Raw genomic sequence first — 230686 nt, forward strand, 5'->3', positions numbered from 1 at the left:
GCAAGACATCCGGATCGAGGGATTGCAACGCGTCGAACCCGGTACCGTGTTCGCGTACCTGCCTATCAAGCAAGGCGACACCTTTAGCGACGACAAGGCTTCCGAAGCCATTCGCGCGCTGTACGCCACGGGCTTCTTCAACGACGTCAAGATCGCGACGGAAGGCAATGTCGTCATCGTGCAGGTGCTGGAACGTCCGGCCATCGGCACGATCGACTTCGCCGGCATTCACGAGTTCGACAAGGAAAATCTGACCAAGGCGCTGCGCGCGGTCGGTTTGTCGCAAGGCCGTTATTACGACAAGGCACTCGTCGACAAGGCCGAGCAGGAACTGAAGCGCCAGTACCTGACGCGTGGCTACTACGCCGCCGAAGTCACCACCACGATCACGCCGATCGACCGCAATCGCGTGTCGGTGCTGTTCTCGGTGGCTGAAGGTCCGAGCGCGAAGATCCGCCAGATCAACTTCATCGGCAATAAGGCGTTCAGCACGGGTACGCTGCGCGACGAAATGCAGCTGTCCACGCCGAACTGGTTCTCGTGGTACACGAAGAACGACCTGTACGCGAAAGACAAGCTCACCGGCGACCTCGAAAACGTCCGCTCGTATTACCTGAATCGCGGCTACCTCGAGTTCAACATCGAGTCGACCCAGGTGTCGATCACGCCGGACAAGAAGGACATGTATCTGACGGTCACGCTGCACGAAGGCGAGCCGTACACGATCAACAGCATCAAGCTGGCCGGTAACCTGCTCGACCGCGAGCCGGAGTTGAACAAGCTCATCAAGATCAAACCGGGCGACCGCTTCTCGGCCGAAAAGCTGCAAGCCACCACCAAGTCGATCGTCGACAAGCTCGGCGAATACGGCTACGCGTTCGCTACAGTCAACGCGCAGCCGCAGATCGATCAGGAACACCATAAGGTCGACCTGACGCTGCAAGTGGACCCGAGCCGCCGTGTCTACGTGCGCCGCATCAACGTGGTCGGCAACACGCGCACCCGCGACGAAGTGGTGCGCCGCGAAATGCGCCAGCTCGAAAGCTCGTGGTTCGATTCGAACCGCCTCGCGCTGTCGAAAGACCGGATCAACCGTCTCGGCTACTTTACCGATGTGGACGTGACCACGGTGCCCGTGGAAGGCACGCCCGACCAGGTCGATGTGGACGTCAAGGTGGCCGAAAAGCCGACCGGCGCGATCACGCTGGGCGCCGGTTTCTCGTCGACCGACAAGGTGGTGCTCTCGGCCGGCGTATCGCAGGACAACGTGTTCGGTTCGGGTACGAGTCTCGCGGTGAACGTGAATACCGCCAAGACGTACCGTACCTTGACGGTTACGCAGGTCGACCCGTACTTCACGGTCGACGGCATCAAGCGCATTACCGACGTTTACTACCGTACGTACCAGCCGCTGTACTACTCGACGGATTCGAGCTTCAAGATCGTCACGATCGGTGGCGACCTGAAGTTTGGTATTCCGTTCTCCGAAGTCGACACGGTGTACTTCGGCGCGGGCCTCGAGCAGAACCAGCTGGACGTCGACGCGAACACGCCAGCGTCCTATAAGCAGTACGTCACCGATTTCGGACGCGTTTCGAACAACGTGCCAATTACGGTGGGCTGGTCGCGCGACGCACGAGACAGCGCGCTGGTGCCGAGCCGCGGCTACTTTACGCAGGCGAACGCCGAGTACGGCACGCCGATCGGTGGCACGCAGTACTACAAGGCCGACATCAACGCGCAGTACTATTACTCGTTTTCGCGTGGCTTTGTGCTGGGCTTCAACTTCCAGGGCGGCTACGGTAAGGGCATGGGCGGTAAACCGTATCCGATTTTCAAGAACTACTACGCAGGTGGTATCGGTTCGGTGCGGGGATATGAGCCTAGCTCGCTGGGTCCGCGTGACGCGACGACGAACGATCCGATCGGCGGCTCAAAGCTGCTGGTGGGTAACATCGAGTTGACGTTCCCGTTGCCGGGCACCGGGTATGATCGCACGCTGCGCGTGTTTACGTTCCTTGACGCAGGTAACGTCTGGGCGGACGCAAGCAGTGCCGCTACGTCGAACGGCGCGAACGGCCTGCGTTACGGCTACGGTGTCGGTCTTGCGTGGATCTCGCCGATCGGCCCGCTCAAGCTCAGCTTGGGCTTCCCGCTCACGAAGCACACGGGCGACCAGTATCAGAAGTTCCAGTTCCAGATCGGGACGGCATTCTGATCCGGCGGAGGGCGGCCCGGGCCTTTACGGGCGGCTTCCGGCGGTGGGCCCGGCCAAACTACAGTATCGAGAGGATGACTTTGCGAACCGGTATGTTTTCGAAACGTGTGGCTTGCGCGCTGGCGCTGGCAATGACGCTGGGTGTCGGCGTAGCGGGGGTCGCGCACGCCCAGGAAGCCAGGATCGCTGCGGTGAATTCGGACCGTATCCTGCGTGAATCGGCTGCCGCGAAGGCTGCACAGGTCAAGCTCGAGGCGGAGTTCGCCAAGCGCGACAAGGACCTGGCCGACATGGCGCAGAAGCTGAAATCGATGTCCGACTCGCTCGACAAGAACGGTGCGTCGATGTCGGCTGCCGATCGCGCGCAGAAGCAGCGCGATCTGTCGCAGCTGGATACGGACTTTCAGCGCAAGCAACGTGAGTTTCGGGAAGACCTGAACCAGCGCCGCAACGAAGAACTGGCGGCGGTGCTCGACCGGGCCAACAAGGTGATCAAGCAGATCGCCGAGCAGCAGCACTACGACCTGATCGTTCAGGAAGCGGTGTACGTGAGCCCGCGCATCGACATTACCGATCAGGTGCTCAAGGCACTGGCGGCCTCGGGTAACTGAACGCACACGCCGCGCGCCGGGCACCGGCCGGGGTGCAGCGCAGGGCCGTAGAACCGACAAGTTGGACTGATTGTGCAGCAACCATCTCGCATGGGATCGGAGACAGAGGATAGGCATGGCATTTACGCTTGAGGACATCGTCCAGCGGTTCGGCGGTGAAGTAGTCGGAGAGGGTTCGCAGCGCGTCGGCAGTCTGGCGCCGCTCGACCAGGCAGGCCCGGACCAGCTGGCGTTCCTCGCCAATCCGAAGTACCTGTCGCAGGTCGAGACGACCCGTGCAGGCGCGGTGTTGATCAATGCCGACGACCTCTCGAAGCTCAGCTCCCTTACTGGCCGTAACTTCATCGTCACGCCGAATCCGTACGCTTACTTCGCGCGCGTCGCGCAGACATTCATCGACATGGCGGCGCCCAAGGCGGTGCCCGGTGTGCATCCTAGCGCGACGATCGACCCGTCGGCCCAGATTGCCGCAAGCGCGGTGATCGGTCCGCACGTCACGGTGGAAGCGGGCGCGGTGATCGGCGAAAACGTGCGTCTGGACGCCAACGTGGTGATCGGCCGCGGCACGCGAATCGGTGCGGGCTCGCATCTGTATCCGAACGTCGCGGTGTACTACGGCTGCAAGCTCGGCGAGCGCGTCATCGTGCACGCCGGCGCGGTGATCGGTTCGGACGGTTTTGGCTTCGCGCCGGATTTCGTCGGAGAAGGTGACGCGCGCACCGGCAGCTGGGTAAAAATTCCGCAGGTCGGCGGCGTGTCGATCGCGGCGGACGTCGAAATCGGTGCGAACACCACCATCGACCGCGGCGCCATGGCCGACACGATCATCGAAGAGTGCGTGAAAATCGACAACCTCGTGCAGATCGGCCACAACTGCAAGGTCGGCGCTTACACCGTGATCGCCGGCTGTGCGGGCATTGCGGGCAGCACCACGATCGGCCGTCATTGCATGATCGGCGGCGCGGTGGGGATCGCGGGGCACGTTACGCTGGCCGACTATGTGATCGTCACGGCGAAGTCGGGCGTCTCGAAGTCCTTGCTGAAGCCTGGCATGTACACCAGCGCATTCCCGGCGGTGAACCATGCCGACTGGAACAAGAGCGCCGCTTTGCTGCGTAACATCGACAAGCTTCGCGATCGTATCAAGGCGCTCGAAAATACCGCTTCGGCAGGCAAGCCGGCCGGCGCGGCAAGCAATTCCGCAGGCGACGAAGCCTGAGACATAAGGCCGACCCGAAGGCAAGACCCGCACGCCGACCCGCGGGTCAACCCGCACAACAATCCGCGGGCCAACCGGCCGGTACCGCGTAAAATAGCGGGCAAGCATCAGGAAGCAAAGTCGGTTGCCGTGACCGGGTGGCATGGCCGCCGGGTTTCGGCGAGCGCCGGCAGCACGCGTTACCAACCCACCTGCACCAGCATCCGCAGTCATCATCGCGCAGTCAATGCGTGAGTAGAAACACCATGAGCACCGAAAAAATCAATCTCGACATTCATAAGATTCTCACGCTGCTGCCCCATCGTTACCCGATCCTGCTGGTCGACCGGGTGCTCGAACTCGAGCCGCATAAGAGCATCAAAGCGTTGAAGAACGTGTCGATCAATGAGCCGTATTTCCAGGGTCACTTTCCGACCCGTCCGGTGATGCCCGGCGTGCTGATCCTCGAAGCGCTCGCGCAAACGGCAGCGCTGCTGACGTTTTCGGAAGAGCCGAGTGATCCGTCGAACACGCTGTATCTGTTCGTGGGCATCGACAACGCGCGTTTCAAGCGAGTGGTGGAACCGGGCGATCAGCTGATCCTGAACTGCACGTTCGAGCGTCATATGCGCGGCATCTGGAAGTTCAAGGCGCGCGCCGAAGTGGATGGAGCCGTGGCGGCGGAAGCCGATCTGATGTGCGCGGTGCGGCACACGGACAAAGACGCTTGAAGCCGGTGTCCGGACGGTCAGTCGCTTATCCCAGGCGCTGCGCACTCCGGCTACGCCCATCCAGACAACGCAACAGAATCAGAAGCGAGGACGCATGAGCAGGATTCATCCCACTGCGATCGTCGAACCGGGCGCACAACTCGACGAATCCGTCGAAATCGGACCGTATGCCGTCGTCGGCGCACATGTGACGATCGGCGCACGGACCACGGTCGGTTCGCACAGCGTGATCGAAGGTCACACGACGATTGGCGAAGACAACCGCATCGGCCACTATGCATCGGTCGGCGGTCGTCCGCAGGACATGAAGTACAAGGACGAGCCGACCCGGCTTGTGATCGGCAATCGCAACACGATCCGTGAGTTCACCACGATCCACACCGGCACGGTGCAGGACTCGGGCGTCACTACGCTCGGCGACGACAACTGGATCATGGCCTACGTGCACATCGGCCACGACTGCCACGTCGGCAACAACGTGATTCTGTCGAGCAATGCGCAGATGGCCGGCCACGTGACGATTGGCGACCATGCGATTATCGGCGGCATGTCGGGCGTGCATCAGTTCGTGCGCATCGGCGCGCATTCGATGCTGGGCGGCGCGTCGGCGCTCGTGCAGGACATCCCGCCGTTCGTGATCGCTGCCGGCAACAAGGCCGAGCCGCACGGTATCAACGTCGAGGGTCTGCGCCGCCGCGGTTTCTCCGCAGACGCGATCTCGGCGCTGCGCTCGGCGTACCGCTTGCTGTACAAGAACGGCCTGTCGCTTGAAGAAGCGAAGGTGCAGTTGCGCGAACTCGCAACCGCGGGTGGCGATGGCGATGCGCCGGTACAAACGCTGCTCGCGTTTGTCGAAGCGTCGCAACGCGGCATCATCCGCTAACCGATGGCTTTGAACCCGAGTCCCCTGCGCGTCGCGATGGTGGCAGGCGAGCCGTCCGGCGACCTGCTGGCGGCGTCGCTGCTCGACGGCCTCGCGAGCCGTTTGCCCGCCGGCACCCAGTATTACGGGGTCGGCGGCCCGCGCATGATCGCCACGGGTTTCGACGCCCACTGGCCGATGGAGAAGCTGACGGTGCGCGGCTATGTCGAAGCACTGCGGCATATTCCAGAGATCCTCGGCATCCGCAAGGAACTGAAGCGCCAATTGCTGGCGGAACCGCCGTCGGTATTCGTCGGCGTGGACGCGCCCGATTTCAACTTCGGACTCGAGCATCCGTTGCGCGATGCGGGTATTCCGACGGTTCACTTCGTTTGCCCGTCGATCTGGGCGTGGCGAGGTGGGCGCATCAAGAAGATCGCCAAAGCGGTCGACCACATGCTGTGCGTGTTTCCGTTCGAAACAGCGCTGCTGGAAAAGGCCGGCATCGCGGCCTCGTACGTGGGCCATCCGCTTGCCGACGAAATTCCTCTGGTACCCGATACGCTTGGCGCGCGCCGTACGCTCGGTCTTGCCGAAAGCGGCCCGATCATCGCGGTGCTGCCCGGCAGCCGGCGCTCGGAGATCGATCTGATCGGTCCGACGTTCTTTGCCGCGATGGAAATGATGCAGCACCAGGAGCCCAGTTTGCGTTTCGTGATGCCGGCGGCCACGCCCGCACTGCGCGAAATGCTACGGCCGCTGGTCGATGCGCATCCCGGTCTCGCGCTGACCATTACCGACGGCCAGGCGCAAATCGCCATGACGGCGGCCGATGCGATCCTCGTCAAGAGCGGCACGGTGACGCTGGAAGCCGCGCTGCTGAAAAAGCCGATGGTGATCTCGTATAAGGTGCCCTGGCTGACCGGCCAGATCATGCGCCGCCAAGGCTATCTGCCGTATGTCGGCTTGCCGAACATTCTGGCGGGGCGCTTCGTCGTGCCGGAAATTCTGCAGCACTTCGCGACGCCTCAGGCGCTCGCCGAAGCGACGCTGAAACAGTTGCGCGACGAGGCCAACCGGCGCACGCTGACGGAAATCTTCACGGAGATGCATCACGTGCTGAAGCAGAACACCGCGCAACGTGCAGCGGAAGTCGTGGCGAGCATCGTCGAAAAGCGGAAGGCGCGGCCGTGACTACCGCGCGCGCGCCACGCCGCAAGGCTGCGACCGTTGCTGGCGCGGCGGCGCGGCAGGTCGGTCTTGACTTCGAGACGCCGGACGACATCGTCTGCGGCGTCGACGAAGCAGGGCGCGGGCCGCTGGCCGGCCCGGTGGTCGCTGCGGCGGTGATATTCGACCCGTCGAAACCGATGATCCGCGGCCTCGACGATTCGAAAGCGCTCACCGCCAAAAAACGCGACGAACTGTACGACAAGATCGTCGACCGGGCGCTCGCCTACTGCATCGCGTCCGCCAGCGTCGAAGAAATCGATACGCTGAACATCCTGCACGCCACCATGCTGGCAATGAAGCGGGCGGTCGAAGGCCTCTCGGTCGTGCCGACGCTCGTGAAAATCGACGGCAATCGCTGCCCGACGCTGAGCGTTCGCAGCGAGGCGGTGATCGGCGGCGACGCACTGATCAAAAGCATCTCGGCGGCGTCGATTCTCGCCAAGGTCACGCGTGACCGGATGCTGCTCGAATTGCATCAAACCTATCCGGTCTACGGGTTTAACGCACATGCCGGCTACGGCACGCCGCAGCATCTCGCGGCGCTACGCGAACATGGGCCGTGCGAGCATCATCGGCGCTCGTTCGCACCGGTGCGCGAAGCGCATCAGCGTTTCGGCACGGCGTTGAAACGACTGCCGGCGGGCGACATGATCGTCGTGTCCGGAACGCTCACCGACGCCATGCTCGACGACGACGCCTTCGGCGAACGCAGCGGCGCGTAAGCGCTGCGCGTTGTCCGGCGCGTCGCCCACTCTTTCCTCATTCTCACTGTCTGCGCTGCCTGTGAAAGCCATCACCTCGCGGGACAATCCGCTCTACAAGCGCCTCAAGGCACTGGCCGGCTCGACGCATCAGCAGCGTCGCAGCGGTCACGCGTTGCTCGAAGGGTTCCATCTCGCGAGCGCGTATCTCGACGTCGCCGGGCAGCCGGAAATGTGCATCGTCACCGAGGGCGCGTTGCGTCACGACGAAGCGCAAGCGATCGTGTCGCGCATCGACGAGCACCGTATCGTCACGTTGCCCGATGCATTGTTTGGCCAGGTGTCGAACGTCGTGCATGGTGTCGGGATTCTGCTGCTGGTCGAAAAGCTCGATACACCGTTGCCGGAGAAGGTCGGACAAACCTGCCTCGTGCTCGATGGCGTGCAGGATGCCGGCAACGTCGGTTCGATTCTGCGCAGCGCGGCGGCCGCCGGTATTCAGCAGGTGTTTTGCGCGCCGGGCACCGCGTACGCGTGGTCGTCGAAGGTGTTGCGCTCAGGCATGGGCGCGCATTTCCTGTTGCAAATCCATGAGGATGTCGAGGCGCAGGTATTGATCGAGCGCCTCGCGGTGCCCATCGTCATTACGGATTCGCACGGTGCCGAGGCGATCTACGATTGCGATCTGAGCGGGCCGCTCGCGTGGGTGTTCGGCAACGAAGGAGCGGGCGTCTCGCAGACCTGGCGCGATGCGGTTTCGTTGCGGGTGACGATTCCTCAGCCGGGCGGCATGGAATCGCTGAATGTGGCGGCCGCTGCGGCTGTCTGCGTGTTCGAACAGTGCCGCCAGCAGCGCCGCGCGTGACAGTGCAATGGCTTCAGGTCTGAGGCGATCTCCGCGACCACCTCAGCACCACGCACACACGCCGGCAAAGCTGGTCGTCGCTCAATAAGCCGGCCGGTCCAGCTTGATCTCCTGCAGGATCGTTGTCGCGATCTCTTCGATCGACTTATGCGTCGACGACAACCACTTGACCCCTTCGCGTCGCATCATCGCTTCCGCCTCGTTGATCTCGTAACGGCAATTTTCCGGCGCGGCGTACTTGCTGCCCGGGCGGCGCTCGTTACGGATCTCCGACAGCCGCTGCGGATCGATCGACAAACCAAACATCTTCTGCCGATGCGCCAATAGCGGCGTAGGCAGCTTGCCGCGCTCGAAGTCTTCCGGAATCAGCGGATAGTTGGCCGCTTTCACGCCGTACTGCATGGCCAGATACAGGCTCGTCGGCGTCTTGCCGCTGCGCGACACGCCCACCAGAATCACGTCGGCATCGGCCAGATTGCGGTTCGATTGACCGTCGTCGTGGGCGAGCGAGAAGTTGATCGCCTCGATCCGGTTCTTGTATTCCTCGGTATCGGCGTTCTGGTGGCCGCGGCCCATCGCGTGGCTCGACTTGAGCTCCAGCTCCTGCTCGAGCGGCTCGACGAAGGTCTGAAACATATCCAGCACGAGCGCGTTCGAGCCTTTGACGATCTGATTCGACGCGCTGTCCACCAGCGTCGTGAAGACGATCGGACGGCGGCCGTCCTGCTGGATCGCTTCGTTGATCTTTTCTAGCGTGGCGTAGGCTTTTTCCGTCGAGTCGACGAAGGGCACGCGAACCAGGCGGAATTTCTGGTCGAACTGGGAGAGGATCGAATGCGCGAAGGTTTCGGCAGTGATCCCGGTACCGTCGGAGACGATGAATACGGTGGGCGGCATCAGTGGGGCTGGGGAACGTGAGCGGAAAAAAGCGCTCGAATGAAACATCGCTGCATGGATGCCGCTGCACGGTGGCTAACCGGAGATTGCAGCGGCGTCATGTCAGCGCGCCGTGGGCACCGCAATTGCGTCCGGAAGGTGGTGGGTCCTCGCGAGAGCCTCGCAAGAGCCCGTCAACCGGTCCGGGGCGCGATTCGAGGCGCAATTCTCGTCCGACTGTCACATTTTGAGAGTCGGCACGGTAGAATAGCGGCAACCTGTTGGATAAGCAATTGCAGGCGATTGGCGTCTAACTTACCGCGAACGGTCGGTCAACGCCACGCTTTGCGCTGGTAACTTGCGGTAAATTGAGAGATCAGGCTGGATCGATCGGTAATTTCGTCCAACCGCTTTCTACGTCGCGCATCCGGCACTTTTTGGCGCGCGCGGCCATTTGCAGCGATTGCTTCTCCAACAGGTTGTGCAAGACGCGAGGTCACGCTTCCAATGGGCGTCTCGCGTTCAAGCCCACTTGCACAGCCGTGAATTTCTTTCACACTTAGGGGCTTGTATGACTAACGCAGTTACCGTCGCAAAGGAAGAGGCGTATGTAGTTCCGTTCGAGCAGTTGCGGATGACCGATGTGGAGATTGTCGGCGGCAAGAATGCGTCGCTTGGCGAGATGATCAGTCAGCTCGCCGAAGCAGGCGTGCGCGTGCCGACTGGCTTCGCCACTACGGCGCTGGCTTTCCGTGACTTCCTGCATCACAACAATCTGACCGAACGCATCGCCAAACGTCTCGAAACGCTCGACGTCGACGACGTGAAAGCGCTCGCCGAAGCGGGCAAGGAGATCCGTCAATGGATCGTCGACGCCCCGATGCAGCCGCGTCTCGAAGCGGATATCCGCGCAGGCTTCGACACCCTGCAAAACAGCTCGCCTGAAGAGTTGTCGTTTGCCGTGCGTTCGTCGGCAACGGCAGAAGACTTGCCGGACGCATCGTTCGCGGGTCAACAGGAAAGCTATCTCAACGTGGTCGGCATCGACGAGGTGCTCGATCGCATGAAGCACGTGTTCGCGTCGCTGTACAACGACCGTGCCATCTCCTATCGCGTCCACAAGGGCTTCACCCACGCTGAAGTCGCGTTGTCGGCTGGTGTGCAGCGCATGGTGCGTTCGGACGTCGGCGCGGCGGGCGTGATGTTCACGCTGGACACGGAATCGGGCTTCAAGGACGCAGTCTTCATCACGTCGAGCTACGGCCTGGGTGAAACGGTCGTGCAGGGCGCCGTGAATCCGGACGAGTTCTACGTCTTCAAGACCACGCTCGCACAAGGCAAGTACCCGATCATCCGCCGCTCGATCGGCTCGAAGCTGATCAAGATGGAATTCACCAAGGCGGGCGAAGAAGGCCGCGTGAAGACCGTCGACGTCGCGCACGAGCAGCGCAACCGTTTCTCGATCACCGACGAAGACGTGATCGAGCTCGCGAAATACGCCGTCATCATTGAAAAGCACTACGAGCGTCCGATGGACATCGAGTGGGGCAAGGACGGCCGCGACGGCAAGATCTTCATCCTGCAGGCGCGCCCGGAAACGGTGAAGAGCCAGGCAGCGGGCAAGGCCGAGCAACGCTTCAAGCTGAAGGGCCAATCGAACGTGCTGACTACCGGCCGCGCAATCGGCCAGAAGATCGGTGCGGGTCCGGTGCGTGTGATTCACGATCCGTCGGAAATGGACCGTGTGCAGCCGGGCGACGTGCTGGTGGCCGACATGACCGACCCCAACTGGGAACCGGTGATGAAGCGCGCCTCCGCAATCGTCACGAACCGTGGCGGCCGTACCTGCCACGCGGCAATTATCGCGCGTGAACTGGGCGTGCCCGCGGTGGTCGGCTGCGGCGACGCGACCGACGTGCTGAAGGACGGCGCGCTGGTGACCGTGTCCTGCGCGGAAGGCGACGAAGGCAAGATCTACGACGGTCTGCTCGAAACCGAAATCACCGAAGTGCAGCGCGGCGAATTGCCGTCGATTCCGGTGAAGATCATGATGAACGTCGGCAACCCGCAACTGGCTTTCGACTTCTCGCAACTGCCGAACGCAGGCGTGGGTCTCGCGCGGCTCGAGTTCATCATCAACAACAACATCGGCGTTCACCCGAAGGCGATTCTCGAGTACCCGAACATCGATCAGGACCTGAAGAAGGCCGTGGAAAGTGTGGCACGTGGCCATGCATCGCCGCGCGCGTTCTACGTCGACAAGCTGACCGAAGGCATCGCAACGATCGCAGCGGCGTTCTATCCGAAGCCCGTGATCGTGCGTCTGTCGGACTTCAAGTCGAACGAGTACAAGAAGCTGATCGGCGGTTCGCGTTACGAGCCGGACGAAGAAAACCCGATGCTGGGCTTCCGTGGCGCGTCGCGCTACATCGCTGACGACTTCGCCGAAGCGTTCCAGATGGAATGCATCGCGCTGAAGAAGGTGCGTGAAGAGATGGGCCTCGACAACGTCGAGATCATGGTGCCGTTCGTGCGTACGCTGAAGCAGGCGGAACGCGTGGTCGGGCTGCTGGAGAAGTTCGGCCTGAAGCGCGGTGAAAAGGGCTTGCGCCTGATCATGATGTGCGAAGTGCCGTCGAACGCGATTCTCGCCGAAGAATTCCTGCAATTCTTCGACGGCTTCTCGATCGGTTCGAACGACCTGACGCAGCTCACGCTCGGCCTCGACCGCGACTCCGGCATGGAACTGCTGGCAGTCGATTTCGACGAACGCGATCCGGCCGTCAAGTTCCTGTTGAAGCGCGCGATCGATACGTGTCTGCGACTGAACAAGTATGTCGGCATCTGCGGCCAGGGTCCTTCGGATCATCCGGACTTTGCGCAATGGCTGACCGACGAAGGCATCAAGTCGATCTCGCTGAACCCGGACTCGATCGTCGAGACGTGGCAGCAACTGGCGAAATCGATGGTGAAGTAATCGAGCCCAATAAGCAGTGTGCATAAAGGGTGGTGCGGTATGTCAAAAGCACGTAAAAGCGTGCTGCACCGCCCGGTAATATGCACCTGCTTCGTGCTATAAACACCCCGGTAGATCCGGGGTGTTTTGCTTTGTGGAGATCAACATGGCGCCAGGTGGATTGTTCTGGTGGATCGGGGCAGGTGTGCTGATCGTGCTGGAATTGATCAGCGGCACTTTCTATTTGCTGATGATCGCGTTGGGTTGTGTAGCGGCCGCCATTGCGCACTTGGCGGGCGCCGCTGCCGATGTGCAGTTCGCGGTTGCGGCTGTCGTGGCGCTGGCGGCAGTCCTGGTGCTGAGGCGTTCGCGCTTTGGCCGCAGGACGCGTAAGGAGGCGTCGAAGAACCCGGACGTCAATCTGGACATCGGCCAGACGTTGAACGTGCCGGCGTGGCACGAGCGCCGGGCGCGCGTCAATTACCGCGGGGCTGCATGGGACGTCGAACTGGCCGCGGGCGAGCCCGAAGATGCTCAGCTCTATGAAATCGCCGAGATGCGCGGCAGTTGCCTTGTCGTCGTGGCCAGCCGGCAGACGAAAGCAAGAGCAACCGCGGCCTGAGCGCGCGCCAATGCGCGCACAGCGCCATGCATAACTATTCGAACTACGGACCGGAGGTCAGTCATGGATTCAACCATTGTCGGGGCGGTGCTTCTGCTTATCGTGATCGTGCTGGCGGCGCAGACGCTCAAGATCGTGCCGCAGCAGCATGCGTGGGTGCTGGAGCGGCTCGGCCGCTATCACCGCACGCTGACGCCGGGCCTGAGCTTCGCGTTTCCGTTCGTCGACCGGATTGCGTACAAGCACATCCTCAAGGAAATCCCGCTCGAAGTGCCGAGCCAGGTGTGTATTACGCGCGACAACACGCAATTGCAGGTGGATGGCGTGCTGTATTTCCAGGTCACCGATCCCATGAAGGCGTCGTACGGTTCGAGCAACTTCGTGTTCGCGATTACACAGTTGTCGCAGACCACGCTGCGCTCCGTGATCGGCAAACTCGAACTCGACAAGACGTTTGAAGAGCGCGACTTCATCAACCACAGCATCGTGTCGTCGCTCGATGAAGCGGCGTCGAACTGGGGTGTCAAGGTGCTGCGCTACGAGATCAAGGACCTGACGCCGCCCAAGGAAATTCTTCACGCCATGCAGGCGCAGATCACCGCCGAGCGCGAAAAGCGCGCGCTGATCGCGGCATCCGAAGGGCGTAAGCAGGAACAGATCAATATTGCCTCGGGCGGGCGTGAGGCGTCGATCCAGAAGTCCGAAGGCGAGCGGCAGGCGGCGATCAACCAGGCGCAGGGTCAGGCTGCGGCGATTCTGGCGGTGGCCGAGGCTAACTCCCAGGCGATTCAGAAGATCGCTGCGGCCATCCAGTCGAACGGCGGGATGGAAGCGGTGAACCTCAAGGTGGCCGAGCAATATGTGAATGCATTCGGTAACCTGGCGAAGCAGGGCACCACCTTGATCGTGCCGGGCAACCTGGCGGATATGAGTTCGATGATCGCGTCGGCGCTGACCATTGTGAACAAAGGGAAGGGCGCGGCCTAAGCGCGCTGGTTGACGCTCTTCCTTGCCGAATGAAAATGGCCCGCAAATTTGCGGGCCATTTTTCGTTGAATCGCAGTTTTACGACGGCGAGCGCATCAGGCGCGCCTTCTCGCGTTCCCAGTCGCGCTTCTTCTCGGTTTCGCGCTTGTCGTGCTGCTTCTTACCCTTGGCGAGGCCGATCTCGCATTTGACGCGACCGCCCTTGTAATGAAAGTTCAACGGCACGAGCGTATAACCACGCTGCTCGACCTTGCCGATCAATTTGCTGATTTCCTCGGCGTGCAGCAGCAGCTTGCGCGTGCGCACCGGGTCCGGATTGATGTGGGTCGAGGCTTCGGGCAGCGGGCTGATGTGCGTGCCGATCAGGAACAGTTCGTTATTCTTGATGACCACGTAGCCTTCCTTGATCTGGCCACGGCCGGCGCGCAAGGCTTTGACCTCCCATCCTTCGAGCACGAGCCCCGCTTCGTAGCGTTCTTCGACCGAGTAGTCGTAGAAGGCTTTTCTGTTGTCAATGATGCTCATGAATGGAAAGTGCCCAACTCGTTTAAAATCACGATTTTAGCAAAGCGGGGCAAGGAAAGCCCGCGGCGCTTGTCCACCCTTGCCACGCGCTGTTCAATTTATGGCAGATGTCCAGAAAACCGTGTTGATCCGCCATTCGGCGGAACAGATGTTCGACCTCGTCACCGACGTCGCCGATTACCCCAACTTCCTGCCTTGGTGCGGGGGAGTCGAAATCCGCCGCCAGGACGAAACCGGCATGGAGGCGAAGATCGATATCAACTTCAAGGGCATCAAGCAGCATTTCGCCACGCGCAACAGCATGGAGCGGCCCACGCGCATCGATATGGAGTTCGCGGACGGTCCGTTTCGCAAATTCACCGGCTTCTGGCGTTTCACGCCGCTGCGGGCCGACGCCTGCAAGATCGAATTCGCGTTGCACTACGAATTCACCAACATCATTCTCGAGAAGATCATCGGGCCGGTGTTCAGCCACATTGCCAACACCTTCGTCGAATCGTTCGTGAAGCGCGCCGATCAGCGCTACGGTAAGGCATGAGCGCGCGCTTGTCGATTGAAGTCTGCTACGCGCTTGCTGGTGAGCAGGCGCTGATTACCGTGGACTTGCCGGAAGGCGCCACGCTGCAGCAGGCGATAGAGGCGAGCGGTATCTTGCAGCGTTATCCGCAGATCGATCTGGGCATGCAGAAGGTCGGCGTGTTCGGCAAGCTCAAGCCATTGGATACGGTGCTCGCCGACCACGATCGTGTCGAGATTTACCGGCCGCTGCAGGTGGATCCGAAGCTGTCGCGCCAACGGCGCGTCGAGAAGACCCGCAAGGCGGGCTCGATCGAAGGGCGCCGCTGGCTGAACAAGGACTCGCGCTAGGCTTGTTCTGTAACTGTGGCGGGGCAGCGCCTCGTTCTCAATCGTCTCAATGCACCGAAGGCTGCGCCTTCTCCTCAAGCGACGCCACCCCGGACGTATCGTCGTCCGCATGCTGGCGCACCGACCAGCACACCCCCGCCACCAGCAGCAGGATCGCCGCCGTTTCCAGCGGGCGCGGCGGGCGCCGGTCGTAGATAAACGCGTAGAGCAGCGCGAAAAGCGTCTCGAACACGATCATCTGGCCGGACAGCGTGAGCGGCAGCCGTTTCGACGCGGCATTCCACAGCCCGTTGCCGAGCCACGACGCGCCGACGGCGAGGCCCAGATTCAGCATCCAGAAGGTGTGCCAGCGCTCATCGCCGAGCGGCCCCTGCAGGCTGGCAGACGGCACGACGGCGACCACCAGCCACAATCCCGCGCCGAGCGCGCCGGTGACCACACCCCACAGCACCGACCACTCGTTGCCGCTGAAATGCTTCTGACGCCGCAGATACCGGGCGTTTTCGACCGCGAACCGGGTCCAGCAGGCAAGCGCGCCGACCGCGCAGGCGAGGCCGAGGAGCTTGGTCGCGATACTGACGGGCGTGCTGTCCGCTACCGTGAAGACGTCAATGTTGATGCAGGCGATGCCTGCCACCACCAGCGCAAGCGGCCATGCGAGGCGGGCGAGCGGCACGGCACCGTGATCGCGCCGACCGAGCAGCGTCACCGTGACCGGCAGCACGCCGACGATCAGCGAAGCCGGCGCGATGCCGATCATATGGACCGCGGCGGTCAGCAGCAGGTAGTAGAGCAGATTGCCGGCCAGCGCCAGTTTGACTAGTGCGCCGAGATCCTCGCGAGTCAGGCGTTTGACGAGCGAGCGCCCCATCGGCAGCGCGGCGGCCAGCGAGACGATGCCGTACATCGTGTAGCGGCCGGCGCTCAACAGCAGCGGCGAGAAATCGGGCAGCACGCGCGGCACCAGAAACACCATGCCCCATAAGGCCCCGGCCATTACTCCATATGCCACACCGCGCTGCATCGACTGCCCCTGCAAGAAAACTGGAATGGTCGGCAGAATAGCCGTTCGACGGGCAGGGCGTCTTGTTTGATTCTGCATTTCGGCGGTTTTATCCGGTGTGTTCAGGCGCCTTTTAACGTCCGAACGCTGGCGCGGCGGCACGCAAGTGCGCCGAAATACCCATTCCCGACCCGGGTGCGGCGTCCATGCGCCCGAACGCGCAAACGAAACCGGATCGAACTCGAGGCGAACGTAGAAGCGAAATCGAAGGGTACAAAGTCACGAAAAAAATCCCCTGAAATTCGCTAAGCTGCTGTTAGTGCAGTGAAAACCAGGGAGGTATCGCGTATAATTCGCTTTTGCGCCTATAGGATTTGCCATGCGTCTGATCCAAACAGCACTCACGTTCGATGACGTGCTCCTCGTCCCGGCTTTCTCCGATGTTCTGCCGCGCGACACCAGCCTCAAGACCCGGCTGACCCGCAACATCTCCCTGAATATGCCGCTCGTGTCCGCCGCCATGGACACCGTCACCGAAGCCCGTCTCGCGATCGCGATGGCGCAAATGGGTGGCGTGGGCATCATCCACAAGAATCTCACGCCGGCCGAACAGGCGCGTGAAGTTGCCAAGGTCAAGCGCTTCGAATCGGGCGTCGTGCGCGATCCGATCACCGTGCCGCCGCAAATGAAGGTGCGCGACGTCATTGCGCTGTCGCGCCAGCATGGCATTTCGGGCTTCCCGGTCGTCGAAGGCTCGCAACTGATCGGTATCGTCACGAACCGTGACTTGCGCTTCGAAGAGCGTCTGGACGAGCCGGTGCGCAACATCATGACGCCGCGCGAGCGCCTCGTCACCGTCAAGGAAGGCACGCCGCTCGCCGAAGCCAAGGCGCTGATGCATAGCCACCGCCTCGAGCGCGTGCTGGTCATCAACGACGCATTCGAACTGCGCGGCCTGATGACGGTAAAAGACATCACCAAGCAAACCGAACACCCGGACGCGTGTAAAGACGAACACGGCAAGCTGCGCGCAGGCGCGGCGGTCGGTGTGGGCGAAGACAACGAAGAGCGTGTCGAACTGCTGGTGCAGGCCGGCGTGGACGTGATCGTCGTCGACACGGCGCACGGCCACAGCAAGGGCGTGCTCGAGCGCGTCAAGTGGGTCAAACAGAAATTCCCGCATGTCGAGGTGATCGGCGGCAACATCGCTACCGCTGCTGCAGCCAAGGCGCTCGTCGAATACGGCGCGGATGGCGTGAAGGTCGGTATCGGCCCGGGCTCGATCTGCACGACGCGTATCGTTGCCGGCGTGGGCGTGCCGCAGGTCACCGCGATCTCGAACGTGTCGGAAGCGCTGAAGGGCACGGGCGTGCCGGTCATCGCCGACGGCGGCGTGCGTTTCTCGGGCGACGTCAGCAAGGCGCTGGCCGCCGGTGCGAATTCCGTGATGATGGGCAGCATGTTCGCAGGCACCGAAGAAGCGCCGGGCGACGTGTTCCTGTTCCAGGGCCGTCAGTACAAGTCGTACCGTGGCATGGGTTCGGTCGGCGCGATGAAAGACGGCGCGGCAGACCGCTACTTCCAGGACAACTCCGCGAACATCGACAAGCTGGTGCCGGAAGGTATCGAAGGCCGCGTCGCCTACAAGGGCTCGGTTAACGCGATCCTGTTCCAGCTGATCGGCGGCGTGCGCGCCAGCATGGGGTACTGCGGTTGCCGCACGATCGCGGAGATGAACGACAAGGCCGAGTTCGTGCAGATCACGGGCGCGGGCTTGCGCGAGTCGCACGTGCATGACGTGCAGATCACTAAGGAAGCGCCCAACTACCACGTGGACTAAACGCCAATGAAGCCATTGCTGCGCGCTGTACTCATCCTCGATGCACTGTTGCTGCTTGCGTTCGGCCTGCTGTTTCTGCTGACGCCCTGGACTTCGTTGTACAACGCGCTGCTTCTGGTGCAAACCCAGCCGGCTCTGGTCGGCCAGGGGTTTGGCGTGGCGCTGATCGGGCTCGCGTGGCTTGCTTTGCACGCGTCTATCGACGGTTCGCTCACGTCGACGGTCGCCAAGGTCGTCGGCCATGTGAACTGGCTGACCGGCGTGCTGATGCTGGTCTGGCTGCTCGGGCTGCATACGCCGGCGCTGACCGGCTTCGGGCAGATCATCGCGGTGCTGACCGGTGTGGTGCTGCTGGTGGTTGGCCTCGGTGGTGTGCGCCTGTCCGGCGCGGTGCGGCGGCGTGAGAGGGTGCGGCTGGTTGAAGCCGCTGCTGCTGAGCGCGCCGAAAAGCAGGCCGCGAAAGATGCCGCCAAAGACGCTGCCAACAGGCGCGACGCCGGTCGCGTGGCGGCGGAGCCAGTCTATCGCGCGGAGCCGGTCGTCGAGCCCGTTGTGCCGGTCGCACGGCCCGTCAGTCCAGTTTCGGCTGCGCCGGTCTACCCGGCGGTCGACGAACCGGGTCTGACGGCCTCTGAACGCGCCGCACGCGCCGAAGCTGCAGCCGCGCGCGACGATGCCCGCAACGCCGCTGCCGACGCACCTGGTGCGCCCCGGCCGCCGTTTCATGGCTGACGCGCCCAGCGCCAGAACGCCTGCCGAAGCAACCGGATTCCGTTCGCGCGCACCGCAGGCAAGTGCCTGCGGTGCTGAATGGTCCAGCGCGCTTCACCGCCACGCTTCATGCTCGATCGTCCCCACGTGGACAGCTTTGAATTCAACGCCGCGCTTCTTGCGCGGTATCCCGTATCCGTTCACTTTTGACTCCGTCCGCTGCCATGCATGACAAGATCCTGATCCTCGACTTCGGTTCGCAAGTCACCCAACTGATTGCACGTCGCGTTCGCGAAGCCAACGTGTATTCGGAAATTCATCCGTACGACGTCGATGCGTCGTTCATTCGCGATTTCGCGCCGAAGGGCGTGATCCTCTCCGGCGGCCCGAGCTCGGTCACCGAAACGGATACGCCGCGCGTGCCGCAAGCGGTGTTCGAACTCGGCGTGCCCGTGCTGGGCATCTGCTACGGCATGCAGGCGATGGCCGAGCAGCTCGGCGGCAAGGTCGATATCGGCCACCTGCGTGAGTTCGGCTACGCCGAAGTGCGCGCACGCAACCATACGAGCCTGCTCGAAGGCATCAGCGACTTCACCACGCCGGAAGGTCACGGCATGCTGAAGGTGTGGATGAGCCACGGCGACAAGGTCCTCGAAATGCCGCCGGGCTTCCAGCTGATGGCCTCGACGGACTCGTGCCCGATCGCGGCAATGGCCGACGAAGCACGCCATTTCTACGGCCTGCAATGGCACCCGGAAGTGACGCACACGGTGCAAGGCCGCGCGATGCTCGAACGTTTCGTGCTGCAGATTTGCGGCGCGAATCCCGACTGGGAAATGGGCCATTACATCGACGAAGCCGTCGCGAAGATTCGCGAGCAGGTTGGCAATGAGCATGTGATTCTGGGCTTGTCGGGCGGCGTGGATTCGTCGGTGGCGGCAGCGCTGCTGCATCGCGCGATCGGCGACCAACTTACTTGCGTGTTCGTCGACCACGGCCTCCTGCGTTTGAACGAAGCAGAGCAGGTGATGGCAACGTTCGCTGAGAACCTCGGCGTCAAGGTGATCCACGTCGACGCGAGCGAAGTGTTCCTGTCGAAGCTGGCCGGTGTCACCGATCCGGAAGCGAAGCGCAAGATCATCGGCGCGGAGTTCGTCGAAGTGTTCCAGACCGAAGCCAACAAGCTGACCGACGCGAAGTGGCTCGCCCAAGGCACGATCTATCCGGACGTGATCGAATCGGCCGGCAAGGGCAAGAAGGCGACGCAGACCATCAAGAGCCACCACAATGTGGGCGGCCTGCCGGAGACGCTGAATCTGAAGCTGCTCGAGCCGCTGCGTGAACTGTTCAAGGACGAAGTGCGCGAACTCGGCGTGAAGCTCGGCTTGCCGCCGGCAATGGTGTATCGCCACCCGTTCCCGGGCCCGGGTCTGGGCGTGAGGATTCTCGGCGAAGTGCGCCGCGATTTCGCCGATCTGCTGCGTCGCGCGGACGCGATTTTCATCGAGACGCTGCGTACCTTTATCGACAAGGAAACCGGCAAGTCATGGTACGACCTGACGAGCCAGGCTTTTGCGGTGTTCCTGCCGGTGAAGAGCGTCGGCGTGATGGGTGATGGCCGCACCTACGAATATGTGGTTGCGCTGCGTGCTGTGCAGACGCTGGACTTCATGACCGCGCATTGGGCGCATCTGCCGCACGAGTTGCTGGGGCATGTGTCGAACCGCATCATCAATGAAGTGCGCGGGATTAACCGGGTTGTCTATGACATCTCGGGGAAGCCGCCGGCAACGATCGAGTGGGAATAGAATTCCCGCCAGGAAGCATCATTCGCTAATTGACTGACTATTAAAGCCCTGTTTTTTACAGGGCTTTATATTTTGTTCTGAGTACCATTTTTGGAATTTCCCCATGGAAATTAAAGTCAACTTTCTCGACAAGCTACGTCTTGAAGCCAAGTTCGATGACTTCACGGTCGTGGCCGACCAGCCTATCCGTTATAAGGGCGATGGCTCGGCGCCTGGCCCCTTCGACTATTTTCTGGCCTCATCGGCTTTGTGTGCAGCTTACTTTGTGAAGTTGTACTGCGTAACTCGCAATATTCCTACTGAAAATATCCGTCTGTCGCAGAACAATATTGTTGATCCGGAAAACCGGTACCAGCAGATTTTCAAGATTCAGGTCGAGTTGCCGGCGGACATCTCCGACAAAGACCGCCAGGGTATTTTGCGTTCTATCGACCGTTGTACGGTCAAAAAAGTAGTGCAAGCCGGACCCGAGTTTGTCATTGAAGAGGTAGAGAACCTGGATGCCGATGCACAGGCCTTGCTGACCTTGACTCCGGCTTCTGACGCCAGCACCTATATTGCGGGCAAGGATCTGCCGTTGGAGCAAACCATCGCCAATATGTCGGGCATTCTGGCGGGCTTGGGCATGAAGATTGAAATCGCTTCGTGGCGCAACATCGTTCCCAATGTGTGGTCGCTGCATATCCGCGATGCACACTCGCCGATGTGTTTTACCAACGGCAAGGGAGCGACCAAAGAGAGCGCGTTGGCGTCCGCGTTGGGAGAGTTTATCGAGCGCCTGAATTGCAACCATTTCTATGGCGGGGCGTTTTGGGGCGAAGACATCGCCAACGCGGAGTTTGTGCATTACCCGAACGAGCGGTGGTTCAAGCCCGGCCGTAAGGATGCGCTGCCGGCTGAGATTCTGGATGCGTACTGCCTGGAGATTTACAACCCGGATGGGGAGTTGCGTGGCTCGCATCTGATCGACACCAACTCCGGCAATGTGGAGCGCGGCATCTGTTCGCTGCCGTTCGTGCGGCAGTCGGACGGCGAAGTGGTGTACTTTCCGTCCAACCTGATCGAAAACCTGTACGTCAGCAATGGCATGAGTGCCGGTAATACGCTGGCCGAAGCGCAGGTGCAATGTCTGTCCGAAATTTTCGAGCGGGCGGTGAAGCGCGAAATTCTGGAAGGTGAAATTGCCTTGCCTGATGTGCCGCACGAAGTGCTGGCGAAATACCCTGGCATTCTGGCCGGGATTCAGGGATTGGAAGAGCAGGGCTTTCCGGTGCTGGTAAAGGATGCGTCGCTGGGTGGGACCTACCCGGTGATGTGCGTCACCTTGATGAACCCGCGCACAGGCGGTGTCTTTGCCTCGTTCGGCGCGCACCCAAGCTTCGAGGTGGCGCTGGAACGGAGTCTGACGGAATTGCTGCAGGGGCGTAGCTTTGAAGGCCTGAACGATTTACCTCAGCCCACCTTCGTCAGTAACGCCGTGACTGAACCCAATAACTTCGTTGAGCACTTCATTGATTCCAGCGGCATAGTGTCGTGGCGCTTTTTCAGCGCCAAAGCGGATTTCGAGTTTGTCGAGTGGGATTTTTCTGGTCAGGGTGCAAACTCCAACGCCGACGAAGCAGCAACCTTGTTCGGCATTCTCGAAGACATGGGCAAAGAATCTTATATGGCGGTGTACGACCAGCTGGGTGCTGTTGCCTGCCGGATTCTGGTGCCCGATTATTCGGAAGTTTACCCGGTAGAGGATTTGATCTGGGATAACACAAACAAGGCCCTGTTGTTCCGCGCCGATATTTTGAACGTGCATCGCCTGGACGATGCCGGCCTGGCAGCACTGCTTGAACGGTTGGAGAACAGCGAGCTGGACGAGCACGCCGATATCGCCACTTTGATCGGCATCGAATTTGACGAGAATACGGACTGGGGGCAGCTAACAGTTCTCGAGTTGAAGCTGCTGATTCATCTCGCCTTGCAACAATTTGAGGAAGCGCAAGAACTGGTGGGCGCGTTCCTGCAGTACAACGACAACACGGTCGAGCGCGGATTGTTTTATCAGGCGTTGAATGTGGTGCTGGAGGTGCTGCTCGATGACGACCTGGAACTGGACGACTACGCGGTCAACTTCCGTCGGATGTTTGGCAACGCTCGGATGGACGCAGTAATGGGCTCAGTGGACGGCAGCGTGCGCTTCTATGGATTGACGCCGACGAGCATGAAACTGGAGGGTCTCGATAGGCACCACCGCCTGATCGACAGCTACAAAAAACTGCATAAGGCGCGGGCCAATGTGACGGCTACAGCCAGTTAGGGTTGCGAGTCATGGCTGGATGCGATGATGCCGTTCATCCCCCGGCACAAACGGGCTCCGGTGCAAATCGGAGGAGCCAGTAGGTTCCGCTCGGGTTTTGACGATCGCGAGCAGGCAATGTGAGGTAGCGGTGAATACGCTGCGTTTCGCTCGCGCCCGTAGTTTGCAACAGAGCCCTGCCACGACGGGCAAGAAAGGTAACGCCGGGATCCGCCGCACTGAAGCCTGGATTGTCTGTTGGCACTCGAACGTGTTGACGTCGTCAGGACCTGTCGTGCAGAAATGGTTGGTCTTGCCGAAAAAAAGCCGGCACGAAGCCGGCTTGAAAGGACCTAGCGTCCGAGTGAGCTAGAACCTGAGAGGCCTATACTCTATGCGGAATAGCATAAGAAACGCTTAAGCCCAGAACGACTTGCCCGAAGCCAGAGGCTCGACCAGCGCGCGCCGCGTAGTGCGATCAATGGCCGCAGCTTCGCGAACTCAACATCCGTCGAAATGCACCTGAGCGCAGCAACGACGGATGTTCAGACAACCTGTTAGAAGCGCGTTCTCAAGCCAATTGTTGCTGCTACCTGACTGTTGCTCGACGACGCTGACAAGCCGGTGATGTCTGCGGTGATGCCGGAATTGCCAGCACCGCTGACGTGCTGATAGACACCCTCTAGATAGACATCGGTGCGCCTGGACAATGAGTAATCCGCGCGCAAATTGATTTGATTATATTTTGGGCTGACGCCGCTTACACGTGCATCCGTAAATGTGTAAGACCCGATGAGTGCGAATGCCGGCGTCAAGTTATAGCGTCCATTCACTTCATAGTTCGTAAATCGGGCACTTCCGCCTGTCAGCGCCAGGCCCTTACTCGTACCGGAGGCATACGCGCCAATGCCTGTCGCTGCAGACAGTTTCGTCTGCGTGATCACGACCCCCGCCACTGCAGGACCGAAAGCATAGCTTAGACCGCCGCCGAAGACGCGCTGGTTGCCCGCGCTAAACGTCGCGTCGTCGGAAACCGCACCCGTCGAAAATGTCGAACCCGAGTTGTTCAGTTGAAGATAGCCGACTGCTGCATTCAACGGTCCCCAGTTATACGACGCGCCAATGCTGTACGCGCGATTAGACGCGAATCCGCCTGCCTGATTGGAGAAACCGTACAGACCGCCGAACTTGAAGCCACCGTAGTTGACGCTTTGATACTTGACGGAATTGCTGACCCGGAACGAGTTGTCCAAGTTGTCGTTGTCGTACGGGTGGGCGAAATGCGTGCCGCCATACTGTGTGCCGGTCAACGAAAGTGGGCCAAGATAATCGACCACGGAATCGTACTGACGACCGGCGGTCAGCGCACCATACGATTCGCTAGACAGACCGACGAACGCCTGGCGTCCAAACATGCGACCGCCTTGACCGAGCGAGCCGCTTTGAATGCTAAACCCGTTTTCCAATGTGAAGATGGCTTTCAGTCCACCGCCAAGATCCTCTGCGCCACGCAGTCCCCAACGGCTACCGTTCGTGTCGCCGCTGGTCGCCTGGAAGTTTTTCTGGCCGTGCTGATTGTTGGTATAGGTCAGACCTGCATCGATCAAACCGTATAGTGTGACGCTGCTTTGCGCATGGGCAGCGCTTGCCGCAAGGCACAACGTACTAACTGCAAACAACGACTTCTTTTTCATTCAGGTTCTCCGAAGCGAAATAGATGTTCGAAAGGCTCAACTTCCTTGAGATGAAGCCCACGGCATATTAATCGTCGGAATGGATGCGGTTCTCGTCCGCTACACCAATTCAGAATTGCTGGTTCTCTTGTGCATGTGGCTATACCCGAGAGCCCGTAAGGAATAAGGGCACAAAATTCGTGACCCGAGGATAAGGTATCTGAAAAGCTATGGGACGCTCTTCGTTGTGTGCTCGCAACGTGTTCTCTTCGATCGCGCGCTATGCGCGCTGCAATCTCCTCCATTGAGTTAGCAGGACTACGCTTCGCTCGAGACACATGACGAAAATGTAATCGTCCGGTCAGTGCCCGGATATGGTGTGGTTGTGCACTATCGGTACGCGACAGTCATATTGTCGGACCTACTCCAGGACCCGGAAGATCCATTCCGCTCGTCTCTAAAGAACTTTGGCCGCGCTTCTTAGATTCACTCGGACGATCGTGAGGCGAAACTCGCACTCGTCACCGCGCGTTATGCACTGGTCGTCGTGAACATGGTGTTGCCTCATGGGTCTTGTCTCGATCTTCTTGTCTGGCTCCGTCGCATCAACCGTGTGGTGCCGGTCTTTACCTTCAGAGAAAGTTCGGGATTTTTGCGAGCAAACTGATGAAGATTCACCTTCGCCTGCTGGCTGCCGTTGGCCTCTGCCTGGCCGGCTGCGAAAGCGCCGCACAAGATTCTGCTGGCAAATCGAGGCAAGGAACTGCTGATAGCCGACGCAGGCGACGCGGACGTCAAGGTAGTCGACACGACGCGCTTCAAGGTCGGTAAAACCATCGCACTCACGCCGCAACCCGACTCCGGCATTGAGGACAGTAAAAGCGGCGCCTTTTATATCTTTAAATCTTAAGGGCACGTTAAATAAATCCAGACCATGAAAATAACTGTCCTGTAATCTGCCGGACGGCTTAGGGTAACGAAGTGGCCGCTATGCTGAGAACTAACCTCCCACGGTCAGGCAAGCATCGTAGCGATGCGGTTCCTGCCCCCGCGTGGAGCTCGACATCCAGCAGATGGAGTGCCCTCTATGGTTTCTCACCCCCCCACACAGCCGTATTGCGCCCAAAGCCTGTCATCCGGTGTGCGCCGGAGAACACAATGAACCAGTTGGCTTCAATACGCATCTTCGCCAAAGTCGCGGAGTGTCTGAATTTTGCGGAAGCCGCCAAGCAATTGGGCATTTCCGGTTCGGTGGTCACGCGCGCTGTCGCGACGCTGGAAGAACACTTGGGCGTTCGGCTGGTCAGCCGCACTACGCGGCGCGTGTCGCTGACGGGGACGGGCGAACTGTATTGGAAGCGCTGCATCGACTTGCTCAGGCAGCTCGATGACATGGACGAATGTATTGCCTCCGCAGTGGGCCAGCCGGCCGGTTCGTTGCGGATCGCAGCGTCGTCGCTGTACGCGACCACAGATCTGCCGGACGTGCTAGCCGCTTATCGGGCCCAGCAACCCCGCATGAGTTTTGAACTGACCGTGTTCGACAATATGAGCGACGTCACGACCAGCGAGTTCGACATCTGTTTCAGTGCGGAACGTCGCTTGCGTGATTCATCACTGGTGTGCCGGCCGCTCGCGCAAACACGCGACGTGATTGTTGCCAGTCCGGACTATCTGGCGCGTCGCCCGGCGCCGAGCACACCGGGCGAACTGGTCTCGCACGACGTGCTCGTTGCGTCGGATGCGCCAAGCCGTTACTGGGAGTTTCGCGATGTCCACGGCACACAACGCGTCGTCGTGCAGCCGATCATGAACATGCAAAGTCCTCAGGTCGTCAAGCGCGCAGTGCAAGCGGGACTCGGCATCGCACGCTTATCACGTTCGTTCGTGCAGAACGAACTGGCCGACGGCAGCTTGCGTGCGTTGCTGGACGACGCGACGCTTTGCGGAGACGAACGTACTGTGTGGCTGCTGTATTCAGGGCAACCGTACATGGCGGCTGCTTTGCGCGGTTTCGTCGATTTCGTCGTGGAACGTTATCGTCAGAAACCGCCGGAAAACAAGGGACAAAACGAAGCGTGCGTCGGCCCGGTACAACAGAGATCGAGCAATACTGAATTGCTGCGCAGCAGGATTTTGTAGGTCCTAAAGTGCGAGCACCTGACGTCGGCTTGTGCCTCGCGCGATTGGCGCGATTGGCGCGATTGGCGCGATTAGCGCGAGCGATGCGCCGACGCGATGTTCTCACCCCCAAAGGATCCACATTCATGAAGAAACTCCTGATTGCCGCAGTTGCGAATACGGCACTTGGCTGCTCGTTTGCCCCAATCAGTGCAATGGCGCAAAGCAGCGTGACGTTGTACGGTCTGATCGACGAAGGCGTGAATTACACCAGCAATACCAGCGGCCATTCGAACGTACAGATGGAAAGTGGGTTTGCGCAAGGCAGCCGCTGGGGCGTGAAGGGTTCGGAGGACCTGGGCGACGGCACCAAGGCAATCTTCCAGTTGGAAAACGGGTTCGATGTCAACTCGGGCAGGCTCGGGCAAGGTGGGCGGATGTTCGGACGTCAGGCCTACGTCGGCTTAAGCTCGGCGCAATTCGGCACGCTGACGATGGGGCGCCAGTATGACTCTGTCGTCGACTTTCTCGCACCGCTCACGGCAAACGGCAACTGGGCCGGTTACCTCATGTCGCATCCCTACGATAACGACAACACCGACAATTCGTTCCGCTTGAACAACAGCGTGAAGTACACGAGCAAGACGTACGGCGGCTTTACGTTCGGCGGTCTGTATGGCTTCAGCAACCAGGCAGGTGGTTTCGCGAACAATCGGTCTTACAGCCTCGGCGCGCAATACGTGGGCAGTGCGGTGACGGTGGCTGCGGCCTATATGCAGATCAACAATCCGGGCGGCACGACAGGCGGCTCGCTCACGGGCGACGACACCGACTTTTTCGCCGGCCGCGAACAAGTCTGGGGCGCGGGCATCAACTACACGATCGGATCAACGGTGCTTGGCCTTGTGTATAGCCATACGAATCTGAATGACGCGACTGGTTCGGTATACGTTGGCAACTTCACGAACACTGCGAGCAGCCTTAAGTTCGACAATTTCGAACTCAACGCCAAGTATCAATTCACGAAGGCTGCCTATGTAGGTGCGATGTACAACTACACGATTGCCCATTTCAACAGCAACGCGGGCAGCTCAACGCCGAAATACCAGCAGCTCGGCTTGATGGCGGACTACAACCTATCAGGACGTACTGACGTCTACGTTCAAGGCTTGTACCAGCATGCATCGGGTGGCGACGCGGTGTCGGCGCCGTTGAATACCGCGTTTATAACGGGCGCAGATGCTCCGTCGTCGAGTGCCAATCAGCTCCTCGCGCGCGTTGGCATCCGCCACACGTTTTAGGCAATTGCGCTTTGCGGTTATCGGGAAGGATGTGCCCGATAACCTGGCGCAACGCATTGCGCGGCAGGATCAGTTCGACACCGAATCCGAACGAAGGGCTGCCGAACCGGTGGTCTTCGTCAGGGTTGTGCTGTCGGTGCCGTGCCGCCTTGGAAAGGAACGTGACCTCACGGTATCGCTGACGGTAGCGGTGCCCACAAAAGTCGCCGAGGGCCCGGCAGTACATGGGTTCAGCAGGCCATTTACAATCGAGTGGGAGCGATTTAAGGTGCTCCCGGGTCTCTCCGGGAGCGCCGGTTTTCCCTGTTTTTCCTTTAACAAAACATGGGGTTTGTTGTCCGGTGCGATCCGGGCAATGCCAAATGGAAATGTCGATATCAGTGACGGTACTGACATTTCTTTCTCGGACGGCCTTGTCCGATACCGTCCTGGAAGAGCTGATGGCTGAACGAGGCATCACGGTCGATCATTCAACCGAGCATCGCCGGGCGCTCAAGCTGTTGCCAATACCTTCACCGCAACCAGCATCGATGCACCGCTCGACTCACCCAGCGTGAATTTCCCGAGCCTCGCCGTTTCGAGCGCGTTGGTGCCGACAAACCGAAGGGTCAGGCAGAGCCTTGTGTCGGCATGGGTTTAACGCAATGCACGCGAAGGGCATGCGACTACAGCAAAGTAAGGATATCCCTACCGTTCTCTTACCCCGCATACCAAAGCAGATTACGCAATACGCATGTGGTTACTATGGGTGGGCAAGCACGTTCTTTAATCTCGCAAAGTCTGAACCCGAACACCACTTCCTAGATGGACGCAACATGGGCAACCTTATAAAAACGGTCAGGTTCAAGATCATTCTCGCTTTTGGCGTATGCGTGCTTCTCATGGTCGCGCTCGGATCGTTTGACGCGTGGGAGCTTTCCAGGCTCAATTCGAGCATCGCCGACGGGTACGCTGAAAACACGGTTCCCATTGCAGACCTATCCGAAGTTCGCGCAGCCCAGCTTAATGTGCGTCTTCTGCTAAGGCGCATGCAGGTGGCCCACGATCCAGCGAAAACGACGGAATACGCTGCAGGCATTGCCCTGCAATTTGAACGACTCAACAAGTCGTGGAACCACTACTACCCAGCCAGTGTTTCCAGCGACAAAGAGCGTGAAATCGCAAAGCGCATCCAAAGCTCCTTGCCCGAGTTCACGGCGTTAAGCAAGGAAGCTGTGGCTGCCGGTAGCGCAGGCAATTTCGACCGAGCCGCTGTCGTAATCGACGAAATCCTCTCGGTAAGTAAGTCAATGAACGACGCGATAGACGAGGACGCCGCTCTCAATCTGGATCAGGCCAGACAGTCTGTCGAGGACAGTGATGCGACGTTCAGGGCAACCCTTCGGAATGCATTTGTCCTTCTCTGCGGCGGCATGCTGGTTGCTGTTGGCATGTCTGTATACCTGCTACGTTCGATCTCGAAGCCGCTCAACAAGGCCGTTGATCTGGCCAACCATATCACGAGCGGAAAGTTGGAAAATCACGTGGTGGTCGACTCAGGCGGCGAGTTTGGTCAGCTTCTCGAGGCACTGAAGAAAATGGACCAGCAACTGAGTCAGACGGTTCGCGGGATCAAGGTTTCCACCGAGTCGGTCGCAGTGGCATCGCGCGAAATTGCAAGCGGTAATACGGACCTCTCGGCCCGCACAGAGGAGCAGGCCGCGTCGCTTGAAGAGACCGCGGCAAGCATGACGCAGCTGACCGAAACGGTAAAGCAGAACGCCGACAACGCCCGGCAGGCGAACGCACTGGCCACGAGTGCCACAGACATCGCCGATACGGGTAATGACTCGGTTCAGGCCATGGTCGGCACCATCGGCCAGATCAGCAGCAGCTCCAGCAAGATTTCCGAAATCACCGGTGTCATTGAAGGCATTGCGTTCCAGACGAACATTCTCGCGCTGAACGCGGCCGTCGAAGCCGCACGTGCTGGCGAACAGGGTCGGGGCTTTGCTGTGGTTGCCAGTGAGGTTCGCAGTCTGGCTCAACGGTCCGCCACTGCAGCAAAGGAAATCAAGGAACTGATCAGCTCGTCCGTGACAACGATTCAGGACGGCGCAAAGCAGGCAGCGGAAGTCAGTGCCACGATGGGGCAGGTCAAGCAGGCAATCAAGCAGGTCTCCGATATTGTCGGCGAAATCGCAGCAGCGTCCGAAGAGCAAAGCCGCGGCATCGAACAGGTGAATCAGGCCGTCGTCCAGATGGACGAGGTCACGCAACAGAACGCTGCGCTTGTTGAGCAGGCGGCCGCTGCAGCGCAGTCCCTCGAAGAGCAGGCAAAGACTCTTCAGGGCGCGGTGTTGGTGTTCAGATTTAGCGATCCGGCTTCCTCCCAATCGCAATTGATCGTCCCGGAAAGCAGGCCGCGCATTCCCGAGTTGCGGGTATCGCGGCCCCGTGGGGCGCCGAAAGCAGCTGGGAAGTTGCCCGGTACAGTGACAGTTTCCGCCACGACCATGGCCACGTTAGCATCCAGGGAAAATGAGACTTGGGAAGCGTTCTGATGAAAACAAAGAGTACGAGTGTCGCCCGCGAACTCCCGAACAAATTCCGGATGCCTACCTTGCTCAACAGCAACAAGGTTTCACTTCTCAACACGCTTCCGACCAGACTGAAGGAGCAAAGTGGCAGCCAACGATAGATTGCTCTGGCGAAGCGTGCCGCCTTCCCGCAAGTCCCGATTTAACGTGCCCGCCGGGTCGTTGGTGAAACTTCCCGAATTGTTGATCTTCAAAGGATCTATCTCACCTGGGACACGTACAGCGTACGTCTTCGTTGGTCTCATTGGTCTGATAGTCGCTTCGTCATGCAAAGCGGAGCTCGGTAGCGCACCCACATGGCAACCTGGCAATTCAAATTACACTAAAACGTTTTGCAAACACGCAAATACACCTGGCATGTCGTTCTTAGTCAATGAGACGGCTTTCACTACGGGAGCTGTCGCGAGAGAATATGTCGCACAAGCGGGAACCGTATTTGCTGTGGCGTGGAACGGCCCCCAGATGGCGCCACTCGACGTGCTTCTTGGACCTTACTTTCCGAATTATCGGTTAGCACTTGCCACCGCACTGACAGGGGCAAACGCCGGTGTCGACTCCATGAGAGTTGAGCAGAGCGGTCTGATCATCGAGATCGACAACCATGGCGGTGCATTTGCCGGCCGCGTGTATTTGCCGCAGGCGCTGCCAGCAGGGGTTCGGGACGACTCCATCAGATAGCAGATGGCGCGTCTGGCGTGAACCCGAGTTGACACGCCTCTGCACGTGCTTCGCCTGAGCGTTCCGTGCTTCGCCGGCCGAAAGTACTGGCCGGTTATCTTCAGATTCACCGACGATCGGATCGCTGGGTGGGCTGTGAAGCCGAATCCCAATAGACGTTGAAGCCCATCAATGAAGTGAGCGTTTCCGCTGCCCGTTCCATCATGTCGCCGACTTCGGTCATCGACGGCACGGGGGCGTCGTCGATTCGCTCGATATAAGGGGTAGTCAGTGCCGCAATGGCATGACCGTCCCGGCCGAACACAGGGTAGGCCAGATTCTTCACCCCCTTGACCTGCCGGCTGGACATACGTGCGTTGCCGTGTTTGCGGATCTGCGCGAGGTCCCTCGCAAGCTGTTGCGGGTCCATGGCCCGTTCGCCTTCCACCGGAACGTGCAGTTCGAACATCTCGACGCGTTGCGGTTCTTCCTGAAAGGCGAGCAGTACCTGTCCCGACGCGGTATCGGTGAGTCCTATCAACGTGCCGACCTTCAACGCAAAGCCCCAACGCTCCGGACTTTCGACGCCGGCGACGATCAGCACGCGTCCCTTCTGATACACGCACAGATGAAACGACTGGCAGGCATCTTTGGCGAGTTGTGTCATCAGCGGTAGCGCGCTCGATACTAGCGAGCGCACGGGCTGATGCCGGTGCGCCAGCTGGAAGAGCAGCAGCGATAGAACATACCGGTCGCTGATGGTGCACAGGTAGCCGCGCGTCTCCAGCGTTACGACCATCCGGAATATTTCGGCGGTGCTGCGGCCGAGGTCTTTTGCGAGTTCCGCAAGAGACAAACCCTCCGCGTGGTCCGCCAGCAGTTCGATGATGTCCAGACCCTTTTCCAGTGCAGGTGCCGAATAGCGCGGTGCGTTGGCGTTCAAGTTCCCTCCTGAAATCGCAGATGAAATGGCGCACATGATAACCAGACGGATTGTAGGGCGACTGAAGGTTGGACGAGCGTAAAACGACCCGTTCGACGGGCGGGGAAAACACCTACTAAGTTTTCATCAATAAAACGTAGTTTCATATATACAATTTCCTCAGGGGTACGGCGAGAGTGGTCAGCTGCGCTCAACTGTCGGTTACTGAATAACCCGGGAAGGAGGGCAGATGGCAGCCGTAGCATTCGAGCAGGTCAGGAAATCGTTTGGTGAACAGGAGGTGTTGAAGCAGATCGACCTGCAGGTTCCGGACGGGGAGTTTCTCGTACTGGTCGGGCCGAGCGGATGTGGCAAATCCACACTGCTGCGTGCGCTGGCGGGCCTCGAAAGCGTCAGCCACGGGCGCATCGTGATAGACGGCGAGGTCGTCAATACGCGGCCGCCGCGCGATCGCGATATCGCGATGGTTTTCCAGAACTACGCGCTCTATCCGCACATGACGGTGCTCGAAAATCTGACGTTCGCGCTCAAGCTGCGCAATCGCGATCCGCAGGAGATTGCCTTGCGGGCGCAAAAGGCCGCGACGATGCTGGGTCTGCAGGATCTGCTGGATCGTCATCCCCGCCATCTGTCGGGCGGTCAGCGGCAGCGTGTGGCGATGGGCCGTGCGATCGTGCGTGACCCGAAGGTGTTCCTGTTCGACGAGCCGCTCTCGAATCTCGATGCGAGGCTCCGCGTGCAGATGCGCGCGGAGATTAAGGCGCTGCACCAGCGCTTGCGTGCCACGACAGTCTATGTGACTCACGACCAGATCGAGGCGATGACGATGGCAGACCGCATCGTCGTGCTCAACGGTGGCGTGATCGAACAGATCGGTACACCGCTTGCGTTATATGACGATCCCGACAATCTTTTCGTAGCGGGATTCATCGGCTCGCCTGCAATGAACTTCTTCGCGGGTACCTACGAACGGCAGGGGGATGGTGCATGCGTGCGCATCGGCGAGCTTGCATTGCCGGCGCCGCTCGTCAATGCCACGCATGGACAGAAGGTGACGTACGGCGTTCGTCCCGAGCATCTGAGCCTTGCCGGCGCAGACGGCATGCCGTTCGCGCTCGAAGTGGTCGAGCCCACCGGGGCAGCGACTGAATTGTTCGGCACGGTCACTGGCCAGGCCTGTTGCGTGATGCTGACCGGCCGTACCGATGTGCGTGCCGGCACCACCATCACGCTGCTAGCGAACCCCGCCAAGGTACTGGTGTTCGACAGCAGCAGCGGGCGACGGCTGCGCTAAACAGGATGGCGAGCCAAACCACCGCGTGGCTCGCATTGCACAGTTGCCGCCGGCAAATCGTGCGGCCCACGGCGGAATCCATAAAGGAGGAGACAATGATGCGTTATAAAACCATGGTCAGGCTCGCAGCTTCGGTATTTGCGCTCGCGAGTGTTGTCGCTTCGGGCCTCGCACATGCCGACGGTGAATACAAAGGCTACACGCTGCGGGTCAAGCTGATCGGCGGCGTCCAGTACGAGGCGCTCTACACGCGCATTCCGCTGTGGGAAAAACAGACAGGTGCGAAAGTCGAGATCGTCTCGCGCAAGAGCCATTTCGAGCTCGATCGCGAGCTGAAGCAGGACATCGCATCGGGTCATGTCGACTATTGCGTCTCGTCCAATCACACGAATTTCTCGGCACAGTACCCGATTTTCCGTGATCTGAAGGGCCTGTTTCCGGCCAGTTACCTGGCGGCTTTTTCGCCGAGTCTGCTCAAGCAGTCCGAAATCAAGGGACATCTGGTGCAGATTCCGCGCTCGGTCGACATCGAGGCGCTTTACTACAACAAGGCGGCCTACGCCGATCCGGCTAACCAAAGCGCCTATCAAAAGCAGTTTGGCGAGCCGCTCGCGCCGCCGAAGAACTATGTTGAATTCACTCAGCAAGCGAAGTTCTTCACCAAAGCGCCGAACTTTTACGGCACGCAATTCCCCGGCAAGGATGAAGCAATCACAGGCACGTTCTATTCGCTGTTGATCGCCAATGGCGGGCAGTTGCTGGATGGGAAAAACCGTCCTGCGTTCAACTCGCCGATCGGCGTCAAGACGCTGAACTGGTTCGTGGATCTATACAAGGTGGGAGCCGTACCCAAGGGGGTGCCGAGCTATGTGTGGGACGATCTCGGCAACAACTTTGCTGCAGGCAAAGTGGCACTGGATCTTGACTGGCCAGGCTTCGCTTCGTTCTACAACGATCCGAAGACGTCCAAACTGGCTGGCAACGTCGGCGTGGTGCCGGCGCCGCTGGGCGTTGCGAACAAGCGGCCGGGCTGGTCAGGTTCGCATAGCTTCTCGATCACGAAAACCTGTGACCGCCCGGAAGTCGCAGCGAGCTTCATCCAGTTCCTGACCAGCCTCGATTCGCAGATGGTGGAGGCGCGGCTCGGCACGATTCCGTCGCGGGTCGATGCGCAGCAAGCGATCGTCAAGGAGTTCGAGGCGAAACAGGACGCGTATATGGCGCATGCAATCTCGGTGTTCAGCACGGCGGCTCGGCAGGATGCCTTTACGCCTCCGCGAATTCAGCAATGGGACGAGATCTCCAATGCGCTGTGGCCGGAACTGCAGAAGGCGCTGATCGGCGACAAATCGTCCCAGCACGCGCTTGACGACGCGGCGAAAAAAGTTTCCGACATCATGCAGGACGCGTCCAACTAGCGACATGCATGGCGCGGCCTGCGCGCCGCGCCATGCAGCCGATCCGTTTTCTCCTGCCTCAATATGCGCTCCAATATGCGATTCAATATCCGCTATTCGTCTGCCGCACAATCCCCCGGGCTGGCCCTGAATGAGAGCCTGGCAGTTCCGTTAAGGCTGCTACTGCCGGCTTTTTTTTCGGTAGCGATCGTCGTTGTCCTGCCACTGCTTTTTTCGCTCTACACGAGTTTCACCGCGTACAGGCTCATCGACCCGGACACGATCTGGAACGTTGTCGGCTTGCGAAACTATATGCGCGCGTTTGCGAACGGGGATTTCTGGGCCGCGTTCGGTCGCACCGTGCTGTTCCTGACGATTGCATTGAATCTGGAACTGTTGCTGGGTCTCGGCATCGCGTTGCTGCTCAACCAGATTGTGAAAGGCCAGCGTGCGCTGCGCACCATCATGATGTTCCCGATGATGTTTTCGCCTGTGCTCGTCGGCTTTCAGTTCAAGTTCATGCTTAACGACAGCACGGGCGTCGTCAATCACGTACTGCAAACGGTATTCGGACTGAAGACCACGATTCCGTTTCTGGTCGACGGGCAATCGGCGCTTGCTTCGCTGATCGCGGCGGAGGTGTGGAATTCGACGCCGGTGTTCGCAGTCATTCTGCTCGCTGGCCTGATGGCACTGCCGAAGGATCCAATCGAAGCATCCAAAGTCGACGGCTGCACGCCGTGGCAAACCTTCCGTTACGTGACACTGCCTTACCTGATGCCGTTCATCTATATCGCGATGACGATCCGTTCGCTGGACGTCGGCCGGGCCTATGACATCGTGCGCATCATGACCAACGGCGGTCCGGGCGGCCGTACCGAACTGCTCTGGACGATGGTGGGCCGCATCGCTTACGACGATTCGCGCATGGGTTACGCGAATGCCATCGGCTACGTGTCCGTGCTCGTCTCGGTGCTGTTCACGCTGTATTTTTTCCGCAAGCTCAACGCGGCACGCAAACACATGGGGCCGGCCTGACATCATGGGTACAACATTCAATCGCGCTTCCAATCGTGCGTCCACATTCGATTCGCTGCGAGCACCGATGAAGCGGGGCGCTTTGTGGCTCGCGGTCTTCCTTGTCATGGCGGTCATCTGCCTGCCTGGCTTTTGGGTCATGCTCAACGCTTTCCGCTCGAATGTCGCGATCCTGTCCAACCAGTCGTTGCTCGATTCCGGCAGCTATACGCTCGATAACTTCCGCAATGTGTTCGGCTTTGGTGGAATGGCGTCGCTGCCGATTCGTCAGTATTTCGTGAACTCGGTGGTGATTTCTCTCGCGAGCACGATTGCTGCGATCGTAGTCGGGGTGGCCGGCGGTTATGCGTTTGCGCGTTTCGAGTTCCGCCACAAGAAGCTGTTGTTCGTGGTGCTGATGCTTACGCGTGCGATTCCGGGCATCGCGCTCTCGCTGCCGATCTTCATGTTGTGGGCGTGGACAGGTCTGCTCGACACGCATATCGGCGTGATCATCGTCTATCTCGCGATGAACGTGCCGTTCACGGTCTGGCTGATCGACGGGTTCTTTCGCGAAGTGCCGGCAGAACTGGCCGAGGCCGCTCAGATCGACGGTTGCAGTCGCTGGCAGGCGTTCTGGCATATCGAACTGCCGCTCGCCCGCTCGGGGGTGGCGTCGGCGGCGATCTTTGCGTTTCTGACCAGTTGGAACGAGTTCGCGCTGGCGTCGCAACTGTGCCGCAGCCCCGATACCAAAACGCTGCCCGTCGGCTTGATGGACTTTACAGCGCAATTCACGGTGGACTGGGCCGGCATGTGCACGATGGCCGTCATCATCATTATTCCGGCCATCATCCTTACGTTTATCGTTCAGAAACACCTGATCGCAGGTCTCACGCTTGGCGGCGTCAAAGGATAGAACAACCATGACCCACATCGAAACCGTAGAAATCCGGCAGGTCGACCTTCAGCCGAAAGTGCGGCGCACGGACGCCATTCAGTCCTTCGTCGTTCAGGAAACAGTGCTGGTCACGATCCGTTGTAGCGACGGCAGCGAAGGCACAGGCTACACATACACGATCGGCACAGGCGGCTCGTCGATCGTCGCGTTGCTGCACGACCATCTGGCGCCGCAGTTGATCGGACGCAATCCTGCGGAATTTGAAGCGATCTGGCGGCATCTGTTCTATCACACGCACGCCACGGCGGTCGGTGCGATTACGAGTCTCGCGCTGGCCGCGATCGATACCGCGCTGTGGGATCGCAATACGCGTGCGGCCGGACTGCCGTTATGGATTGCCGCGGGTGGTGCGAAGCCACGCGTGCGGACTTATACGACGGAAGGCGGCTGGCTGCACCTGTCGGAGAGCGAACTTGTCGAGCAGACCTTGCAGGCGCAGGAGGCGGGATTCTGCGGCGCGAAGGTGAAGGTCGGGCGTCCACATCTTTCCGAAGACGTGCGGCGACTTGTGGCCGTGCGGGAAGCGGTAGGCGACGGTTTTGAACTGATGGTCGACGCGAATCAAGGCTTCACGCTTTCGGAGGCGCTGCGGCGAGCACACGCGTTCGAGCCACTGCACCTCGCATGGCTGGAGGAACCACTGCCGGCTGAAAACATTGCCGGCCATCGGCAACTGAGCGCAGCCACGGCGGTGCCGGTCGCGGTCGGCGAATCGATATATCATCCCGCGCAGTTCGCCGAATATATGAAGGCAGACGCCTGTTCGATTGTGCAGGCGGACGTTGCGCGCGTCGGTGGGATCACGCCGTGGTTGAAGATCGCTCATTTTGCCGAGGCAATGAACATCGCGATCTGCCCGCATTTCCTGATGGAACTGCACGTGAGCCTGTGCGCGGCGGTGCCGAATTCCGGGTGGGTCGAATACATCCCGCAGATCGACACCCTCACGCGTTCGCGTGTGAAGATCGAGCAGGGGTATGCGGTCGCGCCGGACGAGCCAGGTCTTGGCATCGATTGGGACTGGGACGCGATTCGTGCGAGCCAGCACGTACATAAGTCGATTGGTGCGCCCGCCGGGCGTGTCGCGGCCGCAGGCAGATGATGGACTGCGCGCAGCCTGAGAGAGGCGCGGTGACGGGCGCGCACGAGCGGTCTGCTCCGTTGCGCGACCTTTGGAGAACCTGATGAAACGTTGCCTGATGTTGGACCTCAAGGATTCCGCCGATCTGATTGCCGAGTACGAAACCATGCATCGCGTGATCTGGCCGGAGGTGGCGAATTATCTGCGCACTCAGGGTGTCACGAGTATGGAAATTTACCGTTTGGGCACCCGGCTGTGCATGCTGATGGAGACAGATGACGCAATCTTCAGCGCTCAACGGTTTGCGGATGCTGAAGCAAATGATCCCGTGCTGACGGAATGGCAAAGTTTGATGTCGAAATTTCAGGTCCCAACGCCGTGGACCCCGCCCGGTGAGAAATGGGTCGACGCGGCGCTTATTTTCGATTTGTCGCGACAACCATGATGGGTCGCTCGAAGGCGGGTCGTATTAGCGCCGAACCCAGGCGGGCGGTGGAATCACCCAAGAATTGGATGAGCGCCACCGGTGCGTGTGGGAGCTTGAATCGAGAGCGTCTGCTCTGAGGGCAGGATTTCAACTGCCAGTGTCGAACCAAAGCTACCGACCAAACGGACATGCAGTCCGACGGAAAGACCTATCCCGCTCTTTCCCTACACCTTTGTAGGACATCTACCCATCGGAGCCGTAAAGGGCGCGCGCGATAATCGCCTGTAACACACTAGCTGGTCGGCAAATCCGTAAAGATCATGCCTGGTCTTTTCTATTCGAAAATTGGCGGGATTCTTAGATTGCTTGCAATCCCGATGGCAATATTCGCACCGCCGGTTTCGCAAAGCCTTTCGGCCGATCAACGTGTCGATCTGACCGCGGGCGCTTTCTGTTCGGCGCGAAACGGTCCTGGGTTTCAGCTACCCAACGAAGTATCTGTCCAGCCGATCCGGCCCCTTCCGACTGATGGCATTCGTAAGGAAAGTGCTATACGGGCCCGCTATCCACTGGATAGTATCCTCGAAAAATTTTGACTAGCCATGAAGCTCCGCGCCCACAAACACTCTGTCGCATGGCTTGGCCTCATCGCCATGTGGCTCGTCGTTGTCGCGCCGCTCGTGAGCCAGTTGCTGGTTGCGTCCCGCGCCCATGAGCCGGGCAGCGCCATTTGTTCGGCAGTCGGCAGTGACGCTCCCGCTGCACACCACGCGTCTGCGGACAAGCTTGCAGCGTGTGGGTACTGCGATCTCGTCTCTCATCATGTAGCGGCGCTGAGCGTCCCTCCGGCCGGCCTCATTGCAATGCTATTGTTAGCGGTTGCGCAAGTATCGGCGCCGCCCCTGTTTGTCCCTCACGCCGCCGCGTTTCCATCCGGCCGGCCTCGCGATCCTCCCGTCCTTTCCTAGTCGTCGCACTTGCCGACCGAAGCGTCAGCCTGCTTCGTAATCAGGCCGTCGCGGCCGCCTGTCGTCTCAGGAAAACACGCACGTCTTTCCACCTGAGGAGGGGAGGCGCGCGTCCGTATCGAGCGGAGAGGAAACCATGTCTACCAGCCAGAACATGCTATTGCGCTACACGCTGCCTTTCGTTATGGCCGCGATCTTTCCCATTGCGGCTCGCGCATGCGCCACTTGCGGCTGCTCCTTGAGCACCGACGCAGCGATGGGCTATTCTGCCGCTCCAGGCTGGCGAATCAACATCGAATACGACTTCATCAACCAGAACCAGTTGCGCAGCGGTTCCGGTTCGGTGTCGAACACACAGCCCGCCAGTATCAATGACGCCGGCGGCAGCCAGGAGGTGGAGCGTCAGACGATCAACCGATACATCAATCTCGGCATCAGCTATAGCCCCGGCGCGAGCTGGAACTTCAGTGCTCTCATCCCTTACATTTACCGTAGCCACACGACGTACGGCAACGCGACGACGGATCAGCTCACTCCTGACAATGTGAGCGGCGCAACCAGCAAAGGCTTGGGAGACATCAAGCTGATCGCCAGCTATCAGGGGTTTCTGCCACTGCGCAATCTTGGAATACAGCTCGGTGTCAAGTTACCCACGGGGCGGTACGGTGGTCAGAACGTCAATACGGGTGCAACCGTTGGGCACAATCCAGTGTTCTTCTCGAACGGCCCCAATGCAGCCGCAGGCCAGGCGCTAGACACCAGCTTGCAGCCCGGCACTGGCAGTACTGACATTATTGTCGGTGCCTACTATTACCGGGCGATCAGCCAGAACTTCGACGCGTTCATTAACGGGCAATTCCAGTCCGCAATCGTGGAAAATCTCGATCACGCTGGCGCGACATACCGCCCCGGGAATCTGGCCAGCTTGAGCGTGGGACTGCGCTATGAGGCGAACCCGAAGTGGGTTCCGCAGTTGCAGATCAACGTCACCCGCAAGAGCCACGACCAGGGCACGCTCGCGGATACTGCGAATACGGCGGGAACGGTCGTTTATGTCAGTCCCGGCATCACCGTCAACCTATGGAAAAACCTCGAGGTGTATGGCTTCGTGCAGCTCGCGATACACAGCAAGCTCGACGGTTATCAGTTGTTTCCACGCTGGACCGGTAATCTGGGGATGAGCTATGCGTTCTGACGTAATGCGAGCGCCGCTGGCGCATACAGACTCCGTCTCCTCGACATCGACCGCGCGTCGGGCGTGGTTGCGTGCGGTGCTTGCATTGTCTCTAGGGGCGAGCGCGTTGGGCCGACCCTCCGCGACCCGCGCTGACATGCTTGCCGTCGGTCAACCCGCACCGTCGCTCGTCCTTCATACGCTCGATGGCCGGAACATCAGCACCGCCGATCTGCTCGGCAAAGTGATCATTCTGACGTTCTGGGCTACCTGGTGTGAGCCGTGCCGTGACGAACTGCCTCTTTTGTCCGCCTACGCCGCACGCAATGCGGATCGAGGGCTGCAAGTGCTCGGGTTCAGTCTGGATGGGGCCGACAATCTGTCTGCGGTTCGCGAGGTTGCAGCGAGCTTGAGCTTTCCAGTGGGGCTGCTGGGCAGCGCCTGGGCAGGCGATTATGGGCGCATGTGGCGCATTCCTGTGAGCTTCACGATTGGACGTACGGGTCTCCTGGTGGACAACGGATGGGACGACAAATATCCCGTTTGGACATCCGAGCGCCTGCAACGCGTTATCACGCCACTTTTGAGGCAATAGATGCGTAAGTGACGGATGCGAAGAGCAAACGCCGCCCGGACGTCCCCGGTGGCGAGCGTTATTGTCATGACTCGGCACACTGCGGTGTGTGGTTCGACGTTTTCGTGCGTGCCTGATCAGAGCCTCTCGAGAACCTCAAGAAAGAGCAATATGCCGATCAAGAAGCCAATCCATCTTACCGTGGTCATGAGACTAGTGAGCCGAACAGTCAGTGAGTTCACGGCGTCCGCGACAGGGTTTGCCGTTAATTCATCACCGCGGCCGCCGCTCGCCGTCGCGGTACGCAATTGAGCCGCTGCCAGGTCAATACGAAGGTGGGTGACGTAGCCAATTGCGATTTCCGGACATTCAATTGCGCCGTCGCTTTTGTTGGGCCTGAGAAAAAGGTTCGGCTCGCGCTGAGGGTCAGCTAAAGCACTTTCGGCTGTGTAGAGGTGCCGCAGCGCCAGTCCCAACTCGACTGCGCCAAACTGTCCATCGGACATCGCCTTCGAAAGCGCATGTATACAGGCTTCGGGAATGTGGCAGGCGAGCCACCACTGATCGGGTTCACCAGTCTCGGCGTCGGCCCGATTGGCGCCGAGACGAGCAGTACCGAGCGGCACGTCGGAAAACGAAATGCCGAGTTCGTCCTCCAACTCGCGCAGACCTAACCGGTCAGCCTTGCTGACGTCGCGTGCCTCGAAGGACACCTCGACGGTGCGCATCGCGTGTCCAGCGTCGCCAATGATCGACAGTTCCTGGCCATCGAGGCGCGCCACTCCGTGCAGCGAGGTGGAAAGTGTTGGTTGTTTGTCTGCGTCCAGAGGCTCTGCGAGCTGTTGCGTCACATGAAGCTGTTCCAGCCTCAACCACATTGACCTGGCCGGAAAATATGTCTGCCTCTCGCCATCCAATCCAACATGTTCGAGGGTGTGATCCTTCCGCTCAACTAATTCCGTCGCGACGTTTTTTTCCAAAAACTCCATGGCGCTCCCCACTCGTGATTGCGTCAAACCCTTGGGCGATAAAGGACAAGGGTGTGGGTGTCCGCCTGAGCGCATGGTCAAAGCGCCGACGGTTGCGTATTGCAATGCAGCATGCGGATGGTAGGAATTCTACCCATCCGAACGTTTGGTCGATATTAGGAAGAGCACACATAAATTGCAATTTCTTTCTGAGCCCGCTCCAGCCAGCCAGATCTGAAGAACGTCACTGGGTTTGCCCTACCGCAAGTGTAGGGGGGTGACCCATCCCAGGCTCCGTCGCTCTTGTTCAGAATCCAGATACGGGCTGATGTAACAACGTAACCAGCCCGCATTCGCAGTAGAGCATGACGTCCGGCGCGTATCGCACCGGCTGACCCCTGGGACGGAGGTCATATGTTCAGTACCCGCGTTTATCGCAGCAGTGTTGCAGCGCTGCTGTTCCTGCTATTTGCAGCTCCTTCGTTCGGCCAGTCGTTCCGGGTGCAATGCCCGCCGACCACGCCGGCGCATCCGACGGCGCTGCCGCCCGGTACGGGGGAGCCCGCCTATACCGGGCCGTCCTACACCGGACAGACCTCCACGTCGACAGGCGTCGTCAACGGCGCGATCAAGTGCCAGCAGATCTCGGGCGGCGATGGTTACGCCACGATGGCGAACGGCGTGCAGACCTATCTGTTCGCTTTTGGCCCGTTGTCCGGGCTTGCCGACATCAAGGCCGGTCTTCCCGGGACCGAGTTCGCCTCGGTGTTCAACACTGTCGGCGACCCAAGGTCGGACCCGACCTACAACGGTGCGGTCGGCCTCGTGCCTGATCCGGAGTCTGTGCCTCCGGGCCAGTTGACCGGCCATGTCGATCCACGCCCCATCATGGATATCGGCGTGATGAACGGCAACGAGCCGGCGCCGACGATGGCGATCGACGAGGACGACGAGTTCTTCCTCACGCTGACGAACGTCGGGATGATCATGCGCCCCGATCTGTTCGAGCAGCACACGGTGCACTTCCATGGCTATCCGAACGCCTCGTCGTTCTATGACGGCGTGCCGGATGCGTCGGTGGCGATCAATATCGGCGCGAGCTTCACGTACTACTATCTCGCGCCGGATGCGGGCACCTACTTCTGGCATTGCCACATCACGCCGCCAGAGCACCTGCAGATGGGCATGGTCGGCCAGATCTTCGTGCGGCCGCGCCAGAACCGCGTTCCCGGCGGTGCGTCGCTGTACAGCTCGCTGCAGCAGCAGCAATTGGATCTGCGCACGAAATGCGGCACTGACATTCTGTGCACGACACCGCTGCCACCTGCGAACAGCGTTCTCCACGTCAACAACAAGAGCGGCAAGCCGACGCTCTACGCGTACAACGACGGCGATGGCTCGACGGCCTACGACGTCGAATACCCGGTGCAGATACACGGTTTTGATCCGAACTTCCACTTCATCGGCATGACGTTCAATCCGGAGCCGTTCACCGATATGAAGGACAAGTTCTTCATGTTGAACGGGCGCAGCTATCCGGACACCGTGAATTCGAACCCGCTGTCGACGACGGTGGCGGATGGCACGCAGCATTTTTCGCAGCCGCTGCCGACGCTGATCAACATTCCGGCTGGTGGCAAGGCACTGCTGCGGATCTCAGACCTCGACGTGACGGAGTTTCAGACGCTGGCGTCGCTCGGCATCCCGATGCACGTGGTCGGTGTCAACGCTCGCTTGCTGCGCGACATGTCCGGCAACGACCTGACCTACAACACGAACTCGATCACGCTGGGCGGCGGCGAATCGATTGACGTGATCCTCGACGCCAGCGACACGACGAAATATAAGCCGGGTGCGATCTTTTACCTGTACACCCCGAATCTCGATCACCTGGCCAACGACCAGGAAAACTTCGGCGGCTTGATGACCGAGGTCCACATCTGCAACGCAGTGGACCCGACCAAGAAGTCCTGCACCTAGGAGAAGAGCCGTGGGACACATCAATCACAACACATGGATCGCCACGCTCGCGCGCCTTGGGCGGCTTGCACGGTTCGGCGCGGCGATGCTCGCCACGCTCGTCTGCATGCACGCGCAAGCCGCCGCGCCCGGCATCACGGGGACGCACTTCGACCTGAGTGCCGAGGCAAATCGCATCACCCAACCCGACGGCGCGAGTGTCTATTCGTGGGGCTATGGATGCCGCACGGCGCCGGCCGGCTTTTCGCCGTCCACGATCGCGGGCGCGAACTGTCCGAGCATGCAGATTCCCGGTCCGACGCTAATCGTGAAGCAGGGCGATGTCGTCACGGTGACGCTCACCAATAACCTGCCGGCGGCGGCGGGCAACACGTCGATCCTCTTTCCGGGATTCCAGGTCTGCGCCGCGGCACTGAACCCCGACGGGACCTGTCCCGCCGCGCTCACCGGCTCGCCGGGATTGCTGACCCGCGAGGCCGCCCACGGCAGCACGGTGACGTATAGCTTCGTTGCGGCGACGCCTGGCACGCACGCTTACTACAGCGGCACGCAGGGCGATCTGCAGATCGAAATGGGCCTGTACGGCGCGATCATCGTTTTGCCGACCTCCTCACCGGGCACGGTTGCGGTGCCTGCTGGTTGCCGCGCGGTCGCGGCGACGCTGCCCGATGGGCAACCCGATTTCCGCAATGCCGGCGCGGCTTATAACCACAGCGCAGCCTGCTATGACCGTGAGTATCTTTTTCAGTTCTCCGAAATTGATCCGCGCATTCATGCGCAGGCGGAACAGCAGGCGGCGAACGCGTGCACGGCGCCGAACGGCTGCATGACCGTCGAGACGGAACCCTACCACCCGGCCTATTTCATGGTTAACGGCCGATCGATGCCGGACGACATGGACCCGAACTACGCGGTGCAGTATCCGCATCAACCCTACAACGGTAATCCGCACATGCATCCGGGTGAACTGGTGCTGTTGCGGATCATCGGCACTGGCCGCTGGCAGCATCCGTTCCACGAGCACGGCAATCACGTGCGGGTGTTGGCGCGCGATGGAAACATGATCCTGAGCAAGACGGACCCGACCAAGGTGGCCGGACCGCTGCTGTTCACGACGACCACGACGCCGGGCCTCGCGATGGACGGAATTTTCTACTGGACGGGCAGGGGCCTGAACTGGGATGTCTATGGACACAAGCCCGGCGACCTGTACACCGATACCGATCCGAAATACGCGGCTTATCTCGGCAAGCCAGTTGTCTGCATCCCGGACGTGAACGGCTACTACACGGCCGACCCGCTGGCGCCGAACTACTACGAGTGGTGCGCCGATCACGGCAAGGCACTCGAAGCGCATCCGTTCGGCAACGTGGGTAGCGGCGGGCCGGTCACCCTGCCGGACTCGCACGTGCTGACCAACGGCTTCTGGTATGGCGGCAGTCCTTATCTTGGGCCCGACGCGACCGTACGCGCCACTGCGCCCACCGGGACCACACCGCCGAGCGGGACGGTCGTGAATCCACCCACGACAGAAGCAGGCTTCGCATTCATGTGGCACTCGCATAACGAGCGCGAGATCACCACGAACAACATCTTCCCGGGCGGAATGATGATGATGATGCTCGTCGATCCACAGGTTTTCCTGATTGACGAATCCAATTAGAGGCGGGGAGAAGCGCGATGAGATCCACTCAGTTTAAGGCGACCCTCTTCGACGTGTTCAAGGCAGGGGTCACGGCGTCGATTCTGCTGACTGCCAGCAGCATATCTTGTGCTCAAGTCGTCAATCTGACAGCGAAGGCGACGACTGCCACGCTGCCCGATGGGCAGGCGGTGCCGATGTGGGGCTACACCTGTACGCCGGCTGCGGTTGCGCCGGCGACCTGCGCGGCCGCCAATCCGGGCGCCGGAGCGAACTGGTCGCCTGTGGTGATTACCGTGCCGCCAGGACCGCTGACGGTCAATCTCACCAATAGCTTGCCCGGTGCCGTGCCGACCTCGCTCGTCGTTGTTGGACAGTTGGGTGGCGGCCTGGGGACGACGGCGACGAACATGCCGAGTCCGCCGCATCCAACGCAAACCGCGACGACCTGGCCGATTGCCAGCAGTGCGAGCGGCGCGACATTTACGCCACCAGCGCAGGGCCCTCGGGTCCAGTCGTTCGCGACCGAGGTGGCGACCGGCAAGACTACGGCGCTCACCTGGAGCAACCTCAACCCGGGCACCTATCTGATCGAGTCGGGAACGCATCCGTCAATCCAGGGGCCGATGGGGCTATACGGCGTGCTGGTGGTGAAAGCGCCGGTCGGCGGCACCGTAAGCTGTCCGGTAGCGTCGCAGCGGTATCAGGCTTATACGAATCCGGCTATCTGCTATGACGCCGACGTACCGCTCGTGCTGAGCGAAATCGATCCCGTGCAAAACACAGCCGTCGCAGCGGCGGTGACGACGGCGGGCTTCAGCGAAACCCTGGCGTGGTCGGGTCAGCCCGGCGGCTGCGGCGATTCGAAGTCGACGGCGTTCGGCACCTGCTATCCGCCGACCGTGAACTACGATCCGCGCTACTACCTGATCAACGGCGTCGCCTTCGACCGGACCAATCCCGGCGGCTCTTCGTTTGCCGCTACCGCGCCCGTTGCTACGGGCCAGGTGCTCATGCGTTTCGTGAATGCAGGTTTGCGGATGCACGTTCCGTCGGTAGTCGGTGCACAAACCGGCAATCCTGTCGCTTCCGGTTTCTCGCTGATCGCCGAGGACGGCAATGTGTTGCCCGGCAATCCGCGAGTCCAGTCTGAAGTGTTTCTGGCGGCCGGCAAGACCTACGACGTGATGATGAACGCACCGGCCACAGGCGCAACGGCGCTTCCGGTGTTTGACCGCGAACTGAGCCTGTCCACCAACAATCAGCGTGACGGCGGGATGCAGGCCTACATCGCCGTCAATGGCGGCGCGCTGCCGACGTCGGGTGCGGCGAATCAGAATGCGATTGCCAATTCCTCCACCTACTTCTTTGTCCCTGGCACCACGCTGACCGTGTCGGACCCGGCCAAGGGCGTGAAAGCCAAGGACGTGAATGTTTACGGCGTGGAGGTCAAGACAACGACCACCGGCGGCGCGCTGACGCTGAACCCGGACGGCACATTCGTCTATGTGCCGAATGCCGGTACGACAGCTGACAGCTTTGTGTATCAGGCCAACGGCAATCCCGCGGTATCGGCGACGGTCACGCTATCAGCCTGCAGCGCCGGCAATGGCTGTCTGTCCGGCCCGCCGGTGGCCAGCAATGGCGCTTACGTCAGCAACATCGCGTCGCGGCTGCAGATCGGCGCGCCCGGCGTGCTGGCCAATGCCTCGGATCCGAAGGGGCTGCCGCTCACCGCAGCGATTTCGGGGGCAGTGACAGGCGGGACCGTCACGCTGAATCCGGACGGATCGTTCACCGCGATTCCGACGACGCCGCCGGTCGGCAGCAGTGCGACTGCCACCATGACGTTCAAATACACGGCAAAGAATTCGCAGAACACGTCGAGCACCGCCGCGACCGTGACGGTGACGTTCAAGGGCGGCAGCGGACTTATCGTCAAGCCGCTTGACGCGCCGAGCATGGCGCCGGGCAAGACCGCGGTTCAGCTTGCCGACTACCGCTGGATCATCGAGGAAGACCGTACGTTCCAGATCGATCCCGCATGCCAGACGACCGCGACAACGCGCCCGGCTAGCTGCCCGCCGCTGCCGGTTCCCAGCCTGGGCGCCAATTTCCACACCAGCTACATGCCGGTGGTGGCAGCAGGCTGTGTCGGCAAGGTCGCCTGCGAGTCGGGGCAAACCGTGTACGACCCGGCGAGCAACTCGCACTTGCCGGCCGTGTGCGATATCGGCAACGGCGTGTGCCGTACGACGGCTGCGCAACAGGTGCCGGTCAATCCGGCGCAGGTGTCGCTCGATCCGACCAAGCACTATTACATCTCGATCTTGCCAGGGGACGCCGGTAACAGCTTTGGGAATGGTGCAGGCACGCCGCAACCGGTCAATCCGGCGAACCCGAGCGGGCCGCAAAGACAGTTCGATATTTCCAAGGACTGCCCGTCGGGTCCCGGCGGCGCGGATTTTGCGCCGGGCACGGGTAAGTGCGGCCACACCATGGGCGGCGCTCCGATCGCACCCGGACAGACCACCGTCAACGTGCTGCTGCAGGAGACGCCGCTGGCGACCGCGAAGGTCTCGGTGTTCGTTTTCGAAGACGACGCCCCGCTGAATGGCGAAGTGGACGTCAGCGGCGGCACCGACACGTTCGGCACGGCGCGCGAACCAGGACTCGGCGGATTCGAAATCAAGCTCTTCGACGACGCGGGCGGCACTGGTGACGCGACCGGACAGATGACCTACGACATGTTCAACATGCCGCTGTCCAATTCCTTGCAGGGGACCATCGATCCGATCTCGGGGCTCAATGCCTGCCCGATTTCGACGTCGACCGACGGTCTCGTCGGCATGGTCCCGACGTGTCCGAAATTCGAATCGGATGGCAAGACGATTTCGCCGCTCGTCGGCCAGGCCATCATTGCCAACCTGATGCCCGGCCGGTACGGCGTCGTCGCGACGCCGGCAGCCGACCGGATCGGCAGGGGCGAGGAATGGCTGCAGACGAACACGCTGGACGGACAGAAGGCACACGACGCGTTCATCAAGGTGGGTGGGCCGGCTTACTTCCAGGAGTTTGGGCCCGCAGGCTTTCACGTGGCGGTTGGTTTTGCCAACCCGAAAATTATCAATGCCCGTCTGCCGATTCTGTGCGCGGGCGCGACATGCAACAACGGGCTCAAAGGCAGGGTAACGAACCTGCACTACAGCCGTCCGCCAAACGAGAATCTGTATGGCGCCGGCTCGCGCACCTCGCTGAGTTTCACGCAATGCTATATCAGCGTCGGCGATCCGGACGGCGAGGATGTTGCGTTCACCAAGTGCAACGCCGACGGGACGTTCAGTTTTAGCGGCTTGCCCGCAGGCACGTTCAGAATCACGATCTTCGATCAATGGAACGATCAGATCGTCGACGGGCTCGCAACGGCGGTGCAACTGGCGGGCGGCCAGACCACGGATGTCGGGGATATTTCGGTGCTCCAATGGCACACGAATCTCTATACCCGGACCTTCATGGACCTGAACGGCTCGGGTGTCTCGCAGGCGAGCGATCCGGGGCTCGCGCTGGTACCGACCAATATCCGCTTCCGCGACGGCAGCTATTCGAACTTCAACAACACGGACATGAACGGCTATGCGTCGTTTAACGAAGTGTTTCCGTTGTTCAACTGGTACGTCGTCGACACCGACGAAACGCGCTTCAAGCAGACTGGCGTGCATGTGGTGTACGACGCGGGCGGCCCGCCCGACGGCACACCCGGCGGCGGCACCTCGGCCATCGCTGCCAATTACGCCAACACGCTGGAATCAGCGACCTCGCACCTGCCGACGAATCTGCGGGTGCCGGGAGCGGTGTATTGCAACGATGCGGACTGCAAGGACCGCTCGGGTACGACTCCTTCGACCGGCAGAGTCGATCCGCCATGGGTAACCACGATGGGTTGGCAGGGCTTCTCCGGGCAGAGTTCCTTCATCGAGTTTGGCAAGGCGCAGTTTGGCGCGACTGAAAACGGCGGCATCCGGGGCGAAGTCATCTATGCATCGACGCGGCCGTTCGACGATCCATCGCTCCTGATCCACACGAGCTGGACGCCAGACGTGCCGAACGTCACGGTGAACCTGTATCAGGAGGGCATTGCGGCGGACGGCACCACCAGCCTGACGCTGGTCGACACGACGAAGACCGCCAGCTGGGATGACTGGGCGCAGGGCTTCCGCACCGACGGCGTGCCGAACATGAACTGTCCGGGACAGGAGACCACCGACCCGTTCTTCTTCACGTTGAAGGACACCACCCAGTGGCTCGACGCGCAGCATCGTGCGTTGCCGGCGCATTCGCAGTTCAAGTGCTACGACGGCATGCACGCGTTCAACCAGCTGCAGCCCGCGCCGTACGACGGCATGTACAAATTCCCCAGCGTGACTGGCCGGAATACGACGACCGGCAAGCCGACCGCGACGAACTGCACGGTCTGTGTGGCCAATCCTTCGGGCGACGGTACGCAGATGCTGCCGGCCGGCAAGTATGTGGTCGAAGTGATCGTGCCGCCGGGCTACGAACTGGTGAAGGAGGAAGACAAGAATATTCTCATCGGCGACAACTACATTGCACCGGTGACACAGCAGTTTGCTGGTCTGGGCAACATCTTCATCCTGCCCGACCAGGCCGCGGTGAACTCCACCTATAACCGCAACAACGGGCAGAATCCGACCGGGAATCTCGGCTCCAACACCTTTCCCCGGAATGAGGGCGACACGGGCAGCATTGAATCGTTCTGGCCTTGTGTCGGTGAATTGCGCATCGTGCCCGACTTCATCAGCCTGTTCCCGGGCTCACAGGAAGTCGCGCCTTTCGCGGGCGCCTCGCGGAACCTGTGCGACCGGAAGGAAGTGACGGTGTCCAACCAGATGACGGCGCTGGCGAAGTTCTGGATCTTCAGTTCGACGCACGTCGCCGCGCACTACACCGGCTTCATGCTGGATGACTTCTCTTCGGAGTTCGATCCGTATTCGCCGCAATTCGGCGAAAAGTTCGCGGTGCCGAACGTGCCGATCTCGATGAAGGATTTTGGCGGCAACGAAGTCGCTCGCACCTATACGGATCAATGGGGCATCTTCAACGGCTTGAACTATTCGACCTGGCAGGTCAATCCGCCGAACCCGACCGGCTATGCACCGACGATGATGGTCGCCTGCATGAACGATCCTGATATGCCCGATCCGGCGCATCCCGGCCAGACGATTCGCGACCCTCTGTTCAACCCGGCATACAGCCAGTTCTGTTACGAGATTCCGTTCATGCCTGGACAGACCCAGTACATGGATACGCCAGTGGTGCCGGTCTCGGCCTTCGCGGATGGCTACAACCAGCCGGACTGCGCGTACCCGGATGCCACGCCGGCGATCTCCAGCGTAACGGGCGACCCGATCAGCGGCGGCTCCGGACCGTGGGTCAGCGCTCCACTGCACACGCTGACCATCAACGCGCAGGGCAACGCGCAGGTGCCGAACCATGCCTACACGGGCCCGGCCGCGACCACCGCACCGTTCAACCAGAAGTTCCTCACGCGGCACTATGGCTTCGGGGCACAAAAGGGAACGGGATCAGTGACGATCGGCGGCGTGAATGCAATCGTGCAGTCATGGAGCGACACGCAGATCAAGGTGCTGGTGCCGATCCTGCTGCCGACGCAGTCGAGCTGCACGATCCAGCAGCGCGGCGTGCTGAACCCCACGTTCTGTGGTGAACTCGTCATCACGGCAGGCAACGGCAAGCGCTCGATCGACACGGTCACGGTCACGATCGGCGGCAAGACGCCAACCTATGTGAGTGGCGAGAACGCGACGAGCAACGCGATTCAGACCGCGATCGACAAGGCGGCCCCGGGCGACATGATCGTCGTCGGTCCGGGCGTCTATAACGAAATGCTGCTGATGTGGAAGCCAGTCCGCTTGCAAGGTGTCGGCGCGACCGCGGTGACCGTCAACGCGAACACCCACCCGTCGGGCAAGATGGACCCGTGGCGCAGACAGGTTGGCTGTCTCTTCGGCGATGCATTGAACGGCGGCCTGATTTCGTCGAGCAATCCGTACGATCCGACCGGCACGTATTCCTGTTCGACCGCGATGCAGCGCAAGGTGGATGCCATACCGCTCGAACCCGCCTCGGGATGGGATTTCAACCTCAACGGAAACCTGGCTGAACTGCTGATCGAGCCGACGCTGATGGGCGCGTATGAAGGTGCGGCCATTACCGTGCTCGCCAAGGGCGTAAAGGACGTGACGGTGGGCGGCGTGGCGCAACCCGACCCGAACTGCACGGCGAACGGCATTTGCACGCCGCTCACGGGACCGACCCTGCTTCAGCCGAACCCGCCGGATTGCACGAACTACCCGAGCAACTTCCTGTGCAATCCGTCGCGTATCGACGGTATGACCTTCACCAACAGTTCGCAAGGCGGCGGCGGGATCTTCCTGCACGGCTGGAACCATTACACGGAGGTCTCGAACAACCGTGTCTTCGCCAACGCAGGGACGCTCACAGGCGGTATCACGGTAGGCCAGGTGGAAACCGCCGATGCGGCCATCGCTGCGAACGGCGTCACGCAGTTGCCGTTCCTGCTCAACCAGCATGTGAACATTCACCACAACTCGGTGACGTCGAATGCTTCGTACGGCGACGAAATAAACTCGACCACGCCTTCATCAGCGGGCGGCGTGACCTTCTGCACCGGTGCCGACTACTATCACTTCAACTACAACTGGGTCTGCGGCAACATGAGTGCCGGCGACGGTGGCGGTGTCGCGCACTTCGGGTTCAGCTACAACGGCGACATCTCGCACAACTGGGTGTTGTTCAACCAGAGCAACAACCCGACGCTGCCCACCTACGGTGGCGGCATCATCGCCCAGGGCGTACCGCCTGACGGCACGTTCTGCGAGAACGCTACGGTGGACACCGATTGCGCGCCTGAGCTTTCAGACGGCATTGGCCCGAAGCTTGTGATCGACGGCAATCTGATTGTCGGCAACACGGCGGAAAGCGGCAAGGGCGGTGGCCTGCGACTTCAGAACGTCAACGGTACCGATGTGCAGCGCAGCCCGAGCAACCCGAGCGCGTGGTATTCGGTTCAGGTGACCAACAACATCATCGCGAACAACGTAGCCGGTTGGGCGGGAGGCGGTGTCTCGCTACAGGATGCGGTGGCCGTGAACTTCGTCAACAACACGGTCGTCGCCAACGACTCGACAGCGTCCGCAGGCGTGCTGTTCAACACGCCCGCGGCCACCCAGGCCAACGTCGGGCCGCCGAACTGCACGACGGTGGGATCGGAAACGACGTGCTCGCCGATCACGACGTCGACTTTCGAGCCGGCTGGGCTGGAGACCGCGCGCCACACGCAGAATTTCATTGTCGCGTTCACCAATCCGGGCGTGGCGTGTCCGGCGGGGTTGCCCAACTGCACGACGTTCTCGAACCCGGTGCTGACCAACAATGTGTTCTGGCAGAACCGTACGTTCTATATCACCGTGGGAGGAAAGAATCCGAATATCGCGGGCCTGCAGAACGCGGTCACGTTGAACCCGTCGTTGAATCAGGCAGGCAAGGCGACTGGCTTCTGCGATCCGAACGCAGTCTATTGGGACATTGGCGCGTTCGGCGACACCTCGGCCAGCAGTCGTCAAGCGGCTTTGACGATGCACCCGCAGTACTCGATTCTGACTGACGCCGCTGACTACCCGGGGGCGCACAACAGCAATCTGAATCCGGCGGTGGTGCACCAGTACTGCAACGGTTCGCGTGTGCCGCCGGAAGCCGGCGGAATCGGTATCACGGTGCCTCCAGGCATTGCCGATACGGTTCTTCCGAATCCGCTGTTCACTCTGATGCCGTCGGCGACGCCGGATGAAGGCAATCAGTGGATCAACATGTCGTACGGTCCGTTGTCGCTGTTCAACGAAGCGCTCACGTCGGGCATGACCGGCTACAACGTAGTACTGGGCAACTACTCGATCAATACCGGTTCGCCGGCAATCAATGCCGGCACGGCGACCGGTGCGCCGAATCATGACATCTTCGGCACGTCGCGGCCGCAGGGGTTCGGATACGACATCGGCGCAGTCGAGTTTGTGCAGCCAGGCCTGTTCGGCGGCGGCACCCCGATCGATCCGCTTGCGTTGGGCGGCTCGTCGGACGGCCTGCTCAGTCTGCTCGGCCTCGTCCAGGTGTTGACGCCGAAGCCGGCCGTGACACCGCCAGCGGCGGCACCGCTGATCCCGGCGCAGACGCAGCCGCCGGTCGTCAAGTGAGAGGGGCGCAGCAATGAAACTTTGCTTCTCCGTGATGAGGCCGGCGCTGCGGTTTGCGAGCAGCGTCTGTCTGGCCGCGGCCCTGGTTCAAGGGGCTTCGGCTCAGCAGAGCCCACCGGCAGCGCCCACGCTCAGGCACTCGCCGTATTTGCCGGTGAACATGTCGCAGCATGCGAAGAACTACTACGGGATGATGAAGGGCATCGACAACCTGAGCGTGCGCAGCACGGCATCGGGCAATCTGATTCGCTTCAGCTATCGCGTGACGGATCCGGTGGCGGCACATCTGCTCGGCGAGAAGAGCGCCACCGCCTATCTATACGGCGAAGCCAGTCACGCGCTGCTCGAGATTCCGGTCATGGACAAGATCGGCCAGCTTCGCCAGACCGGTCCGCTCGAAGCCGGGCAGGAGTACTGGATGGTGTTTTCCAACAAGGGCTGCCCGATCAAGCCCGGCGAGCGCGTCGACGTATTCATCGGTTCGCTTCATGTCGACGGACTGATTGTCGAATGATCGCGGCACGGCGATTTGCAACACAAATGGGGGAGGTGACTCATGTCTCGATTTCTTTTGAAGGCGATTTCGGCGGCCTCAGTGGCCGGTGTTCTGGCATCCGGCCCGGCTGCATTCGCGGCCTCGACCGCAGGAACGGCACAAGCCGCGGCGGCGAGTCACTTGAGTGCGGCGCAGATCGTCGAGCGGAACGTCGCGGCACGCGGTGGGCCTCAGGCGTGGCACGCGGTCAATACGATCACGATGTCGGGGCAGATCGAAGCAGGTGGCACGAAGAACACCAGGCTGCCGTTCACGATGACGATGAAGCGGCCGAACAAGAGCCGCTTCGAGATTCGCTTCAAGGAGCAGACGGCGTTTCAGGTATACGACGGCGCGCAGGGCTGGAAGGTCAGGCCCTTCCTCGGACGCAACGAAGTCGAACCGTATACCCCTGCAGAGGCTAAATCGGCAGCGGCATCGGCTGACCTGGAAGGGCCGCTGATCGACTATGCGAGTAAGGGCTCGCGGGTCGAAGCGCTCGGCATGGAATCTGTCGAGGGACATCGCGCGTACGTCCTGAAGTTGACGCAGAAAGACAATACGTCGCGCCGCATCTGGATCGACGCAAGCAGTTTTCTCGAACTGAAGATCGATGGCGAACCACGCAAGCTCGATGGGCGGATGCACAACGTCGCCATTTTCTACCGCGATTACAAGAAAGAAAATGGACTCGTCATTCCGCACACGCTGGAAACCGCAGTCAGCGGTGTCAAGCCGACGCACAAGCTGATGATCGAGCACGTCACGGTGAATCCGCCGGCGGACGACACCCTGTTCGCGAAACCGCAACTGGCCATGGCCAAAGTGCCGGGCCAACAGCCACAAGCGACTAGCCACTAGCCAACATCCGTGCGAGGTCCACTGCCATGACACGAATCGCACTGTGGGTGCTCATCGGCTGCCTGACGGCGGCGGTGTACGCGAGCGAGCAGATACCGGAGCACGATCTGAGCCCGGATCAGATCGTCGAGAAGAACGTCGCCGCGAGGGGCGGGCTCGACGCATGGAGGAAGATCCAGACGATGGTCTGGGTCGGGCACGTGGATAGCGCGAATACACCCGCGGAGGAATTGCCGTTTGTTCTCGCGCTAAAACGACCAAACATGACACGCTTCGAGATAACCGTGCTCAACCGGCGGGCTGTCAGAATGTTCAACGGCAAACAGGGCTGGAAAGTGAGTCCGAGCGCCACGGGCAGTGGGGAAGCGCGGCCGTACACCATGGACGAGCTGAGGTCGGCGCACGACGAGCAGGTCATCGATGGCTTGCTGATCGACCATCAGGCGAAGGGTGTCGATGTTGCGCTTGAAGGTGTCGAAAAGGTCGACGGACACGAGGCTTACCGCCTCGGCGTAAAGTTGCCTTCTGGTGTGACCCGTCATGTGTGGGTCGACGCACAGAGCTTTCTTGACGTGAAGTACGACCGCGCGGTGCGGGGCCCTCACGGGCCGATCACCGTTGAAGTGAAGTACAGCGACTACAAGAACGTCGAGGGTTTGCAGATACCGTTCACGATCGAAAGCGGTGTGGTGGCGGCCGGCAAGAGCGACAAGCTGACGATCGACAAGGTGTCGCTCAATCCGCCGCTTGACGATGGGATGTTCGCGAGACCGGCCTCGCAAGGCTGGCACAGTTCGGTCTCGATCAACGCCGAGCCGTCGACGCCGACGCCGCCCGCCCTGAGCCGGCCGAGCCCCTAGCCATGGACCGCGCCCGGGTCAGCCGACGTGCCATCGCGCGGGTACGATCGCTCGCGGCGCTCGTGCTCATTCAATGTGCCTTGTTCGCCGCGTTGACGGTGCCGGTGGGCAAGGCGAACGCTGCCCCGTCAACGCCGCAGGTTACGTCAGGGAACACGGGGGAAGCGATCTTCCAGAAAGGCGTGCTGGGTTCGGGTGACCAGCTCGAGGCGATGCACGACGGTGGCGTGAACCTGCGAGGCACCGCCGCGGCCTGCATGAATTGCCATCGGCGCAGTGGCCTCGGATCCAGGGAGGGGAATAACAACATCCCGCCGATCACTGACCGGTATCTGGTTCATCCTCGCGCCGATAGCCCCGATGATCTCGACATTCCCTACATTCCCGGCATGCGAACCAATCGCGAGCCTTACACCGACGCGACGATTGCAAGAGCAATACGCGAAGGGCTTGACTCGGAAGGCAAGCCGCTTGGCAATCTGATGCCGCAGTACGCGCTGAACGACACCGACATGGCAGCGCTGATCGGCTATCTGAAGCACCTCGATCGACGTGCGTCAACGGGTGTCACTGACACGGTGCTGCACTTCGCGACGATCATCACGCCGGACGCAGACCCCGTGAAGCGACGCGGCATGCTCGATGTGCTCAAACAGTACTTCGATGACAAGAACGTATTTCCGCTCGGTGCGACGCCGCCGCTGCGCTCTTCGCGCAAGATGATGTTCATGGTCAATCGCCGCTGGGAGTTGCATGTTTGGGAGCTGAGCGGACCGCCGTCGACGTGGCATGAACAGTTGAAGCGCTATCTGGCGGAGCAGCCGGTGTTTGCGGTGCTGTCGGGACTCGGCGGCAAGAACTGGGCGCCGGTTCACGAGTTCTGCGAGCAGGAGGCCGTGCCGTGCCTTTTTCCCAACGTGGAAGTGCCGGTCGAAACCGACCAGGATTTCTATTCCGTGTATTTTTCGAAAGGCGTGCTACTCGAGGCGGCGTTGCTCGCCAGGCGGATTCTCGACGAAGACAGTGGCAAGCCCATGCAAGCGAAGCCAAAGGTCTGGCAGGTCTATCGCACGGGCGACAGCGGCGAACGGGGTGCAGAGGCGCTTGCTGTGGCATTGAAGGGCCATGGCGTCGCGGTGTCGAGCCGCGCTCTTGCGCCAGGCGACAGCGTTGCGCGTTCCCTGCGCGGAATTTCGCGGCCCGACGTGCTGGTGCTATGGCTGCGTCCGCCCGATGTCGAGGCGCTTGGGCATTTGCCACCGCCTTCGGACACCGTGTTCATGTCGGGGCTGCTGGGCGGGCTCGATAGCACACCGTTGTCGGCGAGCTGGCGCGGCGTCACGCGCCTCGCGTATCCATTCGACTTGCCAGACGGACGGCGTGTCCGTGTCGACTATGCATTCGGTTGGTTCTCGATTCGCAAAATCCCGATGGTCGCCCCGCAGGTCCAGGCGGACACCTATCTCGCATGCGGTTTACTGGCGGAGACGCTTGGTCATATGGTCGATGCGTTCGAGAGGGATTACCTGATCGAGCGCATTCAGGACATGCTTGAACGCCGCATCCTGACTGGCTACTACCCGCGCCTGACCCTGGCGCCAGGGCAGCGCTTCGCGTCGAAGGGCGGCTATATCGTCCGCTTTGCCGGGCCGGACCGAGTCAGGCTCGTTGCCGATGGGGCCTGGATTGTGCCGTGACGATGTCGTGAGACGAGGCGTGGACCGGCGCGCAAGAACTCACGAGACGCTATCGCCTGCGCGGCCGGGCGTCTCCCCTACCGCAAGAATAGGACGTTGACCCATGTCGTTTCTCGTCGCCCATTTGCACAATGAAAACGTGGCGAAGAGCACAAATGCCTCATCGGAATGGATCACTGTAGTCGCAACACCTCTTTCTCACTTCGCTAGTTGCAGTCAGGCGCAACGTAGTAACGAAGTCAGTGACTTTTGCCGCCGTTGGTAAATGTGTGAAGCACGGCGCAGGGAGAGATAGCCATGGCAAAGACTATTATCAGTATTCCTGCATTTTATAGGATGCTTCACTGTGGTTGGGCGGCGATCTTGATGGCCCTTTGTCTGTTCCATGCTTCTACCGCACATGCTCTGCCTATATTCGCACGCCAAACGGGACAAAGCTGCGTGGCGTGTCACGCCGGTGGTCAGTTTCCCGAGCTCACGCCGTATGGGCGCATGTTCAAGTTGAACGGATATACGCTCGGCGAACGCACCATCCCGCTTGCTGTGATGGGAACAGTCGATGTGACCAAAACCCGGCACAACAACGACGCTAACGGCAATCCCATCTCGCCCAAAGACGGCAATCTGACATGGGATGCGGCCAGCATTTTCCTCGCGGGCAAGATCACCGACAAGATCGGCGCGTTCGCTCAATATACCTACACGAACTACGATCACCAGAATGGCGATGGCAGGTGGATCGGTAAATGGGCATCCGACAACACCGATGTCCGTTACGTGGAACGGATCATCGGCGAAGCGAGCGACTTCATACTGGGCGTAACGTTGCACAACAATCCGACTGTGCAGGACGCCTTCAATACTGCGCCTGCATGGAGCTACCCCTACCTTTCTTCGTCGACAAGCGCGGTTGGGTCGCCGCAGTTTACGCCGCTCATCGAGGGCGCATTGGCGCAGCAGGTCGTCGGCATTGGCGGCTACCTGTACTGGAACAAGTTGATCTACGCGGAACTGACTGCGTACAGCACAGCCGACGGAATCTGGTCGTTTATGAGCCATGGCAGCAAGGCCGGAGACCTGGCCCACCCGCAGACCTATCTGAAAGGCTACAACCCGTATTGGCGCCTTGCGCTGACTCGCGAATGGGGCGCGCATAACATCATGGTGGGGACGTTCGGGTTGCTTGCCGATGTCTATCCCAACGATCCAAACGCTTTCCCGATATTCACGCAGGGTGTAACCCGCTATCGTGATATTGGCGTGGATGCGCAGTATCAGTACCTGCTCGATCCGCATACGATTACCGCGCAGGCCCGCTACGTTCACGAGAACATTAGCGATCCGAATAATTTCGTTTTAGGCGACAGTCAATCAGCAAATCTCAAATCGATGCTGTTGAAAATGTCGTACATCTATCAGGCCAAGTATGGCGTGAGCCTCGCCTTCTTCAATGTGACGGGCAGCACCGATAGCGTGGCTTACGCCAGCAGCGCGAACTTTTCTCCTGCCACGCAGGGATGGATACCCGAGATCTTCTGGATTCCGGTGCAGAACATTCGGGTCGGCCTGCAATACACGCATTTCACCAAATACCTCGGGTCCCGATCCAATTACGACGGCACCGGGCGAAACGCATCGGACAACGACACGCTGTTTGTCTATTTATGGGCCGCGTACTGGTGAAATTTGGTGGTAAGGAGGTTCGTGACATGAAAACGTTGGCGCAAATCATCTCCCTTGGGATGCTGCTTGCAGGATCGGGCTGTCACGAATTGGATCGGTCAAGGGCGGTCGATAACCCGGCAGTCGCCGGAAAAACCATTGCTCTGCAGGTCTGTTCGAACTGTCATGGTGTGAACGGCGTCTCGGTGTCGCCGGCTTTTCCCAAGCTGGCGGGGCAACGAAAGGAATACATTGTCGATCAATTGACGGACTTCAAGACGCATGCCCGATCGGACCCGAACGCCAGGAGGTTTATGTGGGGTTTTACGCACTTGAGCGAGGCGCAAATCGACGAACTTGCCGCGTATTTTTCCAGTCAGAAGGCGGCTCTGGGTGAATCCGGAGACCAATCGCTGATTGGCGAAGGGAAAGCGATTTTTGTGTCCGGGTTGCCGGACAAGGGCGTCGCGGCATGCGTTTCGTGTCACGGCCAGCATGGCGAGGGAATGAATCAGTTTCCGCGGCTCGCCGGTCAACACGCGGACTACATCGTCAAGCAGCTATTGGTTTTCCAGAGCCACGTCGATCAAAGACCTCGCGGTGAGGTCATGAAGGCGGTCTGCGGCAATATGTCGGAGCAGGATATGCGCGCAGTAGCTGCCTTCGTGGAAGCGTTTCCGCCAGAAACCGAGGCAGCGGCCAGCCCGCCGGCCGATCAATGAACAAGTTGACTTACGTGTCGCTGCGCCCGTGGACGTGGCGATTCAGAGTCCAGGCCGTCCGTCTGGTCTGTGCAACGCGGATGCACCGTTGCACGGCAGCGGCACCGGCAAGAACGCCTGCGTCGTTGTTGAGATCGCCCCGGGTGGGGGCATCGGCGGCGATGTGGCGAATAGTTTGCGCTCCGTCTCCCCCCGGCGGGCGCTTTTTTTTCAATCTGCAGTGGAAACTTACGGAGCGAATCGGAAAGCGGGCGCTCAAGGTCGCAAGGGGTCTTCCGGTCACGTCTGGCGGCGCGTTTGCGCGACGGGGACCACCACCGGTTGAGCATGCCTTGCGGCCCGGCCGTCGAACGAAGCGCGTCTGGAAAGCAGTCAATTGTGTGCCGACGGCATCATGTCGACGCGATCGGCACAACGGAGAGCACCATGAACCTGACCCAATCGTCTCTTGACGCCGCTGCGCCGGACCCGGTGCCCGTGCTTAAGTGGGATGTCTCAAAGACCGCGGCTCAAACGGTGGCTCCGCTCGACGAGCGGCCGTTTCTGAAACGTCTCGGCGTCGTCGACTGGCTGTTCGCCGTCGTGATGGTCGCGGGCGCGGGGTTTGCGCTGTCGCGCTATCACCCGTTCATGAACTACTACGACAAACTGGTGCTGTGCCTGGCGGTGCCGGTGTTCGTCGTACTCGGCTGGCGCTGGAAGCCGGTGCGTCCGCTGATGGTGGGCATCGCCGCGCTGTCGCTGCTGGCGATCCAGATCTACCACGGCGATCTGACGCGCGCGGATAACGCGTTCTTCCTCAAATATTTCCTGTCGAGCCAGTCCGCGATTCTGTGGATGAGCGCGCTCTTCGTCTTCGCCACCGTCTTCTACTGGATCGGCCTGCTGTCGCGTTCACCGACCGGCGCCGCGATCGGTTCAAAAATGACGTGGGCTGCGGTGGTGATGGGCTTCGTCGGTCTGATGGTGCGCTGGTACGAGTCGTACCTGATTGGCGCGGACGTCGGCCATATTCCAATCTCGAACCTGTACGAAGTGTTCGTGCTGTTCAGCCTGATCACGGCGCTGTTCTATCTGTACTACGAGCAGCACTACAACACGCGTGCGCTCGGCGCATTCGTGCTGCTGGTGATCAGTGCGGCGGTCGGCTTCCTGATGTGGTACTCGGTCGCTCGTGATGCACAGCAGATTCAGCCGCTCGTGCCGGCGCTGCAGAGCTGGTGGATGAAGATCCACGTGCCGGCTAACTTCATCGGCTATGGCAGCTTCGCGCTGTCGGCAATGGTCGGCGTCGCATATCTGGCGAAAGAACGCGGCGTGCTGGCCGACCGCCTGCCGCCGCTCGATGTGCTCGACGACCTGATGTACAAGTCGATCGCCGTCGGCTTCGCGTTCTTCACGATCGCGACGATTCTAGGCGCGCTGTGGGCTGCTGAAGCATGGGGCGGTTACTGGAGCTGGGACCCGAAGGAAACGTGGGCGCTGATCGTGTGGCTGAACTACGCGGCCTGGCTGCATATGCGCCTGATGAAGGGCCTGCGCGGCGCGGTGGCGGCATGGTGGGCGCTAACCGGCCTGCTGGTGACGACCTTCGCGTTCCTCGGCGTCAACATGTTCCTGTCGGGGCTGCATAGCTACGGCAAGCTGTAAATGAATGCCGGAGCGCTCACACCCTTCGCCCGAAGCTCCGGCTTGGCGGAGCATGGTTCGAGCGGCGATACGCACTGCGGGTCCCTACCCATTCCGTTCGGCGAGCATTCCTACTTTTTCTCGTTGCCACTCCGCGCAAGAATGTAGTCACGGGTCCGGACGGACCCCGATCCACGGTCAGCGAGGTCGCCATGAGACGCATATACTTTTTGCTGCCGAGCACGCAATGTGCGCGGATGATTGTTGACGAGCTTCTAGTGAGGCGAGTCGATTGGCGGCATATCCACGTGATTGCCAACCATAGCGTACGGCTCGACGATTTGCCGGAGGCCACGCTTGCGCAGAGCAGCGACTTGCTTCACGCACTGACACGAGGTACAGCGGCGGGTTGCGCGACCGGCATGTTGACGGGCCTGGTTGCATTGGCTTATCCGCCGGCGGGCCTGACCATTGCGGGTGGCGTTGTCGTTGCGCTCACGCTCGCGGGCGCCGGGTTCGGCGCATGGACGGCGACGATGATCGGTGTCGATGTACCAAATACGCGGCTGAAACGGTTCGAAGAGGCGATCGAGCGGGGCGAATTGCTGATGATGATCGACGTCCCAAAGGACCGCGTCGAGGAAATTGAGGAGATGATCAAGCTCCACCACGCGGAGGCCGAGATCCGGGGAACGGAGCCGACCATTCCCGCATTTCCGTAATCTGTTCCCGGACTCGGCAACAGTACGACGAGGCCGGCGGCTGGTCGCGCCCGGATGTCATCGATATGGGTGCCGGCTTGCCGCCGGAGCGCGCAACGGTTAACCGGCTGCGAGCATGCGTCGATAGCGCTCCAGAACCCGTGGCACGTAAAGGCGCGTTTCCCGCACTGAGGGCACGCGATAGCCGGCCCGAATCACAGCATTTTCCCCGGCGTTGTACGCGGCCACGGTGAGTTCGACATCGTCCTTGAAGAGATCGAGAAGGAAGCGTAGATAGCGGGCTCCGGTCAGCACGTTGTCTCGCGGATTGAGCATGTCTCCACCGGCAAAGCGCCGTGCCGTCTCCGGCATGACCTGCATCAGGCCTAGCGCACCTTTGTCTGAAACCGCTTTCGGGTTGTATCGCGATTCGACGTCAATCACTGCGCGCAAGAGTTCGGGCTGAACGCGAAAGGTGCGGCTTGCTTCGTCGATCACATCCGCGAACCGCGACGCGTCGCCGCTCCCGGACGATGAGGCTTGCGCACGCTTCGCATCGCGTTCGGCAGGTGGATCGCCGGCAACGATGACGGCCAACCCTGCTTTGCCAGGTACGTTGGTCAGGATGATCGCACCGTTACTCGCCACCGCTCCAAAAATCTCTGCGCGTGCCACCCCCGGTGATGCCATGCCAAGCACCGCGCATGCGATGAGGATCGCGTTTTCCGGTCTGGATGAAGGGCAATGGCGCATGGTCGTGTTCTCCCGCACCTCAATTGTGGTGTGGAGAAATGCGCATCGGCAATGGGGCACCTCCCTACACTTTGAGACGCAAGACGGATGCATCGGAGGGCTGTACAAAACCGTTACATTCGTAATGCGTGGTAACCGTGGGTAATCGGACGCGTCATGACCTGGCGTATCCGTCGAGGGAAAATATTTCCGATTCTGATTGTTAATTGGCAAGTCCTGTCACGCTGACCGATTCGTCGCGCAATGTCTACTCTATCGGTATTGCTACTAATCTCCAGTCCTGGGAAAAACAGTTCAGATTTGAAACATACACGTAGCTATCGTCGGCCATTTCAAACGTCGTATGAATTTAGCAGGCTGATCAATGCTGGCTTGCAGAGACATGGCGCGAACCTTGCAACGGAGACACGCGTGCGGCGTTGCCGCCCGGCAAGTGAAAAATAAAGTTAGTAATTCGAAAGGATTGGCCGCAAGGAAAAGACGAGGCATGCGGTGGGTGCCGTTTGACGGCTGTACTGCATTGTCGCGACCGGTTCATGGTTGCCAGGGGTAAACACATGAATACCAACTGCCGTGTCGTGATCGCCGAAGACCACGATCTGCTACGGAACGGGCTGCGCTCGATGCTCTCGGCGCAGGGGGGCTATGACGTCATCGGCGAAGCGAGGGACGGCAAGGAAGCCTGTCAAATGGCGATGACGCTGAATCCCGATCTGATGCTGATGGACCTGTCGATGCGAGGTATGAACGGAATCGATGCTAGCGCGGCGATCAAACGCCGATCGCCGAACGTACGAATCGTCGTGCTCACGGTTCACCAGAGCGAAGAGTATGTGCGTGAGGCGCTGCGCGCCGGTGTCGAAGGCTACGTGCTGAAAGATGTCTCGTTCGATGAACTCCTGGTCGCGATGCGTATGGTTATGCAGGGGAAGAAGCATCTGAGCGCCGACGTGTATGGCTACATGGTCGACTCGTTCGTCACAGGCCGCGAGGCACCCGCGCCAAAGAAGGCGTGGGACATTCTGACGGCGCGGGAGCGCAGCGTTCTGAAACTGATCGCAGAAGGGCGCACCAACCGGCAGGTAGGGCAGTACTTGAATCTCAGTCCAAAGACGATTGAGAAGTATCGGGCCAGCATGATGCACAAGCTCAATATCGCCAATCTGACGGAATTGGTCCTGGTCGCTATCAGCATGGGTCTGCTGACTTCCCTGGCCGAGAAGTGTTCCGAGCCGAAAATTGACGACACACCTGTCCGATTGTCGGCCGATCTGGATCGACAGTCGGAATCGCCTGAAGACACGGGGTTGCCCAGGTACGGGCTGGGAGCGGGGCGTTGAGCGCGAACGGAAATTGCGCTAGGCGTTCCATGCCGCCGAGACCAGCGTTCCGCTCGTACCGAACGACTGGATTGAAAACGTGCCGCCGTGCGACTCGACCCGGTGCTGCATGCCGATGAGACCAAGCCCGGTTGTACAGGCGTCTTCCGTCGACAGAGAACGGTTTTCGTAGCCGATGCCATTGTCCTGAATCGTCATCAGGAGGCCGCCCGCAATACGCCGGAAACCGAGCGTGACTTCCGTGGCCGCTGCATGCTTGACGGTGTTGTTCAACGCTTCTTGGGCGAGTCTGAACATGTCGGCCTTCAGATGCTCCGGCACGTCCTCGTCGTCGACATCGCAGTTGAACACAACTGAGACGTTTTCGGCGCCGCGCTCGATGCGCCGGCATAGTGAACCCAAGGCGGCGGGCAGGCCGAGCTGATCGAGCATCAGCGGACGCAGCTCGCCGCATATCTGCCTCACGTCGCCGATCGTCTCGCGGATTCTGAGCACCGTTGCATCCAGCAGCTGGGCTGCGTCGTCGACCTGCCCGCGGCGTATCCGCATCAACGCATCCTCAGCCATCAGCTTGACGAGCGTCAATGCTTGCCCGAGGCCGTCGTGCAGTTCCGCTGCAAGGCGTTGACGTTCTTTCTGTTGACCCATAGTTAAATACGTCAGGTGGTCCCGCGCGCTCGCATCGGGCAAACGCGTGGCATTCGCAAGCTCGGGTCCGGAAACCAGTGGCTCCTCAAAAAGCGTCAGCAACGCACTGCGCCCGGTCTGGCCGGTGGGGACCGACTGCTGGTGCAGCATGAGCTGGATCGGCTGGCCGGTGCGGCCGCCGAGTACCGTAGGAAAGGAGTGAAATTCTCGATGAGCGCTCACGGACAATTCGCTCGCGAGCGGCGCGCAAGAGCTGGCCGGCGCCATGTCGGCGAGTTGCTTGCCGACCAGGTCGGCATTCGAGTAGCCGAGGAGGGCAGCCGCAGTGCGGTTTGCCGACAGGAATGTTCCATCCGGCGTGAGAAGGGCAAGTGCCGCGCCGCGCGCATCGGTGACGCTGGCGGTACCTGGCTCGTGGGTCCGGGCCGCGATGCAAAGCTTGCGCATGGCCTCGATCAGGTCGGCCAGCTTTATCTGCAATCCCGTGGGCTCGTTTGCATCCATTGGAGCTCCCGATGCGTTTTCTTAAGGAAACCTTAAGGCTATAAGTGATTGTAGGCCTCGATTGACGCTCGCTGCAACCGGGCAAGTACTGAGTCGCGATGTGGGGACACCCCGGCTGAACGAGGCGGGTTTTCCCGCAGGCGGACATGCCCTACCGTGCTTTGGGGGCTCTCATCCAATGACGCTTGCGCGCAAATTCATGAGACTGAACATGCACGGTGGCGCGCCTTTCATGCGCTCACGCGGGTATCGACGCCGTGCTCATGATACTTCTGGAGCCAGCGATGAGAACGACCAACGTAGTCCTGATCGGCGCGGTCCTGCTAGCCGGCGCCGGACTGGCAGGTCCCGCGGCATGGTGCGCGTCTGCCGCAGACGCTGCCGATGGCGCCGACGCGCATATGCATCATCACATGATGTCGGGGACGATGCGCTCCACAGTCGACTACACGCTGCCGCCGGTGAAACTGGTCAGGGACGACGGCAAGACGGTCTCGTTGATCGATGAATTGAATGACGGCCGGCCGGTGATCCTGACTTTCATCTACACCACGTGCACCACTATTTGCCCGATGGTCAGCCAGACGCTCGAGAAGTTGCAAAGCGAGTTGGGCAGCGACCGGGACAAGGTGCACATCGTGTCGATCTCGATTGATCCTGAGCAGGACACGCCGGCACGACTTAGAACGTATGGAGCCCGATTCGACGCTGGCCCCGAGTGGCAGCACTACACCGGCACGGTCGAGGCCAGCATTGCGACGCAGCGCGCCTTCAACGTCTATCGGGGTGACAAGATGAATCACACGCCGGTTGCATTTGTGCGGGCGGCGCCTGGAAAGCCGTGGCTGCGTATTGACGGCTTCGCGACGCCGGCGGAACTGCTGAGCGCCTACCATGACGCTGTCGCGTCCAACTAGCGGCGCACGGTGCAGACAGGAGCGACGAAATTGGCAAAACAGCACCGTGTGCTGATTGCGGAGGATCAGCATCTCTTGCGCAGCGGCCTTTGTCGCATGGTGTCCGAACTATGCGACTACAGCATCGTCGGCGAGGCGAGCGACGGACTCGAGGCATACCGTCTTGCGATTGCTACGATGCCCGATCTGATCCTGATGGACCTGTCGATGCCGGGCGGCAGCGGTTTCGAGGCGATCGCCGCAATCAAGGGCCGCGCGCCGCAGATCCGCATTATCGTCCTCACCGTTCACCGCAGCGAAGAACATGTGCGAGAGTCGTTCGCCGCGGGTGCCGACGGATATGTGATCAAGGATGCGTCATTCGAAGACCTCGTCGGCGAGATGCGGCTTGTCATGCAGGGCAAGCGCAACACGAGTCTCGACGTTTGCGGTCGCTGTGCCGGTGCACCGGACTTCGCTTCGGCTACCCGGCAAAAAGCACACCTCTGGGATGCGTTGACCGGCCGTGAGCGGTCGGTGCTGCGACTCGTTGTCGAGGGACACACCAATCGGCAGGTCGGCGAGCACCTGAAGCTCAGCCCGAAAACGATCGAAAAGCATCGCGCGAATCTGATGCGCAAGCTGGGCATCACGAACGTGACAGGTCTGGTGCGCATCGCGATCGACATGGGCGTGCTGACGCTGCCGGACGATGAGCACGTGCATCACCCCTCCGTATAAGCGCGGCGCAACTGGAGGGTCTTTACCCATGTCTTTGGACGGCTCTCCCTACTTCTTGCCCGTATCGACCTGAACAAGAATGCATTCAACGGCTTCGGCAACGCCGAAGCGGTGGGTCGTTACAGGGGGAGCCGTGTACAACGAATTGTCCTCTATCAAGCCCGGCATGCCCGGGCGTCCGTGGCAGTGCGTCCGCCTTGAAAGGGGCGCGCGACGCAGCCACGGCTTCACGCTGCTCGAGCTGCTTGTGGTGATGGTCATCATCGGCTTGCTGGCAGGTCTCGTTGCTCCTCGATATTTCGAACAGGTCGGCAAGTCGAATACGAAGATCGCGCGCGCGCAGATTGTCTCGCTCGGGCAGGCGCTCGATCAATACCGGCTGGATGTCGGTTCCTATCCGTCGACCGAAGAAGGGCTGCAGGCACTGATCGCCAAACCGCAGGACGCGGCGCATTGGAGCGGGCCGTATCTGGCGAAGGCGGTGCCGGTCGATCCGTGGGATCGACCGTACCAGTATCGTTCGCCGGGCGAGCACGGCGACTACGATCTGTTTTCGCTTGGCAAGGATGGACGAGGCGGTGGCGTCGGCGAGAACACGACCGTCTCTTCGTGGTAACGGTGCACCGCGCGGTTGCCGCGACGCCGGGCCAGTAGTGGATTGTTTGCAAGGAGAGTCGACGTGAAGTTCGTGCTGCGTGTTTTCGATACCAGTGGTGCGGTTCAGACGCTTCGCATCGATAGCGATTCTTCGTCGACTGCGGCGTCGCTTGCACGCGCCCGCGGCCTTCGTGTCGTATCGGTTCGCGCAGACGCGAGCCGGCGGCGCCAGGGGAAAAACTGGGCGGCGCTGCCCGGCGGCAGATTCAACGTCGAACTGTTCGCGCGCGAACTGGCGGCATTACTAGATGCAGGCGTCGGCGTCGTCGATGCATTGCGCACGCTCGGGGGCAACGAGCGCCGCGAGGCATCGGCACAGGTCTATCGCGAACTGTTGCGGCTACTGGAAGAGGGGCAGTCACTCTCCGCGGCGCTCGAACACGCGAGCCACATCTTTCCGCCGGTGCTTGTCGCCTGCGTGAAAGCCAGCGAGCAAACCGGCGGCCTCGCGGATAGTTTGACCCGCTATTCGCGCAACAGCGCGATGCTTCACGAACTGCGCGGCCGGGTGGTGTCGGCAGCGATCTATCCATCCGTTCTGCTGCTGGTGGGCGCGGCGGTCGTGCTGTTCCTGCTGGGTTTCGTCGTGCCGAGGTTCGCGACCTTGCTCGAGCACAGCGGGCGTGAGCTCCCGTTGCTCTCGCGCTTGCTAATCGCCTGGGGCAGCATGGTGCACGCCCACGGGGCGGAGTTGAGCGCGAGCCTCGCTGTGCTGGCGGTGGCGGCCGGTTTCGCGCTGCGCAGACCGGCGGTCCGGAGCTGGATCGCCGATCGCATGTTTGCCCTGCCGGGCATTGGGCAACACTTCCGCATCTTTCGCCAGTCGCAGTTTTATCGCACGACCGCCATGCTGGTCGACGGCGGTATTCCCGCTGTGCGCGCGTTCGATCTTGCGCGTGGGCTAGTCGGCCGCGCGGACCAGGCCGCACTCGCGGACGCCCTGCAGCAGGTGCGCAACGGCACAAAGATATCCGACGCGTTTCAGCAGGGCGGACTCGCCAACCCGATTTCCTATCGACTCCTGACGGTGGCGGAGAAGACCGGCGGCCTTGGACCCGTTCTCGACAGAATTGCCGCGTTTCAGGAGGCGCAGGTGTCTCGCACGATCGATCTGATCTCGCGTTTGATCGAACCCGCGATGATGATTTTCATCGGTGTGGTCATCGGTGGAATTGTCGTGCTGATGTACATGCCGATTTTCGAAATCGCATCGAGCATTCAATAGACCCTCCTGGAGAAGACACGTGGATACCTTCAGCACGATTCCGGCAAGCCTAAATGTCGAAACGCGTGTCGAACCGCGTGTCGAGTTGCGCGAGGCACTGCGAACGCTCGGCGAGCGGCACGGTTCCGGTATTCGCGCGGTGGAAGAGTTGATGACACAGACGGCACTGAGCGCGGACGAGATGCGCGCCCAGTTGGCTGTGCAATTTCGCATGAAGCCGATCAGCATGCGCGAGTTGAATCAGTACGAGCCTGATTTCGACGTGATGTCGTTTGTCGAAGCGACGACCCGCCTGTGCGTGTGTTTTCGCGAGGCAGATGGAACAAGCGGCACAAACGGTTCAGGCGGCACAAACAGTGGCAAGGGTCTGCTGTTCGTCATCGCCGATCCGCTCGACGCGCGCACGCGAGGCTGCGTCGAACACCGCATGCGCTCGCGGCCGACCGTGCCGTACAGCTGGGCGCTCGCGAGCGCGGGGGACATCAGCGCGTATCTGGCCGTGCGCGAAAAAGACGTGCGGGCGATGGACTCGCTCGCGTTCGACGACCCGATCCAGAGTGCAGTCGATCCGTCTTCGCTCGCGTTGACGCTGCAGGGCATCAGTAGTGACGATAGCCCGGTAGTGAGGCTGCTCAACTCGACGATCTATGACGCGCTGAAGATGATGGCGAGCGACATCCACCTCGAATGCCGCGCCAATGGGTTGATGATCAAGTGCCGCGTGGACGGTGTGCTGACTGTGGTCGGCCGGGTCGAGGGCCGCGATGTCGCGGACCAGGTCCTGTCGCGCGTGAAAGTGATTTCGGAACTCGATATTTCCGAACGCCGCGTTCCGCAGGACGGGCGTTTCAAAGCGCAGTACGCGGGACGTGACATCGATTTCCGCGTGTCGATCATGCCGAACCAGTTTGGCGAGGACGCGGTGCTGCGGATTCTTGACCGCTATCAGCTTTCTCAGGCATCCGGCGGTCTGACGCTCGAGGCGCTGGGCTTTCAGCAGGCTGATACACGCTTCATGCGCTCGGTCGCGTCAATGCCCTACGGGATGCTGCTCGTGACTGGGCCGACTGGCAGCGGCAAGACGACGACGCTCTACGCGATTCTGACTGAGATCAACAACGGTCTTGAGAAGATCGTGACGATCGAAGACCCGGTCGAATATCAGCTGGGCGACATCCTGCAGATTCCGGTCAACGAAGCGAAGGGCCTGACGTTCGCGCGCGGACTGCGATCGATTTTGCGACATGACCCGGACAAGATCATGGTCGGCGAAATCCGCGATCCGGAAACAGCGCAAATCGCCGTGCAGGCAGCGCTGACCGGTCACCAGGTGTTCACCACCGTGCATGCGAACAACGTCTTCGACGTGATCGGCCGCTTCACGAACATGGAGGTCGATCCGTACAGCTTCGTGTCCGCGCTCAACGGCGTCGTTGCCCAGCGTCTCTTGCGGCAGTGCTGTCCGGATTGCACGACCGATGAAGCGGTCGACGCGGACACGCTGGTCCGTTCGGGCATCGATCCGGATACCGCCGGCAGCTACCTGTTTCATCGCGGCACGGGCTGCGCGGCGTGCCGCGGCAGCGGGTACCGCGGACGCCGCGCAATTGCAGAAGCATTGCGCATGAACGACGAGTTGCGGCAACTGCTGTCGGAACGCGCACCGCTTGGGGCTATCAAGGCGGCAGCGATGCGCTACGGCATGCAGTCGCTGCGTACCGCTGCAGTCGAGCTCGTGAAGCGCGGCGAAACGACTCTCGAGGAGATTAACCGTGTCACCATGGTTGAATAGTCCGGTTGCAATCGGAGTCGGCACACGTGAGATTGTCGTCGGTGCGCGCGTGCCTTGGCCGTTACGCCTGCGCAAATCGGCATCGGCCACCGAGCCTGCCAGCGTTGCGATTCCCGAGGAGCAGTGCTGCACTGAACCGGGTGCACTCGACACGCTGCGCAGAGCGCTTGCTGACAAGCTCATCGCAACGCCCGCCGCCGATGCGGCGCCAGTGCCGCAGGAGTTTGTGCAGAAGCGCAACGCACACGTGGTGCTGGATGACTTCTGGGGCAATCACGCGATCTTGCGTGGCGATTTCCGCGCGTTGCGCGCGCGCGAACTCGAAGAGATCGCGTTAGCGCATTTCACCGATACCTACGGGATTGATGGCGCGTCGCTGGTGGTGCGTTTCGGCGTGCAGCGCGGCGGCCGGGCTCTCTTTGCCAGCGCGATGTCGCGCGAGCTGCTTGACGGTATCTACGACGTGAGCGCGGCCGAACATGTCGGGATTAGCCGCTTGACGTTATGCCTTCCAGAGATGCTCAATCGCATCGGCGATGCGGCCGAGGGCGGTGAGGCGCTGCTGCTGTTCGTCGCGGACGAGCAGATGCAGGCGGTCATGATCGAACAGAATCGCTGGGTCGCCTACGATGCACAACGCCTGTTTCCCGGTGATGCGAGCGACGCATCCCGGCTGGCCGAACTGGCCGAGCAGTTGTTCGAACGCTCGGCAACCCGGGCGAACCTGAAGCACGAAGACTGCAAAATCTTTCTGTTCGGGATCGAGACCGAGTTGGCGCCGTTCGAAGCGCGTTTCGCCGCGGCAATCCGGCAGGCGCCGCCGGCGGACCACTCGCCCGCGCATCGGCTGATGGAGTGTGCGCAATGATCCCGCGCCTTGACCTCGACTTCAGCCGGCGCCGCGCCACCCCTGCGGCGGGCGGGTTGATCCTGCTGTGCGCCGCTGCCGTGCTGTTGCTCGCAAGCGGCGCGCGGCTCTGGCATGCGCACTCGGAAAACGATCGTGCGCAGGCACAACTGGAGGCCGTCCAGCGGCAGACAATGGCGAGCCGGCATGTGGCGAAGGCGCCGCTGACGCCGGCTGCCCGGCTCGCGGAAAAGCAGAGCCAGTCGGTTCTGCGTGAACTGACCGTGCCGTGGCAGGACCTCTTCTCGATCGTCGAAGACTATCCGGATCACGATGTCGCGCTGATCGGCATCGATCAGAACCCCGCGCAAAGCCAGATCCGTATCACGGCCGAGGCGAAGAACTTCGACGCGATGATTGCCTACCTGAAGTATCTGCAGAGCAGCGTTCTGCTGCGGGAAGCCGTGCTGAACGATCACCTGATCGAGACGAACGTACCGGGCAAACCCGTGCGTTTCCAGATCACTGCCGTCTGGAGGAAATGATGAAAGCAGACCAGTTGCAGGACATGCTGTTGACGCTGCGCTTCGAGATGCAGCGCTCGTTCGGCCTGCCGGGACTGCTCGGCGTGCTGGTGATTGGCGTTGCCGCCATCGTGGCCGTCTCGACGCCCAGTGTGGAGTCCGGGACGCACGGAATGGGTGAGATGCAGGATGCCGCGCGAGTCGCGCGGACTGCGAACGCGCATCACCTTGCCGGCGAGCGTAGCGCGGCGGTGGATCCAGTCGCACTCGATACCTTGCCGGGACTGTTCCCGGGTTTCACGCAAAGCGCGAACGATATCGCGGTGATATTCGCGCAGGCCCGCGATAGCAATCTGACGCTCGGCTCAGCCGAATACCAGGTGACGACCGAAGCCGGTGCGCCCTTTACGCGGTATCAGGTGCTATTGCCTGTCAAGGACCAGTACAGTGCGATCCGGCGTTTTCTCGCGGCAGTCCTGAACAACGTGCCCAATGCGGCGCTCCAGGCGATCCACGTCGAACGTCCCGCAGTCGACGGCAATATTCTTGATGCGCGGGTCCGCTTCGAGCTCATCTACCGGACTGCACAGCCATGAACCTCGCTCTGGTCAAACGCGTTCGAGCGCATCTGCCGGACAGCGCAGCCATGAAACCCGCTCTGGTCACACGCGTGTTGCTGACGTTCTGCGGGATCGCCGTCGTGGGACTCGGGTATCGCGCGCAGGTGGCGGCGACCCAGACGCCGGTGGTGCTTGCCGCGCTCCACGGCAAGGGGCATGACGACGTGCGGGCGCGGCCTGCTTCCGCTCATCTCCAGTCCGCCGCATCTGCCGTGCCAGCAACCTCGCGGGGAGCGGCGCCAGCCCCGGTTCCTGCGTCGCGCGTCGGCGCTGCCAATGCGAAGCCGACGATAGCGGTGACGCCACGCGCAAAGCTGATCGCCCTGCGCGCGCCGCTGTCCGTCGAATCGGCCAACAATCCGTTCGCCGCCTCTTCGTGGCTTCCGCCGCCTCCAGTCGAGGTGCCGATCGTACCCGAGGTGCGGGCACCGGCGCCGACTGCGCCGCCCGTGCCATTCACGTACGTGGGCGAGCTGGATGCGAAAGCGGCCAAGCCGCAGGTATTTCTCAGCAACGGCGAGCGGTTGCTGATCGTTTCGCCGGGCGAAGTCGTCGATGACCAGTACCGCGTCGAATCGGTTTCGGAATCCGACGTGGTGCTGACCTATCTACCGCTTAACCAGACGCAGTCCGTATCCATTCCAAGAGAGGCAAAGTAGATGAAAACCTCACGCACACGGGGTGCGAGCCGCAATGGGGACAGCGGCCCGGCGAACCATCTCTTGCCATCTGTCCCGTTCCGTGCTCAGTGCACCCCAATCGGAGGGATCGCGAGAAAGCGTGCGCTCGCGGTCGCTATCGCCATGCTTGCCGTCAGCGGTTGCATGCAAATGCCGGCCCGGCAGGACAATCCGACCGGCGCCGAGGCGAAAGTCGACTATCTGAACGACCGCAATAGTCAGGTCAACGCGCTGCTCGATCAGGCCGACCAGTTCCGTCTGAGCTACCAGTTCGATGCCGCGATCCAGAAGCTCTACGCGGCAAGCCAGATCGATCCGACCAGCGAACGCGGCCGCAAGATCGGCGCGCTGATCGACCAGGACCGCCGGGATCTTACGACCCTGCAGGAAGCGGACCGCATGATGCAGCGCGGCTCGCTTGCACCGGCGTCCGATCGCGTGCACCGCGTGTTGTTGAGGAATCCGACCAATGCGCTGGCGTTGCAGATGAAAAAGGAAATCGACGATAAGATCCGGCAGCAACGCGCGGACAGGGAAGAGGGGCTCGCCGCTTCGTCGATCATGCGTACGCCGATCACACTGCAGTTTCGCGATGCCAACGTGCGCATGGTCTTCGAAGCGTTGTCGCGCACTTCGGGATTGAACGTCATCTTCGATCGCGACGTCCGTGCGGATTTGAAGACGACCATCTTCGTGACGAACGCGTCACTGCAGGATACGGTCGATATGATCCTGATGCAGAATCAGCTCGACAAGAAGCAACTCAACGCGAATACGCTTTTCATCTACCCGGCGACTCCCGCCAAGCAGCTTGAATATCAGGAATTGAAAGTACGCACGTTCCAGTTGTCGAACGTCGAAGCCAAACAGATTCAGTCGTTGCTGAAGAGCCTGCTTAAGATCAAGGAAGTCGTGATCGACGAGCGCGCGAATACCGTAACGATCCGCGGCACCCCGGACACCATCAAGGTTGCCGAAGAGATGATCGCCGCGCAGGATCTGCCTGAACCGGAGGTGATGCTGGAAGTCGAGGTGCTGGAGGTCTCGCACGAACGCCTGTCCAATCTCGGGATCGAATGGCCAAATTCGTTCTCGGTGTCGACACCGTCCACGGTGGACACATGGGGCGCGTTGCACCATCTTCCCATCAATGCGCTGAATGTCAGCGGTCTGTCTGCGACGGCAAACTTCAAGCTTACGGATACCGACGCGAATTTGCTGGCGAGTCCACGTATCCGGACGCGCAACAAGGAGAAGGCCCGGATCCTGATCGGCGACAAGTTGCCGGTGATTTCGAGTTCCAGCACGCCCAGCACGAGCGGACCGTCATACACGCAAATGATTCAGTACATCGATGTCGGCATCAAGCTCGAAGTGGAGCCACAGGTCTATCGGGATGGCGATGTCGGCATCAAACTGAATCTCGAAGTCAGCAATATCACCAATACGATCCAGAGCGGTAATTCGCAAACAGGTCTGAGTTCGCTCGCCTATCAGATAGGAACACGTAGCGCATCGACAAGCCTGCGCCTGAGGGATGGCGAAAGCCAGATTCTCGGCGGGCTGATCTCGGATCAGGACCGCAGGTCGGCCGACAAGGTGCCTGGCCTCGGGCAGTTGCCCATCCTCGGGCGCCTGTTCTCGGACCACAACGGCGACCATGTGAAGACGGAGATCGTATTGCAGATCACACCGCACATTGTGCGGCCGCAGCTCGCGGCGGATGTGGACACGCAGGAGGTCTGGTCCGGCACCGACGTCAATGTGCACGCCGACCAGCTTCGGCTCGATCCCGTCATGGCCGCCGCGGCGGTGCCCGGAGCGCCGGCTGTAAGGGCGCTGCCCGGCAGCGTAGGCGGTGGCACGGTGGGCGGCAAGTCCGCTCAGGCTGGTGCGGCGGCGAACGGTTCGACGACGGCGCCCGCGACCGGTTCGTTTGGGCAACTACCGCCGCCGCAGCGCACGACGCCGCCACCCGCACCCTACGGCGGACGCTTTGCGCCGCAATCGACCGCGCCGGCGCCGGTGCCGGTTCCCAATGCGCCGCCGGCAGCGGAGCAGGCGGGAGGAGAGGCCGAACCGGGCGCTGGGGCGAACGCGGCGCCGGCGGCCACCCAGCCGCCCGCGCCTCCCCCGGCTGCACCCGCACCGGCGCCCGCGCCCGCTCCGTCGATCTTGCAGATGCCGCCGGGTGACATGGGCAACGATAACCCGCTTCGCTCGATTCAGAACGGGTATTGAGCCGTGGCCATGCCGACGAACACAGTCCGCTCGCGTGGCGCAAGCCGGCCCGATCAGCGTGGATTCACGTTGATCGAGCTGGTGATTACGCTCGCGCTTGTGGCTATCCTGTCGCTCGCGATCATGCCGTTCTCCGAACTGATCGTGCAGCGTCAGAAGGAACAGCAGTTGAGCGCCGCGTTGCGCGAGATTCGCACGGCACTCGACGCATATAAGGATTCGAGCGACGTGGGTTTGATCGACAAGGAGGCGGAGGCGTCCGGCTATCCGCCGTCGCTGACCGTGCTCGTGACGGGCGTGCCCAATGCGAAGGATCCGAAAGGCAGTCTGTTGATGTTCCTTCGCCACGTGCCGCGCGATCCGTTTTTTTCTGGCGATCCGGACACGGCCGCGGAAGACACCTGGAACGTGCGGTCCTATGGCGTGCCGCCGGATCAGACCGGCGCCGATGGGCCGTCCGGGAATGATCAGGCCGGCAAGGACGTGTTCGATGTGTCGTCGAAATCCGATCGCGCCGGCATCAACGGCGTTCCGTACAAACAATGGTGACGGTGCATCATGAAACCCGCTCATACGCGCAGATTCCGCGCATTTACGCTGATCGAACTGGTTGTCGTGATGGCGATCATTGGCCTGCTTTTGACGATCGCTCTGCCGCGTTATATGCACAGCATCGAACGCGGCAAGGAGCAGGTCCGGCAGCAGAACGTCGCCGTGATGCGCGATGCGATCGATAAATACTACGGTGACAACGGCCAGTACCCGGATACGCTCGATGAACTGGTGACGAAACACTATCTGCGGGCGGTTCCGGTCGATCCGGTCAACGGCGACGACAAGTGGGCGGTAATCGCCTCGCCCGATGAAAGCAAGACGGGCGTGTACGACGTCGTGCCGGCGAGTGGTGCGCAGGGCACGCCTGCCGATCCGGCAGGAGCAGGCAAGTGAGTCGCGGCGCATTCTCAGCGCGAGGCGGCGCGCGCATTTCGTCGGTATCGAAGCGGGCTGCGCGACGCCGTGCCTCGCTTTGCGCCGCGCGCCAGCGTGGGCTTGTGATGCTGGCGCTATTGATCGCGCTGATGTTGATGTCTATTGCGTTGGCGGGCGCGCTGGATGTCTGGTCGCTGGAACGTCGGCGCGAGCAGGAGAAGCAACTGTTGTTCGTGGGTGACCAGTACCGGCAGGCAATCGTGCGGTATTACCGCGTTGGTCGCGTCTACCCCGCGTCGGTCGACGATCTGCTGGACGACGCGCGCTTCCCGGTTCCGATGCATCACCTGCGTCAGGCATACCCGGATCCGGTCACCGGCAAGACCGATTGGCTCTTCTTGCGGCAGGGCGATCGCTTTTATGGTGTGTATAGTAGCTCGGAGGCGCCGACGATCAAGCGCGCGGAGTTCCCGCGGCGATACGTAGACTTCGAGACCGAGCAGACTTACGGCGGGTGGAAATTCATCTACCTTGCGCCGGGGCTGCGCAGCACGCCCACCACTGCCGTTCCGGCGGCGCCCGGTCGTCCAGTGAGGACCATTGATCCACAGAATGGTGCGGTCCGCTTTCCGTCGGCAGGCTTCGGTGCAAACAGGATCGGTGGTCGTTAGCATCACAGGAGCAAGCCTCAGCTCTTCCATTACGGTCTCTCCCACGGGATGAGCCGTATCGACTACCAACCGAAGCGCTGGTGCCGCCCGGCGGTATCCTACTGGTATCGATCCCGATCATCTGAACGTTTTCCGAAGCCGAGGAGTTGCGAAACATGACCGAGCTATCACCAGCCATCGAAATCGAAACCGCGCCAGATCCCAGATTCGCCGTCATCCTGATGCACGGTCTCGGCGCCGACGCCAATGACTTCGTGCCGCTTGTCCCCGAATTGCGCCTCACCGGCGGACCCGCTGTGCGCTTCGTGTTTCCCAATGCACCTGAGATTGCCGTTACTGCAAACGATGGCTACGTGATGCGCGCGTGGTACGACATACGGTCGTTTCAGGACGTTAATCGACAAGTTGACGAAGCCGGTATCGAATCGTCTTGCGCGACCGTGCGGCGATTGATCGAAGTGCAGAACCAGCGCGGCATTCCGACTTCGAACATCTTTCTCGCGGGTTTTTCGCAGGGCGCGGCGATGACCTATTCAGCAGGACTGACGCACCCTGAGGCGCTTGCCGGCCTGATCGTGATGTCGGGCTATATACCGTCGCAAGGCTTTGTGGACAGCCGGTTGAGCGCCGCAAACAGCAGCACGCCGATTTTTGCCGCGCATGGCATACACGACGACGTGTTGCCAATCCGGCTAGGGGAGGCCGCGCGTGACTTTGCGATCGCGCGAGGTTGCAACGTCGCCTGGAGTGCGTATCCGATGCCGCATTCGGTGTGTGAGGAGGAGATCGCGGCGTTGCGCGTGTGGCTCGGCGGGCGCCTCACGGGCTCTCGTTGAATGCGCCGCAGCGTCTATTCGTGGAGCACCGAATTAGTGTTTCGTACATCAAGCACGACCAGCGCCTCAATGGGCGGCCAGAGACGCTGGCGATCGCGCGATGACGCCAGGCTGGACTGGTTCCGGTCCAGCTGGTCCTACTTCTCCACCCTGTCGTGCATCACCATGATCGTTTGTTGCATCAGCGCACAAAGCGTTTCATGGCCATCTTTGACAGCGAATACCTCTGCCTGAGTGACGATTAGCGTTCGGCCGGGACGGACAACCTGCCCACGGGCGATCAGGATTTCGCCGTCGGCCGGAGCGACCAGATTCATCTTGTATTCGACAGTCAATACAGACGCACTGGCCGGCACCAAGGTCATCGCAGCGTAGCCGCCTGCGGAGTCGGCAATCATACCGACCACGCCACCATGTACGAAGCCGTGCTGTTGCCCGACACCACTCCAGACTGGCAGGTGAATTTCGGTGCGGCCGTGCTCAATCACGGCCAGAGTCGCCTGAATCAATGTCATCGCATTCTGGCGCGTGAAGCTGGCGCGAATGCGTTCAGCGACGAGGGAGTCGGGTATGTGTGCCATAAAGGGTATTGTATTGGTAAATTCCATGATCATATCCGTAGCACTGTCGGCGATAAATACGCGTAGTTTGCCGACTAGTCGTTTACTCGGTCATGTCTCTGGTCGAACCGCTGAATTGTGCCTTTTGCCGCGTACACCACACGGTATTCAGCATCTTTAGGCTGCACCTAATCCCCGCTTTCGAACAATCAAATTCCAAGCTGTTTTTGGCGTCGGCAACCTGCGTTCTACCTCGTGAACGAACGCGAGGCGACACTCAGGAACGATAGCCGAGACCTGTTCGTTCCTGCATCGAAGCCTGCTCTTGGAGATGGTTATGAACGGCCGGAAACGATTGGTTAAATTAGGTGCGGCACTCAGCGTGGGTGGAATGGCTCTGGCCTGCTCGGCCACTGCGGCCGCAAGCGTTGTGGTGGGCGTGGCAGGTCCGATGACGGGGGAGTACGCGTCGGGGGGCGACCAGTTTCGCAAAGGCGCGGAACAGGCCGTGAAGGACATCAACACGTCAGGCGGTTTGCTTGGACAGCAACTCGACCTGGTCGTCGGTGACGACGTCTGCGATCCCAAGCAGGCAGTCTCTGTTGCAAACAGCTTCGTCAACAAGAAGGTGGCGTTCGTCGACGGCCACTGGTGCTCGAGTTCCACGCTGCCGGCATCCGACGTTTACAACGACGCGCAGATCCCCCAGGTCACTGTGTCGACAAACCCCAAAATCACGGAACGCGGTATCAAGGGAATCTTCCGTATCACCGGCCGGGACGATCAGCAGGGAGAGGTCGCGGCCGACTATATCGCCGCAAACTTCAAGGGCAAGAAAATCGCCGTCATTGACGACAAGACGGCGTATGGCGGCGGTCTGGCGGACGAGATTGCAAAAGATCTGGCCGCGAAGCAGACACCCGTGGCGCTGCGCCAGTCGATCACGGCCGGTGAAAAGGATTACTCCGGTCTGATCAGTAAACTGAAGGCGAACGGCATCCAGATTCTTGCTTACGGCGGCTACTACCAGGAAGTCGCACTGATTTTGCGGCAGGCCGCGCAAGCAGGGCTCAACCTGACGGTCCTCGGCGGCGACACGCTGACGAATAATGAACTGGTGACTGCCGCAGGGCCGGAAATCAACAAGGTCCTGTTCACCTTCCCGCCCGATCCGCGCAAGAGTGCTGCAGCCGCAAAGGTGGTGGCGGCCTTTCGCGCGCAGAAGATCGAGCCGGAGGGTTACATGCTGTACTCGTACGCCGCCATGCAGGTTTTCGCAGAGGCAGCGAAGAAAGCCAACTCCACGGACTATGCGGCGATCGTGAAGCAGCTTCACAACGCATCGTTCAGCACGGTGGTCGGCCAGGTGGACTTCGACGCGAAAGGCGATCTGAAGAGCCCCGGCTATGTGGTCTACCGGTGGAAAGGCAACAACTACGACTATGTGAAGTGACGCGTCCTGTCCAGTTTTTGTAGCAAGGAAAGAGGCGGTGCGTCGCTCTATTGCGCCGCCTCTGCAGCAGATTCACCGGAGAGGACATGAGCCAGGCACTGCAACAACTAATTAATGGGCTGACCTTGGGCGCCGTCTACGGCCTGATCGCGATCGGCTACACAATGGTCTACGGCATTATCGGCATGATCAATTTCGCTCATGGCGATATTTACATGGTGAGCGCGTTCATCGCCGTGACCTGCTTCACGCTGCTTGCAGGCAGCGGGGTCTCGTCGGTCGTGGCGAGCATTGCAATTACGCTGATCGTATCGATCGCACTGACATCCGTATTCGGCTGGACCGTCGAACGTGTGGGTTATCGGCCGCTTCGCGGATCCAATCGTCTCGCGCCACTGATCTCGTCAATCGGGATTTCCATCTTCCTGCAAAACATGGTTCAGCTGACTCAGGGCGCCCGAGTCAAGTCTATCCAGCCGCTCGTGACGGGAGGCGTGAACCTTTTCTCCGGCGAACAATTTCACGGGCCATACGTTTCGTACGTGCAAATTCTCATCGTCGTTGTAACGATTCTGCTGATGTGCGCCTTCACGCTATTCATCAATAAAACACCTTTCGGCAGACAGCAGCGAGCTTGTGAACAGGATCAACGGATGATGCAGTTCCTCGGCTACAACGTCGATCGGATCATCGCCCTGACGTTCATGATTGGCGCCGCACTGGCGGCCGTCGCAGGTGTCATGGTGACGCTGTACTACGGTGTGATCGATTTCTCGATCGGATTCGAGGCGGGTATCAAGGCGTTTACCGCAGCCGTGCTCGGTGGCATCGGCTCGATTCCCGGGGCAATGCTGGGCGGTGTGATCATCGGTTTGATCGAAGCATTCTGGGCTGCCTACCTCTCGCCCGAATACAAGGACGTGGCTACGTTCGTCATCCTGATTGTGGTCTTGATGTTTCGTCCATCCGGGCTTCTTGGCCGTCCCGAAGTGGAGAAAGTGTGATGAGTTCGACAGTCATGCAGGAAACGAATCTACATTTTCGCGTCAAGGATGCGCTTGGCGCGGCGCTGGTCGCGGGCCTCGTCGGCTTGCCCATGCTGGGTTTGACGACGCGAGATGGCAGCAATGGTCTCGAGGTTCATACACGATGGGCGCTGCTGGCGGTTTTCATCGCGATCGCATTTGCCGGGCGCATCGTCATGCAGCTTTTGCTGCAGCGTTTTAGTCTTTTTTCAAAGCGCCGGTCGCGTGCCAGGCCCGCTGCTCAAGTCGCGGGTAATGGCTCGCTTGTCTGGGCCGGCGCCGGATGCGTGGCGTTCGCGGTGCTGTTGCCCGCGTTATTCGCTGGAAACCGCTACGTCGTCGATACAGCGACGACCGTACTGATTTACGTCATGCTTGGCTGGGGCCTGAATGTCGTTGTCGGTCTGGCGGGGCTGCTGGACCTGGGTTATGTCGCGTTCTATGCGGTAGGTGCGTACACGTACGGCCTGTTGTCGACGCATTTTGGCTTTGGTTTCTGGCAGTGCTTGCCGATCGCCGGGGGCGTTGCTGCGGCGTTCGGCATGTTGCTTGGTTACCCAACCCTCCGGCTCAGAGGTGATTATCTGGCCATCGTCACGCTCGGCTTCGGGGAAATCATCCGGTTGATACTCGTGAATTGGGGCGACGTGACAGGCGGACCCAACGGCGTCTCATCCATTCCGAAGCCGACCTTCTTCGGGCTCCCCATGCAGGCATCTGGCGATGGTCCGACCTTCGCGACCGTGTTCGGCCTTGATTACTCGCCTGGCCAGCGAGTCGTCTTTCTGTACTACCTGATCCTCGCACTCGCGCTGCTGACGAACCTACTCGTCTCGCGCCTCAGACGGCTGCCCGTTGGGCGCGCGTGGGAAGCGGTGCGCGAAGACGAGATCGCCTGCAAAGCAATGGGAATCAACGTAACGAATGTGAAACTGTCCGCCTTTGCAACCGGCGCAATGCTGGCCGGATTCGCCGGCGTGTTCTTCGCCGCGCGGCAGGGGTTCATTTCGCCAGAAAGCTTCACCTTTTCGGAGTCGGCCACGATTCTCGCGATCGTGGTGCTCGGTGGTATGGGGAGCCAGCTCGGCGTCGTCCTTGCGGCGGCCTTGTTGGTAATTTTGCCCGAGTTAGGGCGTGATTTCTCCGAGTACAGAATGCTGCTTTTCGGGGTTGCAATGGTGTTTATCATGGTTGTGCGGCCCGGCGGCCTGATCAGTCATCGCCGTGCGACTGTCAGCGCGCCTCACGTGGGGGCAAAACAATGAACGACTCCACTTCGCTGCTCAGCGTTGCGAATCTGACGATGCAGTTTGGCGGGCTTCGCGCGATCGAAGACCTGTCCATGACGGCGCGCGCCGGAGAGGTGACGTCGGTGATCGGGCCGAACGGAGCCGGAAAGACGACGTTTTTTAACTGCCTGACGGGCTTCTATAAGCCGACCAAGGGCGCCATCACGTTGGGGCATCCCCGTCATGGGAAGCTTCGGCTGGATGCGATGAAGAATGTCGACGTGGCGCGGATTGGCCAGGTCGTCAGAACCTTCCAGAACATACGGCTGTTCCCGCGTATGACCGTGCTCGAAAACCTGATGATTGCCCAGCACAATGTGTTGCAGGACGCGTCCAGGTTCTCGCTTGCGGGCGCACTCAACGCGCGGTCGTTTCGACGCGCGAACGACAAGGCGATAGACAACGCTTTGACGTGGCTCGAGCGCTTGAGCGTTCGGGATATAGCCAACAAACCCGCTGGCGACATGCCCTATGGTGTGCAGCGTCGCGTCGAGATCGCGCGCGCGATGTGCGCGGACCCCATTCTGCTGTGTCTGGATGAGCCGGCTGCCGGTCTCAATCCGCGCGAGTCGGCGGAACTCACCGCGTTGTTGACCTCGCTCGCGAGAGAGCAGGGCATCGGGATATTGTTGATCGAGCACGACATGAGCGTCGTCATGAAGGTTTCAGATCACATTGTCGTGCTCAATCACGGTAAGAAAATTGCGGAAGGCTTGCCTGCTGACATCAAGGTGAATCCTGAGGTGATCAGCGCATACCTCGGTGAGGACGATGAGACGTCGTCACACGGTGAAGCATCGCAGGAGAAATCAGCTCATGCTTAAGATTACCGAACTCAGTGCCCATTATGGCAGCGTCCAGGCACTACGCGGGGTCAGTCTGAGTGTGAAGACCGGTGAGATCGTCACGTTGATCGGCGCGAACGGCGCGGGCAAGTCGACGCTGATGAATACCATCTTCGGCTATCCACGGGCTAGCGGCGGCAAGGTCGAATTCGACGGACAGAATATTTCGAATCTGCCATCGCATGCGATCGGCAGGCTCGACATTGCGGTTGTGCCTGAAGGGCGCCGTATCTTTCAGCGGATGACCGTGCTCGAGAATCTGCTGATGGGCGATACGTCGGGCAATCGCCGGACCGCGGATGATCTCGAGCGCATGTACGAGATGTTCCCCATCCTGAGAAGCCGAGCTTCGCAGCGTGCCGGCACGCTGTCGGGAGGGGAGCAGCAGATGCTCGCGATAGGGCGCGCGTTGATGTCGAAGCCGAGATTGCTCCTGCTCGATGAGCCGTCGCTTGGTCTCGCGCCGATCTTCATCAAGAAGATTTTTTCGGTCATCAAGGAATTGAACGAGCAGCTCGGGATGACGATTCTGCTTGTCGAACAGAATGCGCATCACGCGCTGCGTGTGGCGCATCGAGGCTACGTGCTTCAGCACGGACAGATTGCCCTCGAGGGGAGCGGTGCTGAGTTGCTGGCCAACCCTGCAGTGCGGGCAGCGTATCTGGAGGGCGATACCGCTCAACTGGATGCGGCCTGAGCGGTGATCCGGCGCATGCGGGCTGCTCGTTCCCTACTTTGCGAGATTCGGAGCGGGGAATCACGGCAATTCTCCGCAACGCCATGATGCCCGGTAAGGGAGTTGAGAACCTTTGTTGATAGGGGTTCAGCGGCCAGTGTAAGAGCACTGACCATCAAGAAATATGCAGAATTCCGCGCAAATTAGCCGAGCCCTCTCAAGACCGGAATTTCGCAAAGATCCAGAATGCTGTAAACCGAATCGATCGCCGCTGCGGGATTGCGTTCCAGAATGAGGGCTGATCCATAAGCCTGCCTACTGGAACTACACGGGACCACACGGGGCGAATGGCGGCATATACGGAACGAATTCAAGTGCAGGCCACCGGCCGGCACGCTCAATGAACTGATTTTTTGTGGAGTTTTCGCATGAAAGTGCTCATCGTTTTTGCTCACCCCGAACCCAAGTCGTTCAATGGTGCGCTGAAAGATACGGCTGTCTCGACTCTGAAAGCGCAGGGGCACGAGGTTCAGGTAACCGACCTGTATCAACTGAAGTGGCGGCCCGAGCTCGGCGTCGAGGACTTCGTAGGTGAGCGTCTCAACCCTGACTTCCTCGATCTTTCGGCGGAACAGGAACATATGTTCGGGACATCCACGAAGCCGACGCCGGATGTCTACGCTGAGCAGCAGAAGGTGCTCTGGTCCGATCTGATCATCTTCCAGTATCCGATGTGGTGGTTCGGGATGCCGGCGATCCTGAAGGGCTGGGTGGATCGCGTGATGACCCGCGGATTCGCCTATGCGACCGGGCGCAAATACGAGACCGGTATGTTCAAGGGCCGCAAGGCAATGGTCTCGACCACGACGGGAACGGCCGCGAGCCTTTACGAGCCGGACGGTGTCGACGGCGATATCAATCACATCCTCTGGCCGATCCACAACGGGATTTTCAATTACCTCGGCTTCGATGTGCTGCCGCCGCATGTATCGTGGATGCCTGGCCGCGTGAGCGCCGAGCAGCGGCAAGCGTACCTCGACGCCTACGCAGCGCGGTTGCGCACGCTCGAGAGCACGGAGCCCTTGTTCTTTCATCCCTTTGCGGACTTTGGTCCGGACCAACGTCTGAAGCCAGGTGTCGTGGCCCGTTCCGGTTTCCAATGGAACCCGGCCGTCGGCCAGTCGCACGACGAGGCGGCGGAAGCCTACACGCCGAAGAAGATTGCCAAGGCGGGATGATCCGGTGTGACGTCGGGCCGCAACTGCTGTAGAGAGCTTCTGCGGCCCAGCATCGAAACTGACCAGGAGAAACACACGATGGAAAAGCTACTCATGTTTCAGAAGCTGCACCACGTCTGCATCGTGGTTCGTGACATTGACAAGGCCGTGAAGTACTACGAGTCGATCGGAGTCGGTCCGTGGACAGATTTTCCGCCGTTGGATGCATACGAACTGGACGGCTACGATCGTGACGCTTTTCTTAAGATGCGCTACAAGTTCGCGAACATTGACAACGCCCAACTGCAGCTTTGCCAGCCAGGAGACGGAGACACGCCGCAACGACGCTTTCTGGAAACGCGCGGCGAGGGTGTTTTTCATCTCGGCTTTTCCGTCGAGAGTTGCGATAAAGCAGAGGAACAGGCTGCGAACGCCGGACTGAATGTTCTGGCACGCGGGCGTCTCGACGATCGAAGTGGCTTCACGTACTTCAAGACGGTCAACGAAGGGGCAGGGGTCACGTTGGAGGTTCGGGCGCCGAGTACCAAGGCAACTCAAGGCATCAAGTCCTGATACACGCTTTCCGTGTGATCCTTTCGTTATTCCGGTTACCCCAATTTAATTCAGAACTGCCCCGCGGCATGCCGCGGGGCATCTTCATTTTTATCTCATGACGAACGGGTTTGCAGTCTTGACCCCCGTATTGATCCAGACACTCTTCGTTTGCAGATACTCGCGGATCGCGTCGATACCGTTCTCGCGGCCAAGTCCCGAATCCTTGTAGCCGCCGAACGGCGACATGTAGCTGACCGCGCGATAGCTGTTCACCCAGACCATGCCGGCCTGCAGCTTTTCAGCGACGCGAATGGACCGGCCGATATCCTTCGTCCAAACCCCTGAGCCCAGACCGAAGCGCACATCGTTGGCGAGTGCAACCGCCTCGTCTTCGTCCTTGAACTTGATGATCGACAGGATGGGACCGAAGACTTCCTCCTGCGCGATTCGCATCCTGTTGTTCACGTCACCGAAGATGGTCGGCTCGACGAACCAGCCATTACCGCATTCGGGCGCACTCCCGGGCTTTCCACCGAGCAGCAACGTCGCGCCTTCCTGTTTCGCGGTTTCAATGTACGACAGAACCTTCTGGTATTGAGGACGCGTCGTTACCGGCCCGACCTGGGTATCCATACTCGAGGGATCCCCCATTTTCGCGGTGCGTGCCAGCGTCAGGAGTTTGTCGACGAACGTGTCGTAGATGCTTTCCTGCAACAGGAGACGCGAACCGGCAATACAGGTCTGTCCGGTCGCCGCGAAGATGCCGGAAACCGCGCCATTCACCGCATCTTCCAGATCGGCATCGTCGAACACGATGTTGGGTGACTTGCCGCCAAGTTCGAGACTAACGTGTTTGAATTGACGTGCTGCCGCCTCGTTGATCGCTCGCCCGGTGGAATCTGCGCCGGTGAACGTGATCTTCTTGATGAGGGGATGTTCCACCAAAGGCGAGCCGACGTCCGCACCGAATCCGGTCACGACGTTCACTACACCCGGCGGAAAGCCAGCCTCGGTGAAGAGTTTTGCAAACTCGATCGTGGACGCCGAAGTGAACTCGGACGGTTTGATCACAACCGTACAACCTGCGGCCAACGCGGGTGCAATCTTCCATGTTGCCAGTAGCAGCGGCGAATTCCACGGCGTGATCGCGGCGACGACGCCCAACGGTTCGTTGCGGGTGAAGTTGAAGTAGCCCTTCTTGTCGAGCGGAATGACGGCGCCCTGAATCTTGTCCGCCAGACCGCCAAAATAGTAATACCACTGCGGCAGATACTGGCACTGGCCGAGCATCTCCGCCATGAGTTTGCCGTTGTCCCGAACTTCGAGCTCGGCAAGCCGCCTGGCGTCTCGCGCGATCAGGTCACCGACCCGATGAAGCAACAGGCCTCGCTGGCTCGGGGACATCTGTGACCACGGCCCTGTACTGAATGCGGCATGCGCCGCAAGCACCGCCCGATCGACGTCGGTGCCGTTGCCTTTTGCAATCTGCGCCCAGGTTTCTCCGGTGAATGGATTTTCCGTATCGAACCATTCGCCCGAAGCGGGCTGGCAAGATTCGCCATTGATGTACATCTCAAATCGTTGCATGACTCTCGTCTCCAATTGGTATTGAATCAGGCGTCAAGGGGCAGACGTCGCTGGGACTCGGCCAGGATTTCTTGCGCCTTTAAAATGACCGGCCGGTCTACCATGCGGCCATCCACAGCAACGGCCGCGCCGTGGGATGCTGCTGCGCCTTCGACAACCCGATGCGCCCATGCGACATCTTTCTCGCTGGGGATGAACGCAGCATTGACCGCAGCCACTTGCCTCGGGTGAATACAAAGCTTGGCGCCGAAGCCGAGTCGCCTGGCACGAATCGTGTCGCGCGTGATTTGCTCGGTGTCGTCGAGCGTGGTACTGACCCCGTCCACCGGCGGTAGCAGGTTGCCGATGCGAGAGGCGAAGACGATCTGTGAGCGGAAGTACAGAAGCTGCTCATCGTCGCCGTCAATGCCGAGGTCGAGCTGGAAATCCACATTGCCGAATACGAGTCGGGTGGTCAGCCGGTGTTGGGCGATCGCGACCACATTCCGGAAACCTTGAGCCGTTTCGATCATCGGCAGGATGTCGGTGGGCTTGCCCGCGAACTCGCACAGGAAGATATCGTCGATGCGTTCCGTCTTGGGCAGCATGACGGCGGCGACGGATGGCGCACGGCATACGGCGATGTCGTCGCGAAACCATTCGCTGTTCACATCATTCACACGGACCGCCACCGGCGTACTGTTCGTCGACAGCCATTCGGCGAGGGCCGCTCGCGCGATTTTCTTCTCGGTGGGGGGGACTGCATCTTCCAGGTCGATAACGACCACATCGACGCCCGACGCAGCTGCTTTGGCAAACCTGTCCGGCCGGTTGCCGGGAACGAAGAGATAGGAGCGGGGTGCAAGGTCAGCCATGTTGGACCTCCAGTTTCGATTCAGGGAGCAGTCTGGATACGACGGTTGCGTCGGTAATCCCCCATACCGATGCAATGGAGCGCTTGAGCTCGTCTTCGGTGGCGGCATTGCCATACAAACCCAGCGTGAGCGTTTTGTGCTCCAGTTCGGCGCGCGTGAGCGTGTTGCCCGGATCGCCCTTGGGATCATCCACGCGGCCCTCGAAGGTGCGGCCATCCTTCGTCTGGACGACGACCTTCCCGATCCAGCGTGACGGATAAGCCGTATCGACTTCATGGTCGAGCACCATCGAGACCTTCTTGCAGAAGTGCTCGATCCTGCTTTCCTTGTAGTGGCCGTCGAACTCACGCACACCTGCGTGGCCGAATTCCGCCACCAGAGCGAGCACGGTGCCCATGGAGAACTTCGCTTGATGAACAGTCTTTGGGTCGATTACCGGGCCGAGTACATCGATCGCAGCCTGGTGAACATGGGTCACCACCGTCTCAACGTCGTCAGGCGAGAGCTTCTCGCGTTGAATAACCTGAAGCAGAGCATCGGCCGCCGGATGGGTGTGCCGGCACGAAGCGTGATACTTGAACGACGTTTCAATCAGCGCCCAGCGCTCACCGAGCGCTTCGGCGAGTTTGTCCGGATGCGTTTGCGTGGACAGGCCGGCTCCCATGCCTTTCGCGCCTTCGAAGATGTCCTTCGCGCCGGTGAAGCCGTCGGCCGCCAGGTAGGCTGCGAGAAGACCGTTCGCCGCGGCCTTGGCCGTATGCAGTTGCTTGGAGTCAGCGGCGTCTTTCAGGAATTCCCAGAGTCCGGCTGCCTGGGTGCCGGCTGAGCCAAACGCATTCACCATCTGCTCGTCGCTCAATCGCAAAAGATTACCGACTGCTGCCGCAGCCGCGATCGTCCCGACCGTACCGGTAGTATGAAAAATCTTGTAGTGCGACCGGCCGAGGAATTCACCGACGCGGATGCCCGCTTCATAGCCTGCAACAGATGCAGCGATGAACTCTTTGCCACTTCTGCCAAGCGCTTGCGCGGCGGCCCACGCTGCGGGGAAGACGACGGTTGCCGGGTGCAGGACCGAACTGTTGTGAAGGTCGTCCTGTTCGGCGAAATGCGATGCGGCGGCGTTGATCATTGCCGCGAAGAGCGGGCTGGTCGTTCGGCGGGAGATCAGTACTTCGCAAGGACCGGACTGTGGTCCGAACTCGAATGCATACTTCTGGATCGTTTCGACGGGGCGCGCTTCGCGGCCAGCCAGTGCTGATCCGAACCAGTCAAGGAAGAGGTCTTCCGCGCGTGCCACCACGTCTTTCGGGATCTGCTCAAACTTGAGATTGGCCGCAAACGAAGCAAGAATCTGTGTGTTGCTCATAACAGGCTTACCTTAACTTGGAAGTTAAATTACGGCCGCTTCACGAAGCTCGCGGATGGCGTCGGTCGAAAAACCCAATTCGTTTAAAAGGGCTTCGGTGTGCTGGCCTAACGCGGGCACGGCGTCCAGTCGAACATCGGATGCTGTACTGACGCCTGGCGGCAGCAAGGCGGGAATGGAACCGGCAGGCGAGTCGACGTTCACCCAGCGATTGCGTTCCTTAAGCTGCGGATGCGACCACACGTCGGGCATATCATTCATTCGTGCGTTGGCGATCTGCGCGCTATCCAGCCGACTGATGACCTCTTCCGAAGTTAGTTTGCTGAACGCGGTGACAATGATTTCGCGCAGTTCCTCGCGTGCTGCTACACGCCTCGAGTTGGAACTGAAGCGAGGATCGACGGCGATCTCGGGTTCCAGCAGAACCAGCGAGCAGAACACACCCCATTCACGCTCGTTCTGCAATCCCAGCATGACTGTCTTTGCATCGCCGGCGGGGAAGGGGCCATACGGGTAGATCGTCGCGTGAGCGGCGCCGGCACGCGGTGGCGGGGATGCGCCATCGAACGCGTAGTAGAGGGGATACGTCATCCACTCCACCATGCTCTCGAGCATCGACACGTCGATTTCCCGTCCCAAGCCGGTCTTCGATCGCTGTAGAAGCGCGGAGAGGATGTTCGTGTAGGCGTACATCCCCGCAGCGATGTCAGCAATGGAGCAGCCGGCTTTTGCCGGTGTGTCCGGACCGCCGGTAATCGACAGGAACCCGGACTCACTCTGGATCAGCAGGTCGTATGCTTTCTTGTCGCGATAGGGGCCGTCAGACCCGTAACCGGAGATGTTGCAGACAATCAGGCGGGGATACTTCTCATGCAACGCTTCATATGACAGACCCAGTCGCGCTGCGGCGCCTGGTGCCAGGTTCTGCACGAGCACGTCGGTGTCCTCTAGCAGGCGCTCGAAAATATGCTGCGCTTGCGGGGCCTTGACGTCGAGCGTGAGGCTCTCCTTCGAGCGGTTGCACCATACAAAGTGCGAGGCCATGCCGTGCACGCGCTCATCGTAGGCACGCGCGAAGTCGCCAACGCCCGGGCGTTCGATCTTGATCACGCGTGCGCCAAGATCCGCAAGCTGACGGGTGCAAAACGGTGCTGCAATCGCGTGTTCGAGGGTGATGACCTTCACGCCGTCCAGCGGTTTCATGTCCTTCCCCTTAGAAAGAACGTGGCAGCCCGAGCAGATGCTCGGCTACGTACGAGAGAATGAGGTTGGTCGAGATCGGTGCGACCTGATAGAGCCGTGTCTCGCGGAATTTGCGTTCGACGTCGTATTCGTTCGCAAAACCGAAGCCGCCATGGAACTGCAGACACGCATTCGCGGCCTCCCAGGAAGCGTCTGCGGCGAGCAGCTTGGCCATGTTGGCTTGTGCGCCGGCGGGCTGCCTGGCGTCGAAAAGCTCGCAGGCCTTGTAGCGCATCAAGCTTGCCGCTTCGACGTTGACGTGCGCGCGGGCGATCGGAAACTGCACGCCCTGGTTCTGTCCGATCGGGCGGCCGAAGACGACGCGTTCCTTGACGTACTTACAGACCTTGTCGAGGAACCAGTAGCCGTCGCCGATACATTCAGCGGCGATCAGAGTGCGCTCAGCATTCAGGCCATCAAGGATGTATTTGAAGCCTTTGCCTTCCTCGCCGATCAGGTTCTCGGCTGGAATCTCGAGGTTGTCGAAAAATAGCTCGTTAGTCTCGTGATTCACCATGTTCGGAATGGGGCGAACCGTCATGCCCTTGCCGATTGCCTGATGCAGGTCGACCAGAAAGATCGACATGCCCTCGGATTTCTTTGCGACCTGATCGATCGGCGTGGTCCGCGCGAGCAGAATCATGAGATCGGAATGCTGGATCCGGGAGATCCACACCTTCTGACCGTTGACGACGTATCTGTCGCCTTGGCGAGTCGCGGTTGTCTTGAGCTTGGTGGTGTCGCTGCCGGTCGTCGGCTCGGTCACGCCCATCGACTGAAGCCGCAACTTTCCGCTGGCGATTTCCGGAAGGTATTTAGCCTTCTGCTCTGCCGAGCCGTGCCTGAGCAGTGTCCCCATGTTGTACATCTGCCCGTGACACGCACCGGAATTGCCGCCGCTGCGGTTGATCTCTTCCATGATCACCGAAGCTTCGGTCAGTCCGAGCCCGGAGCCGCCATATTCCTGCGGAATAAGGGCCGCAAGCCAACCGGCGTCGGTTAGAGCTTGCACAAAGGTTTCAGGGTAGGCGCGTTCCTCGTCGATCTTGCGGAAATACTCGGCGGGGAAGTTGGAACACAAATCGCGAACCGCTTCGCGAATGTCCTGGTAGGGGTCAACGTTAGCCAGCACTTGTCTCTACTCCTCAGAGTTCATTTTTGAAAAATATACGCGGGTGCCGTTAGCGTCGCCTCGGCATCGACGCACAACACGCCGTCGGAATCGGCCGCCCAGAGCTTCACTTCGGTAGATCCGGGGACACGGGCCGCGTAGATAAAAAAGGGGGCGCAGTCAAAGAGCGGGTTGACCGCTTTGAATGAGAAAGATGCAATCGATTCGTCAGGAAGGCTGCGCCGGACTAGATCGATCAGCATCGTCGCAGTCAGTGGCCCGTGAACGACCAGCGCCGGATAGCCTTCCTGTTCCTGGGCGTAGGTGCGGTCATAGTGAATGCGGTGGCCGTTGAAGGTATCGGCGGAGTAGCGAAAGAGCACTATTGGGTCGGGCACGACCTCCCGCTTCCAGCTGAACTCCGCAGGCGCGCTCGGGCCGGTTGCCGTGGTGTACGCCGTCGTTGCGGACTCGCGGTACACAATGTCTTGCTCCTCGGAAACCAGCGGACCTTCGAGGTCTTCCAGTTCGTGACGCAGACGCACAAACACGAGCTTTCCTGTGCGCCCTTCTTTGGCGGCGACGTCAAGAATCTGCGACGTCCTGGTGACTTCGCTGCCGACCACGAGCGGACGTTCGAACCGGACCCGGCTGCCCGCCCACATGCGTCTGGGTAGTGGCACTGGCGGCAGGAATCCACCGCGTTTCGGATGTCCGTCCGCGCCGACCTGCGATTGCGAAACGATGTGGGGAAACAACGCCCAGTGCCACAGCGGAGGCAACGGAGAACCGGCATGAGGGACGTCCTCGTAATCCAGCGTCGCGGCGAGTTGTTGCGCAAGACGTGGCGAGACGAATTCGCGCTCAGCCTGTGTGCGGCCGATCCAGGTGCGCAGGTAGTCGAGTTCAGCAGTCATGGGGGCGTCGGGTAGCGTCGTTCACGCTAGATTGACGCACCGGCCTGCTGACTACAATTTGTGTGTGGAGAAGAGGGCTTTAAACGCAGACTAACTGCTGACGTTCAGGCCGGCTGGGGCTCATGATCGGTTTTGCACTTCTGCGTGAGGAGGTCGACCAGTTCCCGCGCGAAAGACGGCAACAGGTCAAGGTTGCGCACGCAGATCAGCAGATTGCGCGTCGCCCAGTCGTTCTCGATTTCAACGAGCCGGATGTTCATGGTTTTCACGTAGCGCACCGCTGACGAGCAAGGCAGCACGCCGATCCCAACGTTGGCCTCGATCATTCGGCACAGTGCCTCGAAGTTACCTACTTCAATGCGCACCTGTAGTTTCTTGTGCATGTCGCTTGCTACGCGGTTCAGAAAGGTATGAATCGCGCTAGCTTCGGGCATTCCGACGAAGTCAAACCCGCTTGCATCTTCAAATGGAATGGACGTCTTCCCGGCGAGGGGGTGCGCATTCGAGACCGCCAATATGAGCCGGTCTGAGCGGTACGGCAGGACTTGCAGAGATTCAGGCCTGACGTTGCCGGCGACTATCCCGACGTCCGCAGTGCCTTCACTGACCGCACGCACCACGTCATGGCTCAACCGTTCGCGAAGTTCGACGTTCACGTCAGGATGTTCCGCGAGAAAGTCACGCAAGTCGTTAGGCAGGAATTCAGTGGTAGCGGTAGTGTTCGCAAAGATCCGCACATGACCTTTGATACCGCGCGCGTATTCCTGCATGTCGCCGCGTAACTGCTCGAGCTGCGACAGGACTAGCCGGGCGTGGTGAAGGAAGGCCTGGCCCGGCGGCGTGAGCGTAACGCCCTGGCTGGTCCGATACAGCAGCTTGGTCCCCATGCTTTCTTCCAGATTCTTGATCCGGGTGCTTGCCGCAGGGACGGACATATGAAATCGCTCGGCACCACGCGTCAGGCTATCCGTCTCTGCGATACATGTGATGAGACGAAGATCAACGAGATCGAAATGCATGGCCATGATACGTGCTCCGAATGAAGAGATGCCCCGTTGATCCAGTGTAGCAAATAGCAGAAAGCCGCAAATCGGTATTTACGATGTTTTCCACCAGATTCTCAAGAGTCTCTATAGCAGAGCGCTATTGGAGGGTGTTTGCATCCTCCATGTTTCTATGATTGTGCAGAACTCCGCAAAATTAAAGGTGACTAGATCAAGACCGGAACAATTTTGCGCTGGACAATCGGTTCAAGGTAGCGTGCCGCGTTAGTCAGAGCGGCAAAGCAGCCCAAACCATTCAATCTGGAGAAAGCGATGTTGATTGCGCCGTTCGAAAACGAGCCGTTCGATTTGTTCGACACCGAGAGTGCCAAAGCAGACATGCAGCAGGCTCTGAAAGAGGTGCGTGCCGAGTTTGGCAAGACCTATCCGCTGGTGATCAATGGCGAGCGCGTGCAGACCGAAGCGACACTCGTCTCGACGAATCCGTCGAACCCGGACGAGATCGTGGGCTATACCGCCAAGGCGACGACGCGGCACGCGGACGCCGCGCTGGAAGCTGCCTGGGCGGCCTTCGAATCATGGAAGCGTTGGAGCCAGGAAGATCGGTCGCGCGTCATGTTGAAGGCCGCAGCAATCATGCGTCGGCGCAAGCGCGAACTCGAGGCATGGCTGGTCTATGAAATCGGCAAGAACTATGTCGAAGCGAGCGCCGAAGTCGCGGAAATGATCGACTTCACCGAGTACTACGCACGTCAGGCGATCAAGCACGTCGGCGGCCTCGGTTCGCTGATTGATTATTCGGGTGAGGAGAACGAGAGCTTCTACATTCCGTTGGGCGTGGGTGTGACGATTTCGCCGTGGAATTTCCCGATGGCGTTAATGACCGGCATGACGGTCGGCGCGATCGTGGTGGGTAACACGGTTGTTTGCAAGCCTGCTGAAGATACGGTGGTGTCACTGGCGAAGATCTTCGACATCTTCGCCGAAGCAGGGCTGCCGCCTGGCGTGGTGAATTATCTGCCGGGCACCGGACGCGAAATCGGGTCGTATCTGGTCGCCCATCCGAAGACGCGCTTCATCAACTTCACGGGCTCGCTCGCAACCGGTGCCCAGATCAACGAGTCCGCCGCGAAGCTTGCCGAAGGCCAGAAATGGTTCAAGCGAGTGTTTCTTGAACTCGGTGGCAAGGACGCGATCCTTGTTGATGAAACGGCCAATCTCGATGACGCAGCGACTGCAGTGATCCAGGCAGCGTTCGGCTATTCCGGTCAGAAGTGTTCGGCCTGCTCGCGTCTGATCGTGGTGGATTCGGTCTATGACGCCTTGCTCGAGAAGGTCGTTGCGAAGACGAAGGAACTCGTTGTCAGCGAGGCGAAGGACAATCCGAGTTTTGGTCCGGTGTGCAATGAGTTGCAGTACAAGAAGGTACTGTCGTACATCGATATCGGTCACACCGAGGGCAAGCTGTTGACTGGCGGCAAGGCTGTGGAAAACGCAGCGGGCTATCTGATCGAGCCGACCATCTTCGGCGACGTGTCGCCTCGCGCGCGCATTGCACAAGAGGAAGTGTTCGGACCGTTCGTCGCCGCGATTCGCGTTAAGGATTTCGACGAAGGTCTGGCCGTGGTCAATGACACGGTCTACGGGCTGACCGGCGCGCTCTTCTCGAACGACCGCAGCCGCATCGAACGAGCACGCCGTGATTTCCACGTCGGCAATCTGTACTTCAACCGCAAGTGTACGGGCGCGCTAGTTGGTGTTCAGCCGTTCGGCGGCTTCAACCTCACGGGTACCGATACCAAGACGGGCGGTCCCGACTACCTTCTGCAGTTCCTGCAAATGAAGGCAGTGGCTGAACGTCTGTAAGCACCTGTGTTCCGGGGCGCCACCGACAGGCGACCCCGGTTCACGCACTGGGATCTTCATATAAACGGAATGAACACAATGGGCTTCATTGCAGACCGCATTGGCCAGATCGCCCCTGCGCAGACTATGGCAATGGCAGCAAAAGCGGCAGAACTGCGTCGTGCCGGGAAGAACGTTATTTCCCTGTCGCAAGGCGAACCAGACTTTCACACGCCCGAGAATATCCAGGCTGCGGCGATTCGTGCGATGCGCGAAGGCAAGACACGCTACACGGAGGCTGCGGGCATTCGGGAGTTGCGCGAGGCGATCGTCGCGAAACTGAAGCGCGACAATGGCGTCGACTACCCAGTGGATGGCGTCAGCGTGTCCGTCGGTGCGAAACAGGCGATTTTCGCGGCCTTTTTCGCGACCCTCAATCCGGGTGATGAAGTGATCGTGCCCGCGCCGTGCTGGGTCTCCTATCCAGAGATCGTCAAAATGGCGAACGGCACGCCCATCGTCGTGGCGTGCGACGAAGCGGCAGGGTTCAAACTGACCGCCGCGCAATTGGAAGCGTCGATCACGCCGCGTACCAAGTGGTTGATGCTGAATTCACCATCGAATCCGACCGGGGCGGTTTACTCGGTCGAGGAACTCCGCACCATCGCCGAAGTACTGCGTCGACATCCCCATGTCTGGGTGCTGTCGGACGACATCTACGAGAAGCTCATCTATACCGGAAGCCCGTTCGTCAATATTTTGAACGTGGCGCCAGAGTTGCAGGAGCGCACGCTCGTCATCAACGGCGTCTCCAAGGTGTACTCGATGACAGGCTGGCGGATTGGCTATTCCGCCGGACCGGCTGCGCTCATCCGCGCCATGAATCTCGTGCAAGGGCAGATTGTGACCAGTGCGTCGTCGGTGTCGCAATACGCCGCGATTGAAGCACTCAATGGTGATCAGTCATTCGTCGAGAGATCGCGATCGGCTTTCGACGAACGCCGGAAACTTGTAGTCAAAACGCTGAGCGACATTCCGGGACTCCACAGTAACGAACCCGAAGGCACGTTTTATGCGTTTATCGGCTGCCATGGCGTCATTGGAAGCCGTACGCCGAGCGGCAGGCTTCTGGAGAACGACCAGGACTTCGTCATGTACCTGTTGGAAGAGGCGAACGTGGCAGTGGTTTCAGGTTCCGGTTTTCTGCTCTCGCCGTACTTCAGACTCTCTTATGCCGCATCACTCGACGACTTGAACGAAGCGCTCGCCCGGATTCGCGCCGCGTGTCAAAGCCTCGAAACTGTAGCGGTCTGATAGTCCGTTATTCACACACTGCTCGGCTCTCAGGAGCCAACGAGCCTTCGAAGGTAAATCATGAGCGAAAGGATTGTCATCACGGGTGGTGGTGCAATGGGTTGTTCAATCGCGTATTTCCTGAGCCTCCAGAAGATGCCCGGACGTGAGATCTGGGTGATCGAAAAAGATCCGACCTACAGAATCGCATCATCGTCGCTCTCGGCCAGTTCGATCCGGCAGCAGTTTTCAACGCCCATCTGCATTCAGCTATCGCAGTTCGGTTATGACTTCTTCTCCTCCTGCGAGCGGGAGAAGGCACGGTATGGCGCCGGTGTCGATCTGGTGGATTGCGGCTATCTGTTCGTGGGTAATTCGCAGCAGGAGAGCGTGCTACGTCGGCGGAGCGCACTGGCCAGATCGTTAGGCGTCGAACTGCGGGAGCATTCCGCTGCAGCGTTGCAGCAGCGCTACCCGTGGATGAACGTCAGCGATCTGACTTATGGCGTTGAAGGCCTTGCAGGCGAAGGCTGGTTCGATGGCTACAGCGTGATGCAATGGTTCAGAAACCGTGCGAGAGAGGCGGGCGTTCATTTCGCCACAGGTGAAGCGGCGGCCTACCGTACACGCGGAGACCGGATTACCCATGTCGAACTGACGGACGGGCGGGAAATCTCCGGAGACACGTTCGTGAATGCAAGCGGGGCGTGGTGCGCGCCTCTTGCAAAAAGCGTGGGTGTCGATCTGCCGGTTCGGCCGAGACGGCGTTCGGCGTTCGTCGTGTCATGCCCGACATCGATTCCGGATATGCCGATTCTGATCGATACATCTGGCGTATACCTGCGCAGGGAGCAGAACCATTTCCTGTGTATCGTCTCGCCTTCGGTGGAGATGGATCTGGACAACCTGCCGCTCGACGTGCAGTTTTCCGAGTTTGACGAGATCATCTGGCCGACGCTGGCAGAGCGGATCCCTGCGTTTGAGGCGCTACGCGTGGAGCACGCATGGGCTGGCTACTACGAATACAACATCCTTGATCAGAACGGTATCGTCGGTCAGTCGGGGCCGGAGAACTCGTTCGTGGCGGCCGGTTTCAGCGGTCACGGCATGATGCACAGTCCCGGTGTCGGCCGTGCAATGGCTGAGCTGCTGACCTTCGGCGAGTTCAGAACTTTGGACCTCTCGCCGCTCTCGCCGGCGCGACTCACTTCGGGCCAACTTGTGATCGAAGAGGGCGTTTACTAGCGCCCGGCAGGCGGTTGATCAGTGTGGATGCAGGCCACGCCCTCGCGCGTTTCGATACTGTCGGGGCGTGAGGTGCGTGGCGGACTTGAATTGCCGCGCAAAGGCACTATGGTCCGCGTAGCCGCAGTCCGTCGCGATATCGGTAATGCTGTTGTCAGTCGTTTCGAGCAGCTTGCACGCGTGGTCGATCCGCAATTTCATCAGCAGTTGCTTGGGCGTCAGATGAAACACTTCACGGGTCAGACGTTCCAATGTGTCGACCGAGATGGAGGCGCGTTCCGCCGCCTCAGTGACCAGGATGTTCTGTCCGAGGTTCTGTTCCAGATAATCCAGATATTCCAGTAAGCGGCGGTAGCCGTGGTGCCGTTCGTCGGGACGGGGCAGATCGCGCGAGATGCCGATCAGTCCGATCGCTTGCCCCTCTTCGTTGAGTACCGGGAACTTGGAGCTCAGGCACCAGTATCGATGCCCCGATCCGGACGAGTAGAGGCGCAGGCGATCGACAATCGGAGACTGGCTTTCGATAACGTTCAGATCTTGCGCGTTGGTGCTTGCACCGGTCACCGGGAATAGTTGGTCGGCCGTCTGGCCGATCACGTCGTCGCGCGCCAACCCACTTCGGTTGATGAGCGTTTGATTGACGGAAAGATAGCGCGCCTGGGCGTCCTTGATGTAATAGAGCACGTCCGGAAAGCAATCGAAGACGCGCTCGAGCATCTCGGGCTGCCGGTCCAACTGTCGAAAGACCTCCACCAACATATCGGAATAGGCCTTGGCGGGCATAAGGGGATCAGCGCGAAGTCACAGTGATCCCGATTGTACAGGGGGTGCAAAGTGGGGCGAGAGCGAAGAAAGCGGTAGGGCGGCAGTTAGCCGCTCCACCGCTTTCCTGCAGGAATCTGCGCCCCGGCGCTTATTGACTCGCGTGGGCCGCGGCGCCAAGCAGTGCTTCACGGAAGCGGCTGCGCAGGTACGGACCGTCGCGGGGAGGAAGGGCGGTGGGCTCGGGATCGGTTCCGACCTTTAGCGTGGCGAGCACAGGGCCCCTGGCCTTGAGAACGACGTCGACATACTCCTCAAGCTCGCCCTCGGTGTAGATCGTCGTCGCCTTTTCGAAGCCGGCCGCACGCGCGATTGCCGTGATGTCGACACCTCGCCCCGCGTGGGCCAGTTGCATGCCCGTTTCCGCGTAGTGTTCGTTGTCGATAACGACGATCGAGAGATTGGACGGCCGATCGACGCCCACGGTCGCGAGCGACCCGAGGCCCATCATCATTTCACCGTCGCCAACGAACACGATCACGCGCTTCTCAGGTTGTGCAAGCGCAATGCCAAGACCGAAGCTGACGGCGCCTCCCATCGCACCCCAAAGGTAGAAGTTCTGTGGCGTGTCGCCGGCGGCGGCCACATCGAAGGTCGGATTGCCAAGGCTGGTCACTGCCAGAACGTCCTGCTGCCGATCGCGAAGAATCCGCTTCACCGCCAGTCGACGGTTCAGCGGTGTCGTCTGCTGAGTCATGTTCGTGCTCACTTGTTAAAGTTCTTGGTGCCGATAACGCGCTGCCCGATCAGGACAGCGACCATCCGGGAGGTGTTGTAGCCAAAATTCAGTGCGGCGCGTACGGTCTCGGGGACGTCGGCGGGATCATCCGCGCGGTAGACATAAACGCCGGCCGATTCGAGGGCTTCCTGGGTGGATTTGCCCATGGCGACTTGCCAGGGATTGAATTCGCCCCACTCTCCGCGCATGGTGACCAGCATCACGATGGGCATGCGGCATTCGTGTTGCAGCGAGAGCATGTTGATGCAGTTACCCACGCCGCTCGACTGCAGAAGCAGTACGCCGCGCTGGCCGCCGACCCATGCGCCGCCCATCATGGCCACCCCTTCTTCTTCGGTGGTCAGCGAAACCGCATGGATCTCCGTGTCTGCTTCACAGAGTTCGATAAGACGTTTGTGCCCCGCATCGGGCACGTATGCCACTTGCCGCACGTCAGCGGCTTTGAAATGCTCGAAGATTGTTTCCGGCCAATTGACTGACATGGTGACGAGTTTTGGTAGGTTGATGAAAACGGATAGCCGCGGCGCTAAGCAGGGCCGATCGATTACCTTGCTTTGATGAGTGATAGCGTGCATCAGCAAAAGTCGTCGCTCAATTACTGATTGCGGAAGGCGCGATTAGGCTGGGGTTAACGGGGTTTGTCGGTGTGGATGCACGCGCGGATCCTTCCCGTTCTAGCTTGCGCGCGTATTCGAGCGTCTGGAATGCGGCGTTCCAGAATGCCGAATTCCAACCCTTGGTTTGAGTACGCACACTAGCGTTCAAACGATTGGGGAGGGAACCATGAAGATTGTTGTGCCGGTTAAGAGAGTGGTCGATTACAACGTGAAGGTCCGTGTGAAGTCCGACGGCAGTGGCGTTGATCTCACGAACGTGAAAATGTCGATGAATCCGTTCGACGAAATCGCGGTTGAAGAAGCCGTGCGTCTGCGCGAAGCGGGCGTGGCGACCGAAGTGATCGCCGTGTCGGCGGGTGTCACGCAAGCGCAGGAAACGCTGCGCACGGCGCTGGCAATCGGCGCGGACCGCGCGATCCTGATCGAGTCGGGCGAAGAACTGCAGCCGCTGGCGGTCGCCAAGCTGCTCAAGGCGCTGGTCGACAAGGAACAGCCGCAGCTGGTGATCCTCGGCAAGCAGGCCATCGACGACGATTCGAACCAGACCGGCCAGATGCTGGCTGCACTGGCGAACCTGCCGCAAGCTACGTTTGCCTCGAAGGTTGTCGTCGCTGACGGCAAGGCTACTGTGTCGCGCGAAGTCGACGGTGGTGCTGAAACGCTGTCGCTGAGCCTGCCGGCCGTGATCACCACCGACCTGCGCCTGAACGAGCCGCGCTACGTCACATTGCCGAACATCATGAAGGCGAAGAAGAAGCCGCTGGAAGTCATCAAGCCGGAAGACCTCGGCGTTGATGTGACGCCGCGCCTGAAGACGCTGAAAGTCGTCGAGCCGCCGAAGCGCTCCGCCGGTGTGAAGGTGCCGGATGTGAAGACGCTGGTCGAGAAGCTGAAGACCGAAGCCAAGGTGCTGTGAGGAGACGGACGAAATGACGAATCTGGTAATTGCTGAACACGATAATGCGTCGATCAAGGCCGCGACGCTGAACACGATTGCAGCCGCGCAGAAGATTGGTGGCGATATCCACGTGCTGGTGGCAGGTCACAACGCACAGGCTGCGGCGGATGCTGCAGCGAAGATTGCAGGTGTTTCGAAGGTGCTGCTGGCTGACGCCGCGCAACTCGAAGCGGGTCTCGCGGAAAACGTCCAGGCAACCGTGATGAACATCGCGAAGGACTATACGCATATCCTCACGCCGGCGACCGCCTACGGCAAGAACATCGCACCGCGCATCGCCGCGAAGCTCGACGTCGCGCAGATCAGCGATATCACCGCAGTGGACAGCGCCGATACGTTCGAGCGCCCGATCTATGCGGGTAACGCTATCGCCACCGTGCAATCGGCTGACCCGATCAAGGTCATCACGGTTCGCACGACCGGTTTCGACCCGGTAGCAGCAGAAGGCGGCAGCGCAACGGTCGAGAAGATCGAAGCGGCAGCCGACACGGGCCTCTCGCAGTTCGTGAGCCGTGAAGTTACGAAGCTGGACCGTCCGGAGCTGACGTCGGCGAAGATCATCGTCTCGGGTGGCCGGGGTCTGGGCAATGGCGAGAACTACACCAAAATTCTGGAGCCGCTGGCAGATAAGCTGAATGCAGCGCTGGGCGCATCGCGCGCGGCAGTGGATGCGGGCTTCGTACCGAACGACTATCAGGTCGGCCAGACCGGCAAGATCGTCGCGCCGCAACTGTATGTGGCGGTCGGCATCTCGGGTGCGATCCAGCATCTGGCCGGCATGAAGGACTCGAAGGTCATCGTGGCGATCAACAAGGACCCGGAAGCGCCGATTTTCAGCGTCGCCGATTATGGTCTGGTGGGCGACCTGTTCACGGTCGTGCCGGAGTTCGAGGCCATGCTGTCTTAAGCGTACGTCGAGGGAAAGTCCAGGTCGGATGAGGTGACACGTGAGCAATTTGAACGATATGAGGCATGTCAGAGCGGCGGCGGCCTTAGCCGCCAATGCCGAAGATGCCTCCATCTGGCGGTGGTTCGCATTGCTGCTTGAAGAGCGAAGGATTCGCTGGTGCTGCAGCAGTGACCGTTGGCTCGTCAGTGTCGACAACAGGCATGTGGCGACGGATAGCAGCTTCGACAAAGCCATCCGGATTGCGCGGGGAAACGTGGAGGGAGCCGCGCAGGCGCTGTCGCATCGGCCCGATGATGATAGGTTCACGATGCACCCACAAGCGGCTCGCGCTGGCCATCAAATCTGTCCAGGGGGCCTGAAATAGCCACGGCCTGCCGGAGACTCGTCGACACTCCCAGTTAAGTTCGCGGCTTTTTAATCCGCTGGCGCATATTTTATTGTTCGTCGTACAATGAGTGTTACGCCAACGTAAAGAGTTGCTTCATGACAGCCGAGTCCCACGAATCACGCAAAGGAAAAGTCCAGACCGTCCTGGGATTGATCGATCCGTCCGAGCTCGGCGCTACCTTGATGCACGAACATCTGCTGATTGACCTCGTACCACCGCGATTGGCTGAAGATGCCGATCACGACGAGGTCGAAGTCGATCTATGCAACTGCTGGAAGATCACTTATGGTCAACAGCCTTCGCTTAAGAATTATCGGCTTGACCAGATTGACGTGGCAATTGAGGAGGTCGAGGAGATGATAGGCGTCGGCGGTCGCAGTATTGTGGACCTGACGACCGGTGGTCTTAAGCCAAATCCCGAAGGCCTCGCGACCATCGCCCGCTCAACGGGCGCTCATATCGTAATGGGTTGCGGACACTATGTGCACGAATTTCACCTCCCGTCTAATTCGGTAAAGACCGTCGAGGATTTTGCATCTGAAATGGTCGGGCAGCTCACCGAAGGTGCGTGGGGTACCTCGATTCGGGCAGGGATCATTGGCGAGATCGGTTGCCAGGCACCGTGGACTGATCAGGAAAAGCGTGTAGTCCGGGGCGCGCTCATCGCGCAGCAGGAAACTGGCGCATCGGTCAACATCCACCCAGGGCGGGATCCAGACCAGCCTCAGGAACTCGTTGATGCTATCAGGCAACTCGGATATTCGACCGAACGCGTGATCATCAGCCATATAGATCGCACGATCTTTGATGATGATCGTCTGTTCAAACTTGCGGATAGTGGGTGTGTGATCGAATTCGATCTGTTCGGCTGGGAACAGTCGGCCTATCCGATGTCTGACATTGATATGCCGAATGACGCCGGGCGACTCCGTATGGTCAGGGCGTTGCTCGACCGAGGGCATGGCGAGCAGGTATTGATCAGCCACGACATCTGCACGCGAACGCGCTTGGGTCGCTACGGCGGCCACGGATATCAGCATATTTTTGCCAATATAGTGCCCCGAATGCTGCGACGCGCTTTTACACACGCAGAAGTGAACCAGATTCTTGTGGAAAATCCGGCCCGACTTCTTACTTTCATCTGACGGCCGAACGTCCCTTGCTCCCGCGTACGCGACGCCAAATGAGGGCCGCTTGCTTCATTTACTTAAGCATGGCCGAATGGCGGCCGTGCACACAAAATGACGGTAATGGCTGGACGCCTGGCTTCCTCATTGCCGGGCCAGCACTTGCTCCATGCCGGCGATCGCTACTTCCACATACGCTGTAAAACTGGAATCCATCGGCGCTTCCGTGCCGTTCTGCCAGCGAACTATAAACGCCCGGTTCGCCATCGCCGGTAAATGTCGGGCGAGTGTGGGATATTCCAGCGCACGGATGGCATGCGCTTTTTCCTGGAGTTGTGCCGCCCATGTTCCCGGATCGTCCGTGGGACTTGAAGCAAACTCGAGGGTCGAGAATCCCACCATCGTTGCAATTACGACGTTATACATCTCAACGATTCTAGCTTCCTGGCAACCTGCAGCGATAAGCACCGTAAGGATTCTGTCGATCATTCCGGGGCTGAGGCTGGCATTCGCAACCAATTGCCCGCCGACCAGTTGTGCGACGTTTGGATGGCGGCGCATCACCTCCCGGCAGCGCGAGAACAGTTCGCGAAACCAGTCCTGCCACGGCAACTTGCCCGTTTCCGGGGCAACGTCGGCCATGGTTGCCTCTACGACGGATGCGAGCAGATCGTCCCGAGTCGCGACGTGCCAGTAGACTGCCGCCGGGTATACACCCAGGGATCGGGCAACATCCCGCAGGCTAAACCCCATCAGGCCATTTCGGTCAATCTGCTCGATCGCGGCAGTGACAATTCTTTCTTTGGTCAGCGCCGCACCTGGTGCCGCGCCCTTCGCGGCTCGAGCCCGGGGCACCGGCACAGCCGAGTTGCCTACGAGTGATCGACGGGTGCTCGTCTTCGCCGCCGCCGTGTCCTTCACATTGACCGCTTTCTTTGCGGTGCGCACTGTTTTTTCGCGTGAAGTTGTCATCGCCTTTCCCGTCATGTCTGAACGTAATGCCTGCCTGTGAACAAGAAGATCATTGTAAACCGAACAACATGCCGATAGGCAGTGCTCGGGTTCTTGCGCACTTGCAATCATTTTTTGATCGCCGTATAACGTGTCATTGTTCAGTGAACAATGACAGGGCGACATTGGGATGTCCGCTGAACACAAGCGACATCAATTTCCGCAACGGTTTGGAGATCAAAGGTGAAACTGAAGACTATTTGTGCGGTAACGGCTCTCGGAGCGGCAAGCGCAGTGCAGGCCCAGTCCAGCGTAACGTTGTACGGTGTGATCGACGACGGCCTGACCTATGTCTCGAACGTAGGTGGCAAGCATGTCTACAAGTTGGATGACAGCGTGAGCCAGGGCGACCGCTTCGGTTTCAAGGGCGCAGAGGACCTGGGCGGTGGGCTGAAGGCCGTTTTCAATCTGGAAGGCGGCTTCAATCCGAACACCGGTGCATCACGGCAGGGAGGGCTTGAGTTTGGTCGTCTTGCGTTTGTGGGACTGTCGAGCTCGCAATACGGTACGCTCACACTTGGTCGTCAGTATGACCAGATGACCACCATGCTGCTTCGGTTCCATTCCGGATACACGACGGTCGGCATTTATAACCTGAATCCAGGCGATCAGGATCGGATATCGGGTGAGTGGCTTGACAATATGGTGACATATGCAAGTCCCGACATGGCGGGCTTCAAGGTCAACGCGCAGTACAGCTTCAATTCGCAGTCCGCACCCACTACCAACTACGGGCATGCCTACAGTTTCGGCGCAAGCTACGTACACGGTCCCTTCAGCGCGGGCGCGGCTGTCACCGATATCCACGACTACTTTTTCTCGCCAGGCTCCAGCCTTGGGGTCTCGACATTTTTCGGTGCACCGTTGGCGACTGCGGCGACCAGCGTCGCAGTCAGGGAGTTTCGCACGGCAGGCGCTGGTGCCGGGTGGGATTTCGGCAAATTTGGCCTTTCTGGTGTCTACAGCAATACCCACTTCGACAACGGAAACAGCTCGGAAACTCTGCAAAGTCTGAATGCCGCGGCTCGTTACTGGATCCTTCCCGACCTGGAAGTCGCGGGTGGATACACGTATTCGAAGATCGCCGAAAGCAAATGGAATGAGTTCGCCCTCACTCTTGACTACCTGCTGTCCAAGCGCACCGATATATACACGTCGGCCAACTATGAGAAAGCAATCGGGGCGGGCACCGTGGCCAACCTGGTAACCATCGGCCCGTCTGATAACGATCGGCAGTTGGCGCTGCGGGTCGGTATGCGGCATCGGTTCTGACAGAGCACGAGCACCATTGGGCGTCAGCCAGGCACGTCGTGCGCACGGTCGCACATATCGAAAGGATTGGAATCGTGAATCTCGACACCACCGCGCCGGACAATCCGGCACATATCACTCCAGCGCCACGCGCACAACAACGCAAGGCGATCCTTGCAGGGATCTCAGGTTACGTTCTTGAGTGGTTCGACTTCGGCGTGTATGGCTTTCTCGCGCCAATCATCGCAAGAAATTTCTTCCCATCGACCAATGAGTACACTTCCCTCCTTGCGTCATTTGCGGTGTTCGGAGTCGGTTTTGTCGCCCGTCCAATCGGAAGCCTCGCACTCGGCCGCATGGCCGATAAAGAGGGGCGTCAAAAGGCACTCTCGATCACGATGCTTCTGATGGCGGGAAGTACCGTCATGATCGGCTGTTTGCCCTCGTACGCACAGGCAGGGCTGCTAGCGCCGTGTCTTCTCGTACTCGCGCGACTCATTCAGGGTTTTTCCGCGGGCGGAGAGTGGGGGACAGCAGCGGCCTTCCTCGTTGAGTGGGGCGGCAAGTCGCGCCGAGGATTCTTTGGATCTTTTCAGCAATCAAGCATTGCTGCAGGACTACTCCTCGGCTCGGCGGTTGCCGCGACCATGGCAACGCTCCTTCCGGCAGAATCTTTGCAGCAATGGGGATGGCGCATTCCATTTTTCCTGGGCGCGCTGCTCGGTCCGCTCGGCATGTACATGCGCCGGAGCGTGCCCGAGTCTCCTGCTTACGAAAAGGGTTCGGCTCACAAAATCGTGGCCCGTGGTGAAGTTCGGGCCTTTTCCCGAGCCGTGTGCCACGCGTTTTCATTCGTGATTTTTTGGGCCGTATGTTCCTACATGGTCTCTGTCTACATGCCTACGTTCGCGGCGAAGTACGGACACGTGACAAGGCAACAGGCTCTCTGGACAAGTACTGCCTCACTCGCGAGCGTCATTATCCTGGCGCCGCTGATGGGATTTCTGTCTGACAGGTTTGGCCGGAAGCCGCTTCTTCTCTCAAGCTGTCTCTTCTTTCTGCTGTTCTCTTATCCGCTCTATAAAAAGATCGTTGTAACCGAATCATTTACCACTTTCTTTTTGCTTCAATTGCTCATGAACGTGATGTTCGCGATGTACTCCGGGCCTGGGCCGTCGGCGATTGCTGAAATGTTCCCGACACGCGTCAGGTCGACCGGGGTTTCTTTCGGCGGTGCAATGGCAATCATTCTCGGGGGATTTTCACCCTTTCTCACCACATGGATCATCGAAGGGACCGGCTACGCGCCTGATGCTGGATGGCTGCTGGCAATCTCGGCCCTCGCCACGCTGCCGGCCCTTGTTTTCATGAAGGACCGGGCAAAGCTGGATCTTGGGTAAACTAGATTTATTGTTCATTGTACAATAAAATGTAGTACATCATTCATGGCGGTACGGTGGCGCTGCTTTCGCGACCGCCGCGCGCCGTCATCGTCGTCCCACACTTAGTACCGTCATGACCCAAGACCCGATCAAGCTGGACCCCGCGCCGATTGCCGAGGCCGTCGCGAAAGCTGCTGAAATTTATGCTCAACGCAACCCCAGAAGCGCGTCGCAGTATGAGCAAGCCGCTCGCGTCATGCCGGGTGGCAACACGCGATCGGTCCTGTACTACTCACCGTTTCCCCTGGCCATCGCTCGAGGGGACGGTTGCCGCCTTTGGGATGTAGATAGTCACGAATACATCGACTTCATCGCCGAATTCACGGCGGGTATCTACGGACACTCTAACCCGGTTATCCGGCAAGCGATCGATGGTGCCCTCGACGGAGGTATCAACCTGAGCGGGCACAACCTGCTCGAGTCGAAGCTTGCTCGACTGATTTGCGACCGCTTCCCATCGGTCGATATTGTTCGTTTCACCAACTCCGGCACCGAAGCAAACCTGATGGCTATCGCTGCTGCCAAGGTTCACACGGGTCGCTCGAAGATTATTCTGTTCAGCGGTGGCTACCATGGTGGCGTGCTCACGTTCGCGAAAGGAAATAGTCCAGTCAACGTCCCGCATGATTTCCTGATCGCCCGGTACAACGATCTCGAAAGTGTGAGAGTGTTGTTCGAATCTCACGGGGGCGAAGTTGCCGCAGTGATCGCCGAACCGATGCAGGGAGCCTCCGGGTGCATTACCGCCGACCAGCAATTTCTGGCTGGTCTGCGCAAGCTGACGTCCGGGAACGGCGCGCTGCTTATCTTTGACGAGGTGATGACCTCCCGTCTCTCCCCTGGTGGGCTTCAGGAAAAGCTTGGCATCCATGCGGACCTCACAACACTTGGAAAGTACATCGGTGGTGGCATGTCGTTCGGTGCATTCGGAGGACGTGCTGCAATAATGGATCAGTTCGATCCTCGCAATCCAGATGCGACGCCGCACGCGGGCACATTCAACAACAACGTATTAACGATGGCAGCCGGAGCAGCTGGACTGTCGGAGCTGTACACGCCTGCCGTTGCGACGGAATTGAACGCGCGCGGAGAGTGGTTGCGAGCCCGGCTTAATTCAATGTGCGAGGTAAAGGATGTGGCGCTGCAGTTCATCGGCACGGGTTCGCTGATGAATTTACAGGCTGGCACGCATGAGATCCGTTCGGTGGAAGACCTGCTGCCGGTGGGAAACATTCTCAAGGACCTGTTCTTCTTTCATATGGCTGAACACGGCATCTATCTCGCTCGGCGCGGCTTCATCGTGCTAAGCATGCCGATCGGCACTGAGGAAATCGAACAGTTCATTGCGGTGTTCGACCGTTTCCTGGAGAGATATGCTGACATTCTCCGTGCGGGCCAGGTGCTCGCACATTGAGCTTTGTAGAAACAGGCAATGACTCTCAATTTTCATCGGGGGACACCACCGTGAAAGCTCCTCACGAGTTCGAATCGAAGAAGCTCATCCGGTTTCAGCATTGCGATCCAGCCGGAATCGTCTTCTACCCACAGTACTTTGTACTGTTTCACGAACTGATCGAGGACTGGTTCAACGACGGACTGGAGGTGAACTATGCTGACTTGATCGCTGTGCAGCGACTGGGTGTGCCAACTGTGAGGATTGAATGTGATTTCGTTGCGGCAAGCGCTATCGGTGACACGCTCCAATTGCGGCTGGCAGTGAGAAAAATCGGCACCAGTTCGATCGCCCTGACGCTCACGGCATTTTCGAACAACGAACTGCGCGTGCGAATCGAACAGGTCATCGTGCTTTTCTCGCTCGAACGCCGCGTGCCTGTGACGATCATCGATGATCTGCGGCGGCGCATTGAGCGCTTTCGTATTCGCGAACAGGCAAACGCGTCCCTATAACGATCTGAAATCCTGTAGGTCGAACCTCGACGATCGCTGGAACACAACTCGAAACACTTCACGGAGACGCAACATGGCTACCAACAAGGTTATCGTTCTCGTCGCCCCGACGGGCGGTATGGCGTTCAAATCGCAGAATCCTCATCTTCCTACGCAGCCCGCCGAAATAGCACGGGATGTCTACGATTGCTATAACGCCGGAGCCAGCGTGGTCGCGGTCCATGCACGGCTGCCCAACGATGAGGCTACCTGCAACGCCGATATCTACCGCAGCATCAACGAGCAGATCCGCGCGAAGTGCGACATCGTCATCAACAACTCGACAGGTGGTGGCGTTCACGGCGACATGATTCAGCCGATCGAAGGTGGCATGTGGGACACCGTCTGGGAGGAGCGCCTCAAAGGCATGGAGGCGGGCGCCGAGATGTGCACGCTGGACGCCTGCACGTTCGTGGCCAGTTTCGGCGGCAAGGAAGTGCTGCTCAATACGTCGCCTTCACGTTGCCGTTACCTCGCTGAAGAAATGAAAAAACGTGGCATCAAGCCGGAGTGGGAGGTGTTCAGCCCTACGCATATCGTGCAGGACGTCAACACGCTGATCCAGCTTGGTCTCGACGAACCGCCTTATGTGATCAACATGGTCATGAATGCGCATCGCGGTTTCCAGAACGCCATGCCGTACAACCCAAAGTCGCTCCAGTACATGGTCGATCTACTGCCGAAAGACAGCATCTTCTGCGTGAGCGGAATCGGTCCGGCACAACTGCCGGCGAGCGTGAACTCCCTGCTGCTGGGCGGGCGGATTATTCGCGTCGGGCTTGAGGACAATCTTTATTATCGCCAGGGGCAGTTGGCGCGCAACGTCGAGCTCGTTGAACGGACTGTTCGTATCTTGCGCGAAATGGATTATGAGATCGCTACGCCGGCCGAGGCGCGCCAAATGTTGGGCCTGCCTCGTACCGACACGCCGGTGCGTCCGCAGTTCTCAGTGGCGTAACTCGCCTGCTGTTAGCGGCGTTCTTCGGGCCCCCACACGTCAGAGAATGTTCAACGCGTTCAAAGGTGGTCGGGGTCGCATCGTCGCGGTCTTTGAACCATGGATTCGATGCAGGGAGGAAAAGGGCGCAGCTTGAATCGCCTCAACCGGTGTCACCACCCGCCACCGGCAACACGGTGCCGGTGATATAGCTCGCCTCGTCTGAAGCGAGGAACAGTATCGGCGCGACCTGTTCGTCGATACTGCCGTAGCGTTTAAAGAAGGTGGATTCAGTAACCTGCTTCACCGCGTCGCTCATCCAGACCTTTTCCCGCTCGCTATCGCCGGCTGTGTTGCGAGGAACGCGTCGCGGCGGTGCGTCGGTCCCGCCCGGCGCAGTGGCAACCACACGGATATTGTGCTCCGCGTACTCCATCGCCAGAGACTGCGTGATCGCGTTGACACCGCCCTTGGCCGCCGAATAGGGTACACGGCGGATACCGCGCGTGGCATTCGAGGAAACGTTGACGATGGTGCCACCGTTCCGTTTGAGCAGATGCGGCAACACAGCATGGCACGCGTACAGCGTAGGCATGAGTGAACGGCGAATTTCCGCGTCAATCTGCTCAGGTTCGAACTCAGCGAATGGACGCATACGAATCGCGCCACCGACGCCATTGATCAGTATGTCGATGCCGCCAAAATTGCTCACTGCAAAAGCCATCGCCGATGCCGCGCCTTCATACGTCTCGAGGTCGGCAACAAAGCCTGCCGTTTCTGCGCCACTTGCTTCAGCAGCGACTTCAGAGACGAACTCCGCGCGGTCGACGAACAGCACCTTGCCACCTTCAGCGGCCGCACGCAGCGCTACGGCGCGTCCAATGCCCTGTGCCGCGCCTGTGACGACCATGACCTTGCCGGCAAATCGTTGCGTGCTCATGCGGTCCTCGGTGCTGCGTTAGGAGTGAACTTCTCGTAGTGGAAGCTGTTGGGCTTCACGCCGTTATCGTCGAAATGCTTACGCACTGCATCGACCATCGGTGGCGGCCCGCACAAATAAACGTCGACGTCACCATCATTCAAGGCCTCGGCCGGCATGTGCTGCGTCACCCAACCTTTGCGGGGATGAGTCGAATCCGTGTCGGCCACGACGGTGGCGTAGGTGAAATTTGGCAACTTCGCCACGTAGGCTTCAATGGCATCGACCTGCACCAGATCGAGGTCTCGGGTCACGCCATAAATCAGGTGGACCTTCTGCTGCGAGTCGGTACGCGCCAGCACTTCCAGCATCGACAGGAACGGAGCCAGACCCGTGCCGCCAGCGAGGAACAGCAACGGCCGCTCCACGGCGCGCAGATAGAAACTACCGAGCGGCCCGGTCAACTCCAGCCTATTGCCAGGCTGCGCAGAATCGAGCCAGGTGCTCATCACGCCACCGGGAATTCGCTTGATCAGAAAACTGACTTTCGATTGCCCCGGCGCGGATGAGAAAGAATACGAACGATGCTGGCCGCTGCCGGGAACATCGATGTTGACGTACTGGCCCGCCAGGAATACCGGCGCGCTTGCATCCACGTCCAGTTCGAGCACGACTGCCGCATCGTTGTGCGGCTCCACCTTCGATACCGTCGCGGCGAACCGGCTCTGTTCAGTCTTGCATGCAGTGGAAGAGGCGGGCACGGCAATCACACAATCGCTTTGCGGCACCATCTGGCAGGTGAGTACAAGGCCACTGTCTTTCTCGTCGTCGCTCAGTGCGTCTTCAATGTAATCGTCGCCAAGGTCATAGCTGCCACTTTCGGCGCGGCACTTGCAGGTGCCGCACACGCCATCGGAGCAATCCATTGGCAGGTTGATTTTCGCGCGAAAGGCGGCATCGAGCACCTTTTCGCCCGGCTTGCATGCGACGAAGCGGGTCACGCCGTCTTCGAAGTTCAGTGCAATGTTGTAAGTGGACATGTTGTCTCCTCTACTTCCAGTTCCCTCCCGGCGCTCGACATCAAACGTGGTAAATGTCGAGCACCTGGCGGATGTAATCGTTCTTCAGCACAATTTTCTTGCTGGCAATCAGCAGGGCATCGTCGACCTTTCGCAACGTAACGAACATCGTGCCGAAAAAATGATCGTTGATTCTGTAGCGGTGGCTGAGCGTGTCGAAGTTGTAGCGCACGTCCACTTCGTTGCCGCGTTCGGCCAGCACTTCCACATTGGTGACGTTGTGACTGGTCCGCGGTTCAGGCATCGACGCGCTACTGCGTTCGGTCTTGATGCGGAACACTCGGTCTTCCAGGCCGCCACGGTCCGGGTAATACATCAGCGAGATCTGACTCTCGTGGTCATCGGTGAGCCGGTCGTCGTCGTCCCACGCGGGCATCCAGTAGGTGACGTCCTCGGCGTAGCAGGCCAGCCAATCGTCCCACTGGCGGTCGTCGAGCAGACGCGCTTCGCGGTAAAGCGTGGCGCAGATTTTGGGGTAGTCGAAGCTCATGCCACGGTCTCCTCTTGTTCTTTCTTCAGTGCATCGCGCATCACCTGCACCCAGTATTCGTGCTGGCACACAAACAGGCCTTCGTCTTCGCTGCGCTCGCCTGAGATGAGCGGCTTCATGCCCATGCTTTTCGCGTTCCCGTCCGGACCTTCGACCCACAAGGGCGCGCCACGCGAAAGGTCGTTCCACATCGCGGTGGCGCCGGCATAGCCGGCCTGGCAGGCACGGAACTCTTCGAGGTCATCCGCGGTACCCATGCCCGTGACGTTGAAGAAATCCTCGTATTGGCGAATGCGGGTAGCGCGGTCGGCTGCGCTCTCACCCTTGGGGGCAAAGCAGAAGATGGTGACTTCGGTCTTGTCGACGCTCAGCGGCCGAATCACGCGAATCTGGGTGCTGAACTGGTCCATCAGGAACACGTTTGGATACAGGCACAGGTTGCGAGTCTGATTGACGATGAAATCCGCCTTTGCTTCGCCGACACGTGCCTTGATTTCCTCGCGGTATTGATAAACCGGTCGGACTTCCGGGTTCATCGTCTTGGTCCACAACAGAATGTGGCCGTGGTCAAAGCCGTACACGCCGGCTACCGACTTGCTCCAGCTATTCGCATCCACAGCCTTCGTGCCATCGACCTTGCGGCGGTCCATCGTCGCAGCGTAGTTCCAGTGCACGGTGCTGACGTGATAGCCGTCGCAGCCGTTCTCCATCTGCATCTTCCAGTTGCCGTCGTAGATGTAGGAGGAGTTGCCCCGCAATACTTCAAGTCCGTTCGCAGCCTGGTCGACGATCTGGTCGATGATGACCTTGGTCTCGCCGAGGTAGTCCTCGAGCGGTTTCGCGTCCGCGTTGAGGCTGCCGAACAGGAAGCCGCGATAGCTCTGGAAGCGCGCGACTTTCTTCAGATCGTGCGAGCCGTTGGTGTTGAACTGCACCGGATATTCGGTGGTCTTCACGTCCTTCACTTTCAGGAGCTTGCCCGTATTGGCGAAACTCCAGCCGTGGAACGGACAGGTGAAGGTGCCTTTGTTGCCGTGCTTTTTCCGGCAAAGCATGGCGCCTTTGTGCGCGCAGGCGTTAATGACCGCGTGCAGTTCGCCGCTTTTGTCGCGAGTGATCACGATGGGCTGGCGGCCGATCCAGGTGGTGTAGTAGTCGTTGTTGTCGGCAACCTGGCTTTCGTGAGCCAGGTACACCCAGTTGCTCTCGAAGATATGTTTCATCTCGAGCTCAAACAGATCGGCGTTGGTGAAAATATCGCGGCGGCAACGGAATACGCCGTTTTGCTTGTCGTCCTGAACGGCGGTATGCAGCAGTTCATCCAGTTGCGAGGCTTTGTCGATAATTGCAGACATGCGTGCTCTCCCTACGCGTGCGCCAGGTCATGGAGCACGCGCATCGGTGTCGAAAGATTCTTGCGAAAGATTGAGCGGCAGCGGGGGTACGACGTAGCTGCCGCGTTTAGCGGTCAGGCGATAGCAGACGCACGCAGACGATGGACGGCCTGGTTATCCTTGCCCTGAACCAGCGGAGTCAACGCGATGTTGAACTCGATTTCCTTGTACGCGTCGGCCTTCATACCCAACGCAGTGCCGCCGGTCTTTTCGACGACATGCGGAATCAGATCCTCGCGGGTCGCGTAGGCGAAGTCATCCCAGATCAGCGGATCGCCTTCAATATTGATTTGCGTCGTCAGCTTGCGGTGCTTGTCGCTGGTGACGAAGAAGTGCACGTGCGCCGGGCGGTTGCCATGGCGGGCGAGCACGTTCAACAGTTGTTGGGTCGCGCCCTGCGGCGGGCAACCGTAGCCCACGGGCATGAGCGTACGGAATTCGTACTTGCCGTCGGAACCGGTGCTGACCGCTCCGCGCAGGTTGAACTCGCTCTGCGCGCCGGTCGGGTCGAAGTGCGAATAGAAGCCTTTTGAATTTGCGTGCCAGCATTCGACCACCGCACCTGCGACGGGTCTGCCGTCCGGGCCGGTTACGGTGCCGCGGATCACCAACGGGCCGGCATCCTCGTCCGGATCGATATCAATCTTCGACACGCCATCGTGCACCGGCGCACCGGCGACATACAGCGGGCCTTCGATAGTACGCGGCGTGCCACCGGTGATTTCAGCAGCCTTGTCCTCTGCATCCATGCGAATGTCGAGATACTTCTCGAGACCGAGACCTGCGGCAAGCAGGGCCGCTTCGCCGTCCTGGCCGAGCTTGTTGAAATAGTGAACGCCGGCCCAGATTTCATCGGGCGTCATGTCAAGGTCGTCGATGGCCTTGAACAGATCGACCAACAGGCGATGGACAATTTGCTGGGCGCGAGCACTGCCGTCCCGGCTACCGACGTTAGCAGCAGCCTTTAACAGGTCCTGCGCTTCCTTCGTATCGAACACTTTGACGCTCATGTCTGCTCCTGAATCTCTATTTTATTTGGGGGTAAACCCTTGGTTTAGCGCCCTCTTGGATATGCTTGAAAGGTATAATGGGTGCTGAAACAGAGTGTGAATGCAGAATAGTGGACGCCGGAAGGCCTCGTCCAACACTGATTTAGTATCGGTCTATATCTACAAGGTATTGAAATGGAGCTGCGCCATCTTCGCTATTTCGTTGCCGTAGCCGAGGAACGTAATTTCACGCGCGCTGCGCAGCGGCTGAACATGGCCCAACCGCCTCTGAGCCGTCAGATACAGCAACTTGAAGAGATTCTCGAGGTGCAGTTATTCCAGCGCGACTCGCGCCCGTTGAAGCTCACGGAGACGGGCAAGTTTTTCTATGCTCATGCCGTCCAGTTGCTGGCTCAGACGTCTGAACTCGAATCAATGACGCGGCGCGTGGGCAACATCGAGCGCAGCCTCTCCGTCGGTTTCGTGGGTTCGACGTTGTACGGCATGTTGCCAAAAATCATCCGGCGCTTTCGCGACGAGAACACGACCGTCGAACTCAGCCTCCATGAGATGTCGACGATGGACCAGATTCGCGCGCTGAAAGACGGTCAGATCGATGTCGGGTTCGGCCGTATCCGGCATGAGGACGCCAACATCCGCCGGGTGATTCTTCGCGAGGAGAAGATGATTGTCGCCTTCCCGGAGGGCCATGCACTCTCATTGGGCAAACCCGTCCTCGGGCTCAGCGACCTGGTCAACGAGACCCTGATTATTTTCCCCAAGGCGCCGCGGCCCAGTTATGCAGACCAGGTACTATCGGCATTCGCAGACCGTGGTCTCAAGCCTCGCCGCATATATGAAGTACGGGAGTTGCAGATTGCGCTGGGCCTCGTCGCAGCGGGGGAAGGCATTTCCGTCGTTCCGAGTAGTGTGTATGGCCTGAAGCGAGACGACGTGAGTTACAAGGAACTGGACGACCCCACGCTGGTGTCCCCAATCATCATGAGCACGCGAATGCTCGACGAGTCGCGCGATCTTCGGGAACTGCTTGAACTCATCTACCGGTTGTACGAGGAGGAAAGGGTACCTTACGCGCCCCGTAACGATGCCGGGCGGTGATACTCGCTGACTGCCCGACGCCATCAGTAGGAAACTCCCAGGTAGCCTGAAACGATTGACCGGCGTGTACTAGAGTGTACTTACGACGCCTTCAACGGAGGTTCTGCCGTGGATACTCATTCGATTCTGGGCATGATTCACGCCGAAGAGGCTTTACTGGTCTCCATCGTACGGTCGTTACCTCCGGACATCAGACGCGCGGTCGCCAACGATTTTCATGAGCAGGTTGAACTCGCCGGGACTTCGCACCTGAATCCGACAACCGATCGGGAAGCGAGCGACGCGTTTAAGGCACACATGAAGAGGTTGTCGATCATGCTTGCCTCGCTGTCGTGAAGAGACGTCGATCAGTCCGAGGCGCCATGTGTGGCGTGCACGGCTCATGCTGATCCTTTTCATTGCGCCCGCAGGTCTGTTTCGCGATGGCGTCGCGCGTCTGCTTGGTGAGGTGGCGGACGGCGCCGAAGTGAAATGCGCCGACTACACATTGAACCCTTTCGACCACGGGCAAACGGTCGACGTACTCGTGCTCGACGGTGACTATCTGCCGGAAGCGCTTACTACCGCAAGCGCTTCTCGCCACGGTGCACCTAATCTGCCCGTGCTTGCACTGCTGACCTCGGTCGATCCTCAGACCGTCGAGCAATTCATCTCGGCAGGCGTGGCAGGTCACCTGGGTAAATCGGAGTCCACCAATGCACTGATCAGTGCGCTGCGCCTCCTCGCTGCCGGTGGGCGGCATCTGCCATCGGACATACGCTTATCGGCGTCCACCGCGGCTACCGCCGGTACCGCTTCCACCGACGCGCTGCCAAAGTCCGCCGGCGCGGCCGAACCCAATTCCGACTTCCTGACCCCTCGCCAACTGCAAGTGCTGGCGCTCGCGGCGCGCGGCGATTCGAACAAGTCGATCGCGCGGCAGTTGAACATTACGGAAGGGACCGTAAAAGTGCACTTATATACGGTGTACAAAGCACTCAAGGTTGGCAGTCGCGGGCAGGCGAGCGTTGCCGCGGCGCGCTTGCAGAAGGTCGGCGATGTGCAGCTTCACCACGCGCTGGACGGCCAGCTTTCAATCAGTCGACTGCTGGCTTATACGGCGCCCACCCGTTTTCAATCTGGCCACGTTCTCTTTCACAAAGATGACCGAAGCGATGCGCTTTACTACATGGTGCGCGGAACAGTCATGCTCGAGGAGATCGGCATCGAGGTGGGGCAGGGCACGATACTGGGCGAAATCGGGCTCTTCTCTCCGGACCATCGGCGCACGTGCACGGCCCGTTGCAAAAGCGAATGCGAATTGTTGGTGGTCTCGGCGACCGACGCGATGCGACTTTATTACCAGGATCCGGATTTCGCCACCTTTCTGATTCACTTGATTACCCGCCGATTGGAGGCCGATAAGCTGCGCACGAAGCGTTAATTGCGACGCTCGAACGCTTATTGCAGACACGGCAATTCAACGTGCTTCAACTTTGTCCGATATCGACTGACATAAAGCGGACCGCGGGCAAAAAAAGCCATTTTCCCGATGTTTTTTTGACCTATAACACATACAAATCGCCAGTCTGCTGAAGACATCGGCCGCGCGTTCGCGTCGCCCCGTCAGGCGGCGAGATTCACCATTTCGAGCATTTTCGGCTCAACGCTGAAAGGTTGCGCTTGCGTGGGCGCGGCTCTTCCGACGTGACATTTGAAAGAATGCGCTGGGACAGTGAAGTCCTTTGCGTATAGGACCGTGCACGCCCACAAAATGGCTTGAATAAACGTCATGGCAGATTTCCCCCATTTACCGGATGGCCTGGTTTGTGTCGTTCGCTCCGTGCTGTTTATGGATCTCGTTGAATCCTGCAGGCTGATGCAGGATAACGAGGTCGAAGCAGCGCGGCGCTGGCGCGCGTTCAAGGCGCGGATCGAGAACGAGTTGGTGCCTGCGCATGGCGGCCGCCTGATCAGAACGGAGGGCGACGGACTCATGGTCACGTTCATGCGCCTGCAGGATGGACTCGCCGCGACCTTTGCGATCCAGCGCGCGTCGCGCGAGGCCAACGCAGGCGAGCCGGCGAGCACGCACATGCTCTTGCGGATGGGCTTGCACGTCACGGAGTTGTACGAAGACGAGCGTGATGTGTACGGCCGCGGCGTCAATCTGGCTGCGCGCCTCTACACGCTGGCGGGACCGGGAGAGATCGTGGTGTCCGCGCAGGTACGGGACCAGCTGACGTCCGAACTGGATGCGGAAATCGACGACCTCGGCGAATGCCATCTGAAGCATTTCGAGCATCCGGTGCGTGCCTATCGGATCGGCCCGCCTGGGCCACGTCCGCTGATCGAGCGTGGCGCTGGTTTTTTGCCGGAGTTGCGGCCCACCATTGCGGTGATTCCTTTCATCTTGCGTGGCGGCGGCGTCGAACAGCAGATGCTCGGCGAAGTGCTCGCCGACGAGATCATTTCCTCCTTGTCTCGCACGGCCGAGCTTCAGGTGATCTCGCGTTTGTCCACGACCGCGTTTCGCGAGCGCGGCGCGTCGCTCGACGAAATCAGTGGGTTTCTCGGCGCGCGTTACGTGCTGTCGGGCGCATATCGCATGTCGGGCGATCAGTTCGTGCTCGTCGCCGAGCTTGCCGAGGCCAAATCGCGGCACATTTTGTGGACCGAGAGCATCAGAGGCCGCACGTCCGAGATCATGCTCGGCGAAGACGAACTGATCGGCCGGGTGGTCGGCGCGGTCAGCAACGCGATCATCAATCGCGAACTGCATCGGGCGCGATCGCAGGCGTTGCCCACGCTCGAAATATCGACACTGCTGATGAGCGCTATCGTGCTGATGCATCGCGGAGTAGCGGACGACTTCAACCGCGCGCGAGACATGCTGGACGCGGTGATCGAACGCGCGCGCAGACAGGCGTTGCCGCATGCATGGCTCGCCAAGTGGCATGTCCTGCGCTTTAATCGCGGCTGGACTGACGACCGCCGCGGTGAAGCGCATATAGCGCTCGAATGCACGCGACAGGCGCTGGACGCCGATCCTGAGTGTTCGCTCGCGTTGACTATCGACGGATTCGTGCACACGAATCTGCTCAAGCAACTCGACGTCGCGCAGCAGCGCTACGCGCTCGCGCTCTCGGTCAATCCCAACGATTCGCTTGCATGGCTGCTCAAAGGCACGCTGCACGCATTCGAAGGCGAGGGCGAGGAGGCGGTCGACGCAACCGAGCGCGCCCTCAGGCTTTCGCCGCTCGATCCCTTGCGCTATTTCTACGAATCGCTCGGAGCCACGGCAGCGCTATCCGCAGGCCGCTACGAACGCGCGGTGGAACTGGCGCAACGGTCCCTGCGGGTGAACCGTACCAACACGTCCACGTTACGCGCGCTGGCGATCGCGCAATCGCTGCTCGGCGACGTCGAGGCGGCGCGTCTGACGGTCGGCGAAGTTCTGGCCATCGAGCCGACGCTGACGGTGCAACGTTATCTCGAACGCTCGCCTAGCGGCGCATACAAGACCGGCAAGATCTGGTCGGAGGCACTTCGTCAGGCGGGATTGCCTGGTTAGATAAAAGAAGCAATGAATGCGGTGCTGGATCCCTGAGAGTGGAGACATATCGTGAGCGGACTTGGCGGTGCTGGTGGGGCGGGCGGCGCTGGCATTCCGCCCGGCGGTGGCGGCGCGGGCGGTGTCTATGATGCGGGCGGCGGTAGTTCGGGCGACCCGCGGCTTCTCGCGGAAGCGCTGATCGGACACCGCGACGGGATCGTGGGCAGTTGGCGGACTCCGGAACTGGTGACGCTCAACTTCGACAATCAGAAACTGCAGGATCTCCCTACCGCGCCTGCGCTCGACGATCCCGCTCAACTGTGGCGCTGGGAGCCCTGGGTCCGCGCGACGGTGCTCGATTTCGAACTGCTGAGCAGTTTGCGCTTTTCGTTTCCAAACCCTGCTACCGCCACGCTGTCTCACCGGGCAATCGCACAAGGCGGCGCGGACGTGGACATCGTCTCCTTGAGCCGCCCGGACGTGGCCGTTTTCACGAAACAACTCGACTGGCTGGACTTCTATTCGGACCTGCGCGAGGACCGCGCCGCGGAGATACTGTGTCAGATGGGTCCGCAAGTGGCGTTCTGGAGCACCCTCATCTTCCTGCACCCGAGCCGCACGCCGAAGACGCTCGAACTACTCGATACCGCTGTGCGATTCGCGATCTTCGCGGAAATTCGTTTCAAGCATGCGATCGCGGCACAAAGGCCGATCGAGTATTCAACCCAGGTCCAGCCGATGATCCAGACGCCAGGGCATGGCTCGCTACCAAGCGGCCATTCGACCCAGGCGTTCATTATCGCGGTAGTGCTGTGCGCATTGTTCAATGAGGGGCCTGGCTCCGTATTCCAACAGCAGGTGATGAGGCAGGCGTACCGCGTCGCGGTGAATCGCACGGTAGCGGGTGTGCATTTTCCGATCGACAGCATTGCGGGGCACGTGCTCGGTACTTCACTCGGGGAATACTTTGTCGCGCGGTGTAAGCGAAAGCTTGGCGGCAACGGCATGATTACTCCGCGCTATTTCAAGGGCAACAGCATCAACGCCAATGGTCCGCGCGGCAACCCGGACTTCGACTATCACGAGCCGCTGAGCAACACCGATGTCGCCACCTACATCCTGAACAATTCGGGCATGACCGCGCCACAGGTGCGAGCCTATTTCTCGTTCATCGACTGGGACTCTACGCAAACGGCCGTGGATGGATCCGCCATTCTGTCGTGGCTATGGAACCAGGCGGCGAGCGAGTGGACGGGCAAGAGTCTCCAGAACACGCGTTAGCCGTAAGCTGTCGATGCGTGCGGAAAAGGTGGCATACGAGGTGGCATATGAGCTGGCAATCTTTGGCGGGTGGCGGCGCGTGGAGCGGTCTCAACTGGATCGGACGGGCTGCCAATAGCACTCGCGCCGACCCCTATCTGGCGTGGGCGGACACAACGGCGTTTGCTCACCTCGGAGGGCAACCCACGTGGGTGCGCGTCATCCTCGAACTGGAAGCGCACTGGCCAGGAGCGGCCGCTACGCCCCTTACCGCGCAGACGTTCGCGGAGAGTCTGGAAAACGGCAACGCCACGTGGAAGGCGTGGATTAAGGTATCGACCGTCTATCGCTTTCCGCCGCGTGATCTGAAAGCGTCGCGCTTCCTGAGCGCGATCGTGACAAAGCAGTTCTTCACCGAAATCGATGGCGCCATGAAGGGCGTCGTGAAGCGCTTCGAGCTCGGGATGCCGATCGCTCCTGGCGACGCGGTGCAGTCCGTGGCTCCCGGTTCCGAAGCGTCCATGCTGGGAACGCCGCCCGTCTTCGTTCCCGTCGCTCAGCCAGGCGCCGCGTCCACTGACGCGGCGGACCAGCCGCACGCCGTATTCATGGGTGTCATGGACGACGGCCTGGCGTTCGCTCACGAACGCTTTCGTTCCGTCGCCGATATTCCGTTGACCCGTATCGAATACTTCTGGAATCAGGATGACGCAGCGGCGCCGCCGCTCGGCGTGCACTACGGGCGTGAGCTAGCCGGCGCCGACATAAACGGCTTGCTTAAGCAGTGCGTGACCAAAGGACTCGTCGATGAAGACGCCGTGTATCGACTCAACGGTTACGTCGGCGCACGCAAACGCTGGGCGCACGGCACGGAGGTCATGGATCTCGCGTGCGGCGTGAGGCACAACAGGATCGAGGCCGCCGCGTTGACCCTGGAAGGGGAGCGGACGGGAACGGTTCAACCGCCGCGCATCCTGTGCGTCCAGTTCAAAACGGCAGGGCGAACGATTCGCGACACGTCCGGGCTCTGGTTCGCCGTGCACGCACTCGACGCGATCCGCTACCTCCTGCGTCGCGCCGACGATCTTGCCGACGGCGCAGAGTACTCGGTTGTACTCAACCTGAGCTATGGCTATATGGCGGGTCCGCACGACGGCAGTTCGATCATTGAATGCGCGATGGACGAACTGATCGGTCTGCATCGCGATCTATCCATCGTCGTACCCGCGGGAAACAGCAACATGCTGCGCTGTCACGCGGTACTCGAGCTTGAGAAAGGAACGTCGAGCCCGATCACGTGGAGGGTCCTGCCCGATTGCGCCACGCCTGGTTTTCTCGAGATATGGTTGCCGAAGAATGTCGATGCATCCAGCCTGACCGTTCAGATCACGCCGCCGGGGGGAGACAAGAGCCCCGCGTTTCCCGTCGAGAATCTCTACACGTGGCAACCGGGGCGCAATGTGCTGTGCACGGTGGTCTATCTGGACTGCGTCGCGACGGGGGACTGCAAGATGATCCTGATTGCACTCGCCCCTACGACGATGAATCAGTCTCAGCGCGATCCGGCGCCGGCGGGCAACTGGACCGTGACGTTGACGAACGGGTCGAGTGACGATCTGGAGATTCATGCGTGGGTGCAGCGTAATGAAACGGCCTACGGCTATCCATTGCGAGGGCGCCAGTCGCGCTTCGAGGATCAGGCGTACAAGCGGTTTGTTTTTGGAGCCCACGTGCGGGACTTCGACGCAGGCAATCCGTTGACGTGGATCAAACGTGGCGGCACGTTGAGTTCTATTGCGACCGGCGAGCACACCGTCGTGGTCGGTGCCTATCGCAGGACTGACGGACGCGCTGCGACTTACTCATCGACCGGACCTTCTCTTCTGGCGACGCAGCGATTGGGTCCGGATGCGGCGGCGGTCAGCGAAGACTCCGTCGCATGCGCAGGTGTGCTGGCTGCGAGTACGCGCAGCGGCTGCCTCGTTGCGTTGAGTGGAACCAGCGCCGCGGCGCCGCAGGTGGCACGCTTGCTGGCGAGGCAAAAAATCATCGAGCACGCGAATGGATTGCAGCCCAATACGTTCACGCCTCAGCCTTCCGCTCGCGTGTGGATTGAAACCGAGGCGAATTCCCTCGATCCGGATCAGGTCGCGTCGGTTCCTCACCTGCTAGGCTCATGTGTCGGCACGTTGAACCCACCGCCGGTAGCGATCGGTCAACACGCCTATGTGCCGCGTCTGCCTGCGATTCGGGCGGGCTCCGGCAGGTTGCCTTCGCCGCGCTGGAAGAAAAGAGGTATCAAGCTGTAGCGAAGCCATAGCGCGCCGAGGACCGGGTCTTGTTCACCCGGTCCTCGTCGTGCGTTACCTGCGTCATGTGCATCACGTGCGTCCGCTGCAGGCATTCGGAGCGGACAGGAAGATCATTGACCTCCCTTGAAAAGCTCCTGGAGCCTTGCGGCTTCTCCGTTCCGCTGCGAGCGCACGAGGTCCTGATAGACATCGGCGCGGGTTTTGCCCTGCTGAGTCGCGGCGCCGCCCGACATCGAGTTGGTCGACATGTCTGGCCCTTGCGAACTGTTCATGATTTCGGTCGCCGTCGGCGGCTGTTGCGCGGTGGTGTCCTGCGCGTTTGCCTGCCATGAGCACGCGCAGAGCACGCCGCTGACCAGTAAAAGTGCTGTCTTCATTTTGACTCTCCTTTAGAAGTGGCGGCGCCTGCACCCACTGCGCCGAACCGAAGCGCCGATGTGCGCCGTGTCCAGGGAGAAAGCGGGTCGCTCCGTGGAACGGAGTGAGTGCGATCGGGCGAGGTTGCAGAGACGCTTAGGCTGATTGCAGTATGCGTGTCGGGTATGGGCCCGGCTATATGGCATTGGTGATAGACGACGAAGGACGCGCGGCGCGCCGGCTACTACCTGTCCAGGCACTCGATATGAGGGTGGCGCTGCGCACCTGCGCTACGAACTGGAAACATAAGCTGTACTGCCTATATCGCTGATCCGTTATCCACCAACCTTGCGACACAACCGGCGTTTGATCTGACGGTTCCCGTCTCATCCTCTTCTGGACAATTTTTGCAAAAAGCACAATGATGTTTTGAGCAATGAGCTCACTTCATGGGATCGGTTCCAGTCTAATATCCGCTGGGCCTTTCATGCTGTGCTGTGCGTAGCGCTGGGCCAGGCCGGACTTCGGACTCGTCTATAGTCCGCTGAAAACCGTCGACTGAGAGCGAGCCAAAATTGATCAATAAGAACCTGGTGCCAATGAAGCCAGTGAACGGCGAAGAGCTTGAGTATTCGTCTGCCGACAGCATGTCGCGCCGGACGATGCTCAAGACGCTTGCGATCGCCGCGCAACTTGCGTTTCTGTCGCCCGTTGCCGCATTCGCGCAGCCATCGGTTCGGGAGACGGACTTCCTCGCGCTATCCAAAGCGCTCACCGGCCACGGGTCGATGAATCCAATCGTTGGCAAGCGTTTATATGCCGCGCTTATCGCGAGTGATAGTACTTTCGCCGACCGTGCAGCCAGGCTGACGGGACTGATGCAAGCAGGGCAGACGCCGCAGCAGTTGCTCGCGCGGGCGAGTGGGGCAGGTCTGCGGGAAACGGTGCAGGCGATCGTCGCCGGCTGGTACACGGGGACCGTCACGCACGGCAACCAGTCGCAGTTGATTGCTTACGACGACGCGCTGATGTACAGCACGGTTAGCGATGGCCTCACCGTGCCGACGTACTGCTCGAACGGTCCGCTATGGTGGTCGAAAGCGCCGCCCGCTGCCGGCGTAGTCACGCCCGCCGAGGCCGCTAAAGCGCGTCTCGCACCGGCGCCTGCGCCCGTCACGAACAAGCAGGCCTGAAGATGAGAACGCCCACCATTTCTGCTAATGGCGATGTCGCCGCGGATGTCGTCATCGTCGGTTCCGGCGTGGTCGGCGCGCTCATGGCCGACCAGCTGGTTCGCCAGGGGTATTCGGTTGTGATTCTCGAGGCGGGCTTGCGCATCGAGCGTGCAACCGCGGTCGAGAATTGGCGCAACATGCCGTTCCCGAATCGGGTCGGCTCGGATTTTCAAGGTCTTTATCCGCAGGCGAAGGCCGCGCCCGCGCCGCTGTATTTCCCTCCCAACGACTACGTAGCCTTGAGCGGCCCGAGCGGAGGAAGTTTCAAGCAAGGCTACCTGCGCACGGTGGGCGGCACCACGTGGCACTGGGCCGCGTCATGCTGGCGCCATCTGCCGGTGGATTTCCGCATGAAGTCGACCTATGGTGTCGGCCGCGATTGGCCGATTTCCTACGACGACCTCGAACCCTACTACTGCCGCGCTGAAGAAGAACTCGGCGTTGCGGGTCCGAACGACCCGTCGCGTCAGTCGCCGACTGAACGCAGCCGTCCCTACCCAATGGACATGGTGCCGTGGGCATACGGCGATACGCGCTTTGCTGAAGTCGTCAATGCATACGGCTATCACTCGATTCCGATTCCGCAGGCGCGCAGCACGCGGCCATGGAACGGCCGGCCAACCTGTTGCGGCAACAACAATTGTCAACCGATCTGTCCGATTGGTGCGATGTATAACGGCATCCATCACGTGCAAAGCGCGGAGCATCGCGGCGCCAGGGTGCTCGCGGAGTCGGTCGTCTACAAGATCGATACCGACGAACGCAATAACGTCACCGCTGTGCATTTCTACGACGCGAAGCGTCAATCTCATGAAGCCAAAGGGCGTGCGTTTGTGCTCGCATGCAACGGTATCGAGACACCGCGCCTGTTGCTGCTCGCCGCGAATGCGCGCAATCCGAACGGGATTGCGAACGCGTCCGACCAGGTGGGGCGGAACATGATGGATCACTCGGGCTTTCACTGCACGTTCCTCGCCAACGAGCCGCTATGGTTCGGCCGAGGGCCCGCGCAGAGCAGTTGCATCGTCGGTCCACGCGACGGTGCGTTCCGCTCGAAGTATTCGTCGAACAAGATGATCCTGAATAACATCTCGCGCGTGGGGCCGGCCACCGATCAGGCGCTCAAGCTTGGCCTCGTAGGCAAGGAGCTCGATGACGAAATTCGCCGTCGCGCGATTTTCGGTGTCGATCTGTCGATCAGTCTCGAACCGCTGCCCGATCCGAACAACCGTCTTACGTTGAGCAAGACGCGGCGCGATCCACTCGGACTTGCCTGTCCCGACATCCACTACGACGTTGGCGACTACGTGCGCGACGGCGCAACCGCGGCGCATGCGCAACTCGAACATATCGGCAAGCTGTTCGGCGCGGTGGAGTTCGAGATCACGACGAGCCTGAACGCGAATAACCACATCATGGGCGGCACGATCATGGGTTCCGATCCGAAAGACTCGGTGGTCGACGGCGACTGCCGCGCTCACGATCACGCGAACCTGTGGTTGCCGGGCGGCGGCGCGATGGCCTCGGCCTCGGTGGTGAACACGACGTTGTCGATGGTGGCGCTCGGCATCAAGGCTGCTGATTCGATCCAGAAGACCTTGCGGCAGGCCTGAGATGAATCAGCGATTCTTCAGCATTTGCCATAGTTTCGACTCGGCGGCGAAAAATAGCCGCGCGCTGATCGCATGTGCGGCGCTGGGTCTGGCGGGTACCGTGGGGACTCACGCCACGACAGCCATGGCACAGCAGGTCGCCAATTCGGTGACGCCGGCGCCCGCGCCGAAAAGTGAAGCAGCGCTCATAAAGCAGGGGCGTTTGCTTGCGATCGCATCGGACTGCATGGCCTGCCATACGGTCACCGACAAAGGCCGTGAGTTTGCGGGCGGCTACGGCATCGTCTCGCCGATGGGGACGATCTATTCGACCAACATCACGCCATCCAGACGCGCGGGCATCGGCAACTATACCGAAGCGCAATTCGCCCGCGCGTTGCGCGAGGGCGTTCGAGCCGATGGCGCGCATCTCTATCCGGCGATGCCGTACACCGCCTACACGGGCATGACCGATCGGGACGTGCACGCCCTTTACACCTACTTCATGAAGGGCGTCGAGCCGGTCGACGAGGTCCCGCCGCAGACCGCGTTGCCGTTTCCATTCAGCATCCGGCAGTCGATGATCGTCTGGAACCTGCTGTTCCTGAAAGACCGCCGCTTTGCGGTGGACCCGCAAAAGAGCGAGGAATGGAATCGTGGCGCCTATCTGACCAATGTGCTTGCGCATTGCAGCGCATGCCATACGCCACGCAATATGCTGATGGCCGAGGATCTGGACCGGGGCTTTAGCGGTGCGCAACTCGGTCCGTGGTACGCACCGAACATTACGTCCGATCCAGTAAGCGGAATCGGTGCATGGAGCGATGCGGAAATCGTCGACTATCTGAAGACCGGGCACGTTATCGGCAAGAACCAGGCGGCCGGCGGCATGGCCGAAGCGGTCCAGAACAGTCTGCAGTTTCTGTCCGCCGACGATCTGCACTCTATTGCGGTCTACCTGAAGAGCACGGCGCCGATCCGAACATCAGGCGAGAGCCGGCCGGCATTTGGCATCGCCGGGCGCGGCGGCGATGAGGCGTTGCTGCGTGGCACGTCAAGCCAGAATAACGTCGAAGCACCACGTTCCGGTGCTGCGCTTTTTAGCGGCTACTGCGCGAGTTGCCATCGTCCGGACGGCGCGGGCAGCACAGACCAGAGCTATCCCTCGCTGTTCCACAACACGGCGACCGGTGGCCTGAATCCGTCGAATCTGATCGCCGCGATTCTGCACGGCGTCGATCGCAAGGTTGGTGACCAGCATGTGCTGATGCCGAATTTCGGTGACGATTCCTTTGTTCAGCCGCTGACCGACGAACAGATTGCCGCGATCTCGAACTACGTACTGCAACGCTTCGGCAATTCGAATTTGACTGTCTCGGCGAATGACGTCGCCGTGGCGCGCAAGGGCGGTCAATTGCCGTTTCTCGCATGGGTGCAGCCGTTCCTCCCGGTCGCCGGCATTGCAGTGCTCGTCATACTGGCGATCGGGTTTCTATGGGGCAAGCGGCGCAGCCGTCGCCTGACGGCACAATCTTCGCGATAAGCCCTGCGGGGCTTATCGGATCGCTGCGATCAGGAATGTTGAGTGATTGGCCGGTTGAGCGGCTTGATCGGCGTGTCAGCAGCGTCACGCAAATCGTCGAGATCACGGCCGCGTGTTTCCGGTGTGAAGTAGGTTGTCACCACGCCGATCAGGCTGAGAATGGCGACGTAACTGGCAAGCGGAATCCACGCCAGAATCGTGCCCTCGTGTCCACCCCAGTGCAGCGTCGCCCAGGCGATCATGGACGCGCCGACGAGCGGCGCCACGCCGCCTGCGATGACGGCCGACACTTCGCGTCCCACCGCCACGCCGGCATAGCGATGCTGCGCGCCAAAGAGTTCCGGCAGCAGTGCGCCCTGCGTCGCGAACATGCCCCAGACGCCGGCCAACGCGACGCACAACATCGCAATGCTCGCCGTGGCATTGCCGAGGCTCAGCACCCACCAGGTCGGATAGGCCAGCAGCAATTGATAGACAGCGAAGGCGCGATAGACGGGGATGCGCCCGAACCGGTCGCTCGCCATGCCCGCCAGCGGAATGATGATCGCCCCCGAGGCGCCGGCGAGCAGCAGGGCGATCGGGCCGATCTGGCCTTTGAGACCGGTTGCGGTTGCGATATAGCTGATCGCGAGCGACTGATAGATCGACGAGCCGCCGTTCTCGGCCATGCGCAAGCCGATGACCTTGAGAAGCGTCGGCTTCGAATGCTGGATGAGATGCCTCAACGGATTCTCGTTGACCTCGCTGCGCGCTTCGAGTTTGGTAAACGACGGCGACTCCTTGAGCTTCAGCCGGATCCAGATCGCCACCGCAATGATCACAATGCTCAACAGGAACGGCACGCGCCACAGCCAGCTTTGCGAAAGATCCTCGACGCGGACCAGCGCGAAGTAGATCGCCGCCGCCATCACGGTGCCGAGCAGCACGCCCATGAACGGCAACGCAGCGAAATAGCCGCGACGTTTGGCCGGGGCGTACTCGGCCATCAACACGGCAGCGCCTGCCTGTTCAGCGCCGGCGCCCAGGCCCTGCAGCAGGCGGCACCCTACGAGCAGTATCGGCGCCCAGATGCCTGCGGAGGCATAGGTGGGCAAAAAGCCGATGAGCGTGCTCGCGATGCCCATCAGCAGGATCGTCGCCATCAGGACGAACTTGCGCCCATAACGGTCGCCGAGCGTGCCGAAGATGATGCCGCCCACCGGCCGGATGGCGAAGCCCAGAAAGTACGCGCCGAAGCTCGCGATCAGTCCGATGGCCGGCGTGCTCGACGGAAAGAAGAGCGGCCCGAAGATCAGCGCCGAGGCGAGGTTGTACAGCGCGAAGTCATAGTATTCGAGCGCGCTGCCGAGCGACGCCGCCCACGCGGCGCGATACAGGTCGGCGTTCGTGACTTCGTGCTTGCCGGCGCCGGAGCCGGCGGCATGGCCGGTGTCGCGCGGGTCTATCGCAACGGTGTGCTGATGTTTCATCTTGTCGTCTCCTCCAATCGGGATGCCATGCAGGTCATTTCACTCATGACCTGAACGGTTCGCTAGCCCACGCGTGCAATCTCGTCGAGCAGAGCCGTGCTCATCGTCTCGAGCGGCGCGGGTTTGCCTGTGTACAGTTCGATCTGGCCGCAGAATTGATGCAGCAGCATCCGCGTGCCATCGACGACGCGGCACCCAAGCTCTTCGGCTTCGCGAATCAGCCTGGTGCGCACGGGGATAAACGCTGCGTCCATCACGAACAGATGCGGCGCAAGTTGTTCGGGCTTCAGCGGATTGACGTCGGGCGCACGGAAACCGGCAGCCGTCGCGTTGACCACACCGTCAAAACCGGCCGCAGCGAAATCATTCAGATCGCCGCCGAAAGCGAGACCGAAGTGGCGGGCCAGTTCTTCGCCACGCGACGCGGTGCGGTTGAACACGGTGAGCTCCGCGCCGGCGCGCTGCACGCCCCAGGCGATCGCGCGCGCCGCGCCGCCCGCGCCGAGCAGCGCGATGCGGCGCCCCGGCAGCGAGGTCACTTCCTCGAGCGCACGCACGGCGCCCATGCAGTCGGTGTTGTAGCCGGTCAGGTGGCCGTCGCGATTGTCGATCGTGTTGACTGCGCCGATTTCGCGCGCCGTTTCGTCGAGTGCGTCGAGGTAGGGAATCACGGCCTGTTTGTGCGGCATCGTCACATTCAGGCCGCGAATGCCAAGCGTGCGCATCGCGTTTATCGCGCCGGCAATATCCTCCACACCGAAGCTCACGAAGGTGTAGTCGACGCCTAGCGCCCGATAAGCCGCGTTGTGCACCTTGACGTTGAACGTAAACGGCTGGCCGGCGAGCGAGCCGCATAGCGTCGGAATCGAGTGAGGCATGAAGGGCATGGACTGTTTCCGTGTGGTATTCAGTTGACGATGATCAGCGCGGGGTTGTACGAAGCGACGAAGGGCCGCCCGTTAGCGCGATGCGCTGTCCGGTGTCCTGCAAATGGCCGCCGTTCACCGCGAACATGGCGAGCTGCTTCTCGACGTTGAACTGCACGATCAGATGCTTGCTGTCAGCGGTAAACACGATGCCTTGCGCGGCTTCTCCACCCGGCGCCTCGGACATCTTCACGGCCTGGCCGTTGCGGATCGCGAAGAGCAGAACTTTGCCGCGCGCATGGCGTCCGGGGTTGTCCGGTGTGAGGTTCGAGCCGTCCATGGCCTGTACGCCGATCCATTTGCCGTCGGGCGAGATCGCCACGCCTTCGGGCAACGAGGGCACCGTGATGTGTTGAACCGCGCGGAACGGCTCGTGCGATATGTCGATGAGCGTGATGGTGTCGGCATCCCCCGCGAGTTTGCCGGCGTAGGCGGGCAGGCCGGAGAGGCCGACGTCGCTCACGACGGCCCATTTGCCGTCGCTCGATACGTCGACGGTGTAGGGCGCCACGCCGCTTGACAGGCGCACGCCGCTATCGGTGACGTGGCCGTCCGCGATGTTCAGCACGGCAACGCCTTGCTCGTCGCGCTGTGCCACTAGCGCATGCTTGCCGTCGTGCGTGAAGCTCACACCGGCCAGACGCTTCTGGCCGATCTTTAGCGTATCCACCGGCGTCACGCGGTTTCCGTCGATGCTGAGCACCACCACGCTGCCGTCGACGCACGCAACGAGCGCCAGCTTGCCGCTACGGTCGATGGCGATGCCCTGCGGATGGCTGCCGATCTCGAGCCGGCTAACGGCGGGCGGCGATGCCCGCAGATCGATCACCTGAACAAAGGAATCCATCAGCAGCTTGCCGGCGGCCTGATCGTAGCGGGTGGGCGCGCCGACCAGCGCTACGGCGGCGTCCGGCGTGACCGCAACTGCTTGCGGTGGTCCCTGGATGCCGTTCTCTACCTCGACCTGAACCTTGACCTGCGGCGGAAATTGGCTGGCGTCGAGGAGCGTGAGCGTGTCGGGTTGAGGATTGGCCGGGTAGGTGTCGCGTCCCTCGACGCGCTGATACTTGCCGTCGTTGCCCGAGACGATCCAGTCCGCGGCGTGCGCGGCGCATGCCGCGAAGGCGATTGTCAAACCGGCGAGCGTCTGCGCGCCGCGCGTCCGGTTCGATATGAATGAATGCATGTCGATGTCTCCGATCTTGTGTTTTATGGCGTGCTGCCGTGGTGGACGGCGTCTCTCAGGCCCTCAGGCTGCGCCGCGCATCCAATGATGCGCCACGGTTGCCTCGAATGCCCACCAGTTCAACGCAAGTGCAGCAAACGCGCCAATAGTCTTTCATGACGTTGTTATCATGATTCGTGATGACAAGCGCCCGCTTGCGGAGAGACACCATGGAATTGAAGCATCTGCGCGCCTTCGTGGCGCTGGCTGAAGAGCTGCATTTCGGCCGCGCGGCGCAGCGCCTATGTATCGTGCAGCCTGCGCTGAGCATGCAGATCAAGGCACTGGAAGAGGAACTGGAGGTGCGGCTCTTCGAGCGCGACCGGCACAAAGTCGCATTGACCGACACCGGGCGGCTCTTTCTGCCCGAAGCGCGCGCCACGCTTCATCAGGCGACGCGCGCGGAGCAGACCGCGAGGCTTTCCGCGCGCGGGGAGATTGGCGTGCTGCGCATTGCGTTCGTGTCGTCGGTCCTGCCCAAGCTGCTGCCCGATCTGATCCGCAGCATGCACGCGCGCTATCCGCTCATCACGCTGGAGTTGAAGGACCTGCCGACGCCGGACCAGATCGCGGCCCTGCATGACAACAAGCTCGACTTCGGCCTGCTGCGCATGCCCGTGAGCGGCTCAGGACTCGAAACGCGCGTCGTGCTCGAAGAATCGTTCGTGGTGGCGGTGCCCGAAGATCACGCACTAGCCACAAAGCCCCTGATTCATCCGACTGACCTGAGCGGCTCGCCCGCTTTCGTGCTCTCGCGGCGATACGCGCCCGGTTTCTATGACGAGATGCTCGTCGCGTTGACCCAGCAGGGCGCGGTGCTCGACATCGCTCAGGAACTGGGCGAATTCCCCACCATGCTGGCGCTGGTGGCGGCAGGGCTCGGCATCGGCGTCATTCCGGCCGAGGCGGCGCTGGCTTTGCCGCCCAAGGTCGTGGCGCGTCCGCTCGATCTTCCTGGTCACCGGACCGGAATCGGTCTTGCGTATACGCGGCTCGATAGTCCGGCAAAACGGGCGCTCTTCGAAGTGATGGAGCATTGTGCCAGCGATGCACGGGAGAACTGAGTTCGGGTGTCCACGCACTAAAGCCACTCAACCCTCGAGCAACGCTTGCGCGAGCCCTCCCAGCCGACGGACGCCGTCTTCGATGCGATGGTCCCACGCATGCCCGGCGCTCAGCCTGAGGCAGTTGCGAAAGCGCCGGCTTGCGGAGAAGACGTCACCAGGCGCGAAGCAAATGCCTTGTTCGAGTGCTTCGTCGAAGAGCGCGCGCGAGTCGAAGCGCCTCGGCAGTTCCAGCCAGAGCATGAAGCCGCCTGCCGGCCGGCTCACTTTTGTGTCGGTCGGGAAGCTTGTCTCGATCGCACGCGTCATGCGCCCGAGGTTCTCTTCGAAGATGCGCCGCACGCCGCGCAAGTGTGCATCGTATGCGCCGCTCTCCAGAAAGTCCGCGAGCGCGACCTGAGGCAGAACAGGGCAGCAGAGGCTGAACGCCAGTTTGCGTTCCATCACCTGCTGTGCGTAAGCACCCGCCACGATCCATCCGACCCGGTACCCGGGTGCGAGGCTCTTCGAAAACGAGCTGCAGTAGATCGTATTGGCGCCGCCGTCGAGCGCGATGAACGGCTTGGGCCGTTCGCGACTGAAGTGGATATCGCCATAGACGTCGTCTTCGATCAGCGGTACGGCATGCCGTGCGAGCAGCGCAAGGAGCGAGCGCTTGTCGGCTTCGGCCATCGCGCAGCCTAGCGGGTTGTTGAAATTCGACGACAGTACGCAGGCGGCCACCGGTTCCGTATCGAGCAGGCGGGCGAGCGCGTCGACGTCGATGCCGCGCGTCGGGTCGGTGGGCAGCTCGAAGGCCTTCATGCCCAGCACTTCGAGAGTATGGAGGAGGCCAAAGTAAGTGGGCGATTCGATCGCAATCGAATCGCCCCGTTTGGCGACAGCGGTCAGCGCGAGCGTCAATGCCTCGGTGCAGCCGTTCGTGATGAGCAGGTCGTCGGGCGACAGCGCATGTCCGAAGTGCATCGCCCGTTTCGCGATTTCGCGGCGCAGGCGCGGGTCGCCTTGCGGCGCGCAATAGATGTTGTAGCGCGTGCCGTGTTGACGTGCGGCACGCGCGAGCGCGAGGTCGAGCCGCTTCGACTGCAGCAGCGCCGCGTCGGGTACGGCGCAGCCGAGCGGCACCAGCGCCGGATTCGATACGTGCTCGAGCAGTCCCGCGACCGCGCCGCTGATCGACACGGTCGACGCTTTCGCGCGCGGCCGCGAGATCGATGGCAACGCGAGCGCGCCGCGGCGCGAGCCCGCGACGTAAAAGCCTGACTGCGGCCGCGCGACCAGAATGCCGCGATCTTCGAGCAGGCGATACGCCTGTAACACCGTGGAGATGCTGATGCTGTGCTGTTCGCTGACGGCGCGCACGGATGGCAGACGCGTGCCCGCCGCGAGCGCGCCATTGTCGATCATGCCGACGATGAGCTCAGCCAGGCGCTCGTAGCGGTACGGAGTGGGCGTGTCCATGTCCATGGAAGGGCTCATAACAGTGTAATCGGTGTAATCCACGATTATCGACCCGGCGCCGCGGCTCGCCAAGAGGAATTGTGATGGTCAATTTTGCGGAAAATTGTGACTGTTATGGTCGACCGGTGGGCGCTACGATGCAGGCGTTGCGATCGCGTCTGAAGGAGCCGGGGTGCTGCGTACAGCGATAAATGCTGTCGGAACCAGGCTGGAACGGCTGTCTGGCTGCTTGCAACGGATCGTCTGACAAACAATTCACAGCAAACGCAAGGCAAAAGCATGCAGGGTATTCAACAGAACGTCGACGGACGACAGCAGGCCGACCTCAGCGAATCGGATCTAGAGGCGTGGCGCGGGCGATTTCCTCGCAACGAGATCATTTCACTTCTCAATGTGAACCGGCCGTTCAACCTGGCGGAGAGCACGTCGCAGGACTTGACGCTCGGCGAACTGCTGTCTCTGCCGGGTCTCGAGGATATCCGCAATCTGAAGCTCGGCTATGGCACATCAGCCGGTTCGGTCGCGCTTCGCGAGGCAATTGCCGAGGGCTGCAGGGTTCCAGCCGAGCAGATCATCACGACACAAGGTACCGCGCTGGGTCTGTTTCTTCTCGCTTTCGAAGTTTGCCGGTCCGGCGACGAAGCAGTCCTCGCGACCCCCTGCTTTCCGCCGAGCCGTGATTGCCTGCTCGGCGCCGGCGTTAGCGTCCGCGAGATCAAGCTGTCATTCGAGCATGGCTATCGGCTAGACCTGGAGCAGATCGAGGCAAATGTGTCGCCGAAAACGAAGCTGGTCAGTATCGCTTCGCCACAGAATCCGGCGGGTATCCAGACGTCCCGTGCCGACGTCGAGAAGCTCCTTGTCCTGATGGAAAAGCGCGCTCCTGACGCGATACTTTTCATCGACGAGACCTATCGGGAGGCTACCTATGGCGACCATGCGGCGCTCGAAAGTTTCGCGGGACTCGATCCACGTATCGTCACTGGCGCGTCGGTGTCGAAGGCGCTCGGCGCGCCAGGCTTGCGCACGGGTTGGCTCACGGTGGCGAACTCGGATCTGCGGGAGCGTCTGGCCGTCGCCAAAATGAACACCGTGATCTCGGGATCGGTTCTTGACGAGACGCTCGCCGCAGCGCTTCTGCGCAACAGGGAAGGCGTGCTCGCACCGCGGCGCCGCTTGCTCGCCGCGGCGCTTCAGGAACTGGCGCTTTGGTGCGAGAGCGAGCGCGAGCGCATCGAGTGGGTGCGTCCTGACGCCGGCGCGTTGTGCTGCCTGCGCCTGCGTGCCGACGCATTCGACGACATTGCTGTCGCGCGTTTCTGGGATCTGCTGCCGGGTCATGATTTGCAACTCGCATCCGGCGCGTGGTTTGGCGAAAGCAGCCGTGTATTCCGGCTGGGTTTTGGCTACCTGCCGCCCGCGCGTCTCGGACCCGCACTGTCGGCACTTTCAACGGTCATGGACGCCGCTACGGCGTGACTTGTCGGCATAGGCTGGAGTGAATCGCCACGCCCAAGGGCGGGCGACCGGAATCTTAACTACTGGACTTGTGGAGCACAGCTATGAAAGTAAGAATCGCATATCTCGAGGAACCGCCGTTCTACTGGACGGGTGAAGATCATTCGGCGACGGGCGCCGACATCGAACTGGCCGAGGTGGTGCTTCGGGCGATCGGTGTGACCTCCATCGAACATCAGTTGACCTCGTTCGAAGAACTTCTGCCTGGTGTGCAGGAAGGCCGGTGGGACATGAACGTACCCATTTTTGTGACCGCTGAGCGCGCCGAGCGCGTTGCGTTCAGCGTGCCGGTCTGGGCGCTGGGCGACGGCTTCCTGCTTTGTCAGGGCAATCCGAAAGCGCTGACGAGCTATGCGGCCGTTGCAGCGCGCAACGACGCGCGGCTTGGAATCGTCGCCGGGACGGTTCAGCTCGACTCTGCAAAGTCGGTCGGCGTGAGGGATAGCCAGATAGTGGCGTTCAAGGGCCAAACCGAAGCGATCGACGCGCTGCTTGCGGGAAAAATCGACGCCTACGCGAGTACGGCAGTGGGCAGCCGTGTCCTAGCCAGCGCCAATCAGGAACTGGAAGTGGTGGCGCACGAAACGAGCAAGGATGGCAGAGCGCCTGTCGGCGCGTTCTCGTTCAGCAAGAACAATCCTGACCTTCTGCGGGCGGTGAATGAGCAACTTCGCAAGTACCTCGGTTCGGCTGATCACCGCGCCCGCATGGCGAAGTATGGTCTTACACAGACGGAGCTCGACAGCGTCAGCGCAACCTGAACGCAACGTCAGCGCAGCCTGTGCGGAATGATCCAGCCCCAGTCACTCAGGTATTTCGCCGAAGTCGCGCGCACGGGTTCGCTAAGACATGCTTCGGAGACGTTCTTCGTTGCACCCAGCGCGATCAGCAAACAGATTAGCAATCTGGAAAAGGAACTCGGCGCCGCGTTGTTCGACCGCTCACCGCGCGGCGCGACGCTAACCGCGGCCGGCCAGCTATTGCTCGACTACGTGAACGCCAACACGCGCCACGTCGAGCAGTTGCACGCTGCAATGGACGACCTGAGCTCGTTGCGCCATGGCGTGGTGCGGATTGCGCTGGTCGAAGCTGCCGTCCATAGCTTCATGCCCGACCTGATAACGGAATTCTCGCGTGACCACCCGGGCATTGCGGTGCATCTCGAGGTCTGCGGAACCGCTCAGATTGTCGACGCGCTCGTCGATCATCGCGCCGAGATCGGCATGGCATTCAATGTCCTCAATCGCGACGACATCAATCTTCATGGCCGCTCAATCCAGCCATTGCAGATGATATGCCGGCCGGCGCATCCACTCGCCGGCCGGAAAACAGTGGCCATGTCCGAACTGGGTAACGTGAGGGTTGCGTTGCCGGCGCGGACATTCGGCATTCGCTATCTGATCGAAAAATCTGCCGAGCGGGCAAACGTCGCGCTTCAGGTTGCGATCGAAGCCAACTCACTGCAGGTTATCAAGAACCTCGTCAGGCAGTCGGATCTTGTCAGCTTCATGCCGCCGCTCACGCTCGAGCATGAGACGGCTCACGGATGGCTACGAGCAGTGCCGCTGGACGAGCGCGATTCCGGGGCGGCGACCATCGACGTGATCAGCTTTCGCGGGCGGCAACTGTCGGTCGCGGCACAGCGTTTCCTCGACCTTCTGATCCGGCGTCTCAGGACAAGCCACCAGTCTCCCTGACCAATCACCCCCCAGTGTTCTGTTTTTGTGACGATAGACGTCACTTCGAACGCCTTCCCCGGGAAATTTGTATCCCATCTAATGCATTCATCACGTGGGGCCGAGCCCGGGCACCACGAACCGAGTGAGGGACATGATGAATGTTGGATTGATAGGATGCGGCGCCATCGGTAGCCTGCTGTACGACTTGCTGAGCCGGCACGTATCTGCCGTTCGTGTCGTGGCTGTCTATGAACGGGACACACATCGCGACGGAGCGCGCAGGGCGCTCGACGCCGGCGCCCGGGTTGTCGATAGCGTTGATGACTTCCTTGATAGCGATCTCGACCTCGTCGTCGAATGTGCAGGCCACGAAGCGTTGCGCAACTTGGGGCCGTCCGTGCTGGCGGCAGGACACGACCTGCTCGTCGCCTCGGTGGGTGCGTTGGCGGATGCTGCGCTCGAGACGCTATTGATCGATAGCGCGACCGCCACAGGCGCGCGTCTGCGCATTCCCTCTGGTGCATTGGGCGGGCTCGACGCGCTTGGCGCCGCGAAGTTCGCCGGCCTGCGCGAGGTGCGCTACGAATCGCACAAGGCGCCGGGCGCCTGGCGGGGCACGCCCGCCGAAGCGCTGGTTGTGCTCGACGACATCGAGCGGCCGACCGCCTTCTATGAAGGCACGGCGCGAGATGCGGCGCGCCTCTTTCCACAGAACGCCAACGTAGCCGCTGCGCTCGCGCTGGCCGGCGTCGGCTTCGATCGCACCAGGGTGGTGCTGTATGTCGATCCGCTTGCCACCGGCAACACGCACCGGATCAAGGCCGAAGGCGATTTTGGCCACATCGATATTGCGGTCACGGGCAAGACCCTGCCGAGCAATCCCAAAACCTCGATGCTGGCGCCGTGCAGTCTCGTACGTGCGATCGCAGACCTCAACCAGACCCTGGTCGTCGCATAGCCGGCGAGAGCGCTTCTCGTCGGATCCCCACGAGGATTCGCAGTGAGCGGCCAAAAATAAAAACACCGATCATAGATAAGGATGCCAAATGAAATATGACATTGAGACGCAAACCCAACCCACCGACGCCGTGCGCAGCCCCTATGACGGCGCTGTGGTCGGTTATATGCCGATTGCCGATGCGGACGCTGTCGAACGATCGATCGAACGCGCACAAGCCGCGTTCGAGATCATGCGCCAACTGCCTCGATTCACCCGCGCGGATATTCTGCAACGCGCGGCGGACCTGATCGAATCACGGCGCGACGAGTTCGTGCGCACGATCGCGGCGGAGTCGGGCAAGCCCTTGTACGATGCGCGCGGCGAGGTTTCGCGTGGCATCTTCAACTTGCATAACGCGGCTGCCGAAGCACGGCGCAGTCATGGTGAAGAAGTACCGCTCGATGTCGACGCGGGCGTTTTCGAATACCAGACCACCGATGCCAGCGGCAGCGCTACGGAATTGTCTCGTCTCGATCTCGACAAACTGGCAGACATGCGCCGTCGTGTGGGTATTGCAAGGCGTTTTCCGATTGGTCTCATCCTGGCGATCTCGCCGTTCAATTTTCCGCTCAATCTTGTCCTGCACAAAGTCGCGCCGGCGATTGCGGTAGGCAATGCAGTCGTGCTGAAGCCTGCACCGCAAACACCGCTCACGAGCCTTCTGCTGCAGGAAGTTATGCGCGATGCGGGTCTGCCCGATGGCGCGCTGGAAGTGTGTCACTGCAGTATTCCTCTTGCGGAGTCGATGGTCCGTGACGACCGCTTCGCCATGGTGACCTTCACCGGCAGTGCCAAGGTCGGCTGGCATATCAAATCGATCGCAGGCCACAAGAAAGTCGCGCTTGAGCTTGGTGGCAATGGCACGGTGATCGTGGCGGAAGACGCGGACCTTGATCTTGCAGCGGCGCGGTGTGTTCGCGGCGGCGTGGTGTTCGGTGGACAGTATTGCATTGGCGTACAGCGCATTCTCGTACACGAGAATGTACGCGCCCAGTTCGAGGCCAGGCTGCTCGACAAGGTGCGTGCGTGCAAGGTCGGCGATCCGATGGAAGAGGGCATCGACGTGGGTCCGGTGATCGACGAGAAGTCGGCTATCCGCATTCAGGGCTGGATAGACGCAGCGCTGACCGGCGGCGCGCGTCTGCTGGCCGGTGGCCCGCGTGTCGGCGCAGTCGTGCAGCCGACCGTGTTGGCGGATACCCAACGCGGAATGCTGGTCGAGGACGAGGAAATCTTCGGACCCGTACTCACGCTCAATAGCTATCGCACATTCGATGAAGCTGTAGAGCGTGCCAACGATTCACGCTATGGCTTGCAGGGCGGCCTGTTCACACGGGACCTGCAGCGCGCGTTCCGGGCGCTGGAGAAATGGGATGTGGGCGGCCTGATGATCAATGACGTGCCGATCTATCGCATCGACAACATGCCTTTCGGCGGCTGGAAGGAATCCGGCACCGGCCGCGAGGGCACACGTTACGCGATGGACGAGATGTCGGAAATCAAGCTGCTCGTGATCAACTATTCGTGAAGCCAGGTCGCGCGTTTCGCTGAACGCTGCGAAACGCGTCTTCCATGTCCTCTTCCAGGATCCAACATGTCGACGTCTCCCCTGAACATCCCCTCCTGCGACCTCGAAGATGACGCCCCGACCGGGCGCAGTCTCTATCGCAAGCTCACATGGCGGCTCGCCCCATTCCTGGGTCTATGCTTCTTTGCCGCGTTTCTGGACCGCGTGAATGTAGGCATTGCCAAGCTGCAGATGCTCGATTCACTTGGATTTAGCGAAACGGTGTACGGGCTCGGCGCCGGACTGTTTTTCGTCGGCTATATCCTGTTTGAAGTGCCCAGCAACCTGATACTCGAGAAAGTCGGCGCCCGCTTCTGGATCGCGCGCATCATGGTCACATGGGGCGTGCTTTCAGGGCTGACGATGTTCGTGAAGACGCCCGGGCAGTTCTATCTCGTGCGTTTCCTGCTGGGCGTGGCGGAAGCCGGGTTCCTGCCCGGCGCACTGCTTTACCTCACCTACTGGTTTCCCGACGCGCGGCGCGGCCGGATTGTCGCACTCTTCATGGTGGGCTTGCCGCTGTCGAGTCTGATCGGCGCGCCGCTCTCAGGCTGGATACTGTCGGTCTTTGACGGCGTGCATGGCTTGCGAGGCTGGCAGTGGCTGTTCGCGCTGGAAGCAATGCCTTCCGTGCTGCTTGGTGTGCTCGTTTATATCTTCCTGCCGAAAACGCACCAAGGTGCGCGTTTTCTCAGCGCTGCCGAACTCGCGAGGCTAAAGCGGGACATCGGAATCGATCGGGAGGAGAAGAAGGAGCATCGGCTGGCTCAGGCCTTTGCCAATCCGAAAGTATGGGTGGTGGGTTATCTCGACCTCTGCGTACTGCTCTGCTTCTATTCGATCAGTTTCTGGATGCCCACGATGCTGCGCGATGCCGGCGCGAGAAGTGCGATCGAGATTGGCGCGCTGATGGCAATCCCCAATGGCCTGGCGGTTGTCATGGTTCTGCTAACCGGGATCAGTTCCGACCGGTTCCGGGAACGTCGCTGGCATGTTGCCGTGCCCTTGCTGTGCTCAGCGTTTGGCCTGATCGCAAGCGCCTTTTTCCCGGGCAGCGTGCCCGCCATCGTCATCCTTCTCTCGGTGGCTAACGCCGGGGCCGCGGCGGCGATGCCGGTGATCTGGGCGCTTCCGTCAACGTTTCTTCGCGGCACGGCAGCAGCAGCCGGTATTGCATTCGCGTGCTCGATTGCCAATCTTGGAGGCTTCGCGAGTACCTATTTCCTTGGCTGGCTGAAAGACCGGACACATAGCGTGGGCACGGGTGTCATCACGTTCGGTATCTGCCTGCTGCTGGGTTGCGTGCTGGCGCTGGCAATGCCGAAGCGGGTCGTCAACCGGTGAGCGCTTGCCATTCTGGTCAGGCGAAATTGTAATGGTTGCATAGGCGAAAAACTGTGACTGTTACGGTTGGGCGGCACGCGCTACGATGCATGTGTTGCACTTGCATCTAAAGAATGCCCAGATGTCCACTGGAGTCAGACGAGGCGAACATGAAACGATCTTATAAAGTGGTTGACGTCTTCACCGCGAGGCCGCTCCTGGGCAATCCGGTGGCCGTGGTATTGGACGCTGAGGGCCTGACCACTGACGCGATGCAAGCTGTCGCGCGCTGGACCAACCTGTCAGAAACGACCTTTGTCCTTCCGCCCACAACAGCCGGGGCCGACTATCTCTTGAGGATCTTCACGCCGCGTAGCGAGCTTCCCTTCGCAGGACATCCGACTCTGGGTAGTGCTCACGCAATCGTGGAAGCGGGGCGTGTCACACCGCGCGAAGGCGGTCGATTGATTCAACAATGCGGCATCGGCCTCGTTGAATTGACGCTCGAGGAGCGAGGCGAAGATCGCCTGCTCACGTTCAATCTGCCACCTGCGAAGCTGGACCCGGTGCATGCAGCGGATGTGGCGGAGCTGGAGCTGATCCTCGGGTGCAAAGTGGACCTCAAGACTGCGCCAGGCATCGTGAATGTCGGCGCCATCTGGATCGTGGCGCATCTGAACGATGCCGCTGCCGTACTTAATCTTCAGCCGGATTTCGCGAGGTTGGCGGAGCTCGAGCGCCGCTTAGGCGTCACGGGCCTGACCGTATTCGGCACGCGCGAGCATGGAGACGATGCGGCAATCGAAGTGCGTACCTTCGCGCCATCCTGTGGGGTGGAGGAGGATCCTGTCTGCGGAAGCGGCAACGGCAGCGTGGCGGCCTTCCAGTGGCAACGCGGCCTGTTGCCGCGAGGCGGAACAGACTACGTGGCTGCTCAGGGACGGTGTGTCGGTCGAGACGGGCGAATCAAGGTAAGCGTGGATGCGAACGGGAATGTGCGCGTGGGCGGTTCCTGCGTCACATCTGTGGAGGGCTCGCTTACGCTTTAGACAGGGACCGGACGCGAGACGCGCTGAAACAGCTTGCGCGTTGGCTTCTGAAATTTTCCGCATTCGCAAGAAAGGACGCAGGCGCTTCGAAATGAATTCCGCATTCCCCATTGACTCATCGCCCGGCTTCATCTCGGTCACCAATCCCTTCGACGGCGTCGAAGTCGGCACGGTTGTGAACATTCCGCCGGAAGGCGCGCAAGTGCTGATCCAGACCGCGAAGGAGGGCGCGCGCGTTTGCCGTAGCCTGTCCCGGCACGAACGCTCTCGCGTGCTCGAAACCTGCGCATCGCTCGTGGAACGTGATAGCGACGCCTTTGCGAATCTCATCGTCGCGGAAGCGGGTAAGACGATCAAGCAGGCCCGGAAGGAAGTGCTACGTTGCGTGAACACGCTCATGCTATCCGCCGATGAGGCACGTCGAAACGCAGGTGAGGTCGTGCCGTTCGACGCGTATGGCGGATCGGGAAACCGCCAGGGGTGGTTCACTCGGGAACCGCTCGGCATTATCGTTGCGATCACGCCGTACAACGATCCACTCAACCTGGTTGCGCATAAGCTCGGGCCGGCAATCGCCGGCGGCAATGCCGTCGTTCTCAAGCCCTCCGAACTCACGCCGCTGTCGGCGATCAAGCTTGTTGGATATCTGGTGGCGGCCGGCATGCCGCCGAACGTCGTGTCGGTTGCGACAGGTGGCGCAGCGCTCGGCGAAGCACTCGTCTCGTCCCGGGACGTCAGAATGATTTCGTTTACCGGTGGATTCGCAACCGGAGAGAGAATAGCCAGCTCCGCAGGCCTCAAAAAGCTTGCGATGGATCTGGGCGGTAATGCACCCGTCATCGTTCTGAACGACTGCGACCTTGAGGACGCTGCTACGTCGTGTGTGTCAGGAGCGTTCTGGGCCGCAGGCCAGAACTGTATTGGCACGCAACGCATTCTGGTTCAGTCGTCCATCTATGACGCGTTCAGGACGCGTTTCGTTGCCGGCACCAAAGTGCTCAAGACGGGCAATCCCGCGTTGCCTGATACGGACGTCGGGCCGATGATCACGGCTCAGTCAGCGGCTCGCACGAGACGCGTGGTGGATGCCGCGCTCAGTCAGGGAGCCACACTGCTGTGCGGCAATACTCAGGACGGTTCGCTTTACTCGCCGACGGTACTTGAGGACGTCAGCTTCGAATGCGACCTGTGGAAGCAGGAAATATTCAGCCCGGTTGTCGTTCTTCAGCGGATTGAGACACTGGATGAGGCGCTTTCGCTCGCCAACAGCTCCGAATACAGTCTGCATGCCGGCATCTTCACCAATGATCTGCATGCCGCGCTTAAGGCAGCCGACAGGCTGGAGGCCGGCGGCGTCATGATCAACGACTCGTCGGACTACCGATTCGACGCCATGCCGTTCGGGGGATTCAAGTACGGAAGCCTCGGCCGCGAAGGTGTCAGATTTGCGTACGAGGAAATGACTCAACCGAAGGTCGTGTGCATCAGGAAGGCGGTATATGACAACCGTGAACAGTCAGCAACGGCCTGATAAGGACGAACCGGCAAGCCTTTCTTTCGCCAGTCAGGCCGTGCATGCCGGGAACGTCATTGACGCCACGACGGGCGCGATCCGTACGCCGATCGTCCCACGAAGGTGACGGATGTCCGGGCGCTTGCAAAGATCGCGCACGATGCCGGCGCCATGCTGTCGATCGACGCAACGTTTACGCCCCCGCCGATGTTTCGCGGCCTTGAACATGACGCGGATTGCGTGGTTCATGCGCTGACGAAGTACATCAACGGGCATGGCGATGCGATGGGCGGTGCCGCGATCGGGCGCGCGGAGCTGATTCGCCGTCTGAAGGCCGATGCGCTTGTCGATGTGGGCGGTTCAATCTCGCCTTTCAATGCGTGGCTGATCATGCGGGGCTCGGTGACCTTGCCACTGCGTTTGGCTCAGCACGTGGCTACCGCGCAGAGGGTCGCCGAATTCCTCGACAAGGATCCGCGTGTTGCTTTCGTAGCGTTTCCGGGATTGCCTTCCCATCCTCAACATAGACCCAGCCGATCTGATTGCGGATATCGAGGCGGCGCTCGACGAGACGTTCGCCTGACTGACAACGTGCTGCGTGCTTTCCAGTTGGAGGTGCGGATGAAATTCCGGGCCGCGCTGGCGGATCAACGAGCGCTGGCTGCGTGGGGGAAATTTCAAAGCGAAGTGGAATAGATCGCAATGACGAACTGTTGTATGAGCAGCCCGGGTGAACCGGTCGCCCACACAACAACAGGTTCGGACATGCTCAACCCCCTTATTTCCCGGCGGCGTCTGATGGCCGCGGGGTCCATGGCCTCATTCAGCGTGCTGTTTTCGAAGCTTGCCTACGGCGCGGCCACAGGCGACGCCGGGCCCGCCGCAAGCACGGCGACGAGCGTCGTTCCGGCATTTCTCGGCTCGTCGCCGCAAACACTGCCGCCGCTGCCATGGGCTGACAATGCGCTTGAGCCGACCATTTCGGCGCGCACCATCGGCATTCATTATGGCAAGCACCACCGGGCCTATTTCGACAATCTGCACAAGCTTCTTGCCGGCACGCCGCTCGAACAGGCATCGCTCGAACAGATCATCATGCAGTCGCATGACCAGCCTGCGCTCGCAGACGTTTTCAACAACGCCGCGCAGGCATGGAACCACAACTTCTACTGGAACTCGCTGAGCCCGGCGCCGAGCGCGCCGAGCGAGAAACTTCAGGCGGCGATCACCCGCAAGTTCGGTTCAGTCGACGCACTCGCGAAGGCGCTCGTCGCAACGTCGGCATCGCAGTTCGGCAGTGGCTGGGGATGGCTCGTGCTCGATCGCGGAGAACTCGCGGTCGTCAAGACGAGCAACGCGGAAACGCCGTTTACGCGTGGACTCGTACCGTTGCTAACCGTGGATGTATGGGAGCACGCGTACTACCTGGACTATCAGAACCGTCGACCGGACTATCTGGTCGCGACGATCTCGCGTCACCTGAACTGGGCGTTCGCCTCAGCCAATCTTGACCGTGTCTGACAGGACGCGGGGCAGTTTCACGCTTTCATCGTATCGGGTCAAAGGAGCATCGCCATGATTCGCTTGCCACGCAAAATGCGCCATTCAATCAGCGCCGTATGGTTGTTGGCAGTAGTCGGCACGCCGGCTGGCGCTGCGCCAATCGACCCGCCCGATGCGCGAGTGCTATTAAGCACGGCCGCATCCGGCGTCCAGATTTATTCCTGCGAATACGATGCGAACCACACCCTTGGCTGGGTGTTTCGCAGTCCGCGCGCCACGTTGTTCGATGCGGCAGGGGCCGCGGTGATCGAGCATTCGGCGGGACCCTCCTGGGAAGCCCGCGACGGCAGCCGGATCGTAGGCCACGTCCTCGCGCAGACGCCGAGCGAAACGCCGAACGGCGTGCCGCAACTGCTGCTGGGGACGCGCTCGACAGGCGTGAAGGGCCTGTTGAGCGAGGTGCGCTACGTGCAACGCACGATGACCGCAGGCGGCGCTGCGCCGACAGCGCCTTGCACCGTCGAACACGCGACAGGCAGCTCGCCGTATATCGCCACCTATACTTTTTTCAAGTAGTAAGCGGCGGCAGACGGCACCCCATAAGATGCGTGACTAGTCGCTCATCTGCTTGCAGCATCCGTGACTGCACAGCGAGAGCGACGAGCTTGCCGTTGTCGTCCTGAATCTGCACGACACCTTGGCGCGGCGACAGAGTCAGATCTGTCGCCGCGCTAAGCCACGTGTGTTGCTCGAATGTTGACGATGCCGCTCAACGCCGGCCTCTTCAACACAACAGGGAAGGGAAGAACGGTGTATCGAGGACAGCGCGCGAAAAGGGCGCGGGCTAGGTCCCGAAGAGCGGCGCGGTGCGGCGGGTGGAAATGCTGTTGCCCAGCGCATTCAGATCGAGACCGCGGGGCCGCCCGATCAGTGCGTAGCCGAGTTCGGACTGACGCCAGGTGACGACCGTCATCGACGCAACCTGCCGCGTTGCCGTGCCCGCGTCGGGCTTGGCTTCTTTCATCACGCACAAGGCGACGGGCGCGCCCTGTTTGGGCAGATAGACGATCTGAATGAGCGGTTTGTCGTTGAAACGCAGGCGCTGCACGCGCTTGAACGTAAGGCCGTAAGCGCTCAGGTCCGGAATGCGAACGGCGAGGCCATCGTCGTCGCGAATCTGCGCGGTGGTTTTCGCCACCAATGCAGGGTCGGCATCGACGTTTGCGAGCGTGTCACGAGAATAGAGTTGTTGATAGCTGGCGGCGGCCATGACCCAGGGCGACACTCCGGTTCCAACCGACGCCACCGATGCGCCGGCCGTCGACGCAGGCCCGGTGCCGCTTCCGAGGCGCAGCACGAACCCACAGGTGAACGCCCCCGCGACGAACGCGACGGCGAGCCACGCTGGCGCGATGCGCAAGCGCGAGCGGACCGCCGCGGACGCCTCGGCGCCGGCAGGATGCGGCACGACGGCATCGTTGACGCTCGCATCGCGCCCGGCCGGCGCGACCGCGTCCTGCCGGCCCGGCGCTTCGTCGTTCCGGGCGGCATCTTGCGCAGACTGTTTTGCCGCGCGTGCCATCCCGGCAATCCGCGCGCTCAGGCTTTCGGGCACTGGCGGCAGAGTCTGCCGCGCGAACGCTTCCGCGTAGGGCAGACGCGACGCCCTGAGCCTCTCGACGCGCAGCATGGCGTCGGCTGAGCCGTTCAGCGCGCGCTCCACGGCTTCGCGTGCGTGGGCGGGCAGTGTGCCGTCCACGTAGGCCATCAGTTCGATGTCGTCCGGATTCATAAGGCCTGTCTTTCACTCTTCGCGGAATGGGACGCCTTGCCCAAACCTGCATGACGCCTTAAGGGCTATTAACACAACACCCGTGGCCCGAGACTATTCCATTGGGCATGCCGTCACCCGGAGGTGGCGGCGGCGATCGGCGAGGCATCGCTGAAAAGCGGAGCCATGTCGAGGTTGGAGATGCGCTTGCCGAGCGCCCCGAGATCGACGTCGCCCGACTTCCCGATCAGCGCGTAGCTCAACTCCGCTTGCCTCCACGTCGCGACGTCCATTGCATCGACCGTCTTCGTCGCGACCGGCTGGTCCGGTTTCGAGTCTTTCATCACGCACAGCGCAATGGGCGGGCCATTTTTTGGCAGATAGACGATCTGCACGAGTGGCTTGTTGTTGAAGCGCAGGCGTTGCACCGACTTGAAGGTCAGCCCGGCGCTTGTCAGGTCCGGAACGCGCAGGGCGAGCCTGTCGTCGCTGCGAATATCCCTGACGGCCTTTGCGGCGGCCTCCGGATCTTCCTGCGTGTACGCGACGGTATCGCGCGTGTACAGCTTCTGATAGCCGACTGCCGCCGCCACCCATGGAGACACGTCGGCGTTGGCGGTCAGCTGCGTGCCGCCGCTTGCAAGCGGGCCGAGCCGCACGAACAGGCCGCAGGCGAAAGCGCCGGCTACGCAAGCGGCGGCAAGCCAGACCGGCATGGCGCGCAGGCGCGAGCGCACGGGTTCGGAGGGCGCTTTTTCGCCGGGAGGCAGGACCGGGTCGTTCGATTCCCGGGCGCGATGCGCGCGGACCATCTCGTCGACCTTGAGCTTCAGTGAATCGGGCACCGGCGGGAGCTTCTGTTGCGCGAAGGCGCCCTCGAAATCGAGCCGCGAAGCGCGCAACAGCGCGACCTTTGCCCTTGCTTCGGCGGACTCGCGCAGTTGCGCTTCGACCGCGCTGCGATCCTCGGGCGACAGGCCGCCATCCACGTAAGCGAGCAGTTGAGCGTCGTCAGCCATCATGCGATTGAATCCTTTTGTATCTTCGCGGGCCGCACTTTCGGCGTCTCGCCGCCAAGCAGTGCGCCGACCGCCTGGCGGGCGCGCGACAGGCGGCTCATGACCGTGCCGATGGGTACCTCGAGCACGTCGGCGGCTTGCTGATAGCTCAGGCCTTCCACGGCGACGAGCAGCATCACGACGCGCTGCGCTTCCGGCAGGCGTTCGACGGCCTCGATGATCTGCCCGTGCATCAATTGCGTTTCAGGACCCCTGTCGACGGGGTCGGGAAGATTTTCGAGGAAGTCGTCGTCCCAATCGAAACTGGAGCGTTTGCGCACGCTGCGGGCGCGCAGCTCGTTGATCCAGGTCGAATGGACAATCGAGAACATCCAGCTCAACGGAGCCGTGTCGGGCTGCAACTGATGGGCGCGCTCGAGGCCGCGCAGGCAGGCGCGCTGCACGAGGTCTTCCGCATCATGCTGGTCCCCCGACAGGCGAAGCGCGAACGCCCACAAGCGCGGCAGCATTTCGGGAAGCATGTCTGGTAAATCTGCAGCGTTCATTGAACGAAAATCTCCCATGTTCCCCGAGACGTGTTCGAAAGCACTGCGAGCACGTCAACCTCGCACCAATATTTGGACTATCGTTCGCCGCCGTTTTTTCGCCACGAAGTTCGAACAGCCTAGTTTAACTTGAGACTGAACAACGCGTGAAAGTGGTCTTTACTGCATCGACAAAGTCCCGATGCCGTCTTTTCTAGCGGCGACGCGTGCCGGCCCCCACCTCTTCGCGCGTTCGCCGTTCGAACGAAACCGAGTAGGCCGCCGAGCGGGCGGCGAGCAGCGGATCGTCTGAGGGCGCGATGCCATCGGGGAGGATCAGCGGATCGAAATTGATGTCCCGGCAGGCGCCGTCGATCTGGCTCTCGGCGCGCTCGATCACGATCGTGCCGGCGTCCACCCGTTGCAATTCGCGCCCGGATGGCCATGCGCGCGTCGCGTCGTCGACCAGGTCGCCCGGGCCTGCCGGCGTCAGCATGAGGTGCCAGGAAACGGGGCCGGTTTGCAGGCGCAGGTCAAGATCGTGTGCGAGAAAGTCGGGGTCGCGCGCCGGGTTAGTCCGCTCGTTCGACGCCGCATAGGGCGTGTCTGGAACGACACTCCAGCGGACGAAGCGCGTGTTGCCATTGGCATCGACGAAACGGAACGCGTCGATGCCGAAGTAGCTTGCGTTATAGAAAGCCGAGGAAGGTGGATGGGTATCGATCCACTCGCGAAAGGCCGCCGTTTCGGGATGCTGCGAAAAAAACGCGCTCAATTTCGCGGGATCGGGCTGGCCGGTCCGCGCATCCGGGCGCAGCGCCACCAGTTGCTCGTACAGTGCCTGTGGCGTGGCGACCTGGAAAACCGGCACGGAGTTCATTGCGGTGCGCCATTGTTCTCCGTTGCGCAGCGAGAAGAGCAGCGCAAAGCTGCGCACGGACGTGTTGACGTCGTCCTGGGCGGGATTGCCGCCCGGTGCGGAGAGGCGGCCGATCACAGGGGTGCGGCCCCGCTCGAACACTTGCGCGCGAGAGAGCGCGGCGCCGTTTCCGTTGCTGTCGAAATAGCCCCTCACGCAGACTCCCTTGGCATGATTACGGCGAAAGCCGGCATGCCTGCCCATGCTGTCCTCGAAGGCGTCGATCATCCGGGCGGGCGTCAGTGCGGGCCCGCTGCCCGGCCATTGAATCCAGTCCGCGGTCCACGCGAACGCTCCCGCGATAGCCGCAATGACGATCACGATGAGGGCGTATCGGAGAACAAGCCACGATGGCTGGGGGCGGGACATGATGCAGCGTGAAAGCGAAACTCGCCGATCCAGAAAGCTGACGAGTATAGAGCAGGGTACGTTTCGCCGCCTGGCCGCCCAATGGAATCTATTCGCCGTGAGCCGTGGATCCTGTCACCTCGTCGCGGAATAAAACGGCTTCAATGAGAAGATCGCGGTTGGGGTCGGCGGTCAGAGCGTCCGCCGCCTCCGCCTGTTCGTTATTGGTTGACGTCGATCCGACCATAGACGCCAGTCGTCGGTGTCGGGCCGGCAGCGAAGAACAAGGTATTGAGCGGCTGATTGGCAGCGTTGTTGCCGAACGAGATGCCCCAGATACCCGGCTGTTTGAATGTCGATCCGTCCGTTTGTGTCATGGCGCCGATGAACGCACCGGAATTCGGGTCGAACGCGTCGATGGTGCCATCGCCAAAATTCCCGACCAGCAGATCGTTGCTCAGTGCACCGAAATTAGCCGGCGCCACCGCAAGACCCCAGGGCGAATTCAACGAACCGCCCTGGGCAATGCGCTTCGTGAGATGCCCGGCCGTGTCGAACGCGTCGACGGCGCCGTTGCCCGGGCCGTTCACCTGCGTGTGTCCATCGGGACCGAGCTTCGCAAACGTCACATATACGGTTGTACCGACCACACGTATTCCGAAAGGGGACAAGCCGGCAGGCAGGCTGGGATCCTTGAATTGCCCATCGAGTTGGATCTTGTTGAACGACTTGTCGAACACATCGACCTTGCCGTTATGGAAGTCCGCCGCGTAGAGCAGGTTCTGACCGGCATTCGTCCCAATGGCGAGACCCTTGTAGACCGCGCCGCCAGTGCCGTCGTCGTGCGCGTTAACTGCTTGCGTCGGCAACACCTTCGGCGACCAGCCGGCGATCGTGCCCGCGTCGGTGGCCCAAAGGAAGAGCGCGTTGCTTGTGGCGCCGTTTGCGCTAATTGCAAAATCGGTGCTGGTATTGAACACGATGCCCGTCGGACCGGCAGCCTGCCCACTTGCCGCGGGCGGAATCGTTACGACGAGCGACTGCACGACGCCGTTGCCGTCATAGAGCGTCGACTTTTTCGTATTGTTGTCGGATACCCACATGACGCCGGTTGGGTTGAATGCGATGCCCCAGCCGTTCTTGAGATTGGCGTCTGTGTTCGGTGCGCTCACACTGCCGTCGGAAACCAGCACGGTGGCCTTGAAAGGCCCAGTGACCGGGGCTGGCGGCGTGGAATTGTCGCTGCTGCTGCCTCCGCACGCGGTGAGCGTTGCCGTGCAAGCGGCGAATGACCAGGCAATAAATGTCTTTTGACGCAGTTTCATTTTCGCGGATTCCTCTTGTATTCGGAGTGGCGCCCGCCGCAATCGTCTCTCTCCACCTGCGATGCACGCGAACGAACGATCCGGGAGCGCGCAATGGAATGGGCGTGCAACCAGGGAATAGGAATTCCACAGATTGAATTGCCCAATCTCGTTGGCTCTGAATCGTCCCTCTCCGAACGTCTGGGCTTGCGTTTTTATTCCACGACGGAAAACAGTCTCAGGCGAGAAGAAACCTTGCGTTGTTCTGGAATACCTCATCGGTCAACGGTGTTGTGGAAAAGGCAGAACCGCCGCAACGCCCTTCATCACACGATTCGAGGACCCTATGCCTGACCACTTCAATCTGCTCGTCTACTACGACGGATCGCCGGAATCCAGATTGGCCTTACTGCGCGTGACCCGTTTGGGATATGCGTTGACCGCTACTGTTCATGTCCTCTCTGTTGTGGATATTGGCTCGGCTGTCGGCTGCAGTGTCGGATACCTATCGGACATGGCGTGTTCGCAAATGGAAGGCGCGGCGAAGCAGGTCCTGAAAGAAGCGCTGGACCACCTAAGAGAGAGCGGAACGGTTGCGCGTGGATATGTTGCAGCGGGTAACGTGGTCGATAGCATGGCCAGGTACGCAGGCTTGCTCAACGCGGATCTGCTTGTGCTGGGTCACCGCAATCCGCGCGGACTGGCAAGGTGGTGGAGCCAGCCATCCAACCACACGGAGCTTGTGAAACGCGCCGCAGGGCGTGCTGTTATTACAGTGCCGTTAGATTAGATGATGGCGCTACGGATAGATACGCGGTTGTCATTGGTGGGGGAAATGGTACGGAAAAGGTAATTGGCCGCAGCGCAACTGCCGGAATAATTTGCCAGCGTTACCTGTTGTCAGGATAGGCCTGTCGTCGACAGCCAATCGACTTTTAGAGAACGCGCCATGTCTTGTCCCGGAACACGCCCCAAATCAATAAGTACGCCGCAACTCGTTACGTTATACGAACTTCTGATCGACTCTGCCACAGCGCGCCCTCACGCCATCGCGCTGATCGCTGGCGATGATGCATGGACCTACGATCGTCTGACGCGGTACGTCAGAAGACTTTCGCAAGGTCTGCTCATTCAGGGTGTGAAACCGGGCGATCGAGTCGCACTGCACCTGACGAACAGACCGGAAACCGTCGCCGCGTTTTACGCGTGCATGTTGACAGGCGTGATGGCCGTGCCGCTGAACACCCGGCTCACACGCGCTGAACTCGAGCCGCAACTGCGACGGCTTCAGGTTTCGCTGTACCTGGGCCAGATTGAACTATACGGCGCGATCGCCGGCATGGATGCTTCGATTCTCGATGCGGACAAGTGCTTTCTCGTTGACGGCTCGTCGCTGGATACACGCGCCAGAGCATGGAGCGAGTTGATCGAACACCATGCAGACGAGGTGCCGCTCGCACCAGTGCGCTTGGATGAACCTGCGCTTCTGCTGTCAACGTCCGGCACGACGGGCGAACCGAAGTTCGTCACGCATACGCCGCGGACGATGTGCGCGATGACGCAAGCATGCCAGGACATCGCGCTAAAGCCGTACGAGGTCGCGTTGATTGCCACGCCCATGATGCATGGGGCGGGGCTGTTCACTACGCTGGCGACGCTTGCCACTAACGGCACCTGCGTCCTGATGGATCGATTCGAGCCTGCGGCCGCGCTTGACCTGATAGAACAGCAGCGCTGCACGATGCTGATGTGGCTGCCGTTCATGTATTCGGAAGCGATGGCCCAGCAGGTTGCGCGGCGACGCAACGTCGCGTCACTGGGCACCTGTCTCGTCGGCGGCGACACGACACCGCCGAATCTGCAGGAGGCGTTTTTGCGCGTGTTCGGTGTCAGGATGCGCAACTTCCTTGGGATGAGCGAAAGCGCGGGCACGTTCACCTATGGATTCGATACCGGGCCGGTGTGCCGCGCGGTCGATATGGATCGGGTTCGCCTCGTCGATGAAGAAGGCAACACCGTCAGACGCGGCGAAGCGGGCGAGTTGTTGCTGCGCGGTCCGAACGTATTCATCGGCTATTGGCTCGGCCCGGGGCGCATCGACGATGCGCGCAAGGACGGCTGGTGGGCTACCGGCGATGTGATGCGCCAGGATGAGGCCGGCGATTTCTGGTATGTCGCCAGAAAGAAAAACCTGATCATTCGCGGCGGGTCGAACATCTCGCCGACCGAAATCGAACACGCCCTTACTGTCCATCGCGGCGTGAGCGAGGCAGCGATTATCGGCGTGCCGGATGCCGTCCTCGGTCAGCGCGTGATCGGCTTCGTCAAACTGACCGAAGCCGCGACTCAGGTCGAGGACGTGTTGCACGATCTGTCCACCAGAGTGGCGCGCTACAAGATGCCGGAGCGGCTCATCGTAGTTGATCAGTTGCCGCGTAATTCGTTAGGCAAAGTGGATCGGGCGAGGCTAAGAGCAATCGGCGAGCGTCTGGACGATTCGCGCGCGGCCTAAGCGGATGTCGCCTGCTGATCCGGTCGTCTCTCTGAGTAACGCAAGTGCTTCAACAACGCCGCCAACACAGGAGAAACCTGCTTGCGCGACGGGTAATAGAGGAAGAATCCGGGGAAGGGAGGGCACCAGTCCTCCAACACCCGGACCAGACGTCCAGTCCTGATATCGACCGCTGCCTCATGCTCCAACACGTACGCTACGCCAAGACCATCTATCGCGGCCTCGAGCATCAGATCCGGCTCATTGAATGTCAGCGGTCCCGACAGCGTTACCTTCAATTTTCGGCCGCCGTTTTCAAACTCCCATGAATAGAGGCTGCCTGCCGTTTCCATCCGGTAATTGATGCATTGGTGATGCTGAAGATCGTCCGGCGTACTGGGAGCAGAGTGTCGCGACAAATATTCCGGTGAGGCGACCACAGCCATCCTGAGGGCCGGCCCGACCGGCAGAGCCACCATATCCTGTTCGAGTTTCTCGCCCAGCCGGATGCCGGCGTCGAAACGCCCGGCAACAAGATCCCTGAACGCATAGTCGATGATGACCTCGACGGTCGCTTCCGGATAGGTCGTGCAGAAGTCGGCTAGCACCGGACGGATCACGGCCTCATACCCTTGCCGAGTGGCGGTGACTCGGAGTGTGCCTGAAATGCGATCGCGGATTCGACTGAGGTCTCCCAAGGCGCCGTCGATCGCACCGAGAGCAGGTTCGAGCGTCAGCAGGAGCGTTTGCCCCTCAGCGGTGGGTGCAACGCTGCGGCTGGTTCGTCGAAGGAGTGGGTAGCCGAGGCGGTCTTCAAGTCGCTTGATCGTATAGCTCAGCATTGAATTGGACACGTTCAGTTCAGCGGCCGCACGGGAAAAGCTGCGCAGCCGCGCGACGACGGCGAAGGCCGAGAGGTCATCCAGGACCCCATGCGAGATCGTTTTATCTGCTTGCATGACTCATGCGAATTATCCGTGATGATTGAATGAATCGTCGCATCTATCCTTTCTGGAGGTCAAGACATCGTGCGCCAGGCGGTGTCGATAATCTGAAATGAAGCGGAGGAAGGATGATTAACGATAATTCCGTATGGCTGATTACCGGTAGCTCTTCCGGTCTGGGTCGGGCGCTGGCCGAAAAGGTGCTTGAACACGGCTATCGTGCCGTTGTTACAGCTCGCAGGCCCGCTTCCGTTCGCGACCTTGTCGAGCATTACGGCGACCGGGCGATGGCTGTCGGCCTCGACGTGACCCAGTCCGCACAGATCAGCGCTGCGGTGAAAGCGGCGCATGAGAGATTCGGTCGGATCGACGTACTCGTGAACAATGCGGGCTATGGCTATATCGGGGCCATCGAGGAGGGCGAGGATGCCGAGATTCGCGCGCAGTTCGATACCAATGTCCATGGCGTCATTGCCTTGATGCAGGCTGTGCTACCGGGGATGCGTCACCGTGGCAAAGGTCATATTGTCAACGTGAGCTCGATCGGTGGGCTCACCACTTTTCCGAACGTCGGCTACTACCATGCGAGCAAGTACGCGCTTGAGGGCCTTTCGGAGACCCTCGCGAAAGAGATGGCGCCGTTCGGCATCGGCGTGACGGTGGTCGAGCCCGGCGCGTTCAGGACTGATTTTCGCGGCCGTTCGATGCGGCAATCCAGAATTCGCATTCCCGAGTTTGCCGGGACATTGGGCAAGCAACGTGACGCGCTGCTCGACTCGCATGGAAAGCAACACAATGATCCGGCGAAAGGCGCGCTCGCAATCATTGAAGCATTAAAGGCGGAGCGGCCACCCTTGCATCTGTTGCTGGGCGCCGACGCGCTTGACCTTGCGCACAAACAGCTTGCTGCCCTGCACAAGGATTTTGATGCGTGGGAGACGCTCTCACGAAGTACTGCGTTTGACGAGGCGGGGTAGGGTCCTATGGAGGCCTCCATTACGCCCCATCGCTGCCATACCGCAGTGGTGCGTTCTTCAGCACGAGCGCCATCAACTGTCGCCGCGAATCGACACCTAGCTTCGCAAACGCCCGCTTCGCATAGGTCTCGACGGTCGAAGGCTTCAGTCCCATCGATTGCGCGATCGCCGGTGTCGTCATTCCCTGAATAAACGACGAGCACACGTGCGTTTCGCGCGACGTCAGCTTGCCGTGCAAATGCGGCAGCCACTGCGCGAGCAGATTGTTGTCCGACGTATCCGGGCGGCCGTCGTCCGGCGAGATCGCGCCGATCAGCCGCTTGTGTACCGCCGCGAGCGGCAGCACGACGTGCGCGAACTGCTTCAGCAGGCTCAGTTCTTTCAGCGAAAACGACGGCAGGCGCCGTGAGCGCGCCATCGATATCGAGTATCGCGTGCCGTTCGTCACGCCGAAGACCACGCATTCATCGTGGATGTTGCCGATGTCGAAGAACAGATGCCGGAGCTCGCTCGCCACCTTCTGCGCGGAGATCTGGATCACCTGCACATCGCGCTTGTCGCCGATTCCCTCATAGGTCGCATCCTCGCTCGCATAGCTGCGGTAGTAGTCCCGCATCACCTGTTCGACGAGCTCACGATCGCGACCGAAGCTCCCGATCCAGCCGACGCTGCGCTGGCCGGACGGCGACACACGCTCGTAGTCCAGATGCACCGCGTCGAAGTCGACGAAGCGCACGAGACTGTCATACACGACCTCAATGAACTGCGGAGCGCCGACGGCCTGCGCGATGTCGCCCAAGGTCTCGGTCACGAACGCGACTTGACTGAGCTGGAGATCCGGGGAAGAGGGCGCGGCGTTCATCACTTCTGTTCTCGATTAATTCTGGGTAGCGTTACTCGTATCACGACAAATTCCCGGTGCCTACACGGGAATGCACCCAAACCACTGTTATCGATGATGACGCTTGTCCTTTGTTCCCGGGACAGACGACCCGTATGGGGATCTTTACAGTGCTCTACAAGCTGAAACGAAGGAGACCCGGCGTTCAGTCCCAACGTCGACGATCGCCTCGCGACGTACTAACGAGTTTGCTTGCCGGCGGCATCCGCATGGATCGGAGCGGCCGACTCACACTATCTGGAGATTCCTATGCGTGCCCGTTTCCGTCGCTGTCCGCTCATCAGGATCGTGTTCGCCGCCTCAGCCAGCCTCGCGTTCGCGGCTAGCCAGTCCGCGCTGGCCGGCGACACCAATCTGAACGTTTACAACTGGTCCGAGTACATCGCGAAGGACACGGTGCCGAACTTCGAGAAGCAGAGCGGCATCAAGGTGCGCTACGACAGTTATGACAGCGACGACACGCTGCAGACCAAGCTGCTCACCGGCAGTTCCGGCTACGACATCGTCGTGCCGACGTCGAACTACCTCGCGCGGCAGATCCAGGCGGGCGTCTACCAGAAGCTCGACAAATCGAATATCCCGAACCTCGTGAACCTCGACCCGGCGCTGATGAAAATGATGGCGAAGGCCGATCCGGGCAACCAGTACGGCGTGCCGTGGGCGTGGGGCACGACAGGGGTTGGCTACAACGTTGAGGCCGTCAGGAAGCGGCTTGGCGACAATGCACCGACCGACAGCTGGGCGTTGCTGTTCGATCCGGCGAATGTGTCGAAGCTGAAGGGCTGTGGCGTGTCGCTGCTCGACGCGCCTGATGCGGCATTCGCAGCGGTGCTCCAGTACATGGGCCGGGATCCGGAGAGCAAGAACCCGGCGGACTATCAGGCGGCCTACGAGTTGCTGAAGACGATTCGTCCGTACATCACGCAATTCAATTCAGTGGGCTACGCGGACGATCTCGCGAATGGCGACGTGTGCGTGGTGCTCGGCTGGTCCGGCGACGTCAGCCTCGCGGGGCGGCGTTCGGCGGAGGCGAAACACGCATATCAGATCCGCTACGTGAATCCGAAGGAAGGCGGCCTGCTGTGGTTCGATGCGATGGCGATTCCGAAGGATGCGCCGAATCCCGAGGCGGCGTTGAAGTGGATCAACTACATCGAGGACCCGAAGACCAACGCGGCAATCACGAACGAGATTGCCTACCCGAGCGCGAACAAGGCCGCGCGCCCGTTCGTGAAGCCGGAGATATCCCAGGATCCGGACGTCTACCTGTCTGACAGCGTGCTCGCCAGAATGTCGCTCGCGATGCCGATAAGCGCGGAGCTCACGCGGCTACAGAACCGTTTGTGGTTGCGCTTGAAATCAGGCGGTTAAGGATTCCAAATCAAATAACAACAGGGAGACGTTTCATGAAGAAGAGGTTAATCAGCGTGCTGGTGGCCGGGGTGCTGCCGGGGCTGGCCGCAGCGAGTCCGACCGGTGATCAGATCAAGGCGCTACAGCAGCAACTCGCCGCGCTGCAGCAGGAGGTAAAGGGGCTGCAGTCGCAGCTTGCCGCGAAGCCCGTGTCCAAGCCGGCGCCGGCGAATGCGGCCGCTGCAGATCCGTCGTCGGCGGACTACGGCCAGGCGCCAGCGGTGCTGACTAACGACGACCTTGCCGAGTTGAAGCAGCAGACCGCGAACCAGCAGCTGAAAGTCGACGCGCTGACCGACGCCGCTCAGACCGGCCCGATTGCGGGACTGTCGGTGACCGGCTACATCGATCCCACCTATCTGTATAACCGTGCGGCGAGCTCGTCGTCGTTCCAGTTTGCGAACCACGAAAACGCGTACCAGTACTACAACAGCACGTTTGGCGATCTGTACCTCGACATCAAGAAGATGTTCGGCGTCGGTCCGATGGCGCCCTCCGTCGAGGTGACCCTGGCGCCGAACCGTGGCGCCGGCATGTATCTGATGAACGAACACGGCGACAGCGGGCTCAACATTCTGAACACGGCGATCGCGACGGTGCCGTTGACGCCGACGACGTCCGTCGTCGCCGGCCTGATGCCGGGGCTGAGCGGCTACGAGATGCAGCAGTCGAACCAGATGCTGACGCTCACGCACAACCTGCTGTATGACTTCTCGGATCCGGGTAGCTCGATCGGCGCTGGCGTTAACTACACCGGCGACCAGTGGGCATGGAAGTTCCTGCTCGGCAATGAGCAGTTCCGCACCGCCGGCTCGGTGACGCAGACCGGCACAAACGCGTTTGGGGATCCGATCACGACGAGCAACCGCATGCCGACGTTCAGCGCGCGGGTCGACTATTTCCGTGGCAGTCAGCTCGACGTCGGCGGCTCGTTCGCCATCGGCCGGCAGACGCTGCCGAGCGCGATCGACCCGTCGACAGGCTCGGTCAGCTACGGCTGGGGTGGCGTGGCGCCAAATGGCTACGGCACGTTCTTCTTCACGGAAGCCGATATGACATATGCGCTGGCCGACGTCCAGTACAACGCCGAAATCGACTACGGCCAGCAGCAGAATGCCGCGTGGAACGGCGGCCAGGCGCAGTGGTACGGACTGTCACTGCTCGCGCACCGGAAGTTCAGGCTGCCGGTGGTGGGACGGATGGGCGTGACGGCCCGCTACGACCTTCTGGTCGACAGCAAGAACGGCGGCGGGGGCGGTGGGATCGCCCTCAACGGCAACGGGATGGATCCGTATAACGGCTTCGGCATCGACGTGAATTGCCTCGCGGCATCGAGCAATCACGGCTTCGAATGCAAGGGCGCGACGCACCAGGATGTGGCGCTCGACCTGCTGTTCTATCCGACCCAACAGATCACGGTGAAGGTCGAATACCGGCACGATTGGGCAAATCGTCAGGTGTTCCTGCGCAATGACGGTACGTATGCGAAGTCGAACGACCTGCTTGCCGCGCAATTCCTCTACTCTTTCTGATGCGATGCCGGCACTCGCCCGAGGAAACAGGGGCGCCGCCGACCGCGAGGCTTTGTCATGCTCAAGTTTGAAAATCAGGCACACGTCCCATCGTATTACGCGGCTACCGCGAACGACCGGACGTGTCATCAACCGCTCGATGCATCGGTGTCTGCCGACGTCTGCGTGATCGGCGGTGGACTCACCGGCCTTTCCACCGCGCTCAATCTCGCCGAACGCGGCTACTCGGTCGTGCTGCTCGAGGCGTCGAAGATCGGCTGGGGTGCGAGCGGACGCAACGGCGGCCAGCTTATCGCGGGGTATTCGTGTGACATCGATACGTTCTCGTCCTGCATGCCGGAAGAGGACGTGCGGCGTATCTGGGCGATGGGGCTCGAGTCGGTGGAGCTCGTCAAGGAGCGGGTCGCAAAGCATCGGATCGATTGCGACCTGACGTTGGGCTATCTAACCGCGGCAAACAAGTCGCGCCATGTCGACACACTGCGTGCGTGGGCAGAATCCGCCGAGCTGCGCTTCGGCTATCGCGGGTACCGGTATGTCGAGCGTGACGAGATGCGCCAGGTCGTCGCTTCGGATCGCTACCTGGGCGGGCTCCACCATGACGGCAGCGGTCATCTGCATCCGCTCAATTACACGCTAGGTCTGGCGCGCGCGGCACGCGACGCCGGGGTGTCGATCCACGAGGACACGAGCGCGCAGGCGATCGGCAAGACCGCGCAAGGCCATCGCGTGACGAGCGCGCGCGGACAGGTGGACGCGCGCTACGTCGTGCTCGCGGGCAACGCCTACCTCGGCCGGCTCGCACCGGCGCTGGCGCGCAAGATCATGCCGGTGGCGACGTACCTGATTGCGACCGAACCGCTCGGTGACGCGAGGGCGAGCGACACGATGCCAACGGATGCAGCGATCAGCGACTGCAACGCGGCGCTCGACTATTTCCGCTTGACGAAGGATCGCCGCATGCTGTGGGGCGGCAGGGCGAGCAGTTCGACCCGCACGCCGCGCGAACTCGCCGCCGCCATGCGGCGGGATATGTTGAAGACGTTTCCGCAACTCGCCGACGCGAAGATCGACTACGCGTGGGGCGGTTTCGTCGACGCGACGATGAATCGGGCGCCCCATTTCGGCCGACTCGAGCCGACCGTGTATTTCGCGCAGGGGTTCTCCGGACACGGCGTGAACGTCACGGGGCTCGCAGGCCGGCTCATCGCGGAAGCGATCGATGCGCAGGCAGCCAGCTTCGACCTGTTCGGCAAGATCCGGCACCGCGACTTTCCAGGTGGACGACTGCTGCGCTCGCCGATGCTGATGCTCGCGATGACCTGGCACCGGATGATGGACGCGTTTTGAGCCGCGTTGGCCTAACGCGCGTCCGGCCGCACGGCAACTCACCCATATCGAACATTGCACACCTTCGAGGCGCTTATGACAGACATCACCCATATCGTGGACCTGATGCGGGACCCCGCGGAGCTCACCCAATCCCGCGTGCCGCGTGGACTGCTGCTGGCCGGCAATCCGATGCAGACGCTCACGCATCACTACATCAGTCCGTGCGGACAGTTCAGCTCCGGCATCTGGGAGAGCACGCCCGGCCATTGGACGATCGAGTACGACGAATCCGAGTACTGTGAGATGCTAAGTGGCGTGGTGATCGTGCGTGACATGCAGGGGAGCGAAAAGGTGCTGCGCGCCGGGGATCGCTTCGTGATTCCTTCCGGCTTTCGCGGCACATGGGAGGTCGTGGAGGCGTGCAGGAAGATCTACGCGTCGCACGCCCCGCAAGTCGAGCTATCCGACGCATAGCGCGACCGTTCGACTTGCAACGTCAATCATCAGAATCAACCAGGAGCAGGACATGAGGCAGGATTTGTGGCGCCTGAGCGCTACGGAAATGGTCGAACGCGTCGCGCGTCGCGATGTGTCGTCGACGGAACTCACGCAGAGTTGTCTACAGCGGCTCGAGGATGTGAATCCGCGCATCAACGCGATTGTCGACGTGCTGGCCGACAGCGCGTTGCATGCGGCGTCGCAGGCCGATGCGGCGATCACACGGCGCGAACCGGTCGGACTGCTCCACGGCGTGCCGGTGACGGTCAAGATCAATGTCGACATGGCCGGCTACGCGACCACCAACGGTGTGAGCGCGTTCAAGGACCTCGTCGCGAGCGAGGACAGCCCCGTGGTCGCAAACCTGCGCAAAGCCGGTGCGATCGTGATCGGCCGCAGTAACGCACCGGCGTTTTCATATCGCTGGTTCACCGACAACGACCTGCATGGCCGCACGCTGAATCCGTGGAATTCGCAGTTGACGCCCGGGGGCTCAAGTGGTGGGGCATCGGCCGCGGTCGCCGCTGGCATCGGCGCGATCGCGCACGGCAATGACCTGGGCGGCTCGATCCGCTATCCGGCCTACGCGTGCGGTGTCGCCGGACTGAGGCCGAGCGCCGGTCGTGTACCCGCGTACAACCCGACGCAGGTAAAGGACCGGACGCTTGCAGTCCAGCTCGCGTCGGTGCAGGGGCCGCTGGCACGAACTGTCGGCGACCTGCGCATTGCACTGGAGGCGATGGCGGGCGGCGATTCGCGCGACGCATGGTGGATGCCGGTAGAGCCGCTCGGCCAGCGCGCGCCGTTTCCTGCGCGTGTCGCCGTCTGTGCGGAACTGCCGGGCGTTCGTTCCGATGCCGCGGTCGTCGACGCGATCCGGCAGGCGGCAGGCTGGCTCGAGGAGGCGGGTTGCATCGTCGAAGAAGCCGTGCCGCCGCAGATGGCCGAAGCGAGCGCGCTGTGGCTGGATCTCGTCACCAACGAAGCGAGGAGTGGGCTCGGCGACGTCATCATGCAGCATGGCGACGATGCGATTCGTACGGCGTTCGGCAGCCAGCGCCGGCTTGCCGCGCCGCTCGACCTGCACGGCTACATGAATGGTCTGGCGCGGCGCACCGGCCTGTTACGGGAATGGCAGCGTTTCTTCGAACGCTATCCGCTGCTGCTGATGCCGGTCTCATGCGCGCAGCCGTTCCCGATCGATGAGGACCAGCGCGGCGACGAGGCGATGCGGCACATCATCGACGTGCAAAGTCCGCTGCTCGCGACTGCGTTGCTCGGATTGCCGGGGTTGTCCGTGCCGACAGGCGTGCGCGATGGCGTGCCAATGGGTGTTCAGCTTGTTGCCGGCCGCTTTCAGGAGGCGCTGTGTCTCGCCGCGGGTGAAGCGATCGAGGCACGTGCGGGAACTTGTACGCCAATTGATCCGGTCGGTTCTGCTGTGCGCCGCGCGGGTTGAGCCGAGAGTAAGCGACGAGAGACATGGCGTGTCTGTCAAACAACATTGAATATAGGCATCCTGATGAATAAGCAAACTTTCTCAGATTGGCAAGATAAAGCCGCTGCCGTTGAAATCGAAGGGCGTGCATTCATCGACGGCGCGCTGTGCGACGCGCAAAGCGAAAGGACATTTGCCTGTGTCAGTCCGATTGATGGCCGCGTTCTGGTCCAGGTCGCTGACTGCGGTGAAGCGGATGTCGACGCGGCCGTGACGGCGGCCCGGCGGACCTTCGATACGCAGGTATGGGCAGGCATGAATCCGCGCAATCGCAAGGCTGTGCTATTGCGCTGGGCAGCATTGATGCGCGAGCACCTCGAGGAACTGGCTTTGCTCGAAACGCTCGACGCGGGCAAGCCGATCGGCGACACGACGACCATCGACATACCGGCTGCAGCGCATTGCGTCGAATGGTATGCCGAGGCGATCGACAAGATGGGCGGCGAGGTCGTGCCGGCCGACCATCATCTGCTTGGTCTCGTGACACGCGAGCCCGTGGGTGTCGTCGCTGCGGTGGTGCCGTGGAACTTCCCGCTGCTGATGGCGGCGTGGAAATTTGCCCCGGCGCTTGCTGTCGGTAACAGTGTGGTTCTCAAGCCATCGGAGAAATCGTCTCTCACCGCGATTCGCGTCGCCCGCCTGGCGCACGAAGCAGGCCTGCCATCCGGTGTGTTCAACGTCGTGCCGGGTGGCGCAGAACCGGGCAGGTTGCTTGCGCTGCATCACGGCGTCGACTGCATCGCGTTCACCGGCTCGACGAGGACCGGAAGGCAGATCATGGAATGCGCGGCGCAATCCAACCTGAAGCGCGTGTGGCTCGAACTCGGCGGTAAGTCAGCGAACATCGTGCTGCCTGATTACCCCAATCTCGATCGCGCAGCGAAGGCGGCCGCCGATGGGATTTTCTTCAACATGGGCGAGGTGTGCACGGCGGGTTCGCGGCTTCTCGTGCACAGGGATATCAAGGACGCATTCGTCGCAAAGGTGGCTGCCGCTGCGCGTGCCTATGAACCCGGTCATCCGCTCGATCCGTCTGTGACGATGGGGCCCATCGTGGATCGTATCCAGTTCGAGCGCGTGGCGGCTTATATCGATGCAGGTCGCCGGGAAGGCCGGCTTGTGACGGGCGGCGCGCGAGTCAGGGAGGAAACCGGCGGCTTCTATGTCGAACCGACCGTGTTCGAGGTCAAGCCGGATGCGCAGATTGCCCGCGAAGAAATCTTTGGGCCGGTTCTTTCCGTGATCGAGTTCGATCACGTCGACGAAGCGGTGCACATCGCGAACGACACCGAATACGGCCTCGCGGCTGCCGTATGGTCCGGCGATCTGGCGACTGCGTACGAGGTGGCGAGGCGTCTGCGGGCCGGAACAGTCTGGATCAACGGCTACAACGAAGGGGCCGACGACATGAATTTTCCGTTCGGCGGTTACAAGCAGTCGGGTAATGGTCGCGACAAGTCTCTGCACGCGCTCGAGAAGTATACGGAGTTGAAGTCGACGATCGTGCGGCTGCGCTAGGTGATGTTCAGATTTTTGCGGGCAATGGCAAAGCGATATGCGCTGCGGCCCGCATCTCACCCAGCAATGCTTTGCCGGACCATGAAGGGCGCACGTTGGCTCGCTCGGCTTCCCGCACGAGTTCGCATAGCCGTGCGTTGACCGGTGCCATTTGCCCAAGGCGCTGGGCGAGGCGCACGACTTCGCCGTTGATCCAGTCGATTTCCGTGGCGCGCCCGGCCGCCAGGTCGTCTGACATCGACGAGCGCGCGAGCGGATCGATCGTCAGCATCGCGCGGCCCAGCCGTTCGAACAACGCATCGGGTACGCTCAGAACACGTGGTATCCAGGTGCTTGGAAGCGGTGTCACTCTGGCTGGCCGTATGCCGGCCTGCTTCAGAAGCGCGAGCGCTTCTTTCTGCGCCATCGCGAGGCAAAGCCGGTAGGCGCGTTGCGAGAGCTCCTCCTTCAAAGGCCGGTTCGCTAGCGCGTTGATGGCATTGTTGAGGTTGAGCAACAGCTTCGCCCACTGCACCGGCAACATATCGGCGTGCTGGATCAACGGCAAACCCGCTCTCCTGAACTCGTCGACGAACGGTTGCATGGCCGGCGCATGCTTGATCTCCAATTCTCCCGCTGAACCTTGATGAAACGCACCAGGGCCGCGTTCGACGACATTGAATGGCACCATCCCCTCCAGCACCGTGTGCTGTGGCAGCGCGGCGCGCAGCACGTCCGCATTTCCAATGCCGTTCTGGAAGCTCACGACGATGGTGCCGGGCCGTAACACGTTCGCCAGTTCGGCAGCGGCGGCGGGCGTCGCTGCCGACTTGACGGTGACGAGCACGAGATCGGCTGCGGCGGCGCTGGCCGCATCCGTCGAAACCTCGATGCGTTCCGACGGGGCATGCCAGCGGCTATCGTCGTGCCGCGACAGCGTGATGCCTTGATTGCGCAACTGGTCGGCCATGCGTGCACGTCCAATGAAACTGACGTCGCTCCCTCCGGCAAGAAGCCGCCCGCCGACATAGCAACCAATTGAGCCGGCACCGTAGATAAAAATCTTTGCCATACAGGTTCTCACGTGACTTACCAGATTAATCTTGCGAGCGGACCGTGTTAGTCCGCATATCCAGGGTTGCGGCGGTCGAGCCGACGCAACAGCCCAGGCCATACCAGCGCTCCGGGTGTAAGGCCCCGCGTGGCCATCCGGATCTGTTCCTTGATGCCGGCGAGAATCTGCTGCGGGATGGGCGTGAGCTTGCCGCCACCTGACTGGGCGCGAACCTGAATCATGCAGGCTGCTTCAAAGAAGTACATGGCGACGAAGGCGTCCGCCGGCGCCGCGCCAACCGTCAGCAGGCCGTGGTTGCGCAGCATCAGGTACGTGTTGCTTCCGAGGTCTTGAACGAGACGGGGCTTCTCGGCTTCATTGAGCGCGATGCCTTCGTAGTCGTGGTAGCCGAGCGACGCCAGTACGCCAAGTGACTGTTGGGAGAGCGGCAGCAATCCCGCCTCCTGCGCCGACACGGCAACGCCGTTGACCGAGTGAGTGTGCATCACGCAATGGGCATCTTCGCGAGCCGCATGCACGGCGCTGTGGATCGTGAAGCCGGCCGGGTTGACGTCGTATGGCGATTCGACGACCTTGCGTCCGTCGAGGTCGATCTTGACCAGCGAAGAGGCAGTGATTTCGTCGAACATCATGCCGTACGGGTTGATCAGGAAATGGTGTTCGGGGCCCGGCACTCGCGCCGAGATATGGGTAAACACCAGATCGTCCCACCCGAACAGCGCCGTGAGACGGTACGCGGCCGCGAGATTGACTCGCGCATCCCATTCGGCGGGTGAAACGTCGTTCTTCAGACTGACAGCAGATGAGGCCACGTCGACACTCCTTATTCGATGGTTCAAGCAATGGAACAACCTGGAAGAACCCGGAACAACACTGAATAGCACCCTACGAATTCGCTCATTTTGCGCCTGCGACGCAGCAGGTGCTGCAGGATGAAAGTCATTGCGTCGTCAGGTGCGAATCCACATGATGTTCGCGAACCCGCCTAAAATCTGTCGGATACCCGACAGGTCGACGCGCCCATGGAATCCAGCCTGCACCGCTACCGGTCACAACTCGAAACGACCCCATGGTTCCGGGGCCTGCCTGTCGAGTTGCGGGACTATCTGATCGGCCACGCCAGCCTGCTTACGCTGGAAAAGGGCCAATCCCTGTATCGGCGTGGCGAACAGTCTTATGGCCTGTACGCCGTGTTGGGCGGCGCGCTTGCTATCGGCACAGTCGGGATGGATGGGAAAGAGGCGTTGCTTGCGGTGCTAGGACCGACTGCATGGGTGGGGGAGATATCAATGTTCGACGGGCTGCCGCGGCCGAACGACGCCACAGCCGTCAGCAGGACGTTGTTGTTGCACGTGCCCGGAGCCGCGCTACAGGACCTGCTCGAATCCACGCCCCGTTATTGGCGCGATTTTGCGTTGTTGATGGCGCAAAGGCTTCGGGTTTCGTTCGAGAACGCCGAAGCGATGACCCTGTTGCCCGCGGCGCAGCGCGTGGCGAACCGTTTGCTGATGATCGCCAGCGGTTATGGCGGTCTCAACGCCTCGCAGAGCAGGATCAGGGTCTCGCAAGACAGCCTGGCTTCGATGGTTTCGCTGTCGCGGCAGACCATCAATCAATTGCTCAGGAACCTCGAAAGTCAACGCATAGTGAGCCTGAAATCGGGGGAAATTACGATTCTCGATTTCGATCGTTTGCGGGCAGCCAGTGTCGGCGATCTCAATCCGTAACTGTTACGCGGGTGCGGTGTGGGTGAGCGTGTTGCTGATGAATGCGCTTTTGTTGTGGATGGAGTGGGTCATGCAGGGGCTGCGTGTGCTTTTGACCAAGCGGGTGCAAGCGGATACCTGACGCGCCATCATCCGGCACGATTCGGAAACCCGACTGGCAACCCGTCGATGGCGCAGCTATCTCACGCGGCAAGCGCTGCGGTCTCTTTCTTCGCCGAGGCAATGGCCCCACTGCGTGCCTCTTCACCCATCGCCACGCCTTCTGCGCGAATGAAGGTGATATCCGTGATGCCGAGGAAGCCGAACGCCGCCTTCAGATAGGTTTCCTGATGATCGAAGAAAGCGGCGGGCGAGCCTTCGCTGTAAACACCACCGCGCGACGAGGCGATGACCAGCTTCTTGCCGCCGGCCAGTCCGACCGGGCCGTGCTCACCGTAGCTGAACGTCTTCCCGGCGACCGAGATGCGGTCAATCCAGGCCTTCAGTTGGGAGGGCACACCAAAGTTGTACATCGGCGAGCCGATGACCACGATGTCGGCGGCCAGGAACTCCTCGAGCGCGACCTGTCCCAGGGCGACGTCGGCCTTCAATGCCTCGTCGACCGGAGCGCCTTGCGCGGCCGCGAGGTGGGCTCCCGTCAGATGGCCGATCGGCGTGGCGGCGAGGTCAAGACGAGTGACGGTAAGGTCGGAACGGCTGGCCTGGAAGGTCGCAACAACCTCCGCAGACAGATCGCGGCTGACAGAGCCTTGTCCGAGGATGCTGGAATCTACGTGTAGCAGTTTCATGAAAGTGATCTCCGAAGTGGCAGACGAAGCGTCTGCCGGAAATCCGCACGATAGGCTCCGACCTGCAATCTGGATAGCCTATATTTTCAGATGAAACCCATCGTTTAAGTAGATGTATGCCTGACGGCGTGACGGCAGATCAGTTGAGGGCGCGAACGACTCGCGGATGCGCGAGTCGTTGCCAGTGAGAGGGGTAACCCGGCAGTAGCGGGAGATGCCTTAGCTGCTCTTCACGCGCGCGGATGCGCGGGGCTGACTACCGGACTTGCCCGAACGTGGTTCGGCCTTGTCCGCACAGGGCGTCTCCGGCTGTTTGCTGAAGACGAGTGTCTCGACCATCTGCCAATACGCATCGACAACGGCTGGATCGGACGCCGAGACATTGCTGGTCGCAAGCATCTCCGGGCCGAATCCGGAGAGCGTGGATGTCAGGCTGATCATGAGGTAATGCAGGAGGATCGGTTCGACTTTGGGCAAGGTGTTTTCATCTTGCGCCGCGCGAATCTGTGGAATGAGCCAGTTGATCAACGGCTTGAGCACCGTGTCCGCGAGCCACTGCAAACGCGGGCTGTACACGAGGAACTCCTGCAGCATGAAGCGGTGAAACTGGGGAAAATCCACCGTGAACCGGAACAACGAGCGATACACGAGTTTTACCCGGTCCGCCGCCATGGCAGGGGGCGTATCCGTCAGATTGATGTCCCATTCCTGGCGAATGCGTTCGAACACAAACTCCGCCACCGCCTGCCAGAGAACGTCTTTGGATCGGTAGTGGTAGGTGATAAGGGGATGTTGCAGGCCGATGCGATCCGCGATGCTACGAATACTCGCAGCCTCAAAGCCCTTCGTGGCGAATTCGGCAAGTGCCGCGTTCAGGATCGCGGAGCGGGTTTCCTGCGCCCGCTGCTGCTCCGCACGTTTGAGTTCGGTTGGTCTGCTTTTGTTACCAACGTTCTTGGAACCTGCGCTGTCCGCCATTTGGTTTCTCGATTGGGAAATTCGTTATTGCGTTGCTTCTGTGCTCCGGTGCCTTCCGCCTTCAGACAGACCAACGCCGGGTAGGCCTGGCAGGCCGCGACCGTCAACGAAGGCAGGCGCCACAACGGTATCACACACTCACCGCCGAAGCCTGGCTGCGCTGAACCCGCTGAGCACAGTCGATTTGGCCGGCACAGTAACACACTATCTAACGACCGCCGGCTTGATGCGCCGACAGCTTCGAGCGAAGCAAGGCATGCCGTTGGTTCGGCGAAAAATCACAAGACTAAAGCGGTTCCAAATCGTCAGACAAAAATTGCATCGCGCATGCCGCGTGCTCAGTCGATCCGTTGCCCTCTGCCGCTCAATTTCCTTTTAAATTGACATATCGTAAAGTATAATGAAAATGACCTGGTTGGTCCAGGGGTTCAAATGCAATTCACGGATCAAGGACAGATGGAAAGCAAAATCACGCTGACATCAAGTGACGACATCGCCTTCGTTACGCTGGTGAACGAAGCACGCGCGAACTCGATCGACAAGGCGTTCTGCGATGAACTGATGGGCGTCCTCCGCGAAGTTGAGGGGGCGCCGAAGTATCGCGCGGTGATACTTCAAGCCATGGGCAGGATATTTTCAGCGGGCGGCGAGCTTCGCCAGATATTCGACGGCGTGCAGCGTTCCGATTCCTACCTCGAATCGCTAATTACCGCACTGCACGCTGCAATTGTGACAATGCGGCGTTTGCCGATCCCTGTAATCGCCAGCGTTCAAGGGGCGGCAGCAGGCGCGGGCTTTTCGCTGGCAATGGCGTGCGACCTGGTGGTCGCATCGAACACGGCGCGCTTTGTTGTCGGCTACGCCAAGCTGGGGACATCCAGTGACGGGGGTCTCTCGTTTCATCTCGCGCGTCGATTGGGAGCGGCGAGGGCACTAGAGATCCTGTTGACGCGTGACTCGTTGACCGCGGACGAGGCTAAGCAGCTAGGGCTCGTCCAGATTATTGCCGAACCCGCTTCCTTGCAGGACGCCACGCTGGCGCTTGTGCGGAAAGTCATCGACGTACCCGTCGCAGCGGTCAGAGAAATGAAATCGCTTGTTGGGATGGTGGCTGAAGATAACCTCGAGCGCCATCTTGAACAGGAAAAACAAGCGTTCCTGCGATGCGCGTCGACGAAGGAGTTTTCCGAGCGAGTCGCACAGTTCATCGCAAACTCTGAGTCGCCCCGAAGAAGCACATCGACCTGAAGATAAAAATCTCGTCTCAAGGAAGGTCCAAAAAGTCCTGAACTGAGACGCTGTTATTTCGCACGGTCCACACATCTCCATCTCCTTTGCCGGTTGGCGTCTTCGTAAAGTCGCTACTGCGCGGCGTTCCCGTCGATTGCCGATCTGATCGACTGCCTCGTTCAATCCCATTCACACCTCCGCGCGAATTCAGGGACCCGTTCCCTTCATTCGTCAGGTGAACATACCTGGGGATACTCCTATCCAAATTAAACTATACGAACGGAAAATTTAGACATATCCTTCTTTCCAGTAGCCCTGATGTGCCAGTTAGCGGTGCGTTAAAAACGACATAGGAGACTGGAGATGAAGAGATTGTCCTTGGCCGCGGCGCTGTGTTGTGCCACGCCCGCGGTGGTGTATGCGCAAAGTTCAGTGACACTGTATGGTCTGCTGGATGAAGGTCTGACTTACACGAGCAATCAGAACGGACATTCAGCCTGGTTGGTTCAGAGCGGAGGTGGATCACTGTCCAGATGGGGGCTGCGTGGCGCCGAAGACCTGGGTGGCGGTTACAAAGCGGTCTTCACGTTAGAAAACGGCTTTGACGTTTCGAGCGGAAACCTGTCGAACAATGGACGTCTGTTCGGCCGTCAGGCGTACGTTGGAATCTCAAGCCCGTATGGAACGTTCACGGTTGGACGTCAATACGAAGAAGTAGCCGAAATGCTCTCTCCCATCGCGGCCGGTTTGAACTGGGCGGTCTACTTCGCTCACGCCGGCGACGTCGACAACGTTGGCGGAAGCATACGCATCAACAATTCGGTCAAGTACGCCAGCCCGAAAATTGCAGGCTTCACATTGGGTGCGCTCTATAGCTTTGGTGGGCAGCCCGGACAATTCTCAACGAATAGCGTGACGTCGGTGGGACTGAGTTACAACGGAATCAGCTTCCCGCTGTATGTTGCAGCTGCCTATACGATCATCAAGAATCCGTATGCGGCCGCATTCGATAGCATCGCACCGCGAAACATCATTTATTCCCGGTACGTTCAGAGCGCGGAAAGCGAATCCATCGCAGGGGTAGGTGCATCGTACAAGCTCGGCAGCGCTTCCATTGCTTTCCAGTACACGTCGACGCAATTCAAGAAAGGTTTTCTTGCCAGTAACGTGCGCTTCGACAACTACGAGGCCAGCGTCGGCTACTTCATTACACCGTTTCTGTTCGCGGGTGCGGCGTACATCTACACGCACGGCAAAGTGGATGCAACTTCCTCGACGCCCATCTATCGGGCAATTGATCTCTACACCAACTATTTCCTCTCGAAGCGGACGGACGTTTACTTTGCGGCCGAACTGCTGAAAGCGGCGGGTTCGGCGACTCAGGCGCAGATCACGTTGATTCCATCACCGTCGAGTGGGCAAACTCAGGGCTTGTTGCGAGTCGGGATTCGTCACAGGTTTTAACGAACGTGTGATGTCGGTGGTGTCGAGAAGCAGGTGAACCCAGATTGACACCGGAATCAGGTGATCGATCATCAAGGACAATGCGATGAATAGCACAGGCTATGCCCAGCGGGACGTGCGCGAGATTTTCAACGATATGCCGATGGGGCGTAAGCAGTGGACCGTGTTCCTCATCTGCTTCGCGGCAACAGCGATCGAAGGTTTCGACACCATTGTGATCAGTTTTATCGCGCCTGCGATAAGTCAGCATTGGCATCTATCGAGCGCTGCTCTTTCACCGCTGGTGGCTTTCGGACTCACCGGCTTATTGATTGGATCGATCGTTGGAGGAACGCTGGCCGACCGTGTCGGCCGTCGAACCGTGAGCATCGTGGCAATCGCATGGTTTGGAATCGCGGGTGTGATGTCGAGCGAAGCACAGTCGATATTTCAGCTCATTGCCTTGCGCTTCATAACCGGCCTCGGCATCGGAGCGGCGATGCCCGCTACGTCGGCGATCGTCGCTGAATATAGCCCGGACCGTTCACGCTCAGCGATGCTTGCATCGACTTACTGTGGATTTCTTTTCGGTGCGGCAGCCGCTGGTTTGGTGACGTCTCTCGCTATCGGGACATTGGGGTGGCGAGGCATGCTGGTACTGAGTGGTCTTTTGCCGCTTGGGGTCGTTGCCTTGTTTGCGTGGCAGGTGCCCGAGTCGCCGCTCTACGTCGTGGCCAGTCGAAGGTCCAATGACGAGGCGCAGCGAATTCTTGCCAAAGTGTTTCCGTCTTTAGACTGCACCGGAATGCACCTATTCATCGCCGAAACGCGTGAATCGATAAGCGGAAGCAGGGCACTCCTGAGCGCGAAATACCGGCTCGGTACCGTGTTGACGTGGCTTGCGGAGTTTGCGGGTTATCTGGTGTTCTTTCTGATTGGAAGCTGGATGCCGACCCACCTCAAACAAGCGGGGCTATCGATGCACGACGCCTCGCAAGTATCGTCAATGTTCCAGTTCGGTGCGCTTGGCGGCGCGGTTCTTTTCGCCATCCTTGTTCGTCGCTTTAACGTGGCGTCAGTCGTTTCCGTGGCATTCGGCGCGGGCTCGCTGCTTGTCATCGCGTTGGGCATCTCCGAAACCACTCAGTGGCACGCGGGCGTGGTCTTCCTGTCCGGTATAGCCGTTGGCGGACCGCTTATCTGTGTCAACACCATTCCAGGCATCTTCTATCCAACTGCGCTGCGTGCGTCCGGCGGTGGCTGGAACGTTGCGATTGGACGGCTGGGGTCTATTGTCGGTTCGTCGTTGATTGGCCTGATCGTCATATCGGGTTTTCCGTACCTGCTCACATGTGCGTTGTTGTCGATACCGCTTCTGATGGCTTGCGTATGCATGACCGTCATGGCCCGAGTGCTCTCTGCACAACGGCGATTGCTGACCGAGCACGTGGCGGACGTCGGTGCGGGATCGACGGATGATCCACCGTTGCCGAACAGCACCACGCAGTGACCGTATGGCATTAGCACCCGAGCTTATGGGTAGGTAGTCGCTCCAGGCTCGCAATTCATTTGGGATTCAAACTTTTATTTTTTGGCACGTCGTTCGTCTTGCATACTTTACGAACGTGAAGTATAGTGAATTACGGAATCTGCCTGGTCGTGCGGCTCTTGATGAGTGAACGCAAATGCGCATGTCGGTGGGTAAAGCAAATTTTCGGCTTTGAGACGGCCGTCTGTTGACGCCGAACAGGCCAACGAAGGAGGAGACATGATTGAAGAACGCGACATCGTCGTAACGATGCGGGACGGAACCCGTCTTGCGGTAGACGTCTATCGACCGGATGCGGATGGCAAGTATCCCGTGCTGTACGCTTCGGCGCTGCACAACAAGGATCTTCAGGGTCCGGATATTGCGGACGTCTTGCCCCCACAGCCCGCGCATGCGCCGCTCTGGTTCGGGCCGATAGAAGCCGGGGACACTCGCCGTTTCATCGCCAATGGTTATGTGCACGTCATTGCGCAACCGCGCGGCTCCGCCAAGTCGGAAGGCCACTACGGCGAGGAGAATACCGACCACTACGACATGATCGAATGGATCACGCAGCAACCGTGGTCCGACGGCAAGGTCGGCATGGTAGGGATCTCGGGTTTTGCCGGCGAACAATGGCGTGCGGCGGCGCAGGGCCACCCCGCGCTCAAGGCAATCTTTCCGTACGACGCCTGTAGCGCATACGGCGGGATGTTCGGGTTCCGGGACTTCAATCCCGGTGGCGTTATTCACACGTTTCCGTACCTGCTTGACGTTTTCAGCACGGTCCATGAGCCGCGCGGCGTGCCGGGTACGTTGCCTGAAGCACAAGAGGAACTCTGGCGCGCAGCCATGCGCAATCCCGACTACAAGATGTACATCAACCTGTACAACATCCTGACGCAGAAGGGGCAGCGCACAGGGGTGATGTATCACATCATGACGAACCCCTGGGAGCCGGAAGGGACGGTCGAGCGAGCCGAGGAGATTTTCAAGTCGATCAAGGTGCCGTTCTATACCGGCTCTGGCGCCTACGCTTACACGTACAAATTGCACTGGCTTGGCGCGCAGCATTACTTCAGCAACGTCAAACAGCCGCGCAAGCTGATCTTTACAGGCCCGGCGCATCTGGAGCGGCCATTCCATCAGTACCACGACGAAGTTATTCGCTGGTACGACTACTGGTTGAAGGGTATCGATACCGGCATCATGAACGAAGCGCCGGTTCGTTACTGGGTGATGGGCGCCAACGAATGGCGCACGGGGAGTGACTGGCCTTTACCTGAGACGCAATGGGCGAAGTACTACCTGTCAGGCTGGGAGCAGCTATCCACAGACGTCCCTCGTCCTGCGGCGGAAGTTGGTGACGCGCATCGGGAACCCGATGTCTTCACGCAAATGCCGCTCAAGAAGACCTCCAAAGTTGAGCGCCTGCGTTACATGACTGAGCCGCTTGCGCAGGACGTACTGGTGGCGGGTCCCATTTCACTGACGCTCTACGCTGAGATCGACCAGACCGACACGAACTGGATTGTCGTACTCAAGGACGTGGGCCCGGACGTATCGGTGGTTACTGCACGTGTCGGCGAACGGTCGGTTCCCGACACACTGCCTGAGCGCGAACTCACCCGTGGCTGGCTGAAAGCGTCATACCGCGCAACGGATCCTGCCCGATCCACGCCTGCGGAGCCGTTCCACAAGTTGACGAAAGAGTCGATCGCGCCGGTCACGCCGGGCGAGATCGTCAAGTATGAAATCCAGGTGCTCGCAACGGCAAACCAGTTCAAGGCCGGCCATCGCATCTGTATCGAGATCTGCAGCATGGATGCACCGACAGGAACGGGCGCGATGACCGACGTTGAATACATTCCGTATCACGTCACCAGCAGCAACACGGTTACTCACAAGATTTACCGTGACGCGGATCGTCCTTCACATCTGCTTCTTCCAATCATTCCGTTGAATCAAGAAAACTCCTGAATTGCGAAACATTCTCGAGCGTCACGGACGCTTCGTGAATCTGACTGAATAGTGAGGTTAGGCGATGAAAAGCATACGTTTTGAGCGCGACGGGAAGGTCGGGAATATCGTTCTGGCGAATCCGCCGTACAACCGTCTCGATGCACGGTTTGCAGAGTGTCTCCGGCAGGCGGTTCACGAAGCTAGCGAAAGCGACATCCGGGTACTGGTCGTCCGTGCGGAAGGGCCGAATTTCAGTCTCGGTGGCGAAGTGCGCGAATGGCCAGGAAAGGACCTGAACTGGTTTCGCACCTTCGTCGCAGAGGTCAACACTTCGTATCGCGCCATCGAAGCGCTGCGCGTCCCGACGGTGGCGGTGGTGCAGGGTCTGGCTTTCGGCGGCGGCTTTGAACTCGCGTTGAACTGCGACTTTATTGTGGCGTCGACCGACGCCGTGTTCCGGTGCGTCGAGGTCACGACGGCAATGCTCCCCATTGCGGGAGCGCTGCAGCGGCTGGCCGAGCGAGTGGGGCGTAGCAACGCGTCCCGTTTCGCGATGCTGGGTGAAGGGATTCCCGGCAGCGTGGCCCGGGACCTCGGGATTGCAACGCACGTGGCCGAACCCGATGCGCTCGAAGGTGTTGCTGCCGAGCTGGTTGCGCAGCTCTCCGACGGTCCGACGCTGTCGTACGCGGCGACGCGCACCTTGCTCAAGGTGTGGTCAAGCGGCGGTATCCCCGGCGCCGATGCCGCCATGCTGGATGTGTGCATGGACCTGTACAACACGGAGGACGCCGCGCGAGGTTTCGCGAACACAGCCGAGGCGTTCGATCGCGACGAAGAACCGGGTGAAATGGTTTTTCACGGGAAATAACGCGTTTTCGATGTCGGCCTTTCAGATGCGCCGGCGACATTGCAATCGCTACATAACGCCGTTCAGCGGAATTTTTGGCGGAAACGCGCAGTAACGATGGAGGAGGGCTTCATGCACACTTTACCCGGTTCCCTTACGCTCGAAGCGCCTGCCGGTGGCGTTGCCTACGTACGGGGTTCGACGGACGTTCCGTTGAGCGAGTCTACAGTCGGCCAGTTTCTGAGGGAAACCGCGCGCAGATTTCCTGATCAGCAAGCTGTGGTATTCCGGGAGCAAGGTGTACGGTGGACGTGGAGCGAATTTGATGATCACGTCGATCAGCTTGCCGCTGGGCTTCTGTCGTTGGGCATAGGAAAAGGGGATCGCGTCGGCATCTGGTCTCCCAACCGGTTCGAATGGTTACTCACGCAGTTCGCGACAGCGCGCATCGGTGCTGTGCTGGTCAACATCAATCCCGCCTATCGTGTGTCGGAACTCGAGTACGCGCTGCGGAAAGTGAAATGCAAGGCGCTCGTCACCGCCGAAAGCTTCAAAACATCGAACTACATTTCGATGTTGCTCGACATTGCGCCTGAGCTCGCGTCGCAGCAGCCGGACGAGTTGAAGGTCGAACGTCTGCCGGACCTTCGCACGGTGATCTCCGTGGGTGACTGGCGCGTATCCGGTGTCATGTCGTTTCACACGGTCCTGCAGCGTGGAGAGGGGATGCTTCGGGACGAAGGGCGTGAGGTAATCGAAGCCGTCGAGCAAACACTTTCTTGCCAGGACCCGATCAATATCCAGTTTACGAGCGGCACCACCGGCAGCCCCAAGGGTGCAACGCTGACGCATCGAAACATTGTCAACAACGCACGCTTTGTCGGCATGGCGATGAAGCTGTCTGAAGCCGACTCGCTTTGTATTCCTGTGCCGTTGTACCACTGTTTCGGCATGGTGCTTGGCGTACTGGCGTGCGTGTCGGTTGGCGCTCAGATGGTCTTCCCGGGGGAAGGATTCGACGCCGGCGCGACCCTCGCAGCCGTCTCGGAAGAGCGTTGTACCGCACTTCACGGCGTGCCGACCATGTTTATCGCTGAACTGGGGCACGCCGACTTTGCATCGTTTGATCTGAGCAGTCTGCGCACCGGCATCATGGCCGGATCGCCTTGTCCGGTCGAGACAATGAATCAGGTCGTGACAAAGATGAATATGCGAGAGGTCACCATTGCGTATGGCATGACGGAGACCAGCCCTGTGTCGTTTCAGAGCGGAACCACGGATCCGCTCGATAAGCGCACGACAACGGTCGGGCGGATTCAACCGCATCTCGAAGTGAAAATCGTTGATTTCGACGGTAAGACTGTATCTGTCGGCGAGACGGGAGAACTCTGCACGCGAGGGTACTCGGTGATGCAGGGATACTGGGAAGACGAAGCAAAGACGCGCGAAAGCATCGTTGACGGATGGATGCATACAGGCGATCTCGCCACGATTGACGCCGATGGATATTGCAACATCGTGGGAAGGCTGAAGGACATGGTGATTCGAGGAGGAGAGAACATCTATCCCCGCGAAGTCGAGGAATACCTTTTCAGGCATCCAAAAATCCAGAATGTGCAGGTGTTCGGCGTGCCGGATGAGAAGAACGGCGAGGAGTTGTGTGCCTGGATCGTGCTTCGAAAAGGCGAAGGTTCGTCTGAGGAGGACATCAAAGACTTTTGCCGCGGGCAGATCGCGCACTATAAGGTGCCTAAATATATTCGCTTCGTGAGCGAACTGCCCATGACGGTTACGGGAAAAGTACAGAAGTTCGCGATGCGTGAGGAGATGATCCGCTATCTCAATCTGACCGAGCACAAGACAGCCTGACAGGTTAGCGAAAACCGGACAGGATCGTAAAAACAGAGACTCGTTAACTCACCTTGAATTAGGTATCCGAAACAGACGGAGACGGTGAGGTGCGAAGGCATGACAATTGGAGGTGTCGAATGTATGAAATAACCACGGACGTACTCATCGTCGGAACGGGGCCTGCCGGCTCTGCCAGTGCCGCGCTGCTTTCGACGTACGGTATCAACAACATGGTCGTCAACCAGTATCGTTGGCTGGCCAACACGCCTCGAGCGCACATCACGAACCTGCGCACCATGGAGGTCCTGCGCGACCTCGGCCAGCAGGTGGAGCAGGAGGCTTACCTGCACGCGACCGATCAGGACCTGATGGGCGGAACGGTTTTCTGCGAAAGCCTGACCGGTGAGGAGATTGGCCGGGTGCCCAGTTGGGGACTGCATCCGCTCTCAAGAGCGGAACGCCAATTGTCGAGTCCGACGAAGATGAACGATTTGCCGCAGACGTTCATGGAGCCGCTGCTTTTTAAAACGGCTTGCTCGCGAGGCACTGAAGCGCGGATGAGCACGGAATATCTGAGTCATACGCAAACCGACGAGGGTGTTCTCACGCGCTGCCGTGACCGATTGTCGGGCGAGGAGTTCACGGTCAAATCGAAGTACCTGATCGGCGCAGACGGCGGGAACTCCAAGGTCGCAAAAGATGCAGGTCTGCCTTTCGAAGGGCAGATGGGGGTGCGGGGATCGATGAACATCTGGTTCCGTGCGGACCTGTCTGAATTCGTCGCGCACCGCCCGGCAGTGTTGTACCCAATCATGCAACCGGGCGCGGAAGTGGGTGGTATCGGGATGGGCCTGATCCGGATGGTTCGACCCTGGCACGAGTGGTTGATCGTTTGGGGTTATGACATCAACGAGCCTACGCCGGTTGTGGACGAGGCAAAGGCCACCACGATCGCACGTCAACTCGTGGGCAAGCCGGATCTCGAGATCGAACTGTTGGGCGCGAATACGTGGACAGTGAATAACATGTACGCGACCCGCATGCAGGAGGGGCGAGTGTTCTGCATGGGCGACGCGACCCACCGGCACCCGCCATCCGGCGGCTTGGGCTCCAACACGTCGATTCAGGACGCGTTCAACCTCGCATGGAAGCTCGCGGAAGTCATCAAGGGGCGGGCGGGTGAAGCGCTTCTGGATACCTATTCGGTTGAGCGTGCACCGATTGCCAAGCAGGTCGTCACCCGCGCGAACCAGTCGATTGCCGAATTTGCTCCGCTTTATAGCGCGCTTGGCATCGACAAATCGAATGACGGGGAAGTCCTGCAAGCGAATATGCATGCTCGAAGCGGATCCACGGCGGCCGCCGAAAAACAGCGGGACGAAATTCGGGAAGCATTGGCGTTCAAGCGATATGAACTGGACGCCCAGGGCGTGGAGATGAATCAACGCTACCAATCGAGCGCTGCGGTGACCGATGGGCAAGCCGAACCGGAATTCACGCGTGACCGTGAGCTGTATTACCAGGCGACGACGTGGCCCGGCGCGCGTCTGCCGCATGCCTGGATTTTCGATTCCCGCGGACGGCAGCACTCTACGCTTGACCTCGCAGGACACGGGCGGTTCGTACTGTTCACCGGTCTTGGCGGCGAAGCGTGGGTTGAGGCTGCGTCAAAGGTCGGTGAAGAGCTGGGGTTGAAGATCGACGTACACGTTATTGGTCCGCGTCAGGCCTATGCGGACCACACGGGCGACTGGGCTCGCGTGCGTGAGATCGGCGACAGCGGTTGCGTATTGACCCGCCCGGACCATCATGTTGCCTGGCGTAGCCTTGCGTTGCCTGGTGATCCGGTTGTCGAACTTCGCCGGGCACTGGGGCAAGTGCTCTCGAAGTAAATAGTGGAAACGAGGGTCTCGCCTGGAGAGGCGACCCTCGCCACGAAATGGAGTTTTCAATGAATCAGCAGGAACGTTGGAGAGAGGGCATGAATAGCGGCCTTCCAAAGCGCGTACACGTTGTCGAAGTCGGGCCTAGAGACGGTCTGCAGGCGGAAAGCACGTTCATCCCAACAGACACCAAGATTGAACTGGTCAATCGGCTCGTTGGCGCCGGCGTACAACGAATCGAAGCGGCGTCCTTCGTCTCGCCAAAATGGATTCCGCAAATGGCCGACGGTGCGGAAGTTTTGGCTGGGATCGATCGCGCAGCGGGGGTCTCGTATGCCGCGCTGACACCCAACATGAGAGGGCTCGAAGCCGCGATTGAGAGTAAGGTCGACGAGGTCGTCATTTTCGGTGCGGCGAGCGAAGCATTTTCCATTCGCAACATCAATTGTTCTGTCGCCGAGTCGCTCGAACGATTTGCGCCGGTTGCGCGTGCGGCGAAAGAAACGGGATTGCGATTGCGCGCCAGCATTTCATGCTCGTTCGGATGTCCGTATCAGGGGGCGGTGAGTGTCGATGCCGTCGTCGATATGGTCAGGCGCTTTCGCGATCTGGGGTGTGACGAGATCGACATTGCCGACACCATTGGGGTGGGTACGGCGCACCAGGTTCAGCGAGTGGTTGAGGCCGCTTCCAGGGAGTTTCCGTTGGCGAGTCTCGCTGGCCACTTTCACGATACCTATGGGCAGGCATTGGCAAATATCTTCGGCGCCCTTCAGGTCGGAATGACAACGTTCCATGCATCCGTTGGCGGACTGGGTGGTTGCCCCTACGCTAAAGGCGCCACTGGCAATGTTGCGACCGAAGATCTGCTCTACCTTCTGGATGGCCTCGGCATCGAAACAGGCATTGATCTGGACGCCGTCGTTTCGATTGGCGATTGGGTGAGTCAGCAAATGGGCCGGGAGAATGGTGCGCGCGCGGGTAAGGCATTGACAGCGCGCAAGGCACTCAACTGATGTTGTTGTGTCAGCGGAGATCGACCGTTTGAGTGGGCGTCGGCAAATACCGCGTTGCGGGATACGGCCCCTCTAGCGTGATGCAAATGCTCCGAACACGAGCTGCTCGACGGTGCGCCAATATTCTTCGGCCAGCGCCGGATCGGATGGTGATAGATCACTGGTCGCCGAAAATTCCGGACCGAAGCCCGAGAGGGTGGACGTCAGACTAATCAGCATGTAGTGGAAAACAATCGGCTCGACGTTGGGTAACGCGTGTTCCTCCTGGGCGGCGCGGATTTGCGGTAGCAACCAGCCGATTAACGGTTTCAGAAAAGCATCGGCGAGCCATTGCAGCCGCGAGCTGGAACCTAGCGATTCCTGAAGTATGAAACGGTGGAACTCGGGAAACGCTACCGTGAAGCGAAATAGCGCCCTATATGCCAGCTTGAGCCGATCGACTGCGCTAGCTGGACCGAAACCGGACAGACTTGCATCGCGCTCTTGCCGCACCCGTTCGAATACATATTCGGCCACCGCCTGCCACAGAATCTCTTTGGAACGAAAGTGGTAGGTAACGAGCGGATGTTGCATCCCAATCCGGTCTGCAATGCTACGAATGCTCGCGGCCTCGAAACCCTTCGATGAAAATTCCGTAAGAGCCGCATTCAGGATGGCCGAACGCGTTTCCTGCGCGCGCAACTGTTCAGTACGCTTCAGTTCAACCGGGCGGCGTGCCCGGATATCTCTTGCCTCAGGAAGGGTAGGTGACGCCATGTGCGAATACCTTGCGACACGTTGAAAGGAAACTCGTTCTACAAGCCATCAATGGGTGCGCTACCGTCGAATGCCCGCTGCAGTAAAGCGCGAATTGCTTCGCGTTCTAGCGGACGGGGATTCCAGTAGGCGTTGTTGCAGGCAATGTCGGCGGCCTGGTCGAGTTGCTCTTCGCGCATGCCGATCTCCTTGAGTGCAACGGGTGCACCGTTTGCGCGCGCGAGTTCGTACAGACCTTGCGCCGCGCTGTCGTGCCCGAGCGCCCGTGCGATCCGTTTCATCGCATCCGGCACTGCGCCTGCGTTGTACGCCAGGGCGTGCGGCAGCACGATTGTATGGGTGGGCGCATGCGGCAGATTGAAACTGCCGCCGAGCGTATGACATAGCTTGTGGTGCAATGCCATGCCGACGCTTCCGAGCACGGCGCCGCAAAGCCAGGCGCCATAAAGCGCATCGGCGCGTGCGGATGGGTCGTTCGGCTGTGCGACGATTTTGGGTAAGCTGCGCGCGAGCGCTGCGATGCCTTCTTCGGCCATCAGGCTGGTAAGCGGATTGGCATCGCGTGAATACAGACCTTCTGCCGCGTGTGCGATTGCGTTGATGCCGCTGGTTACGGACATGCTGACTGGCAGCGTCAGGGTCAGGTCCGGATCGTAGACAACCGTCTTCGGTAATACGCGCAGATCGGTGCCGGTCCGTTTCAGGCCCGATGCGGTCAACCCGAAAATGGGCGTCATCTCACTGCCGGCGTAAGTGGTCGGCACGGCGAGAATGGGCAGACCTGTCTCGAGAGCAAGGCCCTTCGCGAGGCCGATTGCGGAGCCGCCGCCCACGGCGATGAGGCAGTCGGCATCCAGCGACGTGGCAACCGTGCGTACCTCCGTGACCAGTTCGACCGGTACGTGCATGGCAGCTCGATCAAAGACACCCGCTGCGAGCACACCCAACTGATCGGCAACCGATACACCCAATGTGCGTTGCTCGTGACTACACAGAACCAGAGCGCGGCCTACTTGCAGCGTGTGCAATTCGCGTTCGATGTGGCTGCGTGAGCCGCACCCGAAGACGACACGCGTGCCGCGCCCGTTATAGACGAATTCAGATGGTGACATGGCGGGTTCCGGCGAGAATATGCCCGTTCATGACCCGCGTGCCGCAGGGTTGAGAACGAAGTCGTAATCGAGCGTATAAAACGGGGTGTCCATCGCCGTGCCGTCCGGCGCGATGCCCGGCGAGTGCTCGACCCAGTCGACGATCAACGTTGAGCGCACGCCGAATACGGCGTCCGAGTCGAGATACTTGTCCCCGTTCCTGAACACGTGCGTAATCAGCGGCTCGTACCCTGGCGCCGTGATCCAGAAGTGCAGGTGGGCTGGGCGCCACGGATGGCGTCCGAGCGCATCGAGCATGCGGCCAACCGGGCCGTCGTGCGGAATGGGATAGGCCTCGGCGAGAATCGAGCGGAAATGAAAGAGCCCGTCTGGCAGCGTCTGCAAACGACCACGCGCTTGAAACTCCACGTTCGAATCCTGCGAGTCTCCGTACTGCACGTCGTAGTACCCGTCTTCATCGGATTGCCAGACCTCGATCGCTGCCCCGGCTACAGGTTCTCCCGAAAGACCCCGAACGCGGCCGGCAACAAAGCAGGGGAGACCCGCCGCACCGTTCGAGATATCGTCGCCGTTCCTGTACTCGGGGGCGCCGGCAACAAAGAAGGGGCCAAGAACGGTTGCTTCCGTGCATTCGACCGGTTTGCGGTTGTTCTGCGTCGTAACCAGCATCGACAAACCGAGCGTGTCAGATAGAAGGACGAACTCCTGGCGCTTTTCGTCCGTGATATGGCCGACCTCGGTGAGGAAGTTGATGGCGTATGCCCATTCACTCTCGCTCAACTTCACGTCTCTTGCGAACGAATGCAAATGCTGGACAAGGCTGGTCATTACCGTGCGCAGCCTGTCGTTGTTACAGCCGGCCATTGCCGCAAGCACCGCCAGGGTGATGGTCTCTTCGTTGATATTACGCATCGTCTTTCCTTGAGCTCCGCGTTGGCAAACCCGTTAGCGCCCAAGCAACCGGGCAGCATTGTCTCCGTAGACCTTGTCCAACTCGATGCCGGGGATCTGGATATTATCGAGCACATTCCCGAACTGCCGGATTGCGCTTGTCGGTGCGAACGGGAAGTCGGTCCCGAAGAGAATGTGATCGGGGTCGGCCACTTGCGTCAGCGCACTGAGAGGCGCGTTGCCGGCGGAAAGCGCTGTGTCGAAGTAGAAAGATCTGACCGCCGCTAACGTGTCGCCCACGCGCTCGGCCACGGCGGGCATCATGGAAATGGAGAGGGCGATGCGAGGGACGAGAAACGGCAGGGTCCCGCCAGCATGCGAGAGAATAAACCGGATGTTCCTGAAGCGGCTCATCGCCCCTGACATGATCAGGCTGGTGGCTGTACGTGTCGTTTCGAAAGGATACTCGAGCACGGACGCCGGAGCGACCGGTGGTATTTCGTGAGGCGGCTGATTGGGGTGAATGAAAACCACGGTCCCGCGCCGGTTCAGTTCTTCCCACAGCGGCGTGAAATGCTCGTCCCCCAGATACAGCCCGTTGTAGTTCGTAAAGGCAATGAAACCGTCCACCTTCAGCACGTCAAGGCAATAGCTGACTTCCTTCAGAGCGGCGTCAACGTCGGGCAGCGGCAAGCTTGCAAATGAGCCGAGCCGTCCGGGATGCCGGGCTCTGAGTTCCGCTGCGAGGTCGTTGCATTTTCTCAGCAGTGTGGCCGCATCCGGAAGCGTGGGGCCGGAGGAGATGGACAGGATGCCCTCGTCGATTCCGTTTTCATCCATCATCGCGAGGGCTGCCTCGACGGACCAGGTTGGGGCCACGCCGCCTGGCATCGCCGCATTCAGCAAGTCCAGCCCAACCGCGTCCACGTAGAGCTTCGGCAGGAAATGTTGGTGCGTGTCAATTTTTCTCTTCGGCATGGCCGTTGTCTCCTATGAAGAATTGTTTAGCATCGGGCGGGGGCATTCCCTCCTCGGCTTGGATTCATCTTATACGTTATTTTTTACGTTTGCAAAGTTTAGTGAGCAATGCAATCGCGAGCATGTTTCCGGTTGGATTGATGTGATGTCACATGCGCCGGTGCGGCCTGAACGGGGTTTCAACGTTTCATCAGGCGCAATGATGCGTTGCAATTCAGGAGATGCACGCGTGAAGGTTGCGGCCATACTATCGACCCGCGAATCAACCCATTGCGGGTTTCGTTGGGCCAATGTCGATCAGGAAGCCAAAATGATGAAGAGGGCGACGTGAAGAAGATCGGCTCCGCTGGCGCCACCTGTGCACTGCACAGTCACCGCTGCGTGCCGACCTTGATTGATGCCGTTGTTTCGTTTCCGGTATCACGCCAAAGACCGGCTGATCAGACAGCTGTGCTATCCCACCGCGGGGCAAGACCGGGCGGATCGACAATCCGGCTGTTTGCCGTCGCCAATGCGTGAATTGCGGCCATGTCCGCGTCATCTAACTCGAAGTCGAACACCGCCAGGTTTTGTGCCAATCGATCGATCCGCGTGGTTCTCGAAAGCGCCACAACGCCGCGCTGTTGAACAAGCCACCGCAAGACGATCTGGGCGATGGTTTTGTCATGACGAGCGGCGATCTCCTTGAGCGTTGGGTCCGAGAACACTCGGCCAACCGCCATGCCGCAATATCCTGTCACGGCAAGCCCGGTCTCGCGCGTGCTTTCGATAAGCAAGGACTGGTTCAGATACGGATGGTATTCGAACTGATTCGTGACCAATGGCGCTGCTGAGAGCCGGATCGCTTCCGCCATCTGTGCGCGGTTGAAGTTGCTGACGCCAATGTGCCGGACCTTGCCGGCACGCACGACCGCATTGAGCTCCCCGATCTGTTCGGCGAGAGGCACATCCGATCCTCCCGGCCAGTGCAGCAGGAGCAGGTCGATGTAGTCGGTCTTGAGCTTGCGTAGGCTTTCGTTGACGGACGCATCGAAGTGCCTTGCTGAGTAGTTGCTCACCCAGACCTTGGTCGTCAGAAATATGTCGCTTCTTGGGATGCCGGATGCGGCGACGCAGTCGCCGATTTCTGCCTCGTTACGGTAGATTTGCCCGGTGTCGATATGACGGAAGCCGGCACGAAGGGCTTCAGGAATCATTCGATAGATGTCGTCGCCAGTCATCCCGTAGGTGCCGAAGCCTATGGCCGGAATCGCCGCGTTACCGGCATGGACGTTCTGCATGCTATTCCTCATAGACTAGGTGCAAAGGCGGCGGTCTTGGACAAAACCGCCCCTCGGCGTGTGATCTCGTGAAAGGAAAGGTACGCGATTCCATGCCCTGAAAGAAGCCTATACATTTCGATGCAACCTATCGTTAGAGGCGATACACATACGGCAGTTGCACCGCTAGAAGTTGTGCTGAATACCAATCGAGACGCCGGTGGTGGACCGGCCGGATGCCACGCCTGCGGCCGCGAGCGAAGCGAAGCCATTGGCGCCTGACGCGTGTTGGTAAGTCACCTGCTGGTAGACGGTAGTTCGTTTCGACAGGAGGTAAGCATTCGAGACGGTAATGGTCTTCCAGTTTCCGCCGTCGAGATTTTCCACCCATCCGCCGACCGAGAGGACATCGTCGGGCACGATGGTCCAGTTCGCACCGGCATCGACGGTGTTGGCGTTACCGCGGCCAGTCGCCAATGTGATGCGCGACTGCGTAAACGTGGCGTGTAGCAGCACATTTTTCAACTGATACGATGCGCCGAGCCCCCAATTGACGAGCTTGTTGGCGACAACGCCTTCGGCCTGAGGCAGTGACGTTCCAAAGAGCGACGGCAGACCGATAAAACTGGAAAGCTCCAGAAAGCGGTTGTTCTCGTTCGCATACGTGGCGGCGAGACTCAGCGGCCCTGCCTTGTACTGGACAAAGAAAGAGTAGTCTCTGCTCTCGCTGAAATTGCCGGCCACATTGCCAAAGGCAAATTCCGCCCCCGAGGAGAACCCGCCAATGGTCGGACTCACATATTTCACTGCATTGTTGAACTGGAAGAAGTTGGCAATTTCATCCAGATTGCCTTGATGAAGCGTGAGAATGTTGCCGAGGAGGAAGGGCGTTTGATAGCTGGACAGAATGTCGTACATGAAGCTGGGTTGGTGACCGAGCGTCAACGTCCCATAGCTGTCCGATTGCAGTCCAACATACGACTTTCTGTTGAATAAGGTCCCAGGAACCAGTTCCCGGCCATTGTTTAGCAGGTACTCGTTCTGAAGATCGAAGATGGTGCGCAGCCCGCCGCCGAGATCTTCAACGCCCTTCAAGCCGAAAATGTCGGGTGCGTGCGTGTTTCCCTCCTGGACTAGCGCGTGTCCTCCGACGTTGCTGATGTACTGCACTGCCGTGTCCGCAATTCCATATAAGGTAACGCTGGATTGCGCGTTGGCGGCACTGATCACAGAAAGTGCGGCAATCGCACCTGCCATCGTACGTCCATAAATTGCCATGCCTTGTCTCCGAACCGGTTGTTGCTCTTCCGAAGAAGTTATTTGAATAAAGGGGAGCGTATGAAATCTGTACTACTGATGAAATGCGATGCTAAAGAGTCAAGCGTTTTGTTCCGACTGCTCGCTTGTCTCTGATCGTCCTAACTCGCTGGTGTTGCGTTCAACAATAATGAATGAGATAATCTATGTTGAACACTATAGGAGCCATGCCCCAGGCGTGTCAACATGACGGCCGTCCGTGGAAACCCGGGGCGGCGATTTTTTATCACTTCCATACGGTTGAAAAATGACCAATGTGACTGCGAGGCGCGGCATTCAGTCTGTCGAGATTGCGTTCCGAATCCTTTCGGCGTTGCAGACGAGTGAGCGAGCACTCCCGCTCAAGGAGATTGCTGCGTTGTCCGAACTGTCGCCAAGCGCGACGAGCAACTACATGATCAGTCTGGTGCGAACCGGGCTTGCGTCGCCGGACGAAAAACCGGGGTGCTACAAGCTCGGGCCGGCCTCGCTTGCTTTGGGCATGAGCGCGATCAATCAACTTGACGGATTCGATATCGTGCGTCGGGAGGTGGTCGCTCTGCGGGAAGCAACGCTGAGCGGCGCGGCTGTCACCGCATGGACCGAAGATGGACCGGTGAGTCTCTTCAAGCAGGAGGGACAGACGCGCAGCATTCTCGAGCTGAGAACAGGGCTGATTCCGCTCGTCACGACTGCTGCGGGAAAGCTGTTCATTGCCTGCCTTCAGGCTGCACGTACCGACGATCTCATCAGCCACGAACTGTCTGCGGGACAGGAATGGACTGCGGCTTCCTTGCGGGAAGAAGCGATCGCTGAATTGCGCAACTGTGGCTTCACGACGGTTCATCGCGGGGAAATGGGTTACGTGTCTGTCGCGGCCCCTGTCTGGGACAGGGACGGCGATCTCCGATTTGCCATCAGTCTCATCGGATCGCCTGCAACGCTGAACACGGACGTTGACGGTAAAGAGATAAAGGCGCTACTCGATAGCGCGGTTCGCGCTACGGCTGCACTGGGCGGCAAGGTCCCCAAGAAAATCGGGTAGAAGCCCCTCAGTCTGTCCCGGCTTCCGCCGCTGCCAACACAATGGAATTGAACGCCTCCGGCGCTTCAATCTTCGGCATATGGCCAATCCCATCGAGCACGAGGAGTGTCGAGCCATTGGCCGCCTCGTGAATCGGCCGGGCATGATCGTCAGCTGGGGCGACGCGATCCAGGCTGCCGACAATGACGGAGATCGGCGCCTCGATCAAACGAACGATCGATGGCGTACGCGCGGAGAAGAGCATCTCTACGGCGTGTGTCCAGCCTGTAGGGCTCACCGCGTCTCTCAGCCGGGATACGACCGCGCGAACCAGCGGGCCGGCACTCGGCGCGATCAGCGCATTGACCACGGCGGCGCGTGCCTCGGGCGATTGTGCCGCCGCGCTTCGCATCAGAACTTCTCGTGCCGCCTCGCGCTCCGCACCGGATAGATGTCCTCGTGCAACATTGGGCGCGCTCAATACAAGGGCGCGCGTTGCCGACGGGTACCGTGCCGCAAACGTTGCGGCGATGACGCTACCCCATGAACTGCCTACGACGGTTGCACGCGCTATGCCGAGCGCAGACAGCAGGGCCATGAACGCATCCGCGTAATCCGTGGCGGCTGGCGTGCTGATTGCAAAGGGGCTGCTTTGTCCATAGCCGGGAGCGTCCCAGGCAATCACCCTATGAGTCCGGCTCAGTGCGGCGAGCTGTGCGCGATATCCCGCCGAGCTTGAACCAATACCATGCAGCAGCACGATGACGGGTGCGCGCTCGTCACCGGCACTGCGATACGTGATGACCCGCTTGTCGCCGAGTGTGGTGAGATTCACTCGTGCCTGTTCGACAGCGGGCAGCGAGGATTCGAGTAGATGGCTATCTGTTTCAGTCATGATTGAAGTCTGGCCGATATGTCAGTCGCTTTAATTTGGGCAAATGCCAATTCACGCTTCTCTCAACGCAGCGGAGATCTCATGCGCGGCGGCTTTGAGGGCTTCTGCGCAATGGCCGTCGGCCGCGGCATCGAAATGCTCGGCTGGGCCTATCGCCGTCAGTGCCAGCACGGCCATGCCGCTCGGGGAAAGAATGGGCACGCTGATGGCGTTGGCGAGCATACGGTCGTCGTAGAACGGAGCGGGGCGCCTCGTCGCAACCTGCGAGACCCTGACGGATTCAAGTACGCTTACGAGCGATTCCGCAGTTGGGAGCACTTCGCCAGACGCTTGCCGTGCGTTGTCACGCAGTTCCGCTGTCACAAATCGATCGACGGCTTCGGGCGGAAGGAACGCCGCCAGCGCCAGGCCCGAAGCGGAAGAAGTCACCGGCAGCACAAGCCCGAGTGGCAGGTCGGCGGCCACGGGCGTGGTTGCCGCTTGCCACGCGATCACGGTGGGACCGTGATTGCCCCACGCTACGAGTGCAAGTGTCTTGTCGAGCGTATGTGCGAGCCGCAACATCGCGCGGCTGGCCAGTCGGACAGCATGTGGTTGCGATTTCATCGTGCCCGCCGTTCCGACCGGCGCGCGGCCGAGGTCGTGTGGGTCAGCAACCAGATACTGTCCACCGCCGAATACCAGCGGCCGACGCGTGCTCTGGCGTATGCATTCCACCGACCCGACAAAAATCACGTGGTCGCCGCCCGGAAAGCGCGAGACCACCTTGCACTCCAGCCATGCGCTGCAATCGCGCAGTAGCGGCAGTCCGTCGACCCCAAGGTCATAGTCGATGCCGGCGAATTTGTCCGGCGACCGGGTCGCAAAGTGATTGGCGAGTTCGTATTGATGTTCAGCGAGGATGTTGATGGTGAATCGCCCGGCATCCCTGAATGCGGTGTGGCTTCCCGCAGAGGTTGCCTGGCTCCACAGGACCAGAGGCGGATCCAGCGAGACCGAGGAAAACGAATTGGCGGTAAGGCCATGCATTTTCCCCTCGCCATCGAGCGTGGTGACCACGGTGACGCCGGTGACGAAGGACCCGAGCACGTCTCTCAACTGACGCTTTTCGAACGTCCTGACGGCAGGACGCTCCTCGTCTAACGAAATGCTTCCGCTCATGACAGAACCTTTTGCGACTCGCTGAACGCCGGCATGACGGACTCGTGAAACAGGCCGATAGATGTCTTCGCTTCGGAGACGGACATGTCTCCGAACGTGAATGTTCCGATGAGGTAGTTGAATGCCCCTTCGTGTGCCTGCTCCAGCAGCTTTTCGCGCACGGTCTCCGGTCGGCCCACAACGGCCAGACCCGATTCCACGAGCGGCTCGATCGTCGGCGGAAGCTTCTGGTTGACCGGTTCCGTGCCGTGCTTTTTCCAGAGCTTGAAGAAGTTCGGATGGAAAACCGACCATGCTCGCGAAGCAATTTTCATCGCCTCCTGGTCCGTTTCAGCGACCACGATGTAGCGATTCACGCCGATGAGCGGCTCAGCAGCGGACGGATGCCGCTTGACGAATTCTTCGCGATATCGTTCGGTGATGGCTCTGACTCGCTGAACTGGGCCGCCGCACACGATGTTCATCTTCTCCTGGGCCGGCCATACCGTCGACTCCGGCGATGCCAGCGCGTACCAGGTCGGAGGGGGTGTCTGCAGCGGTTTGAGTTCGATCGGCATGTCGTTGAATTGCCAGAACGTCCCCTGATAGTTGAGCGTATCCGAACTCAAATACCGCTTGATGATTTCATACGACTCGACGTACCTCGCCTGAGCCGTGGCCGGATCGATACCGAGTGCCTCGATTTCGTGAGGCGAGGCGCCGCGGCCCACGCCATACTCCAGGCGGCCGCCGCTCAGATTGTCGAGCATGCAGATTTCTTCAGCGAGACGGACCGGGTGGTGGATCGGGAGAATGTAGACGAGCGGTGACAGGCGCAGTCTCTTGGTGCGCTGTGCGGCAGCGGCAAGAAACACGCTTTGCGACGGGCAAGCGCTTAGCGTGGTCGCGTGGTGTTCCGACATGTGATAGGCATGGAAGCCGAGCCTGTCGTAAAGCTCGATAATCTGCATCCTGTCTTCGTACTGCTTATGAATAGGCAGTCCATTGCGATCGTTCTGGTCGAATATACCGAATTTCATGATTTTTCCAGTAAGTGCGAAGTGTGTGATCTTCCGACTTAACGGGTCGAAGATTTGCTGAATACCTGAAAGATGTTCTCTTCCGGATCCTGGTAGGTGGTTACGATGCCGTGTGTGCCCATGTCGCGCTGCGCGAGTTGCCGGCCACCCGCGGACAGGATCTTCTGCCGGACCTCGTCCTGTGTCTCACCGGTGACCTGGAACACGGGGACGGCCCCAACGGCTCCCTCTGCCGCTTCCTCCGCCGAACTCAGTGCAAATGCGCTGCGCTGCAGACGAAATTGAGTCCACTTGTTCTCGTCGCGAAACTGGACAGGCATCCCCAGCGCCGACGCATAGAAATCTTCCAGCCTGACCATATCCTTCGCGACGAAGTAGATGGTTTGTACGTCAACTTCTGCCATGGCGGCACTCCGGTAAATGGTTGTAGCGGGATTGATGTGACCTCGTTGTCAAGGCGCATCACGCTGTGTGCTGTTCTTCCAGTCCGAGTTCTTCGCTCATGATTTGCCGAATCACGTACTTCTGGATTTTTCCCGTCACGGTGGTCGGAAACGAGTCGACAAAGCGGATGTATTTGGGCACCTTGTAATGCGCTATCCGGCCCTTGCAAAATTCGCGGACTGCTTCGTCGTCGAGAACCGACTCCGGCCTGACGACGATCCACGCGCAGAGTTCTTCGCCGAAGTGCTGGTCCGGTACGCCGACCACCTGCGCATCAAGCACGCCCGGGCAGGAATACAGAAACTCTTCAATCTCGCGGGGATAAAGGTTTTCACCGCCGCGGATGACCATATCCTTGATGCGCCCGACGATGTTGACGTAGCCATCCGGATCCATCGTGGCGAGATCGCCCGAATGCATCCAGCCTTCGGCGTCGATTGCGTCGCGCGTCCGGTCGGGCTGGTTCCAGTAACCGAGCATGACCGAGTAGCCGCGGGTGCAGAGTTCGCCGGTCTGGCCGCGCTCCACAGTCTGGCCGGTGAGCGGGTCGATAATCTTTACGTCGAGGTGAGGCAACACCTGGCCTACCGTGGATACCCGCCGCTCGACTGGCGTATCCGTCATGCTTTGGCAGCTCACAGGGCTCGTCTCCGTCATGCCGTACGCAATCGTAATTTCGGGCAAATGCATTTCGCCGACAACCCGCTTCATGATCTCGATAGGGCAAGGCGAACCAGCCATGATGCCGGTGCGTAGACTGCTCATATCGAACTCTGCAAAGCGCGGGTGATTGAGCGCCGCGATGAACATGGTCGGTACGCCGTACAGCGCCGTGCATTTTTCTGCCTGGACAGTCTCCAGAACGGCTTCGGCGTCGAAGCGCTCCGCAGGGTAGACGATCGTCGAGCCATGGGTCAGACAAGCCAGGTTGCCCATCACCATGCCGAAGCAGTGGTACATCGGAACCGGAACGCAGACTCGATCCACGTGAGTGAGCTTCATGCACTCGCCCACGAAGAAGCCGTTGTTCAGGATGTTGCGATGACTCAGCGTAGCGGCCTTGGGAAGCCCTGTTGTCCCGCTGGTGAACTGGATGTTGACGGCATCGTCCGGGCGCACGGCGCGGCGTACGTCCTGAAGCTTTGCGCTGTTTGCATCGCCGGAGCGGAGCAGGTCGGAGAAGCGTTGCGCGCCGGCTTCATCCGGACAGTCCGCATCGTCAATCCACCAGATCGTCTCAAGGCTCGGAAGCCGGGCCTTTCCCAGCTCCCGCAACATGTTCAGATACTCGCTCGACCGGTATCGGACCATCGTCACGATGGCTTTGCACCCCACGAGGTTAAGCGCATGCTCCAGCTCAGAGGTCCGATAGGCCGGGTTGATGTTGACGAGTATCAACCCGGCCTTCGCCGTGGCCAACTGCAGTAGCAGCCAGGCGAGGTTCGTGTGGGACCAGATTCCGATCCGCTCGCCCGGCTTGAGTCCTGACTCGAGAAGCGCGGCCGCAAGCCGATCCGATTTTTCGCGAAGTTCGCCGTAGCTTAGCTGCACTCCTTCATGCCGGCTGACTACCGCGACGTGCTCACCCATCTTGCTGGCGATCTCGTCAAATGAATCGCCAATGGTTTTGTCGATCAGCTTTGGGGAACGTGTTCCGCGCTGATATGAAAGTGTGTTCATCGGACTCTTCCGTGCAATGCGCCTGACAAACGGCTTATTTGCCGACAAATACGACCGGAGTCGGTTCTTCGCCTCGAGCGAAGGCTTCTGCACGCGCAGTTCGCCCTTTCCTGGCGTCTTCCGTCATGTGCAGCCCCATGGTGAGGTCGAGGATCAGCGAGTCCGCACCGGGCACGCCGCCGCCTGACCATGCCTTGAGAAGGGCCCGAATGGCGCCATACGAGCGCGTAGGGCCGTTCGCAAGCTTGATGGCGAGATTGTCGGCAACGTTTTCGACCTCATCTTCGCCGACGACGAAGGCGGCAACGCCGAGCCGACCGGCGGTCGCGCCGGACATGGGTTCGCTCAGCATCGCGTAGCGCGCGGCATACGCACGACCCGCTCTTTCCGCGAGGCGCTGCACGCCGCCAGCGACAGGCGCCGAGCCAACGGACGCTTCAATGCAACGGAAGGTAGCGTTCTCCGCCGCGACGATGAAGTCGCAAGCAAGAGCGAGTTCGAATGCGCCGCCGAACGCCGCGCCGCGCACGGCGGCAACTGTCGGGATCTGAAGGGATTCGATTGACCGATAGGTATGGTGAATCTGCGAGATGAACGTCCGCCAGTCATCGAAATCTTTGTCGATGAAATCGAGGACGTCGCCGCCCTTGCTGAAATCGGGGCCTTCCGCACGGATCAGGAGCGACCGGATATCGGTCTTGCTGGCTTCCCGGACGGCCTTTTCAAGGCAGTCAGCGAAATCAGCCGCGATGAGATTGGAGGGCGGGTTGGCCAACACGATATGGCCTACGTTCTGACGACGTTCAAAGTAGATGCTTTCCATTGAAAGGAATCCTTAATAAATGATGGCGATCGTAAAAACCTTGATGTCTCCTGCCAGGCACTGCACTGCATATATTCAACAATAGTGAATGCGTGCAGCATTGTTGTATATTAGGATGCCGGTGGAGACGTGTCAACCATTCGCTGATGACGTTCTGCCGTGCGCAATGGTGCTTTGCCATTCGGGACACTGGCGAGCGACCGTTGTGGATATAGGATTCCAGACGGGTCAAACCACAAATCATCGGCAATTTCAGTCGTTAGCGATTTGACCTGTGCTTCGCACGGCCCAGCCGAAAAAGTTCGGCATAGGCGACATTGGAGAATGTAATGAAGGCGATTGGCTATAAAGCAAAGGGTGGCGTCGAGGTTTTGACCGAGCTTGAACTTCCAATGCCGGAACCTGGCCCACGCGATTTGCGGGTCGCCGTGAAGGCGGTGTCGGTGAATCCGGTCGATGTGAAGCGCCGTCGCTGGGAAGATCCTTCGGAGAGTCCGCTGCCGAGAGTGTTGGGCTACGACGCGGCAGGCGTGGTCGACGCGGTTGGAAGCGAGGTCACGCTCTTCAGGCCGGGCGACGAGGTCTTCTATGCGGGGGCGATGGATCGCCCCGGGACGAACTCGGAGTTTCATCTCGTCGACGAGCGGATCGTCGGGCCTAAGCCCACCTCGTTGTCGTTCGCGGAGGCGGCGGCCTTGCCGCTTACTTCGATAACTGCATGGGAAATGCTCTTCGATCGCATGAAGGTGCCGCGTGGCTTGCACACACCTGGCGGCACGCTGCTCGTTCTGAACGGCGCAGGGGGCGTTGGCTCCATGCTGATCCAGTTGGCGACCCGCCTCACGGGCCTCACTGTCATCGCTTCTGCGTCCCGGCCCGAAACTGTCGAGTGGGTGAAGAAGCTCGGCGCGAAGCACGTTGCCGACCACAGCAAGCCCATCGACGAAGCGCTGCGCGCAATCGGCTTCGATGGCGTGGACTATATCGGGGCGATCACGTCGATGCCCGGTAGCGCCCCCAGTCTCGCCCGTGCGTTGAACCCCCAAGGCCATATCACGCTGATCGACAACTTCGACGACAGCATTGCGCCGTTCAAGCCGAAGAGCATCACGATTTCGTGGGAGATGATGTTTACCCGGTCGCTGTTCCAGACAGCGGACATGGATGCGCAACACCGCTTGCTGAAAGAAGTGTCGGAGATGGTTGACGCCGGCCTGCTGCAGACGACACTCACGCACGTGGAAGGGTCTTTGACGGCAGCGAATCTTCGCCGCGCCCACGAACGGATCGAAACAGGAAAGGCAATCGGAAAGACCGTGCTGGAAGGCTTCCAGTAATGATTGTCGAGTGTCGTTTCCGCGTGGCGCGGTCAGCGCCACGTCATGATTGCGGGGTGTTAACCACACTTGACATTATATTTTCCAATCGTATAGTAATGCGACGAGGCGTGCATGGAGCGACATGGCTTACGAGCCGATGCTTCCAGCGTCGATCACGCGAGATTCGAAAAAATGCTTTGTCGGAAGAACCGCTGCAACAGTCTTCGATGCCGGTTCGGCTGCTGACACAGAGGATGGCTAAACGATGTGGAAAGCATTGGTGGATGAATTTGCTCAGCAGGATGAACGTGAACCCGACTCATTGCGAGTGGCGCGGTCCGCGATCCGGCGAAAGAACGGCAGACTTCCGGAGGCTCCAACGGACGATCTCCGGAACACCATTCTTGAAGCCGCAGTAGCGCTTTTCTATCGCGAACCGATCGAGTCGTTGAACCTCGATCGGCTCGCCGATCAAACGCGGCTCAGTAAGCGCCACATCTATCGAATTTTCGGCTCGCGCAAGGCGTTTCTACAAGCCTATGCTGAGCTGCTTTGTGATCGTCAGCGTGCGCAATGGCGGGAAGCTGGACATCGATCCGGCGAGGAGCCTGTCCAGCACTTGCTCGAGCTCTTTATCGATGTCGCCGTCGAACTGGCTTCCGATAGCCATCAGCCCAGGCAGCCGCAATTGTCGCCGATACAGTTCTCCGACGAGGATCATCCTGTCAGGCTATCGCGTATCAAGCTTGGCCGGGAGTTTCGCGCACTATTGATGCGACTGGCTATTGCCGCACATGCAGTAGATGCCGAGGCGTTGGTGGATACCTTGATGATGCTGTGGGAAAATGCCACAAGCAACGCCAGATCAGGCAGCGATTCCCGGCGGGTCGCTCAGCGTCTGCCGACCCTGGTCGACCACGTCATCAGGAGCTACGTGACGCTGTAGGTACGCAGGGTGGAGGTCGCATCATCCGCTCTTGCATACTCAACGGCGACGTTCGCCGATTGTTGCCGCATCAGCAACAGAGAGTTCAAAAACTAGTACTTACCCTAACGATTTTTGCCCTTTAGACTGCATGCAGCCTTGGCAGCGAAGCTGCTCTGAAGCGCAACTAAAACAATCGTTGAGGTAGGTCACCATGAAGTCGTTCACCAGGATGGTTCTCATTGCTGCTGTTTTTGCAGCACCCGTCGCATCGTTCGCCCAGTCCAGTCAGCCGGTAAGCCGTGAGCAGGTGCGTGCGGAGCTGGCTCAGCTCGAGAAAGCCGGCTACGACCCGCATGACTGGCTTCACTATCCGGAGAACATCCAGGCAGCTGAAGCAAAAGTCGCGGCGCAAAATGCCGCAGCCCAAGCCCCTGTTTCGGGCTACGGTGGTGCTGTTGACGGAACGTCCCGTTCGGGCGCAGCAAGCGGTCTGTAATATCGATGTAAAAGCGCGATTCTCGAAGATCGCGTAATTTGCGGCTGAGGCTTTCCACCGGTATTGGTGGGAAGCCTCAGCCGCTTTGCTTTATGGGCGTCTGCCAGCCATTATTCGAATGCGTTGATTAACTCTTGTCGTTCTGCCAAAAGCAACGATCCGTTGCACCCGCGGAGCTATGCGCCTAGGCATTTCAGCCGTAGCCTTCAGGTCGAGTCATCATTTCCCACCGTGGTACCACGCAGATATAGGAAGGAGATCGAAATGTCGAAAGTTCTGGTTCTATATTATTCCTCGTATGGCCATGTCGAAGCGCTAGCGGATGCCGTCGCCGAAGGTGCGCGCTCCACGGGGGCCACGGTCGACGTTAAGCGCGTGCCGGAGACTGCGCCGGCGGACGTGGCCAAGGCCGCGTACTTCAAGCTCGACCAGCAAGCGCCGGTAGCGACCGTCGCCGAACTCGCCAACTACGACGCTATTGTCGTCGGCACGCCGACCCGATTCGGGCGAATCTCGTCGCAGATGGCGTCATTCCTGGATCAAGCCGGTGGGCTATGGATGAGCGGTGCATTGAATGGCAAGGTTGGCGGTGCGTTCACGTCGACGGCGAGCCAGCACGGCGGGCAGGAAACGACGCTGTTCTCGATCATTACCAATCTGCTGCACTTCGGCATGACCGTCGTCGGCCTGCCGTATAGCCACCAGGGGCAGATGACGCTGGACGAAATCGTCGGCGGTTCGCCGTACGGCGCCACGACCATCGCCGGTGGGCAAGGTCAACGCCAACCGAGCGCAATCGAGCTCGCCGGCGCTCGCCACCAGGGCGAACTGATCGCCCGAACGGCCAACAAGCTGTTTGGCTGAACGTTAGACCTGGTCGCACCGTTGACGCGCGCATGAGACGGCCAGGTGGAAATCCGCCTGGCCGACACGGGTCTGGAAAGCGAATGCACCGGGATACAGGCCGTCGCTCGACATTGGCCGAGGACCGGTGCCATTGACAACCATTCATTCGAAAGAGCTGAGCATGCAACGTTCGACAACTGAAGGTGCGTTGAAGGATTTCGTCGTAACCCATCCGCTTGACCCGGAAGACGCGAAGATCACCGCCGCGGCGCGAGCCATGGCAAGCCCGATGAAAGGCAAACTGAGGGGCATCGAAGCACGCGAGCCTTTCGACGCCATGATGGAGCGCGTTTCGCCACGCGACGACGTGAGCTTCGAAGCCGACACGGTTGGCGGCATTGCTGGCCTCTGGGTTCATCCTGCGCATGCCCGGTCTGACGAAGCGATCCTCCATCTGCACTCCGGATGGTTCAACCTGGGAAGCGCCAAAGCATTCCGTCACCTTGTTGGGCACATCGCCGCCAGGGCGGGTGCGAGCGCATTTATCCCGGACTATCGGCTTGCACCCGAGCACTGTTTTCCCGCGGCCGTCGACGATGTGCTGGCGTCTTACCGCGGGCTCGAGGAAAGGGGAATTCGCCGGATTGCCATCACGGGCGACTCTGCCGGCGGTAATCTCGCCCTGGTACTCGCCGCACGCGTCTCCGCCGACGCGGCTTCCGCGAAGGCGGCGCTTGTCGGCGTGGCCGCACTGTCGCCGGTTACCGATCTAACGCTCACGAGCGAGACGTATGTGACGCGCGCGGATGCCGATCCGTATTTCACCCTTCCGCAAGTCGCGGAACTGGTGCACGCCTATCTGGGTAGCGCCGACCCGAAACTTCCGCTGGCTTCGCCGCTCCACGGGCAGCTTTCCGGCTTGCCTCCCGTTCGCATTCATGTCGGCGACGACGAAGTCTTGCTCGATGATTCGCGCAGTTATATCGAGCGTGCGGTGGCCGCCGGAACCGATGCCCGGCTCGATGTCTGGATGGGGATGCCGCATGGCTTCGCCGGCAGCATTGGAAGTCTGAAGGCGTCGGCACAAGCGCTGGATGCCATCGGCGGGTTTCTCACGGAGAAGCTGCTGGCAGGCGCAGACCCGCATACAGCACGCTGAAACCGCGGAGACGGGTGGCCTCATTGCGGCCACCGCTCACCGCCTGCCGCTCTAGCGCTGCCGGTTCAGACCTTCGAATCCGGCCACCAGCGCATCGAGCAAATGACGCACGGCCGGAACCATGCCCCGGCGCGTGGGGAAGATCGCATGCACGAGGCCTGGCGTGCTAGCCAGACCTGGCAGCAGGTGCTGCAGGCGGCCGGCCTGAATATCAGCCTCAACCAGTTCTCTCGGCAGCATGGCCACGCCGACACCGGATATCGCCGCCACCCGCAGGCTCGCCAGGTCATCGGTGGCGAGGCGAGGCTGGTGCGCCCATGAGGTCACGCGCCCCTCAGCGTCGACCAGATTCCACACAAATCGCTCATTGCTGCTCGCCATGGAAAGGGTGGGCCATTCCTTGACGGATTCGATCGAGCTGGGCGCCGGATGGCGCGCGGCCAGTGCGGGACTGGCAACCAGAATGTGGATCGACAAACCCAGCTGGCGGACGGCGAGATCGGTGTTCTCCAACGGCGGCAGCCTGACGCGAATCGCAAAGTCCAGGCCTTCCTCGACGACATCCACGCGGCGGTTGGTTGCATCCAGCAGGACCTGGACATCAGGGTTGTCTTGCACGTATCGCGCGATGATCGTGGAGATTCCGGACTCCAGTAGGGCCACCGGGCAGGCGATGCGGACGGTGCCCTGCGGCTTGGAGCGCGTGCGCTCCACGATCTCTTTCGCGGCCTTGGCTTCCGCCACTAGCGCCAGGCAATGCTGGTGGAACTGCCGCCCGGTTTCCGTCAGGGAAAGGCTCCGGCTGGTGCGATTAAGCAGGCGAACGCCAAGCTCTTCTTCCAGTGCGCGAACGCGCCGGCTGAGTTTCGAGGTCTGCAAGCCCAGGCCGCGCGCGGCCGCCGTGTAGCTCCCACGCTCGACCACCTCTGCGAAGAGCCGAAGATCATTGAGGTCAGTGATTGCGTTCATAGGCGGACTTCAACTCCTTCTAATCGTTCTATTGGTGGCAACGAAACGTTTCATTGTAGGAGATATGCGTGAGTTCATTGCGAATATAGCATTCTTCCCATCAACCGCATCACTTGTATCAGTGCCGAATCCGACCGGTCGTACAGGTGACAAGCGCCGCATCGGCGGCGGGAAATGGTGGCGGAAAACGGAGATGGACATGCTCACACACAGGCGTTGGGACTCACTGGACACGGCGAACCGGGATTGGCTGCGCGCGAAATACCATTTTGCGGTGAGCGCCGACGGCAATCCCGACCATGCCGCTCTCGGTCCCCTGATTGTGTGGAACGACGACGAGATCGCGGTTGGCAGCGGTTTCCCCATGCACGGGCATCGCGACATGGAAATCATCACCTATGTGCGCCAGGGCCTGCTCGGGCATCGAGACACTTTGGGATCCGAAGGAACGATCCACGCAGGCGATGTCCAGGTCATGAGCGCCGGCACGGGCATACGCCACGCCGAGTTCAACAAGGGCGAAGTGCCGCTCAAGGTCTATCAGATCTGGCTGCTGCCGCGCAAAGCCGGTGGTGAACCCGCATGGGATACCAAGCCGTTTCCAAGAGGCGACCGCTCAGGGCGCTTTGTAGCCCTTGCCAGCGGGTTTGCCGGCGACGAAGGAGCGCTGCCGATTCGCGCCAATGCGCGGGTATTCGGCGCAATGCTGAAGGCAGGCGAAAGCGTTCAACACGAGTTGAGTCTGGCGCGTCGCGCCTATCTCGTCGTGGCCTCGGGACGCATCGAAGTAAATGGCGAGCCCGTTGGGCCGCTGGACGGCGTGGCGATTACGAAAGTCGCCGCGGCACAGATTTCTGCTCTTGAAGATTCCGAGCTGGTGATGGTGGACGCCGGCTAATTCTCTTTCTCTTAATCCACCTGCTTAAATTTATCTTAGGAGTTAGTCATGGAACGTTTTAAATTTCTTCCGTTGTTGGGTCGTATTCTGATCGGTGCACCGTTTGTCATGAGCGGGTTGGGCAAACTCGCGGCGTATGGCGCGACGGTTGGCTACATTGCGGCCATGGGGCTGCCCGTGCCGCCACTCGCGTTCATTCTTGCCGTGCTGACCGAGTTGGGCGGCGGCCTGCTGCTGCTGTCGGGCTACCGCGCTCGCACTGTGTCGCTGGGGATGGCGGTGTTCTGTGTGGTCACGGCGCTGTTCTTTCACCACAACTTCGCCGATCAAAACCAGATGATTCACTTCCTCAAGAACGTGATGATGGCCGGTGGTCTGCTGCAAATCACCTGGTTCGGCGCCGGCGCATTCAGCCTGGACGCGCTCACCGGCCGGACAGCTTTGCGTGTCTCGCCTGCGAACGCGAGCTAAAAGTCTGATCCGCTGAGACGACCGGCCAACCAGCTGACCGGCTGGCTCGTCTCACCGGGATCGGCGCTCGCTGCAACGCCAGCGGGGCGCTGTCATACCGCTTACTTCCCCAACTGTGCAATGAAGGCGCGAGCGGCCGGCCCCGGCGGCGCGTCCTTGCGGTAAACCACCTTCATCGGCATCGTTACGTCGCGCGGCAGGCCTTCAATGCGAATCGCCACCAGGGTGCCGCTGTCGAGATCCTCCTTGACCATGTGCAAGGGCATATGCCCCCAGCCCAGGCCGGCCTTCAGAAATGCATACTTGGCCCCCAGATCCGCGAGCCTCCACGTCGAGGTGGACAGCACGCCGAATTCGCGTCCCTCGGTCAACGCGGTTCGGTCGCTGAGTACGAGTTGCACGTGCTTCTTGATTGCGGTGGCGGAAACGATGCCCCGGCTATTTGCGAGCGGATGAGCGGGGCCGACAACCGTCACCAGTTTCAGCTCGCGCAAGGATTCGACCTGTAGTTCATCTGTCACGATCGGCAGCGTGCCGATCACGCCAATGTTGCAGGTCCGGTCGAGCACCAGCTTCATCACACCGCCCAGCGCCTCGACATAGAGCCGCAGCGGCGTGTGCGGATAATCCTTCTGGGACTGAGCCGCCGCGCGCGTCAAACTATCCATGGGGTACATCACGTCCATCGCGACGGAGAGTTCGGGCTCCAGACCCTCTCGCATCGCGCGTGCTCGCGCCTTGAAACCGTCGATCGTGTCAGCCACTGAGCGGGCGTCGAGCAGCAAGCTCTTGCCTGCGTCGGTGAGTTGCGGGTAGCGGGCCGTGCGATCGAACAGCTTCACTTCGAGCTGTGCCTCGAGATTCGCAAGGGTCTGGCTAACCACCGATTGCGCGCGCCGGAGCTTGCGTCCGGCTGCTGAGAAGCTGCCTTCATCGACCGCGGCGATGAAGGTCCGAAGCTGGTCCAGCGTTACGCCGTCAAGCATATCCATCGCTCCAAACGATACCTAAAATCTAAAAATATAGGCTTTTCAGATGGAGTGCAAGCTCTTACCTTACGTGTATCGCGTTTTTCTTAAGGCAGAGCCATGAGCACCGACACAGCCATACTCACCCCGATCGCAGAGACAACGCTGGCGCCGCGCCGGGTCGCATTTCGCACCACTGGCAGTGCGCACGGCGGCATTACGCGTCTCGCCAGTCCCTCCGATATCGGCGAGTTGATCAAGCCTTTTGTGTTCCTCGATCACGCCGTGGTCGTGCCGACCGGCAAGCCGATGTTCGGGATGCACCCGCACTCGGGGCTCGCCACACTCACCACCGTGCTGAGTGGCGGAATTTCCTATGCGGACACGACCGGCAAGAGTGGCGAACTTCACGCTGGCGGCCTCGAATGGATGAAGGCCGGCAATGGGGTCTGGCACGACGGAAACGTACTGCCGGGCGAAGCCGTGCGCCTCTTTCAACTCTGGGTCGCGCTACCGCCCTCGCAGGAGAACTCGCCGGCGGAAAGCCAGTACATTGCGCCGGCCGAGGTTCAGCGGGATGGGCCGGTTCGCGTCATCATCGGCCGCCACGGATCGGCGACGAGCGATATCCGCGCGCCTGAAGGCATCAACTACTTTCACGTCGAACTGAACGCTGGGGAGACGTGGCGCTACGTGCCGCCCGCCGGACACAACGTCTCGTGGCTGGCGATCGACAAGGGGAGGCTGAACGCATCCGAGCCGATCGAGGCAGGCGAGCTCGCCGTATTCGAGGAATCCGACGGGGCGCCCATTGAGTTGCATGCCGAGCAAGCGACGTCGTTCGTCATCGGCTCCGCTATCAAGCATCCCTATCCCCTGGTGCTCGGCTACTACTCGGTGCATACGAACGCCGATGCGCTTGCGCAGGGCGAGGCCGAGATCCGTCGCATCGGTCGCGATCTGGCCACGCAGCGCCGCGCCCGGTAAGCGCGGACATCGATGGAATGCGTGCCCGCCGTAGAAGGGTTCCCCGTGACGGTAAGTAAGTCACGGTAACCCCGGCGGGCACGATCTGCTTGCGAGATCGCTGAGCCGCCGGTTCACGCGATTTCGATACGTCACCGTGCGAATCCTAAAGCACGCCCGGACGAGCCGCGACACCATGGTCGAAGTCAAACCGTGGCCGCCGGCACATGTGCCTGCACGCCCCGTTACCGGGAAAAGGAGGCGCATCGTGAATTACCCCCACGCTCATTCAGGTTCGCTGCCGCCCAAGGGGGCGGCTAAGTCCGTTGCGGTACGTCGGCAGGAGGCGTCATGACCACGGCAGCGGACTATCTGGTCGATGCCCTGACACAGGCCGGCGTGAAGCGTATTTACGGCGTCGTCGGCGACTCGCTGAACGGCATCTCCGATTCGCTCAGGCGTTCCGGCGAGATCGACTGGATTCACGTGCGGCACGAGGAAGGGGCGGCCTTCGCGGCCGGCGCGGAAGCGCATCTCACCGGTCAACTGGCGGTATGTGCCGGCAGTTGCGGACCGGGCAACCTGCACCTCATCAACGGACTATTCGACTGCCATCGCAGCGGTGTGCCCGTGCTCGCGATCGCCGCGCACATTCCCAGCTCGGAAATCGGCATCGACTATTTTCAGGCGACGCATCCGGAAATCCTGTTCAAGGAGTGCAGCCATTACGTGGAGCTGGTGTCGCACGTCGACCAGTTGCCGCAGATCCTGACCCGCGCAATGCGCGCCGCGGTCGGACGGCGCGGTGTGGCGGTCGTCGTGATTCCGGGCAATGTCGCGCTGTCACCGACTACGGCCAAGGTCGCGCCCTGGCTGGTGCCGTCGGCGCCGCCCGTGCTGCGTCCCGCTGACGAAGAGATCTCGCGCCTCGCGGATGTGCTGCACGCGGCGTCGCGCGTGACGCTGATGTGCGGCGCGGGCTGCGCGGGCGCGCACGACGAAGTGGTCGAACTCGCGAAGCGCCTGAAGGCGCCGATCGTGCACTCGCTGCGCGGCAAGGAGCACGTCGAACATGACAACCCATACGACGTCGGCATGACCGGCATGGTGGGGTTTGCATCGGGCTACGCCGCGATGAAGGCGTGCGACATGCTGCTTCTGCTCGGCACTGACTTTCCGTACCGGCAGTTCTATCCCGAGGACGCCACGATCGCGCAGATCGACGTGCGTCCCGAAGCGCTCGGCAACCGCTGTTCGCTCGATCTTGGCCTTGTCGGCACGGTCAAGGACACGCTCGCCGCGTTGCTGCCGGTCCTCAAGGAAAAGACCGATTCGTCGCATCTCGACAGCGCGCTCGCGCATTACCAGAAGGCGCGCAAGGATCTCGATTCGCTTGCAGAGAGTAATCCGTCGAGCACGACGATCCATCCGCAGTATGTGACGCGGCTCGTGAGCCAGCTGGCGGCCGACGATGCGATCTTCACCTGTGACGTAGGCACGCCGATCGCCTGGACCGCGCGCTATCTGAAGCTGAATGGCCGGCGGCGGCTGATCGGTTCGTTCAATCACGGCTCGATGGCGAACGCGATGCTGCATTCGATCGGCGCTCAGGCCACGTACCCTGGCCGCCAGGTGATCTCGATGTCCGGCGACGGCGGATTCACGATGATGATGGGCGACTTCATCACGCTGGTTCAGGCGAAGCTGCCGGTGAAGGTGATCGTGCTGAACAACGGCACGCTGGGTTTCGTCGAGATCGAAATGCGCGCGTCGGGCTTCGTCGATACCGGCACCGATCTCGTCAATCCGAACTTCGCACGCATGGCCGAAGCGATGGGCGTGAAGGGCATTCGCGTCGAGAAACCGCAGGAACTTGAAGGCGCGATCGCGGCAGCGCTCGCCCACGACGGACCCGCGCTCGTCGACGTCGTCAGCGCGCGCCAGGAGCTGATCATGCCGCCGAAGACCACCGTCGATGAAGCCTGGCATTTCGGCCTCTTCATGATGAAGGCGGTGATGGACGGACGCGGCGGCGAGCTGATCGATCTCGCGAAAGTGAACCTGACGCGCTGAACCTTGGTATCCGGAATGTCCGGTGCGCCAGGATCGCGCGATTCGGTTGAGTCGTAATGCTTCATTGCCTGCCATCAGGGAGAGACGGCGATGTCGAGTGGTGTGCGCCGTAGGCGCCATGGATGGACGGTCCTGATGTCGTGCGCGACGTTGACGCTGACAGCGTGTAGCGACGCGCCGTCGGTCGGCGTGCTGGGCGCGTATTTTCCGGACTGGCTGTTTTGTATCGTGGGCGGCGTGCTGCTGGTGGTATGCGTGCACGTGCTGCTGTCGCGAAGCGGCCGCGGCGCCTGGCTCACGCCGCCCGCGATCGTCTATCCGGCGCTGACGGTGCTGTTTTCCATCGCGCTCTGGGTAGCAGGCTTCAACCTTTAACGCTTTTGATGATCCCTTTAACCTTTAGCTGATCGTGTGACCATGACTGCTGCCCAAAGCACGGACGCAGGAAAGCAGCGTCCGCGAACCTGGCCCGCCATCCTGCTGATCGTGCTGGCCGTGATCGCGATCATCGCCGTGATCTGGCGCGTGGATACTGTGCCGCGCACCGACGACGCCTATGCGTACGCCGATACGATCGGCGTCTCGCCCGAAGTCAGCGGCAAGATCGTGACGCTCGCGGTGCGCAACAACCAGGCGGTGAAGCAGGGCGATCTGCTGTTCGAGATCGACCCGCGGCCGTATCAGTTCGCGTTGCAGCGCGCCCAGGCGGCGCTTGCGCAACTCGATGCGCAGATTCCGCTGACGCAACGCACCGTCAATGCACAAGGATTCAGTGCCGAGGCGGCGAAGTCGTCAGTCGCACGGGCCCAGGCCGCCGCGAAGCAGGCGGGGGATACGCTGGCGAGAATGGAGCCGCTGATCGGCAAGGGCTACGTTTCCGCCGACGATCTGGATCGCGCGCGCACCACGCAACGCTCGGCGCTCGCCGAGCTTGCTGCGGCGCAAGCGCAGGCCCGCGAGGCGCAGGCGGCGGTCAGCAGCGTCGCCGCGCTCGTCGCGCAGCGCGCGGTGCTGACGGCTGAAATCTCCTCGGCGCAGCTCAACCTGGAGTACGCGACCGTGCGCGCGCCGTTCGATGGCCGCGTCGTCGAGTTGCGCACGTCCGTTGGGCAATTCGTGTCCGCGCAAAAGCCCGTCTTCACGCTGATCGATACGCGGCACTGGTACGTGATCGCTAATCTCCGCGAGAACGAGCTTGGCAACATCCGGCCCGGCACCCGCGCGACCGTTTACCTGATGAGCAATACGCGCATCCGTTTCAGCGGTTCGGTCGACTCGATCGGCTTTGGCGTCGATCCGCAGGACGGCAGCGGCACCGCGAACGGTCTGCCGAGTATTCAACGCAGCATCAACTGGGTGCACGTCTCACAGCGTTTCCCGGTGAAGATCCTGGTCGATCACCCCGATCCGCAGATGTTCCGGATCGGCACGTCCGCGGTCGCCGTGCTGCAGCCCGAACGTCGCGAAGATCGTGACAATCGCGCGACGCCTAACGGAGCGCCGTCATGAGTGGGCTCGACGGTGTCGGGCGTCATCTCGCCTGGCCGCGGCCGCTCGGGCAACTGGCAGGCTTTCTGCGCTCGGAGCTTGGCGCGTTTCCTGGGCGCGCCAACCTGACCATGCGCAGCGTGCTCGGCTGCGCGATCGTGCTAATCGTGTCGATGACCTTGCGGGTGCCCGAGGTGGCGTTGTCGCTGATCGCGGTTTTTTTCGTCACGCAGTCGAACATCGTGCTGACCCGTCTCGTCGCATTGTTGGCCGTGATCGGCACGACCTGCGCGATCGCCTGCATCATCGGCGTCTTCAAGCTGACGTTCGACTATCCGCTGCTGCGCATCGTCGTCGCAAGCGCCATCTTTTTTTGCAGCGCCTATATGATGCGGGCCGTGGCGAAACTGGGGCTGGTGTTCTTTCTCGTCTCGCTGATCGTGATTTACGCGCAGACTTTTGCCGATCGGACCGATAACGCGGAAGCGCTGGTGCGTGCGTGTCTGTGGGTGTGGGTGGCGGTCAACTATGCAGTTGTGCTGTCGCTGATCATCAACACGCTGTTTCTGCCGGCCGAACCGGAGCAGCAGTTGCGCGCCGCCATGCAAGGGCAGCTCGCGACGGCCCGTGCGCGGCTCGCGATCATGATCGACGCGAATGCGCCGGCCGTGCGCATCGGCGCGCTCGATCTCGAGCGCGCCGCCCTCACGTTGCAGAAGCTGCTGCGCTTTTCGACCATGCGTCACCACTACAGCGAGGAAGATGCCTCGGCGTGGTTGGCCTGCGTGACCGTGGTGTCGCGCATTTTCGAAGCTGCGGCGGTGCTGCCCGAGCATGCAGTCGCGCACGACGCCGGGCAGATCGATGCCATCCGCGTGGTGCAGGACGAACTCGTGTCGCTCGAACACGCGATCGGCGACAACCTGCAATGGCGGCATTGGGGCGCATCGCGTGAGGCGCCGGTGTTGACCTCGATACCCGCGCTCGACGCGATGCAACGTGCGCTCAACGTGTTCTCCGAGGCCACGCGGGGCGCTGTCGCGCCGCCGCCGGAAGACGCGGCCGCCGGCAGTGCAGCGGCCAAAGAGGCGAAAGAGGAGCAGGCGACAAAAGCGACGACAGCGGCGGCTCCTACAGCGCAGCCCGAACCCGACATCTTCGCGAATCCGCGTTACGCGCGCTTCGCGCTGCGTACGCTGTTCTCGGTATTGATCTGCTACGTGTTCTACAACGCGGTGAACTGGCCGGGTATCCACACGGTCATGCTGACATGTCTCGTGGTCGCGCTGCCGAGCCTTGGCGCGTCGAGCCGCCAGGGCGTGCTGCGGATCACCGGTGCACTGATCGGCAGTGCACTGGCGCTGTTCATGGTCGCGTTCGTGATTCCGCAACTGGAAAGCGTGACGGGGCTGCTGCTGATGAGTTTGCCCGTGATCGCGCTCGGCGCCTGGGTGGCGGCGGGATCTGAGCGGAGCGCCTATGCAGGAATCCAGATCATGTTTACGTTTGCGCTGGCGTTGCTCGAATCGTTCTCACCGCCGTCGGATCTCACTGAGATCCGCGACCGGATCGTCGGCATCATTCTGGGTGTCGGCGTGGCCACCTTTATCCAGATGTCGATGTGGCCGGAGCGCGAATCGGATGGCCTGCGTGCGCAACTGACGTCGATATTGCGCAAGATCGCGGCGTTGGCTCGCATCGAGGCGAAGGCGGTGCAGAGCGGCCCACGCGCGACGGATTCTGCAGCGGTGGTTGAAGCGTGGACCATGGTCGGCGATTGCGAGATGGCGCTCGCGCGTGTCGCGCTCGAACCCGACTGGCGCGAGGGGGAGACATCACGTATCACGCTGTTGTCGCAGACGGTGCTCGCGCAGAGCCGGGCGATGCTTGTCGCGCTCGAAGCGTTTCACCATGAAGCGATGATCAATGCGTCGGCAGGCGCACCGATGGAGCGCGCAGAGAAGTTTCAGTCGGATGTCGCGGATGCGCTGGAGCGATACGCGTCACAGCTCGTGGCTGAGCCATCGGCCGCGATGACGCCGACGCGGCTCGATTCGAGTGGATTGCGCGCCACGCTGCCGCCGGCAGGGGCAGTGGAGACCGCAGGCGGCCAAACGTTGGAGCGGCTCGCGCAACGGATCGATGCGGCGCTCGCCGGGTTGCCACGCTGGTTGCCCGACGAACGTGCGTCCGGCGAATTTGCGAGTGCGGGGTGATCGGCGATGACGCACTTCGTTCTCATCCTGCGCCGTCTGCCGCGCTTACTGAGCGCACGACTGTTCAACCACTGGCTCGCGTCGCTCGCGCTGCCCTGGCTCGCCTCGTGCGCGATCATTCACCACGATAGTCCGCCGGCCGCGATGATCACGCCGCAGCAGATCCGTCTCGCCGACGACATCCATCTGGCCAACGAAGGCTGGCCGTCGGCACGCTGGTGGGAGCAGTATCACGATCCGCAGCTCAATACGCTCGTCGATCAGGCGCTCGCGCACGCGCCTTCGCTCGCCATTGCGCGCGAGCACGTCTCGCAAGCTCATGCGCAAGTCGAACTGATCCGCGCGGGATCCGGTCTGCAGATGTCCGCGCTCGCGGAAGCCGATCGCGAGCATGTCTCGGGTCACGGGTTCCTCAGCGCGTACGCGTCGCACGACCCGCAGATCGGAGCGTTTGGGCCGTGGTACTGGACCGGGCTGGTGGGCGTCGACGCGCACTACGACATCGACATCTGGGGCAAGCAGCGCGACCTTGTGCGTGCGGCGATCGGCGAGCAGAACGCACGGCGCGCGGAGGCGGCGCAGGCCGAGCTGGAACTCTCGGCAGGCGTCGCGCAGCTTTACTACAGCATCCAGATCACTTACGCGAGCATTGATCTGTTGCGCCAGCTTCGCGAAGTGCGCGCCTTCGAACTCGATACGCGATCGGCGCGGCACGAACGCGGCCTCGAAGCGTTGACCCAGACCGCCCAGGCACGCTCGCAGGTGCTCGCGATTGACCAGCAGATCGCCTCGAGCGAGGAGCAGATCGTCCACGCACGCGAAGCCCTGCGCGCGCTGGCGGGCGTCGGTCCCGACGATCTGCCGGCAATCGCACCGGTGCCCTTGCCGGCGCCGTCGGCCTCACTGCCGTCGACGCTATCGTATGAGCTGCTCGCGCGGCGCCCGGATCTGCAGGCCATGCGCTGGCTGGTGCAGGCGTCGTTCGACAAGATCGATGCGTCGAAGGCCGCGTTCTACCCGAGCTTCGACATCACGGCGTTCTTCGGTTTCAACGCGTTGCGAATGCGCGACCTGTTCCTGCATTCGAGCCAGCAGATCAACCTCATTCCCGGCCTCACGCTGCCGATCTTCGACGGTGGCCGCCTGAACGCGAACCTGCACGGCGCGCGCACGGCGAGCAACACGCTGATCGAGCAGTACGACCAGGCCGTGCTCGACGCGGTGCGCGACGTCGCGCAGAGCGGCAGCGCGATCGACGACCTCGATCACCGCGCGCATCTGCAGCGTGACCGGATCGACGCGTTGCGCTTTGCGAGCGACAGTGCCGAGGCGAGCTACAAGACCGGCCTCGGCGACAGGACGAGCGCGATGCAGGCGAAGGCGCCGGTCATCGCTGGACGCCTCGAACTCGTGCAACTGACCGGCGACGAAATCGAAGCGGGCATCGTGCTGACTCGTGCGCTGGGTGGCGGCTATCGCAGCGACGACCTGCCGGCGGAGTCGGCCAGCACGAACAAGCCCTAGGCGGCGAGCAGGGCGGTTTCTTTAATGCTGCCGGTTGCCCGCACGAGCGTGTCGCCCCTCTGTCGGGGGATGGACCGCCGTGCTGGTCGATGCAAACGCTGATGCAAACGCCGACGCTAACGCTAACGCGACCGATGACCCGTCTGCCATGGAGCCAGGTCATGAAGAATCATGATGCTTCGGAAATCCGTACGCCACTTCGGGCAACGCCGTTGCTCTACCCGGAGCCGTTGACTCGTCGAGGCCGGTCGTGACGCAGGACATCAATCTGATCGAGCTCACCGCCGAAATCGTGGCGAGCTTCGTGTCGTGCAATCCGTTGCCGGCAGACGACTTGCCGGAGTTCATCTGGAGCACGTACGCGGCGCTGGCCGCATTGCACACGACGTCGGTACCGGCCGCGCGGCAGCGGGCGGCGGTGCCGATCGAGGAATCGGTGCGCGACGATTATCTCGTCTGTCTCGAAGACGGGCGCAAGCTGAAGTCGCTCAAACGCTACCTGCAGCGCCACTTCGCGATGACCCCCGACGAATACCGCGCGAAGTGGGGCCTGCCCGCGGACTATCCGATGGTCGCGCCGGCCTATTCCGCGCTGCGTTCGTCGATTGCGAAGCGCCATCCCGCCGGCGCAATCAAACCGCGTCGCGGTGCCTAAGATCGTACGAATGAGGGATGCCGCTCCCGTCGTACTCACCCAATGAGGGGATGTTGCGCCGCCGCCAGACTGCGCAAGATAGGGTCCGTCGACTTACACCCTGCGGAGGCGCACATGTTCACGCGGAGACTCAATGCAGCGTGCGGCAACGAGCCGGCAGACTTCGCCGCCGACGATGAGACCGCGCTCGACGAAGCCGAACGGGTCGCCGACGCGTCTCATCGGCTCCACTCGGACAGCGCCTGCGACGCGATCGTCGCTCGCCTCGTCGCGCAGGCCACTGAGCAAACGCGGCCGTCCACGCGGCGCGCGGCGTCGCTGCCGCAGTGGCGTCTGCGGCGCGCGCTCGACTTTATCGAAGCGAATCTCGCGCAGCCGATCGGACTAGCCGATGTGGCCGCCAGCACCGGACTCACCCGCATGCATTTCGCCGCGCAGTTCCGCTCGACAACCGGTTATTCGCCGCATGCGTATCTGCTACGGCGCAGGATCGAGCATGCCCAGATGCTGCTACGCTCGTCGGCGCTCAGCGTGCTCGACGTCGCGCTCAGTTGTGGCTTCGGATCGCATGCGCACTTTACGACCGTGTTCGGGCGGATCGTCGGCGAGCCGCCCAACAGTTGGCGAACCCGCATGCGGGACGAGGAGCCGATCGTGGAGCCGGCGGTGGCTATCGACCCGCGCCGTGGCGACAGAGGAGCTTGATCATGCAGACCGACCTGGCGGATGATGCATGCTGGTGCGCCGCGTTGCGCCTGCTCGATGGGGGCGCGTGGGAGTGGGCCGCGAGCCGGCTGGCGCCGCGCGTCGAAGCGGCAAAGGTGCGGGGCGCGCCAATCGATGCGTGCCGCGAATGCGTAGTACGGGTGCTCGATCGCCTGTCGACAAAGGTAGTGGTCGTCTACTGGTGCGATGCAACGTCCTGCCGCTACGGCGACCAGTTGTGGCGGGTGGGCGTCTCGAGGCGGCGCGGCCGCTGCGCGTTGTCGGGTGCGCCGATCAAGGCCGGCGACGTGGTTTATCGTCCGCGCCAGGGGCGGCCGAGGCCCGTCAACGCGACCGCGATGATGCTGGCCTCCGAGGTCGAACGCGTCTCACCCGGTTGATCGCCGGCTGCATTACAAATCCCGGTATTGATTGCTTTCGTTTCAGTTTCAGTCCGGGCAATACCGGGCAACAACCCATCCTTTACCAAAAAAGAACCGAATCATCACGCTTTTCCGGACGGTCATCTCTAGTCTGGACGGTACTGCGTTCGTCCAGCGATTGTGACGATCAGGTGTCCGACGGAGCGAGGAATGAACGAGGCATGGGTCTGCGAAATTCATCAGGAAGCGGGGCATCTTCAACCCCGCGCGGCGCCGCCGCGAGGGCAGTCCGATGCCCTCGTGACGCGGGCGCTTCATGTCGTGCCGCCCACGCCGGTGTTTGCCGACGAACTTCGGTCCGAACTTCAGTCGCTCGCGCGCGTCGGCCGGGAACGGCCTGCAGCCAGTGTAGCGCGCATCCATCTGGATCTGGCGCGCGCGTGGCAGATGGTGATCCGCGGCGAGGCCGCCGAAGCGCTGCTGAGCGCGCAGCGGCTTGAAGGGCAGGTCGGTCCGCTAACTGGCCCGGTTGCCGTTGCGGTGCGTTGCGAGATCGCGGCCGTGCGCGCTGCGGCGCTCCTACTGCAGGACGACGCGGGGGCCGCATTGGCCGCTGCGCTTTCCGCGCTGCGGCTCGGCACCGCAACACCCACCGCGCACGTCGCGCTGACGGTGTGCCGCTGCGCTTACTTGCGCCTCGGCGACCCCGAGAGTTTCTACGCGGTGGAACGCCGCGCGCCGGACGCTCAGCCCGGCCGGCTGCGCGCGGTCACCACGATGCTCGACATTGCGCTCGATGCCGCGGTCGAATTCGCCCAGATGCATTTCAATGCCGCGCGCCTGCTGGCCGATGACGCACTCGATGTCGCGCGCCGTTTCGGGGCCGGTCCGGCGACAATCGACGCGCTGCCCGCCTGCGTGATGGCGCAGGTGCTGTACGAGGAGGGCCGTGTTGACGAGAGCGAGGCGCTGGTCGCGGCACGGTTGCCGGGAATCCGGCAGGGCGGTGCGATCGAAGGCGCGGTGCGCGCTTACGGACTGCTTGCGCGCATCGCCGCGAACCGGCGGCAACCGGGACAAGCGCTCCTGCTGCTGGCCGAGGCGGACGCGCTTGGGATCAAGCGCAACTGGCCGCGGCTGCGCGCGGCGAGCCTCGCGCAGCAGGTCGAGATCCACGCGGGTGCGGATCGCCTCGACGAGGCGGCGCTCTGCGCACAACGGCTCGCCGTGCTGGCCGGGCAATGCGGCGCCGCGAGCAGCAGCGCGCGCTTCGAGATCGCGCGCTACCACGTACTTGCGCAGGCGCGGCTTGCGCTCGCAAAGACGCATTCATCAGCATGCGCTCCCGCGTTTCCTCAGGCACCCATCGAGGTATCCGCCGCGATCGATCTCGTAGCGCTGCGGCAGCTCCATAGCGATACCGTTCTAAGGCGTGACCGATACGGCGCGGTGACCATCGCGCTATTGCTGATCGAAGCGTTGCTGGTCGCCGGTCTGCGAGACGACGCGGTCGAGGCGCTCGTCACGCTGCTCAAGCAGGGGGCTTCGGCGGGACTGCAGCAAACGCTCGTTGACTGCAGCGAGCGCGTGGCGAAGCTGATCGACGGGATGGCGCGCGGGTCGATCGTGCCCGCAGGCGACGTCCGCGAGCTGCTTCCCTATGCAGGCGCTTTGATGTCGCGACGCCGGCGTGGCGCCGCCCATGCGCAACCGGCGAGCGATACGGCACGGGACATCGCACGGTCCGTGGCCGCCATGGGCCTGAGCGAACGTGAACGCGTGATCATCGGACTGATGGGGCGCGGGCTGACCAACAAGCAGATTGCGATCCGGCTGTGCATCGCGCCCGAGACAGTGAAGTCGCACGCCAAGCATCTCTACTCGAAGCTGTCGGTGAGGAACCGGATCGAAGCGGTGACGCTGGCGAGCCGCCTGGGTCTCGTCCGGCTATCCGCGTGCGGGCACGCCGGTGACTAACCCGCTTCGAACGTCTCGCGCAGACGATGGCCCGACGGCAGCTTTGCCGCGAGTGCGTCTTTCATCGTCTTGCTGAGTGCTGCGTGGTAGTCGGCCGTTTGCATGTCGCCGGCCAACTCGCAGGCGCGGGCCGCTGTGCGATGGATACGCCAGTTCGCGAGCGGCGTCTGGTAACCCTGAGTCGCGTCGAGCGCATGCTGCACGCAGTGCAACGCATGGGTTGCATCATCCTGTTCGCACGCAACCCGCGCGCGCGTCTCCCACGCGAAACCCTGCCACGTGCGTTCTTCAATCGACGTCGCCAGTTTGACGAGACGGTCGGCATGCGTGATCGCAGCGTCGAGATCGCCGTCCGCCAGTGCGGCGCCCGCGAGCCCCCATTCGAGCGGCAGACGCCAGTACCAGTCGAAGATCACCGGCAGCGCGTCCATTCGCTGCATCACCTGCGTGAGCGCGTCGCGTGCGGCGCGCGTATCGCCGAGGCCGAGCTGTGCGAGCCCGGTCAGCAGCAGGCAGAGCCGGTATTCGGCCGGCAGGATCGATTTGCCGCTGCCCGGTTCGGGCGACTTGCCCGCCAGCACCTGCGTGCAGGATTGCAGCATGGCGTCAAAATCCATTGCGTGGAATTGCACCCAGCAGCGATAGAGCGTGAGCGTGTCCGCGCCGTACGGGTTGCCGTTGTGCGCGAACATCGCGATCGCCTTGTCGAACTCGCGCTGCGCGCGGTCGAAGTCGCCGAGATAGAGCTGCGTCCACGGCACACCCAGATGCACCATCCAGGTGGCGCGCGCCATGTTGAACTCGGGGCGGTTTTCGTCGTTCTCGACGAGGAAACGGTAACTTTTGAGGATGGTGTCCTGCGCTTCCTGGTAGTGCGACGACACGAGCAAGACCATGGAGTATTCGCACAGCGACCAGGCGGTCGTGTAGGGATCGTCACCGGCGCGCAGGGGGACGAGCGCGGCTTCGCAGCGCGCGATGTCTTCGGCGCACCAGCCGCGCACCCACATCCGCCAAACGTAGCAGCTGATGCGGGTGCGGGCCTGCTGCTGCGGGTCGGTCTGCCGGTCGCTAAGCGCGAGCGTTTCGCCGATGATCTGGCTGCAGCGCAACTGGTCGCGCCAGCTATACGTGTACGCGAGGCTCATCAGCGCCCGGCTCTGGATATCGATCAGGCCGTGCTGCGCGGCACGTTCCGCGAGCTGCTCGCAGGTTTCCCGCGCGCGGGAATCGTGGGCCGCCGCGAAGATCGACGCCCGCCCTTCGAGGAATTCCGTTTCCGCCGCCGCGCGAGCTTCAGTGGGCAGGTTCGCCGCGAACATCAGCGCGCGGTCGAGGACCGCGAGCGCGTCGTTGTACGCGAGACGCTTCTTCGCCGTCTGGATCGCAATGCGCAGATAGCCGACTGCACGTTCCCAGCGTTTCGCGGCGGCAAAGTGCTGGGCGAGTTCGGCGGCGACCCCGCCGCGCTCCTCGGGTGCGAACAGCGCCTCGAGCGCTTCGGCAACGCGCAGATGAGAGCGGATGGTGCGCAGCGGTCCTTGCCGCTCGTAGAAGGTCTGCCGGTACATGGTGTGGCGGAACGCATAGGTGCTCGCGGCGAACCCGTCCTCGAGCGCAGACGACGGCTCGCGCCGGATAAAGCTTTCCTGACGGCAGAGCGCCTCGCAGATATCTTCGAACAGCTCCTGGCTCAAGCCGGCGGCCGGCGCCGCGGTGATGACGCTAAACGCGAGGCCGGCGACGCTCGCGCCTTCGAGCGCGCGTTGCTGGTCGTAGTTCAGCCGCTGGATGCGATGCTCGATGACCTGGTTCAATGTGAGCGGCACTTCCAGCCGCACTTCCGAGGGCGACAGATGCAGCTTCCAGCCCTCGGGCGTCGATTGCGCGATGCCTTGTTCGACCAGGTGATCGAGCGTTGCGACCATGAAGAGCGGGTTGCCGCCGGAGCGCTCGCGCACCAGCTGGGCGAAGCCGTTCGCGCTATCGGGCCTGACATCGCGCGGGCCGCCCGTCAGATATTCGGCGATGGCGCCTTCGCTCAGTGGTTCCAGCACGATGTCGTGACACAGCTTCTGCAAGCCCAGATCGCGGTTCAGCCGGCACAAGGGATGTTGCGCAAGTTCGGCGTCTTCCGGGCGGTACGTGGCGATGACCATCAGACGTGCGCCGCTACGATGGCGGGCAAGCGCGGAGAGCATGTCGACCGTCGAATAATCGGACCAGTGCAGGTCTTCGAACACCAGTGCGAGCGGCCGCTCCAGCGAGAGCGCTTCGAGGAATTCGCAGATCTCCCTCAGCATGCGCCCGCTCGCCGCGCCGATCACCTGATGCTGAAGTTCGGCGCGGTATTGCTGCGGCACCGATCCCAGCATCTGGAGCGCCCAGGTCGGCGCGATCGACACGAGCGTGCGGGTGATCATCGGGCCCGCTTCGCCGCGGGTCAGTTGGGTGAGCGCGTCGAGCACCGGGTAGTAAGGCTCGATGCCGCCATAACCTTCGACGCAGCGCCCGAGCGACGTCAACACCGTGGCATTGCCATCGAGCGAGTCCAGGAAGCGATTGACGAGCGTCGTCTTGCCGATGCCAGGTTCCCCCGCCACGAACACGATGCGCGATGCGCCATTGCGTGCCTCATCGAACAGCGCCTTCAAGCGGTTCAGTTGCTGCTTGCGGCCGACAAACCCGCCATGGCTGCGCTGGTCCGCCTCGCGCGGGCCGTTGCTGGAACTGGCGGAGAGCGGCGCAATGAAGCAATAGCCGCGGCCGCGATGGGTTTCGATAAAGCTTGGACGTGCGGGATCGTCGCCGAGCGCGGTGCGGATGGTCAGCATGTGAGCCTTCAGCACTTCGGGCTGAACATGCACGTTCTGCCAGAGGGCATCGAGGAATTCCTCGTGCGTGATGAGCCGCCCGGCATGGTCGATCAGGTATTGCAGCATGTCGTAGGCGCGTGGCGCCAACGTGAGCCTGCGGCTCGTGCCGTCGGGCGCGCATTGCCAGACGCATCGATTCACTCGATCCAGCCGAAAGGGTGGGAAATCGATCACCTAGGTTCTCCGATGGAGCTGCAGCCCGACTTGGTTGCCGCGATTTTATACTGCGCCTGTCGGTCATGCTGAGTGGAGCATTTCATTACACAATCAGGACCAGAAAATCACCCCTCCGGATTTCGAACACCTTACCCTGACGGGAGAAGTGTGCGTCTCGTCCTGGCAGGCGGGCGCGTTTGTTCTTCAGAGTTGTTCTTCAGAGGGTTGGATAAAGGCATGAGGAGCAAGGTTGGCATGAAGGCTCATTCGAGCAGGATATCGTCGGTCAGTTTTGAAGGCTTTCGTCTGGATACGACGAACGAATGTCTTTGGCGGCTGGCTTCCTCCGGCACGGCGCCCGAGCGCATCGACCTGACACGCAAGACCTTCGGCGTGTTGCGGTTTCTGATCGAGAATCGCGGTGCGCTAATTACTCATGACGCGCTGCTCGAAGCCGTGTGGCCCGATGTGCACGTGCAGCCCGAAGTCGTGAAGAGCCACATACAGACGATCCGGGCGCGGCTCGGCGATAGCGCGCAGCGCCCTCGCTACATCGAAACACTGCGTGGACGCGGCTATCGTTTTGTCGCGCCCGTAGAGATTCCTGTCACGGAGCTTGTGCCGGCTGTGAACGGGGAGAGCTTCGGCGGCTTTGCCGGGCGCACGAGCGAATTGCAGCAACTGTGCGCCGCCATGGACCAGGCCCGATGCGGAAACACTCAGGTCGTGGTGGTTACCGGTGAACCGGGCATCGGCAAGACAGCGTTGCTCAGGCAGTTCGTTGCCGCGCAACGGTTCGAACGTGACGACGCGTGGGTTGCCGAAGGGCATTGTGTCGAGGGCTATGGCGGCACGGAGCCGTTTTATCCGGTTCTGCAGGCGCTCGGCCAACTGTGCCAGGGAACCGGCGGCAGCGAAGTCGTGAAAGCGCTGGTGACGCTCGCGCCCACGTGGGCATGGCAGCTCCCGGGCCACGTGGCGAGTCAGGTGCGCGAGTCCCTGCATCGGCAGCTTCCTGGCGCGTCGCGCGAACGCATGCTGCGGGAGATCCGGGGCTTGCTGAGCTCCCTGACGCAGACGCAACCGCTGCTTCTGATATTCGAAGATCTTCATTGGGCCGACTACTCGACCGTCGATTTTCTGGCGGCGCTGGCGCGCCAGCCAGGCGCGCTGCGTCTGATGGCTGTCGTCACTTACCGGCCGGACGAAGCGGCGCTGACCGAACACCCCATCGAGCAACTGCACCACGAGCTTGCACTGAGGGGGCTATGCCGCGAACTGGCGCTGGGTCCATTGCCTCGCGATGCCGTGCTTGCGTGGCTGACAGACCGCGATCACACCGACCCTGCCGAAGAAGAACTGTCTTTTCTCATCGCGCAACGTTGCGGCGGCAATCCGCTGTTTATGCGGGCGACGCTTGCCGATCTCGTGGAGCGCGACATGGTCCGCAAAACGGTGACGGGCTGGCGGCCGCTCGCGCCACTCGCCGCGATCGGCGCGGCAGCGCCACACACGATAACCCGGACGCTCGAGGGCAGAATCCGGCGCCTCGGCGCCGACGAACGGAATCTGCTTGAAGCCGCCAGCGTGGCAGGACTCTGCTTTTCATCGGCGACCGTGGCCGAGGCCGCGGGGCTGTCGGCGGAGCAGTTCGACGATCTGTGCGAGGCCCTGGCACGCACTCAACGCTTTATTCAACGTAGCGGCGTAAAGCGCTTCCCCGACGGGGGAACTGCGGCGACGTTCTGTTTCGACCATGCTCTCATTCGTCACGCATTCTATGGGCGTCAAGGGCTGACCCGCCGCTCCCGTTTGCATCGGCAAATCGCGGAACGGCTCGAGGCGATCTACGCTCGCGATCAGCGAGCCGAGGTGGCATACGAGCTCGGACATCATTTCGCCGACGCGCGAGACTGGCTCAAGGCGATCGACTACTTACGCATTGCGCTGCAAACCGCGAAGGTTCGGTTTGCGTATCGCGAGGCGCAGTCGATTCTCGATTTTGCCGCCTCGCTCACCACCAGGTTGCCGGCTGATTTGCGCCCGTTGAAAAGCTTTGAGTTTGCCGAGGCGCGTGCGTCGCTTTACGCAGCGGCGCACGATCCGCGCGCCGAGGCCGCCTGGATCGAACTGGAGGAGCAGGCACGCACGATTGGTCGGCTCGATGCGCAATTGCGCGCCATGCTCGGCCTGGCCTACGTTTTTAGCTGGAGCGACCGGCAACGTTGCATCGAGGTGCTCAACGATGCGCTGACGCTCAGCGCATCGCATCCTGACCTGCGCGTCAGTGCGCTGGTGCGCGTGAGTGCCTACGTACGCCGTATCTGGACCGACGGCTGGTCGCATGCCGATCTGACCGAGTGCGAGACGGCGATGCGTGCGCTGCGCGAGACGGGGGATCCCTTGCTGATCGCCCGGGCGAATATGGAGCACAGCATGCTGTGCATCATTTCCACCCGCTATCGTGAAGCACTCGGCACGGTACGGGCGAATTACCAGATCCTCTTTGAGCATGCGGTGGAACATCCGGGCTTCGACCTCGCGAGAGCGACGTGGATGGTCCGGCTGGGTACGGCGTGGGCTCAACTCTTCCTGGGAGAGTTGGGGCGCTCGATGGAATCGTTCGAGCAGGGCATGGCGTCGTACCACGAGAATGGCGACTATTTTGCGGCTCGCACACTCGAGGTCTATCGGGGTTGGTTGTTCGTGCACACAATGGACTACGAGTCAGTCATTGACATGTACGAACGCTTCGTGCCGGCTTCAAACTCCTCCGATCGAGCGGTCGAAGCCGACGCCGGCGCGCTGCTGCCCGTGCAACACCGTGCGTGCATCGTACTCGCGGGCCTCGCGTATATCGGACTGGAGGACGGCGCGCGCGCCTCGGCGCTATTTGCTGAAGCGCAACGGCAACTGGACGCTACACCCATCATGTTCGACTGGTACTGGCGGCTGGCAATCGAATGGGGTACCGCCGAGGCCGCAATGATGGCGGGCGACCATCGCACCGCGAGATCGCGCGCCGAGGCGTTCCTCAAGCTCGCCCTCGCCACCGAAGACCGGACGTGGCAGGCGCTTGCCTGGGACATCGTTGCGCGAGAGGCGCTCGCGAGTGGAGATCCGGTCATTGCACGCGAGCATATCAACGCGGCGTTCGCGGCCACGGAAGGCTTCGAAACCCCGCTGGCGGACTGGCGGCTTCATCGTACGGCGGTGGCGATTCACGAGGTCTGCGGCGATGCCGAACAGGCGGATGTGCAGCAGCGCCATTTCATGTCGACGCTCGAGCGCCTGTCGAATTCCTTGCCGCGTGGTGGTCAGATCGGCCAGCGTCTGCTCGCTCTTTCAACAAGCTGATAGATGCTCCAAGCAAGAGGTGCAAGACATGAGACACGGGGGAGCCATCATGACGCCGATCCCCCCGCTGGGTGATATCGACCAGTAAGGAGTCGATGCAAGATAAGTGGGTCCTTCACCGATTGGCCCCTGTTTGGTTGTCTCTCACTTGCAGGAGTAGACTCGCCGGGGTTGCTCCTTGATACCACGCCGATCGTCGCCTTGCGCCGACAAGTGCATGGTGAACAGGATGGATCGAAAACACAGTTCGAGTGGCATCGGGAAATTTGAAAATGCGTCTGTCAAAGGTTGACCTGAATCTCTTCGTTGTCTTCGAAGCCGTCTACAGAACACGAAACCTGACGCGCGCAGCGGAAATGCTATTCATCACTCAGCCTGCTGTCAGCAATGCATTGTCGCGGATGCGCAAAACATTCGACGATCAGCTGTTTGTGAGTACGTCGGCCGGCATGATGCCGACGCCCGTTTCGGAAAACATCATCGGCCAGGTTCGTGAGGCGCTGCAGCTGCTCGACTCGAGTACACACGTCGGCGGACGCTTCGATCCCGGCTCGTCCGAGCGCACGTTCCGGCTCAGCATGACCGACCTCACGGAGGCGCTCCTTCTGCCCGCGCTCGAGGAGGTGCTGCAGCGGCTGGCGCCCGGCATCCGCATCGAGAGCTACTTCACGACGCGTAAAGAGGTTCCGGAAGCGCTAGCGAGCGGTGCAGTCAATCTTGCGATCGACGCGCCGCTGATTGACGATCCCTACCTCGAGCAGGAACCGCTCGGCCGCGACCGCTATGCCTGCATGCTGCGTCGCGATCATCCGTTTACAAAGAAGAAGCTGACGATCGACGACTACCTCAGCTTCGGTCACATCCACGTATCCAGCCGCCCCCAGGGATCGGGTCTCGTCGATGGCGAGCTGACCAAGCTCGGCGTCAGGCGATCGATTCAGACGCGGGTCCAACACTATCTGGTGGCCCCGTTGATTGCGATGCGAACCGATCTCGTCCTCACGGCCCCCCTCGTACTCCTCAAGCGCTATGACGCGCGAATCCTGGAACTGCCGTTCGATCTTCCGGATCTTCAGTCGCATGGCTACTGGCATCGAAGCGTGACGGGGGACCCGGCTCATCGTTGGTTGCGCGAGCAGGTTGGCCGGCTCATGCTGGAAATGAACCAGTAGCGCGGATCTACGGGGCAGGCGAGGGATGTGGGATATACGCCTGGTGTCACGAAAATCTATAGCCAACTATCACAACAATAAATTTCCTGAATGATGCGGCGCTGGGTATTCTGCTAGCCATGTTGACGCGAGGCTGGCATGGCAGAACTCTATCTTGTACGGCATGGTCAGGCGTCCTTCGGCGCTGACAACTATGACGAGCTATCACCTTCCGGTCGTACCCAATCGAGCTGGCTCGGCGAATACTTCGCGCAGGCGAACTTGCGGTTCGATCGTGTTGTCATCGGCACGATGCAGCGGCATCGGCAAACCGCCGACGCCATTCTCGCCGCAATGGGCGGCCCGCCAATCGAGCTCGCGCAAGACGCGGGTCTGAACGAATACGATTTCGAAGCATTGTTCGCGGCCGTGGGCGATGAGGGCTTGCCGTCAGCTCTGTCCGCCACCAGTTCAAAGAAGGACTTCTACAAAGGGCTCCGGCACGTGCTGCAGCTCTGGGCCGATGACAGCTTGCCGGGTGCTGTTCCTGAGACATGGCGGCAATTCCAGACGCGTGTCCAGCGTGCGCGCAACGACATTCAGCGGGCTGGCGGCAGACGCGTTATGGTGGTGAGTTCGGGTGGCCCGATCGCGGTCACTGCCCAACAGGTTCTGCAGGCGCCCGCTGCGAGCGCGATTGCACTGAACCTGCAGATTCGAAACAGCAGCGTTTGCCAATATGTTTTTAACGACGACGCGATGTCGCTCGTCAGCTTCAATTCCGTGCCGCATCTCGAACATGCCGAGAGGCGTGAATTTGTCACCTACGGCTGACCTCAATCCGGATTCCTGCTAGATGAACCACCCCAGTCTCCAGTTCGACATCGACGATCTCACACGTTATCTGACGGTGCACGTGCCCGGGTTTCAAGGGCCGATGACCGTCGAGAAATTTCCCGGCGGCCAATCCAATCCGACGTTTCTTTTGAAGGCGCAAAGCGGAAGCTATGTGTTGAGACGTCAACCTCCCGGCGATCTGCTCAAGGCTGCGCATGCGGTTGATCGCGAGTTTCGTGTGATATCGGCGCTCGGCCGGACACCGGTCCCTGTCGCCCGCGCGTATCACCTTTGCGAGGACCGCGATGTCATCGGCAGCCTGTTTTACGTCATGAGCTACGAAGACGGGCGAATCTTCTGGAACCCGGCGCTGCCCGAAGTACCCGTCGAGGAACGTGGCGCCATCTATGACGCACTGCTTGGCACAATGGCCGCTCTCCACGACGTGGACATCGACGAAGCCGGATTGTCCGACTACGGCCGCCCGGGCAATTATTTCGAGCGTCAGATCGACGTTTGGACCAGGCAATATCGCGCCGCGCAAACCGATACGTTGGCGGCCATGGAGTCGCTGATCGAGTGGCTGCCTGCGCACTGTCCGGCGGAAACGGGAAAACCTTCGCTCGTGCACGGCGACTTCCGTATCGACAACATCATCTTCATGCGCGATGCGCCTCAAGTCCGCGCCGTTCTCGATTGGGAACTCTCCACGCTCGGCAATCCGTTGGCTGACATCGCGTACTTCTGCATGTGTTTGCGGCTTCCGCCCGGCAGCCATATCGCCGGACTCGCAGGCTTGAATCGAGGCGCGTTGGGCGTGCCGGATGAGGCGTCGATTGTCGAGCGATATTGCGCGCTGCGGGGCATTTCGTCGATTGAGAACTGGAACTTCTACCTGGCGTTCAGCTTCTTCCGACTCGCCGCGATTGCACAGGGCGTGAAGAAGCGGGCCCTGGGCGGCAACGCATCGAACGAAAAAGCGCGGCAGGTGGGGGAGATGGCCGGAGCGCTTGCGAAGATGGGCATTGACCTGATCTGAAGACAGGCAGGAAATCGGAACGTAGAAATAGGAATACTGATCGTGACTACAAATCTGTTTGACCTGAAAGGAAAGATTGCGCTGGTGACGGGCGCGAGCCGGGGTATCGGCGAAGAGATCGCGAAATTGCTCGCCGAGCAGGGTGCCCACGTGATTGTGTCGAGCCGCAAGCTGGAAGATTGTGAATCCGTTGCAAGCGAAATCAAGGAAGCGGGCGGGAGCGCCGAAGCGTACCCGTGCCACGTGGGGCGTCTCGAGGACATCCACGCGATCTTCCAGCATATTCGGGCACGGCATGGCCGGCTGGACATTCTCGTCAACAACGCGGCGACCAATCCGTATTTTGGCCACATTCTCGATACCGATCTGTCGTCCTTCGAAAAGACGGTGGAAGTCAATCTGCGCGGTTACTTCTTCATGTCCGTCGAGGCGGGCAAGTTGATGCGGGAAAACGGCGGCGGCGCGATCGTCAACACGGCTTCGGTCAATGCATTGCAGCCTGGCGACAGACAGGGCATCTACTCGATCACCAAGGCCGCCGTTGTCAACATGACGCGGGCCTTCGCGAAGGAGTGCGGACCGTTGGGGATCCGGGTGAATGCGCTGCTTCCCGGACTGACCAAAACCCGCTTTGCAGGGGCGCTGTTCGCAGATCAGGCCACGTACGAGAGCTGGGTGTCGCAGATTCCGCTGCGACGTCATGCGGAACCTCGCGAGATGGCGGGTACCGTGCTGTACCTGGTGTCCGACGCTGCGAGCTATACCAACGGAGAGTGTATCGTCGTCGACGGTGGACTGACGATCTAGTCATGGGGTCGAGGCACGGTACTGGCCACGTCGTTGGTCGATGCCTCGACAACGCCAATCAGATTATGGAAGAGTAAAAATGGACTTTGCATACAGCCCGAAAGTCGAAGCGCTGCGTACTCAGGTGCGTGCGTTCATGGACACGCATATCGTTCCGCGCATCCGGCAATGGCACGATGAAGTGAGTGCCGGTCAGTATCCGGTTTCCTTTATGGAGACCTTGAAGGACAAGGCGCGTGAAGAGGGTCTCTGGAACCTGTTCTTGCCGCATCTGCGCGATGACGAGCCCGGTACCCGCCTGACCAATCTCGAGTACGCGCCTCTCGCTGAGATCATGGGCCGGGTGTCGTGGGCGTCCGAGGTGTTCAACTGCAACGCGCCGGACACGGGCAATATGGAATTGCTGCATATGTTTGCCACGCCCGCTCAGCGCGAGAAGTGGCTCAAGCCCCTTCTCGACGGCAAGATCCGTTCGGCGTTCGCGATGACGGAGCCGGCGGTGGCCTCTTCGGACGCGACCAATATCACCACGTCGATTCGTCGCGACGGGGACGACTATGTGATCGACGGCCGCAAGTGGTTCATCACGAATGCAGCCCATCCGAATTGCCAGATCTACATCGTGATGGGCAAAACGGATCCGGACGCGCCGAGCCACAGTCAGCAGAGCATGATTCTCGTGCCCCGCGATACACCCGGCGTCAAGGTGATCCGCAATATTCCGGTGGTCAATCACGTGGCGCCGGAAGGCCACTGCGAGATCGAGTTCAAAGGCGTGCGCGTGCCGCGATCGAATCTGCTCGGTGAAGAGGGTAGCGGCTTTGCACTGGCGCAGGCGCGTCTCGGGCCGGGACGGATTCATCATTGCATGCGCTCGATCGGCGCCGCGGAACTGGCGCTCGAGTTGATGGTGGAGCGGGCCCAGGCGCGCACGGCATTCGGCAAGACGCTGTTTGAACACGAAACAGTCGCCGAGTGGATCGCGAAGTCCAGAATCGAAATCGATCAGGCGAGGCTGTTCGTTCTCAAGGCCGCGTGGATGATCGACAACGTGGGTGCGAAGGACGCGCGCAAGGAGATCTCGATGATCAAGGCGCTCGTGCCGACAGTTCACACCGCCGTATGCGAGCGGGCGATGCAGGTGTTCGGCGCAATGGGGCTGAGCCCCGACACGCCATTGGCCGACAGCTGGACGTGGGGCCGTGCATTGCGCTTCGCCGATGGCCCGGACGAGGTTCACTTGCAGAGCATTGCACGGATGGAACTCAAGACGCAGCCTTATGCGCCGGGCAAGGTCAATCCTTACCTGACGCCCTCGGTGTAACGGATAGCGCCAGGTTCAAGGGGCTCCTCCTTGCTGAAGAACCTGGCGTCGCCCTCACGCGTTCGCGCGTCCGCGCGGTCCGGTCTCGCGCATGAATATAGCGAGCACCATGGCAAGCACGATGCCACCGATCAGCCATGAACCGGCTGCCCGGAATGTAGACAGATCCATTGTGCCGCCGTTCGCATGGTGGGCGAGCAGCTTGCCGTACACCGGCGTGAGCAACGCGCTGAACGTGAACACCAGAAAATTGATCGCGCCGCTGGCGCTGCCTTTCACGTTGTCGGGGTTGACTTCCTTGATCACCGTGTAGGGCAGCATCGCCGCACCGGAGCCGATGCCGAGCAGCAGGCCGAGCACATATGGCGGCGCCACGCCGGCCGGCAGATAAAAAATGCCGGCGCCCGACACCAGCATCAGCAGCGCACCGCCGATCAATACCGGCTTGCGGCGGCCCAGACGGTCGGCCAGGTAGCCTAGCAGCGGGCAGCCGATCACCCAGCCGAGCGGTACCATGCTCGCGCGATTGACGGCCTCTCCATAGCTGACGTTGAGACCGCTGTGCAGGAATGGAATGCCCCAGATCATGTCGCCAATCGTAGTCGGCAGGAACAAAAGGCCGGCGCAGAAGCCGCAAAGGTAGGACTGCGGATTCGTGAGTACCTGCTTGTACGGCGCGAACATCTTCAGCCACGAGCCCTGGCTGGCAGGGCTGTTGTCATGGGCTGCCGGCGTCACGAAGAGCACCAGTAGGGCGATCACAAAGATCACGAGGCCGGACAGCCACCAGAACTGCTGCCATGTGATGACGCCGTGAATGAGCGGCGCGACGGCGAACTGACCCGCGGAACCGCCCAGCATACCGAAGCATTGAGTGAAGCCTACCGCCGTCGCAAGAGAGCGTGGCGGAAAGCCGTGCGTGGCGAGATACACCGCGCCGATAAAGCCACACGCCGACCCCGCGCCTTGCAGCAGGCGACCGACCTGCGCCGCCTCCACGCTGCCAAGGCCGAACAGCGCCGCCCCAACAGCCACGAGAACGATGCCGGCCGGAATGACCGCCTTGCCGCCGAGCCGATCGAGCAGCGCACCGCAAAGAATCGAGAACAGCGCATAGGTGTAGTAGTACAGGCCGACGAGCGCACCCACGCCCAGCGCATCGCGCGCGAACGCCGCACTCAGCTCGGGCACCATCACGCCCGGCGCTGAACGCAGCATGTACTGCATGAAGTAGAACGCGGCACAGAAAAGCCATGCGATGACGAAGCCCATGTGGATGGGCTCGCGTTCGGATGGAGCATCTACAGTGCCGACGATTTTGCTGGACATGGTTCGAATCCCATTGCGTGGATAACGGTCCCTATACGCGTGCGGACTGCATTACCGGAACAGATTGACCTTTGCGAGGTCGATGAGCTGCTGGCCGCGACCGTCCATGACGGCACGAAGCATGAACAGGCCGAAGTGGTAAGCCTGGTCGGCGCTGGTCGAGGGAGGCATCACGAGCTCCTGACGTGCGCTTACTACGTCGACGAGCGCCGGGCCCGGATGGGCGAACGCTTCGCTTAGCGCATCTTCCAGCTCCGCAGGGTGCTCGACGCGTATGCCTTTGATTCCGATCGCATTGGCCATCGCGGCGAAATTCGGATTCTTGAGGTCGCATCCCGTATCGACGAAGCCACTGGCCTTCATCTCCATTTCCACGAAGCCCAGCGTTCCGTTGTTGAGCACGACGACTTTGACCGGCAAGCCTGCCTGAATCAGCGTGAGAAACTCACCCATCATCATGGTGAAGCCGCCGTCGCCCGACATCGAGATCACCTGCCGGTCCCTGAAAGCGGCCTGCGCGCCAATCGAGTGCAGGAGCGAGTTGGCCATCGAGCCATGATTGAACGAACCCACCAGGCGCCGCTTGCCGTTCATCTTCAGATAGCGGGCTGTCCATGCGATGGGGGTGCCGACGTCGCAGGAGAAGATGGCGTCCTCGGCGGCGAGTTCGCTGACGAGCCGGGTCACGTATTGCGGATGAATGGTGCTGCTGCCCGCTTCGGGCTCGGCCAGCGAATCCAGATTCGCGCGAGCCTTGCGATAGTCGTCGAGCGCGCGATTCAGGAAGCTGCTGTCCGCATTCTGCTGAACCATGGGGAGCAGTTCGGTGAGCGTGTCCTTGACCGTTCCCAATACGCCAAGCTCAATTGGGCATCGATTGCCGAGGGCTTCTGGCCTTGTATCGACTTGAGCGATCGTCACCCCCTCTGGATAGAACTGTCGATAAGGAAAATCGGTACCCAACATCAGGAGCATGTCGCAGCTCTTCATCGCGGAGTACCCGGAGGAGAACCCGACAAGGCCTGTCATTCCCACATCGAATGGGTTGTCGTATTCGATAAACTCCTTGCCTCGCAGCGAGTGCACGATCGGCGCTTGCAGCTTGCGGGCGAGTTCCACGACTTCCGCGTGCGAATCCTTGCAACCCGCTCCACAAAGCAAGGTCACGCGCGACGACTGGTTCAACAGAAGGGCGAGTTTCGCGATGTCGGCGTCCGCGGGGCGAATCATCGGAGCAGACGGTGCGCTCCAGCTCGGCACAGGTTTTGTGAGCGGGCCGAGCGCCACATTGCCAGGTATCACGACAACAGCCACGCCTTTGCGCGCAACGGCCGTCCGGATCGCACGGCCCAGAATCTGCGGCAGTTGGTCGGGGTGGGTGACGAGCTCGACGTAATGACTGCATTCCTTGAACAGCACTTCCGGATGAGTCGACTGAAAATAGTCGATGCCGATTTCCGAACTGGGAATATGCGCAGCGATAGCGAGCACAGGAACGCCGCTGCGTTGGCAGTCGAACAGGCCGTTGATCAGGTGCAGGTTCCCCGGGCCGCAACTCCCGCAACAGACTGCGAGTTGTCCTGTGAGATGCGCTTCGGCGCCCGCGGCGAAAGCCGCGCTTTCTTCATGCCGCATGTGAACCCATTCAATGGAACCTTCGCGACGCAAGGAATCCGTGAAGCCATTCAGCGAATCGCCCACCACGCCGAACACACGCTTCACGCCCGCATTGACCAGTGCACCAACCATGTAGTCGGCAGCTATCGTTGCCATTTCATATCTCCATAGATTAAGAATTCGCGGCCCATCGGATGCTTATGGGGAGGCAAAAGAAGCGCATTCCGCGTGAGTGCGTCGTCCTTTGGCGCAGGACGAATGAAGACCCGTTCGCCACGCGATATGTTCGATAGTAGCCGGCCGGTCCTAAGACGACCATTACATGAATCTGGAACATCGTGGCGAGGCAATTCTTGCTCCGCGCCGGTTGAGCAATGAGGTCAGGTATCCGAACTTACTGTGGACTACCGCGCTACATAAATATGTAATGTCGCGGCAAGGTGCGAAGTTATACCTTCTCGTCGTGCCATCGCGGCATCGTGAAACTCACGCTCAAGCTTCGCCGGGAAGCCGTTCGCATCCGCCTCGCCGATGCAACATCGACTCGACCTATCCACTAACCGGACGCTGACACGGTGGCCTTCGTGCAACCGTGCGGGTCCTCGCATTCTCGAAAATTGGAGCTACTCATGGCCCATGAACTGTTGACGCCCGACACGTGCGCGCTCGCGCTTATCGATCATCAGCCGCAGATGTTCTTCGGCACGCACTCGCACGAACGCACCACCATCCTTCACAACATTCAGATCCTCGCGAAGACCGCGAAGCTCTTCAAGGTGCCGACCGTTCTGACGACGGTCGCCGCCGATACCTTCAGTGGCCAACTGCTGCCGGAAGTGCAATCGGTGTTTCCGCAGATCAAACCGATCGATCGCACGTCGATGAATTCGTGGGAAGACAAGGGCTTTCGCGACGCGATCAAGGCGACGGGCCGCAAGAAGATCGTGATCGCGGGCTTGTGGACGGAAGTGTGCGTCGCTTTCCCGAGCGTGCAGATGCTGGCTGAAGGCTTCGAGATCTATGTGCCGACGGACGCCTGCGGCGATATCACTGGGGAAGCCCATGAGCGTGCCGTGCAGCGCGTCATCCAGGCAGGCGCGGTGCCGCTGACCTCGGTGCAGTTCATGTGCGAACTGCAACGTGACTGGGCGCGCGGCGAAACGTACGAAGGCTGCATGGAGATTTTCAAGGCGCATACCTCGTATGGCATCGGCGTGCGCTACGCGAAGCAGATTCTTGGCGGGCACGCGAGCTAGGCGAACTGATTGCCTCACGCCATTTTTCACGCGCGACGCGTTTGTCGGCGCGCGTGAAAGGCGTCTGACCAACCATCACGGAGAGCGACGATGACCGCACCGATTCAGCCCAGCCGCATTGCGGACCTGGTGATCTATAACGGCAAGATTGCGACGCAGGACGACAAGCGTTCGTTCGTGACGGCGCTCGCCATCGCGAAGGGCGAGATCGTTGCGAGCGGCAACGATCACGACATGATGCAATGGGCGAACGAGTCGACGCGCCGCATCGATCTGAAGGGACGCACGGTCGTTCCCGGGCTCAACGATTCGCATCTTCACATCATTCGCGGCGGTTTGAATTTCAATCTCGAACTGCGCTGG

General features: G+C 60.7%; 201 protein-coding genes and 1 pseudogene (2 of these 202 cut by a window edge). 143 read left to right on the forward strand and 59 right to left on the reverse strand.

From position 1 onward, the window contains the following. From bamA to KHO30_RS12640, 8 genes are all read left to right on the forward strand, one after another. Positions 1-2218: the 3' portion of an outer membrane protein assembly factor BamA gene (bamA, locus tag KHO30_RS12605; protein WP_093633331.1), read on the forward strand. Its footprint begins 95 nt before the window's first position; the window shows 2218 of its 2313 coding nt (coding positions 96-2313); the start codon falls outside the window, past its left edge; the stop codon is at positions 2216-2218. A 74-nt stretch (positions 2219-2292) separates the two neighbouring features. Further along, positions 2293-2829 (forward strand): OmpH/Skp family outer membrane protein, encoded by a 537-nt coding sequence (locus tag KHO30_RS12610; RefSeq protein WP_171925998.1) that lies wholly within the window; start codon positions 2293-2295, stop codon positions 2827-2829. 115 nt (positions 2830-2944) lie between these two features. Then, the gene (lpxD, locus tag KHO30_RS12615; RefSeq protein ID WP_211701187.1) at positions 2945-4048 is read left to right on the forward strand and encodes a UDP-3-O-(3-hydroxymyristoyl)glucosamine N-acyltransferase; all 1104 of its coding nucleotides are present in this window, start codon (positions 2945-2947) and stop codon (positions 4046-4048) included. A gap of 245 nt (positions 4049-4293) precedes the next feature. After that, positions 4294-4758, forward strand: coding sequence for a 3-hydroxyacyl-ACP dehydratase FabZ (gene fabZ, locus KHO30_RS12620; RefSeq protein ID WP_020065638.1), 465 nt, complete (start codon positions 4294-4296; stop codon positions 4756-4758). Positions 4759-4852: 94 nt separating this feature from the next. After that, positions 4853-5641, forward strand: a complete 789-nt coding sequence (gene lpxA / locus KHO30_RS12625) for an acyl-ACP--UDP-N-acetylglucosamine O-acyltransferase (RefSeq protein WP_200617965.1) — start codon at positions 4853-4855, stop codon at positions 5639-5641. A gap of 3 nt (positions 5642-5644) precedes the next feature. Further along, positions 5645-6814 carry a lipid-A-disaccharide synthase gene (lpxB, locus tag KHO30_RS12630; protein ID WP_093633327.1) on the forward strand — a complete coding sequence of 390 codons (1170 nt, stop codon included), beginning with the start codon at positions 5645-5647 and terminating at the stop codon, positions 6812-6814. Beyond that, complete coding sequence (gene rnhB / locus KHO30_RS12635; protein ID WP_211701188.1) at positions 6811-7575, forward strand: ribonuclease HII; 765 nt, start codon at positions 6811-6813, stop codon at positions 7573-7575. Before lpxB ends, rnhB begins: the two co-directional genes overlap by 4 nt. A gap of 61 nt (positions 7576-7636) precedes the next feature. Next, entirely contained in the window at positions 7637-8419 is a 783-nt protein-coding gene (locus KHO30_RS12640; protein WP_200617966.1) for a TrmH family RNA methyltransferase, read from the forward strand. 81 nt (positions 8420-8500) lie between these two features. Here the strand turns inward: KHO30_RS12640 and ppsR are convergent, their stop codons facing one another. Further along, positions 8501-9316 carry a posphoenolpyruvate synthetase regulatory kinase/phosphorylase PpsR gene (ppsR, locus tag KHO30_RS12645; RefSeq protein ID WP_054035190.1) on the reverse strand — a complete coding sequence of 272 codons (816 nt, stop codon included), beginning with the start codon at positions 9314-9316 and terminating at the stop codon, positions 8501-8503. A gap of 550 nt (positions 9317-9866) precedes the next feature. Here ppsR and ppsA point away from each other — a divergent pair. The 3 genes from ppsA (at position 9867) to KHO30_RS12660 (ending at position 13860) form a co-directional block, all read left to right on the forward strand. Beyond that, complete coding sequence (gene ppsA, locus KHO30_RS12650) at positions 9867-12272, forward strand: phosphoenolpyruvate synthase (protein ID WP_211701189.1); 2406 nt, start codon at positions 9867-9869, stop codon at positions 12270-12272. Between the two features lie 145 nt (positions 12273-12417). Then, entirely contained in the window at positions 12418-12873 is a 456-nt protein-coding gene (locus KHO30_RS12655) for an NfeD family protein (RefSeq protein ID WP_211701190.1), read from the forward strand. A 63-nt stretch (positions 12874-12936) separates the two neighbouring features. Continuing rightward, positions 12937-13860, forward strand: a complete 924-nt coding sequence (locus tag KHO30_RS12660) for an SPFH domain-containing protein (RefSeq protein WP_093633322.1) — start codon at positions 12937-12939, stop codon at positions 13858-13860. A 78-nt stretch (positions 13861-13938) separates the two neighbouring features. Here the strand turns inward: KHO30_RS12660 and smpB are convergent, their stop codons facing one another. After that, positions 13939-14385: an SsrA-binding protein SmpB gene (gene smpB, locus KHO30_RS12665; protein WP_054035193.1), complete on the reverse strand. Its 447-nt coding sequence runs from the start codon at positions 14383-14385 to the stop codon at positions 13939-13941. A gap of 100 nt (positions 14386-14485) precedes the next feature. On the opposite strand from smpB, the gene KHO30_RS12670 reads away from it, so the two are divergent. Together KHO30_RS12670 and KHO30_RS12675 are read left to right on the forward strand one after the other, a co-directional pair. Then, on the forward strand, positions 14486-14923 hold the full coding sequence (locus tag KHO30_RS12670; protein WP_028199353.1) for a type II toxin-antitoxin system RatA family toxin: 438 nt from the start codon (positions 14486-14488) through the stop codon (positions 14921-14923). Continuing rightward, positions 14920-15252 (forward strand): RnfH family protein, encoded by a 333-nt coding sequence (locus KHO30_RS12675; protein WP_211701191.1) that lies wholly within the window; start codon positions 14920-14922, stop codon positions 15250-15252. The genes KHO30_RS12670 and KHO30_RS12675 overlap by 4 nt, the downstream gene beginning before the upstream one ends. Positions 15253-15298: 46 nt before the next feature. On the opposite strand, the gene KHO30_RS12680 is transcribed toward KHO30_RS12675, so the two are convergent. Next, a complete protein-coding gene (locus KHO30_RS12680) occupies positions 15299-16276 on the reverse strand; it encodes a DMT family transporter (RefSeq protein ID WP_211701192.1) in 978 nt (325 codons plus the stop codon). A 358-nt stretch (positions 16277-16634) separates the two neighbouring features. Between KHO30_RS12680 and guaB the strand changes: the two genes are divergently transcribed. The 4 genes from guaB to KHO30_RS12700 all read left to right on the forward strand — a co-directional run bounded on the left by guaB (position 16635) and on the right by KHO30_RS12700 (position 22922). After that, positions 16635-18095, forward strand: coding sequence for an IMP dehydrogenase (gene guaB / locus KHO30_RS12685; protein WP_054035195.1), 1461 nt, complete (start codon positions 16635-16637; stop codon positions 18093-18095). Between the two features lie 6 nt (positions 18096-18101). Then, entirely contained in the window at positions 18102-18827 is a 726-nt protein-coding gene (locus tag KHO30_RS12690) for a hypothetical protein (protein ID WP_211701193.1), read from the forward strand. A gap of 203 nt (positions 18828-19030) precedes the next feature. Next, on the forward strand, positions 19031-20614 hold the full coding sequence (guaA, locus tag KHO30_RS12695; RefSeq protein WP_093633319.1) for a glutamine-hydrolyzing GMP synthase: 1584 nt from the start codon (positions 19031-19033) through the stop codon (positions 20612-20614). A gap of 103 nt (positions 20615-20717) precedes the next feature. Further along, on the forward strand, positions 20718-22922 hold the full coding sequence (locus KHO30_RS12700; RefSeq protein ID WP_093633318.1) for an OsmC domain/YcaO domain-containing protein: 2205 nt from the start codon (positions 20718-20720) through the stop codon (positions 22920-22922). A 536-nt stretch (positions 22923-23458) separates the two neighbouring features. Here the strand turns inward: KHO30_RS12700 and KHO30_RS12705 are convergent. After that, positions 23459-24595, reverse strand: coding sequence for a porin (locus tag KHO30_RS12705; RefSeq protein WP_211701194.1), 1137 nt, complete (start codon positions 24593-24595; stop codon positions 23459-23461). 676 nt (positions 24596-25271) lie between these two features. On the opposite strand from KHO30_RS12705, the gene KHO30_RS12710 reads away from it, so the two are divergent. From KHO30_RS12710 to KHO30_RS12740, 7 genes and pseudogenes are all read left to right on the forward strand, one after another. Then, positions 25272-25484 (forward strand): YncE family protein, encoded by a 213-nt coding sequence (locus KHO30_RS12710; protein ID WP_093633317.1) that lies wholly within the window; start codon positions 25272-25274, stop codon positions 25482-25484. Between the two features lie 248 nt (positions 25485-25732). After that, positions 25733-26716, forward strand: a complete 984-nt coding sequence (locus KHO30_RS12715) for a LysR family transcriptional regulator (protein ID WP_211701195.1) — start codon at positions 25733-25735, stop codon at positions 26714-26716. 125 nt (positions 26717-26841) lie between these two features. Continuing rightward, on the forward strand, positions 26842-27996 hold the full coding sequence (locus KHO30_RS12720) for a porin (RefSeq protein WP_093633315.1): 1155 nt from the start codon (positions 26842-26844) through the stop codon (positions 27994-27996). A 31-nt stretch (positions 27997-28027) separates the two neighbouring features. Next, entirely contained in the window at positions 28028-28444 is a 417-nt protein-coding gene (locus KHO30_RS12725; protein ID WP_211701862.1) for a hypothetical protein, read from the forward strand. Next, positions 28410-28505: pseudogene (locus tag KHO30_RS12730) on the forward strand (IS6 family transposase); the annotation flags it as partial. The gene KHO30_RS12725 and the pseudogene KHO30_RS12730, both read left to right, overlap by 35 nt. Before the next feature lie 306 nt (positions 28506-28811). Then, positions 28812-30539 (forward strand): methyl-accepting chemotaxis protein, encoded by a 1728-nt coding sequence (locus KHO30_RS12735; protein ID WP_211701196.1) that lies wholly within the window; start codon positions 28812-28814, stop codon positions 30537-30539. Between the two features lie 201 nt (positions 30540-30740). Next, a complete protein-coding gene (locus tag KHO30_RS12740; protein ID WP_244864081.1) occupies positions 30741-31253 on the forward strand; it encodes a DUF2844 domain-containing protein in 513 nt (170 codons plus the stop codon). Positions 31254-31359: 106 nt separating this feature from the next. Here KHO30_RS12740 and KHO30_RS12745 read toward each other — a convergent pair whose 3' ends face one another. Then, on the reverse strand, positions 31360-32211 hold the full coding sequence (locus KHO30_RS12745; protein WP_211701198.1) for an IclR family transcriptional regulator: 852 nt from the start codon (positions 32209-32211) through the stop codon (positions 31360-31362). A gap of 193 nt (positions 32212-32404) precedes the next feature. On the opposite strand from KHO30_RS12745, the gene KHO30_RS12750 reads away from it, so the two are divergent. From KHO30_RS12750 to KHO30_RS12790, 9 genes are all read left to right on the forward strand, one after another. Beyond that, positions 32405-33469, forward strand: a complete 1065-nt coding sequence (locus tag KHO30_RS12750) for an ABC transporter ATP-binding protein (RefSeq protein WP_211701199.1) — start codon at positions 32405-32407, stop codon at positions 33467-33469. A gap of 95 nt (positions 33470-33564) precedes the next feature. Then, entirely contained in the window at positions 33565-34887 is a 1323-nt protein-coding gene (locus KHO30_RS12755; RefSeq protein ID WP_211701200.1) for an ABC transporter substrate-binding protein, read from the forward strand. Positions 34888-34962: 75 nt separating this feature from the next. Continuing rightward, complete coding sequence (locus KHO30_RS12760) at positions 34963-35904, forward strand: carbohydrate ABC transporter permease (protein WP_244864017.1); 942 nt, start codon at positions 34963-34965, stop codon at positions 35902-35904. Between the two features lie 67 nt (positions 35905-35971). Beyond that, positions 35972-36802: a carbohydrate ABC transporter permease gene (locus KHO30_RS12765; protein ID WP_211701202.1), complete on the forward strand. Its 831-nt coding sequence runs from the start codon at positions 35972-35974 to the stop codon at positions 36800-36802. 7 nt (positions 36803-36809) lie between these two features. Beyond that, entirely contained in the window at positions 36810-37946 is a 1137-nt protein-coding gene (locus tag KHO30_RS12770; RefSeq protein ID WP_211701203.1) for a mandelate racemase/muconate lactonizing enzyme family protein, read from the forward strand. A gap of 82 nt (positions 37947-38028) precedes the next feature. Beyond that, positions 38029-38370, forward strand: a complete 342-nt coding sequence (locus tag KHO30_RS12775) for an L-rhamnose mutarotase (protein WP_200652021.1) — start codon at positions 38029-38031, stop codon at positions 38368-38370. 584 nt (positions 38371-38954) lie between these two features. Next, complete coding sequence (locus tag KHO30_RS12780; protein ID WP_200622402.1) at positions 38955-39320, forward strand: DUF2946 domain-containing protein; 366 nt, start codon at positions 38955-38957, stop codon at positions 39318-39320. A 154-nt stretch (positions 39321-39474) separates the two neighbouring features. Next, positions 39475-40515 (forward strand): transporter, encoded by a 1041-nt coding sequence (locus KHO30_RS12785; RefSeq protein WP_425312907.1) that lies wholly within the window; start codon positions 39475-39477, stop codon positions 40513-40515. Next, positions 40505-41089, forward strand: coding sequence for a TlpA disulfide reductase family protein (locus tag KHO30_RS12790; protein WP_211701205.1), 585 nt, complete (start codon positions 40505-40507; stop codon positions 41087-41089). Before KHO30_RS12785 ends, KHO30_RS12790 begins: the two co-directional genes overlap by 11 nt. Before the next feature lie 116 nt (positions 41090-41205). Here KHO30_RS12790 and KHO30_RS12795 read toward each other — a convergent pair whose 3' ends face one another. Next, positions 41206-42057 (reverse strand): hypothetical protein, encoded by an 852-nt coding sequence (locus KHO30_RS12795; protein WP_093633302.1) that lies wholly within the window; start codon positions 42055-42057, stop codon positions 41206-41208. Positions 42058-42450: 393 nt separating this feature from the next. Here KHO30_RS12795 and KHO30_RS12800 point away from each other — a divergent pair, with 393 nt between their 5' ends. The 11 genes from KHO30_RS12800 to KHO30_RS12850 all read left to right on the forward strand — a co-directional run bounded on the left by KHO30_RS12800 (position 42451) and on the right by KHO30_RS12850 (position 62655). Beyond that, positions 42451-44016 (forward strand): multicopper oxidase domain-containing protein, encoded by a 1566-nt coding sequence (locus tag KHO30_RS12800; protein WP_200622506.1) that lies wholly within the window; start codon positions 42451-42453, stop codon positions 44014-44016. Between the two features lie 10 nt (positions 44017-44026). After that, positions 44027-45679 (forward strand): multicopper oxidase family protein, encoded by a 1653-nt coding sequence (locus KHO30_RS12805; RefSeq protein WP_200622505.1) that lies wholly within the window; start codon positions 44027-44029, stop codon positions 45677-45679. 17 nt (positions 45680-45696) lie between these two features. Beyond that, positions 45697-53967, forward strand: coding sequence for a choice-of-anchor Q domain-containing protein (locus KHO30_RS12810; protein ID WP_211701206.1), 8271 nt, complete (start codon positions 45697-45699; stop codon positions 53965-53967). 13 nt (positions 53968-53980) lie between these two features. After that, on the forward strand, positions 53981-54481 hold the full coding sequence (locus KHO30_RS12815) for a hypothetical protein (protein WP_234486809.1): 501 nt from the start codon (positions 53981-53983) through the stop codon (positions 54479-54481). A 42-nt stretch (positions 54482-54523) separates the two neighbouring features. Continuing rightward, positions 54524-55363, forward strand: a complete 840-nt coding sequence (locus KHO30_RS12820; RefSeq protein WP_200620120.1) for a LolA-like protein — start codon at positions 54524-54526, stop codon at positions 55361-55363. A 26-nt stretch (positions 55364-55389) separates the two neighbouring features. Then, positions 55390-56223, forward strand: a complete 834-nt coding sequence (locus tag KHO30_RS12825; protein ID WP_200620121.1) for a LolA-like protein — start codon at positions 55390-55392, stop codon at positions 56221-56223. Positions 56224-56225: 2 nt separating this feature from the next. Further along, entirely contained in the window at positions 56226-57920 is a 1695-nt protein-coding gene (locus KHO30_RS12830; RefSeq protein WP_211701207.1) for a c-type cytochrome, read from the forward strand. A 441-nt stretch (positions 57921-58361) separates the two neighbouring features. Continuing rightward, positions 58362-59603 carry a cytochrome C gene (locus KHO30_RS12835; protein WP_244179262.1) on the forward strand — a complete coding sequence of 414 codons (1242 nt, stop codon included), beginning with the start codon at positions 58362-58364 and terminating at the stop codon, positions 59601-59603. 26 nt (positions 59604-59629) lie between these two features. Continuing rightward, on the forward strand, positions 59630-60304 hold the full coding sequence (locus tag KHO30_RS12840; RefSeq protein WP_211701208.1) for a c-type cytochrome: 675 nt from the start codon (positions 59630-59632) through the stop codon (positions 60302-60304). Positions 60305-60730: 426 nt separating this feature from the next. Further along, positions 60731-61954, forward strand: coding sequence for a c-type cytochrome biogenesis protein CcsB (gene ccsB / locus KHO30_RS12845; RefSeq protein WP_093633294.1), 1224 nt, complete (start codon positions 60731-60733; stop codon positions 61952-61954). Between the two features lie 191 nt (positions 61955-62145). Then, complete coding sequence (locus tag KHO30_RS12850) at positions 62146-62655, forward strand: DUF1269 domain-containing protein (protein WP_093633293.1); 510 nt, start codon at positions 62146-62148, stop codon at positions 62653-62655. A gap of 99 nt (positions 62656-62754) precedes the next feature. On the opposite strand, the gene KHO30_RS12855 is transcribed toward KHO30_RS12850, so the two are convergent. Next, a complete protein-coding gene (locus tag KHO30_RS12855; protein WP_093633292.1) occupies positions 62755-63387 on the reverse strand; it encodes a lytic transglycosylase domain-containing protein in 633 nt (210 codons plus the stop codon). Positions 63388-63944: 557 nt separating this feature from the next. Here KHO30_RS12855 and KHO30_RS12860 point away from each other — a divergent pair. Next, the gene (locus tag KHO30_RS12860; protein WP_093633291.1) at positions 63945-64727 is read left to right on the forward strand and encodes a response regulator; all 783 of its coding nucleotides are present in this window, start codon (positions 63945-63947) and stop codon (positions 64725-64727) included. An 18-nt stretch (positions 64728-64745) separates the two neighbouring features. Here KHO30_RS12860 and KHO30_RS12865 read toward each other — a convergent pair whose 3' ends face one another. Continuing rightward, entirely contained in the window at positions 64746-65879 is a 1134-nt protein-coding gene (locus tag KHO30_RS12865) for a sensor histidine kinase (protein WP_200620125.1), read from the reverse strand. 284 nt (positions 65880-66163) lie between these two features. Here KHO30_RS12865 and KHO30_RS12870 point away from each other — a divergent pair, with 284 nt between their 5' ends. From KHO30_RS12870 to KHO30_RS12935, 14 genes are all read left to right on the forward strand, one after another. Beyond that, entirely contained in the window at positions 66164-66796 is a 633-nt protein-coding gene (locus tag KHO30_RS12870; protein ID WP_093633289.1) for an SCO family protein, read from the forward strand. Between the two features lie 30 nt (positions 66797-66826). Next, positions 66827-67516: a response regulator gene (locus KHO30_RS12875; protein ID WP_211701209.1), complete on the forward strand. Its 690-nt coding sequence runs from the start codon at positions 66827-66829 to the stop codon at positions 67514-67516. A gap of 166 nt (positions 67517-67682) precedes the next feature. Further along, positions 67683-68132, forward strand: a complete 450-nt coding sequence (gene gspG / locus KHO30_RS12880) for a type II secretion system major pseudopilin GspG (protein ID WP_200620156.1) — start codon at positions 67683-67685, stop codon at positions 68130-68132. A gap of 63 nt (positions 68133-68195) precedes the next feature. Beyond that, positions 68196-69398 carry a type II secretion system F family protein gene (locus KHO30_RS12885; protein WP_093633286.1) on the forward strand — a complete coding sequence of 401 codons (1203 nt, stop codon included), beginning with the start codon at positions 68196-68198 and terminating at the stop codon, positions 69396-69398. A 151-nt stretch (positions 69399-69549) separates the two neighbouring features. Beyond that, a complete protein-coding gene (locus KHO30_RS12890) occupies positions 69550-71190 on the forward strand; it encodes a GspE/PulE family protein (RefSeq protein WP_234486822.1) in 1641 nt (546 codons plus the stop codon). Further along, positions 71171-72058 carry a hypothetical protein gene (locus tag KHO30_RS12895; RefSeq protein ID WP_211701210.1) on the forward strand — a complete coding sequence of 296 codons (888 nt, stop codon included), beginning with the start codon at positions 71171-71173 and terminating at the stop codon, positions 72056-72058. The genes KHO30_RS12890 and KHO30_RS12895 overlap by 20 nt, the downstream gene beginning before the upstream one ends. Continuing rightward, a complete protein-coding gene (locus tag KHO30_RS12900; RefSeq protein ID WP_093633284.1) occupies positions 72055-72582 on the forward strand; it encodes a hypothetical protein in 528 nt (175 codons plus the stop codon). The genes KHO30_RS12895 and KHO30_RS12900 overlap by 4 nt, the downstream gene beginning before the upstream one ends. Continuing rightward, positions 72582-73157, forward strand: coding sequence for a hypothetical protein (locus KHO30_RS12905; protein ID WP_211701807.1), 576 nt, complete (start codon positions 72582-72584; stop codon positions 73155-73157). Before KHO30_RS12900 ends, KHO30_RS12905 begins: the two co-directional genes overlap by 1 nt. After that, positions 73154-73840: a hypothetical protein gene (locus tag KHO30_RS12910; RefSeq protein ID WP_244864018.1), complete on the forward strand. Its 687-nt coding sequence runs from the start codon at positions 73154-73156 to the stop codon at positions 73838-73840. The genes KHO30_RS12905 and KHO30_RS12910 overlap by 4 nt, the downstream gene beginning before the upstream one ends. After that, on the forward strand, positions 73841-76102 hold the full coding sequence (locus KHO30_RS12915; RefSeq protein ID WP_093633282.1) for a secretin N-terminal domain-containing protein: 2262 nt from the start codon (positions 73841-73843) through the stop codon (positions 76100-76102). Between the two features lie 9 nt (positions 76103-76111). After that, positions 76112-76651 (forward strand): type II secretion system protein, encoded by a 540-nt coding sequence (locus KHO30_RS12920; protein ID WP_093633281.1) that lies wholly within the window; start codon positions 76112-76114, stop codon positions 76649-76651. A 9-nt stretch (positions 76652-76660) separates the two neighbouring features. Next, complete coding sequence (locus KHO30_RS12925; RefSeq protein ID WP_093633280.1) at positions 76661-77050, forward strand: type IV pilin protein; 390 nt, start codon at positions 76661-76663, stop codon at positions 77048-77050. 107 nt (positions 77051-77157) lie between these two features. After that, complete coding sequence (locus tag KHO30_RS12930) at positions 77158-77703, forward strand: type II secretion system protein (RefSeq protein ID WP_244179258.1); 546 nt, start codon at positions 77158-77160, stop codon at positions 77701-77703. Between the two features lie 155 nt (positions 77704-77858). Further along, on the forward strand, positions 77859-78539 hold the full coding sequence (locus KHO30_RS12935) for an alpha/beta hydrolase (protein WP_093633279.1): 681 nt from the start codon (positions 77859-77861) through the stop codon (positions 78537-78539). Positions 78540-78676: 137 nt separating this feature from the next. Here KHO30_RS12935 and KHO30_RS12940 read toward each other — a convergent pair whose 3' ends face one another. Then, complete coding sequence (locus KHO30_RS12940; RefSeq protein WP_211701809.1) at positions 78677-79120, reverse strand: PaaI family thioesterase; 444 nt, start codon at positions 79118-79120, stop codon at positions 78677-78679. A 316-nt stretch (positions 79121-79436) separates the two neighbouring features. Between KHO30_RS12940 and KHO30_RS12945 the strand changes: the two genes are divergently transcribed. The 7 genes from KHO30_RS12945 to KHO30_RS12975 all read left to right on the forward strand — a co-directional run bounded on the left by KHO30_RS12945 (position 79437) and on the right by KHO30_RS12975 (position 86177). Next, positions 79437-80552: a branched-chain amino acid ABC transporter substrate-binding protein gene (locus KHO30_RS12945; protein ID WP_211701211.1), complete on the forward strand. Its 1116-nt coding sequence runs from the start codon at positions 79437-79439 to the stop codon at positions 80550-80552. An 86-nt stretch (positions 80553-80638) separates the two neighbouring features. Further along, positions 80639-81556: a branched-chain amino acid ABC transporter permease gene (locus KHO30_RS12950; protein ID WP_200620130.1), complete on the forward strand. Its 918-nt coding sequence runs from the start codon at positions 80639-80641 to the stop codon at positions 81554-81556. 14 nt (positions 81557-81570) lie between these two features. Next, positions 81571-82842 (forward strand): high-affinity branched-chain amino acid ABC transporter permease LivM, encoded by a 1272-nt coding sequence (gene livM / locus KHO30_RS12955; protein ID WP_425312901.1) that lies wholly within the window; start codon positions 81571-81573, stop codon positions 82840-82842. Beyond that, positions 82839-83690: an ABC transporter ATP-binding protein gene (locus KHO30_RS12960; protein WP_211701213.1), complete on the forward strand. Its 852-nt coding sequence runs from the start codon at positions 82839-82841 to the stop codon at positions 83688-83690. Before livM ends, KHO30_RS12960 begins: the two co-directional genes overlap by 4 nt. After that, a complete protein-coding gene (locus KHO30_RS12965; protein ID WP_093633274.1) occupies positions 83683-84408 on the forward strand; it encodes an ABC transporter ATP-binding protein in 726 nt (241 codons plus the stop codon). The genes KHO30_RS12960 and KHO30_RS12965 overlap by 8 nt, the downstream gene beginning before the upstream one ends. A 407-nt stretch (positions 84409-84815) precedes the next feature. Then, positions 84816-85625 (forward strand): NAD(P)H-dependent oxidoreductase, encoded by an 810-nt coding sequence (locus tag KHO30_RS12970; protein ID WP_211701214.1) that lies wholly within the window; start codon positions 84816-84818, stop codon positions 85623-85625. 93 nt (positions 85626-85718) lie between these two features. Further along, the gene (locus KHO30_RS12975; protein WP_244179257.1) at positions 85719-86177 is read left to right on the forward strand and encodes a VOC family protein; all 459 of its coding nucleotides are present in this window, start codon (positions 85719-85721) and stop codon (positions 86175-86177) included. A 90-nt stretch (positions 86178-86267) separates the two neighbouring features. Here the strand turns inward: KHO30_RS12975 and KHO30_RS12980 are convergent, their stop codons facing one another. From KHO30_RS12980 to KHO30_RS13010, 7 genes are all read right to left on the reverse strand, one after another. Further along, entirely contained in the window at positions 86268-87746 is a 1479-nt protein-coding gene (locus tag KHO30_RS12980; RefSeq protein ID WP_211701215.1) for an aldehyde dehydrogenase, read from the reverse strand. Between the two features lie 26 nt (positions 87747-87772). Next, complete coding sequence (locus tag KHO30_RS12985; protein ID WP_200620136.1) at positions 87773-88600, reverse strand: HpcH/HpaI aldolase/citrate lyase family protein; 828 nt, start codon at positions 88598-88600, stop codon at positions 87773-87775. Then, a complete protein-coding gene (locus KHO30_RS12990) occupies positions 88593-89969 on the reverse strand; it encodes an MmgE/PrpD family protein (RefSeq protein ID WP_200620137.1) in 1377 nt (458 codons plus the stop codon). The genes KHO30_RS12985 and KHO30_RS12990 overlap by 8 nt, the downstream gene beginning before the upstream one ends. 24 nt (positions 89970-89993) lie before the next feature. Beyond that, positions 89994-91172, reverse strand: a complete 1179-nt coding sequence (locus KHO30_RS12995) for a CaiB/BaiF CoA transferase family protein (protein WP_200620138.1) — start codon at positions 91170-91172, stop codon at positions 89994-89996. Between the two features lie 10 nt (positions 91173-91182). Then, entirely contained in the window at positions 91183-92343 is a 1161-nt protein-coding gene (locus tag KHO30_RS13000; RefSeq protein WP_200620139.1) for an acyl-CoA dehydrogenase family protein, read from the reverse strand. A gap of 20 nt (positions 92344-92363) precedes the next feature. Then, entirely contained in the window at positions 92364-93239 is an 876-nt protein-coding gene (locus KHO30_RS13005) for an HTD2 family dehydratase (protein WP_211701216.1), read from the reverse strand. A 104-nt stretch (positions 93240-93343) separates the two neighbouring features. Then, positions 93344-94264, reverse strand: coding sequence for a LysR substrate-binding domain-containing protein (locus KHO30_RS13010; RefSeq protein ID WP_200620141.1), 921 nt, complete (start codon positions 94262-94264; stop codon positions 93344-93346). A gap of 291 nt (positions 94265-94555) precedes the next feature. On the opposite strand from KHO30_RS13010, the gene pruA reads away from it, so the two are divergent. From pruA to KHO30_RS13025, 3 genes are all read left to right on the forward strand, one after another. After that, positions 94556-96109: an L-glutamate gamma-semialdehyde dehydrogenase gene (pruA, locus tag KHO30_RS13015; RefSeq protein WP_211701217.1), complete on the forward strand. Its 1554-nt coding sequence runs from the start codon at positions 94556-94558 to the stop codon at positions 96107-96109. A 78-nt stretch (positions 96110-96187) separates the two neighbouring features. Further along, positions 96188-97402 carry a pyridoxal phosphate-dependent aminotransferase gene (locus KHO30_RS13020; protein WP_211701810.1) on the forward strand — a complete coding sequence of 405 codons (1215 nt, stop codon included), beginning with the start codon at positions 96188-96190 and terminating at the stop codon, positions 97400-97402. A 60-nt stretch (positions 97403-97462) separates the two neighbouring features. After that, positions 97463-98626, forward strand: coding sequence for an NAD(P)/FAD-dependent oxidoreductase (locus KHO30_RS13025; RefSeq protein WP_211701218.1), 1164 nt, complete (start codon positions 97463-97465; stop codon positions 98624-98626). An 18-nt stretch (positions 98627-98644) separates the two neighbouring features. Here KHO30_RS13025 and KHO30_RS13030 read toward each other — a convergent pair whose 3' ends face one another. The 3 genes from KHO30_RS13030 to KHO30_RS13040 all read right to left on the reverse strand — a co-directional run bounded on the left by KHO30_RS13030 (position 98645) and on the right by KHO30_RS13040 (position 100669). Further along, positions 98645-99409, reverse strand: coding sequence for a helix-turn-helix domain-containing protein (locus KHO30_RS13030; RefSeq protein ID WP_093647787.1), 765 nt, complete (start codon positions 99407-99409; stop codon positions 98645-98647). Positions 99410-99539: 130 nt separating this feature from the next. Then, entirely contained in the window at positions 99540-100145 is a 606-nt protein-coding gene (locus KHO30_RS13035; RefSeq protein ID WP_211701219.1) for a thiamine pyrophosphate-dependent enzyme, read from the reverse strand. Between the two features lie 8 nt (positions 100146-100153). Then, entirely contained in the window at positions 100154-100669 is a 516-nt protein-coding gene (locus KHO30_RS13040) for a thiamine pyrophosphate-binding protein (protein ID WP_093647793.1), read from the reverse strand. Between the two features lie 301 nt (positions 100670-100970). On the opposite strand from KHO30_RS13040, the gene KHO30_RS13045 reads away from it, so the two are divergent. Together KHO30_RS13045 and KHO30_RS13050 are read left to right on the forward strand one after the other, a co-directional pair. Further along, the gene (locus KHO30_RS13045; protein WP_211701220.1) at positions 100971-101720 is read left to right on the forward strand and encodes an electron transfer flavoprotein subunit beta/FixA family protein; all 750 of its coding nucleotides are present in this window, start codon (positions 100971-100973) and stop codon (positions 101718-101720) included. Positions 101721-101733: 13 nt separating this feature from the next. Further along, a complete protein-coding gene (locus KHO30_RS13050) occupies positions 101734-102669 on the forward strand; it encodes an electron transfer flavoprotein subunit alpha/FixB family protein (protein WP_211701221.1) in 936 nt (311 codons plus the stop codon). Positions 102670-102754: 85 nt separating this feature from the next. Here the strand turns inward: KHO30_RS13050 and KHO30_RS13055 are convergent, their stop codons facing one another. Next, entirely contained in the window at positions 102755-103009 is a 255-nt protein-coding gene (locus KHO30_RS13055; RefSeq protein WP_167378462.1) for a hypothetical protein, read from the reverse strand. 146 nt (positions 103010-103155) lie between these two features. Between KHO30_RS13055 and KHO30_RS13060 the strand changes: the two genes are divergently transcribed. After that, positions 103156-104205, forward strand: a complete 1050-nt coding sequence (locus tag KHO30_RS13060; RefSeq protein WP_093640203.1) for a phosphotriesterase family protein — start codon at positions 103156-103158, stop codon at positions 104203-104205. Between the two features lie 126 nt (positions 104206-104331). Here KHO30_RS13060 and KHO30_RS13065 read toward each other — a convergent pair whose 3' ends face one another. Continuing rightward, positions 104332-105324, reverse strand: coding sequence for a TetR/AcrR family transcriptional regulator (locus tag KHO30_RS13065; protein WP_244179457.1), 993 nt, complete (start codon positions 105322-105324; stop codon positions 104332-104334). 57 nt (positions 105325-105381) lie between these two features. Between KHO30_RS13065 and KHO30_RS13070 the strand changes: the two genes are divergently transcribed. The 5 genes from KHO30_RS13070 to KHO30_RS13090 all read left to right on the forward strand — a co-directional run bounded on the left by KHO30_RS13070 (position 105382) and on the right by KHO30_RS13090 (position 110796). Beyond that, the gene (locus tag KHO30_RS13070) at positions 105382-106470 is read left to right on the forward strand and encodes a porin (RefSeq protein WP_211701222.1); all 1089 of its coding nucleotides are present in this window, start codon (positions 105382-105384) and stop codon (positions 106468-106470) included. Positions 106471-106544: 74 nt separating this feature from the next. Further along, a complete protein-coding gene (locus KHO30_RS13075) occupies positions 106545-107849 on the forward strand; it encodes an MFS transporter (protein WP_211701223.1) in 1305 nt (434 codons plus the stop codon). A 115-nt stretch (positions 107850-107964) separates the two neighbouring features. Next, positions 107965-109305, forward strand: coding sequence for an aspartate aminotransferase family protein (locus KHO30_RS13080; protein WP_200620145.1), 1341 nt, complete (start codon positions 107965-107967; stop codon positions 109303-109305). Further along, the gene (locus KHO30_RS13085) at positions 109302-109799 is read left to right on the forward strand and encodes an acyl-CoA thioesterase (protein ID WP_234486820.1); all 498 of its coding nucleotides are present in this window, start codon (positions 109302-109304) and stop codon (positions 109797-109799) included. Before KHO30_RS13080 ends, KHO30_RS13085 begins: the two co-directional genes overlap by 4 nt. A gap of 73 nt (positions 109800-109872) precedes the next feature. Then, positions 109873-110796 carry a beta-keto acid cleavage family enzyme gene (locus KHO30_RS13090; protein WP_200620146.1) on the forward strand — a complete coding sequence of 308 codons (924 nt, stop codon included), beginning with the start codon at positions 109873-109875 and terminating at the stop codon, positions 110794-110796. A gap of 142 nt (positions 110797-110938) precedes the next feature. On the opposite strand, the gene benD is transcribed toward KHO30_RS13090, so the two are convergent. The 5 genes from benD to catA all read right to left on the reverse strand — a co-directional run bounded on the left by benD (position 110939) and on the right by catA (position 115667). Continuing rightward, positions 110939-111715, reverse strand: coding sequence for a benzoate diol dehydrogenase BenD (gene benD / locus KHO30_RS13095; RefSeq protein ID WP_200620147.1), 777 nt, complete (start codon positions 111713-111715; stop codon positions 110939-110941). Further along, entirely contained in the window at positions 111712-112734 is a 1023-nt protein-coding gene (benC, locus tag KHO30_RS13100) for a benzoate 1,2-dioxygenase electron transfer component BenC (protein WP_200620148.1), read from the reverse strand. The genes benD and benC overlap by 4 nt, the downstream gene beginning before the upstream one ends. Positions 112735-112774: 40 nt before the next feature. Further along, positions 112775-113263 carry a benzoate 1,2-dioxygenase small subunit gene (gene benB, locus KHO30_RS13105; protein WP_200620149.1) on the reverse strand — a complete coding sequence of 163 codons (489 nt, stop codon included), beginning with the start codon at positions 113261-113263 and terminating at the stop codon, positions 112775-112777. Further along, entirely contained in the window at positions 113260-114618 is a 1359-nt protein-coding gene (locus KHO30_RS13110; RefSeq protein ID WP_211701224.1) for a Rieske 2Fe-2S domain-containing protein, read from the reverse strand. The genes benB and KHO30_RS13110 overlap by 4 nt, the downstream gene beginning before the upstream one ends. Before the next feature lie 113 nt (positions 114619-114731). Continuing rightward, entirely contained in the window at positions 114732-115667 is a 936-nt protein-coding gene (gene catA / locus KHO30_RS13115) for a catechol 1,2-dioxygenase (protein WP_093640174.1), read from the reverse strand. Between the two features lie 174 nt (positions 115668-115841). Here catA and KHO30_RS13120 point away from each other — a divergent pair, with 174 nt between their 5' ends. From KHO30_RS13120 to KHO30_RS13145, 6 genes are all read left to right on the forward strand, one after another. Continuing rightward, the gene (locus KHO30_RS13120) at positions 115842-116765 is read left to right on the forward strand and encodes a LysR family transcriptional regulator (RefSeq protein WP_093640171.1); all 924 of its coding nucleotides are present in this window, start codon (positions 115842-115844) and stop codon (positions 116763-116765) included. 108 nt (positions 116766-116873) lie between these two features. Beyond that, entirely contained in the window at positions 116874-117101 is a 228-nt protein-coding gene (locus tag KHO30_RS13125) for a hypothetical protein (RefSeq protein ID WP_054035211.1), read from the forward strand. A 46-nt stretch (positions 117102-117147) separates the two neighbouring features. Continuing rightward, on the forward strand, positions 117148-118188 hold the full coding sequence (locus KHO30_RS13130; RefSeq protein ID WP_211701225.1) for a LuxR C-terminal-related transcriptional regulator: 1041 nt from the start codon (positions 117148-117150) through the stop codon (positions 118186-118188). A 408-nt stretch (positions 118189-118596) separates the two neighbouring features. After that, positions 118597-120318 carry an adenylate/guanylate cyclase domain-containing protein gene (locus KHO30_RS13135; protein WP_244864020.1) on the forward strand — a complete coding sequence of 574 codons (1722 nt, stop codon included), beginning with the start codon at positions 118597-118599 and terminating at the stop codon, positions 120316-120318. 51 nt (positions 120319-120369) lie between these two features. Further along, positions 120370-121581, forward strand: a complete 1212-nt coding sequence (locus KHO30_RS13140) for a phosphatase PAP2 family protein (protein WP_244864021.1) — start codon at positions 120370-120372, stop codon at positions 121579-121581. A gap of 47 nt (positions 121582-121628) precedes the next feature. Continuing rightward, a complete protein-coding gene (locus tag KHO30_RS13145) occupies positions 121629-123869 on the forward strand; it encodes a S8 family serine peptidase (RefSeq protein ID WP_211701227.1) in 2241 nt (746 codons plus the stop codon). A gap of 113 nt (positions 123870-123982) precedes the next feature. On the opposite strand, the gene KHO30_RS13150 is transcribed toward KHO30_RS13145, so the two are convergent. Continuing rightward, a complete protein-coding gene (locus tag KHO30_RS13150) occupies positions 123983-124249 on the reverse strand; it encodes a DUF4148 domain-containing protein (RefSeq protein WP_093640156.1) in 267 nt (88 codons plus the stop codon). A gap of 579 nt (positions 124250-124828) precedes the next feature. Between KHO30_RS13150 and KHO30_RS13155 the strand changes: the two genes are divergently transcribed. From KHO30_RS13155 to KHO30_RS13165, 3 genes are read left to right on the forward strand one after another with little or no spacing between them, the layout of a single operon-like run. Beyond that, positions 124829-125422: a sugar dehydrogenase complex small subunit gene (locus tag KHO30_RS13155; RefSeq protein WP_211701228.1), complete on the forward strand. Its 594-nt coding sequence runs from the start codon at positions 124829-124831 to the stop codon at positions 125420-125422. A 2-nt stretch (positions 125423-125424) separates the two neighbouring features. Then, positions 125425-127077: a GMC family oxidoreductase gene (locus KHO30_RS13160; RefSeq protein ID WP_200651994.1), complete on the forward strand. Its 1653-nt coding sequence runs from the start codon at positions 125425-125427 to the stop codon at positions 127075-127077. A 1-nt stretch (position 127078) separates the two neighbouring features. Further along, positions 127079-128599, forward strand: a complete 1521-nt coding sequence (locus KHO30_RS13165) for a cytochrome c (RefSeq protein WP_234487729.1) — start codon at positions 127079-127081, stop codon at positions 128597-128599. Between the two features lie 29 nt (positions 128600-128628). On the opposite strand, the gene KHO30_RS13170 is transcribed toward KHO30_RS13165, so the two are convergent. The 3 genes from KHO30_RS13170 to KHO30_RS13180 all read right to left on the reverse strand — a co-directional run bounded on the left by KHO30_RS13170 (position 128629) and on the right by KHO30_RS13180 (position 132180). Continuing rightward, positions 128629-130068 (reverse strand): MFS transporter, encoded by a 1440-nt coding sequence (locus KHO30_RS13170; RefSeq protein ID WP_200651993.1) that lies wholly within the window; start codon positions 130066-130068, stop codon positions 128629-128631. A 62-nt stretch (positions 130069-130130) separates the two neighbouring features. Further along, positions 130131-130955 carry a shikimate dehydrogenase gene (gene aroE / locus KHO30_RS13175; protein WP_234486638.1) on the reverse strand — a complete coding sequence of 275 codons (825 nt, stop codon included), beginning with the start codon at positions 130953-130955 and terminating at the stop codon, positions 130131-130133. Between the two features lie 34 nt (positions 130956-130989). Beyond that, entirely contained in the window at positions 130990-132180 is a 1191-nt protein-coding gene (locus KHO30_RS13180) for a YncE family protein (RefSeq protein WP_211701229.1), read from the reverse strand. Positions 132181-132389: 209 nt separating this feature from the next. Between KHO30_RS13180 and KHO30_RS13185 the strand changes: the two genes are divergently transcribed. Continuing rightward, positions 132390-133283, forward strand: coding sequence for a LysR family transcriptional regulator (locus tag KHO30_RS13185; RefSeq protein WP_211701230.1), 894 nt, complete (start codon positions 132390-132392; stop codon positions 133281-133283). Positions 133284-133310: 27 nt separating this feature from the next. Here the strand turns inward: KHO30_RS13185 and KHO30_RS13190 are convergent, their stop codons facing one another. After that, positions 133311-134750 carry an aminotransferase-like domain-containing protein gene (locus KHO30_RS13190; protein WP_244864022.1) on the reverse strand — a complete coding sequence of 480 codons (1440 nt, stop codon included), beginning with the start codon at positions 134748-134750 and terminating at the stop codon, positions 133311-133313. A 273-nt stretch (positions 134751-135023) separates the two neighbouring features. Here KHO30_RS13190 and KHO30_RS13195 point away from each other — a divergent pair, with 273 nt between their 5' ends. The 11 genes from KHO30_RS13195 to KHO30_RS13245 all read left to right on the forward strand — a co-directional run bounded on the left by KHO30_RS13195 (position 135024) and on the right by KHO30_RS13245 (position 146472). Beyond that, positions 135024-136223 carry a pyridoxal phosphate-dependent aminotransferase gene (locus KHO30_RS13195; protein WP_211701231.1) on the forward strand — a complete coding sequence of 400 codons (1200 nt, stop codon included), beginning with the start codon at positions 135024-135026 and terminating at the stop codon, positions 136221-136223. Between the two features lie 83 nt (positions 136224-136306). Then, positions 136307-137023: a transporter substrate-binding domain-containing protein gene (locus KHO30_RS13200; RefSeq protein ID WP_211701232.1), complete on the forward strand. Its 717-nt coding sequence runs from the start codon at positions 136307-136309 to the stop codon at positions 137021-137023. Between the two features lie 27 nt (positions 137024-137050). Next, a complete protein-coding gene (locus KHO30_RS13205) occupies positions 137051-137959 on the forward strand; it encodes a LysR family transcriptional regulator (RefSeq protein WP_211701233.1) in 909 nt (302 codons plus the stop codon). Between the two features lie 133 nt (positions 137960-138092). Continuing rightward, complete coding sequence (locus KHO30_RS13210) at positions 138093-138899, forward strand: aspartate dehydrogenase (protein ID WP_211701234.1); 807 nt, start codon at positions 138093-138095, stop codon at positions 138897-138899. Between the two features lie 88 nt (positions 138900-138987). Further along, entirely contained in the window at positions 138988-140469 is a 1482-nt protein-coding gene (locus KHO30_RS13215; RefSeq protein ID WP_211701235.1) for an aldehyde dehydrogenase family protein, read from the forward strand. 66 nt (positions 140470-140535) lie between these two features. Next, positions 140536-141852 (forward strand): MFS transporter, encoded by a 1317-nt coding sequence (locus KHO30_RS13220; RefSeq protein ID WP_093640125.1) that lies wholly within the window; start codon positions 140536-140538, stop codon positions 141850-141852. Between the two features lie 149 nt (positions 141853-142001). Then, on the forward strand, positions 142002-142880 hold the full coding sequence (locus KHO30_RS13225; protein WP_211701236.1) for a PhzF family phenazine biosynthesis protein: 879 nt from the start codon (positions 142002-142004) through the stop codon (positions 142878-142880). A gap of 91 nt (positions 142881-142971) precedes the next feature. Next, positions 142972-144411, forward strand: coding sequence for an aldehyde dehydrogenase family protein (locus KHO30_RS13230; protein ID WP_211701237.1), 1440 nt, complete (start codon positions 142972-142974; stop codon positions 144409-144411). A gap of 105 nt (positions 144412-144516) precedes the next feature. Further along, entirely contained in the window at positions 144517-145089 is a 573-nt protein-coding gene (locus KHO30_RS13235) for a PLP-dependent transferase (protein ID WP_211701238.1), read from the forward strand. Between the two features lie 117 nt (positions 145090-145206). Then, on the forward strand, positions 145207-145914 hold the full coding sequence (locus KHO30_RS13240) for a superoxide dismutase (RefSeq protein ID WP_244864024.1): 708 nt from the start codon (positions 145207-145209) through the stop codon (positions 145912-145914). A gap of 54 nt (positions 145915-145968) precedes the next feature. Further along, positions 145969-146472 carry a DUF3455 domain-containing protein gene (locus tag KHO30_RS13245; RefSeq protein WP_200654768.1) on the forward strand — a complete coding sequence of 168 codons (504 nt, stop codon included), beginning with the start codon at positions 145969-145971 and terminating at the stop codon, positions 146470-146472. Between the two features lie 268 nt (positions 146473-146740). Here the strand turns inward: KHO30_RS13245 and KHO30_RS13250 are convergent, their stop codons facing one another. The 5 genes from KHO30_RS13250 to KHO30_RS13270 form a co-directional block, all read right to left on the reverse strand. Further along, positions 146741-147688: an anti-sigma factor family protein gene (locus KHO30_RS13250; protein ID WP_211701240.1), complete on the reverse strand. Its 948-nt coding sequence runs from the start codon at positions 147686-147688 to the stop codon at positions 146741-146743. Positions 147689-147801: 113 nt separating this feature from the next. Further along, entirely contained in the window at positions 147802-148689 is an 888-nt protein-coding gene (locus KHO30_RS13255; protein WP_093640105.1) for an anti-sigma factor family protein, read from the reverse strand. After that, a complete protein-coding gene (locus KHO30_RS13260) occupies positions 148686-149231 on the reverse strand; it encodes an RNA polymerase sigma factor (RefSeq protein ID WP_093640102.1) in 546 nt (181 codons plus the stop codon). Before KHO30_RS13260 ends, KHO30_RS13255 begins: the two co-directional genes overlap by 4 nt. A 193-nt stretch (positions 149232-149424) precedes the next feature. Next, positions 149425-150498, reverse strand: a complete 1074-nt coding sequence (locus tag KHO30_RS13265; RefSeq protein WP_211701241.1) for a catalase family peroxidase — start codon at positions 150496-150498, stop codon at positions 149425-149427. A 200-nt stretch (positions 150499-150698) separates the two neighbouring features. Continuing rightward, a complete protein-coding gene (locus tag KHO30_RS13270; protein ID WP_211701242.1) occupies positions 150699-151802 on the reverse strand; it encodes a TIGR03118 family protein in 1104 nt (367 codons plus the stop codon). Between the two features lie 325 nt (positions 151803-152127). Here KHO30_RS13270 and KHO30_RS13275 point away from each other — a divergent pair, with 325 nt between their 5' ends. After that, positions 152128-152571 carry a universal stress protein gene (locus tag KHO30_RS13275; RefSeq protein WP_200619059.1) on the forward strand — a complete coding sequence of 148 codons (444 nt, stop codon included), beginning with the start codon at positions 152128-152130 and terminating at the stop codon, positions 152569-152571. A gap of 159 nt (positions 152572-152730) precedes the next feature. Further along, complete coding sequence (locus KHO30_RS13280) at positions 152731-154293, forward strand: class I adenylate-forming enzyme family protein (protein ID WP_211701243.1); 1563 nt, start codon at positions 152731-152733, stop codon at positions 154291-154293. Here the strand turns inward: KHO30_RS13280 and KHO30_RS13285 are convergent. Beyond that, positions 154290-155231 (reverse strand): LysR family transcriptional regulator, encoded by a 942-nt coding sequence (locus tag KHO30_RS13285; protein ID WP_244864025.1) that lies wholly within the window; start codon positions 155229-155231, stop codon positions 154290-154292. The genes KHO30_RS13280 and KHO30_RS13285 overlap by 4 nt on opposite strands. A 113-nt stretch (positions 155232-155344) precedes the next feature. On the opposite strand from KHO30_RS13285, the gene KHO30_RS13290 reads away from it, so the two are divergent. Then, positions 155345-156193: an oxidoreductase gene (locus KHO30_RS13290; protein WP_211701244.1), complete on the forward strand. Its 849-nt coding sequence runs from the start codon at positions 155345-155347 to the stop codon at positions 156191-156193. A 19-nt stretch (positions 156194-156212) separates the two neighbouring features. Here KHO30_RS13290 and KHO30_RS13295 read toward each other — a convergent pair whose 3' ends face one another. Then, entirely contained in the window at positions 156213-157055 is an 843-nt protein-coding gene (locus KHO30_RS13295; RefSeq protein ID WP_093640082.1) for a helix-turn-helix transcriptional regulator, read from the reverse strand. A 288-nt stretch (positions 157056-157343) separates the two neighbouring features. Here KHO30_RS13295 and KHO30_RS13300 point away from each other — a divergent pair, with 288 nt between their 5' ends. The 6 genes from KHO30_RS13300 (at position 157344) to KHO30_RS13325 (ending at position 164885) form a co-directional block, all read left to right on the forward strand. Continuing rightward, positions 157344-158465 carry a polyamine ABC transporter substrate-binding protein gene (locus tag KHO30_RS13300; RefSeq protein WP_211701245.1) on the forward strand — a complete coding sequence of 374 codons (1122 nt, stop codon included), beginning with the start codon at positions 157344-157346 and terminating at the stop codon, positions 158463-158465. 35 nt (positions 158466-158500) lie between these two features. Further along, positions 158501-160039: a DUF3138 family protein gene (locus KHO30_RS13305; RefSeq protein WP_211701246.1), complete on the forward strand. Its 1539-nt coding sequence runs from the start codon at positions 158501-158503 to the stop codon at positions 160037-160039. A gap of 57 nt (positions 160040-160096) precedes the next feature. After that, positions 160097-161389: an NAD(P)/FAD-dependent oxidoreductase gene (locus KHO30_RS13310; RefSeq protein ID WP_211701247.1), complete on the forward strand. Its 1293-nt coding sequence runs from the start codon at positions 160097-160099 to the stop codon at positions 161387-161389. 75 nt (positions 161390-161464) lie between these two features. Then, entirely contained in the window at positions 161465-161845 is a 381-nt protein-coding gene (locus KHO30_RS13315) for a cupin domain-containing protein (RefSeq protein WP_093640070.1), read from the forward strand. Between the two features lie 52 nt (positions 161846-161897). Next, the gene (locus tag KHO30_RS13320) at positions 161898-163328 is read left to right on the forward strand and encodes an amidase family protein (RefSeq protein WP_211701248.1); all 1431 of its coding nucleotides are present in this window, start codon (positions 161898-161900) and stop codon (positions 163326-163328) included. 63 nt (positions 163329-163391) lie between these two features. Further along, positions 163392-164885, forward strand: a complete 1494-nt coding sequence (locus KHO30_RS13325) for an aldehyde dehydrogenase family protein (protein ID WP_211701249.1) — start codon at positions 163392-163394, stop codon at positions 164883-164885. A gap of 7 nt (positions 164886-164892) precedes the next feature. On the opposite strand, the gene KHO30_RS13330 is transcribed toward KHO30_RS13325, so the two are convergent. Both KHO30_RS13330 and KHO30_RS13335 read right to left on the reverse strand, forming a co-directional pair. Beyond that, positions 164893-165936, reverse strand: a complete 1044-nt coding sequence (locus KHO30_RS13330; protein ID WP_211701250.1) for a 2-dehydropantoate 2-reductase — start codon at positions 165934-165936, stop codon at positions 164893-164895. Positions 165937-165983: 47 nt separating this feature from the next. Next, on the reverse strand, positions 165984-166751 hold the full coding sequence (locus KHO30_RS13335) for a class II aldolase/adducin family protein (RefSeq protein WP_211701251.1): 768 nt from the start codon (positions 166749-166751) through the stop codon (positions 165984-165986). Between the two features lie 210 nt (positions 166752-166961). On the opposite strand from KHO30_RS13335, the gene KHO30_RS13340 reads away from it, so the two are divergent. Continuing rightward, a complete protein-coding gene (locus KHO30_RS13340; protein WP_211701252.1) occupies positions 166962-167666 on the forward strand; it encodes a Crp/Fnr family transcriptional regulator in 705 nt (234 codons plus the stop codon). Between the two features lie 182 nt (positions 167667-167848). Here KHO30_RS13340 and KHO30_RS13345 read toward each other — a convergent pair whose 3' ends face one another. Both KHO30_RS13345 and KHO30_RS13350 read right to left on the reverse strand, forming a co-directional pair. Next, positions 167849-168454 carry an FMN-dependent NADH-azoreductase gene (locus tag KHO30_RS13345; protein WP_093640051.1) on the reverse strand — a complete coding sequence of 202 codons (606 nt, stop codon included), beginning with the start codon at positions 168452-168454 and terminating at the stop codon, positions 167849-167851. 219 nt (positions 168455-168673) lie between these two features. Then, on the reverse strand, positions 168674-169432 hold the full coding sequence (locus tag KHO30_RS13350) for a TetR/AcrR family transcriptional regulator (protein WP_211701253.1): 759 nt from the start codon (positions 169430-169432) through the stop codon (positions 168674-168676). Between the two features lie 456 nt (positions 169433-169888). On the opposite strand from KHO30_RS13350, the gene KHO30_RS13355 reads away from it, so the two are divergent. From KHO30_RS13355 to KHO30_RS13390, 8 genes are all read left to right on the forward strand, one after another. Beyond that, complete coding sequence (locus KHO30_RS13355; RefSeq protein ID WP_211701254.1) at positions 169889-170680, forward strand: enoyl-CoA hydratase/isomerase family protein; 792 nt, start codon at positions 169889-169891, stop codon at positions 170678-170680. A 345-nt stretch (positions 170681-171025) separates the two neighbouring features. Further along, positions 171026-172126, forward strand: a complete 1101-nt coding sequence (locus KHO30_RS13360) for a porin (RefSeq protein ID WP_200652295.1) — start codon at positions 171026-171028, stop codon at positions 172124-172126. Positions 172127-172211: 85 nt separating this feature from the next. Continuing rightward, positions 172212-173615 carry an MFS transporter gene (locus tag KHO30_RS13365; protein ID WP_211701255.1) on the forward strand — a complete coding sequence of 468 codons (1404 nt, stop codon included), beginning with the start codon at positions 172212-172214 and terminating at the stop codon, positions 173613-173615. Between the two features lie 258 nt (positions 173616-173873). Next, positions 173874-175613 (forward strand): CocE/NonD family hydrolase, encoded by a 1740-nt coding sequence (locus KHO30_RS13370; protein ID WP_093640036.1) that lies wholly within the window; start codon positions 173874-173876, stop codon positions 175611-175613. A 64-nt stretch (positions 175614-175677) separates the two neighbouring features. Further along, positions 175678-176466, forward strand: coding sequence for an enoyl-CoA hydratase/isomerase family protein (locus tag KHO30_RS13375; protein ID WP_200652293.1), 789 nt, complete (start codon positions 175678-175680; stop codon positions 176464-176466). 111 nt (positions 176467-176577) lie between these two features. Beyond that, a complete protein-coding gene (locus tag KHO30_RS13380; RefSeq protein WP_211701814.1) occupies positions 176578-178314 on the forward strand; it encodes an AMP-binding protein in 1737 nt (578 codons plus the stop codon). A 119-nt stretch (positions 178315-178433) separates the two neighbouring features. After that, entirely contained in the window at positions 178434-180188 is a 1755-nt protein-coding gene (locus KHO30_RS13385) for an FAD-dependent oxidoreductase (protein WP_211701256.1), read from the forward strand. Positions 180189-180247: 59 nt separating this feature from the next. Further along, positions 180248-181195 carry a hydroxymethylglutaryl-CoA lyase gene (locus tag KHO30_RS13390; protein ID WP_244864026.1) on the forward strand — a complete coding sequence of 316 codons (948 nt, stop codon included), beginning with the start codon at positions 180248-180250 and terminating at the stop codon, positions 181193-181195. Positions 181196-181267: 72 nt separating this feature from the next. Here KHO30_RS13390 and KHO30_RS13395 read toward each other — a convergent pair whose 3' ends face one another. The 4 genes from KHO30_RS13395 to KHO30_RS13410 are packed head-to-tail and all read right to left on the reverse strand — an operon-like array spanning position 181268 to position 184932. Next, positions 181268-181951 carry a TetR/AcrR family transcriptional regulator gene (locus KHO30_RS13395; RefSeq protein ID WP_093640028.1) on the reverse strand — a complete coding sequence of 228 codons (684 nt, stop codon included), beginning with the start codon at positions 181949-181951 and terminating at the stop codon, positions 181268-181270. 38 nt (positions 181952-181989) lie between these two features. Continuing rightward, a complete protein-coding gene (locus KHO30_RS13400; RefSeq protein ID WP_211701257.1) occupies positions 181990-183063 on the reverse strand; it encodes a maleylacetate reductase in 1074 nt (357 codons plus the stop codon). Positions 183064-183090: 27 nt separating this feature from the next. After that, entirely contained in the window at positions 183091-183975 is an 885-nt protein-coding gene (locus KHO30_RS13405) for an intradiol ring-cleavage dioxygenase (RefSeq protein WP_211701258.1), read from the reverse strand. Between the two features lie 33 nt (positions 183976-184008). Beyond that, positions 184009-184932, reverse strand: a complete 924-nt coding sequence (locus KHO30_RS13410) for an amidohydrolase family protein (RefSeq protein ID WP_211701259.1) — start codon at positions 184930-184932, stop codon at positions 184009-184011. Here KHO30_RS13410 and KHO30_RS13415 point away from each other — a divergent pair. Next, complete coding sequence (locus KHO30_RS13415) at positions 184910-185263, forward strand: hypothetical protein (RefSeq protein WP_211701260.1); 354 nt, start codon at positions 184910-184912, stop codon at positions 185261-185263. The genes KHO30_RS13410 and KHO30_RS13415 overlap by 23 nt on opposite strands. 109 nt (positions 185264-185372) lie before the next feature. Here KHO30_RS13415 and KHO30_RS13420 read toward each other — a convergent pair whose 3' ends face one another. After that, positions 185373-186212, reverse strand: coding sequence for an aldo/keto reductase (locus tag KHO30_RS13420; protein WP_093640017.1), 840 nt, complete (start codon positions 186210-186212; stop codon positions 185373-185375). Positions 186213-186377: 165 nt separating this feature from the next. Continuing rightward, positions 186378-187448: a porin gene (locus tag KHO30_RS13425; RefSeq protein ID WP_200652288.1), complete on the reverse strand. Its 1071-nt coding sequence runs from the start codon at positions 187446-187448 to the stop codon at positions 186378-186380. A gap of 307 nt (positions 187449-187755) precedes the next feature. On the opposite strand from KHO30_RS13425, the gene KHO30_RS13430 reads away from it, so the two are divergent. Next, positions 187756-188532, forward strand: coding sequence for an IclR family transcriptional regulator (locus KHO30_RS13430; RefSeq protein WP_211701261.1), 777 nt, complete (start codon positions 187756-187758; stop codon positions 188530-188532). A gap of 7 nt (positions 188533-188539) precedes the next feature. Here KHO30_RS13430 and KHO30_RS13435 read toward each other — a convergent pair whose 3' ends face one another. The 6 genes from KHO30_RS13435 to KHO30_RS13460 are packed head-to-tail and all read right to left on the reverse strand — an operon-like array spanning position 188540 to position 194533. Continuing rightward, complete coding sequence (locus KHO30_RS13435) at positions 188540-189406, reverse strand: alpha/beta fold hydrolase (protein WP_211701262.1); 867 nt, start codon at positions 189404-189406, stop codon at positions 188540-188542. A gap of 51 nt (positions 189407-189457) precedes the next feature. Next, positions 189458-190567: a flavin reductase gene (locus tag KHO30_RS13440; protein WP_211701263.1), complete on the reverse strand. Its 1110-nt coding sequence runs from the start codon at positions 190565-190567 to the stop codon at positions 189458-189460. Next, positions 190564-191586 (reverse strand): LLM class flavin-dependent oxidoreductase, encoded by a 1023-nt coding sequence (locus KHO30_RS13445; RefSeq protein ID WP_211701264.1) that lies wholly within the window; start codon positions 191584-191586, stop codon positions 190564-190566. The genes KHO30_RS13440 and KHO30_RS13445 overlap by 4 nt, the downstream gene beginning before the upstream one ends. Before the next feature lie 38 nt (positions 191587-191624). Next, complete coding sequence (locus KHO30_RS13450) at positions 191625-191990, reverse strand: VOC family protein (protein WP_200619085.1); 366 nt, start codon at positions 191988-191990, stop codon at positions 191625-191627. Between the two features lie 58 nt (positions 191991-192048). Beyond that, positions 192049-193710 (reverse strand): AMP-binding protein, encoded by a 1662-nt coding sequence (locus tag KHO30_RS13455; RefSeq protein WP_211701265.1) that lies wholly within the window; start codon positions 193708-193710, stop codon positions 192049-192051. A 34-nt stretch (positions 193711-193744) separates the two neighbouring features. After that, positions 193745-194533 (reverse strand): enoyl-CoA hydratase/isomerase family protein, encoded by a 789-nt coding sequence (locus tag KHO30_RS13460; RefSeq protein ID WP_093639991.1) that lies wholly within the window; start codon positions 194531-194533, stop codon positions 193745-193747. 329 nt (positions 194534-194862) lie between these two features. On the opposite strand from KHO30_RS13460, the gene KHO30_RS13465 reads away from it, so the two are divergent. The 5 genes from KHO30_RS13465 to KHO30_RS13485 all read left to right on the forward strand — a co-directional run bounded on the left by KHO30_RS13465 (position 194863) and on the right by KHO30_RS13485 (position 199281). Continuing rightward, complete coding sequence (locus tag KHO30_RS13465) at positions 194863-195870, forward strand: zinc-binding alcohol dehydrogenase family protein (protein ID WP_211701266.1); 1008 nt, start codon at positions 194863-194865, stop codon at positions 195868-195870. 247 nt (positions 195871-196117) lie between these two features. After that, a complete protein-coding gene (locus KHO30_RS13470) occupies positions 196118-196798 on the forward strand; it encodes a TetR/AcrR family transcriptional regulator (RefSeq protein ID WP_211701267.1) in 681 nt (226 codons plus the stop codon). A 193-nt stretch (positions 196799-196991) separates the two neighbouring features. Then, complete coding sequence (locus tag KHO30_RS13475) at positions 196992-197276, forward strand: DUF4148 domain-containing protein (RefSeq protein ID WP_093639982.1); 285 nt, start codon at positions 196992-196994, stop codon at positions 197274-197276. Between the two features lie 264 nt (positions 197277-197540). Then, positions 197541-198140 carry an NAD(P)H:quinone oxidoreductase gene (gene wrbA / locus KHO30_RS13480; RefSeq protein WP_093639979.1) on the forward strand — a complete coding sequence of 200 codons (600 nt, stop codon included), beginning with the start codon at positions 197541-197543 and terminating at the stop codon, positions 198138-198140. A gap of 163 nt (positions 198141-198303) precedes the next feature. Beyond that, positions 198304-199281, forward strand: coding sequence for an alpha/beta hydrolase (locus KHO30_RS13485; protein WP_211701268.1), 978 nt, complete (start codon positions 198304-198306; stop codon positions 199279-199281). Between the two features lie 51 nt (positions 199282-199332). Here KHO30_RS13485 and KHO30_RS13490 read toward each other — a convergent pair whose 3' ends face one another. Then, a complete protein-coding gene (locus KHO30_RS13490; RefSeq protein WP_211701269.1) occupies positions 199333-200250 on the reverse strand; it encodes a LysR substrate-binding domain-containing protein in 918 nt (305 codons plus the stop codon). A 199-nt stretch (positions 200251-200449) separates the two neighbouring features. Between KHO30_RS13490 and KHO30_RS13495 the strand changes: the two genes are divergently transcribed. Both KHO30_RS13495 and KHO30_RS13500 read left to right on the forward strand, forming a co-directional pair. Then, a complete protein-coding gene (locus KHO30_RS13495; protein WP_211701816.1) occupies positions 200450-201148 on the forward strand; it encodes a pirin family protein in 699 nt (232 codons plus the stop codon). Between the two features lie 48 nt (positions 201149-201196). After that, positions 201197-201619 carry a DoxX family protein gene (locus KHO30_RS13500; RefSeq protein ID WP_054035269.1) on the forward strand — a complete coding sequence of 141 codons (423 nt, stop codon included), beginning with the start codon at positions 201197-201199 and terminating at the stop codon, positions 201617-201619. Positions 201620-201720: 101 nt separating this feature from the next. On the opposite strand, the gene KHO30_RS13505 is transcribed toward KHO30_RS13500, so the two are convergent. Continuing rightward, positions 201721-202605 carry a LysR family transcriptional regulator gene (locus tag KHO30_RS13505; RefSeq protein WP_200619091.1) on the reverse strand — a complete coding sequence of 295 codons (885 nt, stop codon included), beginning with the start codon at positions 202603-202605 and terminating at the stop codon, positions 201721-201723. 102 nt (positions 202606-202707) lie between these two features. On the opposite strand from KHO30_RS13505, the gene KHO30_RS13510 reads away from it, so the two are divergent. The 10 genes from KHO30_RS13510 to KHO30_RS13555 all read left to right on the forward strand — a co-directional run bounded on the left by KHO30_RS13510 (position 202708) and on the right by KHO30_RS13555 (position 214574). Further along, complete coding sequence (locus tag KHO30_RS13510) at positions 202708-203574, forward strand: pirin family protein (RefSeq protein ID WP_211701270.1); 867 nt, start codon at positions 202708-202710, stop codon at positions 203572-203574. A gap of 330 nt (positions 203575-203904) precedes the next feature. After that, complete coding sequence (gene poxB, locus KHO30_RS13515) at positions 203905-205626, forward strand: ubiquinone-dependent pyruvate dehydrogenase (protein ID WP_211701271.1); 1722 nt, start codon at positions 203905-203907, stop codon at positions 205624-205626. A gap of 90 nt (positions 205627-205716) precedes the next feature. Continuing rightward, complete coding sequence (locus KHO30_RS13520) at positions 205717-206001, forward strand: YtcA family lipoprotein (RefSeq protein ID WP_093639955.1); 285 nt, start codon at positions 205717-205719, stop codon at positions 205999-206001. Between the two features lie 42 nt (positions 206002-206043). Next, positions 206044-207135 (forward strand): multidrug transporter subunit MdtN, encoded by a 1092-nt coding sequence (gene mdtN, locus KHO30_RS13525; protein WP_211701272.1) that lies wholly within the window; start codon positions 206044-206046, stop codon positions 207133-207135. After that, positions 207132-209330, forward strand: a complete 2199-nt coding sequence (locus KHO30_RS13530; RefSeq protein ID WP_211701273.1) for an FUSC family protein — start codon at positions 207132-207134, stop codon at positions 209328-209330. The genes mdtN and KHO30_RS13530 overlap by 4 nt, the downstream gene beginning before the upstream one ends. Before the next feature lie 6 nt (positions 209331-209336). After that, a complete protein-coding gene (locus tag KHO30_RS13535; RefSeq protein WP_093639946.1) occupies positions 209337-210854 on the forward strand; it encodes an MdtP family multidrug efflux transporter outer membrane subunit in 1518 nt (505 codons plus the stop codon). A 250-nt stretch (positions 210855-211104) separates the two neighbouring features. Further along, the gene (locus KHO30_RS13540) at positions 211105-211509 is read left to right on the forward strand and encodes a Ros/MucR family transcriptional regulator (RefSeq protein ID WP_054035276.1); all 405 of its coding nucleotides are present in this window, start codon (positions 211105-211107) and stop codon (positions 211507-211509) included. Positions 211510-211623: 114 nt separating this feature from the next. After that, on the forward strand, positions 211624-212214 hold the full coding sequence (locus KHO30_RS13545) for a helix-turn-helix domain-containing protein (protein ID WP_244864028.1): 591 nt from the start codon (positions 211624-211626) through the stop codon (positions 212212-212214). Between the two features lie 2 nt (positions 212215-212216). After that, positions 212217-212615: a DUF3331 domain-containing protein gene (locus KHO30_RS13550; protein WP_200652276.1), complete on the forward strand. Its 399-nt coding sequence runs from the start codon at positions 212217-212219 to the stop codon at positions 212613-212615. 192 nt (positions 212616-212807) lie between these two features. Further along, on the forward strand, positions 212808-214574 hold the full coding sequence (locus KHO30_RS13555; protein ID WP_211701275.1) for a response regulator transcription factor: 1767 nt from the start codon (positions 212808-212810) through the stop codon (positions 214572-214574). Here the strand turns inward: KHO30_RS13555 and KHO30_RS13560 are convergent. Next, a complete protein-coding gene (locus KHO30_RS13560) occupies positions 214571-217624 on the reverse strand; it encodes an ATP-binding protein (RefSeq protein WP_211701276.1) in 3054 nt (1017 codons plus the stop codon). The two genes, KHO30_RS13555 and KHO30_RS13560, sit on opposite strands and share 4 nt — an antisense overlap. Positions 217625-217843: 219 nt before the next feature. Here KHO30_RS13560 and KHO30_RS13565 point away from each other — a divergent pair, with 219 nt between their 5' ends. From KHO30_RS13565 to KHO30_RS13590, 6 genes are all read left to right on the forward strand, one after another. Beyond that, positions 217844-220963, forward strand: a complete 3120-nt coding sequence (locus tag KHO30_RS13565) for an AAA family ATPase (protein WP_211701277.1) — start codon at positions 217844-217846, stop codon at positions 220961-220963. A gap of 272 nt (positions 220964-221235) precedes the next feature. Next, positions 221236-222135 carry a LysR family transcriptional regulator gene (locus KHO30_RS13570; RefSeq protein WP_093639927.1) on the forward strand — a complete coding sequence of 300 codons (900 nt, stop codon included), beginning with the start codon at positions 221236-221238 and terminating at the stop codon, positions 222133-222135. A 138-nt stretch (positions 222136-222273) separates the two neighbouring features. Continuing rightward, on the forward strand, positions 222274-222948 hold the full coding sequence (locus KHO30_RS13575) for a histidine phosphatase family protein (protein ID WP_211701278.1): 675 nt from the start codon (positions 222274-222276) through the stop codon (positions 222946-222948). Positions 222949-222970: 22 nt separating this feature from the next. Beyond that, the gene (locus KHO30_RS13580; RefSeq protein WP_211701279.1) at positions 222971-223990 is read left to right on the forward strand and encodes a phosphotransferase; all 1020 of its coding nucleotides are present in this window, start codon (positions 222971-222973) and stop codon (positions 223988-223990) included. A 42-nt stretch (positions 223991-224032) separates the two neighbouring features. Then, on the forward strand, positions 224033-224797 hold the full coding sequence (locus KHO30_RS13585; protein ID WP_093639918.1) for an SDR family oxidoreductase: 765 nt from the start codon (positions 224033-224035) through the stop codon (positions 224795-224797). A 79-nt stretch (positions 224798-224876) separates the two neighbouring features. Next, complete coding sequence (locus KHO30_RS13590) at positions 224877-226121, forward strand: acyl-CoA dehydrogenase family protein (protein WP_211701280.1); 1245 nt, start codon at positions 224877-224879, stop codon at positions 226119-226121. Positions 226122-226175: 54 nt separating this feature from the next. Here the strand turns inward: KHO30_RS13590 and KHO30_RS13595 are convergent, their stop codons facing one another. Then, positions 226176-227450 carry an MFS transporter gene (locus KHO30_RS13595; RefSeq protein ID WP_093639911.1) on the reverse strand — a complete coding sequence of 425 codons (1275 nt, stop codon included), beginning with the start codon at positions 227448-227450 and terminating at the stop codon, positions 226176-226178. 51 nt (positions 227451-227501) lie between these two features. After that, positions 227502-229223, reverse strand: coding sequence for a ubiquinone-dependent pyruvate dehydrogenase (gene poxB, locus KHO30_RS13600; RefSeq protein WP_211701281.1), 1722 nt, complete (start codon positions 229221-229223; stop codon positions 227502-227504). Between the two features lie 473 nt (positions 229224-229696). Here poxB (KHO30_RS13600) and KHO30_RS13605 point away from each other — a divergent pair, with 473 nt between their 5' ends. Both KHO30_RS13605 and KHO30_RS13610 read left to right on the forward strand, forming a co-directional pair. Continuing rightward, the gene (locus tag KHO30_RS13605; protein ID WP_093639905.1) at positions 229697-230323 is read left to right on the forward strand and encodes a hydrolase; all 627 of its coding nucleotides are present in this window, start codon (positions 229697-229699) and stop codon (positions 230321-230323) included. A gap of 90 nt (positions 230324-230413) precedes the next feature. Then, positions 230414-230686, forward strand: the start of a protein-coding gene (locus tag KHO30_RS13610) for an amidohydrolase (RefSeq protein WP_200652267.1). The gene runs 1605 nt beyond the window's last position; the window shows 273 of its 1878 coding nt (coding positions 1-273); it begins with the start codon at positions 230414-230416; the stop codon falls past the right edge of the window.

The sequence above is a fragment of the Paraburkholderia aspalathi genome, from assembly GCF_905220735.1.
Taxonomy (GTDB): domain Bacteria; phylum Pseudomonadota; class Gammaproteobacteria; order Burkholderiales; family Burkholderiaceae; genus Paraburkholderia; species Paraburkholderia aspalathi.

Excerpts from the sequence above, each read along its gene's own strand:
- KHO30_RS13040 (WP_093647793.1), bottom strand. The coding sequence starts at position 100,669 with ATGTCAGTCAATTGGCCGGAAACAATCTTCGAGCATTTCAAAGCCGCT.
- KHO30_RS12705 (WP_211701194.1), bottom strand. The coding sequence starts at position 24,595 with ATGAAAAAGAAGTCGTTGTTTGCAGTTAGTACGTTGTGCCTTGCGGCA.
- guaA (WP_093633319.1), top strand. The coding sequence starts at position 19,031 with ATGCATGACAAGATCCTGATCCTCGACTTCGGTTCGCAAGTCACCCAA.
- KHO30_RS13280 (WP_211701243.1), top strand. The coding sequence starts at position 152,731 with ATGTCTTGTCCCGGAACACGCCCCAAATCAATAAGTACGCCGCAACTC.
- KHO30_RS13355 (WP_211701254.1), top strand. The coding sequence starts at position 169,889 with ATGGAAAGCAAAATCACGCTGACATCAAGTGACGACATCGCCTTCGTT.
- KHO30_RS12655 (WP_211701190.1), top strand. The coding sequence starts at position 12,418 with ATGGCGCCAGGTGGATTGTTCTGGTGGATCGGGGCAGGTGTGCTGATC.
- KHO30_RS12920 (WP_093633281.1), top strand. The coding sequence starts at position 76,112 with ATGCCGACGAACACAGTCCGCTCGCGTGGCGCAAGCCGGCCCGATCAG.
- KHO30_RS12810 (WP_211701206.1), top strand. The coding sequence starts at position 45,697 with ATGAGATCCACTCAGTTTAAGGCGACCCTCTTCGACGTGTTCAAGGCA.
- KHO30_RS12980 (WP_211701215.1), bottom strand. The coding sequence starts at position 87,746 with ATGCAACGATTTGAGATGTACATCAATGGCGAATCTTGCCAGCCCGCT.
- KHO30_RS13160 (WP_200651994.1), top strand. The coding sequence starts at position 125,425 with ATGAGAACGCCCACCATTTCTGCTAATGGCGATGTCGCCGCGGATGTC.
- KHO30_RS13270 (WP_211701242.1), bottom strand. The coding sequence starts at position 151,802 with ATGAAACTGCGTCAAAAGACATTTATTGCCTGGTCATTCGCCGCTTGC.
- KHO30_RS12610 (WP_171925998.1), top strand. The coding sequence starts at position 2,293 with ATGACTTTGCGAACCGGTATGTTTTCGAAACGTGTGGCTTGCGCGCTG.
- KHO30_RS13215 (WP_211701235.1), top strand. The coding sequence starts at position 138,988 with ATGAAATATGACATTGAGACGCAAACCCAACCCACCGACGCCGTGCGC.
- KHO30_RS12970 (WP_211701214.1), top strand. The coding sequence starts at position 84,816 with ATGAAAGTGCTCATCGTTTTTGCTCACCCCGAACCCAAGTCGTTCAAT.
- KHO30_RS13380 (WP_211701814.1), top strand. The coding sequence starts at position 176,578 with ATGCACACTTTACCCGGTTCCCTTACGCTCGAAGCGCCTGCCGGTGGC.
- livM (WP_425312901.1), top strand. The coding sequence starts at position 81,571 with ATGCAGGAAACGAATCTACATTTTCGCGTCAAGGATGCGCTTGGCGCG.
- smpB (WP_054035193.1), bottom strand. The coding sequence starts at position 14,385 with ATGAGCATCATTGACAACAGAAAAGCCTTCTACGACTACTCGGTCGAA.
- KHO30_RS13200 (WP_211701232.1), top strand. The coding sequence starts at position 136,307 with ATGAAAGTAAGAATCGCATATCTCGAGGAACCGCCGTTCTACTGGACG.
- KHO30_RS13210 (WP_211701234.1), top strand. The coding sequence starts at position 138,093 with ATGATGAATGTTGGATTGATAGGATGCGGCGCCATCGGTAGCCTGCTG.
- KHO30_RS13310 (WP_211701247.1), top strand. The coding sequence starts at position 160,097 with ATGCTCAAGTTTGAAAATCAGGCACACGTCCCATCGTATTACGCGGCT.
- KHO30_RS13240 (WP_244864024.1), top strand. The coding sequence starts at position 145,207 with ATGGCCTCATTCAGCGTGCTGTTTTCGAAGCTTGCCTACGGCGCGGCC.
- KHO30_RS12765 (WP_211701202.1), top strand. The coding sequence starts at position 35,972 with ATGAAGCGGGGCGCTTTGTGGCTCGCGGTCTTCCTTGTCATGGCGGTC.
- KHO30_RS13275 (WP_200619059.1), top strand. The coding sequence starts at position 152,128 with ATGCCTGACCACTTCAATCTGCTCGTCTACTACGACGGATCGCCGGAA.
- KHO30_RS12930 (WP_244179258.1), top strand. The coding sequence starts at position 77,158 with ATGCTGGCGCTATTGATCGCGCTGATGTTGATGTCTATTGCGTTGGCG.
- KHO30_RS13005 (WP_211701216.1), bottom strand. The coding sequence starts at position 93,239 with ATGACTGCTGAACTCGACTACCTGCGCACCTGGATCGGCCGCACACAG.
- KHO30_RS13315 (WP_093640070.1), top strand. The coding sequence starts at position 161,465 with ATGACAGACATCACCCATATCGTGGACCTGATGCGGGACCCCGCGGAG.
- KHO30_RS13130 (WP_211701225.1), top strand. The coding sequence starts at position 117,148 with ATGCTGATCCTTTTCATTGCGCCCGCAGGTCTGTTTCGCGATGGCGTC.
- KHO30_RS12795 (WP_093633302.1), bottom strand. The coding sequence starts at position 42,057 with ATGGAGTTTTTGGAAAAAAACGTCGCGACGGAATTAGTTGAGCGGAAG.
- KHO30_RS13265 (WP_211701241.1), bottom strand. The coding sequence starts at position 150,498 with ATGTCCCGCCCCCAGCCATCGTGGCTTGTTCTCCGATACGCCCTCATC.
- KHO30_RS12800 (WP_200622506.1), top strand. The coding sequence starts at position 42,451 with ATGTTCAGTACCCGCGTTTATCGCAGCAGTGTTGCAGCGCTGCTGTTC.
- KHO30_RS12830 (WP_211701207.1), top strand. The coding sequence starts at position 56,226 with ATGGACCGCGCCCGGGTCAGCCGACGTGCCATCGCGCGGGTACGATCG.
- KHO30_RS13230 (WP_211701237.1), top strand. The coding sequence starts at position 142,972 with ATGAATTCCGCATTCCCCATTGACTCATCGCCCGGCTTCATCTCGGTC.
- KHO30_RS12910 (WP_244864018.1), top strand. The coding sequence starts at position 73,154 with ATGAACCTCGCTCTGGTCAAACGCGTTCGAGCGCATCTGCCGGACAGC.
- ppsA (WP_211701189.1), top strand. The coding sequence starts at position 9,867 with ATGACTAACGCAGTTACCGTCGCAAAGGAAGAGGCGTATGTAGTTCCG.
- KHO30_RS13435 (WP_211701262.1), bottom strand. The coding sequence starts at position 189,406 with ATGACTGAAACAGATAGCCATCTACTCGAATCCTCGCTGCCCGCTGTC.
- KHO30_RS12750 (WP_211701199.1), top strand. The coding sequence starts at position 32,405 with ATGGCAGCCGTAGCATTCGAGCAGGTCAGGAAATCGTTTGGTGAACAG.
- KHO30_RS13150 (WP_093640156.1), bottom strand. The coding sequence starts at position 124,249 with ATGAAGACAGCACTTTTACTGGTCAGCGGCGTGCTCTGCGCGTGCTCA.
- KHO30_RS13580 (WP_211701279.1), top strand. The coding sequence starts at position 222,971 with ATGAACCACCCCAGTCTCCAGTTCGACATCGACGATCTCACACGTTAT.
- KHO30_RS13165 (WP_234487729.1), top strand. The coding sequence starts at position 127,079 with ATGAATCAGCGATTCTTCAGCATTTGCCATAGTTTCGACTCGGCGGCG.
- KHO30_RS12925 (WP_093633280.1), top strand. The coding sequence starts at position 76,661 with ATGAAACCCGCTCATACGCGCAGATTCCGCGCATTTACGCTGATCGAA.
- KHO30_RS13605 (WP_093639905.1), top strand. The coding sequence starts at position 229,697 with ATGGCCCATGAACTGTTGACGCCCGACACGTGCGCGCTCGCGCTTATC.
- KHO30_RS13035 (WP_211701219.1), bottom strand. The coding sequence starts at position 100,145 with ATGACTCAGCAGACGACACCGCTGAACCGTCGACTGGCGGTGAAGCGG.
- KHO30_RS12720 (WP_093633315.1), top strand. The coding sequence starts at position 26,842 with ATGAAGAAACTCCTGATTGCCGCAGTTGCGAATACGGCACTTGGCTGC.
- KHO30_RS12690 (WP_211701193.1), top strand. The coding sequence starts at position 18,102 with ATGAAGCCATTGCTGCGCGCTGTACTCATCCTCGATGCACTGTTGCTG.
- KHO30_RS13205 (WP_211701233.1), top strand. The coding sequence starts at position 137,051 with ATGATCCAGCCCCAGTCACTCAGGTATTTCGCCGAAGTCGCGCGCACG.
- KHO30_RS12905 (WP_211701807.1), top strand. The coding sequence starts at position 72,582 with ATGAAAGCAGACCAGTTGCAGGACATGCTGTTGACGCTGCGCTTCGAG.
- pruA (WP_211701217.1), top strand. The coding sequence starts at position 94,556 with ATGTTGATTGCGCCGTTCGAAAACGAGCCGTTCGATTTGTTCGACACC.
- KHO30_RS13190 (WP_244864022.1), bottom strand. The coding sequence starts at position 134,750 with ATGGACATGGACACGCCCACTCCGTACCGCTACGAGCGCCTGGCTGAG.
- KHO30_RS13520 (WP_093639955.1), top strand. The coding sequence starts at position 205,717 with ATGTCGAGTGGTGTGCGCCGTAGGCGCCATGGATGGACGGTCCTGATG.
- KHO30_RS12850 (WP_093633293.1), top strand. The coding sequence starts at position 62,146 with ATGAGACGCATATACTTTTTGCTGCCGAGCACGCAATGTGCGCGGATG.
- KHO30_RS13350 (WP_211701253.1), bottom strand. The coding sequence starts at position 169,432 with ATGGCGGACAGCGCAGGTTCCAAGAACGTTGGTAACAAAAGCAGACCA.
- KHO30_RS13455 (WP_211701265.1), bottom strand. The coding sequence starts at position 193,710 with ATGAACACACTTTCATATCAGCGCGGAACACGTTCCCCAAAGCTGATC.
- KHO30_RS13155 (WP_211701228.1), top strand. The coding sequence starts at position 124,829 with ATGAAGCCAGTGAACGGCGAAGAGCTTGAGTATTCGTCTGCCGACAGC.
- KHO30_RS13135 (WP_244864020.1), top strand. The coding sequence starts at position 118,597 with ATGGATCTCGTTGAATCCTGCAGGCTGATGCAGGATAACGAGGTCGAA.
- poxB (WP_211701281.1), bottom strand. The coding sequence starts at position 229,223 with ATGGCAACGATAGCTGCCGACTACATGGTTGGTGCACTGGTCAATGCG.
- KHO30_RS12960 (WP_211701213.1), top strand. The coding sequence starts at position 82,839 with ATGAACGACTCCACTTCGCTGCTCAGCGTTGCGAATCTGACGATGCAG.
- KHO30_RS13470 (WP_211701267.1), top strand. The coding sequence starts at position 196,118 with ATGTGGAAAGCATTGGTGGATGAATTTGCTCAGCAGGATGAACGTGAA.
- KHO30_RS13485 (WP_211701268.1), top strand. The coding sequence starts at position 198,304 with ATGCAACGTTCGACAACTGAAGGTGCGTTGAAGGATTTCGTCGTAACC.
- KHO30_RS13220 (WP_093640125.1), top strand. The coding sequence starts at position 140,536 with ATGTCGACGTCTCCCCTGAACATCCCCTCCTGCGACCTCGAAGATGAC.
- lpxD (WP_211701187.1), top strand. The coding sequence starts at position 2,945 with ATGGCATTTACGCTTGAGGACATCGTCCAGCGGTTCGGCGGTGAAGTA.
- KHO30_RS12815 (WP_234486809.1), top strand. The coding sequence starts at position 53,981 with ATGAAACTTTGCTTCTCCGTGATGAGGCCGGCGCTGCGGTTTGCGAGC.
- KHO30_RS13390 (WP_244864026.1), top strand. The coding sequence starts at position 180,248 with ATGAATCAGCAGGAACGTTGGAGAGAGGGCATGAATAGCGGCCTTCCA.
- KHO30_RS13375 (WP_200652293.1), top strand. The coding sequence starts at position 175,678 with ATGAAAAGCATACGTTTTGAGCGCGACGGGAAGGTCGGGAATATCGTT.
- mdtN (WP_211701272.1), top strand. The coding sequence starts at position 206,044 with ATGACTGCTGCCCAAAGCACGGACGCAGGAAAGCAGCGTCCGCGAACC.
- KHO30_RS12870 (WP_093633289.1), top strand. The coding sequence starts at position 66,164 with ATGAGAACGACCAACGTAGTCCTGATCGGCGCGGTCCTGCTAGCCGGC.
- KHO30_RS13080 (WP_200620145.1), top strand. The coding sequence starts at position 107,965 with ATGACCCAAGACCCGATCAAGCTGGACCCCGCGCCGATTGCCGAGGCC.
- KHO30_RS13565 (WP_211701277.1), top strand. The coding sequence starts at position 217,844 with ATGAGGAGCAAGGTTGGCATGAAGGCTCATTCGAGCAGGATATCGTCG.
- benC (WP_200620148.1), bottom strand. The coding sequence starts at position 112,734 with ATGTCCACTTACAACATTGCACTGAACTTCGAAGACGGCGTGACCCGC.
- KHO30_RS13195 (WP_211701231.1), top strand. The coding sequence starts at position 135,024 with ATGCAGGGTATTCAACAGAACGTCGACGGACGACAGCAGGCCGACCTC.
- KHO30_RS13300 (WP_211701245.1), top strand. The coding sequence starts at position 157,344 with ATGCGTGCCCGTTTCCGTCGCTGTCCGCTCATCAGGATCGTGTTCGCC.
- KHO30_RS13340 (WP_211701252.1), top strand. The coding sequence starts at position 166,962 with ATGGAATCCAGCCTGCACCGCTACCGGTCACAACTCGAAACGACCCCA.
- KHO30_RS12675 (WP_211701191.1), top strand. The coding sequence starts at position 14,920 with ATGAGCGCGCGCTTGTCGATTGAAGTCTGCTACGCGCTTGCTGGTGAG.
- KHO30_RS13425 (WP_200652288.1), bottom strand. The coding sequence starts at position 187,448 with ATGGCAGGTGCGATTGCCGCACTTTCTGTGATCAGTGCCGCCAACGCG.
- KHO30_RS12680 (WP_211701192.1), bottom strand. The coding sequence starts at position 16,276 with ATGCAGCGCGGTGTGGCATATGGAGTAATGGCCGGGGCCTTATGGGGC.
- KHO30_RS13370 (WP_093640036.1), top strand. The coding sequence starts at position 173,874 with ATGATTGAAGAACGCGACATCGTCGTAACGATGCGGGACGGAACCCGT.
- poxB (WP_211701271.1), top strand. The coding sequence starts at position 203,905 with ATGACCACGGCAGCGGACTATCTGGTCGATGCCCTGACACAGGCCGGC.
- KHO30_RS12865 (WP_200620125.1), bottom strand. The coding sequence starts at position 65,879 with ATGGATGCAAACGAGCCCACGGGATTGCAGATAAAGCTGGCCGACCTG.
- KHO30_RS13500 (WP_054035269.1), top strand. The coding sequence starts at position 201,197 with ATGGAACGTTTTAAATTTCTTCCGTTGTTGGGTCGTATTCTGATCGGT.
- KHO30_RS12745 (WP_211701198.1), bottom strand. The coding sequence starts at position 32,211 with ATGTGCGCCATTTCATCTGCGATTTCAGGAGGGAACTTGAACGCCAAC.
- KHO30_RS13170 (WP_200651993.1), bottom strand. The coding sequence starts at position 130,068 with ATGAAACATCAGCACACCGTTGCGATAGACCCGCGCGACACCGGCCAT.
- KHO30_RS12660 (WP_093633322.1), top strand. The coding sequence starts at position 12,937 with ATGGATTCAACCATTGTCGGGGCGGTGCTTCTGCTTATCGTGATCGTG.
- KHO30_RS13440 (WP_211701263.1), bottom strand. The coding sequence starts at position 190,567 with ATGAGCGGAAGCATTTCGTTAGACGAGGAGCGTCCTGCCGTCAGGACG.
- KHO30_RS13225 (WP_211701236.1), top strand. The coding sequence starts at position 142,002 with ATGAAACGATCTTATAAAGTGGTTGACGTCTTCACCGCGAGGCCGCTC.
- KHO30_RS12715 (WP_211701195.1), top strand. The coding sequence starts at position 25,733 with ATGAACCAGTTGGCTTCAATACGCATCTTCGCCAAAGTCGCGGAGTGT.
- KHO30_RS12790 (WP_211701205.1), top strand. The coding sequence starts at position 40,505 with ATGCGTTCTGACGTAATGCGAGCGCCGCTGGCGCATACAGACTCCGTC.
- guaB (WP_054035195.1), top strand. The coding sequence starts at position 16,635 with ATGCGTCTGATCCAAACAGCACTCACGTTCGATGACGTGCTCCTCGTC.
- KHO30_RS13345 (WP_093640051.1), bottom strand. The coding sequence starts at position 168,454 with ATGAAACTGCTACACGTAGATTCCAGCATCCTCGGACAAGGCTCTGTC.
- KHO30_RS13555 (WP_211701275.1), top strand. The coding sequence starts at position 212,808 with ATGAACGAGGCATGGGTCTGCGAAATTCATCAGGAAGCGGGGCATCTT.
- gspG (WP_200620156.1), top strand. The coding sequence starts at position 67,683 with ATGCCCGGGCGTCCGTGGCAGTGCGTCCGCCTTGAAAGGGGCGCGCGA.
- KHO30_RS13250 (WP_211701240.1), bottom strand. The coding sequence starts at position 147,688 with ATGAATCCGGACGACATCGAACTGATGGCCTACGTGGACGGCACACTG.
- KHO30_RS13475 (WP_093639982.1), top strand. The coding sequence starts at position 196,992 with ATGAAGTCGTTCACCAGGATGGTTCTCATTGCTGCTGTTTTTGCAGCA.
- KHO30_RS12860 (WP_093633291.1), top strand. The coding sequence starts at position 63,945 with ATGAATACCAACTGCCGTGTCGTGATCGCCGAAGACCACGATCTGCTA.
- KHO30_RS12985 (WP_200620136.1), bottom strand. The coding sequence starts at position 88,600 with ATGGCTGACCTTGCACCCCGCTCCTATCTCTTCGTTCCCGGCAACCGG.
- lpxB (WP_093633327.1), top strand. The coding sequence starts at position 5,645 with ATGGCTTTGAACCCGAGTCCCCTGCGCGTCGCGATGGTGGCAGGCGAG.
- KHO30_RS12760 (WP_244864017.1), top strand. The coding sequence starts at position 34,963 with ATGCGATTCAATATCCGCTATTCGTCTGCCGCACAATCCCCCGGGCTG.
- KHO30_RS13490 (WP_211701269.1), bottom strand. The coding sequence starts at position 200,250 with ATGAACGCAATCACTGACCTCAATGATCTTCGGCTCTTCGCAGAGGTG.
- KHO30_RS12900 (WP_093633284.1), top strand. The coding sequence starts at position 72,055 with ATGATCCCGCGCCTTGACCTCGACTTCAGCCGGCGCCGCGCCACCCCT.
- KHO30_RS12785 (WP_425312907.1), top strand. The coding sequence starts at position 39,475 with ATGCTATTGCGCTACACGCTGCCTTTCGTTATGGCCGCGATCTTTCCC.
- KHO30_RS13120 (WP_093640171.1), top strand. The coding sequence starts at position 115,842 with ATGGAGCTGCGCCATCTTCGCTATTTCGTTGCCGTAGCCGAGGAACGT.
- KHO30_RS12945 (WP_211701211.1), top strand. The coding sequence starts at position 79,437 with ATGAACGGCCGGAAACGATTGGTTAAATTAGGTGCGGCACTCAGCGTG.
- KHO30_RS12940 (WP_211701809.1), bottom strand. The coding sequence starts at position 79,120 with ATGGCACACATACCCGACTCCCTCGTCGCTGAACGCATTCGCGCCAGC.
- KHO30_RS13410 (WP_211701259.1), bottom strand. The coding sequence starts at position 184,932 with ATGCCGAAGAGAAAAATTGACACGCACCAACATTTCCTGCCGAAGCTC.
- KHO30_RS13145 (WP_211701227.1), top strand. The coding sequence starts at position 121,629 with ATGAGCTGGCAATCTTTGGCGGGTGGCGGCGCGTGGAGCGGTCTCAAC.
- lpxA (WP_200617965.1), top strand. The coding sequence starts at position 4,853 with ATGAGCAGGATTCATCCCACTGCGATCGTCGAACCGGGCGCACAACTC.
- KHO30_RS13535 (WP_093639946.1), top strand. The coding sequence starts at position 209,337 with ATGACGCACTTCGTTCTCATCCTGCGCCGTCTGCCGCGCTTACTGAGC.
- fabZ (WP_020065638.1), top strand. The coding sequence starts at position 4,294 with ATGAGCACCGAAAAAATCAATCTCGACATTCATAAGATTCTCACGCTG.
- KHO30_RS12935 (WP_093633279.1), top strand. The coding sequence starts at position 77,859 with ATGACCGAGCTATCACCAGCCATCGAAATCGAAACCGCGCCAGATCCC.
- KHO30_RS12820 (WP_200620120.1), top strand. The coding sequence starts at position 54,524 with ATGTCTCGATTTCTTTTGAAGGCGATTTCGGCGGCCTCAGTGGCCGGT.
- KHO30_RS13030 (WP_093647787.1), bottom strand. The coding sequence starts at position 99,409 with ATGCCCGCCAAGGCCTATTCCGATATGTTGGTGGAGGTCTTTCGACAG.
- KHO30_RS13495 (WP_211701816.1), top strand. The coding sequence starts at position 200,450 with ATGCTCACACACAGGCGTTGGGACTCACTGGACACGGCGAACCGGGAT.
- KHO30_RS12840 (WP_211701208.1), top strand. The coding sequence starts at position 59,630 with ATGAAAACGTTGGCGCAAATCATCTCCCTTGGGATGCTGCTTGCAGGA.
- KHO30_RS13460 (WP_093639991.1), bottom strand. The coding sequence starts at position 194,533 with ATGGAAAGCATCTACTTTGAACGTCGTCAGAACGTAGGCCATATCGTG.
- KHO30_RS12670 (WP_028199353.1), top strand. The coding sequence starts at position 14,486 with ATGGCAGATGTCCAGAAAACCGTGTTGATCCGCCATTCGGCGGAACAG.
- KHO30_RS13575 (WP_211701278.1), top strand. The coding sequence starts at position 222,274 with ATGGCAGAACTCTATCTTGTACGGCATGGTCAGGCGTCCTTCGGCGCT.
- KHO30_RS13110 (WP_211701224.1), bottom strand. The coding sequence starts at position 114,618 with ATGTCTGCAATTATCGACAAAGCCTCGCAACTGGATGAACTGCTGCAT.
- KHO30_RS13245 (WP_200654768.1), top strand. The coding sequence starts at position 145,969 with ATGATTCGCTTGCCACGCAAAATGCGCCATTCAATCAGCGCCGTATGG.
- KHO30_RS12915 (WP_093633282.1), top strand. The coding sequence starts at position 73,841 with ATGAAAACCTCACGCACACGGGGTGCGAGCCGCAATGGGGACAGCGGC.
- KHO30_RS12975 (WP_244179257.1), top strand. The coding sequence starts at position 85,719 with ATGTTTCAGAAGCTGCACCACGTCTGCATCGTGGTTCGTGACATTGAC.
- KHO30_RS13465 (WP_211701266.1), top strand. The coding sequence starts at position 194,863 with ATGAAGGCGATTGGCTATAAAGCAAAGGGTGGCGTCGAGGTTTTGACC.
- KHO30_RS13570 (WP_093639927.1), top strand. The coding sequence starts at position 221,236 with ATGCGTCTGTCAAAGGTTGACCTGAATCTCTTCGTTGTCTTCGAAGCC.
- KHO30_RS13445 (WP_211701264.1), bottom strand. The coding sequence starts at position 191,586 with ATGAAATTCGGTATATTCGACCAGAACGATCGCAATGGACTGCCTATT.
- KHO30_RS12700 (WP_093633318.1), top strand. The coding sequence starts at position 20,718 with ATGGAAATTAAAGTCAACTTTCTCGACAAGCTACGTCTTGAAGCCAAG.
- KHO30_RS12855 (WP_093633292.1), bottom strand. The coding sequence starts at position 63,387 with ATGCGCCATTGCCCTTCATCCAGACCGGAAAACGCGATCCTCATCGCA.
- KHO30_RS13025 (WP_211701218.1), top strand. The coding sequence starts at position 97,463 with ATGAGCGAAAGGATTGTCATCACGGGTGGTGGTGCAATGGGTTGTTCA.
- KHO30_RS13395 (WP_093640028.1), bottom strand. The coding sequence starts at position 181,951 with ATGGCGTCACCTACCCTTCCTGAGGCAAGAGATATCCGGGCACGCCGC.
- KHO30_RS13545 (WP_244864028.1), top strand. The coding sequence starts at position 211,624 with ATGTTCACGCGGAGACTCAATGCAGCGTGCGGCAACGAGCCGGCAGAC.
- KHO30_RS13055 (WP_167378462.1), bottom strand. The coding sequence starts at position 103,009 with ATGGCCAGCGCGAGCCGCTTGTGGGTGCATCGTGAACCTATCATCATC.
- KHO30_RS12990 (WP_200620137.1), bottom strand. The coding sequence starts at position 89,969 with ATGAGCAACACACAGATTCTTGCTTCGTTTGCGGCCAATCTCAAGTTT.
- KHO30_RS12965 (WP_093633274.1), top strand. The coding sequence starts at position 83,683 with ATGCTTAAGATTACCGAACTCAGTGCCCATTATGGCAGCGTCCAGGCA.
- wrbA (WP_093639979.1), top strand. The coding sequence starts at position 197,541 with ATGTCGAAAGTTCTGGTTCTATATTATTCCTCGTATGGCCATGTCGAA.
- KHO30_RS13260 (WP_093640102.1), bottom strand. The coding sequence starts at position 149,231 with ATGAACGCTGCAGATTTACCAGACATGCTTCCCGAAATGCTGCCGCGC.
- KHO30_RS13330 (WP_211701250.1), bottom strand. The coding sequence starts at position 165,936 with ATGGCAAAGATTTTTATCTACGGTGCCGGCTCAATTGGTTGCTATGTC.
- benD (WP_200620147.1), bottom strand. The coding sequence starts at position 111,715 with ATGAGCACGCAACGATTTGCCGGCAAGGTCATGGTCGTCACAGGCGCG.
- KHO30_RS13325 (WP_211701249.1), top strand. The coding sequence starts at position 163,392 with ATGAATAAGCAAACTTTCTCAGATTGGCAAGATAAAGCCGCTGCCGTT.
- KHO30_RS12735 (WP_211701196.1), top strand. The coding sequence starts at position 28,812 with ATGGGCAACCTTATAAAAACGGTCAGGTTCAAGATCATTCTCGCTTTT.
- KHO30_RS13510 (WP_211701270.1), top strand. The coding sequence starts at position 202,708 with ATGAGCACCGACACAGCCATACTCACCCCGATCGCAGAGACAACGCTG.
- KHO30_RS13255 (WP_093640105.1), bottom strand. The coding sequence starts at position 148,689 with ATGATGGCTGACGACGCTCAACTGCTCGCTTACGTGGATGGCGGCCTG.
- KHO30_RS13010 (WP_200620141.1), bottom strand. The coding sequence starts at position 94,264 with ATGGCCATGCATTTCGATCTCGTTGATCTTCGTCTCATCACATGTATC.
- KHO30_RS13595 (WP_093639911.1), bottom strand. The coding sequence starts at position 227,450 with ATGTCCAGCAAAATCGTCGGCACTGTAGATGCTCCATCCGAACGCGAG.
- KHO30_RS13185 (WP_211701230.1), top strand. The coding sequence starts at position 132,390 with ATGGAATTGAAGCATCTGCGCGCCTTCGTGGCGCTGGCTGAAGAGCTG.
- KHO30_RS13045 (WP_211701220.1), top strand. The coding sequence starts at position 100,971 with ATGAAGATTGTTGTGCCGGTTAAGAGAGTGGTCGATTACAACGTGAAG.
- KHO30_RS13285 (WP_244864025.1), bottom strand. The coding sequence starts at position 155,231 with ATGCAAGCAGATAAAACGATCTCGCATGGGGTCCTGGATGACCTCTCG.
- benB (WP_200620149.1), bottom strand. The coding sequence starts at position 113,263 with ATGAGCTTCGACTACCCCAAAATCTGCGCCACGCTTTACCGCGAAGCG.
- KHO30_RS12890 (WP_234486822.1), top strand. The coding sequence starts at position 69,550 with ATGACACAGACGGCACTGAGCGCGGACGAGATGCGCGCCCAGTTGGCT.
- KHO30_RS13420 (WP_093640017.1), bottom strand. The coding sequence starts at position 186,212 with ATGCAGAACGTCCATGCCGGTAACGCGGCGATTCCGGCCATAGGCTTC.
- KHO30_RS13365 (WP_211701255.1), top strand. The coding sequence starts at position 172,212 with ATGAATAGCACAGGCTATGCCCAGCGGGACGTGCGCGAGATTTTCAAC.
- KHO30_RS13305 (WP_211701246.1), top strand. The coding sequence starts at position 158,501 with ATGAAGAAGAGGTTAATCAGCGTGCTGGTGGCCGGGGTGCTGCCGGGG.
- KHO30_RS13065 (WP_244179457.1), bottom strand. The coding sequence starts at position 105,324 with ATGTCGCCCTGTCATTGTTCACTGAACAATGACACGTTATACGGCGAT.
- KHO30_RS12770 (WP_211701203.1), top strand. The coding sequence starts at position 36,810 with ATGACCCACATCGAAACCGTAGAAATCCGGCAGGTCGACCTTCAGCCG.
- KHO30_RS13360 (WP_200652295.1), top strand. The coding sequence starts at position 171,026 with ATGAAGAGATTGTCCTTGGCCGCGGCGCTGTGTTGTGCCACGCCCGCG.
- KHO30_RS13020 (WP_211701810.1), top strand. The coding sequence starts at position 96,188 with ATGGGCTTCATTGCAGACCGCATTGGCCAGATCGCCCCTGCGCAGACT.
- KHO30_RS13050 (WP_211701221.1), top strand. The coding sequence starts at position 101,734 with ATGACGAATCTGGTAATTGCTGAACACGATAATGCGTCGATCAAGGCC.
- KHO30_RS12825 (WP_200620121.1), top strand. The coding sequence starts at position 55,390 with ATGACACGAATCGCACTGTGGGTGCTCATCGGCTGCCTGACGGCGGCG.
- KHO30_RS13090 (WP_200620146.1), top strand. The coding sequence starts at position 109,873 with ATGGCTACCAACAAGGTTATCGTTCTCGTCGCCCCGACGGGCGGTATG.
- ppsR (WP_054035190.1), bottom strand. The coding sequence starts at position 9,316 with ATGCCGCCCACCGTATTCATCGTCTCCGACGGTACCGGGATCACTGCC.
- aroE (WP_234486638.1), bottom strand. The coding sequence starts at position 130,955 with ATGCCCTTCATGCCTCACTCGATTCCGACGCTATGCGGCTCGCTCGCC.
- KHO30_RS13430 (WP_211701261.1), top strand. The coding sequence starts at position 187,756 with ATGACCAATGTGACTGCGAGGCGCGGCATTCAGTCTGTCGAGATTGCG.
- KHO30_RS13290 (WP_211701244.1), top strand. The coding sequence starts at position 155,345 with ATGATTAACGATAATTCCGTATGGCTGATTACCGGTAGCTCTTCCGGT.
- KHO30_RS13060 (WP_093640203.1), top strand. The coding sequence starts at position 103,156 with ATGACAGCCGAGTCCCACGAATCACGCAAAGGAAAAGTCCAGACCGTC.
- ccsB (WP_093633294.1), top strand. The coding sequence starts at position 60,731 with ATGAACCTGACCCAATCGTCTCTTGACGCCGCTGCGCCGGACCCGGTG.
- KHO30_RS13505 (WP_200619091.1), bottom strand. The coding sequence starts at position 202,605 with ATGCTTGACGGCGTAACGCTGGACCAGCTTCGGACCTTCATCGCCGCG.
- catA (WP_093640174.1), bottom strand. The coding sequence starts at position 115,667 with ATGAGCGTCAAAGTGTTCGATACGAAGGAAGCGCAGGACCTGTTAAAG.
- KHO30_RS13590 (WP_211701280.1), top strand. The coding sequence starts at position 224,877 with ATGGACTTTGCATACAGCCCGAAAGTCGAAGCGCTGCGTACTCAGGTG.
- KHO30_RS13530 (WP_211701273.1), top strand. The coding sequence starts at position 207,132 with ATGAGTGGGCTCGACGGTGTCGGGCGTCATCTCGCCTGGCCGCGGCCG.
- KHO30_RS12950 (WP_200620130.1), top strand. The coding sequence starts at position 80,639 with ATGAGCCAGGCACTGCAACAACTAATTAATGGGCTGACCTTGGGCGCC.
- KHO30_RS12775 (WP_200652021.1), top strand. The coding sequence starts at position 38,029 with ATGAAACGTTGCCTGATGTTGGACCTCAAGGATTCCGCCGATCTGATT.
- KHO30_RS13180 (WP_211701229.1), bottom strand. The coding sequence starts at position 132,180 with ATGCATTCATTCATATCGAACCGGACGCGCGGCGCGCAGACGCTCGCC.
- KHO30_RS13450 (WP_200619085.1), bottom strand. The coding sequence starts at position 191,990 with ATGGCAGAAGTTGACGTACAAACCATCTACTTCGTCGCGAAGGATATG.
- KHO30_RS13550 (WP_200652276.1), top strand. The coding sequence starts at position 212,217 with ATGCAGACCGACCTGGCGGATGATGCATGCTGGTGCGCCGCGTTGCGC.
- KHO30_RS13385 (WP_211701256.1), top strand. The coding sequence starts at position 178,434 with ATGTATGAAATAACCACGGACGTACTCATCGTCGGAACGGGGCCTGCC.
- KHO30_RS13320 (WP_211701248.1), top strand. The coding sequence starts at position 161,898 with ATGAGGCAGGATTTGTGGCGCCTGAGCGCTACGGAAATGGTCGAACGC.
- KHO30_RS13405 (WP_211701258.1), bottom strand. The coding sequence starts at position 183,975 with ATGCGTAATATCAACGAAGAGACCATCACCCTGGCGGTGCTTGCGGCA.
- KHO30_RS12995 (WP_200620138.1), bottom strand. The coding sequence starts at position 91,172 with ATGAAACCGCTGGACGGCGTGAAGGTCATCACCCTCGAACACGCGATT.
- KHO30_RS12755 (WP_211701200.1), top strand. The coding sequence starts at position 33,565 with ATGATGCGTTATAAAACCATGGTCAGGCTCGCAGCTTCGGTATTTGCG.
- KHO30_RS12780 (WP_200622402.1), top strand. The coding sequence starts at position 38,955 with ATGAAGCTCCGCGCCCACAAACACTCTGTCGCATGGCTTGGCCTCATC.
- KHO30_RS13295 (WP_093640082.1), bottom strand. The coding sequence starts at position 157,055 with ATGAACGCCGCGCCCTCTTCCCCGGATCTCCAGCTCAGTCAAGTCGCG.
- KHO30_RS13400 (WP_211701257.1), bottom strand. The coding sequence starts at position 183,063 with ATGTCACCATCTGAATTCGTCTATAACGGGCGCGGCACGCGTGTCGTC.